The 230,686-nt window shown below is 65.3% G+C and carries 207 protein-coding genes, 3 tRNA genes and 1 pseudogene (1 of these 211 cut by a window edge); 125 read left to right on the top strand and 86 right to left on the bottom strand.

The window, feature by feature from the left end:
- Positions 1 to 48: 48 nt before the first annotated feature.
- From LG299_RS07280 to LG299_RS07270, 3 genes are read right to left on the bottom strand one after another with little or no spacing between them, the layout of a single operon-like run.
- Positions 49 to 834 (bottom strand): tyrosine-protein phosphatase, encoded by a 786-nt coding sequence (locus LG299_RS07280; protein ID WP_404434837.1) that lies wholly within the window; start codon positions 832 to 834, stop codon positions 49 to 51.
- 43 nt (positions 835 to 877) lie between these two features.
- The gene (gene aspS, locus LG299_RS07275; RefSeq protein WP_404434401.1) at positions 878 to 2,218 is read right to left on the bottom strand and encodes an aspartate--tRNA(Asn) ligase; all 1,341 of its coding nucleotides are present in this window, start codon (positions 2,216 to 2,218) and stop codon (positions 878 to 880) included.
- A gap of 59 nt (positions 2,219 to 2,277) precedes the next feature.
- Positions 2,278 to 3,696: a DUF222 domain-containing protein gene (locus LG299_RS07270; protein ID WP_404434400.1), complete on the bottom strand. Its 1,419-nt coding sequence runs from the start codon at positions 3,694 to 3,696 to the stop codon at positions 2,278 to 2,280.
- Positions 3,697 to 3,883: 187 nt separating this feature from the next.
- On the opposite strand from LG299_RS07270, the gene LG299_RS07265 reads away from it, so the two are divergent.
- The 7 genes from LG299_RS07265 to ccsB all read left to right on the top strand — a co-directional run bounded on the left by LG299_RS07265 (position 3,884) and on the right by ccsB (position 10,096).
- Positions 3,884 to 4,270, top strand: a complete 387-nt coding sequence (locus LG299_RS07265) for a hypothetical protein (protein ID WP_404434398.1) — start codon at positions 3,884 to 3,886, stop codon at positions 4,268 to 4,270.
- A 133-nt stretch (positions 4,271 to 4,403) separates the two neighbouring features.
- Positions 4,404 to 5,138 carry a DedA family protein gene (locus tag LG299_RS07260; RefSeq protein WP_404434397.1) on the top strand — a complete coding sequence of 245 codons (735 nt, stop codon included), beginning with the start codon at positions 4,404 to 4,406 and terminating at the stop codon, positions 5,136 to 5,138.
- A 53-nt stretch (positions 5,139 to 5,191) separates the two neighbouring features.
- Positions 5,192 to 5,821 carry a histidine phosphatase family protein gene (locus LG299_RS07255; protein WP_404434396.1) on the top strand — a complete coding sequence of 210 codons (630 nt, stop codon included), beginning with the start codon at positions 5,192 to 5,194 and terminating at the stop codon, positions 5,819 to 5,821.
- Entirely contained in the window at positions 5,818 to 6,420 is a 603-nt protein-coding gene (locus LG299_RS07250; protein ID WP_404434395.1) for a TlpA family protein disulfide reductase, read from the top strand. The genes LG299_RS07255 and LG299_RS07250 overlap by 4 nt, the downstream gene beginning before the upstream one ends.
- Positions 6,417 to 7,268 carry a cytochrome c biogenesis CcdA family protein gene (locus tag LG299_RS07245; protein ID WP_404434394.1) on the top strand — a complete coding sequence of 284 codons (852 nt, stop codon included), beginning with the start codon at positions 6,417 to 6,419 and terminating at the stop codon, positions 7,266 to 7,268. Before LG299_RS07250 ends, LG299_RS07245 begins: the two co-directional genes overlap by 4 nt.
- Positions 7,249 to 9,036: a cytochrome c biogenesis protein ResB gene (locus LG299_RS07240; protein ID WP_404434393.1), complete on the top strand. Its 1,788-nt coding sequence runs from the start codon at positions 7,249 to 7,251 to the stop codon at positions 9,034 to 9,036. The genes LG299_RS07245 and LG299_RS07240 overlap by 20 nt, the downstream gene beginning before the upstream one ends.
- Before the next feature lie 4 nt (positions 9,037 to 9,040).
- Entirely contained in the window at positions 9,041 to 10,096 is a 1,056-nt protein-coding gene (ccsB, locus tag LG299_RS07235; RefSeq protein WP_404434392.1) for a c-type cytochrome biogenesis protein CcsB, read from the top strand.
- A 92-nt stretch (positions 10,097 to 10,188) separates the two neighbouring features.
- Here the strand turns inward: ccsB and LG299_RS07230 are convergent, their stop codons facing one another.
- From LG299_RS07230 to LG299_RS07220, 3 genes are all read right to left on the bottom strand, one after another.
- Complete coding sequence (locus LG299_RS07230; protein WP_404434391.1) at positions 10,189 to 10,851, bottom strand: endonuclease domain-containing protein; 663 nt, start codon at positions 10,849 to 10,851, stop codon at positions 10,189 to 10,191.
- 513 nt (positions 10,852 to 11,364) lie between these two features.
- Positions 11,365 to 13,407 (bottom strand): YhgE/Pip family protein, encoded by a 2,043-nt coding sequence (locus tag LG299_RS07225; RefSeq protein ID WP_404434389.1) that lies wholly within the window; start codon positions 13,405 to 13,407, stop codon positions 11,365 to 11,367.
- Positions 13,404 to 16,202 (bottom strand): efflux RND transporter permease subunit, encoded by a 2,799-nt coding sequence (locus LG299_RS07220; protein WP_404434388.1) that lies wholly within the window; start codon positions 16,200 to 16,202, stop codon positions 13,404 to 13,406. The genes LG299_RS07225 and LG299_RS07220 overlap by 4 nt, the downstream gene beginning before the upstream one ends.
- Positions 16,203 to 16,341: 139 nt before the next feature.
- On the opposite strand from LG299_RS07220, the gene LG299_RS07215 reads away from it, so the two are divergent.
- Positions 16,342 to 16,983 carry a TetR/AcrR family transcriptional regulator gene (locus LG299_RS07215; protein WP_404434387.1) on the top strand — a complete coding sequence of 214 codons (642 nt, stop codon included), beginning with the start codon at positions 16,342 to 16,344 and terminating at the stop codon, positions 16,981 to 16,983.
- Here LG299_RS07215 and LG299_RS07210 read toward each other — a convergent pair.
- Positions 16,974 to 17,972 (bottom strand): o-succinylbenzoate synthase, encoded by a 999-nt coding sequence (locus LG299_RS07210; RefSeq protein WP_404434386.1) that lies wholly within the window; start codon positions 17,970 to 17,972, stop codon positions 16,974 to 16,976. The two genes, LG299_RS07215 and LG299_RS07210, sit on opposite strands and share 10 nt — an antisense overlap.
- Before the next feature lie 78 nt (positions 17,973 to 18,050).
- Here LG299_RS07210 and LG299_RS07205 point away from each other — a divergent pair, with 78 nt between their 5' ends.
- The 8 genes from LG299_RS07205 to LG299_RS07170 are packed head-to-tail and all read left to right on the top strand — an operon-like array spanning position 18,051 to position 26,582.
- Positions 18,051 to 18,383 carry a PadR family transcriptional regulator gene (locus LG299_RS07205; protein WP_404434385.1) on the top strand — a complete coding sequence of 111 codons (333 nt, stop codon included), beginning with the start codon at positions 18,051 to 18,053 and terminating at the stop codon, positions 18,381 to 18,383.
- A gap of 17 nt (positions 18,384 to 18,400) precedes the next feature.
- Positions 18,401 to 19,384: a permease prefix domain 1-containing protein gene (locus tag LG299_RS07200; RefSeq protein WP_404434384.1), complete on the top strand. Its 984-nt coding sequence runs from the start codon at positions 18,401 to 18,403 to the stop codon at positions 19,382 to 19,384.
- A 20-nt stretch (positions 19,385 to 19,404) separates the two neighbouring features.
- Positions 19,405 to 20,202, top strand: coding sequence for an LLM class F420-dependent oxidoreductase (locus LG299_RS07195; RefSeq protein ID WP_404434382.1), 798 nt, complete (start codon positions 19,405 to 19,407; stop codon positions 20,200 to 20,202).
- 57 nt (positions 20,203 to 20,259) lie between these two features.
- Positions 20,260 to 23,889: a methionine synthase gene (gene metH / locus LG299_RS07190; RefSeq protein ID WP_404434381.1), complete on the top strand. Its 3,630-nt coding sequence runs from the start codon at positions 20,260 to 20,262 to the stop codon at positions 23,887 to 23,889.
- Positions 23,889 to 25,256: a threonine/serine exporter ThrE family protein gene (locus LG299_RS07185; protein ID WP_404434380.1), complete on the top strand. Its 1,368-nt coding sequence runs from the start codon at positions 23,889 to 23,891 to the stop codon at positions 25,254 to 25,256. The genes metH and LG299_RS07185 overlap by 1 nt, the downstream gene beginning before the upstream one ends.
- A 46-nt stretch (positions 25,257 to 25,302) precedes the next feature.
- Positions 25,303 to 25,698 carry a helix-turn-helix transcriptional regulator gene (locus LG299_RS07180; RefSeq protein WP_404434836.1) on the top strand — a complete coding sequence of 132 codons (396 nt, stop codon included), beginning with the start codon at positions 25,303 to 25,305 and terminating at the stop codon, positions 25,696 to 25,698.
- A 10-nt stretch (positions 25,699 to 25,708) separates the two neighbouring features.
- The gene (locus LG299_RS07175) at positions 25,709 to 26,119 is read left to right on the top strand and encodes a VOC family protein (protein ID WP_404434379.1); all 411 of its coding nucleotides are present in this window, start codon (positions 25,709 to 25,711) and stop codon (positions 26,117 to 26,119) included.
- Positions 26,120 to 26,135: 16 nt separating this feature from the next.
- On the top strand, positions 26,136 to 26,582 hold the full coding sequence (locus LG299_RS07170) for a hypothetical protein (RefSeq protein ID WP_404434378.1): 447 nt from the start codon (positions 26,136 to 26,138) through the stop codon (positions 26,580 to 26,582).
- A 3-nt stretch (positions 26,583 to 26,585) separates the two neighbouring features.
- Here the strand turns inward: LG299_RS07170 and LG299_RS07165 are convergent, their stop codons facing one another.
- Positions 26,586 to 29,501, bottom strand: a complete 2,916-nt coding sequence (locus LG299_RS07165; RefSeq protein ID WP_404434377.1) for an ATP-binding cassette domain-containing protein — start codon at positions 29,499 to 29,501, stop codon at positions 26,586 to 26,588.
- Positions 29,498 to 30,037, bottom strand: coding sequence for a hypothetical protein (locus LG299_RS07160; protein WP_404434375.1), 540 nt, complete (start codon positions 30,035 to 30,037; stop codon positions 29,498 to 29,500). The genes LG299_RS07165 and LG299_RS07160 overlap by 4 nt, the downstream gene beginning before the upstream one ends.
- 81 nt (positions 30,038 to 30,118) lie before the next feature.
- Between LG299_RS07160 and LG299_RS07155 the strand changes: the two genes are divergently transcribed.
- The 3 genes from LG299_RS07155 (at position 30,119) to LG299_RS07145 (ending at position 33,344) form a co-directional block, all read left to right on the top strand.
- Positions 30,119 to 31,063 (top strand): 1,4-dihydroxy-2-naphthoyl-CoA synthase, encoded by a 945-nt coding sequence (locus LG299_RS07155; protein WP_404434373.1) that lies wholly within the window; start codon positions 30,119 to 30,121, stop codon positions 31,061 to 31,063.
- 100 nt (positions 31,064 to 31,163) lie between these two features.
- On the top strand, positions 31,164 to 32,309 hold the full coding sequence (locus LG299_RS07150) for an AMP-binding protein (protein ID WP_404434372.1): 1,146 nt from the start codon (positions 31,164 to 31,166) through the stop codon (positions 32,307 to 32,309).
- Positions 32,310 to 32,363: 54 nt separating this feature from the next.
- Positions 32,364 to 33,344 carry a 1,4-dihydroxy-2-naphthoate polyprenyltransferase gene (locus tag LG299_RS07145; RefSeq protein ID WP_404434370.1) on the top strand — a complete coding sequence of 327 codons (981 nt, stop codon included), beginning with the start codon at positions 32,364 to 32,366 and terminating at the stop codon, positions 33,342 to 33,344.
- Positions 33,345 to 33,364: 20 nt separating this feature from the next.
- Here LG299_RS07145 and LG299_RS07140 read toward each other — a convergent pair whose 3' ends face one another.
- Complete coding sequence (locus tag LG299_RS07140; RefSeq protein ID WP_404434369.1) at positions 33,365 to 33,670, bottom strand: DUF4229 domain-containing protein; 306 nt, start codon at positions 33,668 to 33,670, stop codon at positions 33,365 to 33,367.
- A 101-nt stretch (positions 33,671 to 33,771) separates the two neighbouring features.
- Here LG299_RS07140 and LG299_RS07135 point away from each other — a divergent pair, with 101 nt between their 5' ends.
- The 3 genes from LG299_RS07135 to LG299_RS07125 are packed head-to-tail and all read left to right on the top strand — an operon-like array spanning position 33,772 to position 37,011.
- Positions 33,772 to 34,248, top strand: coding sequence for a PLDc N-terminal domain-containing protein (locus LG299_RS07135; protein WP_404434368.1), 477 nt, complete (start codon positions 33,772 to 33,774; stop codon positions 34,246 to 34,248).
- A 2-nt stretch (positions 34,249 to 34,250) separates the two neighbouring features.
- Positions 34,251 to 36,104 (top strand): 2-succinyl-5-enolpyruvyl-6-hydroxy-3-cyclohexene-1-carboxylic-acid synthase, encoded by a 1,854-nt coding sequence (gene menD / locus LG299_RS07130; RefSeq protein ID WP_404434367.1) that lies wholly within the window; start codon positions 34,251 to 34,253, stop codon positions 36,102 to 36,104.
- A gap of 43 nt (positions 36,105 to 36,147) precedes the next feature.
- Positions 36,148 to 37,011: a polyphosphate kinase 2 family protein gene (locus LG299_RS07125; RefSeq protein WP_404434366.1), complete on the top strand. Its 864-nt coding sequence runs from the start codon at positions 36,148 to 36,150 to the stop codon at positions 37,009 to 37,011.
- Between the two features lie 102 nt (positions 37,012 to 37,113).
- On the opposite strand, the gene LG299_RS07120 is transcribed toward LG299_RS07125, so the two are convergent.
- Complete coding sequence (locus tag LG299_RS07120; RefSeq protein WP_404434834.1) at positions 37,114 to 38,412, bottom strand: isochorismate synthase MenF; 1,299 nt, start codon at positions 38,410 to 38,412, stop codon at positions 37,114 to 37,116.
- A gap of 79 nt (positions 38,413 to 38,491) precedes the next feature.
- Here LG299_RS07120 and LG299_RS07115 point away from each other — a divergent pair, with 79 nt between their 5' ends.
- Genes LG299_RS07115 through LG299_RS07100 form a run of 4 tightly spaced genes read left to right on the top strand, consistent with a single transcriptional unit; the run spans position 38,492 to position 42,740 of the window.
- Complete coding sequence (locus LG299_RS07115) at positions 38,492 to 39,232, top strand: class I SAM-dependent methyltransferase (RefSeq protein ID WP_404434365.1); 741 nt, start codon at positions 38,492 to 38,494, stop codon at positions 39,230 to 39,232.
- A gap of 9 nt (positions 39,233 to 39,241) precedes the next feature.
- Complete coding sequence (locus LG299_RS07110) at positions 39,242 to 40,297, top strand: polyprenyl synthetase family protein (RefSeq protein ID WP_404434364.1); 1,056 nt, start codon at positions 39,242 to 39,244, stop codon at positions 40,295 to 40,297.
- 20 nt (positions 40,298 to 40,317) lie between these two features.
- Positions 40,318 to 41,691, top strand: coding sequence for an FAD-dependent oxidoreductase (locus LG299_RS07105; protein WP_404434363.1), 1,374 nt, complete (start codon positions 40,318 to 40,320; stop codon positions 41,689 to 41,691).
- A gap of 41 nt (positions 41,692 to 41,732) precedes the next feature.
- On the top strand, positions 41,733 to 42,740 hold the full coding sequence (locus LG299_RS07100; RefSeq protein ID WP_404434362.1) for an alpha/beta hydrolase: 1,008 nt from the start codon (positions 41,733 to 41,735) through the stop codon (positions 42,738 to 42,740).
- 254 nt (positions 42,741 to 42,994) lie between these two features.
- Here the strand turns inward: LG299_RS07100 and LG299_RS07095 are convergent, their stop codons facing one another.
- A complete protein-coding gene (locus LG299_RS07095) occupies positions 42,995 to 44,428 on the bottom strand; it encodes an ice-binding family protein (RefSeq protein ID WP_404434361.1) in 1,434 nt (477 codons plus the stop codon).
- Between the two features lie 507 nt (positions 44,429 to 44,935).
- Positions 44,936 to 45,424, bottom strand: a complete 489-nt coding sequence (locus LG299_RS07090) for a YajQ family cyclic di-GMP-binding protein (protein WP_404434360.1) — start codon at positions 45,422 to 45,424, stop codon at positions 44,936 to 44,938.
- Positions 45,425 to 45,688: 264 nt separating this feature from the next.
- Between LG299_RS07090 and LG299_RS07085 the strand changes: the two genes are divergently transcribed.
- From LG299_RS07085 to LG299_RS07040, 10 genes are all read left to right on the top strand, one after another.
- Positions 45,689 to 46,927, top strand: a complete 1,239-nt coding sequence (locus tag LG299_RS07085; protein WP_404434359.1) for an extracellular solute-binding protein — start codon at positions 45,689 to 45,691, stop codon at positions 46,925 to 46,927.
- An 88-nt stretch (positions 46,928 to 47,015) separates the two neighbouring features.
- Positions 47,016 to 48,629 carry an ABC transporter permease subunit gene (locus LG299_RS07080; RefSeq protein WP_404434358.1) on the top strand — a complete coding sequence of 538 codons (1,614 nt, stop codon included), beginning with the start codon at positions 47,016 to 47,018 and terminating at the stop codon, positions 48,627 to 48,629.
- A 1-nt stretch (position 48,630) separates the two neighbouring features.
- Positions 48,631 to 49,626, top strand: coding sequence for a sugar ABC transporter permease (locus LG299_RS07075; RefSeq protein WP_404434356.1), 996 nt, complete (start codon positions 48,631 to 48,633; stop codon positions 49,624 to 49,626).
- A gap of 3 nt (positions 49,627 to 49,629) precedes the next feature.
- The gene (locus LG299_RS07070) at positions 49,630 to 51,120 is read left to right on the top strand and encodes an alpha-amylase family protein (RefSeq protein WP_404434355.1); all 1,491 of its coding nucleotides are present in this window, start codon (positions 49,630 to 49,632) and stop codon (positions 51,118 to 51,120) included.
- Between the two features lie 126 nt (positions 51,121 to 51,246).
- The gene (locus LG299_RS07065; protein ID WP_404434832.1) at positions 51,247 to 53,136 is read left to right on the top strand and encodes a glycoside hydrolase family 13 protein; all 1,890 of its coding nucleotides are present in this window, start codon (positions 51,247 to 51,249) and stop codon (positions 53,134 to 53,136) included.
- 52 nt (positions 53,137 to 53,188) lie between these two features.
- Entirely contained in the window at positions 53,189 to 54,103 is a 915-nt protein-coding gene (locus LG299_RS07060) for a bile acid:sodium symporter family protein (protein WP_404434354.1), read from the top strand.
- A gap of 45 nt (positions 54,104 to 54,148) precedes the next feature.
- Complete coding sequence (locus tag LG299_RS07055; RefSeq protein ID WP_404434353.1) at positions 54,149 to 54,649, top strand: FBP domain-containing protein; 501 nt, start codon at positions 54,149 to 54,151, stop codon at positions 54,647 to 54,649.
- Positions 54,646 to 55,557: a PfkB family carbohydrate kinase gene (locus LG299_RS07050; protein WP_404434351.1), complete on the top strand. Its 912-nt coding sequence runs from the start codon at positions 54,646 to 54,648 to the stop codon at positions 55,555 to 55,557. The genes LG299_RS07055 and LG299_RS07050 overlap by 4 nt, the downstream gene beginning before the upstream one ends.
- An 86-nt stretch (positions 55,558 to 55,643) precedes the next feature.
- A tRNA-Tyr gene (locus LG299_RS07045) sits at positions 55,644 to 55,728 on the top strand.
- Positions 55,729 to 55,917: 189 nt separating this feature from the next.
- Positions 55,918 to 56,859 carry a hypothetical protein gene (locus tag LG299_RS07040; protein ID WP_404434349.1) on the top strand — a complete coding sequence of 314 codons (942 nt, stop codon included), beginning with the start codon at positions 55,918 to 55,920 and terminating at the stop codon, positions 56,857 to 56,859.
- A 10-nt stretch (positions 56,860 to 56,869) separates the two neighbouring features.
- Here LG299_RS07040 and LG299_RS07035 read toward each other — a convergent pair whose 3' ends face one another.
- On the bottom strand, positions 56,870 to 58,450 hold the full coding sequence (locus LG299_RS07035; RefSeq protein ID WP_404434347.1) for a phytoene desaturase family protein: 1,581 nt from the start codon (positions 58,448 to 58,450) through the stop codon (positions 56,870 to 56,872).
- 52 nt (positions 58,451 to 58,502) lie between these two features.
- Here LG299_RS07035 and LG299_RS07030 point away from each other — a divergent pair, with 52 nt between their 5' ends.
- From LG299_RS07030 to LG299_RS07005, 6 genes are all read left to right on the top strand, one after another.
- Positions 58,503 to 59,300 carry an inositol monophosphatase family protein gene (locus tag LG299_RS07030; RefSeq protein ID WP_404434345.1) on the top strand — a complete coding sequence of 266 codons (798 nt, stop codon included), beginning with the start codon at positions 58,503 to 58,505 and terminating at the stop codon, positions 59,298 to 59,300.
- 202 nt (positions 59,301 to 59,502) lie between these two features.
- Positions 59,503 to 60,735: a M23 family metallopeptidase gene (locus LG299_RS07025; RefSeq protein WP_404434344.1), complete on the top strand. Its 1,233-nt coding sequence runs from the start codon at positions 59,503 to 59,505 to the stop codon at positions 60,733 to 60,735.
- A gap of 65 nt (positions 60,736 to 60,800) precedes the next feature.
- Positions 60,801 to 60,872: transfer RNA gene (locus tag LG299_RS07020), tRNA-Thr, on the top strand.
- Positions 60,873 to 60,908: 36 nt separating this feature from the next.
- A tRNA-Met gene (locus LG299_RS07015) sits at positions 60,909 to 60,982 on the top strand.
- Between the two features lie 158 nt (positions 60,983 to 61,140).
- Positions 61,141 to 61,389, top strand: a complete 249-nt coding sequence (locus LG299_RS07010; protein WP_404434342.1) for a helix-turn-helix transcriptional regulator — start codon at positions 61,141 to 61,143, stop codon at positions 61,387 to 61,389.
- Positions 61,389 to 62,594, top strand: a complete 1,206-nt coding sequence (locus tag LG299_RS07005) for a tyrosine-type recombinase/integrase (protein ID WP_404434340.1) — start codon at positions 61,389 to 61,391, stop codon at positions 62,592 to 62,594. The genes LG299_RS07010 and LG299_RS07005 overlap by 1 nt, the downstream gene beginning before the upstream one ends.
- A 68-nt stretch (positions 62,595 to 62,662) precedes the next feature.
- Here LG299_RS07005 and LG299_RS07000 read toward each other — a convergent pair whose 3' ends face one another.
- The 4 genes from LG299_RS07000 to LG299_RS06985 form a co-directional block, all read right to left on the bottom strand.
- Positions 62,663 to 62,791 (bottom strand): hypothetical protein, encoded by a 129-nt coding sequence (locus LG299_RS07000; RefSeq protein WP_404434339.1) that lies wholly within the window; start codon positions 62,789 to 62,791, stop codon positions 62,663 to 62,665.
- Entirely contained in the window at positions 62,761 to 63,054 is a 294-nt protein-coding gene (locus LG299_RS06995; RefSeq protein WP_404434338.1) for an SDR family NAD(P)-dependent oxidoreductase, read from the bottom strand. The genes LG299_RS07000 and LG299_RS06995 overlap by 31 nt, the downstream gene beginning before the upstream one ends.
- 137 nt (positions 63,055 to 63,191) lie before the next feature.
- Complete coding sequence (locus LG299_RS06990) at positions 63,192 to 63,755, bottom strand: nuclear transport factor 2 family protein (RefSeq protein ID WP_404434337.1); 564 nt, start codon at positions 63,753 to 63,755, stop codon at positions 63,192 to 63,194.
- Positions 63,756 to 63,905: 150 nt separating this feature from the next.
- Entirely contained in the window at positions 63,906 to 64,730 is an 825-nt protein-coding gene (locus LG299_RS06985) for an enoyl-CoA hydratase/isomerase family protein (RefSeq protein ID WP_404434335.1), read from the bottom strand.
- A gap of 376 nt (positions 64,731 to 65,106) precedes the next feature.
- On the opposite strand from LG299_RS06985, the gene LG299_RS06980 reads away from it, so the two are divergent.
- Both LG299_RS06980 and LG299_RS06975 read left to right on the top strand, forming a co-directional pair.
- A complete protein-coding gene (locus tag LG299_RS06980; protein ID WP_404434334.1) occupies positions 65,107 to 65,733 on the top strand; it encodes a TRAP transporter small permease subunit in 627 nt (208 codons plus the stop codon).
- The gene (locus LG299_RS06975) at positions 65,730 to 67,268 is read left to right on the top strand and encodes a TRAP transporter large permease (protein WP_404434333.1); all 1,539 of its coding nucleotides are present in this window, start codon (positions 65,730 to 65,732) and stop codon (positions 67,266 to 67,268) included. Before LG299_RS06980 ends, LG299_RS06975 begins: the two co-directional genes overlap by 4 nt.
- A gap of 62 nt (positions 67,269 to 67,330) precedes the next feature.
- On the opposite strand, the gene LG299_RS06970 is transcribed toward LG299_RS06975, so the two are convergent.
- Positions 67,331 to 68,098 carry an enoyl-CoA hydratase-related protein gene (locus LG299_RS06970; protein ID WP_404434331.1) on the bottom strand — a complete coding sequence of 256 codons (768 nt, stop codon included), beginning with the start codon at positions 68,096 to 68,098 and terminating at the stop codon, positions 67,331 to 67,333.
- 558 nt (positions 68,099 to 68,656) lie between these two features.
- Between LG299_RS06970 and LG299_RS06965 the strand changes: the two genes are divergently transcribed.
- Positions 68,657 to 69,892, top strand: a complete 1,236-nt coding sequence (locus LG299_RS06965) for a hypothetical protein (protein WP_404434330.1) — start codon at positions 68,657 to 68,659, stop codon at positions 69,890 to 69,892.
- A 155-nt stretch (positions 69,893 to 70,047) separates the two neighbouring features.
- On the opposite strand, the gene LG299_RS06960 is transcribed toward LG299_RS06965, so the two are convergent.
- Positions 70,048 to 70,737, bottom strand: coding sequence for an enoyl-CoA hydratase-related protein (locus LG299_RS06960; protein WP_404434329.1), 690 nt, complete (start codon positions 70,735 to 70,737; stop codon positions 70,048 to 70,050).
- Positions 70,738 to 70,865: 128 nt separating this feature from the next.
- Complete coding sequence (locus LG299_RS06955) at positions 70,866 to 71,621, bottom strand: SDR family NAD(P)-dependent oxidoreductase (RefSeq protein WP_404434328.1); 756 nt, start codon at positions 71,619 to 71,621, stop codon at positions 70,866 to 70,868.
- Between the two features lie 268 nt (positions 71,622 to 71,889).
- Here LG299_RS06955 and LG299_RS06950 point away from each other — a divergent pair, with 268 nt between their 5' ends.
- Positions 71,890 to 72,339, top strand: coding sequence for a nuclear transport factor 2 family protein (locus LG299_RS06950; protein WP_404434326.1), 450 nt, complete (start codon positions 71,890 to 71,892; stop codon positions 72,337 to 72,339).
- On the top strand, positions 72,336 to 73,193 hold the full coding sequence (locus LG299_RS06945) for a TIGR03619 family F420-dependent LLM class oxidoreductase (RefSeq protein WP_404434325.1): 858 nt from the start codon (positions 72,336 to 72,338) through the stop codon (positions 73,191 to 73,193). The genes LG299_RS06950 and LG299_RS06945 overlap by 4 nt, the downstream gene beginning before the upstream one ends.
- A gap of 27 nt (positions 73,194 to 73,220) precedes the next feature.
- On the opposite strand, the gene LG299_RS06940 is transcribed toward LG299_RS06945, so the two are convergent.
- Entirely contained in the window at positions 73,221 to 74,021 is an 801-nt protein-coding gene (locus tag LG299_RS06940; RefSeq protein WP_404434324.1) for an enoyl-CoA hydratase/isomerase family protein, read from the bottom strand.
- A 213-nt stretch (positions 74,022 to 74,234) separates the two neighbouring features.
- Here LG299_RS06940 and LG299_RS06935 point away from each other — a divergent pair, with 213 nt between their 5' ends.
- Complete coding sequence (locus LG299_RS06935) at positions 74,235 to 74,864, top strand: TetR/AcrR family transcriptional regulator (protein ID WP_404434322.1); 630 nt, start codon at positions 74,235 to 74,237, stop codon at positions 74,862 to 74,864.
- Positions 74,865 to 74,893: 29 nt separating this feature from the next.
- Here the strand turns inward: LG299_RS06935 and LG299_RS06930 are convergent, their stop codons facing one another.
- From LG299_RS06930 to LG299_RS06915, 4 genes are all read right to left on the bottom strand, one after another.
- Positions 74,894 to 76,015, bottom strand: a complete 1,122-nt coding sequence (locus tag LG299_RS06930) for an NAD(P)H-dependent flavin oxidoreductase (RefSeq protein WP_404434321.1) — start codon at positions 76,013 to 76,015, stop codon at positions 74,894 to 74,896.
- A 66-nt stretch (positions 76,016 to 76,081) separates the two neighbouring features.
- Positions 76,082 to 76,615, bottom strand: coding sequence for a thioesterase family protein (locus LG299_RS06925; protein ID WP_404434320.1), 534 nt, complete (start codon positions 76,613 to 76,615; stop codon positions 76,082 to 76,084).
- A 47-nt stretch (positions 76,616 to 76,662) separates the two neighbouring features.
- On the bottom strand, positions 76,663 to 77,337 hold the full coding sequence (locus LG299_RS06920; RefSeq protein ID WP_404434319.1) for a nitroreductase: 675 nt from the start codon (positions 77,335 to 77,337) through the stop codon (positions 76,663 to 76,665).
- Positions 77,338 to 77,430: 93 nt separating this feature from the next.
- A complete protein-coding gene (locus tag LG299_RS06915) occupies positions 77,431 to 78,921 on the bottom strand; it encodes a hypothetical protein (protein WP_404434318.1) in 1,491 nt (496 codons plus the stop codon).
- Between the two features lie 173 nt (positions 78,922 to 79,094).
- On the opposite strand from LG299_RS06915, the gene LG299_RS06910 reads away from it, so the two are divergent.
- From LG299_RS06910 to LG299_RS06895, 4 genes are read left to right on the top strand one after another with little or no spacing between them, the layout of a single operon-like run.
- Positions 79,095 to 80,708: an AMP-binding protein gene (locus LG299_RS06910; protein ID WP_404434316.1), complete on the top strand. Its 1,614-nt coding sequence runs from the start codon at positions 79,095 to 79,097 to the stop codon at positions 80,706 to 80,708.
- Positions 80,709 to 80,730: 22 nt separating this feature from the next.
- A complete protein-coding gene (locus LG299_RS06905) occupies positions 80,731 to 82,329 on the top strand; it encodes an AMP-binding protein (RefSeq protein ID WP_404434315.1) in 1,599 nt (532 codons plus the stop codon).
- Entirely contained in the window at positions 82,326 to 83,525 is a 1,200-nt protein-coding gene (locus LG299_RS06900) for a thiolase C-terminal domain-containing protein (RefSeq protein ID WP_404434314.1), read from the top strand. Before LG299_RS06905 ends, LG299_RS06900 begins: the two co-directional genes overlap by 4 nt.
- Positions 83,522 to 83,968: a Zn-ribbon domain-containing OB-fold protein gene (locus tag LG299_RS06895; protein WP_404434313.1), complete on the top strand. Its 447-nt coding sequence runs from the start codon at positions 83,522 to 83,524 to the stop codon at positions 83,966 to 83,968. Before LG299_RS06900 ends, LG299_RS06895 begins: the two co-directional genes overlap by 4 nt.
- Positions 83,969 to 84,015: 47 nt before the next feature.
- Here the strand turns inward: LG299_RS06895 and LG299_RS06890 are convergent, their stop codons facing one another.
- Positions 84,016 to 85,134: a CaiB/BaiF CoA transferase family protein gene (locus LG299_RS06890; protein WP_404434312.1), complete on the bottom strand. Its 1,119-nt coding sequence runs from the start codon at positions 85,132 to 85,134 to the stop codon at positions 84,016 to 84,018.
- A gap of 133 nt (positions 85,135 to 85,267) precedes the next feature.
- Between LG299_RS06890 and LG299_RS06885 the strand changes: the two genes are divergently transcribed.
- The 4 genes from LG299_RS06885 (at position 85,268) to LG299_RS06870 (ending at position 89,956) form a co-directional block, all read left to right on the top strand.
- On the top strand, positions 85,268 to 86,020 hold the full coding sequence (locus tag LG299_RS06885) for an enoyl-CoA hydratase-related protein (protein ID WP_404434311.1): 753 nt from the start codon (positions 85,268 to 85,270) through the stop codon (positions 86,018 to 86,020).
- Between the two features lie 177 nt (positions 86,021 to 86,197).
- Positions 86,198 to 87,343 carry an acyl-CoA dehydrogenase family protein gene (locus LG299_RS06880; protein ID WP_404434309.1) on the top strand — a complete coding sequence of 382 codons (1,146 nt, stop codon included), beginning with the start codon at positions 86,198 to 86,200 and terminating at the stop codon, positions 87,341 to 87,343.
- Positions 87,343 to 88,377, top strand: a complete 1,035-nt coding sequence (locus LG299_RS06875; protein ID WP_404434308.1) for a hypothetical protein — start codon at positions 87,343 to 87,345, stop codon at positions 88,375 to 88,377. Before LG299_RS06880 ends, LG299_RS06875 begins: the two co-directional genes overlap by 1 nt.
- Positions 88,364 to 89,956, top strand: coding sequence for an AMP-binding protein (locus LG299_RS06870; protein ID WP_404434306.1), 1,593 nt, complete (start codon positions 88,364 to 88,366; stop codon positions 89,954 to 89,956). Before LG299_RS06875 ends, LG299_RS06870 begins: the two co-directional genes overlap by 14 nt.
- Before the next feature lie 133 nt (positions 89,957 to 90,089).
- Here LG299_RS06870 and LG299_RS06865 read toward each other — a convergent pair whose 3' ends face one another.
- The 4 genes from LG299_RS06865 to LG299_RS06850 form a co-directional block, all read right to left on the bottom strand.
- Positions 90,090 to 91,196: a cytochrome b/b6 domain-containing protein gene (locus LG299_RS06865; RefSeq protein ID WP_404434305.1), complete on the bottom strand. Its 1,107-nt coding sequence runs from the start codon at positions 91,194 to 91,196 to the stop codon at positions 90,090 to 90,092.
- 528 nt (positions 91,197 to 91,724) lie between these two features.
- Positions 91,725 to 92,714, bottom strand: coding sequence for an electron transfer flavoprotein subunit alpha/FixB family protein (locus tag LG299_RS06860; RefSeq protein WP_404434304.1), 990 nt, complete (start codon positions 92,712 to 92,714; stop codon positions 91,725 to 91,727).
- 9 nt (positions 92,715 to 92,723) lie between these two features.
- A complete protein-coding gene (locus LG299_RS06855; RefSeq protein WP_404434302.1) occupies positions 92,724 to 93,500 on the bottom strand; it encodes an electron transfer flavoprotein subunit beta/FixA family protein in 777 nt (258 codons plus the stop codon).
- A 103-nt stretch (positions 93,501 to 93,603) separates the two neighbouring features.
- Complete coding sequence (locus tag LG299_RS06850) at positions 93,604 to 94,689, bottom strand: acyl-CoA dehydrogenase family protein (protein WP_404434830.1); 1,086 nt, start codon at positions 94,687 to 94,689, stop codon at positions 93,604 to 93,606.
- Between the two features lie 394 nt (positions 94,690 to 95,083).
- Here LG299_RS06850 and LG299_RS06845 point away from each other — a divergent pair, with 394 nt between their 5' ends.
- Genes LG299_RS06845 through LG299_RS06830 form a run of 4 tightly spaced genes read left to right on the top strand, consistent with a single transcriptional unit; the run spans position 95,084 to position 99,569 of the window.
- The gene (locus tag LG299_RS06845) at positions 95,084 to 96,886 is read left to right on the top strand and encodes a flavin-containing monooxygenase (RefSeq protein ID WP_404434301.1); all 1,803 of its coding nucleotides are present in this window, start codon (positions 95,084 to 95,086) and stop codon (positions 96,884 to 96,886) included.
- A 53-nt stretch (positions 96,887 to 96,939) separates the two neighbouring features.
- A complete protein-coding gene (locus LG299_RS06840) occupies positions 96,940 to 97,857 on the top strand; it encodes an alpha/beta hydrolase (protein ID WP_404434300.1) in 918 nt (305 codons plus the stop codon).
- A gap of 21 nt (positions 97,858 to 97,878) precedes the next feature.
- The gene (locus tag LG299_RS06835; RefSeq protein WP_404434299.1) at positions 97,879 to 98,790 is read left to right on the top strand and encodes a TIGR03619 family F420-dependent LLM class oxidoreductase; all 912 of its coding nucleotides are present in this window, start codon (positions 97,879 to 97,881) and stop codon (positions 98,788 to 98,790) included.
- A 23-nt stretch (positions 98,791 to 98,813) separates the two neighbouring features.
- Positions 98,814 to 99,569, top strand: a complete 756-nt coding sequence (locus tag LG299_RS06830) for an SDR family NAD(P)-dependent oxidoreductase (protein ID WP_404434298.1) — start codon at positions 98,814 to 98,816, stop codon at positions 99,567 to 99,569.
- A gap of 128 nt (positions 99,570 to 99,697) precedes the next feature.
- On the opposite strand, the gene LG299_RS06825 is transcribed toward LG299_RS06830, so the two are convergent.
- Both LG299_RS06825 and LG299_RS06820 read right to left on the bottom strand, forming a co-directional pair.
- On the bottom strand, positions 99,698 to 100,132 hold the full coding sequence (locus LG299_RS06825; RefSeq protein ID WP_404434296.1) for a nuclear transport factor 2 family protein: 435 nt from the start codon (positions 100,130 to 100,132) through the stop codon (positions 99,698 to 99,700).
- Between the two features lie 58 nt (positions 100,133 to 100,190).
- Complete coding sequence (locus LG299_RS06820; protein ID WP_404434294.1) at positions 100,191 to 100,598, bottom strand: nuclear transport factor 2 family protein; 408 nt, start codon at positions 100,596 to 100,598, stop codon at positions 100,191 to 100,193.
- 400 nt (positions 100,599 to 100,998) lie between these two features.
- Here LG299_RS06820 and LG299_RS06815 point away from each other — a divergent pair, with 400 nt between their 5' ends.
- The 4 genes and pseudogenes from LG299_RS06815 (at position 100,999) to LG299_RS06800 (ending at position 103,183) form a co-directional block, all read left to right on the top strand.
- Positions 100,999 to 101,295, top strand: a complete 297-nt coding sequence (locus LG299_RS06815) for a LysR family transcriptional regulator (RefSeq protein ID WP_404434292.1) — start codon at positions 100,999 to 101,001, stop codon at positions 101,293 to 101,295.
- A gap of 14 nt (positions 101,296 to 101,309) precedes the next feature.
- A complete protein-coding gene (locus LG299_RS06810) occupies positions 101,310 to 102,176 on the top strand; it encodes an MBL fold metallo-hydrolase (protein ID WP_404434291.1) in 867 nt (288 codons plus the stop codon).
- A 129-nt stretch (positions 102,177 to 102,305) separates the two neighbouring features.
- A pseudogene (locus LG299_RS06805) lies at positions 102,306 to 102,419 on the top strand (IS110 family transposase); the annotation flags it as partial.
- Positions 102,420 to 102,598: 179 nt separating this feature from the next.
- Positions 102,599 to 103,183 (top strand): nuclear transport factor 2 family protein, encoded by a 585-nt coding sequence (locus LG299_RS06800; RefSeq protein ID WP_404434290.1) that lies wholly within the window; start codon positions 102,599 to 102,601, stop codon positions 103,181 to 103,183.
- A 147-nt stretch (positions 103,184 to 103,330) separates the two neighbouring features.
- On the opposite strand, the gene LG299_RS06795 is transcribed toward LG299_RS06800, so the two are convergent.
- From LG299_RS06795 to LG299_RS06775, 5 genes are all read right to left on the bottom strand, one after another.
- A complete protein-coding gene (locus LG299_RS06795; RefSeq protein ID WP_404434829.1) occupies positions 103,331 to 103,417 on the bottom strand; it encodes a transposase in 87 nt (28 codons plus the stop codon).
- A 793-nt stretch (positions 103,418 to 104,210) separates the two neighbouring features.
- On the bottom strand, positions 104,211 to 105,191 hold the full coding sequence (locus LG299_RS06790) for a zinc-binding dehydrogenase (protein ID WP_404434288.1): 981 nt from the start codon (positions 105,189 to 105,191) through the stop codon (positions 104,211 to 104,213).
- Between the two features lie 24 nt (positions 105,192 to 105,215).
- Positions 105,216 to 106,502, bottom strand: coding sequence for a CaiB/BaiF CoA transferase family protein (locus LG299_RS06785; RefSeq protein WP_404434286.1), 1,287 nt, complete (start codon positions 106,500 to 106,502; stop codon positions 105,216 to 105,218).
- A 265-nt stretch (positions 106,503 to 106,767) separates the two neighbouring features.
- Positions 106,768 to 107,904 (bottom strand): M20 family metallopeptidase, encoded by a 1,137-nt coding sequence (locus LG299_RS06780; protein WP_404434285.1) that lies wholly within the window; start codon positions 107,902 to 107,904, stop codon positions 106,768 to 106,770.
- A 151-nt stretch (positions 107,905 to 108,055) separates the two neighbouring features.
- Positions 108,056 to 108,850, bottom strand: a complete 795-nt coding sequence (locus tag LG299_RS06775; protein WP_404434284.1) for an IclR family transcriptional regulator — start codon at positions 108,848 to 108,850, stop codon at positions 108,056 to 108,058.
- 152 nt (positions 108,851 to 109,002) lie between these two features.
- On the opposite strand from LG299_RS06775, the gene LG299_RS06770 reads away from it, so the two are divergent.
- From LG299_RS06770 to LG299_RS06705, 14 genes are all read left to right on the top strand, one after another.
- Entirely contained in the window at positions 109,003 to 110,547 is a 1,545-nt protein-coding gene (locus LG299_RS06770; RefSeq protein WP_404434283.1) for a pyruvate carboxylase subunit B, read from the top strand.
- Positions 110,537 to 111,061, top strand: coding sequence for an acetyl-CoA carboxylase biotin carboxyl carrier protein (gene accB, locus LG299_RS06765; RefSeq protein WP_404434281.1), 525 nt, complete (start codon positions 110,537 to 110,539; stop codon positions 111,059 to 111,061). Before LG299_RS06770 ends, accB begins: the two co-directional genes overlap by 11 nt.
- Complete coding sequence (gene accC / locus LG299_RS06760; RefSeq protein ID WP_404434280.1) at positions 111,054 to 112,445, top strand: acetyl-CoA carboxylase biotin carboxylase subunit; 1,392 nt, start codon at positions 111,054 to 111,056, stop codon at positions 112,443 to 112,445. The genes accB and accC overlap by 8 nt, the downstream gene beginning before the upstream one ends.
- A 14-nt stretch (positions 112,446 to 112,459) precedes the next feature.
- Complete coding sequence (locus tag LG299_RS06755) at positions 112,460 to 113,098, top strand: biotin transporter BioY (RefSeq protein ID WP_404434279.1); 639 nt, start codon at positions 112,460 to 112,462, stop codon at positions 113,096 to 113,098.
- 302 nt (positions 113,099 to 113,400) lie between these two features.
- Complete coding sequence (locus LG299_RS06750; protein WP_404434277.1) at positions 113,401 to 114,945, top strand: MmgE/PrpD family protein; 1,545 nt, start codon at positions 113,401 to 113,403, stop codon at positions 114,943 to 114,945.
- The gene (gene prpB, locus LG299_RS06745; protein WP_404434276.1) at positions 114,945 to 115,844 is read left to right on the top strand and encodes a methylisocitrate lyase; all 900 of its coding nucleotides are present in this window, start codon (positions 114,945 to 114,947) and stop codon (positions 115,842 to 115,844) included. Before LG299_RS06750 ends, prpB begins: the two co-directional genes overlap by 1 nt.
- A gap of 21 nt (positions 115,845 to 115,865) precedes the next feature.
- Entirely contained in the window at positions 115,866 to 117,041 is a 1,176-nt protein-coding gene (locus tag LG299_RS06740) for a bifunctional 2-methylcitrate synthase/citrate synthase (protein WP_404434275.1), read from the top strand.
- 311 nt (positions 117,042 to 117,352) lie between these two features.
- Positions 117,353 to 118,210, top strand: coding sequence for a pyruvate, phosphate dikinase/phosphoenolpyruvate synthase regulator (gene ppsR, locus LG299_RS06735; protein WP_404434274.1), 858 nt, complete (start codon positions 117,353 to 117,355; stop codon positions 118,208 to 118,210).
- Between the two features lie 45 nt (positions 118,211 to 118,255).
- Positions 118,256 to 120,652: a phosphoenolpyruvate synthase gene (ppsA, locus tag LG299_RS06730; protein ID WP_404434272.1), complete on the top strand. Its 2,397-nt coding sequence runs from the start codon at positions 118,256 to 118,258 to the stop codon at positions 120,650 to 120,652.
- Between the two features lie 70 nt (positions 120,653 to 120,722).
- On the top strand, positions 120,723 to 121,292 hold the full coding sequence (locus LG299_RS06725; protein ID WP_404434271.1) for an adenylate kinase: 570 nt from the start codon (positions 120,723 to 120,725) through the stop codon (positions 121,290 to 121,292).
- Between the two features lie 20 nt (positions 121,293 to 121,312).
- Entirely contained in the window at positions 121,313 to 122,920 is a 1,608-nt protein-coding gene (panC, locus tag LG299_RS06720) for a pantoate--beta-alanine ligase (protein ID WP_404434270.1), read from the top strand.
- Positions 122,921 to 122,984: 64 nt separating this feature from the next.
- Positions 122,985 to 123,842, top strand: coding sequence for a 3-methyl-2-oxobutanoate hydroxymethyltransferase (gene panB / locus LG299_RS06715; RefSeq protein ID WP_404434268.1), 858 nt, complete (start codon positions 122,985 to 122,987; stop codon positions 123,840 to 123,842).
- A gap of 611 nt (positions 123,843 to 124,453) precedes the next feature.
- Positions 124,454 to 126,373, top strand: a complete 1,920-nt coding sequence (locus LG299_RS06710) for an MFS transporter (protein ID WP_404434267.1) — start codon at positions 124,454 to 124,456, stop codon at positions 126,371 to 126,373.
- A complete protein-coding gene (locus LG299_RS06705) occupies positions 126,370 to 126,948 on the top strand; it encodes a TetR family transcriptional regulator (protein WP_404434266.1) in 579 nt (192 codons plus the stop codon). The genes LG299_RS06710 and LG299_RS06705 overlap by 4 nt, the downstream gene beginning before the upstream one ends.
- Positions 126,949 to 127,086: 138 nt before the next feature.
- On the opposite strand, the gene LG299_RS06700 is transcribed toward LG299_RS06705, so the two are convergent.
- Together LG299_RS06700 and LG299_RS06695 are read right to left on the bottom strand one after the other, a co-directional pair.
- Positions 127,087 to 128,274 (bottom strand): IS30 family transposase, encoded by a 1,188-nt coding sequence (locus LG299_RS06700; protein WP_404434265.1) that lies wholly within the window; start codon positions 128,272 to 128,274, stop codon positions 127,087 to 127,089.
- A gap of 84 nt (positions 128,275 to 128,358) precedes the next feature.
- A complete protein-coding gene (locus LG299_RS06695) occupies positions 128,359 to 128,601 on the bottom strand; it encodes a hypothetical protein (RefSeq protein WP_404434827.1) in 243 nt (80 codons plus the stop codon).
- Between the two features lie 377 nt (positions 128,602 to 128,978).
- On the opposite strand from LG299_RS06695, the gene dctP reads away from it, so the two are divergent.
- A complete protein-coding gene (gene dctP / locus LG299_RS06690) occupies positions 128,979 to 130,232 on the top strand; it encodes a TRAP transporter substrate-binding protein DctP (protein ID WP_404434263.1) in 1,254 nt (417 codons plus the stop codon).
- Positions 130,233 to 130,350: 118 nt separating this feature from the next.
- Positions 130,351 to 130,887, top strand: a complete 537-nt coding sequence (locus LG299_RS06685; RefSeq protein WP_404434261.1) for a nuclear transport factor 2 family protein — start codon at positions 130,351 to 130,353, stop codon at positions 130,885 to 130,887.
- Between the two features lie 277 nt (positions 130,888 to 131,164).
- On the opposite strand, the gene cofC is transcribed toward LG299_RS06685, so the two are convergent.
- From cofC to LG299_RS06660, 5 genes are all read right to left on the bottom strand, one after another.
- Positions 131,165 to 131,833 carry a 2-phospho-L-lactate guanylyltransferase gene (gene cofC / locus LG299_RS06680; RefSeq protein ID WP_404434260.1) on the bottom strand — a complete coding sequence of 223 codons (669 nt, stop codon included), beginning with the start codon at positions 131,831 to 131,833 and terminating at the stop codon, positions 131,165 to 131,167.
- On the bottom strand, positions 131,830 to 132,843 hold the full coding sequence (gene fgd, locus LG299_RS06675; protein WP_404434259.1) for a glucose-6-phosphate dehydrogenase (coenzyme-F420): 1,014 nt from the start codon (positions 132,841 to 132,843) through the stop codon (positions 131,830 to 131,832). The genes cofC and fgd overlap by 4 nt, the downstream gene beginning before the upstream one ends.
- Positions 132,840 to 134,375, bottom strand: coding sequence for a flavin-containing monooxygenase (locus tag LG299_RS06670; RefSeq protein WP_404434258.1), 1,536 nt, complete (start codon positions 134,373 to 134,375; stop codon positions 132,840 to 132,842). The genes fgd and LG299_RS06670 overlap by 4 nt, the downstream gene beginning before the upstream one ends.
- Positions 134,372 to 136,768, bottom strand: coding sequence for a 7,8-didemethyl-8-hydroxy-5-deazariboflavin synthase CofG (gene cofG, locus LG299_RS06665; RefSeq protein WP_404434257.1), 2,397 nt, complete (start codon positions 136,766 to 136,768; stop codon positions 134,372 to 134,374). Before cofG ends, LG299_RS06670 begins: the two co-directional genes overlap by 4 nt.
- Before the next feature lie 449 nt (positions 136,769 to 137,217).
- Complete coding sequence (locus LG299_RS06660; protein ID WP_404434256.1) at positions 137,218 to 138,405, bottom strand: acetyl-CoA C-acetyltransferase; 1,188 nt, start codon at positions 138,403 to 138,405, stop codon at positions 137,218 to 137,220.
- 490 nt (positions 138,406 to 138,895) lie between these two features.
- On the opposite strand from LG299_RS06660, the gene LG299_RS06655 reads away from it, so the two are divergent.
- From LG299_RS06655 to LG299_RS06635, 5 genes are all read left to right on the top strand, one after another.
- Positions 138,896 to 139,567: a potassium channel family protein gene (locus LG299_RS06655; protein WP_404434255.1), complete on the top strand. Its 672-nt coding sequence runs from the start codon at positions 138,896 to 138,898 to the stop codon at positions 139,565 to 139,567.
- 270 nt (positions 139,568 to 139,837) lie between these two features.
- Positions 139,838 to 140,590 carry a 3-oxoacid CoA-transferase subunit A gene (locus LG299_RS06650; protein WP_404434253.1) on the top strand — a complete coding sequence of 251 codons (753 nt, stop codon included), beginning with the start codon at positions 139,838 to 139,840 and terminating at the stop codon, positions 140,588 to 140,590.
- Entirely contained in the window at positions 140,587 to 141,282 is a 696-nt protein-coding gene (locus tag LG299_RS06645; RefSeq protein ID WP_404434252.1) for a 3-oxoacid CoA-transferase subunit B, read from the top strand. The genes LG299_RS06650 and LG299_RS06645 overlap by 4 nt, the downstream gene beginning before the upstream one ends.
- Before the next feature lies 1 nt (position 141,283).
- On the top strand, positions 141,284 to 142,453 hold the full coding sequence (locus LG299_RS06640) for a thiolase family protein (RefSeq protein ID WP_404434250.1): 1,170 nt from the start codon (positions 141,284 to 141,286) through the stop codon (positions 142,451 to 142,453).
- Positions 142,454 to 142,616: 163 nt separating this feature from the next.
- Positions 142,617 to 143,399 (top strand): IclR family transcriptional regulator C-terminal domain-containing protein, encoded by a 783-nt coding sequence (locus tag LG299_RS06635; RefSeq protein ID WP_404434249.1) that lies wholly within the window; start codon positions 142,617 to 142,619, stop codon positions 143,397 to 143,399.
- Between the two features lie 62 nt (positions 143,400 to 143,461).
- Here the strand turns inward: LG299_RS06635 and LG299_RS06630 are convergent, their stop codons facing one another.
- From LG299_RS06630 to LG299_RS06555, 16 genes are all read right to left on the bottom strand, one after another.
- Positions 143,462 to 143,965, bottom strand: a complete 504-nt coding sequence (locus LG299_RS06630) for a hypothetical protein (protein ID WP_404434247.1) — start codon at positions 143,963 to 143,965, stop codon at positions 143,462 to 143,464.
- Positions 143,966 to 143,973: 8 nt separating this feature from the next.
- Complete coding sequence (locus tag LG299_RS06625) at positions 143,974 to 144,408, bottom strand: single-stranded DNA-binding protein (RefSeq protein ID WP_404434246.1); 435 nt, start codon at positions 144,406 to 144,408, stop codon at positions 143,974 to 143,976.
- Between the two features lie 81 nt (positions 144,409 to 144,489).
- Positions 144,490 to 146,289 carry a type IV secretory system conjugative DNA transfer family protein gene (locus LG299_RS06620; RefSeq protein ID WP_404434244.1) on the bottom strand — a complete coding sequence of 600 codons (1,800 nt, stop codon included), beginning with the start codon at positions 146,287 to 146,289 and terminating at the stop codon, positions 144,490 to 144,492.
- Positions 146,286 to 147,779 carry an ATP-binding protein gene (locus LG299_RS06615; protein WP_404434243.1) on the bottom strand — a complete coding sequence of 498 codons (1,494 nt, stop codon included), beginning with the start codon at positions 147,777 to 147,779 and terminating at the stop codon, positions 146,286 to 146,288. The genes LG299_RS06620 and LG299_RS06615 overlap by 4 nt, the downstream gene beginning before the upstream one ends.
- Positions 147,776 to 148,216, bottom strand: coding sequence for a hypothetical protein (locus LG299_RS06610; protein WP_404434242.1), 441 nt, complete (start codon positions 148,214 to 148,216; stop codon positions 147,776 to 147,778). Before LG299_RS06610 ends, LG299_RS06615 begins: the two co-directional genes overlap by 4 nt.
- Positions 148,217 to 148,257: 41 nt before the next feature.
- Positions 148,258 to 149,721, bottom strand: coding sequence for an SCO6880 family protein (locus LG299_RS06605; RefSeq protein WP_404434241.1), 1,464 nt, complete (start codon positions 149,719 to 149,721; stop codon positions 148,258 to 148,260).
- The gene (locus tag LG299_RS06600; RefSeq protein WP_404434240.1) at positions 149,718 to 151,055 is read right to left on the bottom strand and encodes a conjugal transfer protein TrbL; all 1,338 of its coding nucleotides are present in this window, start codon (positions 151,053 to 151,055) and stop codon (positions 149,718 to 149,720) included. The genes LG299_RS06605 and LG299_RS06600 overlap by 4 nt, the downstream gene beginning before the upstream one ends.
- Positions 151,056 to 151,077: 22 nt before the next feature.
- Positions 151,078 to 151,380: a DUF6112 family protein gene (locus LG299_RS06595; RefSeq protein WP_404434239.1), complete on the bottom strand. Its 303-nt coding sequence runs from the start codon at positions 151,378 to 151,380 to the stop codon at positions 151,078 to 151,080.
- 54 nt (positions 151,381 to 151,434) lie between these two features.
- Positions 151,435 to 151,707 (bottom strand): DUF6112 family protein, encoded by a 273-nt coding sequence (locus tag LG299_RS06590; RefSeq protein WP_404434237.1) that lies wholly within the window; start codon positions 151,705 to 151,707, stop codon positions 151,435 to 151,437.
- Positions 151,704 to 152,342 (bottom strand): M23 family metallopeptidase, encoded by a 639-nt coding sequence (locus LG299_RS06585; RefSeq protein ID WP_404434236.1) that lies wholly within the window; start codon positions 152,340 to 152,342, stop codon positions 151,704 to 151,706. Before LG299_RS06585 ends, LG299_RS06590 begins: the two co-directional genes overlap by 4 nt.
- Before the next feature lie 16 nt (positions 152,343 to 152,358).
- Positions 152,359 to 152,979 carry a hypothetical protein gene (locus LG299_RS06580; RefSeq protein ID WP_404434235.1) on the bottom strand — a complete coding sequence of 207 codons (621 nt, stop codon included), beginning with the start codon at positions 152,977 to 152,979 and terminating at the stop codon, positions 152,359 to 152,361.
- Between the two features lie 117 nt (positions 152,980 to 153,096).
- Complete coding sequence (locus tag LG299_RS06575; protein WP_404434234.1) at positions 153,097 to 154,092, bottom strand: ParB N-terminal domain-containing protein; 996 nt, start codon at positions 154,090 to 154,092, stop codon at positions 153,097 to 153,099.
- Complete coding sequence (locus LG299_RS06570; RefSeq protein WP_404434233.1) at positions 154,089 to 154,913, bottom strand: hypothetical protein; 825 nt, start codon at positions 154,911 to 154,913, stop codon at positions 154,089 to 154,091. Before LG299_RS06570 ends, LG299_RS06575 begins: the two co-directional genes overlap by 4 nt.
- A 5-nt stretch (positions 154,914 to 154,918) precedes the next feature.
- Positions 154,919 to 155,296, bottom strand: coding sequence for a hypothetical protein (locus LG299_RS06565; protein WP_404434231.1), 378 nt, complete (start codon positions 155,294 to 155,296; stop codon positions 154,919 to 154,921).
- Entirely contained in the window at positions 155,289 to 155,888 is a 600-nt protein-coding gene (locus LG299_RS06560) for a DUF2637 domain-containing protein (protein ID WP_404434825.1), read from the bottom strand. Before LG299_RS06560 ends, LG299_RS06565 begins: the two co-directional genes overlap by 8 nt.
- Before the next feature lie 56 nt (positions 155,889 to 155,944).
- Positions 155,945 to 156,832: a bifunctional DNA primase/polymerase gene (locus LG299_RS06555; RefSeq protein ID WP_404434230.1), complete on the bottom strand. Its 888-nt coding sequence runs from the start codon at positions 156,830 to 156,832 to the stop codon at positions 155,945 to 155,947.
- 328 nt (positions 156,833 to 157,160) lie between these two features.
- Here LG299_RS06555 and LG299_RS06550 point away from each other — a divergent pair, with 328 nt between their 5' ends.
- Together LG299_RS06550 and LG299_RS06545 are read left to right on the top strand one after the other, a co-directional pair.
- Positions 157,161 to 157,868: a helix-turn-helix domain-containing protein gene (locus tag LG299_RS06550; protein ID WP_404434228.1), complete on the top strand. Its 708-nt coding sequence runs from the start codon at positions 157,161 to 157,163 to the stop codon at positions 157,866 to 157,868.
- 16 nt (positions 157,869 to 157,884) lie between these two features.
- Positions 157,885 to 158,355, top strand: coding sequence for an NUDIX hydrolase (locus tag LG299_RS06545; RefSeq protein WP_404434227.1), 471 nt, complete (start codon positions 157,885 to 157,887; stop codon positions 158,353 to 158,355).
- 305 nt (positions 158,356 to 158,660) lie between these two features.
- Here the strand turns inward: LG299_RS06545 and LG299_RS06540 are convergent, their stop codons facing one another.
- Genes LG299_RS06540 through LG299_RS06515 form a run of 6 tightly spaced genes read right to left on the bottom strand, consistent with a single transcriptional unit; the run spans position 158,661 to position 165,077 of the window.
- On the bottom strand, positions 158,661 to 159,215 hold the full coding sequence (locus tag LG299_RS06540) for a TetR/AcrR family transcriptional regulator (RefSeq protein WP_404434225.1): 555 nt from the start codon (positions 159,213 to 159,215) through the stop codon (positions 158,661 to 158,663).
- On the bottom strand, positions 159,212 to 160,867 hold the full coding sequence (locus LG299_RS06535; RefSeq protein WP_404434224.1) for an amidohydrolase: 1,656 nt from the start codon (positions 160,865 to 160,867) through the stop codon (positions 159,212 to 159,214). The genes LG299_RS06540 and LG299_RS06535 overlap by 4 nt, the downstream gene beginning before the upstream one ends.
- A 5-nt stretch (positions 160,868 to 160,872) precedes the next feature.
- Positions 160,873 to 162,333 carry an APC family permease gene (locus LG299_RS06530; RefSeq protein WP_404434223.1) on the bottom strand — a complete coding sequence of 487 codons (1,461 nt, stop codon included), beginning with the start codon at positions 162,331 to 162,333 and terminating at the stop codon, positions 160,873 to 160,875.
- 31 nt (positions 162,334 to 162,364) lie between these two features.
- Complete coding sequence (locus tag LG299_RS06525) at positions 162,365 to 163,516, bottom strand: NAD(P)/FAD-dependent oxidoreductase (RefSeq protein ID WP_404434222.1); 1,152 nt, start codon at positions 163,514 to 163,516, stop codon at positions 162,365 to 162,367.
- Between the two features lie 2 nt (positions 163,517 to 163,518).
- Entirely contained in the window at positions 163,519 to 163,716 is a 198-nt protein-coding gene (locus tag LG299_RS06520; RefSeq protein ID WP_404434221.1) for a ferredoxin, read from the bottom strand.
- A 17-nt stretch (positions 163,717 to 163,733) separates the two neighbouring features.
- A complete protein-coding gene (locus tag LG299_RS06515) occupies positions 163,734 to 165,077 on the bottom strand; it encodes a cytochrome P450 (protein WP_404434219.1) in 1,344 nt (447 codons plus the stop codon).
- Here LG299_RS06515 and LG299_RS06510 point away from each other — a divergent pair, their 5' ends adjacent.
- A complete protein-coding gene (locus LG299_RS06510; RefSeq protein WP_404434218.1) occupies positions 165,078 to 165,689 on the top strand; it encodes a TetR/AcrR family transcriptional regulator in 612 nt (203 codons plus the stop codon).
- A gap of 131 nt (positions 165,690 to 165,820) precedes the next feature.
- On the opposite strand, the gene LG299_RS06505 is transcribed toward LG299_RS06510, so the two are convergent.
- The gene (locus tag LG299_RS06505) at positions 165,821 to 166,378 is read right to left on the bottom strand and encodes an HD domain-containing protein (protein ID WP_404434216.1); all 558 of its coding nucleotides are present in this window, start codon (positions 166,376 to 166,378) and stop codon (positions 165,821 to 165,823) included.
- Positions 166,379 to 166,522: 144 nt separating this feature from the next.
- On the opposite strand from LG299_RS06505, the gene mobF reads away from it, so the two are divergent.
- From mobF to LG299_RS06485, 4 genes are all read left to right on the top strand, one after another.
- Complete coding sequence (gene mobF / locus LG299_RS06500) at positions 166,523 to 170,014, top strand: MobF family relaxase (RefSeq protein ID WP_404434214.1); 3,492 nt, start codon at positions 166,523 to 166,525, stop codon at positions 170,012 to 170,014.
- Positions 170,015 to 170,156: 142 nt separating this feature from the next.
- Positions 170,157 to 170,564, top strand: coding sequence for a sulfate permease (locus tag LG299_RS06495; RefSeq protein ID WP_404434212.1), 408 nt, complete (start codon positions 170,157 to 170,159; stop codon positions 170,562 to 170,564).
- Between the two features lie 74 nt (positions 170,565 to 170,638).
- Positions 170,639 to 170,908: a hypothetical protein gene (locus tag LG299_RS06490; RefSeq protein ID WP_404434210.1), complete on the top strand. Its 270-nt coding sequence runs from the start codon at positions 170,639 to 170,641 to the stop codon at positions 170,906 to 170,908.
- A gap of 13 nt (positions 170,909 to 170,921) precedes the next feature.
- Positions 170,922 to 172,286, top strand: a complete 1,365-nt coding sequence (locus LG299_RS06485) for a hypothetical protein (RefSeq protein WP_404434208.1) — start codon at positions 170,922 to 170,924, stop codon at positions 172,284 to 172,286.
- 35 nt (positions 172,287 to 172,321) lie between these two features.
- Here the strand turns inward: LG299_RS06485 and LG299_RS06480 are convergent, their stop codons facing one another.
- Genes LG299_RS06480 through LG299_RS06470 form a run of 3 tightly spaced genes read right to left on the bottom strand, consistent with a single transcriptional unit; the run spans position 172,322 to position 176,657 of the window.
- Positions 172,322 to 174,094 carry an SAVED domain-containing protein gene (locus LG299_RS06480; RefSeq protein WP_404434206.1) on the bottom strand — a complete coding sequence of 591 codons (1,773 nt, stop codon included), beginning with the start codon at positions 174,092 to 174,094 and terminating at the stop codon, positions 172,322 to 172,324.
- The gene (locus tag LG299_RS06475) at positions 174,091 to 175,560 is read right to left on the bottom strand and encodes a HesA/MoeB/ThiF family protein (protein WP_404434205.1); all 1,470 of its coding nucleotides are present in this window, start codon (positions 175,558 to 175,560) and stop codon (positions 174,091 to 174,093) included. Before LG299_RS06475 ends, LG299_RS06480 begins: the two co-directional genes overlap by 4 nt.
- Positions 175,557 to 176,657 (bottom strand): nucleotidyltransferase, encoded by a 1,101-nt coding sequence (locus tag LG299_RS06470; RefSeq protein WP_404434203.1) that lies wholly within the window; start codon positions 176,655 to 176,657, stop codon positions 175,557 to 175,559. Before LG299_RS06470 ends, LG299_RS06475 begins: the two co-directional genes overlap by 4 nt.
- 697 nt (positions 176,658 to 177,354) lie before the next feature.
- On the opposite strand from LG299_RS06470, the gene LG299_RS06465 reads away from it, so the two are divergent.
- A complete protein-coding gene (locus tag LG299_RS06465; RefSeq protein ID WP_404434202.1) occupies positions 177,355 to 177,534 on the top strand; it encodes a hypothetical protein in 180 nt (59 codons plus the stop codon).
- A gap of 350 nt (positions 177,535 to 177,884) precedes the next feature.
- On the opposite strand, the gene LG299_RS06460 is transcribed toward LG299_RS06465, so the two are convergent.
- The 4 genes from LG299_RS06460 to LG299_RS06445 form a co-directional block, all read right to left on the bottom strand.
- Positions 177,885 to 181,076, bottom strand: coding sequence for a type ISP restriction/modification enzyme (locus LG299_RS06460; RefSeq protein ID WP_404434200.1), 3,192 nt, complete (start codon positions 181,074 to 181,076; stop codon positions 177,885 to 177,887).
- 629 nt (positions 181,077 to 181,705) lie between these two features.
- Entirely contained in the window at positions 181,706 to 182,761 is a 1,056-nt protein-coding gene (locus LG299_RS06455) for an ImmA/IrrE family metallo-endopeptidase (RefSeq protein ID WP_404434198.1), read from the bottom strand.
- 120 nt (positions 182,762 to 182,881) lie between these two features.
- Positions 182,882 to 183,589 (bottom strand): hypothetical protein, encoded by a 708-nt coding sequence (locus tag LG299_RS06450; protein WP_404434197.1) that lies wholly within the window; start codon positions 183,587 to 183,589, stop codon positions 182,882 to 182,884.
- Between the two features lie 642 nt (positions 183,590 to 184,231).
- The gene (locus LG299_RS06445) at positions 184,232 to 184,702 is read right to left on the bottom strand and encodes a hypothetical protein (protein ID WP_404434196.1); all 471 of its coding nucleotides are present in this window, start codon (positions 184,700 to 184,702) and stop codon (positions 184,232 to 184,234) included.
- Between the two features lie 111 nt (positions 184,703 to 184,813).
- Here LG299_RS06445 and LG299_RS06440 point away from each other — a divergent pair, with 111 nt between their 5' ends.
- Both LG299_RS06440 and LG299_RS06435 read left to right on the top strand, forming a co-directional pair.
- The gene (locus tag LG299_RS06440; RefSeq protein ID WP_404434194.1) at positions 184,814 to 184,990 is read left to right on the top strand and encodes a hypothetical protein; all 177 of its coding nucleotides are present in this window, start codon (positions 184,814 to 184,816) and stop codon (positions 184,988 to 184,990) included.
- Positions 184,991 to 185,022: 32 nt separating this feature from the next.
- A complete protein-coding gene (locus tag LG299_RS06435) occupies positions 185,023 to 186,300 on the top strand; it encodes an ATP-binding protein (RefSeq protein ID WP_404434193.1) in 1,278 nt (425 codons plus the stop codon).
- Positions 186,301 to 186,591: 291 nt separating this feature from the next.
- On the opposite strand, the gene LG299_RS06430 is transcribed toward LG299_RS06435, so the two are convergent.
- The gene (locus LG299_RS06430) at positions 186,592 to 187,077 is read right to left on the bottom strand and encodes a MarR family winged helix-turn-helix transcriptional regulator (protein WP_404434192.1); all 486 of its coding nucleotides are present in this window, start codon (positions 187,075 to 187,077) and stop codon (positions 186,592 to 186,594) included.
- 101 nt (positions 187,078 to 187,178) lie between these two features.
- On the opposite strand from LG299_RS06430, the gene LG299_RS06425 reads away from it, so the two are divergent.
- The 3 genes from LG299_RS06425 (at position 187,179) to LG299_RS06415 (ending at position 190,502) form a co-directional block, all read left to right on the top strand.
- Entirely contained in the window at positions 187,179 to 188,261 is a 1,083-nt protein-coding gene (locus LG299_RS06425) for an alkene reductase (RefSeq protein WP_404434191.1), read from the top strand.
- Positions 188,262 to 188,290: 29 nt separating this feature from the next.
- On the top strand, positions 188,291 to 189,226 hold the full coding sequence (locus LG299_RS06420; RefSeq protein WP_404434189.1) for an NADP-dependent oxidoreductase: 936 nt from the start codon (positions 188,291 to 188,293) through the stop codon (positions 189,224 to 189,226).
- Between the two features lie 382 nt (positions 189,227 to 189,608).
- Entirely contained in the window at positions 189,609 to 190,502 is an 894-nt protein-coding gene (locus LG299_RS06415) for a DUF808 domain-containing protein (RefSeq protein ID WP_404434187.1), read from the top strand.
- Between the two features lie 76 nt (positions 190,503 to 190,578).
- Here the strand turns inward: LG299_RS06415 and LG299_RS06410 are convergent, their stop codons facing one another.
- Positions 190,579 to 191,298 (bottom strand): GTP pyrophosphokinase family protein, encoded by a 720-nt coding sequence (locus LG299_RS06410; RefSeq protein ID WP_404434185.1) that lies wholly within the window; start codon positions 191,296 to 191,298, stop codon positions 190,579 to 190,581.
- A gap of 64 nt (positions 191,299 to 191,362) precedes the next feature.
- On the opposite strand from LG299_RS06410, the gene mmuM reads away from it, so the two are divergent.
- A complete protein-coding gene (gene mmuM, locus LG299_RS06405; protein ID WP_404434184.1) occupies positions 191,363 to 192,286 on the top strand; it encodes a homocysteine S-methyltransferase in 924 nt (307 codons plus the stop codon).
- Here mmuM and LG299_RS06400 read toward each other — a convergent pair.
- The 3 genes from LG299_RS06400 to LG299_RS06390 form a co-directional block, all read right to left on the bottom strand.
- Positions 192,264 to 193,442, bottom strand: coding sequence for an ROK family transcriptional regulator (locus LG299_RS06400; RefSeq protein ID WP_404434182.1), 1,179 nt, complete (start codon positions 193,440 to 193,442; stop codon positions 192,264 to 192,266). The two genes, mmuM and LG299_RS06400, sit on opposite strands and share 23 nt — an antisense overlap.
- 125 nt (positions 193,443 to 193,567) lie before the next feature.
- Positions 193,568 to 194,629: an ABC transporter permease gene (locus LG299_RS06395; RefSeq protein ID WP_404434180.1), complete on the bottom strand. Its 1,062-nt coding sequence runs from the start codon at positions 194,627 to 194,629 to the stop codon at positions 193,568 to 193,570.
- Positions 194,626 to 196,101 carry a sugar ABC transporter ATP-binding protein gene (locus tag LG299_RS06390; RefSeq protein ID WP_404434178.1) on the bottom strand — a complete coding sequence of 492 codons (1,476 nt, stop codon included), beginning with the start codon at positions 196,099 to 196,101 and terminating at the stop codon, positions 194,626 to 194,628. The genes LG299_RS06395 and LG299_RS06390 overlap by 4 nt, the downstream gene beginning before the upstream one ends.
- Positions 196,102 to 196,401: 300 nt before the next feature.
- Between LG299_RS06390 and LG299_RS06385 the strand changes: the two genes are divergently transcribed.
- The 11 genes from LG299_RS06385 to LG299_RS06335 all read left to right on the top strand — a co-directional run bounded on the left by LG299_RS06385 (position 196,402) and on the right by LG299_RS06335 (position 206,049).
- Positions 196,402 to 197,445, top strand: coding sequence for a substrate-binding domain-containing protein (locus tag LG299_RS06385; protein ID WP_404434177.1), 1,044 nt, complete (start codon positions 196,402 to 196,404; stop codon positions 197,443 to 197,445).
- A 91-nt stretch (positions 197,446 to 197,536) separates the two neighbouring features.
- On the top strand, positions 197,537 to 198,682 hold the full coding sequence (locus LG299_RS06380) for a Gfo/Idh/MocA family protein (RefSeq protein ID WP_404434824.1): 1,146 nt from the start codon (positions 197,537 to 197,539) through the stop codon (positions 198,680 to 198,682).
- A gap of 44 nt (positions 198,683 to 198,726) precedes the next feature.
- Positions 198,727 to 199,728: a sugar phosphate isomerase/epimerase family protein gene (locus LG299_RS06375; RefSeq protein WP_404434176.1), complete on the top strand. Its 1,002-nt coding sequence runs from the start codon at positions 198,727 to 198,729 to the stop codon at positions 199,726 to 199,728.
- A gap of 49 nt (positions 199,729 to 199,777) precedes the next feature.
- Positions 199,778 to 200,548 carry a DUF2510 domain-containing protein gene (locus LG299_RS06370; protein ID WP_404434175.1) on the top strand — a complete coding sequence of 257 codons (771 nt, stop codon included), beginning with the start codon at positions 199,778 to 199,780 and terminating at the stop codon, positions 200,546 to 200,548.
- Entirely contained in the window at positions 200,548 to 201,348 is an 801-nt protein-coding gene (locus LG299_RS06365; RefSeq protein ID WP_404434174.1) for a sulfite exporter TauE/SafE family protein, read from the top strand. Before LG299_RS06370 ends, LG299_RS06365 begins: the two co-directional genes overlap by 1 nt.
- A 9-nt stretch (positions 201,349 to 201,357) precedes the next feature.
- Positions 201,358 to 201,804 (top strand): MaoC family dehydratase N-terminal domain-containing protein, encoded by a 447-nt coding sequence (locus tag LG299_RS06360; protein WP_404434173.1) that lies wholly within the window; start codon positions 201,358 to 201,360, stop codon positions 201,802 to 201,804.
- Entirely contained in the window at positions 201,801 to 202,205 is a 405-nt protein-coding gene (locus tag LG299_RS06355; RefSeq protein WP_404434172.1) for a MaoC/PaaZ C-terminal domain-containing protein, read from the top strand. Before LG299_RS06360 ends, LG299_RS06355 begins: the two co-directional genes overlap by 4 nt.
- 8 nt (positions 202,206 to 202,213) lie before the next feature.
- A complete protein-coding gene (locus LG299_RS06350) occupies positions 202,214 to 203,347 on the top strand; it encodes a UDP-N-acetylmuramate dehydrogenase (protein ID WP_404434171.1) in 1,134 nt (377 codons plus the stop codon).
- A 61-nt stretch (positions 203,348 to 203,408) separates the two neighbouring features.
- Positions 203,409 to 204,086 carry a response regulator transcription factor gene (locus LG299_RS06345; RefSeq protein ID WP_404434169.1) on the top strand — a complete coding sequence of 226 codons (678 nt, stop codon included), beginning with the start codon at positions 203,409 to 203,411 and terminating at the stop codon, positions 204,084 to 204,086.
- A complete protein-coding gene (locus LG299_RS06340; protein ID WP_404434168.1) occupies positions 204,079 to 205,404 on the top strand; it encodes an ATP-binding protein in 1,326 nt (441 codons plus the stop codon). The genes LG299_RS06345 and LG299_RS06340 overlap by 8 nt, the downstream gene beginning before the upstream one ends.
- Positions 205,405 to 205,473: 69 nt before the next feature.
- Positions 205,474 to 206,049, top strand: coding sequence for a PepSY domain-containing protein (locus tag LG299_RS06335; protein WP_404434167.1), 576 nt, complete (start codon positions 205,474 to 205,476; stop codon positions 206,047 to 206,049).
- Positions 206,050 to 206,107: 58 nt separating this feature from the next.
- Here the strand turns inward: LG299_RS06335 and LG299_RS06330 are convergent, their stop codons facing one another.
- Positions 206,108 to 207,307 (bottom strand): pyridoxal phosphate-dependent aminotransferase, encoded by a 1,200-nt coding sequence (locus tag LG299_RS06330; RefSeq protein WP_404434166.1) that lies wholly within the window; start codon positions 207,305 to 207,307, stop codon positions 206,108 to 206,110.
- A 173-nt stretch (positions 207,308 to 207,480) separates the two neighbouring features.
- Between LG299_RS06330 and LG299_RS06325 the strand changes: the two genes are divergently transcribed.
- From LG299_RS06325 to LG299_RS06310, 4 genes are read left to right on the top strand one after another with little or no spacing between them, the layout of a single operon-like run.
- The gene (locus LG299_RS06325) at positions 207,481 to 208,368 is read left to right on the top strand and encodes an ABC transporter ATP-binding protein (protein ID WP_404434823.1); all 888 of its coding nucleotides are present in this window, start codon (positions 207,481 to 207,483) and stop codon (positions 208,366 to 208,368) included.
- Between the two features lie 3 nt (positions 208,369 to 208,371).
- Positions 208,372 to 209,229: an ABC transporter permease gene (locus tag LG299_RS06320; RefSeq protein ID WP_404434165.1), complete on the top strand. Its 858-nt coding sequence runs from the start codon at positions 208,372 to 208,374 to the stop codon at positions 209,227 to 209,229.
- A gap of 21 nt (positions 209,230 to 209,250) precedes the next feature.
- Entirely contained in the window at positions 209,251 to 210,456 is a 1,206-nt protein-coding gene (locus LG299_RS06315) for a sensor histidine kinase (protein WP_404434164.1), read from the top strand.
- Entirely contained in the window at positions 210,453 to 211,073 is a 621-nt protein-coding gene (locus tag LG299_RS06310) for a response regulator (RefSeq protein ID WP_404434163.1), read from the top strand. Before LG299_RS06315 ends, LG299_RS06310 begins: the two co-directional genes overlap by 4 nt.
- 71 nt (positions 211,074 to 211,144) lie before the next feature.
- On the opposite strand, the gene LG299_RS06305 is transcribed toward LG299_RS06310, so the two are convergent.
- Complete coding sequence (locus tag LG299_RS06305) at positions 211,145 to 212,740, bottom strand: isocitrate lyase (protein ID WP_404434162.1); 1,596 nt, start codon at positions 212,738 to 212,740, stop codon at positions 211,145 to 211,147.
- Between the two features lie 39 nt (positions 212,741 to 212,779).
- Positions 212,780 to 214,459 (bottom strand): malate synthase A, encoded by a 1,680-nt coding sequence (gene aceB / locus LG299_RS06300; protein WP_404434160.1) that lies wholly within the window; start codon positions 214,457 to 214,459, stop codon positions 212,780 to 212,782.
- 127 nt (positions 214,460 to 214,586) lie between these two features.
- On the opposite strand from aceB, the gene LG299_RS06295 reads away from it, so the two are divergent.
- Both LG299_RS06295 and LG299_RS06290 read left to right on the top strand, forming a co-directional pair.
- Entirely contained in the window at positions 214,587 to 216,065 is a 1,479-nt protein-coding gene (locus LG299_RS06295; protein WP_404434159.1) for a helix-turn-helix domain-containing protein, read from the top strand.
- A 16-nt stretch (positions 216,066 to 216,081) separates the two neighbouring features.
- A complete protein-coding gene (locus tag LG299_RS06290) occupies positions 216,082 to 217,059 on the top strand; it encodes a Gfo/Idh/MocA family protein (RefSeq protein WP_404434158.1) in 978 nt (325 codons plus the stop codon).
- Positions 217,060 to 217,071: 12 nt separating this feature from the next.
- Here the strand turns inward: LG299_RS06290 and LG299_RS06285 are convergent, their stop codons facing one another.
- From LG299_RS06285 to LG299_RS06275, 3 genes are read right to left on the bottom strand one after another with little or no spacing between them, the layout of a single operon-like run.
- Positions 217,072 to 218,667, bottom strand: a complete 1,596-nt coding sequence (locus LG299_RS06285) for an acyltransferase (RefSeq protein ID WP_404434156.1) — start codon at positions 218,665 to 218,667, stop codon at positions 217,072 to 217,074.
- Positions 218,664 to 219,767, bottom strand: coding sequence for a substrate-binding domain-containing protein (locus LG299_RS06280; protein WP_404434155.1), 1,104 nt, complete (start codon positions 219,765 to 219,767; stop codon positions 218,664 to 218,666). The genes LG299_RS06285 and LG299_RS06280 overlap by 4 nt, the downstream gene beginning before the upstream one ends.
- Positions 219,764 to 221,698: a heparinase II/III family protein gene (locus tag LG299_RS06275; RefSeq protein ID WP_404434153.1), complete on the bottom strand. Its 1,935-nt coding sequence runs from the start codon at positions 221,696 to 221,698 to the stop codon at positions 219,764 to 219,766. Before LG299_RS06275 ends, LG299_RS06280 begins: the two co-directional genes overlap by 4 nt.
- 159 nt (positions 221,699 to 221,857) lie before the next feature.
- Here LG299_RS06275 and LG299_RS06270 point away from each other — a divergent pair, with 159 nt between their 5' ends.
- The 9 genes from LG299_RS06270 to kduI form a co-directional block, all read left to right on the top strand.
- Positions 221,858 to 223,816 carry a DUF2264 domain-containing protein gene (locus LG299_RS06270; protein ID WP_404434152.1) on the top strand — a complete coding sequence of 653 codons (1,959 nt, stop codon included), beginning with the start codon at positions 221,858 to 221,860 and terminating at the stop codon, positions 223,814 to 223,816.
- Between the two features lie 54 nt (positions 223,817 to 223,870).
- Positions 223,871 to 225,160: an ABC transporter substrate-binding protein gene (locus LG299_RS06265; protein ID WP_404434150.1), complete on the top strand. Its 1,290-nt coding sequence runs from the start codon at positions 223,871 to 223,873 to the stop codon at positions 225,158 to 225,160.
- Positions 225,161 to 225,238: 78 nt separating this feature from the next.
- The gene (locus tag LG299_RS06260) at positions 225,239 to 226,180 is read left to right on the top strand and encodes a carbohydrate ABC transporter permease (protein WP_404434148.1); all 942 of its coding nucleotides are present in this window, start codon (positions 225,239 to 225,241) and stop codon (positions 226,178 to 226,180) included.
- A complete protein-coding gene (locus LG299_RS06255) occupies positions 226,180 to 227,106 on the top strand; it encodes a carbohydrate ABC transporter permease (RefSeq protein ID WP_404434146.1) in 927 nt (308 codons plus the stop codon). The genes LG299_RS06260 and LG299_RS06255 overlap by 1 nt, the downstream gene beginning before the upstream one ends.
- A 23-nt stretch (positions 227,107 to 227,129) precedes the next feature.
- Entirely contained in the window at positions 227,130 to 227,777 is a 648-nt protein-coding gene (locus LG299_RS06250) for a ferredoxin-NADPH reductase (protein WP_404434145.1), read from the top strand.
- Between the two features lie 36 nt (positions 227,778 to 227,813).
- Entirely contained in the window at positions 227,814 to 228,995 is a 1,182-nt protein-coding gene (locus LG299_RS06245) for a glycoside hydrolase family 88 protein (protein WP_404434144.1), read from the top strand.
- The gene (locus LG299_RS06240) at positions 228,992 to 229,858 is read left to right on the top strand and encodes a fumarylacetoacetate hydrolase family protein (RefSeq protein WP_404434143.1); all 867 of its coding nucleotides are present in this window, start codon (positions 228,992 to 228,994) and stop codon (positions 229,856 to 229,858) included. Before LG299_RS06245 ends, LG299_RS06240 begins: the two co-directional genes overlap by 4 nt.
- Positions 229,855 to 230,619, top strand: a complete 765-nt coding sequence (gene kduD / locus LG299_RS06235) for a 2-dehydro-3-deoxy-D-gluconate 5-dehydrogenase KduD (RefSeq protein ID WP_404434142.1) — start codon at positions 229,855 to 229,857, stop codon at positions 230,617 to 230,619. Before LG299_RS06240 ends, kduD begins: the two co-directional genes overlap by 4 nt.
- A 32-nt stretch (positions 230,620 to 230,651) precedes the next feature.
- A protein-coding gene (kduI, locus tag LG299_RS06230; RefSeq protein WP_404434140.1) for a 5-dehydro-4-deoxy-D-glucuronate isomerase crosses the window boundary here: on the top strand, positions 230,652 to 230,686 show its start. Its footprint extends 796 nt past the window's final position; only the first 35 of its 831 coding nucleotides appear in the window; the start codon lies at positions 230,652 to 230,654; the stop codon falls past the right edge of the window.

The following is a 230,686-nucleotide window of genomic DNA, read 5'->3' as shown; positions in this document are numbered from 1 at the left end:
CTAGCGGTTCGGTGGAGGGGAGCGCGAGAGGGAATCAGATCTCTCGGCTCAGCCGGCGAGGCGCACGCGCAGCGCGGCGAGTTCGTCATCCGTCAGCCCGCCCGACTGCAGGTAGCCGGACGCACCGCCGTGGGCGGAGTCGACCCATTCGAGTGCACCGCTTAGCGCCTCTGGTGGGGTCGCGGTTAGCAGTGTGTCGATCTCGGGGGTGAGGGGAACACCCATCGCGGTGACCATTCCCCGCATGCGGTCCGCCCACGGTCCCGCGAGGTTGTCGGCCGAAGAGGCGTAGTCGGCGATCACGGCCTCGCGGTCCGCGCCGACGGCTTCGAGCAGCAGGGCTACCGCAACGCCCGTGCGATCTTTACCTGCGGTGCAGTGCACGAGCACCGCGGTCGGTGGCTTGTCGGTGGATGCCGCGACCAACCGCGCGAGCTCGGCAAAGGACCCGGCACCGCCCTCGAGCATGTGGACGTACAGGTCACTCAGTGAGGGCAGGGTCGCGAGGGCTTGCTGGATGGCGGCGGCCGCAGCATCCGGATCCGCCGCCTTCATCACGCCCTGCGCCATTCCGGTCATTGCCCCCTCGAGAAGCGGGAGTTCGACGATGCGGAACTCGCGCGACTGCGGGAGCAGGTCGGGTGCCATGTCGCGCTCTTGCGGCGTGCGGAAGTCGGCGATCACGCCGATGTCGGTCGCCGCGAGGTCTTTGATGCCCTGACGCGTGAGGTTGCTCAGCGCTTCTGAGCGAAAGAGCACTCCGGATCGGGATACTCCACCCTGCGTGAGAGGCGTTCCCCCGGTGTCGCGAAAGTTCTGCAGTCCGTTGATCATCACGCGCTCCAGCCTACGGCGCGAGCCGAAGGCAGGCCCAGGGTCAGGGGGCGAGGCGCGTGGGCCCCCTGAACAGATAAGTGACCTCGCGGATCGACGATTCGCCCAGCATGAGCATGAGCACACGCGCGAGACCCATGCCGAAGCCGCCGTGCGGGGGAGCGCCGAAGCGGAAGAAGTCGAGGTAGAAGTTCAGGTGCTCGGGGTCGAGGCCCTTCTCCTTCGCCTGTTCGATCAGCACGTCTACGCGATGCTCGCGCTGGGCGCCGGTCGTGATCTCGACGCCGTTGAAGAGCAGGTCGTACGACTTGGTCAGCCCGGTCTCTTCGTCGCGCATGTGATAGAACGCACGGATTCCGGGGTGGTAGTCGGTGATGAACACGAACTGGTGGCCGTACGTCTCGCGCACGTACGCTGCGATCTGACGCTCGCCCTCGGGGTCGAGGTCGCCGTCGGTGCGGGGAACCTCGTAGCCCCGGGACTTCACGATTTCGAGCGCCTCGGCCAGCGGAATGCGCGGGAACGGGATGGCTGGAACCTGCACCTCGACGCCGAACAGCTCTTGCACCTCGGCGCCGTGCTTGTCAGCGACGGCCTGGAACGCGAACTGCAGGAGCTCTTCCTGCATGCGGGCGACGTCTTCGTGTGAGTCGATCCAGCTGATCTCGGCGTCGATGCTCGTGAACTCGGTCGCGTGGCGCGACGTGAACGACGGGTCGGCGCGGAACGCGGGGGCGATCTCGAAGATCTTGCCGAATCCTGAGACCTGAGCCATCTGCTTGAAGAACTGCGGCGACTGTGCGAGGTAGGCGGTCTGGTCGCCGAAGTACTCCAGCGCGAAGAGCTCGGCGTTCGACTCGGAGGGGCTCGCCATGAGCTTCGGCGAGTGCACCTCGATGTAGTCGCGCTCGATCCAGTACGTGCGGAGGGCATGTTCGAAGGTCGTCTGCACGCGGAAGATGAGGTTGTTGCGGCGCTGACGTAGGTCGAGGAAGCGCCAGTCCATGCGCTTCTCGGGGCTGCTGTCAGCAGCGATCGGCGTCTCGGGGTTGGCCGCTGCAGCGATCTCGAGCGAGTGGAGCTTGATCTCGACACCGCCGAGCTTGACCCGCTCGTCGTGTTTGAGCGCGCCGTGGGCCGTGAGGAACGTGCCCGTGGCGAGGCCAGAAATGGTCTCGGTCATCGCGAGGGCCGCAACATCCTGTTCACTTCCGTCCTCTGCCGGACGCGTCGCGGGGTTCACCAATTGCACGGCGCCGGTCTCATCGCGGAGGATGACGAACTGCACCTTCTTCTGGTCACGGACGGTTTCGACCCATCCGGATACCGAGACGAGTCCGTCTTCGCGGGCGTGGAGTTGGGAGACAAGGGTGCGTTCAGTCACGAGGGTTCAGTCTACGCGGGCGGATGCTGCGCCCATGCTGGTGCGGATACGCGCGCGAATCACGTCCGGCGGCCGACCAGGTCGAGCATGCGCACGCGGGATCTTGTGACCGGGCGCCAACGGAGGGTGTGGTCGAACCATCGCGGAGCCTGGACTTCGGGGACGCCGCGATTCATGCGGATTCTCCACGGCCCGGTATCGATGAAGCGGTGATGCCACCAACACAGGAGGACACCGTTGTCGCTGTGGGTCGGGCCGCCCTGGGAGTGCTCGGTGACGTGATGGACTTCGCACCAGCCCGCGGGAACGCCGCAGCCCGGAATGAGGCACCCGCCGTCACGGACGGCGATGGCCCGGCGCTGGTGTCGGTTGAAAAGGCGCTCTTCGGTGCCGAGGCGGAGGATGCGGCCCTCGTGGTTGAGTGCGACGCGCTGCACCACACCGCTGCACCCGACGTGACGGGCAACGGTCATCGACACGGGTTCGTCGGTGCCTTCGACGGTAGCCCATCCGGTGTCTGCGGTGAGGTCTTCGGCGCGTACCGAGACGACGAGCGTGGGTGCCGCGCCGCCGATGGTGGGCAGGTCGCCGCTGCGCGCCGCAACCGACAGGGCGAGCGCGAGCGCGTCGTGCGCTTTCTGCGCGCGCGTCCGGTCGTCACGCGGGTGGTCTTCACTGTCGTCGGCGGTCGGCTGATCGGAGTCGACGAAGCGCACACTCGACGCGGGGGAGCCGACCGTCGCGTCGATGATCATCTGAAGTTGCGCGGCAACCTCGGGGAGCAATCCGCCGGTGATCGGGATGAGGCCGTGACGGGAACGACCGAGCGAGACTCCCCGGCGCGGAGTGATGTCGCGATCGTGCGGTTCAGAGCCATCCTGATCGAGCGCGATCGCCCACACCTGTGCGTGCACGCGCAGCACGTCGGCGTCGACGGGTGGCGCCGAATCAGGCCCCTCGCCACGGGCATGGGCGGCCAAAACCTCGTCGGCCAGCAACACCTTCTCGACGGACACTCGGTCGCGCATCTCGAGCAGGGTCGGACCGACCGCGAGCACGCCGTCGATGCCGACCTCGCCGCTGAGGAGCGCCGCTCGCAACGCCGGAAGCGGGGCAGGACGCTCTTCGTCGGTGAGCGCGTCCCACATCGGGGCGACCGCACGCTGTGCGCGTTCGAGGCGCCCGGCGGTCTGACTCGAACACAGCATGAGCCGTCGCACGAGTTCGTTCAGGTTGTGGCATCCCTGCCGTGTCGTGAGCCGCGTGTCGACATCGCGCCCGCCCGAGCGCTCTGCAAGCTCACCCACTCCCTCGATCAACAGCCCTTCGGCGAGGCGAGCGATGTCGCCGACAAGCGCGATCGCCGCGGTCAGATCGTCGTCCTTGGCATGATGCAGCGCGTGCTGCTGGAGCACCGCGCCGAGCGACTCGGCCACCTGCGAGCGCAGGTTTTCGAGGTGCTCGACGAGGGCTTCCATACACCTATTCTGCTGAGGAGTTCCGACATTCCAACCCAGATCAGAGGCTGAAAATGCAGTCTCGGAAAGAGTGTCTTGAACCAATTTCGACCCTTCCCCCGAACCGAGCTTCTGCCGTGCCCGACATTCGCCGAGCGCTACAGATTCCTGCGAGCGCGGCAGCGATCGCCGTAGCGCTCGCTGGAAAGTGCAGCGCTCGTCCCGATACGATTCCCGCGTGAGCAGTCAGCCGCTGGCGAAGCCCCCGGTCAAGGGATGGGACGTCGGCGTCACGGTCGTCCTCCTCGTGGTCGATGCGGCCCTGGCGTTCGCGGCATCCGTCATGGGAATGTTCCTGATCATGGCGTCTGACCCGTGCGGGGTGCGCGACTGCAGCAACGACCTGATCGTGCTCGGCTGGTTGATCGGAATGATCCTGCCCTGGATCGTTTTCATCGTCACCTCGATCGTCTGCATCGTGCGCCTGGTTCGGCGCAAGGTCGCCTTCTGGGTTGCTCTTCTCGGCGCGTTCGGCATCGGCCTCGCGCTTCTCCTCGCGTTCATGGTGACGGCCGCCGGGGTCCCCTCGAGCTGACCGGCATCGTCATCCGGCCAGGCAATGCACAGGTTCTCGTAACTTTGGGCCCCTAGCCTGAAGGTGTCGTGCCACAGTGGCCGCGGCATCCGATCACCGAGCATCACCCCCGACACATGGGAGCGAATCAACGATGACCGATACCGCGACAGACGGTTCTTGGCTCAGCGCACTACTGGAATGGTCCGTGTCACTCATGGACACGGTCGGTCCCGCCGGCGCGGGCATCGCCATTGCGCTCGAGAACCTCTTCCCGCCGCTGCCCAGCGAAGTCGTCCTGCCGATGGCGGGGCTCGCCGCGAGCAACGGGTCGTTCAGCCTCTTCGAGGCTCTCGCCTGGACCACGGTGGGATCCATCGTCGGTGCCTTCCTGCTGTACGGGCTCGGCGCCTGGCTCGGACTGCGTCGCCTCCGCGCGATCGCGTCGAAGGTTCCGCTGCTGCACCCCGAAGACATCGACCGCACGGTCGGGTGGTTCCTGCGCCACGGCGGCAAGGCCGTGTTCTTCGGACGGATGATCCCGATCTTCCGCAGCCTGATCTCGATCCCAGCCGGCATCACGCGCATGCCGCTGTGGAAGTTCGGTCTGCTGACCGCCGCCGGAAGCCTCGTCTGGAACTCGATCTTCGTCATGGCGGGCTTCCTCCTGGGTGAGTCCTGGCACGTGGTCGAGCAGTACGTCGACGTGCTGCAGTACTTCGTGATCGGCGCAGTCGTGATCGGAGTCGCCTGGTTCGTCTTCGCCCGCACCCGTGCGCTCGTGGCGTCGGCACGCGGTCGCAAAGACAACGAGACCGACACGCTGGATGCTGAACTCGAAGCGCTCGAGAGCGAACTCGACGAGCGCGCCGAGGCCTCCCGCGACTGAGCTGAAGCCGACGCTCAGCCCGTCCACAGACGCGCCCGCCGTAGACTAGAACGGTGCCCGCCGACCGCCTCCATCTCGTGCGCCACGGAGAGGTTCACAACCCCGGCCGTGTCCTCTACGGCAGGCTTCCCTCGTTCGGACTGAGTGCCGACGGCAGGCGCATGGCGCGGCAGGCGGCCGAGTATGTCCACGGCCTCGAGCGCCCCGTGACGGCTCTGATCGCGTCGCCGTTGCAGCGCACGCGCGAGTCGTCCGAACCCTTCACCGAGCTCTTCGGCATCGAACCGGTGATCGACGACCGCGTGATCGAGCCCACGAACGTGTTCGAGGGCCAACGCATGAAGCGCGCCCTCATGAACCCGCTCAACTGGTGGCATCTGCGTGGGCCCGAGATTCCGTCGTGGGGTGAGCCGTACGCGCAGGTCGTTGAGCGCATGGAGTCGGCGATGAGGGATGCCTGGACCTCTGCCGACGGCGGAGACGTCGTGATCGTCAGCCACCAGCTGCCGATTTGGATCACCCACCTCGCCGTTGCGGGCCTTCCCACCCGCCATGACCCGCGCCGCAGGCGCTGTGCGCTGTCGAGCGTGACGAGCTTCGAGCTCGTCGGTGATGTCTGGCGCGAGGTCGACTACGTAGAACCGGCCTCGACGGCCGGCGCCGTGGATGTGGGGGCGGTATGAACCATTCGCTCCGTCGAGCCGCCGCCGCCGTGCTCGCCCTCACGCTGGTCGGCGCGCTCGCCGCGTGTTCGAACGACCCGCTCGCCGAGCAGTATCTTGCTGGCGACAACAAAGGGTTCGTGGCCGCCGACGGGTTCACGTTCGTCGAAATCCCGGAGTCCGAGCGCACTGAACCCGTCGAATTCGAAGGCGTCCTGGACGTCGGAGGAACGACATCCAGCGCCGACTACGCGGATGATGTCGTCGTCGTCAACTTCTGGTACGCGGCGTGCGCTCCGTGCCGGGTCGAGGCGCCCGTGCTCGAGGAAGTGAACGCGGAGTACGCCGGCGACGGCGTGCAGTTTCTCGGCATCAACCTCTATGACGGTGCCGAGACCTCGCGTGCATTCGCTGAGACGCACGGCGTCACATACCCCAGCGCTCTCGCCACTGAAGACGGCTCCATCAAGCTCGCCTTCGCAGGACAGACGCCGCTCAGCGCCGTGCCGGTGACCCTCGTGCTCGACCGGGAAGGGCGCGTCGCCGCTCGGCTCATCGGACTCATTTCCGAGTCGTCGATCCTCTCGACAATCGTGCGTGATGTCGCGGAGGAATCGTGAACCTCACCGAGATCGTCGCGGACGGCTCCCTGCTCGTGGCGATCCCGATCGCCGTGCTCGCGGGTCTCGTGTCGTTCCTCTCGCCCTGCGTGCTGCCGCTCGTGCCCGGCTACCTCGGCTTCATCGGCGGCGCCGTCGCCCCACGCGAGCCACGCGAGGTTCCCGCTATCGCGCGCGCGTCGGCCGATGCGGCGCGGGCGTCTCGAAGTTCGCGCGACAGTTCGACGTCGTCGACGGTGGAGGCTGCGACTGAGGTCGACACGCAGCCCACGCGCGGCCGACTCCTGGTTGGCGTGCTGCTGTTCATCGCGGGCTTCACCGTCGTCTTCGTCGCGATCAACATGCTGGGCGGCACGCTCGGACGCTTCTTCATCGAGTACCAGGACCTCATTACTCGCGTTCTCGGAGTCGTCATCATCGTCATGGGCTTCGTCTTCATCGGGCTGCTCGGCTTCGCACAGCGGACCACGAGGCCGCAAGTGCGCAGTAACCTTGGACTCGCGGGTGCACCGCTGCTCGGCCTCGCACTCGGTATCGGCTGGGCGCCGTGCATCGGCCCGACGCTCGCCGTCATCCTCGGGATGTCGTTCGACACGGCTTCCGCGGGCCGCGGGGCAATTCTGGGCCTCGCCTACTCGCTCGGACTCGGCATCCCCTTTGTCCTCATCACTCTCGGCTTCGGCTGGGCTACGCGCTCGGTGTCGTTCGTGAGGCGTCATATCCGGGTCGTGAACGTAATCGGCGGCGTTGTGCTCGTCGTCCTCGGCCTCCTCATGGTGACGGGTGTCTGGACGACGTGGATGGCTCAGCTGCAGGGGGTGTTCGCCAGTGTCCCCACGATCATCTAGCGCCTCGACAGACTCGGCACCCGCCGCGACCGAAGGCACGCTCCGCCCGTCGGATCACGCCGAGTCCGACGCATCCGAGATCCAGCAACCGGCTCTCGGCCTCGTCGGGTGGTTGCGCTGGGGCTGGCGGCAGCTCACCAGCATGCGCACCGCGCTCGTCCTGCTGCTCCTGCTCGCCATCGCGGCCGTGCCCGGATCGATCGTGCCGCAGCGCAGCGCCGACCCGAACGGCGTCACGCAGTACTTCACCGACAACCCCGATCTCGCGCCGATTCTCGACGGGCTGAGCCTCTTCGACGTGTACCCGTCGCCATGGTTCTCGGCGATCTACATCCTGCTGTTCGTCTCGCTCATCGGTTGCGTCATCCCGCGCACGAAGCACCACTACAAGGCCCTCCGGTCGCGGCCCCCGCGCACGCCTGCGCGACTGGGGCGCCTCGGCGACCACCGCGAGCGCGTGGTCGAACTCGATGCGGATCAGGATGCTGCGGCCGCAGCATCCGCCACGATCGACCTTGCCCAGCAACAACTGCGCAAAGCGGGCTATCGGGTCGAGCGATACGACGCAGGCCACACGCTCTCGGTGTCGGCAGAGCGCGGGTACCTGCGCGAGACCGGGAACCTCGTTTTTCACACGGCCTTGATCGGCGTCCTCGTGGCCGTGGGCATCGGCGGCGGGTTCGCCTACACCGGCCAGACCGTCATCATCGAGGGCCGCACGTTCGTCAACACGATGCTGGACTACACGTCGTTCAACCCCGGTCGCTTCGTCGACACCGACGGGCTCACCCCGTACTCGATCACCCTCGACTCGTTCGATGTGACGTACGTGGCGCCGGGCACAGCGGGTGCGGGGCAAGCGGGGGACTTCTCGGCGAACGTCACGACACAGTTCCCCGGCGAAGAGTCCAGCGAAGCATCTGTGCGGGTAAACCATCCGATGGAGATCGCCGGAGACCGCGTCTACCTCATGGGCAACGGCTACGCGCCCACGATCCGAATTCGGGATGCGGAGGGCGAGGTCGTCTTCGACGAGTCCGTGCCGTTCTTGCCGCAGGATACGTCGATGACCTCGGTGGGGGTTCTCAAGATCGCCGACGGCATGCCCGAACAGCTGGGGCTCGTGGGCTTCTTCTACCCCACGGCTCAGCCGCTCGCCTCAGGAGCCCTCACCTCGGTCTACCCCGCGCTCGTCTACCCGGTCGTCACGCTCAATGTGTTCTCGGGCGACCTGGGGATCGACGATGGAACACCCCGGTCGGTGTACACGCTCGACACCGGGGATATGGAGCGACTCACCGGGGGAGATACGGGCGTCGATTCGCTCCAACTTCTGCCCGGCCAGTTCGTGGACCTGCCCGACGGTCTCGGGACGATCGAGTTCGTCGACGAAGCCTCGGCTGCCGCTCCGATCGAAGCCGACCCCGACGCGCCGATGACCGGCGGCGACTTCGCCGGTTCGGTCAAGCGGTACGTGTCGCTCTCGATCCATCGGGATGCCGCGGCCGGCTGGGTGCTGATCTTCGCGCTGCTGGCGACCGCCGGCCTGCTCGCCGGACTCTTCGTCCCGCGTCGGCGAATGTGGGTCAAGGTGCAGCCGTCGGGGAACACGCTCACGGTCGAGTACGCCGGGCTTGCTCGAGGCGAGGACCCGACCCTGGCGGCCGCCGTCGAACAGTTCGCGACCCGGCACGGTGAAGCGGTGGATGCGACCGTTGGAGGAGCTGGTCTCGGCCGGGACGAGGCATCCGGACCGCGCGTAAACTGAGTTCATGCCCGAACTTTTCGCGTTGAGCGCTGCCTCGTCGGACCCCGTATCGCTCGACTCGATCTCGGTGCTTCTGGTGTGGACGGCCATCGCTATCTACGCGCTCGCGTTCATCGCGTACGCGGTCGACCTCGCTCGTCGCGGGGACCAGGCCGTGCGCGCACAGGATGTGGCGCGCGAGCGCGAGCTCGTCGCGGCCGGTGGCCGCGAGACGATTTCGCAGGTGCGCGTGAGCGAAGCGTCGTCGACGATGGATGCTGCGCCCGGCGACCGCCCGCGCTATGTGTGGGCCCGCATCGGCACCACTCTGACCGTGCTCGGCTTCCTCTTCCACGTCGGCGCCGACATCACCCGCGGCATCGCGGCCGGCCGTGTTCCGTGGTCGAACATGTACGAGTTCGCACTCACCGGAACGATGTTGATCGTGGCGGTCTACCTCGTCGTGCTGCTGCGGTACGACCTGCGCTTCTTGGGCACCTTCATCACCGGACTGACGGTTGTGCTCTTGGGCGGCACGGCGATCTGGTTCTACACGATCGTGCTTCCGCTGGCGGATCCACTCAAGTCGGTGTGGCTCGTCATCCACGTCTTTGTCGCGTCACTGGCGACCGCGCTGTTCGCCCTCGCCTTCGCGCTCTCGGTCATGCAACTCATGCAGGCCCGCCGTGAGCGTCGCGCGGTCGCCGCCGCAGCATCCGACGATTCCGCAGTGAAGACCGGCCCGCGCTTTCTGCGCACACTCCCCAGCGCCGAGGCGCTCGAATCGCTGGCTTACCGCTTCGCGATCATCGGCTTCATCTTCTGGACCTTCACCCTCATCGCCGGCTCCATCTGGGCCAACGACGCGTGGGGCCGGTATTGGGGCTTCGACACGAAGGAAGTCTGGACCTTCGTGATCTGGGTGCTCTACGCCGGCTACATTCACGCCCGCGCGACCCGCGGCTGGCGCGGCACGCGATCGGCGTGGCTGTCGATCATCGGCTTCACGGCGGTGCTTTTCAACTTCACGATCGTGAACATGTTCTTCAAGGGCCTGCACGTCTACTCGGGCCTGAGCTGAGCCACCCCTCGCGCCCGCTCACTCGCCCGCCTGCTGTTGAGTGTCCAAAACACGCGGGGTGAGGTCACGGCTCGCCCGCGTGTTTTGGACACTCAACCCGGGGAGGGCCAGCCTCGCGTGACGAGAACGTTGCGCACACGGGCGACGATGTCGCGCTGAGGGTAGTCGAAGTGGTGTGCAAGCACGCGAATCAGCGTCCAACCGAGGCCCTCGATCTCAGCCCACCGATCGGCATCGCGGGCGAACTGCTCAGTCTCGGCATGGTGACGCCCGTCGTATTCGACTGCGACGCGATACTGCGGGAACGCCATGTCGAGGCGAGCAGCGAAACTACCTGACGGATGCCGAAGCTCCCAGTTCAGCAACGGTTCGGGGAGCCCTGCCCTGACGATGAGCAACCGCGTCTCGGTCTCTTTGGGAGATTCCGCACCGTGCCGTGACTCCTCACAGGCCTGCCTGAGATCGATCGCCCCGCGCCGTCGCACCCGCGACGCAGCTTCAGCGAGTTCGTCGGCATCAGCGAGTCCGCGCGTGAGAATGCCGTCGGCGGCCACGATCAACTGGTCGCGGTTGAGAAACCTGCGGTCCGTGAAGGGTCGTGCGCGCAAGGGATCGTCCCACGCCACCCCACGCCGCGGAGGTCGCGGGCGCAGCATCGCACCGAGTTGCGCCCAAGTCTCGGCTGGCAGCGGGACGGGAAGCCCGTTGTGCAGGGTGAGATCGGTCGGCTGGAGGTCAAGCCGATGCCCGGTCACGCCCTGCGTTCGTGGCTCCCGCCGACCGAGGAGAGAACCCACATGGAGCCTCTCGGACTCGACCCATCGCGGCAGGTCGAACCCCCAGATCGCGGCAGCAGTCGTGTGAGTGAAGCACTGTAGCGGTGCAAGCCGAGGGAGTAGATCGCGGCAACGACCTTCAACCGTAGCGGGTTGAGGAAGCGCAGGCGCCCGGACTGCGTGGAACGGTGCGCGGAGGTCTGACGCGCGCAAGCGACCGTCGGAAACTCCCCAGCGTCGAGCATCTCGGACGCTGAAGGCAACGCCATTGAGGTCAGGAGGAAGCTCGGAAGGCAGCATCCATTCATCGCATCGCACGACGCAACCCGCGCGCGGGCTCCGACGTTCTTCTGTGGAGGGTCAGCCGCCCATGGCTCCTGTGCAGGAACCGCCGCTACAGCCGATGAGTGTCCAAGCCACGCCGAGAGAAGCCGACGGCCTCCGGCGTGTCTTGGACACTCAACAGGAGGGGAGGGGGAGGGGGGCTGAGGGTCAGGCGGGGAGGGCGGATGCTGCGACCAGCGTCCGCGTCGAAACCGTGCGTCGACGCACCACTGCGATCGTCGTGGCGATGAAGGCGAGCAGCGACCACACGATGAGCCCCGCGAAGCCCGCTCCCACGCCCGAACCCGAGGTGAGGGCAGCGACCATCCCGTTGTAGGCCGATGCCGTCGGCATGAGGTTTGCGATGCCCGACAGGGCGACCGGCGCGGTCGAGACCACACCGGTCGCGACAGCGAGCACACCGATCAGCGCCGACACCCAGCGACCAGCGCCGCCGAAGACGGCCACGAGCGCTTGGTTGACCGCGGCGAAGGCGATGCCGGCGACGACCGCTAGGGCGGCGAAGACCGACCACGCTCCGAAGTCATAACCAGCGGCGATCTGCACCACGATTGCGACGAGCAGACCCTGGGCCGCGCCGAGCGCGGCAGCAGGCAACAGCCCGCGACCGGCTAGCACCGCCGAGGGCGCGCGCGAGGCGAGCGCACGGCGCGAGACGGCCTGCAGGGCGACGAACGTGCCGAGCGCGCCGAACCACAGCGCGAGCATCGCGAGGAGCGGAATCGCCGAGGCGCCGAAGAGCGAGGTGCCGATGCCGTCCGCTTCGACAGGAGTGGCGACGACGTCGGCGAGGCTGGATGCTTCGGCATCCGTGTACGAAGGAATCGAGGTGGCGGCAGTCTGGAGGCCGGTGGCGAGCTCGCTCGTACCGTCGGCGAGTGAGCGCACGCCGCCAGCCAGGGTCGATGCTCCGGTGGCCGCCTGATTCGCGCCGTCGGCGAGCTGCACAGCGCCCGTGCCGAGGCCGGTCGCTCCGGTTTGGATACCGGCAGCACCCGTCGCCAGTTCGCCCGCGCCGGCGGCCGACTGGTCGATTCCTCCGGCCAACTGGGTGAGTCCGCCGCCGAGCGTCCGAACCGAGGAGGAGATCGTGCCGAACTGCTTGGCGATCGCTGTCGGGAGCCCCGCCGCGAGGCCGTCGACGGCCTGCGAGGTGCCCGTCGCGAGCTGCGAGGTGCCGGTGGCAGCCTGGTCGGCAGCGGTCGCGGCGGTCACGAGGCTGTCGCAGAACGTCTGCGTTCCCCCGTTCGTGACACAGGTGTTCGCGAGAGCGAGCACGGCCGCTGCGGCCTGTGCAGAGCCTTCAGCGGTGTCCTTGGTCAGAGTGGCGACGTCGGTGATCTTGGAGGGGACAAGCCCGTTCGCCAGGATCGCGGAGGCACCAGCATCCACCCCATCAGCGATCTGGTTGGCGCCCGCCGCAGCGTTGCGCGTCTCACCCGCGATGGTGTTCAGTCCCGATCCGAGCGCACCCGCGCCGGACGAGAGCTGCCGTGCGCCATCGGAGAGTTGATCGGCGCCGCCGGCGAGCTGGGTCGCACCGTCGCCGAGCAGAGTGATGCCGCCCGGGAGTTCAGCCGCGCCGTCCGCGGCCGCCGACGCGCCATCGGCGAGCTGCACGGCGCCGTCGGCTGCGGTGCCCAGCTGGTCACCGAGCGTCGTGAAGCCGAGGAACACGTTCTCGAGGTAGACCGACGAGAGCTGCTCGCCGAGGATCGATGCTGCTGCCGTAGCCACTTGCGCGGTGATGGCGTCATCGACGATGAGGCTGTCGGGCGGGGTCTGCACGTCGATCGTGGCGCGCTCGGGCGTTCCGCCCGGAGCGGTAGAGGTTGCTGCGGCCGAGAAGTTCGCGGGGATCGTGATGACGGCCGCGTACGTGCCGTCGGCCAGGCCGCTCGCGGCATCCTCCGAGTTCGAGATGGTCCAGGTGAGGTTGCTCGCCAGGTCATCCGACCCTTCGACGAGTCCCGAGGTGAGCTGACGCCCGAGCGGAACGATCTGCTCGTCGATCGTGACGGGTTCATCGTTGTTGACGATGGCAGCGTTCAGGCTATCGAGACGCTCGACCGGGTTGTACAGGGCGGCGACGAGGATGCCGCCGATGATGACCGGCAACAGCAGCACGCCGATGAGGGTCAGCCAGGTGATGGGGCGGCGCGAGCGGGCGCGCTCGATGGAGAGAGTCATGCGTTCACCTCAGAAGAGAGTGCGGAAGAAGGAGTTGCGGTGCCGCGGCCTGGCAGCGGGCCCGCGAGATCGATCGGGTGCGCCGAGAGGTCGAGAACCCGGGGCTTCTCCCGTCGGGCGTCGACGAGGATCGCCGAGGCCAGGTTTGTGTCAGCCGCAGAGGCCACGACGGTGGTCCCGGCGGCATCGCGCAGGGTCGAGGTGATGCGCTCGCGGCCCGAACCTGCAGGCACCGTATCGAGGCCGTCGACGACGATGATGCCCGGGTTGCCGCGCAGCGCCTGACGCAGCTCCGCCACCGGGTCATCGGCTCCTGCGAGCAACGCGACACCGACGTGACTGCGCACCCAGGCGGCGCGCTCGGGCATCAGGTGACCCGCGACGCGGAGCCTGCCGCCCGTAGGCGCCACGCGCCCGGCGACGGTGAGCAGAAGCGCCCGCGCCGCGACGGGGTCGCCCGCGGTGACGACGAGCGATTCGCCCGGCTCGAGGCGTGCATCGACGCCGCGGAAGAGTGCGCGGTCGTCTTCGGCAACGATGAGATCTTCGGCGACCACCGCTGCGGTCGTATCGGGCTCTGGCCAATCGGCGAGCGCCAGTTCGCGCTCGACGGCCTCGCCTTCGATGTCGAAGTGGGGGAGCACGCGCTCGAGCCAGCGAGGCATCCACCACGCTTTTTCACCCATCAGTGCCATCAGCGCGGGAATCAGGGTCATGCGCACGAGGAACGCGTCGATCGCGATGCCGACGGCGAGTCCGAGTGCGATCGGCTTGATCGACGCATCGCCTTCGGGAACGAAGGCCGCGAATACGGCGAACATGATCAGGGCTGCGGCGGTGACGACGCGGGCGGATGCGGTGAACCCCGAGCGAATCGCGCCCAGCGCGATCGCCCGGCCGTCGACGGGTTCGCCGCCGGCGAGGGCACGGGCACGGGCGTGAACGTAGTCCTCGCGCATGCGCGACACGAGGAACACCTGGTAGTCCATCGCGAGCCCGAACAGCACGCCCATCAGCACGATCGGCATGAAGCTGATCACGGGCCCGACGCGGGCGATGTGCAGCAGGTCGGCGAACCAGCCCCACTCGAAGACGGCTGCCACCACACCGAATGCGGCGGCGACCGAGAGCAGGTATCCGACGGCGGCGGTCAGGGGCACGGCAATCGAGCGGAACACGATCATGAGCAGGATGAACGAGAGTCCGACGACGAATACGCCGAACGGCAAGAGTGCGGCGCCGAGGCGGTCAGAGATGTCGATCGCGACGGCGGTGAAGCCGGTGACGGTGAGGTCGACGCCGTACTCCTCGTAGAGGCGATCAGCTTCGATGCGCAGCGCGCGCACGAGCTCGGCCGTCTCAGGGTCATCGGGCGCAGTGGTCGGAATCACCTGAATGATGCCGGTGTCGGCGGTCTGGTTGGGGGTCGCGAGTGCGACCTCTTTCACGCCGGGGACCTTCTCGATCTCGGCGCCCAGGTCTTGCATGAGGCCGAGCGGATCGGTCGAGGTCACGATCGTACCGGTCATGATGAGCGGCCCGTTGAAGCCAGGGCCGAACTGCTCAGCGGCGAGGTCGTAGCTCACACGCACGGGAGATGACTCGGGCTGCACGCCACCGTTCGGAAGCGCGAGAGCGAGGCTCGACGCGGGGATCGCGAGGACACCGAGCGTGAGGGTCACGGCGACGGTGGTGATGACGGGATGCTTCGTCACGATCGTGACCCAGCGGTTGTCCTTCTTCGGCCCGATCGGCGGCTTGCGGCGGCGCTTCCATCCGATGACGCGCCCCTTGACGAACCCCAGCAGAGCAGGGGTCAGGGTGACGGCGACCATCACTGAGATCGCCACAGCGACAGAGGCGGCGATACCCATCGTGGTGAGGAACGGGATGTTCGCGAAAGCAAGGCCGACGAGGGCGATCATCACCGTGATGCCGGCGAACACCACGGCAGAACCCGCCGTGCCGGTCGCGCGGGCGACGGACTCTTCGGGGTCCATCCCTTCGCGCACTTGGTCTTGATGTCGAGCGGCGATGAAGAGGGCGTAGTCGATGCCGACCGCGAGCCCGAGCATGAGCGCGAGCAGGGGAGTGGTCGACGAGATCGACGCGACGACGGTCGAGAGCAGAATGAGCGCCATCGAAATCCCGACGCCGATGATTGCTGTCGCCAGAGGAAGACCCGCGACCAAGAACGAGCGGAAGGTCACCATCAACACGAGCAGTGCGATCAGGATGCCGATGCCCTCGGTGATCGTGAGCCCGGGCACGGACTGCGAGAACAGATCTCCGCCGAGAGCGACCTGCGCTCCCTCGGGAAGAGCCCCGGCGATGTCGTTCGAAACGGCGGTCAAGGCATCCTTCGACCCTTGACTCACCTCGGTTGCTTGCCCGTCGAACTGCAGGCGAATGATCGCGGCGGTTTCGTCTTCGTTGACGAGTCCGGCGACGATTTCGCCGAACGGATCGGTGACACCGAGCACGCCATCGACGTCGGAGAGTTCTGCGACGGCACCTTCGATCGAACCGCGGTACGGCTCATCGACGATCGATTCGCCGTCGCCTGCGACGACGACGATCTGCGCGCTCGTGCCACTGACTTCGGGGAAGGTGCGGCTCAACTGCTCAAGACCGGCCTGTGCTTCAGTGCCAGGAATCGAGAACGAGTTGTCAGTGCCCTTGCTGAAGGCGAGGGCGCCTCCGCCGGCGAGGCCGAGAAGCAGAAGCCATGCGACGAGTACGCGCCAGGGGTGACGGAACGACCAACGCCCAAGGGCATACAGCAGGGTAGACACAACGCCTCCGGAGGGCCGGGATCAGATTGGATTGATACAGCGTTGTATCGGATACATGAGTGTATCGTAGGGCGCGCGCGTCGCTCGAAACTGGGCGGACGGTGTGTGTTTCGATAGACCAGCGCGGAAGGAGAAGCGAATGACCGATGCCACTGCGGTGACGTCGCGGCGCCGAGAGGCGACACGAGCGAAGTTGCTGGATGCTGCGGCCAAGGTCTTCGCCGAAGTCGGGCTGGACGCAGCATCCGTCGAAGCGATCTGTGAACGCGCCGGTTTCACGCGGGGTGCGTTCTACTCGAACTTCGAGACGAAGGACGAACTGTTCCTCGAACTCGCCGGACGCGTGGCGCGCAGCCGCGTCGATGGCGTGCGCGAGCGGGTTGCTCTCCTCGAACAAGAGGGTGGCGCGCTCGCCGGGAGCGATCCCCTCGAGATCGTCCAGCAGGTACTGGATGTCTCGGGGGATGACCGGCTGGCGATCCTGTTGATGAGCGAGATCCGCATCCACGCCCTGCGCGACCCGAAGCTGGCGACGGCATTCCTCGCGCAAGACGCCGAGATGCGAGCCAGCGTTGCGCAGATCATCACCGACATCGGTGCGGCAGGTCTCATCAGCTTCCGCCTCCCCGCAGACGACGTCGCTCGCCTCATGCTCACCGTCTGGGAGAGCGAGTCCGTGCGCGCGACGATGGCGGGACTGGACTACGAGGCCGTGTGCCGGGTGACAGGCGAAGAACTCGCGCGCGTCGCGCAGTTGGTCATCGAGCCGCCTCAGAACTGATCAGTTGTCGGTGCGACCTCGGCGTAGCAACGCTCGAGGCGGTCGAGCCACCACTGACGACGGTCGGCGGATGCTTCGGCCGCCGCGAGCAGTGCCGGGTCGGGCGCGACGCGACCGACGCTCAACACGCCGCCGTGCGGACGGAGCGCCGGTTCGGTGACGTCCCACGCGAAGAGCGACGACGTGCCCAACCCGCAGTCGTAGTCCAACTCGGGAAGGGCCGCCGCAAGAGCGAGGCCCATCGAGAGCCCGATCGAGGTGTCGAGCGCGCTGGAGACAACGGCCGGCAACCCCGCTTCGGTGACGATGTCCAGCGCCCGGCGCACTCCACCGAGCGGCTGTGCTTTGACCACGAGGATGTCGGCCGCCCCCGCTCGAGCGACGGCCAGGGGATCGGCGGCCTTGCGCACGCTCTCGTCGGCCGCGATCGGAATGCCCATGTACTTCACCCGGCGGCGAAGCTCGGCGAGTTCGTCCACGGTCTCGCAGGGTTGCTCGACGTACTCGAGGTCGCAGTCGGCGAGTGCGTGGATCGCGTGCTCGGCCTCATCGACGTTCCACCCGCCGTTGGCGTCGATGCGGATGCGGCCCTCCGGCCCCATCGCCCGACGGACAGCCCGCACTCGGGCGACGTCGTCGGCGAGGCGCTGGCCGGGCTCGGCGACCTTCACCTTCGCCGTGCGGCAGCCGTCGAAGCGCGCGAGCACCCCGGGGACGGCATCCGCGTCAACGGCGGGAACAGTCGCATTGATACGGATCTCGGTGCGTACGGCTGCGGGCTGCGGCATCCATCCGTAGTCAATCGCCGCGATCAGCCACGTCGCGGCTTCGGCGTCGGCGTACTCGGCGAAGGGCGAGAACTCGGTCCAGCCTTCCGGACCCTCGAACAGAACGGCCTCGCGGCTGTCGACTCCGCGAAAGCGGGTGACGAGGGGAAGGGCGACGACTCGCGCCGATGCGAGAAGGTCTGCCAAGGGGGGAAGCTGCATGACTCCATCCTTGCCGGTCGCAAGGGAATAACAATGTGTGCTTGACGATAGTGTGTGACGCACAGTACAGTGTGAAGCATGAGCGAGACCGAAGCACTCGAAACCCATGTGCAAGAGCTACGGCGCGGCACGGCGGTGCTCGCCTGCCTACGCCTTCTCGAAAACCCGGGCTACGGCTACGGGCTGCTCGAAGAGCTGGGAGCGCGCGGGTTCGATACCGACGCCAACACGCTCTACCCCCTGCTGCGCAGGCTCGAGAAGCAGGGGCACCTCACGAGCGAGTGGAACACCGACGAGGCCCGGCCTCGAAAGTTCTACCGCACCAGCGCGGCGGGCACACGCCTCGCCGCGACCCTCACCGAAGAGTTCCGCGCGATCGCTGGGGCGATCGACGCTCTTCCCGCACTTTGAGAACACGGAGAACTGACATGGACACCATCACCCTCACCGATCGGTACGTCGCCGCCGCTGTGCGGAGCGTCCCCGAGAACCAGCGAGAAGATCTCGCCGCCGAGCTGCGCGGCTCGATCGCCGACCAGATCGACGCACGTGTCGAGCAGGGCGAGGCGCCGGATGCTGCGGAGCGCGCCGTGCTCACCGACCTCGGCGACCCCGACAAGCTCGCGGCTTCATACACGGATCGACCGTTCTGGCTGATCGGCCCGCGCTACTACTTCATGTGGTGGCGTCTGCTGAAGCTTCTTCTGGCGATCGTCCCCGCGTGTGCCGCGTTCGGTGTCGCCATCGCCCAGGTCCTGGACGGAGGGTCCATCGGCCAAGTCATCGGCGCCATGGTGCCGGTGACGATCCAGGTGATCGTGAACATCGCTTTCTGGACCACGCTGGTGTTCGCCATCCTGGAGCGCGCAGACGGTTCGTCGCCGCTTGAGCGCACGAAGCTCACGAAGGATGGTCCGTGGGCGCCCTGGACCGTCGATCAGCTTCCTGAGCCGAAGACGCGCGGGGCCGGCTTCGGCGACCTCATCGCGACGCTCGTGTTGCTCGGTGGGGTGGCCGGCGCGGTCCTCTGGGACTACTTCATCGGCTTCATTCCCGATCTCAATGAGCCACTGCCGTTCCTCCACCCCGATCTGTGGCCGTGGTGGATCGCCGCGCTGTTCGTGCTTCTCGCGCTGGAGGCGCTTCTCGCGGTCTGGGTATATGCCCGTGGCCGGTGGGACTACGTGACCGCCACGATCAACGTCGTACTCAACATCCTGGTCGTCGTCCCCGCTGTGTGGTTGCTGAGCGAGGGCCGCGCGATCAACCCCGACTTCTACGAGACCGTGATTCCCGCGAACAGCGCCGACACCGTGGCCGTCGTGATGACCACGATCTTCGGCTTCGGGATCGTGGGGGTTGCTATCTGGGACTCCGTCGACGGCTACCTCAAGGCGCGCCGCGCGCGCTGAGCCCGCCCTAGGCTGAAACAATGCCTCTTCTCGATACCCCCGTTCGCCTCGGCGTCCAGCTTCAGCCCCAGCACCTCACGTACCCACAGATTCGCGATGCGGTGCTGCGACTGGAAGACATGGGCGTCGACATCCTCTTCAACTGGGACCACTTCTTCCCGCTCTACGGCGACCGAGATGGGCTGCACTTCGAGGCGTGGACGATGCTCGGGGCGTGGGCCGAGCAAACAGAACGCGTCGAGTTCGGATGCCTGGTCAATTGCCACAGCTACCGAGGCGCTGACCTGCAGGCCGATATGGCCCGCACGCTCGACCACATCAGCGCCAAGGGTGGTGTCGGTCGCTTCATCTTCGGCACCGGTGCCGGGTGGTTCGAGCGTGACTACGACGAATACGGCTATGAGTTCGGCACTCCCGGGTCCCGGCTCAACGCGCTTGCGGACGGCCTCGACCGCATCGAGGACCGGTGGGCGAAGCTGAACCCGGCACCCACCCGCGAGATTCCGATCATGATCGGCGGCAAGGGCGAGCAGAAGACACTGCGCATCGTCGCGAAGCACGCCGACATCTGGCACAGCTTCGTTCAGGGCGATGATCTCACGCACAAGATCTCGGTCATCGAGAAGTGGGGTGAGAAGGACGGTCGTGATACGAGCGGCATCATCATCTCGAACGAACTGAAAGACCGAGATGAAGAACAGGCGGACGACCTGTTCGACCGCGGAACCCGCGTGTACACGCTGGGCTTCCAGGGTCCCGACTTCGACTACGGCATCGTCCAGCGCTGGCTGGACTGGCGGGATTCCAAGAACGGCTGAGGTCGGCGGGTGACAATCGACGGGGGATGCGTCATCCTGCGCCGATAGACTCGCGCGGTGACTGCCCCCACTGCTGCACCCCGGTTCGACCTCGACATCGACGGTGTCGCGCGGCCTGAGCGGTCGCAAGCGCTGCTCGATGCGGTGCAGACGCGGGTCGTCATTGCGGACGGCGCGATGGGCACGCAGTTGCAGGAGCACGACCCGACGCTCGAGGACTACCAGCAGCTTGAGGGCTGCAACGAGATCCTCAATGTGAGCCGCCCTGACATGATCGGTGCGATCCACGACGCGTATCTGGCGGTCGGGGTCGATGCGGTCGAGACCAACACGTTCGGCGCGAACTGGTCGAACCTCGGCGACTACGGCATCGAAGACCGCATCACCGAACTCGCCGCTGCCGGTGCCCGAATCGCACGCGAGCGCGTCGAGGCCGCTGAGGCCGCCGACGGCCGCGTGCGCTGGGTGCTGGGTTCGATGGGTCCCGGCACGAAGCTCCCGAGCCTCGGTCACACGACCTACGACCACCTCAAGCAGACCTTCGCCGAGCAGGCGGAGGGTCTCATCGACGGGGGAGCCGATGCGTTCCTCGTCGAGACCTCGCAGGACCTTCTGCAGACGAAGGCCGCGATCAACGGATGCAAGCAGGCCATCGTGGGTCGAGGCATCCGCCTGCCGATCTTTGTCGAAGTGACTGTCGAGACCACCGGCACGATGCTCATGGGCAGCGAGATCGGCGCGGCACTGACCGCGCTCGAACCCCTCGGAGTCGATGCGATCGGCCTCAACTGCGCGACGGGGCCCGCCGAGATGAGCGAGCACCTGCGCCATCTGTCGAAGTATTCGCACGTGCCGGTCGCGTGCATGCCGAACGCCGGGCTTCCGGTGCTCACGAAGGACGGCGCGCACTATCCGCTGAGCCCCGACGAGCTCGCCACCGCACACGAGCAGTTCGTCCGCGAGTTCGGATTGGGTTTGATCGGCGGATGCTGCGGCACGACCCCCGCGCACCTGGGGGCCGTGGTCGACCGGCTTCGCGATTCCGACGTGACGCGCGAGCGTGAGCCGCTCACGGACCCCGGCGTCGCGAGCCTGTACCAGCACGTTCCGTTCGATCAGGATGCCTCGTACCTCGCGATCGGCGAGCGCACGAACGCGAACGGTTCGAAGGCGTTCCGCGAGGCCATGCTCGAAGGCCGGTGGGACGACTGCGTCGAGATCGCCCGCAACCAGACCCGCGTCGGCGCCCACCTGCTCGACGTCTGCGTGGATTACGTCGGCCGTGACGGGGTGGCCGACATCCGCGAGGTGGTTTCGCGTTTTGCTTCGGCATCCACCCTGCCCCTGGTGATCGACTCGACCGAGCCCGCCGTGATCCAGGCCGGCCTCGAGCTGATCGGCGGGCGTCCGGTGGTCAACTCGGTGAACTACGAAGACGGCGAGGGACCGGCATCCCGATTCGGTCGCATCATGCCTCTCGTGAAAGAACACGGAACGGCCGTCATCGCCCTCACGATCGATGAAGAGGGGCAGGCCCGGACGGCGGTCGACAAGGTGCGGATTGCATCGCGACTGATCGATGCGCTCGTGGGGGAGTGGGGCATGCGGGTCGACGACATCATCGTCGACTGCCTGACCTTTCCGATCGCGACAGGGCAAGAAGAGACTCGGCGCGACGGGATCGAGACGATCGACGCGATCCGGCAAATCTCGGCGAAGTACCCCGGCGTGCAGACGACCCTCGGCGTCAGCAACGTCTCGTTCGGGCTCAACCCTGCCGCGCGCAGCGTGCTCAACTCGGTCTTCCTCCACGAAGCTGCAGAGGCCGGACTCACCTCAGGAATCATCGACGCCGCCAAGATCGTGCCGCTTGCGTCGGTGCCCGACGACCGCCGCAAGGTCGCCCTCGACCTCGTGTGGGACCGTCGCGAGTATGACGCCGACGGCAACCTCACCTACGACCCGCTGTCGGCGATGCTCGACCTGTTCGACGGTGTCGACAGCGCCGCGATCAAAGACCAGCGGGCCGCCGAGCTCGCCGCTCTTCCGGTCAACGAGCGGCTGGAACGACGCATCATCGACGGCGAGGCGAAGGGTCTCGAGGCAGATCTCGACCTTGCACGCGAAGGCGGCTTGAGCGCGCTGCAGATCATCAACGACCATCTGCTGGAGGGCATGAAGGTCGTCGGTGAGCGCTTCGGCTCCGGTGAAATGCAGCTGCCGTTCGTGCTGCAATCGGCCGAGGTGATGAAGGCCGCCGTCGCCCTGCTCGAGCCGCACATGGAGAAGTCCAGCGCGGCCGGCAAGGGAAAGATCATCCTCGCCACGGTGCGCGGCGACGTGCACGACATCGGCAAGAACCTCGTCGACATCATCCTCACCAATAACGGCTACGACGTCATCAACCTCGGCATCAAGCAGCCGATCAACGACATCATCGCGGCCGCCGAAGAGCACGATGCCGATGTGATCGGTATGTCGGGGCTGCTGGTCAAGTCGACCGTCGTGATGAAAGAGAACCTGCAAGAACTTCAGTCCCGAGGTCTCGCGAAGAAGTGGCCGGTCATCCTCGGCGGCGCTGCGCTTACCCGTGCCTACGTCGAAGACGACCTCGCCTCGCTCTTCGCCGGAGAGGTGCGCTACGCCCGTGACGCGTTCGAGGGCCTCGCGCTCATGGAGCCGCTCGTGGCGATCGCTCGCGGGGCCGCGCCTGAAGAGGTCGGTCTCCCGGCTCTGAAGAAGCGGATTCACGCCGCAGGCGCGCGGCTCACCCTGACCGAGCCCGAGGCGATGCCGGAACGGTCGGACGTAGTATCCGACAATCTCGTCCCTGCCCCGCCCTTCTGGGGCACCCGAATCGTGCGTGGAATCGCGCTCGCCGACTACGCGGCCTTCCTCGACGAACGAGCGACGTTCATGGGGCAGTGGGGGCTCAAGCCCGGTCGCGGCGAAGACGGGCTCACCTACGAGCAGTTGGTTGAGCGCGAGGGTCGGCCGCGCCTGCGGTACTGGCTCGACAGGATTTTGGGCGAGGGAATGCTGGATGCCTCGGTCGCCTACGGATACTTCCCGGTTGTCAGCGAGGGCGACGACGTCGTGGTGCTGCACCACGGCGATGATCCGACCGGGACCCTCGGGGTGCCGGGACTGTTGGCGCCCGACGGCGGTTCGGGCGGTGTTGTCGGCGAGGACCGACTGCGCTTCCACTTCCCCCGTCAGCGCCGTGACCGTCACCTCAACCTCGCCGACTTCGTGCGCTCACGCGATTCGTTCGAAGTCGACGTGCTGCCGGTGCAGTTGGTCACGGCGGGCGCGAACATCGACTCGGTGACGGCGAAGATGTTCGCGGCCGACAAGTATCGCGACTACTACGAGCTCAACGGCCTCGTGATGCAGCTGACTGAGTCGCTGGCGGAGTTCTGGCACGCGCGCATTCGCGAAGAGCTCGGCTTCTCTGCCGAAGACCCGGCCGACAAAGCCGGCCTGTTCAAGCTCGAGTATCGCGGCGCGCGATTCTCGCTCGGCTACCCCGCGTGCCCCGAGATGGAAGATCGCCGCAAGGTCGTCGAGCTGCTTCGCCCCGAGCGCATGGGTGTGGTGCTGAGCGACGAGCTTCAGCTGCATCCCGAACAGTCGACCGACGCGTTCGTGTTCCACCACCCCGAGGCAAAGTACTTCTCGGTCTGATGGACATCACGTCGACCGTGATCGCCGCCGCAGTGCTGCTCATCAGCGCCGTGCTGCTGATCGCGGTACGCGGCAGGGCGGTCCACGACATTGCGGTCAGCGCGCAGTCCGCTGTGCTGACAGGGTCAACGCCGGTCGTGGAGAGCGATCCGCCCGACCCTGACGCGGCCCTGGCCGCAGCCGAATCGGTCGGGAGCGCCATGATCGAGGCCGGCTACTCCGTCGAGACCGTACAAGACGTCCTTACCGATATGGCGCGCGTCAATGGACTCCCCGAGAGTGAGGTGCTGGCCTTTCCGAACGCCGTCCTGGTTTCGGCCCGTGGCGCGGGCCAGAGTCGCACGGGGGCAGTGTCGGCGGGTCAAGGGACGATGTTGTTCGGCCAGATCGACGAGATCCAGCGGACGGTCGATGCAGCGCGCACGGGCGTGCTCGATCCCGCCTCGATCGTTGAGCGGATCACACGCGTCCGCGCGATGCGACCGATCTACGGCCCTGTGCCCCGCGCGCTCGCCTATGCGCTCCTCAGCGGAGCGTTGTCGGTGTTGCTCGGAGCAACGTGGATAGGGGTAGGCCTCTCGGCGGCACTCGGGCTCGCCGTCGGCGCTGGCCTTCTCGTGAGTGAGCGAGTCCCCAAGCGGTATGGTGCGCTCATCACGGTGGGGATCGCGCTGCTGGTGGCGGTGGTGGTGTTCTTGCTTCTCAAGTCCGGATGGGGCACCGGCATCATGGCAGCGCTCATCGCACCGCTGGTCGTGCTCCTTCCCGGTGCCCTGCTCACGACCGCGGTGCTCGAACTGTCGATGGGGCACATGATTTCGGGCGCGGGGAGAGCGGCGGCGGGAATGATGCAGCTCGTCCTCCTGGGCGCCGGCATCGTGGCGGCCGGCGCCGTCGTCGGGGTGCCCGACTTCGACTTCACAGAGCGTCCTGAACTTCTTGGGCCGGTGGCGCCGTGGGCGGCTGTTGCCGTGTTCGGCGTCGCGATTGCGGTTCATCGGTGTGCGCCGATGCGCGACATCCCCTGGATGCTGCTCGTTCTGTACGTCGCCTACTCCGCGCAGGTGCTCGTCGATCCGCTCGTCGGCGGGATCGTCGCGGCGTTCGTGGGCGCGCTCGTCGTGACGCCCGTGACGGCGCTGGTAGCGCGCCAGCCGAGCGGCCCTGCGGCGCTGGTGACCTTCACCCCCGCGTTCTGGCTGCTCGTGCCAGGCGCACTGGGGCTGGTCAGCGTCGCTGATGCTCTGGGTGGTGACTCCGCGGGCGCGGCGACGCTGATCGCTGCCTTGTCGACGATGGTGGCCATCGCCCTGGGCGTTCTGGCGGGCTCGAGCCTGTCGAACCGGATGCGCCGACCGGCACTCTGAACGGTCCGACACTGTGAACGGCTCGAACCTTGACACGCTCGTGATCATGCGGCGCGTGCGCGACCGCATCGACCGCGAGTTCGCGCAGCCGCTCGACGTCGAGGGGCTTGCCCGGGGCGTGCACATCTCTGCCGGGCACCTCAGCCGGAGCTTTATGGCGGCGTACGGCGAATCTCCCTATCAATACCTCATGACCCGCCGCATCGAACGGGCGATGACGCTCCTGCGCACGACCGACCTCCCGGTCTCCGACATCTGCTTCGCGGTCGGGTACGGGTCGGTCGGTACGTTCACCACCAGGTTCAGCGAGCTCGTCGGCGTCGCCCCGACGGCGTACCGCGAGAGCGGTGCGGTGCCGCTTCCGGGCATGCCCGGCTGCATCGTCCGCCAGATCAGCAGACCGGTCAGGAATCAAGAAGCGCGGCCTGACCCCGACGCGTAGCGTGAGCGTCATGGACATCACGATTCACTCCAGCTTCCTGCCCCACACCGACCCCGAGGCATCCCTCGCCTTCTATCGCGATGTTCTCGGCTTCGAGGTGCGACTCGATGTCGGCTACGACGACATGCGGTGGATCACGGTCGGACCCGCGGGGCAACCCGACACAGCGATCGTTCTGCATCCGCCCGGCGTCGGCCATGACATCAGCGACGAGGAGCGCGACACTCTGCTGGAGCTGATCGCCAAGGGCAGCTACTTCGGGGTGAACCTCGCCACTGACGACGTCGACGTTGCTTTCGCGCGCGTTGAGGCGAGCGGGGCGGATGTCTCGCAAGAACCCATTGACCAGGACTACGGGGTGCGGGACTGTGCGTTTCGCGACCCCGCTGGCAACATGATCCGCCTGCAGCAGCGGGCCTGAAACGAAAGCGAAGAACATGGCAGGCAAGACCAGTGAAGGCGTCGGATTCTCGGACGACGAGAAGGCCGCGATGAAGCAGCGCGCTGACGAGTTGCGTTCGACCAAGGGGCTCAAGGGCGCGGCGAAGCTCGCCAAGGAGTTCGAGGCGTGCGTCGAGGTGATCGGCGGCCTGGAGGGCATCGACGGTGAGGTGGCACGAACGGTGCACCGCATCGTGCTCGCCGAGGCCCCTGACCTGAATCCGAAGACGTTCTACGGATTCCCGGCCTACGCCGTCGACGGCAAGGTCGTCATCTTCGTCCAGCCGAAGTCTAAGTTCGACACCCGGTACCCGACGCTCAACTTCGATGAGGCGTCGCACCTCGACGACGGCGACATGTGGGCGACATCCTTCGCGGTGGTGAATGTGACGGATGCTGTCGAGCAGAAGATCCGCGAGCTCGTGAAGCGCGCCGTCGCCTGAGGGCTAAGTGCGCGCGAGCACCGGCTTGGCGCGGCGGAGGGACACGAGGACGGCACGGCCGACGACGACAAGGCCGATGACGGTGGTGATCGCCCGCAGTGTGTCCCAGCTGATGCTCGAGGTCAGCAGCGAGTAAAGGAAGAAGCTCGAAAGGTTCTCGCCGACCGGCGCACCGGCCTCGTACGAGATGCCGGTGCCGGAGCCTGTGGCGAACGGCCAGAACCACAGGTTCATGATGAGCCCGAACGCGTACGACGCCAGTACGCCGTAGACGCACAGCATCGCGACCTCGGCCGCACCGCGGAGCCGGGGGAGAAGACCTGCGCCCGCGCCCACCCACGCGCACGCGAACATCTGGAACGGCGTCCAAGGCCCGATCCCACCCCAGACCAGCGACGAGACGACGATCGTCAGAAGACCGAGCAACAGGCCGAACCGCGGGCCGAAGGCGCGGCCGGCGAGAATCAGCAGGATGAAGAGCGCCTCGACTCCACCGACGCCGGTGCCGACGATGCGGATCGCGGCGCCGATCGCGGCGAGGGTGCCGAGCAGGGCGAGAGTGTGGGCCGTTCGAACGGTGCCGTCAAGGGCTGCGAACACCACCAGCGCGGCGAGCGGAGCGATCGCGAGAGCAGCCGCCGGCACCGCGGCTTGCGCCTGCGAGGGCACGGCGTACGCGGCCAGCGGCCAGCAGAAGGCCGCGAACGCCACAAGGTTCGCCGCCAGAACAGCCAGTGTCGAGAGTCGTGGACTGCCCTGAGTCGTGCCATCGACGTGGGCGCGGCCTGGGCGGATGCGGGTCGCAGTGCCGGGAGGCAGCGGATTGCGTGTTCCGGAGGACCACAACTCCTGCACGGGCGGCTTGCTGCGCCTGGGTGAGATCGGGGCGTGCCGGGAAGTCAGCGGTTCGTCGGAGGCGTCGATCGATGCGACACCGCGCCGTGCAGGAGTTGTGGTCCGCTCGGGCGTCTGCACGCCCGCGCTGAGCCGACCCTCCTCGAGATGCAGCACGCGTCCGGCAACGTCCGTGGCGAAGGCGGCATCGTGCGTTGCGACGATCACGGCTGAGCCCGAGGCCGCGAGTCCGATGAGCGTGCGCGCAATGAGACGTTGGGCCGCAGCATCCACACCCCTCGTCGGTTCGTCGATGAGCAACACGCGAGGTGAGCGCGCGAGCTGCAGCGCGATCGCGAGACACCGGCGCTCGCCGAGCGAGAGGTCGCGCGGATGAGTGTCGGCGCGCTCGTCCGCCGTCGCGTCTCGTCCGATGAACCCAGCCCAGCGCCTCAGGACGGTTCCGCGTGGCACTCCCGCGCGGCGTTCGGCCCGCGCGCACTCGGCGGTGACGGTGTCGTAGAGGAACAAATCATCGGAGGCGTCGGGCACGAGAGCGATCGGGGTGCTCGAGTGGCGTCCCGTGGGCACGGGACCACCGTCGATCGTGATGTCGGCACTGGCCACCGGGAGTGCGAGGGCGGCCAGCAGGCTGGACTTGCCGGCACCGTTGGCGCCCACGAGTGCCAGGATTTCGCCGGCGGATGCCTCGAACGTCGCAGCATCAACGACCACCCGCTCCCCGTACGCGACGCGGAGGTTGCGCACGCTGAGCATGCTCGGCCCGGGCTCTGCGTCCTCCCCGCCCTCGCGAATGCACGACGTAGCGTCGAGTGGACGGCTTCGCGCCGCCTGGAAGTCGTGCGTTCGCGGCGAAGTCGTGCACTCCGCGACGGTGGCGGGCGACCCGACCAGCTCGAGGCGGCGATCGGCCACGGCCGCGAGATCGCTGAAGCGATGCTCGGCGACGACCACGCACACCCCCGCCTCGTGGGCGAGCATATCGAGCAGCTCGACGATCTGCCCCCGGGCGTCGGTATCAAGGTCGGCGAGCGGCTCGTCAACGAGAAGCAGAATCGGATGCTGCACAATCGCCGCGGCGATGGCGACGACCGTGACCTGCCCGGCCGAGAGTTCGCGCACCCGGACGTCGAGAAGCTCGATGATCCCGACCCGCTGGGCGATCTCATCCACCCGCGCCCGGATGATCGTCGGCGCGACTCCGCGGAGTTCGAGAGCGAGCCCGATCTCGTCTCGCACGCTCTCGGCGGTGAGCCCCGCTCGCGGGTTCTGCAACACCACACCGACGAGGGTCGCGGTGTTCCTCGGCTGGACGAGAGCCCGATCGTGACCGGCGACGCGAACAACCCCCGTCTGTGATCCGCCGTCGACGTGAGTGTGCAGCCCCGCAAGCGCCCGCAACAGCGTGGACTTGCCCGCACCCGTCGGTCCGGTCACCACCGTGAGCGTGCCCGGTACCAGCGTCAGGTCGGGCACGTGCACCGCGACCGCGGAACCATAGCCCAGCGTCGCGTCACGCACCTCGACGGGAACCTCGCAATCGCCCTCCACCGCACGCCCCGAGAGCCCGCGCAGTTCAAGGGCCGCGGCGACCGCGGTTGCTCGCTCGAGCGTGCGCGCGAGCACCGGGGCGAGCAACCTCACCCCGCCGCGCTCGCCGCGCAGGCGCTGAGCGAACCGCACCGTCCGCACCGCTTCGGCAAGGGCGGGAAGGGTCGCCCAGGCCACGACCAACACGCGTGCGATCCCGCGCAGTGGACCGCGCCGCGCGCCGCGCGCGAACACCTTGGGTAGATCGATCATCGCGTTGATGAGCCCGAACACGAGGATCGTCACAGCGATCGGAACCGCGCTGGTCGCGGCATCCCACAATCCATCAGTGGTCACAGGCCCGAACATGACGACGTGCGCGAAGGGTGCAGGCAGCCGCACTTCCGGTAGCGCGAGCAGCACCGGGCCAGTGCCGTCGGCGCCGTGGAACAGCACGCGGTAGATGACCCGCACCGCGATGAAGCCGGCGGCAAGGACTGCCGCCGCCTTCAGCGGTGCGGGTCGAAATCTCACGACGAGGGTGTAGCGGGTTCGCCGTTCAGGGTGAACAGAAGCTCAGCCGCGTCGCCGGGCTCGAGCTGCAGGGTGGCGATGCCTTCCTGCGCGTAGTCCCACTCGCCGCCCACGGGCTTGACCCACAGCGACCAGTACGCGAAGGCCGCGGGCATGGACTCGCACTGTTCGAAGTAGTCCGAGCCGTCCTCGGCCGTCAGGGCGAGGTCCGCGGCGGGAACATTGTTCACGCGGCAGACGACCTGGTCGCCGTATTCTTCGGTGCCCTCGGTGGTTATGGCGGCGATCGAAAGCGCGTCGGCGGCGCCGACCCCCTCGTCAGTGAGGACGCACCACGCGCCCGACACGTCATCCTCGTCGCCCAACGCGCTCGCGTCGACGCTCAGCGTTACGCCTTCGGAGTCGGCGCACGCCGAAGACACGGCGCCGACGGTGTTGTTGTCGTTGACGGACGGCGCTGCGGTCGTACACGCGGCGAGGGTGAGAAGAAGAGCAGCGGCGGACGCTGCCGTAAGGAGGCGCAGATTCGAAGTCACCGATCCAGCGTAGGGCGGCGAACAGCACCGCAAGACTTGCGTGACGCTTCGCGTCGACCGCGGCGGTCGTAGGCTGGGCCAGTGAGCGTTTCTGAACTGTTCGACGAGAACGAGTGGATGCTGGCACCCGGCGCCGATTCGTACACCGACATCACCGCGCATGTGTCCAACGACGGACGCATCGCGCGCATCGCGTTCCACCGGCCAGAGGTGCGCAACGCCTTCCGCCCGCACACGGTGGACGAGCTCTATCGGTCGCTCGAGATCGCCCGGCAGGATCCGAAGATCGGCGTCGTGCTCCTCACCGGCAACGGGCCGAGTCCGAAGGACGGCGGATGGGCGTTCTGCTCGGGCGGCGATCAACGCATCCGCGGTCGCGACGGCTACAGATACTCCGAGACCGACGCGGTCACCGACGCAGCATCTTCTGGGGCTCCGCCCCAGATCCCCGGCTCGCAGGCGTCCGCCCGCACCGGGCGCCTGCACATCCTGGAGGTGCAGCGGCTGATCCGCTTCATGCCGAAAGTCGTCATCGCCGTCATCCCGGGGTGGGCGGCCGGTGGCGGGCATTCGCTGCACGTGGTCTGCGACCTCAGTATCGCGAGCGCCGAGCACGGGCGCTTCAAGCAAACCGATGCCGACGTGGGCTCGTTCGACGCCGGCTACGGCTCGGCGTACTTCGCCCGTCAGATCGGGCAGAAGTTCGCTCGAGAGGTCTTCTTCCTCGCCGAGGAGTACTCGGCCCACCGCGCCCACGAGATGGGCGCGGTCAACCGGGTCGTGCCCCATGCCGAACTCGAGCGCGAAGCGATCGCGATGGCCCGCGGCATCCTGACCAAATCTCCGACGGCGATCCGCATGCTGAAGTTCGCGTTCAACGCGGTCGACGATGGCCTCGTCGGTCAGCAGGTCTTCGCGGGCGAGGCGACCCGGCTGGCCTACGGCACCGATGAAGCTGTCGAGGGGCGCGACTCTTTCCTCGAAAAGCGCGAGCCGAACTGGGCGCCCTACCCGTGGCAGTACTGACCTCTCTGTTGAGTGTCCAGAACACGCGGGCCGCCGCGGGCCGCCGTCCGCGTGTTCTGGACACTCAACAGTCGAGCGCCGGCGTGGGGGAGCTTGTCACATGAACCTCGAGCCCGTCACCGCAGACGACCCCCGCGACATTCTGCGCGCGTTGCGGGTGACGTTGAACGGGGCGGGTCCGGCACTCGGGCTGGGGCTCGTCGGTGGCCTTCCGGGTGAGGTGCGCGAAGGCACCGCCGCCGTGGTGACGACCTCGGGGTCGACCGGAATGCCCAAGAGCGTCGTTCTGAGCCGCGACGCACTGATCGCCAGCGCTCGGGCGACGGCGGACCGCATCGGCGATGGGGCGTGGCTTCTCGCGCTCCCGACAAGCTATGTCGCGGGCCTTCAGGTGCTTGTGCGCTCGATCGTGTCGGACCGCGAGCCCGCGATCCTCAGTGGCTCGTTCACGCCGCAGGCTTTCGCCGACGCGGCGCTGATGATGTCGTCATCCGCAGGGGTTCCGACCTTCACCTCGCTCGTGCCTGCGCAGTTGTCGAAGCTCCTCGACGCGGCCGAACATGACGCAGCGGTAGTCACCGCGCTGCGGTCGTTCGAGCGGATCCTGGTCGGCGGACAGGCGTTGGCCGCCGCAACGCTTGAGCGCGCCGAGGCGGCCGGTGCCCGCATCACGCGCACCTACGGGTCGACCGAGACCAGCGGAGGGTGCGTCTACGACGGGGTTCCCTTACGCGGGGTATCGATGCGCATACAAGGTGGCGAGGTTCAGCTGGCGGGACCGACGCTCGCGGATGGATACCTCGGGGTTCCTGAACTCACAGACGCCGTTTTCGTCCGCGACCCGGACGGCACGCGGTGGTACCGCACCGGTGACGCCGGCATCATCGACGACGACAGGCTCCGCGTCCGAGGACGCATCGACAACGTCATCGTCTCGGGCGGGGTCAATATCTCGCTCGACCGCGTCGAGCAGATCGTTCGGGGTGTGCCCGGGTTGGCTGGCGCCGTAGTCGTTGGTGTGCCCGATGTGCGCTGGGGTGAAGCATCCGTCATCGTCGCCGTGCGGGGTGAAGCACTTCGCCGCAGCGAGTCGGTACAACTCGAAGAAGCGCGCGCCGCGGTGGCGGCCGAGGTGGGCTCTCACGCCCGGCCCAGCCGCATGGTGTTGGTTGATGACCTCGCGGTGCTCCCCAGCGGCAAGCCCGACCGTGAGGCGATTGGCCGCGCGGTCGCTGCCCTGCACTGATTCGTATCGCGCCGAAGTTAGGGGCGGGCACTTCCGCGCCCTAAGATTCCACTCGTGGCAGGCACCTCCAGCAAGAAGCGCAAACACCCGGGTCCGAAGAAGCAGCCGACCCGGGGCAACCCGCAGAAGCCGCGCGAATCGGGCGATCCGCGAAAGGTCGAGCCCGCGACGGCGCGCGACTGGATCGGTGCCGCTCGACTGCGCACCCTGCCTCTCGCGATCACGCCGATCTTGATCGGAACAGGCGCGGCCATGCTCGTGATCGACGAGTTCCACTGGGTGATCGCGCTGTTCTGCCTGATCGTCGCGGTGTCGCTGCAGATCGGTGTGAACTACGCCAACGACTACAGCGACGGAATCCGCGGCACGGACGACCATCGCGTCGGCCCCGCCCGCCTGACGGCTTCTCGCAAGGCGAAGCCGCGCACGGTGCTGATCGTCGCGCTCGTCTTCTTCGCAATCGCAGCCGTCGCCGGTCTCGCCATCACGATCCGCACACAGCAGTGGTGGCTTCTTGCCGTGGGGGCGATCTGCATCGTCGCCGCGTGGTTCTACACCGGCGGCAAGCGGCCCTACGGCTACTACGGACTGGGCGAGGTCGTCGTTTTCGTGTTCTTCGGGCTCGTTGCGACCCTCGGGACCACCTGGGTGCAGGCCTTCGCGCTCCCGCAAGAGGCGTGGTTCGGTGCGATCGGCGCGGGCTTGTTGGCCTGCGCGGTACTGCTCGCCAACAATCTGCGTGACATCGATCAAGACCGCGTGGCGGGCAAACGCACCCTCACAGTGCTGATCGGGCGTACCCCGACCCGCTGGCTCTTCACCATCTTCGCCTTGGCACCGTTCGCGATCGCGTGTTTCCTCGCGCTGTTCTACCCGATCGCCTGGCTCACGCTGCTCGCTCTGCTGGCGGCGCTCCCCGCGATCCTCATCGTGTGGACCTACCGCGCGCCGAAAGAACTCGTCGTCGCTCTGGCGCTGACTTCGCTCACGTCGGTCGCCTACGGCGCGTTCCTCTGCTGGGCCTTCGTCGGCTGAGAGACGCGCTCAGCGCAAGATCAGCGGTCGGATGCCTCGGCCGGACCCTCATCGCCCGCTGACGGCGTGGCCGTCGGGGCGTCTTCGACCTCTTCGTCCGACCGAGCTGCGCGGTCTGCCACGCGACGCTGCGCGAGCGCGGTGGACACCTCGTCGAGCGGGCGACGCAGGAAGAGCATCGACAGACTGAGTCCGATGAGCGCGGCGAAGATCGCTGCCAGCCAGTAGTACTCGCGGAAGATCGGCAGAAGCATGAGGATGCCGAAGGGCACAAGGAACGCCAACAGGCGCAGTACTGAATAGACGAGGGCGGAGCGGACTTTCACCTCTCCATCGTAGGTTGCGCCTCACCACTGAGGTGGGCGCGGCGGCTGAGCGTTCGCCCACATCCCCGTCCCGTCGTCGCAGACGCGCCTAGGATGGACGTGTGCCTCGGGTGCTTCTGATTCTGGCCCTGGTGGCGACCGCGTTCTGGGTCTTCACCATCGTCGACTGCGCCCTCCAGCCGTCCTCGCGTCACCGCGGCGTCAGCAAGCCGGTGTGGGTGCTCATTGTCGTGTTGCTCCCCGTGCTGGGCGGTCTGCTCTGGCTGTTGGTGGGTCGCACCCGCAAATCGGCGGCCGTCGGTCGGCGGCGAGCACCGGACGATGACCCCGAGTTCTTGGGCAAGATCGCATCGCGTAGTGACCAGGACGAGCGCATCCGTCGCCTCGAAGAAGAACTCGCCCTACTCGACTCCGAAGACGACGACCCGCGCTGGACGCATCCCGATGGCCCCGCCGCTGGTGCGTCAGGGTCGTCCGCTCCCGCGACACCGGGGACGCCGGCGACTCCTCCCGCACCTGACGTGCCGCGTGCCGACGGTGACGACGACATCCGCGGTCAGCGCGGAGCGCTCGGCTGATCGTGTCCGTCCACGACGACGCGGCTGACGCCGCGAACGACGAGAGCGCCGTCAGCACTCGGGAATTCCCCTCACCCGCGACCGACGCCGCCGCTGCGCTCCTGTGCGAGCTCGTCGAACAGGGCGTGCGGCACATCGTGCTCAGCCCGGGGTCACGTTCGCAAGCGCTCGCTTTGGTAGCCGCTGAACTAGAACGCCGTGGTCGCGTGTCGCTCCACGTGCGCATCGACGAACGTGTTGCTGGTTTCACCGCGCTCGGCATCGGGCGGGAATCGAGGCTGCCCGCTGCCGTCATCTGCACCTCCGGCACAGCCGCGGCTAACCTCCTCCCCGCCGCGCTCGAAGCGCACCACGCGGGCGTGCCGCTTCTCCTGCTGACGGCAGATCGGCCGCCGGAGCTGCGCGGTGTCGGCGCAAACCAGACCACACGTCAGCCGGGTATGTTCGCGCCCAGCGTGCGATTGGAGGCAGACCTGCCGGTACCCGAGGAGGTCGACGACGAGGGTGATTCCGAACAGAGCGTCATGCTCCGCGGGGTCGCCACCGAGGCGATGGCCGCGGCACTCGGCGCGGGCCTGCGCTCTGCCGGCCCCGTGCACCTCAACGTTCCTTTCCGCGAGCCGCTCGCTGGATCGCTGCCCTTATGGCTAGGAGTTCCGGCCACAGAACTCTCTGCCGAGCCCGACGACGATCCTGACGCTCCGCCGGTGACCGAGGCGGTCGAACCCGAGGTGTTCGGTGCGTTCTTCCAAGGCGGCGGCGGCATTGGCGAGGCCGATATGCCGCCCGAGCCGGACGACGATCCGCACGTGATCGTCCGCGGTCCGCGAACGATCGTGATTGCGGGGGCGGATGCCGGGTCAGAGGCCGAGCAGGTCGCCCACATCGGCGGGTGGCCGCTGGTGGCCGAGATCGTCAGCGGCGCGCGCTTCGGCCGCTACCTCGTGCACGGCTACCGAGCTCTGCTGTCCGACCCCGAGCTCGGCGGTCGCGTCGAGCGCGTGATCGTGCTCGGGCATCCGACGCTCTCCCGCGAAGCGGCCGCGCTGCTCTCTCGTGACGATGTCGAGGTGCTCGCGCTGCGCGGCCCGGGCGAGCCACTGAACCTCAACGGTGAAACCGTCCCGGTCGATGCGATGGCAGTGGCGACGGGTGACGCCGATCGCGCGTGGCTGGGTGCGTGGCTCACTGCGTCGCGGGCGGCGATGGTCGACCTGACCCCGAAGGCGCCAGATGCCGACGGACTCGCGTCGGTCGTGCCGGGCGAGCGGTTGGGTGCGATTGCCGCCGAACTCGAGGTCATTCGCGCACCCCTCGGCCGTGAGGCTCTGGTCGACGCCGTCTGGCGAGCCTCGTGGCCGCACGACCGACTCTTCTTCGGCTCGTCTCGGCTCGTCCGCGTTGCCGACAAGGTGCTGGGCGGCAAGAAGATTCCGGTGCACTCCAACAGGGGACTCGCCGGAATCGACGGCACGATCGCGACCGCGACAGGTGTGGCGGTCGCCAGCCAGAAGACCGCGCGCGCGGGGATAACCCGAGTCCTCCTCGGCGACCTTGCGATGCTGCACGACGTCGGTGCGCTCCTGCTTCCGCCCACCGAAGTCGAACCGCGCATTCAGGTCATCGTCGGCAACGACGGTGGCGGCACGATCTTCGATGCCCTCGAAGTGGCTCAGGTCGCGGCATCCGACGACATGGATCGTGTGCTGTTCACCCCGCACGCCACGCGACTCGAGCAGTTGGCGCTTGCGTACGGCTGGGAGTACCAGCGCGTCACGACCCGCACCGCGCTCGACCAGGCGCTGACATCACCGGTCGGCGGCCGGCAGATCATCGAGGTCCCGCTCACGCGCTGAGCGGCAGTAGCCACGGCGCGGGCGGTCACGCCATGATGGGGCCATGACCGCGAAGAGCCACCTTCAATGGACCGCTGAAGCCCTCGACATCCTTCGGGTGGGCAGCGGATTCCGCCTCGCCGACGTCGACCCCGAGTCGGCTCCGGGATACTCCGGAGACAAGGCCCGAGGCGAAGCGGATCTCGCCGCCGGTGTCGATGAACTCGATGAGTACCAGGAACGGTTGTATGCGGCATCCCGCTCGGAAGTCACGGACTCCAGTGTGCTCCTCGTGCTGCAGGCGATGGACACTGCGGGCAAAGGCGGCATCATCCGGCACGTGGTCGGATCGGTGGACCCGCAGGGAGTGATGCTCACGGCGTTCAAGAAGCCGACGAAAGAAGAGCTCAGTCACGACTTTCTCTGGCGTGTCGAGAAGCGGGTGCCCCAGCCCGGATTCATCGGGGTGTTCGACCGCTCGCACTACGAAGACGTGTTGATCGGCCGCGTGCGATCACTCGCTCCGGCCGACGAGATCGAGCGGAGGTACGGCGCGATCAACGACTTCGAGAAGCGATTGGCGGATGCCGGCACCCGCGTGGTGAAGATCATGCTGTACATCTCGCCGGACGAGCAGAAGGCCCGCCTTGCCGAGCGGCTGGAACGACCTGACAAGTACTGGAAGTACAACCCCGGCGACATCGATGAGCGCAAGCTCTGGCCCGAGTACATGAAGGCCTATCAGGTCGTCCTCGAGCGGACATCGACCGAGTACGCGCCGTGGCACGTCGTGCCGGCGAACCGTAAATGGTACGCGCGGCTGGCGGTGCAGGCGCTGCTGCTCGAGACGCTCGAGGCGATCGACCCGCAGTGGCCGGCGGCGACGTTCGACGTCGAGGCCGAGAAGGCGCGACTCGCCGCCACCTGATCGATGCCTCGCGGGGCAGATTCGGAGAATGGTCTCAGATTCGGATGCTGAGAGCACCGGCATCCGAATCGGCGGCCTTTTCCGGATCTGGTGTCGTGGGTCTCACGCGAGCGCGTCGACGATCGGCCTGAACTTCACCCTGGTTTCGAGGAGTTCGAGTTCGGGGTCGCTACCGATGACGATTCCTGCGCCGGCGTGCGCGGTGACCGGGATGGTGTCGGAGTACTGCGCGAAGCCGCGGGCGGGGCCGGAGCCGATCTGGGCGCAGCGCAGGGCGATCGCCCATTCGCCGTCCCCGTTCGCGTCGACCCAGCCGACCGGCCCGGCGTAGCGACCGCGGTCGAAAGGCTCGAGCCGGCGGATGACCTCGATCGCAGCATCCGTCGGCGTCCCGGCGACAGCCGCCGTGGGGTGCAGAGCGGCCACCAGGTCGAGGGCTGACGCGTGGTCGGCGATCTCCCCGGCGATATCGGTGGCGAGGTGCCAGAGGTTGGGCAGTTCGAGGGTGAAGGGTTCCGAGTCCGAGCGGAGGTCACCGGTGTGCGGGGCGAGAGTCTCAAGCACACTCCGCACGGCGTAGCGGTGTTCGTCGAGGTCTTTCGCGCTGACACCGAGAGATGCGGATGCTGCGGCATCCGCTTCTGCGTCCGCTCCCCGCGGGATCGTCCCCGCCAGCACGCGTGCCGTGACGGCCCCGCCCGTCACAGTCACCAGGGTTTCGGGGCTCGCCCCGATCAGCCCATCGACGGCAAAGGTCCACGTGTCGGGGTATCCCGTCGACAGGGCGCGGACGAGTCGGCGCAGATCGGCGCCAGCGGGGAGCGTGCCGACGAGGTCACGGGCGAGCACGACTTTTGAGACTTCCCCGGCCTCGATCGCGTCGAGGCCTGCGCGCACCATCGCCTGGTAGTCCGCGGGGGCAACAGCACCGGGGCCGAGCGTGCCCGACCAGTACGGGCCATACGGTTGGGCGGCGAAGTTCGGGGATTGGTCAGGTACGAAGGCATCGAGATTGCGGATGCGGGTCACCCACGAGCGGCCGCCGCGCCTGCCGACGATCAGCGGAGGAACGACCAGCACGCTGGGTGATGCCGACCGGGGGTCGAACGAGAACGCACCGAAACCTACGAGCCCTGTGCCCGGAAGCCCCACGTCGTCGGTGACGTCGGCCGCCGAGCACAGGTGACGCCACGCGTCGGCGGGTTCGGGTCCTTCGGTCTGGTGGGGCGCAAAGGGCAGACCGTGACCGAAATGGACAGACGCCACGGCCCGACCAACCCCGACGATGCCGTCACCGCGGCGCAACCACGCCAGTGGCTGGTCGGCGGACGTGAACGAGATCAGATCGTCGATGTGGTCGACCTCGTGAGTCTCGACCACTAGACGCGGCGGGCGCGGCATATCGATCACCCTTCAACTTTAGAGGTGCGCAGTGCGGCCGGGCCGCGCCCGGGGCAACGCCCCCGCCTAGACTCGAAGGATGACCGAGAACGAGCCGAACCGTGCCGATCTGCACAAAGATCCGGCGAAAGTCAGCGGCATGTTCGACCAGGTTGCGGGGCGCTACGACATCACCAACGATGTGCTGAGCATGGGCAACGACCGGCTCTGGCGAGTCGCGACGACGCGCGCTGTGGCGCCGAAGCCCGGGCAGCGAATCCTCGATCTGGCCGCCGGCACCGGCGCCTCGAGTGTGGCCCTCGCTCGCAGTGGTGCCGAGGTGGTCGCCGCCGACTTCTCGCCGGGGATGATCGCCGAGGGGGAGCGCCGCTACGGCCCCGCGGCGCGGGATGGCGGCATCCGGAATCTCACCTTCCGTGAGGCCGACGCGACCGACCTGCCGTTCGGCGACGGGGAATTCGATACCGTCACGATGTCGTTCGGGCTTCGCAACGTCAATGAGCCCAAGAGAGCGATCGCCGAGCTGCTGCGTGTCACCAAGCCGGGCGGACGGCTGGTGATCTGCGAGTTCTCGCACCCGCCGCAGCCCGCGTTCAATGGGCTGTACCGGTTCTACAACGATCGCATCCTGCCGGTCGTCGCCCGCGCGATGAGCTCGAACGCCGAGGCCTACGACTATCTGAACGAGTCGATCCGCGACTGGCCCGACCAGCAGACGTTGTCGTCGTGGATTCGCGCGGAGGGCTGGACCGACGTGGCGTACCGCAACCTGTCGTTCGGGATTGTCGCTCTCCACCGGGCCGTCAAACCTGGCCGGTAGGCTGGAGTTGTGACTCCTTCTGCGCCCGGTTCGCCCCTTGCGGGTCAGCTGAGCCTCTCCGACCGCATCTTCGCGGGCCCGCGGTCGCGGCGCCTGCTCAAGACGGTCGAGGCGGGCCTGGCCCGAGTCGACGAAGCCCTGGCTGCAGAATTGCGAGTCACCGATGCACTGGTCGACGCAGCGAGCCGCTACCTCTATGAGGCGGGCGGCAAACGCGTTCGCCCCATGCTTGCGCTGCTCACCGCCGAGTTGGGTGACGGCGCCACGCCCGAGGTGATCGAGGGTGCGGCCGCGCTCGAGATGACGCACCTCGGTTCGCTGTACCACGACGACGTGATGGATGCTGCCGACAAGCGCCGCGGAGTGCCCAGTGCCCACGAGGTGTGGGGCAACAACGTCGCGATCCTCACCGGCGACCTGTTGTTCTCACGGGCGAGCCAGATCATGGCCCGCCGCGGCGACCGGGCGATTCGACTGCAGGCCGATACCTTCGAACGTCTGGTGCTCGGGCAACTGCACGAGACCGTCGGGCCCGGCGAGGACGACGACCCGGTCGCGTTCTACCTCGATGTGCTCGCAGACAAGACGGGGTCGCTGATCGCTGCCGCTGCCCAGGCCGGGGTGATCTTCTCGAACGGACCCGAAGAGTTCGAGCAGCCCATGGTCGTCTTCGGTGAGAAGGCGGGCGTGGCTTTCCAGTTGCTCGACGACGTCATCGACCTTTCAGCAGACCCCGACGAGACCGGCAAGGTGCCCGGCACCGATCTGCGCGCAGGGGTTCCGACCATGCCCTACCTCTTGCTCGGTCAGCGCACCGACGCTGCTTCGGTCGCGCTCCACGCCACAATCGACGAGGGCGTCGGGCGCATCGCCGACGGCGCCGACCCGGCAATTCTCGACGACCCGCTCGCCCAGTTGCGTGAGCACGAAGCGACTCAAGCCACACTTGACCTCGCGCACGAGTGGTCGAGCGAAGCGATCGCTGCCCTTGACCCGCTGCCTGACAGCGCTGTCCGCGAAGCGCTCACGCGTTTCGCCGAAGCCGTCGCCGACCGTTCCCGCTGACCCCTCTCGAGAGAACTGCCATGACCAAGCTCCGACTCGCCATTGTCGGCGCCGGCCCCGCGGGCATTTACGCCGCTGACATCCTGCTCAAGGCCGAGCGCAAGTTCGACGTCTCGATCGATCTGTTCGAGCAGCTCCCGGCGCCGTATGGCCTCGTCCGGTATGGCGTCGCGCCTGATCACCCGCGAATCAAAGGCATCATCACGGCGCTCCGTGACGTGCTCGACCGCGGCGATATCCGGCTGTTCGGCAACGTGCGCTTCGGGCACGACATCACGCTCGATGACCTCAAGAATCACTACAACGCCGTGATCTTCGCCACCGGCGCGATCCGCGACACCTCGCTCGACATCCCCGGCATCGACGCCGGCGGATCATTCGGCGCTGCCGACTTCGTGAGCTGGTTCGACGGGCATCCCGATGTGCCGCGCGAGTGGCCATTGGACGCAGCATCCGTCGCTGTGATCGGCAACGGAAACGTCGCGCTCGACGTCGCCCGCATGCTCGCCAAGCACGCTGAAGATCTGCTTCCCACCGAGATTCCCGACAACGTGCACGCGGGGCTCGTCGCGTCGGCCGTCACCGACGTCCACGTGTTTGGCCGCCGCGGCCCGGCACAGGTGAAGTTCACCCCGCTCGAGTTGCGTGAACTCGGCGAACTGCGCGATGTCGACATGGTCGTCTACGACGAAGACTTCGACTACGACCAGGCGTCCAAGGACGCGATCGCCAGCAACAAGCAGGTGCTCGTTATCGACCGCGTGCTGCAGTCGTGGCGCAAGCGCCCCTCGGTGAACAACGCCGGGGGAGAGGCATCCCGTCGTCTTCATCTGCACTTCTGGGCGAAGCCGGTGGAAGTGAAGAAGGATGCCTCGGGTGTTGTGAGCTCGTTCGTCTATGAGCGCACCCGCCCGGACGGGCAGGGTGGCGTTGTCGGCACCGGCGAACTGCGCGAGGTCGAGATCCAGGCGATCTACCGCGCCGTCGGTTACTTCGGTTCGCCGCTCCCCGGTGTCCCGTTCGACGAGCGGCACGGTGTCATCCCCAATCACGAGGGTCAGGCTCTGCAGAAAGACTCGAACGAGCGCGTCTCCGGCATCTACGCGACCGGGTGGATCAAGCGCGGACCGGTCGGCCTGATCGGCCACACCAAGTCCGACGCGATGGAGACGGTCCGCCACCTCATCAACGACCAGGGGTCGTGGTGGCAGCCCTCCGACCCGTCCGAAGAGGCGATCCCCAACCTCCTCGCCGAGCGCGGCGTCCGTTGGACCGACCTCACGGGATGGCACCGTCTCGACGAGTATGAGGTGAGCTTGGGCGCCCCTCACGAGCGCGCGCGCATCAAGGTCGTTCCGCGCGACGACATGGTCCGCGTCTCCCGCGCGGAGTAGCGCGTCGCGCCTGCACGCGGGGGCGGCTTTAGGCTGTTGCCATGAGCGCTGAATGGGTCCCCGATGTTCTCGGAGAGCCTTTCGAGCAGCTCACACTCCCCCTCGGCGTCGATGACGAGGGCGAGGTCGTCGCCACTATCGTGAGGCTGCTTCCCGAGCATCACACGCTCGACCGTCTCTTCGGCGACCATCGGCCGTTTGCCGACGTCGATGTGCTTTATCTACACGGCTGGTCGGACTACTTCTTCCAGCGCCGGCTCGCCCGCTATTGGGCCGAGCGCGGGGCGCGGTTCTTCGCCCTCGACCTACGCAAATACGGGCGTAGCCTGCGCGAGGGTCAGACCCCGGGGTACATCGCCAACTTCACCGACTACGACGCCGACATCGGTGCCGCGCTCGAGGCGATGGGTCGTCGGAGCGACGGCAAAAGCGAACGACGGCTGGTGCTCTTCGGACACTCGACCGGTGGGCTCACCGCGAGCCTGTGGGCAGCGCGGCATCCGGATGCTGTCGCCGCCGTGATCCTGAACAGCCCGTGGCTCGAGTTCCAGTTGAGCGCCGCTACCCGAGCTGCGATCGCGCCGATGCTCGGCATCCACTCTCGTATTCGTCCGCTGGATCTCTGGCCGCAAGTGGACGCCGGTTTCTACACACGCGCGCAGCGCGAGGTGGCTGACCCTGACGATCCGGTCGACATCGAGCTCGCCTGGCGCCCCGAGCAGACGAATCCCGTCCACGTCGGCTGGATGCATGCGGTGATCGACGGTCACGCGAAAGTGGCTGCTGGGCTCGGGATCACTGCGCCCGTGTGCGTCATGCTGTCGGCGCGGACGGCAGTGCCCACGCGCTGGGATCCCGAACTCACTCGCGCCGACACTGTCTTGGTGGTCGACGACATCGCGCGTGCCGCGCTCAAGCTCGGATCTTCGGTCACCGTCGAACGAATAGACGGTGCACTCCACGACATCTTCCTCTCGGCCCACGACGCGCGAAACGAGGCTTACCGGCGCTTGGACTGGTGGGCGCAGGCGATGCTCGGACGAGACTGATGCACGAGTTCCTCACATCGATTCCCTACGCGGTGTAGCTGATCGGTGTCGAGAGCATCGGGCTGCGCCTCGCGGGCGAAACTGTCCTCGTCGCCGCGCTGATGATCGCCTGAAGGACGGCTACTCGCCCTGGTGGATTCGCGGTCGCCGTCGTCGGAGCGGTTCTCGATCTGCGCACGTACGCCAAGACGGGCTGCCCGACAATCGGGCAACCCGTCCTGGTCGAGTTCTCGAAAACCCGGGCTCAAATTCGGCTAGACACGCTGTGCTGCCCGCCGACGGGCGATGATCAGCAGGACGATGCCGCCGATCGAGCAGATCGCGACAGCCGACACCAGCATCCCTAGGCTTGAGTTGTCGGCACCCGTTGCTGGCAGACTGTCCAAGGTCGAACCGCTGCGGACTGCTCCGGTGGAACCTCCGGGACTCGCCGCGGCGTTGACTCCGGGTGCCCCAGCCGGTCCGGCTGCACCTGTAGCCCCGGCGAGGCCGTTGGTTCCGTCGGTTCCGTTGTTTCCGTCGACACCGTTGGTTCCATTGATCCCATCGGTTCCGTTGGTGCCGTCGGTCCCGTTGGTTCCGTTGGTTCCGTTGTTTCCGTCGACACCGTTGGTTCCATTGATCCCATCGGTTCCGTTGGTGCCGTCGCTCCCGTTGGTGCCGTTGGTTCCGTCGACACCGTTGGTTCCGTCGACACCGTCGGTTCCTGCAGGTCCGGCAGGTCCGGCAGGTCCGGCAGGTCCGGTGGGTCCAGCGGCACCATCATCCCCGGCAGGTCCGGCAGGTCCGGCAGGTCCGGCAGGTCCGGCAGGTCCGGCAGGTCCGGCAGGTCCGGCAGGTCCGGTGGGTCCGGCGGCGCCATCGTCCCCGGCAGGTCCGGCAGGTCCGGCAGGTCCGGTGGGTCCGGCAGGTCCGGTGGGTCCAGCGGCGCCATCATCCCCGGCAGGTCCGGCAGGACCCGGTTCTCCGTCAGGCCCGGTGGGTCCTACAGGTCCCGGTCCTCCGATGTCACATCGGGGATCGATGAAGACGTTGTTGTCGAGAGTCACCTCTCCCACTCGCGCGAGAGCTCGGCCCTCGACCTCTGCGTTCGTCTGCACTGCGACCGACTGCATGGCCATGATGGTTCCGACGAACGTAGAGCCCGTGCCGAGAGTGGCGGAGCTGCCAACCTGCCAGAACACGTTGCAGGCCTGGGCTCCGTTGATCAGATCGACAACGCTGCCGCTCATCGTCGTAAGTGCAGATCCGATCTTGAAGATCCATACAGCGCTCGAGTTTCCCTGAGCGTCGAGCGTAAGCGTGCTGTTGACCGACAGCAGCGACGTCGAGCTTGCTGCGTACACACCTTCGACGAGCGTCAATCCGTCGAGCACGTCATAGTTGCCGGTCAGTGCCGGCTGAGCGAACGCGCTGTCATAGGCCGTTCCCACGGCATCCTGCGCTTGTTGTGCGTGTACATCGGTGGTGTGCGTGGTGCCGTCCACCACGATTCCTAGCGGAAAACCGGTGATCGCGGTCCCGGGCCAGACGCCCAAGTCGCCGTTGAGGACCGTGGGTCCTGTGTTCGTTACTCTCTCTGCGCCGAGGACGACGTATGTGTCCGCGATCCCGAGATTTACAAAAGTAGCCGCAGAGGCTCCTGGCGCGGAGATCGCCAGCGAAGCGACGGTAAGCCCGATCGCCATGGCCGCCGCGGCAGTCGTTTTGCGAAGTCCTCGGCTCTTAGAATGTCGGGCCGAGCGCGCGGAAGTCTGAGCTATCATGGGGTACGCCTTTTCATCCCCCGAGATGCGAAGGAGCACAGCCCTGACTGAGCCAAGCTCAACGTATGGGCTAATTGGTGCGCTGTATAGGCCTATCAATAATGCCCGCCGTCCGCTAGCCTTCATGTGCCCGAGTCGTCGCGGCCAACCGATGGCTGTCGTCTGCCTGCCGTCGATCTCCGGTGGGTGGCACCGCCAGAATCTCCGTTGCCACGCGTGACTCACGTTGCCGTGATTCGTCCCGCAGCTACCGCGGAATGTGCCGGAGCAAGCGACGGCGCGTCCGCTGACGGGTGGAGCAGACCGAGGTCATTGGTGTGCATGTCAGGGTTGCGATCCCGACAGCGAGTACGGTCAGCCGTGCGAGGCGCAGGATGTCATCGGATGCGGCGTACTTCGACAGCGCGTCGGCGACCCGGACGTCATGGTTTACCGGTAGTTGACGTACTGCAGGTCGACATCGAGGTCGGCGGCCTTGAGCAGGCGCTGAACTTCTTGCAGGTCGTCGCGCGACTTCGACTGCACGCGCAGTTCGTCACCCTGGATCTGCGACTTCACGCCCTTGGGGCCTTCGTCGCGGATGATCTTGCCGATCTTCTTCGCGTTCTCGGACGAGATACCGTCCTTGATCGTCGAGACGATGCGGTATTCCTTGCCGCTGGCGAAGGGTTCACCCGACTCGAGACTCTTGAGCGAGATGCCGCGCTTGATGAGCTTGGTCTGGAAGACATCCAGGACAGCCTTGGCGCGCTCTTCGGAGTTCGCCTTGATCAGGATCGATTCGCCGCTCCACTCGACGGATGCGCCGGTGCCCTTGAAGTCATAGCGCTGCTCGATCTCTTTGCGCGCCTGGTTGAGGGCGTTCTCCGCCTCCTGGTGGTCGACTTTGCTCACGATGTCGAAAGAGGAATCAGCCATGCGCGGAAGTCTAGCCGGGGGTGCGGTGAGGTGCTCAGCATCCGCTCGGAATGCAAGCGCTTGCAGATCGCTGGGCATTCCTGAGAATTTCCCGTATCAATAGGTCACGAACCCGTATCGATCACCGTTCTGAGGAGTTGCGTTTCAGGGCGGACATGCAACAATGTAAGCGCTTGCATATCAGCGAGCGACCGATAGGCAACATCCGGTGCCCCGCCGGCCACAGCCCGTCATAATCCCAACGCACTTGAAAGAGGTACACCGATGAAGGTGAACAAGAAGAGCGCGGTCGCCGCTGGCGCGATCGTCGCGGTCGGCATGCTGACCCTTGCCGGCTGCGCCGGCTCCACCGAGACCGCCCCGTCCGAGTCTGCTGGCGAGTCCGCCGGTACCCTCACGGTGTGGGTTGACGCCGAGCGCGTCGACGCACTCCAGGCCGCTGCTGACGCCTACACCGAAGAGACCGGCGTTGCCGTCGAGCTCGTCGGCAAGGACAACGCGACGATCAAGGATGACTTCATCCAGCAGGTTCCGACCGGCCGTGGCCCCGACATCACCATGGGCGCGCACGACTGGCTGGGTGAGCTTTCGACCAACGGTGTCGTTGCTCCGCTCGAGCTCGGTGACAGCGCCGCCGACTACCTCGAGGTCGCGGTCAACGCGTCGACCTACGAAGGCACCGTCTACATGCTCCCGTACGCGGTCGAGAACATCGCCGTGCTGCGCAACGCCGACATCGTCCCCGAGGCTGCAACCTCGTTCGACGACATGATCGCCAAGGGCGCGGCCGCCGGCCTCACCCAGCCGTTCGTCGTCGAGCAGGGTGTCGAGGGCAACCCCTACCACCTGTACCCGTTCCAGACGGCTTTCGGTGCACCTGTCTTCGGCTCGACCGCCGAGGGCTACAACCCCGACGACCTGCAGATCGGCAACGCCGGTGGTGAAGAGTTCGCCGCATGGCTGGGCTCGCAGGGCAAGAACGGCACCGCCGTCTTCAACACCGACATCGACGGCGCCATTGCCAAGGAGAACTTCCTCAACGGCACGTCGGCGTTCTGGCTGACCGGTCCGTGGAACGTCGGTTCCGCGATCGACGCAGGTATCAACGTCTCGGTCGACCAGGTTCCCAGCCCCACGGCTGAGGTCGCCCAGCCGTTCGCCGGTGTCAAGGGCTTCTTCCTCTCGTCGGAGTCGGAGAACCAGGTTGCTGCGACCGACTTCCTCGTGAACTACCTCGGTTCTGAAGACGTTCAGCTTTCGCTGTTCGAGGCGGGAAACATCCTCCCCGCTCTGAGCGCCGCCGCTGAGACCGCGTCGAGCGACCCGATCATCGCCGGCTTCGCCGCCGTCGGTGCGGACGCTGTTCCGATGCCCGCGATCCCCGCAATGGGTTCGGTGTGGCAGTACTGGGGCATCGCCCAGGCTGACGTCATCAACGGCGCTGACCCCACGGCGACGTGGCAGAAGCTCGCGGCTGATGTTCAGGCCGCAATCGCCCAGTAATCACACCTGGTGACGTGCGGGGGCAGGCTCTAGAGCCTGCCCCCGTACTCCCATAGTCTGCAGGCACGAAAGAGCGCGAAGAGGACTCATGACGACGCACACCGACAACGAGGTCGAGACCACAACTCCGCCGACGAAGCGTCAACGGCAAGCAGCACGCTTGGCCGAGTCAGCCGGAGCCGGAATCAAGGTCCTGCTGGTCAAGATCGTTCTGCTCGGCATCCTCGATGCGATCGCGGTCTACGCGCTCTTCGTACTGATTTCGCAGCAGCAGTGGCTGTTCGCCGGTCTCGTGGTCGTCGTGACCGCCTTCTTCAACTGGCTGTATTTCTCTCGCAAGAACCTGCCGGCGAAGTACCTCGCGCCGGGCATCCTGTTCCTCCTGATCTTCCAGGTGTTCGTGCTCTTCTACACCGGCTACATCTCGCTGACGAACTACGGCACCGGTCACGTCGGCTCGCAGGAGCAGGCCGTGTCGTCGCTGATGGGCTCCGCGCTCGAGCGCGTCGAAGACTCACCGACCTACCCGCTCACGGTGCTCGATCGGGGTGGGTCCCTCAGCATGCTCGTCACCGACCCGGATGGTGAGGCCCTGATCGGCACTACCGGAGAGCCGCTCAGTGAAGTCGATGCGACGTTCGAAGACGGCAAGGCCGTCGCCGTGGACGGATACACCACCCTCAACTTCTCGCAGGTCATCGCACGAACCGGCGAGATCGTCGAGCTTGTGGTCCCGGCATCCGACGACCCGAACGATGGTGCTCTGCGCACCACCGACGGAAGCAATGCCTACCTCTACACCTCGTCGCTCGAGTACGACGAGGCCGCGAATACGCTGACAGATCTGCGCACGGGCACCGTCTACAGTGACATCGGCACCGGTGCTTTCACCTCACCAGATGGAGAAGAACTGCTGCCGGGCTGGCAGATCGTCGTCGGTTTCGACAACTACGTTCGGGCCTTCACTGACGAGTCAATTCGCGGGCCGCTGATCTATGTCACGCTCTGGACCTTCGCTTTCGCGATCATCTCGGTCGCTTCGACCTTCTTCTTGGGACTCTTCCTCGCCATCGTCTTCAACGACGCGCGCATGAGGGGCCGCAGGTGGTACCGCGTGGCGCTGATCATGCCCTATGCGTTCCCTGCCTTCCTGTCGACCTTGATCTGGGCGGGCATGATGAACCAGAGCTTCGGGTTCATCAACGAGGTCCTTCTCGGTGGCCTTGCCGTCCCGTGGCTGACCGACCCCGTAATGGCGAAGATCTCGGTGCTGATCGTGAACCTGTGGCTTGGCTTCCCCTACATGTTCCTCGTGTGCACGGGCGCCCTCCAGTCGATCCCCGAAGAACTCACTGAAGCAGCCACCGTCGACGGCGCGAGGCCATGGGCGGTGTTCCGGCTGATCAAACTGCCGCTGCTGCTGGTGACGGTCGCCCCGCTGTTGATCGCCTCTTTCGCGTTCAACTTCAACAACTTCATCACCATCTACGCACTCACCGGCGGTGGTCCGCGAGACTCCAACGCGCCCATACCGGTGGGCTACACCGACCTGCTGATCACGCTCGTCTACAAGGTGGCCTTCACCGGCCAGGACCGCGACTACGGCCTCGCTTCCGCGTTCTCGATCCTGATCTTCGTGGTGGTCGCGGTGATCTCGATCATCAGCTTCCGCAAGACCAAGGTGCTGGAGGAACTGAACTGACATGGCTAAGCATTCCGATCCCGCACGCGACACCTCAGTCGCCGCACACCTTGCACGCGCCGATGCTCTCGTCGTCAATTCAGCAAACGTAGAGGGCTTTGACGCGTCCGAGCCGGTGCGCCACTTGCCGCCCCAGCGCAAGCGCCCCTTCGGCCGCTGGTTCAACGAAACCGGATGGCGGCACCTCGTCGGCATCGTGGCTGGGGTCTTCGCGATCTTCCCGATCCTCTTTGTGCTGTCGGCCTCGCTGAACCCGGTCGGCACGCTCACCGGGTCGAACACGCTTTTCGCGGCGTTCAATTTCGAGAGCTATGCGCGCATTCTGAACAACCCTCAGGTGCCCTATCTCGCGTGGTACGCCAACTCGCTGATCATCGCGGCCATCACGTGCGTTCTCACCGTATTCCTGGGAGCGCTGGCTGCGTACTCGTTCTCGCGGATGCGGTTCACCGGTCGGCGTATGGGCCTGGTGTCGATCGTCGTCGTGCAGATGTTCCCGCAGATGCTCGCGGTGGTCGCGATCTTCCTTCTGCTGTCGACCATCGGCGACTACTTCCCTGCACTCGGCCTCGACTCGCGCATCGGCCTCATCATGGTCTACATGGGCGGCGCACTCGGCGTGAACACGTTCCTCATGTACGGGTTCTTCAACACCATCCCCGCGTCGATCGACGAAGCCGCGAAGATCGACGGTGCCGGGCACGCCCGCATCTTCTTCACGATCATCCTTCGCCTGGTCGCGCCGATCCTTGCTGTTGTCGGCATGCTGTCGGTCATCGGCACCTTCAACGACTTCATCATCGCGAGCGTCGTGCTGATTCAGCCCGAGAACCAGACGCTGGCAGTGGGTCTCATCAAGCTCGTCTCCAACCCGCGCTATGCGGACTGGAGTGCGTTCTCGGCCGGTGCCGTCATGGCCGCCGTCCCGATCCTGATCATGTTCCTGTTCGTGCAGAAGTACATCGTCGGTGGACTGACCGCAGGAAGCGTGAAGTAGCGGATGCTGCCTCCACAGCGCTCCGCCGTGAGGCGGGGTGTCTTCGGCGCGGCCGTCGCGGCACTTGTCGTCGTGCTGGCCGCGTGCAACAACCAGGTTCCCCTCGAACCAGACCGAGCGGCGCCGGATGTCGGCATCCAACTCTTCCAACTTCCGTGGACGGCGATCGCCGACGAGTGCGAGCAGACCCTGGCGCCGAACGGCTTCGCCTGGGTGCTCACGTCGCCGCCGAACGAGCACATCGTGCGCGACGAGTGGTGGGCGTCGTACCAGCCGGTGAGTTACGAACTCGAGTCGAGGCTCGGCACGCGGGACGAGTTCGCCGACATGGTGCAGCGCTGTGATGACGCGGGCGTCCAGATTATCGCCGACGCGGTGATCAACCACATGACCGGGCAGGATGACCCCGGTGTGGGCTGGGCGGGAACGCCCTATGAGCACTACGACTACCCGGACCTGTACGGCTACGACGACTTCCACCACTGTGGGCTGACCGCGAACGACGACATCAGCAACTACGACGACCGCGCGCAGGTGCAGACGTGCGAACTGGTCAACCTCGCCGACCTCGACACCTCGCGACAGAACGTCCGCGACACCGTCGGTGCCTATCTCGATGACCTGCTGTCGCTGGGCGTCGCGGGCTTCCGGATCGATGCAGCCAAGCACATGGATGCCGCCGACGTCGAGGCGATCATCGTGGCCCTGCCCGAGGGCACCCGGATCATGAGCGAGGTCATCCGCGGTGGCGGCGAGCCAGTGCAACCTGAGGAGTACACCGCGTTCGGCGAGGTGTTCGAGTTCACCTACGCGCGTGACCTCCTACCGGCGCTCGCGAGCGGATTCGTCAACGAGCCCGAAACCGAGGGCGACCGCCCGCTGCATGTTCCTGCTGACAAAGCGCTCGTTTTCATCGACAACCACGACACCGAGCGGGGCGAAGCCGATCTCACCTACCGGGACGGCGACCTGTACGTCATCGCGAACGCGCTCATGCTCGCGGACGACTACGGCACGCCCGTGGTCTATTCGGGTTATGCGTTCAGCGACCGCGATGCCGGGGCTCCCGCTGACGACGCCGGCCGCGTGACACCCGTCTCGTGTGCAATCGCCACAGACCTTCCCGCGGACGACTACGAGGACGGCGCTCGCACGTGCGTTCAGACGTGGCCGGCGATCGCGGGAATGCTCGAGTTTCGCGCGTTCGCCATGGACTTTCCCCGGCTCGAGGGTGTTTCCGAAGGAGATGCGTACGGCTTCGAGCGTGCGGGCCGGGGAGTGATCGCCGTGAATGTGGGCGACGAAGCGACCAGCATCCAGATTCCGACGACGATGCAGGACGGAAAGTACTGCGACGTCGTCAGCGGAGGACGCGAATCGTGGACGAATGACGGATGCCGCGACGATGAGTTCTCGGTCGAGAACGGTGTGGCCACCTTCGCGCTGGCACCTTTCACTGCCGCGGCCATTCACCTCGGCACTGCGCACCGATAAGAACTGCGCACCGATAAGAACTGCGCACCGGTAAGAACTGCGCACTGATAAGAACTGGGCACTGACGCGCAGTGCCGGCGTGTCACAATCGACGCACGACCGGAAGGCATGAAGGACATGACCGACATGACAACGCTCCTCCCGCATCACGACGGATCCCCGCTATATGTCTCGGAACTCGCACCGGCCTTGGGCGACGTGGTCACCGTGCGGCTGCGGGTTCCTGCGGGCTACGGCACGCTGACAGCCGTCCGCACCCGCTCGAACCCCGACCACGAGCCCGAGTGGACCGATGCTCGTGTCGTCGGCTCCGCCGACGGGTGGGACTGGTGGGAGGCGCCCGTCACGGTCCGCAACCCACGACACGGATACCGGTGGATGCTGCGACACGAGAGCGGCCGTGTCGAATGGCTGAGTCAGACCGGGCTGCACACGATCGAGACCCTCGACGCCGAGGACTTCGCGCTCGTCGCGAACCCGGCGCCCCCGTCCTGGCTCTACGACGCGGTCATGTACCAGGTGTTCCCCGATCGCTTCGCTCGCTCCGCGGCGGCCGATGATCGCCCGACACCCGCGTGGGCGATCCCGGCGGCGTGGAGCGACCCCGTCGACCCGGTGATGCCCGCTCGGGCGACGCAGTTCTACGGCGGAGATCTCGACGGCGTCACCGAGCACCTCGACCACCTCGTCGAGCTCGGGGTGAACGTCCTGTATCTGACGCCGGTCTTTGCCGCAGCATCCAACCATCGCTACGACGCCGCGACCTTCCTCGAAGTCGACCCGCTCCTCGGGGGCGACGAGGCCTACATCCGTTTGATCGAAGCCGCCCACGCACGGGGGATCCGGGTCATCGGCGACCTGACGAGCAACCACTCGGGCGACACGCACGAGTGGTTCCGGGCGGCATACGGCCACCCCGGAGTGCCGGAGGAGGAGTTCTACTACTTCACCGATGAGGGCAACACGACGTACGAGTCCTGGCTCGGCTACGAGAGCCTGCCGAAGTTCAACTGGGCTTCGCAAGAGCTCCGCCGTCAGTTCATCGAGGGTGAAGACTCGGTCGTGGCGAAGTGGCTGAAGCCGCCATTCTCGACCGACGGCTGGCGCATCGACGTGGCGAACATGACCGGGCGCCTCGGCGCGACCGACCTCAACGCCGAGGTGCGCCAACTTCTGCGCGAAACCATGATCCAGATCAACCCCGACACGATCCTGCTGGGGGAGTCGACCAACGACGCCGCCAGCGATCTGCAGGGCGACGGCTGGCACGGCGCGATGACCTATCCGTCCTTCACACGGCCGCTCTGGGGCTGGCTGAGCGAACCGACGAACGAGCCGTACCTCACTGCCGACGGTGACGAGGTCACCGAGGCGTGGTTCTTCGGGCAGCCCGTCGGTGGGATTCCCCGGTACAGCGCCCGCGAGTTCGTCAACGCAGTCGTGCGCTTCACCGCGGGCATTCCGTGGCGTGTGCGGCTGGGCAACATGCAACCGCTCGACACCCACGACACGGGCCGCTTCGCCACGAACGCGGCACCGGGGACGATTCCGGTCGCCGTCGGTCTCGCGATGGCGCTCCCGGGGTTGCCGGTCATCTTCGCCGGTGACGAGTTCGCGCTGACCGGCGCAGACGGCGAATCCAGCCGTACGCCGATCCCGTGGGACGACATCTCGACCGCGCCGATCGCTGAACGCATCGACCTGTACCGCGAACTCATCAGCCTGCGCCGTGCGCACCCCGTTCTCGCCACCGGCGGCCTGCGCTGGCTGCACGTCGACGAAGAGACCGTCGTCTTCGTGCGCGAAGCAACGGACGAATCAATGCTCGTGGTCGCGACGCGGGGGGATGCTGATGTCGAGCTAGCGCCCGGACTCCTCGCGGGTGCGACCGAAGCGGTCGAGCTCACGGGGGACGCGACCCTCGGTGTTGCCGCAGATGGCTCGGTCGTGCTCACCGCGGATGGTCCGGCGTTCGCCGCCTGGTCGCTTCCGGGAGTTTCCGTTCCGCAGGGATAGGCATGTGGACAACGGATGACGCGGGGTAGCGGCATCCGCGATACTGGGTCTCATGTCAGCGTTGACCACCATTGGCCTGCCCGTCGCCCTCGGCATCATCATGTTCGGCTTGGGGCTGAGCCTCACCGTCGGCGATTTCGCGAGAGTGCTGAAGCAGCCGAAGGCGGTGCTCATCGCTCTCATCTGCCAGCTGATCGTGCTCCCCATCATCTGCTTCGGCCTCGTGCTCGCCTTCCAGCTGCCCCCCGTCCTCGCGGTCGGAATGATGATGCTCGCAGCCTCACCCGGTGGCACCACGGCGAACCTCTACAGCCACCTCTTCCGCGGCGACATCGCCCTGAACATCTCGCTCACGGCCGTGAACTCGGTGATCGCCGTGATCACCCTGCCGCTCATCACGAACTTCGCGATCTGGTACTTCCAGCCGTTCGACGATCAGCTCGGGATGCAGTGGGCCAAGGCCGCTGAAGTCTTCGCGATCGTCCTCCTTCCCGTCGCCGCAGGCATGGTCGTGCGTCGGTTCTGGCCCGACTTCGCGAAGAAGATGGACAAGCCCGTTCGTATCGCGTCGGTCATCATCCTGATCGTCGTCATCGCCGGCGCGGTCGCGTCGAACTGGGCGCTGCTGGTCGAGAACTTCGCTCGCCTGTCGCTCATCGTCATCGTGTTCTGCTTGATCAGCCTTGCGATCGGCTACATCGTGCCCCGCTGGCTGAAGGTCGGCAAGCGCCAGGCGATCGCGACGTCGTTCGAGATCGGCATCCACAACGCCACGTTGGCCATCGTGATCGCCCAGACGGTGCTGGGCTCTGTCGAGCTCAGCCTGCCGGCGGCCATCTACGGCGTGCTGATGTTCTTCATCGCGTTCGGTTTCGGGTTCCTGATCCGCGAGCGCGGTGCGGTGGATGCCCCGTCCGAGAGAGAACCGAGCGTCGCCGACACGACGCAGCAGACCCCCACCTCGTAGGGAGCGCCTCTTCGTAGACTGATCTCAGGACGCGAGGAGGACACGATGCAGGCGATGACCGAGAGCGACGTTCGCGCGGCACTGACGAATGCGTCCCCCGACGAGTTGCGCGTGATGACGCTTCCGGCGGACTTCGTCCTCAACGACTGGGACCACCTGGACTTCTGGGCCTTCCCCGATCCGCGCACGCGCGGACGGGGGTACCTCATCGTCGAGTCCGACGGTAAGCCGCACGGAGTCGTGGTGCGCGCCGCCGACGGATCATCGCGTGCCCGTTCGGCGATGTGCGACCTGTGCCACACGATGCAGCCAGCCGATCAAGTTTCACTCTTCACGGCCCGCAAGGCCGGCCCATCCGGTGAGCACGGCGACAGTGTCGGCACCTACATCTGTCTCGACCTGTCGTGTCACGAGAACGTCCGGCTCGCCGCACCCCTTGCGCCGAGCGAAATGCGCGCTAGCGTCGATCGACGCATCGACGGCACTCGACGCCGTGTCGAGGGGTTCGTCGCACGAGTACTCGAGTCAGAGCGGAGCAGGGCATGACAGCACGAGTGGTGGTCGTCGGGGACGCACTGATCGATGAATTGCGCGACGACACCGGCGTGCGCGAGTTCGTCGGTGGAGCTGGCCTCAACGTCGCGGTCGGTCTCGCGCGCCTCGGGCTTGACGCGTCGCTGATCGCGATGGTCGGCGACGACGAAGCGGGCGACCGCATCCGCACCTACCTCGCCGATTACGGCGTTGAGCTGAGAGAGACGCCCGGCCCGCTCGGCACGTCTCGGGCGGTCAGCACGCGCAGTGGCGGTGGCGAGCCGACATACGCGTTCAACGACGCGGCCTGGAACCGACGTATCCACTTCGGTGACGCCGAGCACGAGGCACTACGTGACGCATCCATGGCCGTGGTGAGCTGCTTCCCGCTCGACGATCTTGCGCAGACCGAGCAACTCTCGCGCGCGGTCGGTGACACACCGCTCGCGATCGACCCGAACCCTCGCGCGGGGATGATGCACGACCTCGCACGATTCGTCACAGGCTTCGAGCGGCTCGCGCCCGAGGCATCCCTCGTCAAAATCGGTGAAGACGACGCGACCATGCTGTACGGCGAACCGCTCGACTGGCTGCGCACGCGTCTCATCGATCTGGGCTCGCGGGTCGTGCTGTCGACGTACGGCGCCGGTGGTGCGGCGATCGATGCGGGGACGGACGCTGTCACCCGCCCGATCTCGGATCTTCCTGGGCGCATCGTCGACACGATGGGGGCCGGCGACGCGGCCTTCGCAGCAACGATCGCGGGCATGATCCAGGACTCGCCGGCCGATCACGATGCGTGGTCTGCGGTGTTGGAGAAGGCCATGGATGCCGCTGCCGCAACCTGTCGCTTCGAGGGTGCACTGCTGCGCGTGCCGTCGGCTCTGCGGGGTATGGATCTCGACGGGCTCGGCACCTGAGGGCCCGATTTCTGGCAGTGCCGCTCTGAGGGTAATATTGTGGATCGCGCCTCCGGTCGACTGTACAAGCTGGGCGGATGCGCACTGGCGAGTTACCCAAGCGGCCAAAGGGATCTGATTGTAACTCAGCTGTCATCGACTTCGGGGGTTCGAATCCCTCACTCGCCACCAATCGAAATGCCCGGTCAGACGCAGAAATGCTCGACCGGGCTTCGTCTTTTCGCGGGCGTGTGAAGCCGTTCGTATTGCCTGCGCCACGCCCGCACGCGACTCTCCACAGCGCGAGCATCAGATCTCGATCCGCGGGGCACGCCGTGTCAGGATGGGCCTGCGCGCATCTGCGCTCTGAGGAGGACCGCCATGACTGTGCCTGACCAGCATCCCGTGTACGACCCGCGTGCGGATGCTTCTCAGTCCCCGCTCTTGCGTGCGGCCATCTGGGTCGCGATCGGCGCGCTCATCGCTGCCGCCATCGTCTGCGTGATTTGGGTGCTCGTCGGTGGGCAGGACGGGATCGTGGGTCGGGCGTTCCTGACGATCCTGCTTCTCGCGGCCTTTGCCGGGGTCGCCATCCTCGACGCGCATCTCGCTCCGAAGCGACCCGCCTGGTTCGCGCTCGCGAGCATGGCGGGCTGGGTGGTGATTCTGCTCATCGGAGCGGTGATGATCTGGATGCCGGAACGCTATTTCTCGTTCGGCTTCGGCCGATTCGTGCAGTTCTTGCTCGTGGTGCTGATCGTGCAGCTCACGCTGCTGCACCTGCGGCTGTTCCTGCGTGCCTTCCAGCGCCACGAAACCACATTCACGCGTGTCGTGGCCGTCGCGACGATCGCGTTGGTTGTGGGCCTCGCGGCGCTCCTGATCATCCCGTTGGTGGTGTACGAATACGTCAACTTCACCGATCTGTACTGGCGGATCGTGGTGGCTGTCGCGATTCTCACCGCTGTCGGCACCGCGCTGATTCCGCTGGTGAACGCGCTGTTCGCGCCGAGGCATCCGCGACCGGCCGCACCCGCGGTCGCCTACGCGCCCCAGCCGGCAGTCCTCCAGCCCTGGCCGCTGTACGTCGACGGCGTGACGCCGTTGCCGATCTTCCCCGATGGATCGCCCGACTGGAACGCGTACTACACCGGCTATCCCTCACCGGGCGCTCAGGCGATCGGTTACCCCGGTCCCGAAACCCCTGCGGTCGAGGCCTTGCAGGTCACCCCGGATCCGGAACCCGCGCAGTCTTCGGGGCCCGCAGCGCCGACCGGGTACGAGGGCTTTCCGCCGCCGCCGCCGCTCCCGCCGCGCCCGTAAAGAGCGCCGCTCACCGGGAGAGGATTTCGAGCGCCGCCATCGCGGCGTTGTGACCGCCGATACCGCTCACGGCGCCTCCGCGGCGCGAGCCCGAGCCGCAGATGAGCACGTTTGCGTGGCCCGTTGCCACGCCCCAGCGCTCGGCGGGGGTTTCCAACGGCTCGTCGTCCTCTGCCCATGGCCACGACAACAAGCCGTGGAAGATGTCGCCGCCGATCATCCCGAGCGAGTCCTCGAGGTCGCCGGTCGTGCGCGCTTCGATGCACGGTGATCCGTCTGGGGCCTCGTAGATCACGTCCGCGATGGGTTCGGCCAGCACCGAGTCCAGCGATCGCTGTGCGGCGTCGAGGAGTGCTGTGCGCGCAACATCCTGATCCTTGCCCGCCACCAGCCGATGCGGCACCTGCAGGCCGAACAGGGTGAGTGTCTGCGCCCCCTGTGCGCGAAGCTCGGGGCCGAGAATCGACGGATCGGCGAGCGAGTGGCAGTAAATCTCGGCAGGGAGGGGGTGCGGGATGCTTCCGCCCGCGGCGGCCTCGTATGCCCCATCGAGCTGAGTCATTGTTTCGTTGATGTGGAACGTGCCGGCGAAGGCCGCTTCGGGGGCAACCTCGGTGTCGTGCAGGCGGGGGAGCCGGCGAAGCAGCATGTTGACTTTCACCTGTGCCCCCTCAGGAGCCTCCGCGGAGCGCGCGGACGAACCGCCTGCGAGAAGTCGTTCGAGAACAGCCGGACCAACGCCGCTGAGCACAAGGCGTCCGCGAAGGGTCGCCGTGCCAGTCGCGACCTCGCCGTCGGGCGAGATCGAGGTCACCTCCGCACCCGAGCGCAGCTCGGCGCCCGCAACGCGAGCCGCGCGTTCGAGCTCGGCGCTGACGCGTCCCATTCCGCCGACGGGCACGTCCCAGTCGCCGGTTCCACCACCGATCACGTGGTACAAAAAGCACCGGTTCTGGCGCAGGCTCTCATCGTCGGCATACGAGAAGGTTCCGATGAGTCCATCGGTCAGCGCGATGCCGCGCGCGAGGTCGGTGTCGAGCGAAGAGCGCAGCACCTCGCCCAAGGGGCGCTCGAAGATGTCGGCCCACAGTGCGTCGTCGCCCAAGAGGCGTCGGACATCGGCCCGACGAGCCAGCGGGGCGGTCGCCGTCGGAAAGAGTCGCTGCCCGAGCGGGGCGAGGCGCTCTGAGAACGCAGCGAACCGGGCGGCTTCGTCGGCATCGCCGGTCGTGCGGAGGAAGGATGCGGCGGTGGCCGCAGCATCCGCCGTATCGACCATGATGCCGCGCGACGGGTCCACGGGGTCGGGCGTATATGAGGAGTAGCGCCGCCGCCGCAGGTCGATCTGCAGTCCCAGGTCGTTGATGATCTGACGAGGGAGCAGGCTCACCAGGTAGGAATACCGCGAAAGGCGTGCATCGACACCTGCCCATGGCCGCTCCGAGACCGCGGCGCCACCGAGGTGCGACAACCGCTCGAGGACGACGACCGAGCGCCCTGCGCGGGCGATGTACGCCGCTGCGACGAGGGCGTTGTGCCCGCCGCCGACGATGACGACGTCATGTGTGTGGGTCTGGACTGCTGTGGCCATGCGATAACGCTAGCCGCCCGCGCGAGCACCGGCACGGCGATAGCGTGGAGGTATGACGGATGCCGCGCACCTGCAAGCTCTGGCCATCGAGATCGCCCGCGAAGCCGGTGAACTCGCCCGGGTGCGCCGTACCGAGGGTGTCGCGATCGCAGCGACCAAGTCGCACATCGCCGACATCGTGACCGAGGCCGATCGCGAGGTCGAGGAGCTGATCCGTCGGCGACTGAAGGAAGCGCGTCCGGACGATGGCTTCCTGGGTGAGGAGTCGGGAGCCGAGCGCGGTACCTCCGACATCACCTGGGTGGTCGACCCGATCGACGGCACCGTCAACTACGCCTATGGGATCCCGTCCTACGCGGTCAGCATCGCCGCGGTGGCAGGTGAGCCCGTGCCCGAGGAATGGGACGCGGTGGCAGGGGTGGTGTTCAACCCGGCTTCGGGCGAACTCTTCCATGCAGCCGCCGGTAGCGGTGCGTGGCTCCACGATGAACGGCTCGCCGTCAACGATCAGCCGATGCCCGCAGGAGCCCTCCTCGCGACAGGATTCGGCTACGACCCGTCGACGCATGCCGGTGACCTCGCCCGTGTTGCACGGGTGATGCCGCTCGCCCGCGACCTCCGGCGCATCGGTGCCGCATCCCTCGACCTGGCGTTCGTCGCCTCCGGGCGACTCGACGGGTACTTCGAGCGTGGGCTCCATCCGTGGGACCACGCCGCAGGCGCGTTGCTCGTCATCGAAGCGGGCGGCCGCGTCGGTGGCGCGGGGGATGCCGACGTTCCGTCGCGCACCATGACGATCGCCTCCGGCGCCGCAATCTACGACGCACTGCGCGCAGCTGCGCTCGGCTGAGAAACCGCAAGAACTTTTCCACAGATCCGCGGGTCGTGGGTCGTGTACATCGCATTCCCAGGAGCGGGGCGATAGGGTTTACCTGATCGTTATGTTTGTCACCCGAATGGCGGACACGATCCACTAGCACCGAAGCCCGTACCGTTGCCCCCACAGCGACACGACGCGAAAGCCCTCCTGCACTTTGCTCTCTGACACCTCCATGGCCGAGAACGCGCCCACGCGACGCTCGAGCCGTACCGCCGCCACGCCTGTTCAGGCGACGCCGGCCGAGGCAGCAGCATCGACCCGTGCAGAGGCGCGTCGCCGCGCAGCCGGTTCGACAGGCGCGTCCGCACCGCCTGTGTGGGGCATGCCGACAGAGTCCGCGATTCCCATCTCGACGACGGTGACGGATGCTTCGGCACCCACACCATCCAGCTCCCGGCGCGCTGCGCGCGCGTCCCGGTCCGAGGCTCAGGCGCCCGCCGCTGTGCAGGCGCCAGCCGAGCCTTTCGAGCTCCTCGAGCCCGTCGTGGACGAGCCCGAGCGGCTCGCGACTGACGAAGAGGTTGCGGCCGAGGCATCCGACGCCGACCTCTTCGAAACCGCCTCACGCTTGTTTTCCTTCACCGGAGAGACCCCCGTGCAGTCGCGTATCGACGAGCCTGCTGACGAACCCGTGTACGAGCCCATTTCTGCCGCGAGCATTCCTCCGGCACGTCCGGGCGTAGCGTTCAAGCGTCTCGCCACCGCGTCTTTCTCGATCAGCGTGATGGGCCTTGTCGGGCTTCTGGCCGTCGGCATGACGACTCCCGCTCAAGCGGTTGCCGCCGCGACCGGTACGGAGTCGACCGTCGCGGTTGTCGCGGACGGTGCCGAGAGCGCCTCGATCGACGCCGACGAGATCCAGGCGTACGTTGCCCCCGCCGGTACTGAGAACGCCGCGGTTGCACGCACCGAGAATTACTCGATCTCGAGCATGTCCGAGCTGGCATACGCGTCGGGCATCTCGAACATCGCGAACACGTTCGTGAACGACCCCACCGCGGCCATCCAGTGGCCGTTCTCGGTCGGCGTCCCGATCAGCTGGGGCTTCGGCATGCGCTCGGGTCGCATGCACGAGGGTGTCGACTTCACGCCCGGCGCAGGGTCGCCCGTCCAGGCGATCGCCGACGGTGTCGTGCGCGTGGCGACCAGCTCGGGTGGCGCCTACGGCGTGCACGTGATCATCGACCACGTGATCGACGGCCAATTGATCTCAAGCCACTACGCGCACTTGCAGTACGGGTCGATCCAGGTGCAGCAGGGTCAGACCGTCACGGTCGGAACCGTGCTCGGCCGCACCGGCAACACCGGGCGTTCGTTCGGTGCGCACACGCACTTCGAGTTGCTCGTCGGCGGCACCACGGCCATCGACCCGCTTGTGTGGCTCAGAGAGCACACCGGAGGCTGAGCCACGATTCAAAGAGACGCCCACGCTCTGGTATTCTCTTCTAGTTGCCCGCTCGCGGGCAGCACGCCCCGATAGCTCAGTGGTAGAGCACTTCCATGGTAAGGAAGGGGTCGTCAGTTCAATCCTGACTCGGGGCTCGTAGCATCCAATTCTCAACATTCCGGATGCCTCGTGGCAGGGTAGCTCAGCTGGTTAGAGCGCACGACTCATAATCGTGAGGTCGCGGGTTCAAGCCCCGCTCCTGCTACTTCGAAATCTATCTTGATCAGCATTTCTTGTCCCATCTGAAGGGACAGAGACTTGATGCACTCAACGTTTATTCAACGTTTATTGCTTGGCACACCCGTTTCGTGCGGCTTCTGGGGCAGAGCGTTCGACCCGCCTCGGTTCTTCTGGGATCGACTCGTGCACCTGTCTGCCATGGACAGCGAACGACTCACCCAACTCGGCTTGGAGCCGATTATCACAACCAGCGAACTCGCCGACTACCTCGGCGTGAACGTGCAGGCCATCTACGATCTCCGCGCCGACGGCAATGGACCGACCGGGGTGCGGGTGGGGCGCGAGATTCGCTTCCGTGTTTCCGTGGTGCGGGACTGGCTCGACGCCCGTCATGAGAGCCGCTCCGCAGCTGGCGCTGGGGGTGAGTCCTGATGGCTGGGCGGCCGCGGCTCGCCATCGGGACGTTCGGTGACATCACCGTCAAGACTGTGGCGCCGGGTCGGTTCCAGGCGTCGACGCGGTTCCGCGACTGGGACGGCCAAACCCGCCAAGTGATCGCGACCGGAGCGAGCCGCAACGCTGCCCAGACGGAGCTCAAGACTCGCCTCGTGGCCAGGATGCGGAGCGGTGACCTCGGTGACACGCTCAGCGCGGACTCGCCCTTCACTGACCTTGCCGCAGCGTGGCTGGACGATTTGATGCTCGACACGGAGCGATCCGACGGGACAAAGGAGGTCTACGAGCGCGAGTTGCGCACCCTCGTCATGCCGACCTTTCAACGCTTCACCGTCCGGGAGGTCACTGTCGGACGCATCGAGAGGTACCTCAAGGTCCAGCGCGCGAAGTCTTACGCGCGGGCAAAGCACTCCCGGACCATTCTGAGCATGGTGATGGCTTTCGCCGTCCGCCTCGAGATCCTTTCGCGCAACCCGGTCAAGGAGACGTCCCGGATGCGGAAGCCGAAGCGGGTGCCGAAAGCGCTGACGGATGCGCAGATTCTCGCGATCCGCACGGCGGCCCGGGAATGGCGCACCGAGCAGGGCACCCTCGGTCCGCATCCCGATGGGCAGGTGCGCGATCTGATCGAGCTGATGCTGGGCAGCGCCACACGGATCGGCGAGGCGCTTGCGCTACGCAAGTGTGACGTCGACATGGCGGCCAACCCGCCGACGATTCACGTCGGCGGGACGATCGTGGTGCGCAGAGGTCAGGGTGTTTCGCGGCAGTCCAAGCCGAAGACCGACGAATCGAACCGGACCGTCGCGGTGCCTCCGTTTGCGGCGGAGGTGATTCGCCGGCGCCTTGCTCTCATCGCGGGGGAGTACGAGGAGCATTTGCTGTTCTTCACGCGTGCCGGTACACCGCTCGCGCCGCACAATGCGCGTCGCACCTTCCGTCAGATCCTTACACTCGCCGGCCTGGACGGTGTCGACATCACGCCCCACGCGTTTCGTCGCACGGGCGCGACCTTGCTGGCGAACACGGTCGGCATCGACACGGCAGCTGAGGTGCTGGGCCACACCTCAGCGGCAACGACGAAGGAGCATTATGCCGAGCCCGATCGGTCGGTGAACCCCGTGTCAGCGGATGTGTTGCAGAGGCTCGCTCCCGGTGGTCAAGGCACGATAGGTCGTTGAAAATCTTTCGGTGTTTGGTCGTTCATCCCCATCCAACACGATGCAAACGTCTGATCGGGACTCCGGTTCTACGAGCCCGCGCCGAGGTGCGCTCCGCCGGCGACGTCGAGTGACACGCCGGTGATGTACCGGTTAGCCGGGTCGGTCAGAAAGTTGATCGCGCTAGTTAATTCGGCCGGTTTGGCGAAGCGTTGCATCGGTAGTTGTGCGGCGCGGGCGTCCCGAGCTGCCCGAGCGGCACCGGACTGTCGGCGAGCTGCGCCCACATCGGCATATTCACCGGACCCGGGTTGACAGCATTCACCGAGATGCCAAACGGCCCAAGAATCTTCGCCATGGACCACATGATGTGCAGCACGGCGATCTTGCTGGCGTTGTAGGGCAGATAGTCGACTCGCGCTTCTTTAGCCGCTACTGACGACAGCAGCAGGATCGTTCCCTTCGTGGCACTGTCCCGCATGATGTTCGCGACTCGCGGGTGATTGTGAAGGATCTGATCTCGGCACATTCCTTTACGATCTCTCTACTTGACTTCCGGAGACCGTCGATAGGCCGTATCTCTGGCTCAAGGCTCGCGAAGCGTGATATCCGCCCGCGTCATACCGAGAGGCGCTCGGTTCCGCCCGACGCCCGCTTCCGCGCCACCCACGCGGCAGCGTACGACACGTCGGTACGGTCGCGCGCCGACCGGTGCCAGTCAGGGCCGACCTGATCATGGTCCCCGCCGACCGGAATGGTGGTTTCAGAGTCCACCACGATGGCTCGGTCCAAGATGCGCCAATGCCCATGGCGACGTTCCACGACGTCGACATAACGCAGGTTCAAGATCCAATCGGTGGCCGGAGTGTCAGATGTAGGAAACGTCCGATGATAAGCGCGCGTCGAGGACTCCATCCAGGCCACCTCGCCGTGGAGTTCCACAAGCTGATTGCCGGTGAAGTGCGTCGTCGCGGCGAAGCGCGAAAGTGACCCGGGCGATGATCCCCACGCGATGAAATCTTGGATGTCGCCGCGGAACCGTCGCCCGTGGTCGTCAATCGCATCCTCGTGGAAGCACGAACGCACCAGATCCCAGTCCAGCCGATCGATCCCGCGGCAGTAGCGGATCTGCAGATTCTTGATTGCTGCCTCGTGAACATAGCGCTCGAACTCATTATGCATTGGCCACATAGCTCACTCTTCCTTTTGCTGCCCGGACGGTGATCCTCACTAGCGAGGTAGCCGGGTCGCGATTGATCCGACACGACCTCGCGTTGACCGCTGGACGAACGAACGAATTTCCCGCGAACCGAGCTCCTCGGCGAGAGAATTTCAGCTATCCTCAGCGGCCGGATCGGATCCCTCGGCCGGAGATCGCGAGATCGATCGATCAGCGAGTTTCGACACTGTCTGTGCATGTTCTGGTGACATGAGGGAGACGAGTTCGGACGCCAGAGCGTACTCGAAGGCTCCTCCGCCGAGGCGTTCCAGTTGCATATTGAATCCTCGTTTGGTCGTTCGCACCGCTCGCGACGGTAGCGCGGCCAGGCGCTCCGCATAGTCCCGTGACACTCTCTCGAGATCGGCCCGCGGCACGACGCGGTTGACCATACCCAGGCGGTAGGCCTCGGCGGCGGTCAGGCGATCGCCCAGGAGCACGTACTCCTTGGCGATCTGCAGACCCGCCGACATCGACCAGGCGAGACCACCGTCCGCTGCCGTCATGCCCAGCTTCACATGGGTGTCGCGGTAGAAGCCGTCCTCTGACATCACCACGATGTCCGAGAGGATGCCAATGCTTGCTGCGACGCCGACGGCACCACCCTGGATCGCCGTCACGAGGGGAAGCGGGAAACGGATCAGCGCATCGAGCAGGGTCCACCCCTCCTCGACGGATCGTTCGAGCGCGAGACGGTCATTCTGCAACTCCTGGAACCATGTGTAGTCGCCCCCTGCGCTGAAGATGTCGCCTTCGGCGTTGAGAAGCACCGCGCGGGCGTCCCCGTCCTCGCGAAGTAGCCGGAAGACGTCCGTCAAGCCATGATGCAAATCGCCATCGATCGCGTTCTTCGCTTCCGCTCGCGTAATCGTGACAACCCGGACCGGCCCCTCGATGCGAACACGCAATGTATCGGGAAGAGATGAGTAGTGAGACATAGGTCCTTCCAATCTGCCGGGGTAGCCTCGGACTCCGAATACCGATCGCTCCAAGCCGAGTTTCACGCACCGATGCTCGACACAATACTGCACCGTTTCCGTCAGTTCGAGCTAGTAGGCGTGCTCGGACGTGACATCAGAAACTGCTGACTGCTGGCGTCAGCCTACGATCGGGATTACGATACTGACGATCACTGTTTAATAAGTCCGCTCCGCGGCATTATCTGATGAACCAACAATGAGGTTGTGAAATGACGGTTTGCGGTATCCACTCAACTCCCACGCAATTCAGGCCAACCGATCGAGCGCGGGCGATTCGAGCGCTCCGCCCGGGACGTGGCCGTGCTTCGGCGAGCGTCGCGACGGGATCGTGCTCATGAGTGACGTGACCGAGCGACTTCCCTGGTTGAAGTGGATCGACCGGTTCAGCACCGCGCTCGCTGTTCTCGCGGGAGTCGCAACGGTGGGATTGATGATCAACATCGTCCTCGATGTCGTGGGCCGATACTTCTACAACCGTCCGCTTCCGGGTACCCTCGATCTTTCGCAGTACGCCTGGATGCCGAGTCTGGTGTCTCTCGCTCTGGGGTATGCGCTACTACGCGGGGAGCACATCCGGGTCAACTTGCTTACTGCACCGACCGGTCCAAGGACGCAGCGCATCATCGAGATCGTCGGCATGACGTTTACGCTCGCCACCGCCGTGTTGTTCCTCTGGTTCAGCATCGAGAAGGCGGCCCAGGCCATGGACTTCGGTGAGAGTGCGGTCGGCGCGCCCTGGCTCGCGATCTGGCTGTTCCGATGGGTGGTTGCCGTGGGCCTCGTCGGTCTGCTTCTGCAGTCGGCCGCTCAACTGATGCGAGCGGTCACCGTCGAGCACTTTATTTCCTCCGATGCGGACGAGGTGGCCGCCATTCTCGAGGATGGGGAGGACGTGTTAGTCGAGCTTGAGCACGAGGCAGACCGCGCGCATGCGCGTTCTGGAAAGGAGGCAGTCCGGTGAGCGAGCCTACGACGACCCAGAAGCCCTCGTCAGAACTGACACCGTTTCCGGACATCAGAGCCGCCTTGGCTGCGCGACGCTTCACCATCGGGCTGATCGTGGCCGCTGTCGTCACGATTCTGCTCGCCGTCTACCTCTTCTTCGTTCCGTCGAACAAGCTCATCGTCGGTCTTGTCGTCATCCTGTTGATGATGAGTCTCATGTTGTTCAAGATTCCGATCGGCATCGCAATGTCGGCAGCGGGTATCTTCGGTCTCTACGTCCTGGTCGGGCCGAAGGCGATCGCCGGAACCCTGCAGGAGGTCGTATTCACGTCGTTCGCATCGTGGTCGCTCAGTGTCATTCCGATGTTCGTGTTGATGGGTGTCGCCATGGGAAAGAGCGGCCTGATGAGCGGGGCGTACGACACTGCGAGCAAATGGTTTGGCCGCCTGCCGGGAGGGCTCGCTATAGCGACGAATTTCGCCGGTGCCGGTATGGCAACCACGAGCGGTAGCACCATTGGCATCACGTACGCCATGGGCCGCGTGTCGATTCCTGAGATGATCCGCGCGGGATACAAGCCTTCGCTGGCAATGGGCGCGACAGGAGTGGCGGGCACCCTCGGTCAGGTCATCCCCCCGAGTGTCTTGCTGGTGATCTACGCCGGCGTGGCGGAGACCCCCGTCGGTCCGCAGTTGCTCGCAGGTCTCGTGCCAGGCCTCGCGCTCGCTGTGCTCTTTGTCGTCGTCATCCTCCTGTGGGCGGCGTTCAGTCCCGAGTCTGCGCCTCGCGGTGCGAGCTTTCCGTGGAAAGTGCGCCTGGCGTCACTTGTGAACCTGGTGCCGGTGCTTCTCATTGTCGTCGTCGTGTTGGGCGGCATCTATTTCGGAGTCTTCACCGCTACCGAGGCTGGTGCCTTCGGAGCGCTGATCACGCTGGTTCTCGGGTTGGGCGTCGTAGTCGCTCGGTCCAAGCGCAACATCGTGCGCGGTGAGCTCCAGGTGCCGACTCGCAAAGTCGTCCGAACTTTCCTGTCGCACAGCCTGATGGAGACGGTTTCGGCGGTTGCGGCAATCATGCTTCTGCTCGTCGGCGTCAACCTGCTCACCCGGGTAACGACACTCAGCGGCCTCGCGCAGTGGGTTGCGGACCTAGTCAGCGACCTCGGACTTAGTCAGCTGGCATTCCTACTCTTGCTTATCCCGATCTATTTGATCCTGGGATTCTTTCTCGACACCCTCGCGATGATGCTCTTGACCATCCCGGTCTTCATGGCCCCCTTGATCGCGTTGGACGTGAACCTGATCTGGTTCGGGGTGTTCCTCATCATCCTCGCGGAGATCGACATGATAGCCCCTCCACTGGGAATCTTGAATTTCGTCGTGCTCGCTCTGGCGCAGTCAAGTACGAAGGGTATGGGCCTCAACCTCAAGATCACCGACGTCTTCAAAGGGGTGATGCCATTCATAGGTGCCTGCGTACTGATGCTGGTGATCCTCATCTTCTGGCCCGAGATCGCGTTGTGGTTGCCCGAGCTGTCGGCCGCTAAATAGCAGCGCGATGCACCACACAGCAGATCACAGGCGCTCGTCTATTCGCGTTCCGTCACGTTCGCTCACCGGTGGATGAATTCGGGCTTTCGCTTTTGACGGAACGCGGCCATGCCTTCGGCCCGGTCGTCCAGGCCGAACACCGATACGAATGCGAAGTTCTCGGTTCGCAGTCCCTCGCGGAGCGGTGTCTCCAGGGCGGCGTTCAGCAACGACTTCGCCGTCATCGTGCTCGGCAACGACTTCGCAGCGATTGACTCGGCGGTCTTCAGCGCTTCGGAGAGGAGATCGTCCGCTGGGATAACCCGCGAGACGAGTCCGCATCGCTCGGCCTCGGCAGCGCCCATCATCCGGCCGGTTAGCACTAAGTCCGCGGCCTTATAGGCGCCGACGGCACGCGTCAGCCTTTGGGTGCCGCCCATGCCGGGAATCACGGCAAGGTTCAACTCCGGCTGGCCGAATTTCGCGTTGTCCGCTGCGAGGATGATGTCGCACATCATGGCCAGTTCGCACCCTCCTCCGAGCGCGAACCCCGATACCGCGGCGATGACCGGGGTGCGCACGCATGCGAATCGGTCCCAGTCGGCAAAGTGCCACCTCATCTGTTCCGGCGTCTTCGTTTCCATCTCCTTCACGTCCGCGCCGGCAGCGAACGCGCGCGTCGAGCCGGTGATGACGATTGCGCCGACTGATTCGTCGGCGTCGAAGGCGTCAGCGGCAGCGACCACCTCGCGCATCATCTGAGCATTGAGGGCGTTCAAGGCTTCGGGGCGGTGCAACGTGATCCACCCGACGCGATCCTTTTGCTCCACCCGAATCGTCTGATAGTCCATCTTGATCCACCCTTTCGCCTACGTTGCGCAAGACTCCTTTTTCGTCCGGCACAGTCATCAATCGCAACCCGACGTGCCGACTGAGGACACGGTCGGCAACAGAGTACGCGAATACTGACGCTTGTCGTACGTAAAACAGGTTGGCGGTCAAAGTGCATTCGCTCGACGCTGCCTAGTTGCCGCGTCGATGCCTCCGCCGCCCCCCCATGATGAGCGCACGCCTTCCTTCCAATCAGCGACCCTGCACTCTGTGAGGCAAGGGGTCCACATAACGATCCTGACGCGATTCGTCGGTATCCGTTAAGACGCTCTTGACAAACCTGACGATTCTCGTAAAGATAATCGCGATCGGCGCTATTCGGAGTCGAGACTTGGGGTGGACGCCGAGTTTCGTGAAGGCGAGGCGAATCGGTCCAGTCGCGGGTGTCTGGACCAGCACAAGCGGGGCGCCCTCCTTATCGGGAGGGTTCGGAAGGCGTGAGGTTGCGCGATCGAGGGCTCCGGGATGGGCGCCATTTCTTGCCCCGGCTGGATCAAATAACACAAAGGAGTGGACTCTTGAATCGAAAAATCACAACACCACTATCGGTGATCGGTGCGCTGAGTGTCGCCGTGCTCGTCACCGCTTGCAGCGGCGGGGGCGGCGCACCCGCTGGGTCACCAACCGATTCCGCCGGCTCCGACTGGAGCTCGATCGAACCGGTCGAACTGACGGTGAGCAACATCTTCGCGGAGGGATCTGTTTCGACCGTATTGTTGCAAGACTGGATGGACGCGGTCACCGAGCAGACCGAAGGCGTCGTCACCTTCGACTACTATCCTGGCGGCACTCTGCACCCGCTTCTCGAGTCGCTCTCCGCTTTGAACTCCGGCTTGACCGACATCACGTACATGGGGAACAGCTTCTTCCCGGATCAGCTACCGATCTCGAACTGGCGCGACAAGGTCACGCAGGCTGCTTTGCAGAGTGTCAACTACCCCCTCGTGGACGTGGCGGGCATCGGACAGGAATTCGCGCAGCATGGCAGCGGGAGCGCCAGCGTGACAGAGCAGGCAGAAGCCGGCTTCATCTCGTTCATGCCGCTGCTCATCGGGCCGCCTGCCTTCTCATGCGTCGAGGAGTTTGAGACGCCCGACGATCTCGCGGGCCGTCAGACGCGGGTGAGCGGCGCAACAGCCAAGGGCGAGGTCGAGTCTCTCGGCATGGGTGGCGTGTTCACTGCCGCCAACGAGCAGTACGAGGCGCTGCAGCGCGGCGTTCTGGATTGCGCCGTCAATGCGCCCACAACGGTCGTCAGCGGCGGTCTGCTCGAGGTCACGCCGTGGGTTGCATTCCCGAAATTCGCCCCCTTGCTCGGCTCCGGCTGGGCCATTTCGACGTCGGCGTGGGAAGAGTTGGCACCCGAGATCCAGGACGTCATGACCGAGGCGCGGTACGACGCCATGACCACCTGGATACAGGCGAGCCTGAATGAGTTCCAGACTCTTGCCGACGCCGCGGAGGAGATCGGCGGTGGTGTCATCGAATCTGACGAGATCAACCCCGTCGTCGACGATTGGTGGGCCGACCAGCCCAGCCTCGAATCGGCTGCTCCCACAGGGGTCGAGGACCCCCAAGCCGAGATCGCGGCGATCAACGCTGTCGTCGAAGAATGGCTGACGTTCTCGACGGAGGAGTTGGGGATCGATCCCGAGCCCGAGAACATTCGTGATGTGCTCGCCGAGGGCGGCGGAGTAGTTGACGACTGGCAGCCGTGGCGCGACAAGCTGGCTGAAGGGCCGGGAATCCAGTAGAGCACACCGGTGGGCGCCTAGCGACCCGTCACGTCGGGGGTGGGGGATTTCGATCCCGCACCCCCGACTCGTGTGTGGAAGTGACCGAACGGACATGGAACTCCGCGCCAGAACTCTGACGGGTTTCGATCGTGCTGGCCAACCGACGCGCGGTGTCAGGATTTCAATGCGTCGGGATGCCAGGAGGGAATGCGTCGCTCGAAGAATGCGGCGACGCCCTCGCGCATGTCATCGCCGCGGTTGATCGCTGCGATCGCTTCGTCGGTGGCACGCCAGCCTTCGGCATCCCGCTTCTCACGGCTGCGCGCGACCGCGCGCAGAAGAGCTGTGAGCGATGCGGGCGACGATCGACACACTGACTCCGCCAGATCGAGCGCCACCGGGATGGCGTCGCCGGTGGCCGCTACTCGTGTGGCAAGCCCGTACACGCCAGCCTGCTCACCACCGAGCTCGTCGCCGGCGAGGAGCATGCCCAGCGCGACTGATTCCGGAAGCACGTCCAAGATGCGGAAGATACCCCCGCACGTCGGAATCAAGCCACGCAGACTCTCCGGAAGCGCCAACCGCGCCCCGGAGGCGACGACGATGAGATCGCAAGCCAGCACGATCTCGAGGCCGCCGCCGAATGCCACACCCTCCACTGCCGCGATGACGGGTTTCGTGCGACGTCGACGAACGATGCCGTACTCGCCTCCGCGCGGCGTGGCGGGACTGCGCGAGAGGTTCAGGTCTGTCCCCGCGCTGAAGTGTCCGCCAGCGCCTGTGAGCACACCCACGCGTAGCCCCTCGTCCTCCTCCAGAAGGTCGAGCGCCATCTCGAGCTGCCGCGCCATGACGTCATCCATGGCGTTGCGGCGCTCTGGACGATCCAGTGAGATTATGAGCGCTGAGTTTTGAACGGAAGTTGTTACCGGCATGATTTCTCCAGGCGACGGGTGGACAAGGGCCTCGCGGACTCAGTGCCGCGGCTAGCTCAAGATGGAGGCATCCGGATGGCGCCATCCATCCGGATCGTCTCGCCGTTCAGGTAGTCGTGCTCGATGATCATCTGTGCGAGTTGCGCGAACTCGTCAGGACGCGCGAGGCGACGGGGGAACGGAACCGAACCTGCAAGAGACTCGTTCACACTCTCTCCCAGAGCCGCGAGAAGCGGAGTGTCCACGATCCCCGGCGCGATTGTATTCACACGGATCCCATAAGCAGCCAGATCGCGCGCTGCGGGGAGGCAGAGCGCCACAATTCCGCCCTTGGAAGCGGCATACGCTACTTGACCGATCTGACCCTCGAAAGCGGCGACCGAAGCGGTGTTTACAATCACACCACGCTGGCCGTTCTCGTCTGGATCCTGCTCGGCGATGACAGAGGCTCCCACGCTCAGGACGTTGAAGGTGCCGATCAGATTGATTTCGATTGTGCGGCGAAACAGGTCGAGCTCATGGGCGCCGCGCGAGCTGAGCGTCTTGCGCGCGGGGGCGATTCCTGCGCAGTTGACGACCACGCGAAGAGGAGGGCCGCTCCTGACAGACTCGAAGGCGTTGCGGATGTCGTCGGCACTGGTTACGTCACCCGCGAGATAGCGCACACCTTGCGGTGCGTTCTTGCCCTCGAGCGCCTGCGGCAAATCGAGCGCTACAACGTGAGCGCCTGCGCCGGCGAGCCGCGTTGCGGTCGCGGCCCCAAGGCCAGACGCCCCGCCTGTGATCAGTGCGGTACAACGGGTCAGATCCATGATTCTCCTGAGCTTTGGTACGAAAAGTAGGGACGTCCTACGAGGTCGCTGGTCGACGGTTATGTGCGGCGCAGCAATGCTTCCGCTTGTCACATTTACGGACTAATAGCGTCATTATTTAGGAAGTGGGTGCGCCGCGCAACGCGGCAAGTGAGCGCCGTGCATCAATCTGCGCGATCGGAGAGGGACGATGGTCGGCGCTCCCACCACCGTTGACTTACTGGTCTAAATATGTCAGATTATGCTCGTGACTACTATAGAAGCTAGGTTGGCGAGGCTCGAAGCTGAGCGCGATATCTTCAACCTGTTCGCTCGTTACGCTGCGGCCGTGGATGTCTCAGATCCCGACGGTGTCGGATTGTGCTTCGCTTCCGATGGGCGCCTCGAATTGGTTCCGAGCTCTGGGGCGGGCGGCGCAAAGGATTTTCGCGGCCGCGACGCGATTTCAGCGTTCATCGGTGCTCAGCCCCCGTCTCCCGACGTGTTCCAGCAGCATGGCGTGGGCGAAGCTCGCCTTCTGCTCGCGGCCGACGGGACAACTGCGTCGTGCGATTCGAACTTCGTCGTCTTCAAGCGCAGCGGTGGGGGGCAATCGAGCGGGGCTCCCTTCGTTCATGCATTCGGCACGTACGCGGATGAGCTCACCCTGAGTGACGCGGGTTGGCTTTTTCAGTCTCGAAGAGCCGTCTACGACGGCGTTAGGGCGGTGGCTTCGTGAAGTTTTGGCTCGCCATGTTCGGCATCCCTACCAACGAGATGCCCGATTACGCGCGACTCGTCGAGAGCTTGGGCGTGGATGGTGTCGCTATCCCGGATCACGCGTGCATGCCCACAAAGATCGAGAGCCCGTACCCCTACGGCAAGCCCGCCGACCGAACCACCGCATTCGGTGTCGATATGGACTTCCCTGATCCGTGGGTGTGTATCGGCAGCATGGCCTCCGTGACGTCGACACTCAGGTTCGCGACGCACGTGACCGTCGTCCCGGTGTTGCATCCGTTCACTCTCTATCGGCAGGCAGCAACGGCTGCCGTGGCCAGCAACTATCGAGTCGATCTCGGAGTCGGGATCGGGTGGATGGCCGAAGAACTCGAGGCCATGGGTGTCGACTTCCGAACCAGGGCAAGTCGCACCGACGAGTCGCTCGACATCATCCGTGAACTCAGTCGCAATCAACCGCTCGCCTGGGCCGGGAAGCGATACTCGTTCGACGAGGTCACGGTCTCGCCCCTTTTGAAGGGTCCACTGCCCATCATCGTCGGCGGAGAAAGCCCTGCCGCTCTCCGACGTGCCGCGAGAGTCGGCGATGGCTGGGTGGGGGCGAAGGTCAACCCGGAAGAGATGGCGAGCATCATCAAGGATCTGCGAGTTGAACTCGACAAGGCAGGGCGCGATGTCGACAGCTTCTCGGTGCGGGCACGACTACGCGATGCACCGACGCTGGCCGACTGTCAGGCGCTCGCCGACCTTGGGGTCGAAGCGATCATGCTCCCGGACTGGGTGATTCCCGGCGACACGATGGAAGAACGTCTCGAGCGATTCGCGACCGACATCATCGCCAAGACGCGATAACCATTGCCGATACAGACGGCACAGTGCTCACAACCCGGTGAAGTCCGGCTGCCGTTTGCTCGCGAATGCTTCGATGGCCTCGGCATGGCTCGCGCTTCGCATCGTGACGATCTCATAGGCGATGGACGCGTCCAAGGCGGAGTTGGCGATCTGCTTGAGGCCGATGTTCGTGGCTACCTTGGACCAGCGGATCGCGTCCGTCGGCCCGGCGACGAGCCGGTGCGCCATCGCGTCCACAGCCGCGTCGAGTTCGTCGCGGGGGACCGCGTGGTTCACCAGCCCCATCGCCGCAGCTTCGGCTGCTGGAATCATGTCTCCGGTCATCAGATATTCCTTGGCGCGGTTGTAGCCGATCAGCTGGGGCCAGATGATCGCTCCGCCGTCTCCGGCAACGACGCCTGCGGCGACGTGCGGGTCACCGATGCGAGTGTCGTCAGCGATGTAGGAGATGTCGCAGAAGAGTGCAAGCGTCGCTCCCAATCCGATCGCTACACCGTTGATCTTGGCGATTATCGGCTTTTCGAGGTCAAGCATTCCGTTGACGACTCGCTTACCGGTTGCGGCGTTCAAATAGTGGCCAGCCGCGCCGTGCGACCGCAAATGCTCCGCCATGGCCTTCAAATCACCGCCCGCACAGAACGCCGTACCGGCTCCCGTTAGAACCACCACCAGAGTTTCGTCGTCCTTGGCGATGTCATAGAAGATGTCGCCAAGCTCCTCGTGCAGTTCATCGTCGATCGCGTTATATCGCTCGGGACGATTCAGCGTGACTGTGAGCACGGAGTCCCGGCGTTCAATGGCCAGTTTCTTGTAGCGACCGTAGTCCATTGGTCAAATTTAGCAGACGGATTGCGTACAGAAATGCAGGCGTGAACCCCGACCGATGCAACCAGGGTGTGAATCCTGGGGAAATCCGGACGCAAATGTTATCTTGATTCTGCTGCCTAGCCGGAACACACTGTTGGTTTCGAACAGAACGACATGTATCCCACACGGCGGCACAGATGCGAATGCCGACTGCGGCAGGGAGGCGATATCGCGGTGACGAATATTGAACGCGGACGACCTCGCGACCCGGAGGTGGACAAGCGAATCATCGACGCAGCCATCGATGTTTTTGCCTCTCACGGGTGGTCCGGGTTCACCCTCGACCGCGTCGCCAGCGTGGCGAAAGTGGGTAAAGGCTCTGTGTATCTGCGATGGGACAGTAAGACAGACCTTCTCACCGCTGCGTTGGAACAGGAACTCCCTTTCGTTCCGCCCGTCATCGACAGCGGTTCATACGCTGGCGACCTTCGGGCTCTCGGCCGACAGCTTCTGGTGACGTACTCCGGCACGAGAGGTCGCGCCTTCCTCCGTGTGCTGATGGAGCTGACGCGCAATCCGGAATTCGGGGCCTACACCAAATTCCGCATGGAGCAACTGGCGTCCGGTCGAGCCATGGTGCGTCGCGCCAAGGCCCGTGGCGAGCTTCCCGAGCGCGTACCCGTAACCCTGCCGCTCGACGCGCTTTCGGGCGCGATTCTGATGCACGTCCTCACCGCTCCAAGAAGAGCGTCGAGCGCCGAGGCCCTTGAGATATTCCTCGACAATGCCGTGTCGCTCGTCCTTGCGGCGACGACGGATCCATCGATCGACTGGAGCACAGAAGAAGTCGCCTCAGCTGTTTAGGGCCGCGAGGCACCCGACCGTTGGGAGTCCTACTCGTCGATCGACTCTGTCAGGGCGGTGACGGCCTCGATGTATCCCTCTGCAAAGTCCGCCATGATCTGGGCGACGCTCTTAGGCTGATTCATCAGTCCAACGCCCTGACCGACCCAGTAGGTGCTGAGCTCCGTCGCGCCGACGTGGCCACCATCGGCGAGCAGACTCGCCTTCTGTAGCGCAGGTTCGCTCAGGTAGCCCATCAGGGGCATCTCCAGGGAGGCAGGCGCGCCGGGAGCCTCCCAGCCGGCATGCCACGCTGAGCGCAACTGGCGCGAGGGCTTACCCGTGCGGTATTTGGACCGCACCGTGTCACTCGAGCTGGCTTCGAGCATCTTGCGCTTGAGGTGCTCCTCGGTCTCGGCTTCTCGACTAGTTAGCCAGACCGATCCGCACCAGGCGCCCGCGGCGCCAAGGGCGACCGAGGCAGCGAGCTGGTGACCGTTCATGATTCCCCCAGCGGCAAGAACGGGCACGTCCGGATTGATGGAATTCACCGTCTGCACGATCTCTGCGGTGAGCACAATGGTTCCGATCTCGCCGGTGTGTCCGCCCGCCTCGTACCCCTGGGCGACGATCACGTCCACTCCTCGCTCGAGCTGCCTCAGCGCGTGCTTCTTGTTGCCGACGAGGGCCGCGACGTATGCGCCTGCTGCATGAGCCTTCTCGACCATGGCGGCCGGGGGCGGTCCGAGTGCGCTGGCGATCAGAGTCACGCCGTGCGCGAGGGCCACGTCGATGAGTTCGTCCGCGCGGTGTTCAGAGAAGGACTCTGCGGTTGCCATGGCCACCGCGGTCAGGCTGTCCGGATCGATGTCGTGCTCGCGAAGTAATTGATCTCGGTATGCCACTGCGTCGGCCGGCAGTTGGACCGCGTCGGGGCTGACTCCACCGTCCGCCAAAGAGGTGGGGAGCATCAGGTCGATCCCGTAGGGCGCCCCGCCCACGTGCTCGTCGATCCAGGTGAGCTCGGCTTCGAGTTCTGCGGGGCTCATGAGCACGGCTCCAAGAACGCCGTACCCCCCGGACTTGCTCACTGCCGCGACGACATCGCGGCAGTGCGAAAAGGCGAGCACCGGGATGTCTATCCCGAGCATCTGGCAGATCTTCGTCTGCATCTTCATAACCTCCGTTGGCTTAAACCGAGAGCGGACCCAAGAATACCAGTTTCTGACGATAAGTGTCTAAATATGCAAACCATCCCTCGGCGCCGCCGAAGGTTCGGGGGCGGGCGTCCGCCAAAGTCCCGAGCACAGGGTCGAGTCATCGACATGATTCCGGTCTTCGTGGATGGCTCTGTCGAGTTGTGTCGCGAAGCTCGAAGGAAACGCCAGGCTTCGCCTGGTCTGCATCGAGACGAGGATGTGCACGCTCTCGATCCGGCATGCAAGCCTCTGGCGGCTGCGATCGACGATGTACGCGAGGGTATGCAGCGCACGGTTCGAGCGGTCGAGGAACAGCGCGTGCACGGTGTAGCGCTCACCCAAGAGCATTTCGCCGAGGAATCGGCTGTGCTGTTCCGACACGAAAAGCGACAACCCGTCCGCTCGCGCTTCCGCCAGGCCCAGCGGCAGAGCTCGATTCCACACTGATCGGACACCCGCGGTCACGTAGTGAGGCAGACTCATGTGCCCGTTGGCGTCAACCAGTTCTCCCGAAACGTGTGTGTCGGTAGCAGCGGGGAGTCGAGTGATGCCGTCGAGGAAGGGGTCTAACATCGACTGCTCCTCGTCTTCCTGGCTGCGCGCATGGTTGGAGAGTGCCCTTACCCGCGCCAACGCACGACGGATTCGGACTCTGCTCGGGAGGTACGATAACCGTTGGCCGGGTGATCGTCATCGGGCCAGCCCAGAGACACCGCGACGAGTACCGATTCGGTCTCGGGGATGCCGAAGAAGGAGCGGACGAGGGGCGAACGCGTAGCAACGGCGGCCTGTGGAATTGTCCCGACACCCAGGGATGCTGCGGCGAGGAGCAGGTGGCCGACGAAAATTCCGACATCGAGTATCGCGTAAGGGCCGAGCGCGACGTCTACCGTGACGATTGCAACATGGGGAGCGCCGAAGAGTTCGAAGTTCTTCGCCGACTGACGCGCAGAGGCTTCCCGGTCGCCGCGCGCGACTCCCACGGCGTCGTAGAGCTGCCATCCGCTCTCACGACGTCGCTCGAGGTGATGGCCGCGGTACTCGGTCGGCATCGGGATATCCGACTCGACTTCTCCGGCGTGCGCGAGGGCGTCGGCAAGCAGGGCTGAGCGGAACCGGTCCGTCTCGTCGCCCTGTGTCACGTAGGCATGCCAGGGCTGGCTGTTGCACCAAGACGGAGATGCGCGGGCGATATCGAAGATCTGCTGGAGGATGGCGTGCGGGACAGGGCCGGGGCGGAACGCCCGCTTGCTCCGCCGTCCTGCAACGATGCGGTTCACAGCGTCGGCTTCCATATGCGGCTCCACTGTGTGATCCGGTGGCATGAGTGACCTCGTTTCGATCTGCGCCGCCGAGCGCCTCAGCTGCTTTCGCTCGACAGGATTGGATTACCGGGTGGCTGGAGCGAGAGAGGGTGACCGCTCTGCGAAGTCTACGAGCGACGTGCCCCGCACGATGGCGGTCAGGCCGACAACGTCGTTCGCCTCCAGTTCGGCAAGAAGATTCCATTCGTCGGTACGGGCCAGGATGCGAACCCCCTCGGCGGTCTCAGCCACGACGAATCCGTGTTGTGCGACGTCATCGCGGGCATAGCGGACCGTGCTTGCCAGGATCGTCGCGGGGCCGTGGAGGACGTCGGTCACGGGCAGCTGCGTGTCGCACTGACGGACGCGCGGTTCGATGATCGGGGAGGCGGGGGGCCGTGCTCCGTAGATGCCGATGGCGTGCTTCGTCAACAGACCACCGTTTGCAGTGCACATCCCCAGGTCCTCGGGACGGTCTCGGAGAGCGGTCACCATGGTGGCGATCGCGTGCGTGACGTAGTTGTTCCACGGTCCGCCGCCGAAGGTGAGTCCACCCGTGACCGTGAGGTCTCCCGAGAGCTTGAGATTGAGGGCGCGGGCCCCGATCTGCACTGCGGAGGGAAAGCACGAGTACACATCGACAAGTGCGATATCGTCCATCGACACCCGACTCATCGCCAGTGCATCCATGGCAGCGGCTTGAATCGCGCGTGAGCTTGTGTACGACGCGCGAGCGGTGAAGGAGTCGCAATCCACGGCTTCTCCGAACCCGTGAACGAAGACCAAGTCGTCAGCCGAGTAGCCGAGCGAAAGCGCGCGCCCGTAGGACGTCACGATGATCGCGGCCGCTTGATCCACGTCGTTGTTCGAGACGGCGAGCTTTCGATAGGGGTGACTGATCAGGCGGTTGCCATCGGCCGGGCTCAGGATGTCCTGAGCGGTCACCCGTCGCCTGATGGCGGCGTAAGGATTCTCGGCTGCCACGTCGCTGAAAGCGGACCAGAGGCGGGCGATCACGTCGTTCTGCTCGTCGATCGTTCGGCCTGCCTCGGCCCGAATTGCGGACTCGAGCATCGGGTAGGCATCGAGCGGATCCCCGAAGCCGACGCGCGCTTCGACATCGGTAGCCATCGAGAGCTCGCGTCCTATGAGCTCGTCAGGCTGCTGATCAGCGCTCTGGACAGTCCATCCGGACGCGGTCTCCGCCCTCTTGAGCAGACGCCGTGTACGCCAGCTCTCGGCCCCCGCGATCGCAACGATGTCGCGCTTACCAGTGAACACGTGCCACGCGGCGCGGTTCACAAGCATCTGAGGGGAATGACCGCCGTGGGTGGTGTACCCGACGCGGTCCACGGTGAGTCCGAGCGTTGCAGCGACGAGGTGACCCGGATTGCTGTACGCACGGCTTCCGATCGCGACGATATCCAATTCGTCAATGGCATCCAGGACCTTCTGCGATGCGGCGAGGCTCAAAGCCTCCGCCATCAGCGTGGTCGGCTCTCCCGCCGGATACGAGGCGTTCACTTGGCCGACCCCGACGATGACGGGGCTCTGCGGATCTACCTTCACGTTCATCTCAAATGCCTTTCGCGGGCCCGGATTGACACGATGTGCGTGCACCTCAAGGCCCTGCGCACCATATAGTAGACGAAACAAGTCGGTTATGTGCAGCGCGGATGGGTTCGCGCTTGTGGGTGCCGGCGAAGGCGCCGCAGACGTTGACGGCGGTCACAGACCAAGGAGGGTCCGTGAGGGTAGACAAGACGGTCGCGCAGTCGCTTGAGCATTGGGCTGACGCGAGGCCAGACCATCGCTTTCTGATCATTGCGGACAGCAGCAGAAGCTACGGCGAGGTGCGCAGCGAGGCGTGGAGGATCGCTGGAGCGCTCGCCGCTCGGGGTGTGGGTCTCGGAGATCGGGTAGCCGTGATGGCGCCGACATCGGTGCAAACGGTGACCACCCTGCTCGCCGTGGCCGGTCTCGGTGCAATCACCGTGCCGCTGAACATCTACTTGAAGGGCGATGCGCTGCGGCATCAACTGACGAGCAGCGGATGCAGAGCGCTGGTCACTGACGCTGCGGGTCTCGGGATGGTGCGTCAGCTCGTGTCTTCGCTTCCCGACCTCCAGTTCGTCGTGGTGGTCGACGGTGAGGCCCCGGACACTGACATCGCGGGCAGGCAGCTGATCGACTACCTGGCGCTCGCCTCGGAGGCGGCGCCGATCGTGCCTGTGAACGGGCGCGACGAGGACACTTACGCGATTCTTTACACGTCTGGGACCACCGGGCTGCCGAAGGGGTGCGTCATCAGCAACGGCCAGACCAAGCATTGGGCAAGGTACACCGAGGCCCTGTCGGCTCTGACGGACGACGATGTCGTGTTCACCGCCGCGCCACTGTTCCACGTCGGAGGACAAACCCCGTTGCTGGGCGCGCTCGCCGTCGGAATCCCGGTGGTGATCGAGAGCGGGTTCTCTGCGTCGCGATATCTGGCACGCGCGACCGAGGTGGGTGCCACCGTAGCAGTCGCCGTCGGCTGGATCGCGCAAGCGCTCTTGAAGCAGCCGCCCTCCGACTGTGACAAGTCGCACACGCTCCGAGCAATGTCGACGGTGCAACTCTCGGTCGCCGAGCAAGAGCAGTTCGCCGAGCGGTTCGGGATCCGCACACTGACCCAGCAGTACGGACAGACCGAGTGCTACCCGATCGCCTATAACCCTTTCGCCGAACAGGCCGTCAGCCCCTACACCGGGCGCCCCGCGCCGGCTCTGCACGTGGCGATCCACGACGACGCGGGGCGCAGCGTGGCTCCCGGAGTGGTCGGTGAAATCGTGGTGAGACCCCGCGAGCCGCACGCCATGTTCGAACGATATTGGGGCGACGACGCGGCGACAGTGAAAGCCTTCGACGGGCTGTGGTTTCACACGGGAGACCTTGGGCGGGAGGTCGACGGCGAGCTCCAGTATGTCGACCGGAAAAAGGATTCGATGCGGCGCCGCGGCGAGAACGTGTCGGCCTTCGAACTGGAGCGCACACTTGCTCGCTTCGAGAATGTCACCGGGGCCGCTGTCATCGGCGTAGAGATCGAAGGTGAACTGGACCAGTCCATCAAGGCCGTTCTCGTGGTGACGAACCCAGACACCTTCGATCTCGGCGCACTGGCGGCCTATATGGCGCACGAGCTGCCCTACTTCGCCGTCCCTCAGTACATCGAGATCGTTCCCGAGCTGCCCCGCAACGCTTCCGGTCGCGTGATGAAGGACCAGCTGCGAGCCGTCGGCGTGAACGACGCCACCCGGGACCTCATCGCCATGGGCCTGGGCGTCACTCGCGAACAGCGACGTGCCAGTACAACCGCCTGATCGACTGTTGGAGAGATTCCAGATGACTCACGAAACCCCCCTCAAACCCCCCGTCGAGAGATACCCGGGCAGATACGCGGCTGAATCTCCCGAACGCCTGGCGCTGATCCACGGAGGGAGCGGCTGGACGCAGACATACCGCGAACTCGATGACCGGGCTAATCGCGTCTCGCAGGTGTTCGCCGAGCGCGGTCTGGTTCCCGGCGACCACGTCATGATCCTTCTCGATAACCACGAGCGGTTCCTCGAGGTGGCATGGGGCGCCCACTACGCCGGTCTGGTCTACACGCCCTGTTCGACGCGTCTGACCGCCGAGGAGGTCAGCTATATTGCGTCTGACAGCGGCGCACGCGCAATCGTGTCCGCGAGCACGTTCGCTGACGTCGCGTCCGAGGTGGCATCCGGGCGTGCCGAGCTCGTGGTCCGCCTGGTGATCGACGGCGCGGTCGACGGCTTCGAGTCATACGAGGCTGCGGTCAATGCGGCCAGTCCCGAGCCTCTCCCGTCACCGCGAACCGCGGGCGCGGACATGCTCTACTCGTCCGGCACCACCGGACGCCAGAAGGCGATCGTGCGAAGCGTGAAGGCCGCCCCGCTCGAAACCGCCCCGGTCGGTGTGTCCTGGGTGGCGCGGAAGCTGTTCGGCTTTGATGAGAGCACGGTCTACCTCTGTCCCGCACCGCTCTATCACGGCGCGGGAATCCGCTTCGTCATGGCCGCGACGGCGCTCGGCGGCACTGCGGTCATCATGGACAAGTTCGATGCAGAGAAATACCTCGACCTGGTGCAGACCTACGCCGTGACGCACAGCCAGGTCGTGCCGACCATGATGTCGCGCATGATGCAACTGGGCGAGGATGTCCGAGCCGGATTCGACACCTCGAGCCTGCAATACTTCGTCCACTCGGCAGCACCATGCCCTCCCGCGCTCAAGGCGCAGGTGATCGACTGGCTCGGACCCGTGGTGTACGAGTACTACGCCGGAACCGAGAGCAACGGCGTCGTGTTCTGCGACTCGCAGCAGTGGCTGGAGCACCGCGGTACCGTGGGCCGTCCGATCGGATGCGAGATCTTCATCTGCGACGACGAAGGAGTAGTGCTTCCTCCGGGCGAAACCGGAACGGTGTACCTCGGCAACGGCTCATCGTTCGAATACCACGGCGATGCGGCCAAGACTGCGGCATCCAGGCATGCGCGAGGATGGAGCACCCTCGGGGACATCGGCCATGTCGACGAGGACGGCTTCCTCTATCTGACCGACCGCAAAGCCTTCATGATCATCTCCGGGGGCGTCAACATCTATCCGCAAGAAGCGGAGAACGTCCTGGCGACCCATCCGGACGTCTTCGACGTGGCCGTGTTCGGAATCCCGAATCTGGACTTCGGCGAAGAGGTCAAGGCCGTCGTCCAGCCGGTTCAGATGCCTGTCGGCGACGAGGCGTGCGAAAATTTCGAACGCGAGCTCATCGCATTCTGCAGGTCGCACCTCGCAGACATCAAGTGTCCGCGAAGCGTGGACTTCCGAGAAGAGCTGCCGCGTGATCCTTCGGGAAAGATGATGAAACGCGGACTCCGCGACGAATACGTTGCCGCAGGGAACGGAGCGGTGGGTGCGTCATGACTGAACAGAGAACTCTGCGCGGCAAAACTGCAGTCGTCGGCGTCGGCGAGAGCACCTTCTACAAGCGGGGTGGCTCGCCGGATTCGGAGTTCGAGCTTTGTCTCAAGGCGGTGATCGCCGCGGCGGACGACGCGGGCATCGATGTTCGCGATGTGGACGGACTCGTCTCCTTCGGAGGCGATAAAAACGAACCGCCCAAGATCGCGGCGGCTCTGGGACTGAAGGACCTCAGGGTCTCTGCCATGCAGGCGACGATCAGCGGCGGCGGCTCGAGCGGCCACGTCGGTCTCGCCGCTGCGGCCGTCGCGACCGGTATGGCAGACAATGTCATCGCGTACCGCGCAATCACGCAGCCGCCGGCGGCGCGATTCGGTCTCGGAGCTTACGGCGGCGGTTCCGTGTCGAACGAGGTCTCGGGCCATGGTTTGGGTGGGGTGACGGCGGCATACGGATTCCTCACCCCGGCTCAGAAATACGCTCTGCGCGCCCAGCGGCTGCTGGAGGTGGTCGGCGTAGACCCGAGCGCCTTCGAGGCTGTCGCGCGAACCGCATACCACCACGCGAACAGCAACCCGCATGCCGTCATGCATGGTCGCCCGTTGTCTTCCGAGGCGTACGAGGAATCGCGCTGGATCTCGGAGCCTTTCCATCTATATGACTGCTGCGCGGAAAGTGACGGGGCCGCCGCTGTTCTGGTCACCCACCGTGCGCAGGCGGAAGCACTGCGCGAGGATCCGGTCTACATACTCTCGGCCGCCGGCGGCGGCCCGCTGCGCGGGGCTGCTCAGGAGAACGTGCCCGACTATGTCACCGGGGGGTTCAAAACGCTGGCCCCGCGATTGTTCAAAGGGGCAGAATTGGCCCCCGCTGACATCGACGTGCTGCAGGTGTACGACAACTTCACCGCCGGAGTTGTCATGGCGATCATCGAGCATGGATTCTGCACGGCCGAGGACGCGGGGGAACTGCTGACATTCGAGAACCTCACGGTCGGCGGATCCCTGCCGTTGAACACGTCCGGGGGCAACTTCGCGGAAGCCTATGTGCAATCCATGCAGATGCATGTCGAGGCCGTACGTCAATTGCGCGGCACCGCGATCAACCAAGTCGCCGATGCCCGAACCTGTCTATGCGCGGGCGGTCCGATGACGTCAGTGAGCACGTCAGTCATCTACGGAACGAAGGAGCTACTGTGAGCACGGACCTGTACTTCCCGGAGCCGTTCGTGGCTCCGCGGCCGATGCCGGACGGCTTCGACCTGCCTCATTTTGACGGGCTGCGCGAGCACCGGCTGGTCCTACCGCATTGCGGACAGTGCGGTACCTGGACATGGCCCCCGGATGTCGTGTGCTGGACCTGTCATACCTTCGGACTCAACTGGGACGAAACTGAGCCGGAAGGGATCATCTACAGCTGGACGCGTGTCTGGCATCCGGCTCGTCCGCAACTCAGAGCCGCTGTCCCCTACATCGTGGCGCTCGTAGAGCTTCCTCATGCGAACGGCGTGCGTCTCATCGGCAACCTGCTCGGACCTGGGAACCAGGATGTCTCGATCGGCTCGGCCGTGAAGGGCATTTTTGAGGATGCGGAGGACGGAACCTATACGCTCCTGCAGTGGTCGATGGATTCACGAGTTTGACCCGCGGAGCCATAGGTGCATTCACCGTCAGCGCCGAGAACGTTTGATCAGAGTTGCGTGCTGGACGAGTTCCAGTCGGCGAGCACATCGTTGATCGTCGAAGCCCGCCGCGGCGGGGGTGATGGTGTGCCTGCAGGGGTCCGTGAGAACCGCGGTGCCGGCACGGCCTGGCTCATCCCCTCGACTTCCACCCTGGCCGATCGGGCGACCATGTGATGGTGCTGCGCGGCCTCGTCGAAATCGAGAACGGGCGAGACGCAGGCATCCGTGTCCTCGAAGATGTCTGTCCACTCGTCGCGCGTGCGCTGGAGGAAGGCTTCGGTGAAGATCGCGCGAAGCGCCGACCACTGAGCGGTGTCGCTTCGATCTGGGATGTCGTCTCGACGCACCTGGAGTCCGCGCAGCAGCTCATCGTAGAACTGCTCTTCGAGCGCGCCGACAGCCACGTACTTGCCGTCAGCGCATTCATACGTGTCGTAGAAGGGCGCGCCGCCATCGAGGGTGTTCGACCCCCGGATCGGATTCCATCTGCCCAGCTGGTGGAGGGAGAGGATCTGCTGGGACAGAATGCTCGCTCCGTCCACCATGGCGACGTCCAGGACCTGACCCTGCCCTGAGGTGGCACGCTCTACGAGCGCCGCTAGGACCCCCTGCACCAGGAGCATTGAACCGCCGCCGTAGTCGCCGACGAGATTGAGAGGCACGGTAGGGCGGCTATCGGGTCGACCGATCGCGTTGAGCGCTCCGGTGAGTGAGACGTAGTTGAGGTCGTGGCCGGCGCGCATCGCCAGCGGGCCGGACTGCCCCCAACCCGTCATGCGTGCGTAAATTAGTTTCGGATTCGCGTCAATGCACTCCTCAGGGCCAAAACCTAGCCGCTCGGCCACGCCCGGCCGGTTCCCCTCGATAAGAACGTCAGCGACCGCGGCCAGCCGACGTAGGTCGGCGATGTGTGATTGCTGCTTGAGATCGAGAACGGCCATGCGTCGGTTGCGCATCACGAAGTCGAAGTGATCCTGATCGAAGTTGTAGCCGGGCCGCTCGATGCGAACCACGTCAGCCCCGAGATCGCCGAGCATCATCGCGCCGTGCGGTGCCGGGCCGACGCCGCCAACCTCGACGATGCGTATCCCGCTCAGCGGCCCTGTTCGTGCTGCGATCGGCATCATCGACTCCTTCGTTGCAAGAACGGCGCATCGTGGCCGTCCGCCTATCTCGTCAGTTACAGCATCTCTTCCGCCAGCATTCATATTACTGACGAATAGCGTATACTTTCTCGTAGTGTCCCGAAGGAGCGTCATGCCGTCACCTCTTGAGATCGAAGTCGTCGACAGATGCCTCGTCATGACCTTGAATCGGCCAGAGCGACGAAACGCTGTCAACGCCGAACTCGGCCAGTTGATTCTCGAAGCCTCGGAGAGACTCGACTCCGATCCGATGCTGCGGGTGGGTGTCCTGCAAGCAAACGGCTCGACTTTCTGCGCCGGTATGGATCTGAAAGAGTTCAGCACGCTGGGTCCGCCGCGGGGCTTGTTCCGATTCGTCCGCCGTCAAGCGCGTAAGCCGTTGATCGCCGCGGTGCAAGGACCGGCATACGCGGGGGGCCTTGAAATCGTGCTCACCTGCGACGTCGTCGTCGCCTCGCGCTCCGCATCGTTCGGACTGCCCGAGGTCGGTCGGGGGCTCATTGCGGGTGCCGGGGGTCTCTACCGACTCCCGCGCAAAGTGGGGGAGGGTCTGGCGAACCTGATGGTCCTGACGGGCGAACCCATCGGAGCCCAACAGGCCCAGGATGCCGGGCTTGTTTCGGCACTAGTAGACGAGGCGGACCTACGCGATCGTGCCCTCGAGATTGCGCACCGCATGGCGGAGAATTCCCCGATTGCCGTGCGCTCCTCCAAGCGCTTGCTGGAGCACGCACAGGGAAACACGTTCTCGGAGTACTGGGATCTTCAGCGCTCGTTCATGACCGAGATCGGCGCAGCTCCGGACGCCTACGAAGGCACGGCCGCCTTCGTCGAGCGACGTCAGCCACAGTGGCAAACCGACTGACGCGCGTCCGGAACCCCGTCCGGCTGGCATGCCGGGCACGGGAGCACCGCCTGTCGGCGGTGCGGTAATATGTGACGATCATCGTATAGAAATGCGATGAGGGGACGACGCCCAGGTCTGCGTCCGTGCAAGCGACGCAGCGACGCCGCCGTCAATGCTTTCAAAGGAGAACAAGCAATGAGTGAAATCCTGGAAGATGTCCGGCAGATCTGCGACGACATCATCAAGCGAATTGATCGCAAGCACGTCGCCGACGCGGGACGCGCGAACGAGGTCCCCCAGAAGCTGTGGGACGCGTGGGCCGAATCGGGTCTGCTTGGTATCGGCCTGCCCGAGGAGTACGGAGGCATCGGCGGTGACACGACCGACCTGTTGCACGCGATCGACTGGCAGGCCTCTGCCGGTCTCAATCTGCAGGCTGCCACCCCGAATTTCATGTCACGGATCCCGGTCGTGAAGTACGGGACGGAGGAGCAGCGCAATGCGATCCTTCCGGCTACAGCGACGGGCGAATCGCGCTTCTCATTCGCCATCACCGAAGCTGATGCCGGCAGCAACACCTTCAAGATCCGTACGGCAGCGACCAAACAGCCCGACGGAACCTACCGTCTGACCGGTACGAAGTACTACATCACCGGGTTCATGGAGTCAGAGTGGTGCCTGGTTGTTGCGCGGACCACTCCATATGATCCGGAGCGCCGAACTGAAGGCATCAGCGTCTTTCTGGTGCGCCCCACTTCTCCGGGGGTGTCAGCGACAATCATGGACATCGGTATCCATAAGGCAGAGAAGCAGTACTCCATCGTGTTCGACGACGTGGTTCTCCCGGCCGACAGCATGCTCGGGCCTGAGGGCCAGGGACTCTCGGTACTGTTCGACTGTCTCAACCCCGAGCGCCTCATCGTTGCGGCCACGAACCTCGGCTCGGCCGACTACGTCCTGAAGAAAGCATCGGAATATGCGTCCGTGCGTGCCCCTTTCGATGTTCCGATCGCGACCTACCAGGGTGTTCATCATCCCCTGGCGGCGGCGAAGGCAAACACCGAGGCGGCGCGCGCCTATCTCTTCCAGACGGCGGCCGCCTTCGACCGGGGTGAGTCCATAGGCATCCAAGCCAGCGCCACGAAGTACTTGGCTAGTACGGCCGTCAGCCAGGCCACCAATGCGGCCGCCAATGTGTACGGCGGCGGCTTCGCCGATATGGACACGGATATCATCGGCTTCTTCCTCCAGGCGAAGCTTTCGGAGTTGGGTCCGGTGAACAACAGCATCGTGCTGAGCCAGATCGCTCAGAAGATGTTGGGAATGCCGAAGGGGTACTGATGGCCGAAACGACACTCAACTCTGGTATCGACTGGATGGACGTCACGGAAGGCCAGGCGGTGACGGGCTTCGATCTGCCCATGACGACGAAGGCCATGGTCCTCGCGTCCGCCGGAACGCGCGACTACATGCCGTATCACCACAACAGCGCGTTCGCCCTCAAGCTCGGGATTCGCGAGGCGTTCGTCAACACGACTTACCTGCAGGCTTTGATGAGCCGATGCGCGACCGACTGGGCCGGACCCCGCGCGATCATGGCTAGCATGTCGCTCACGATGTCGGATCAGCTGTGCCTGGGCGACGTCGCGCACGTCGAGGGTGTTGTGAGTCGCAAGTTCGCTGATGGCGAGCGACGCAGTGTGGAGATCGAGGTGACGATCACGACGAAGGACGGCCGGAAGGTCGCGAAAGCGCCCATCGTACTCGACCTTATCGCCGATGGGCTTGCACCTTCCCCGCGAGCGCTTTCCGTCGACCCGCCGGCTGTCGAGCTGGACGATGAGATGCCGATCACGCTGCGTGATCGACTGGACGAGCGGTTCACTCGGGAAGCCCCGTTCCCGGTAAGCGAGGCGCAAATCGGCTATTGGTGCGATATGGTTCGCGACGCGAATCCTGTGTACCAGGGCGGCAACGGTGGCGAGGTGATCGCACCCGCGGCGTCGATGTCCATCTGGAACCTGAATCGGGCACCACAGCTCGGCCTGGACTCGTCGGCCCCAGACGTGGACGCGCCGGACCAGGAAGCCTGGCCCAGCGCGGTCGCGTCGGATTGGCCCTTCGAGTGGCGTGCTCCGGGTGCACGAGAGGTGATCGTCCAGCGTCGGCACGCCGAGTTCGGCGCACCGATACGGCCCGGCGACGTCATTCGCTCGACGGCTCAGCTGCTCAACTGCTCCGGGTTGCGCAAGACGAAGCTAGGTGATGGGTACTTCCTCTCGCGCTACGAGGTCTATCAGAATCAGCGCGGAGACGTCATCGGTGCGACGACGATGTCGCTTTTCCAGTACGGGATCGATGATGAAGTCACCTAAATCGGTATCGCTGCCGGGCCTGATCCGGCTGCGCTCGCAAACGGAGGGCGACGCTGTCGCTCTCCGGACCGTTGATGACGAGAGCGCTTACACCTGGTCGGACCTGCACGAGTCCTCAATGGCGTGGGCAGGAATGCTGGCGCGGCTCGGCGTCGGCCACGGCGACGTGGTTGCGACGATGCTCGCGCGAGGCGATCAGGCGGCTGTGTCGTGGATCGGTGCGGCCGCCATCGGAGCGATGGAGGCGCCACTCAACCATGCGTTCAAAGGTGATTGGCTTCGGCGTGTACTCACAACGATCTCGCCCCGCGCGATCGTAATCGATGAGCGCTTCACCTCGATCTGGGAGCCGCTGCTTCCCGAGCTGACCGTCCCCGTGATCCTCAGCGGCCATGCCACGCAGAGGGGGTTCCTCTCGTCCGCGGAACTGCTGTCGGGTTCCTTGCCCCAGATCGCGCTCGTGGACGGCGGTCTCGCAGATCCCGCCTGCGTCATTCTCACGTCCGGCACGACCGGCAACTCGAAGGGCGTCATCGTCCCGTGGGGACGATGTGCCGGAACCATCCAGATCGCCGAGGCGCTGGATCCCGATGCAGACGGTACCTACTACAACCCGTTTCCTCCATTCCACTGGTCGGCGCGAGGGCCTCTTTATCGAGCAGCGGCTCGCGGCACGGGCCTGGTCACGCGTGAGGGCTTCCGTACCTCCGCGTGGCTGGATGATGTCCGCCGATTCGAGTGCACGGACACGCTGCTCATCGGAGCGATGATGGCCTTCCTCATGGATTCCCCGGAGCGACATGACGACGCCGACAACCCGATTAGGGCGTGTGTGGGCGGCCCTCTCCCGCCGTACGTCGAGGACTTTGCCCAGCGTTTCGGGATTGACCGGGTGGTGGCCACCTACGCGATGTCCGAAATCGTCAACGTTTTCCTCACGCCGGCAGGCTCCTCTGTGACGGCGGCGGACTTTCTGTCCTGCGGCAAGGAGGCGGGTTTCCCCGTCCGTCTGGTCCACGAGGATTCAACACCGGTAGAGGTAGGCGAAGTTGGTGAGCTTCAGGTCGGGGGAGAGGCGTCCACGCTCAATCTCGGGTACCTGAACGATCCGGTGGCAAGTGCCGCCGCGTGGACGGAGGACGGCTGGTTCAAGACGGGTGATCTGTTCCGGGCAGACGCGGACGGGTATCACTACTTCGTGGACCGGATGAAGGATGCGCTGCGACGTCGGGGCGAGAACATCTCATCTGCCGAGGTGGAAGTGATCGCGCTTCGACACTCGGCGGTTGCCGAATGTGCCGTAGTGCCGACTCCTTCGGAGTGGTCCGAGGATGAGGTCATGATTTTCGTCGTGGCGGCGCCCGGCGCCAGTGTCGAACCGGCCGAACTGACCGATTTCATGGCTGAGCACGTTCCGGCGTTCGCGGTCCCACGCTTCGTCGAGCTCATCGACGAGTTGCCAAAGACGCCGACGATGAAAGTGCAGAAGTCAGTGTTGCGTGAACGTGGACGCGGTCCTCACACGTGGGATCGTTCCCCACAGTCCGATCGACGAGCCGGCTCGTTGCTGGCAAAGTAACACTTGGGCATGCCGCGCCCTCGCGGATGCTTCGATGCAAACCACGCTCGTGGCGACCTAGAGCGCGGGAGTTCAGACCGATTGGCGGCCCGCAGGGCGCGGCCGGCGGCCGGATTCCCGACGGGCATGTTGATCATCGTGAGCTCACGGTGCCGAACAGCCGCGCTATCGGAGCCAGGATCAGCGGCCGTGCCGCGACCAATGCGGCGCCCACAGCGATCAACGAGGCGACGAACAGCCAGAATCCGAGCCAGTTGGCGGCGTACGCATCCGGCTGGATCGATCCTTGAGAGGCGAACATATGATTCAGATTTCTTAGGGCCCCGGTGGCGAGAACCAGCAGGACGTGCGTGACGATGAATACGCAGAAGTAGAGCATCGTCGGATAGTGGATGGCGCGCGCGACTTCGATGGGATACCACGACGAAAGCAGCTTGGCTCGTTTCGGCCAGATGCCTGACATTCGCACACCTGTCGCGATCGCGAGCGGCGCAGCGATGAACACCGTCGAGAAGTAGGCGATCTGCTGGAGAGCGTTGTAGTTCACCCAGCCGTTCTCCGTCGGCCAGTCGAGCGAGACATACTGCAACGCCGCGCTCACTGCGTTGGGAAACACATCCCACGACGTGGGGACGACTCTCACCCATTGCCCGGTCGTGAACAAGAGCACCACGTAGATCAGACCGTTCGTCACCCACAGGATGTCCAAGGATTGGTGGAACCACAACGACAGGTTAATCTTCCGTCCGGGATTGCCGCGGGGCGACCAGAAAGCGCTCGGGCGCGTTTCGTGTCGGACCTGAAGCCCGGACCGAATGATGAGCGCGATAAGGAAGAAGTTGAAGAAGTGCTGCCACCCGAGCCACGCCGGTATCCCCACGGGCGCACTATCCGGCAGATGGTACTCACCCGGGTATGTCCCGAGGAACTCCTGCATCACGTCGAGGCTCAGCAACCAGCGCACCGCCAGAACGGCCATCGCCGCGAGCACGACGAGTGCCGCTCCCCCCACGACTGCGGCGCCTAGCCACTGCGCAACCGAGTAGGGCCCCCATCTCTTCGGCTTGGGGCGCGTGTGCACGGGTCCACGTCCACCCGTGCCCTCGAACACTGTGCGCGTGAACGGCAGCGGTACCGATGGGTCGCTGCGTGGCACGACGGCAGTCTGCTCTGTGCCGGTGAGTGCGCCGGTCTTACCGGCGTCGACACCGTCGGTTCCGGGGGGCAGCTGCGCGACCATGACCGGCGCCGCAGGCGGGGCGGGAGCGGAGGCAGGCGGCGGCCAGGGTTCCCCACCCGAAGCTCGCGGAAGCCCGCGGCGGAGCGGTATCGAGTCGAGCGGCGAGGTCGCGATCGACAAAGCGGTGGCGGTGGCGTTAGTCGTCGGGCTCGGCGAAGCAGTCGGGCTCGCCGCGGGTGTCGCCATTCCAGCGGCGGGCGGCCACGGGTCTCCGCCGGCGACTCGCGGCAGACCCCGCCGCAGTGATGTTGGCGGGGCAGACGCAGGGTCGCCGGCGGGGCCGGAGACCTCCGCACCTGGCTCAGTGGAAGGCGTAGCGGCGGCGGTCGACGCGAGGGCAGCCGTTGCAACGGGAGCCGACCTCGGGGGAGGTGATGCCTGTGACCGAGTCACCAGCTCACGTTTCACCGCGTCCTCCGACCGCAGATCGGCTTCTTGCGGCGGAATCGCGTCAGCCGACGGCCATGATTCGTCGCCGGAACGCCGCGGCAGACCGCGTCTAATCGCCGTAACGTTCACTGACATCGCCTAGGCCCTCTTCGCCTCGATCTCAGCAATCAGCTGAGGCACGACAGTGAATACATCGCCGACAACGCCGAAGTCGGCGATGTCGAAGATCGGTGCATCACCATCCTTGTTGATGGCCACGATCGTCTTTGCAGTCTGCATGCCTGCGCGGTGCTGGATGGCGCCCGAAATACCCAGCGCAACGTAGAGCCGAGGGGAGACCGACACCCCCGTCTGGCCGACCTGGGCGGTCTGGGGCACGTAGCCAGCGTCGACCGCAGCCCGTGAGGCGCCGACGGCGGCACCGAGGGCATCGGCGAGTTGCTCCACAAGGATGAACTGCTCAAGCGAGCCGAGGCCGCGACCACCGGAGACAACCCGCTCTGCACCGCGGAGTTCGGGTCGACTCGACTCCTCGACGGCCTCCTCGAAAGACAGGATCGACGCGGACGGCGTGGTCGCGGACGATGCGACGATCGTATGGATTGTCGGGGAGTCGACGGCCTCGACGCGGGCTTCGATGGCCCCTTGGCGGACCGTGATCAACGGAGCGCCCCACGTCGCGGCAGATCGGATGTTGTACGCACCGCCATAGACGGAGTGCTGCGCCACTATGCCCTCGTCATCGCGCGAGACGCCCACCACATCGGCGAGCACCGCCGCGCGTGAGCGCGCAGCGAAACGACCGACGACGTCGCGTCCCTCGACCGAGTTCGAGACGAGGATGGCATCCGGGCGCACCGTCTCAACGGCCTTCACAAGGGCGTCGACGGTAGGCCCCGTCAGCGCCGAAGCAAGTCGATCGGTTTCGGCCACGAGAACGATAGAGGCGCCGAGCGCTCCCGCTGCTCCGGCCGCGGCATGTCCCTCACCTGGAGGAGTGACGACCAACGCGACCGGGGTTCCGACTTGTGACGCTGCTCCGATGAGGCCCGCAGCGCTCTTGGCGAGGCGACCTGCGGACAACACGTGCACCAGCACGAGTACCGAATCACTTGCGAACTCTGTCATCAGCGTCTCCTAAACCAATCGATTCTGCGCCAGGAAGTCGGCGAGCTTCTTGCCGGCATCGCCTTCGTCGAGGATCTTGACGCCTGCTGCGCGCGGCGGACGCTCGGACACCGAGACCATGATCGAGTGGGGGACCGCGGACTCCGAGAGCTCGACGCCGAGGTCGGCCAGGTTGAGTACCTCGAGAGGCTTCTTCTTCGCCGCCATTATGCCTTTGAAGTTCGGAAAACGGGCGTCCGGCAAACGATCCGTGATTGAGATGACTGCGGGAAGGGGCGCCGACATCTGCATAATGCCCGCGTCGCTTGAGCGCTGCCCGGTCACCTCGTTCTCGGTGATTGACACCGAGGAGAGGGCGGTGGCGTGCGGGACGCCGAGAAGCTCGGCGACCATGGCCGGAATGATTCCACCCGAGCCGTCTGTCGATAGGTTGCCCGCTACGACGAGGTCGTACCCGATGCGTCGCAGTGCCGCGGCGATGACTTCGCCTGTAACGCCGTAGTCGGCGCCGACAAGGGCATCATCTGCGACGTGCACCGCACGAGATGCACCCATCGCGAGGCCCTTGCGGATAGTCGCCGTAGCGGTCTCCGGCGCAAGGGAGAGTACAACTACCTCAGTTTCGGGATTGGCGTCGGCGTATCTCAGGGCGACTTCGAGCGCCCGCTCGTTGATTTCGTCCATCACCGACTCGCTCGCTGCCCTGTTGGCCAGGCCAGTCTCCGGATCGATCTCGCGTTCTCCGTAGGTATCGGGCACTTCCTTCACCAATACGACAATCTTCATCGATATCTCCCTCGCGCTCGCAGTGAGCGGCATCAAATTTGTCCTGCAATGATCGGCGTCACTTTACGCGGCCGTAATCGCCCCGGAGGAGGAAATTCGTCGGTCACAAACCCAGGTCGCGGCCGATGATTTCCTTCATAATCTCTTCGGACCCGGCCCAAATTCGCGTCACCCGAGCGTCCTTCCACGCGCGAGCGGCACGGATCTCGTTCATATAGCCCGCGCCGCCGTATAGCTGAACGCACGCGTCGATGACACGGTTCTGCACCTTGGCTGACCACCACTTCGCCTTGGCGGCGTCGACAGCCGACAGCTCTCGGTGGGCATGCTGCACCACCGCCGCGTCGACGAACGCCTGGGCAGTTTCGAGCTCGGTGATCAGCTCTGCTAGGAGGAACTTGTTGTATTGCATGGAGCCGATCGGCTGGCCGAATGCGACACGATCCTTCGCGTAGGCGAGCGTCTCATCGAACGTCTGGCGTGCGTGGGCAAGGTTGGCGACCGCCGCGGCGATGCGCTCCTGGGGAAGAAACGTCATCATGTGGAAAAAACCGTGGTTAAGCTTGCCCAGGAGGTTTTCTTTCGGTACACGGACGTCCTCGAAGAACAACTCCGCAGTGTCCGACTCCGGCTGCCCGACCTTGTCCAGTTTCTTTCCCCGGACGAATCCCTCCGTTCCATGCTCGACGGCGAACATGCTGATGCCTTTGGCGCCGGCATCGCGGTCTGTCTTCGCAGCGACGACGACGAGATCCGCGCTCAGGCCGTTGGTGATATACGTCTTGGATCCGTTGATGACCCAGCTGTCTCCGTCCGGGACGGCACGGGTCGACAAGTTTGCGAGGTCGGAGCCCACTGCCGGTTCGGTCATTGCGATCGCGCCCAGGATGTCACCGGACACGTAACCCGGCAGCCACCGTTCACGCTGCTCGGGAGAGGTCAGCTTCACCAGATAGGGCGCGACTATGTCGCCCTGGATGGAGAAGCTGGACGCGAAAGCCATGCTCTCCTTGGCGAGTTCTTCGAGGAAGACCGCGTTAAAGCGGAAGTCGTTGGCCTCGCTTCCGCCGTACTCCTCGGGCACCTCGAGGCCCAACAGGCCTGCCTCTCCGGCCGCCTTCCATACTGAACGTGGGATCGCGCGCTCCGCGATGATCGAGTCGTGGACGGGAACGACGTGTCGAGCCATGAAACCCCGCACGGATTCGCGGAAAGAGTCATGGGTCTCCTCGTACAGCGACCTCTTCACCAGTTGGCCCTCCTCGGGCTTGGCCGTGAGCTCTTAGACCCCACGATCATCATCGGCACTATGGGATCGTCGCGCACGACAGGCAGGTCACGGCGACCGTTAGGAGCCACCTGTCGCGGGAGGCGATCTTACTTAGACGAAAATCGTCTGTAATAAGATTACATCATCGAGCGCGGCTCGCAGGCGATCTCGGTGACATTCGTCCGACCGCTTGCAATTCCCGACCATTCGCGTCTACTATTTCCATAGAAGTTGACCCGATTCGGCGCGTGCACCCATCGGCGGGATGCATCACGCGCTCGGCTCGGCAGAGATCGCCAATGGTGGAGAGATAATGAGCACGTCGTTGACCGAGACCCTTACTGCCCCTCAGACGGAATGTGACGGGGTGATCGCCTGGCTTGAGGCGTTCGAGGAATTGTTGAGGGCGGAGGAGTTCTCACGACTCTCGGAACTGTTCCTGACTGATTCGCATTGGCGCGACATGGGCGCGTTCACCTGGGACCTCGGTAACGTCAGTGGGTTGGCGAAGATCGAGAGGCTGATACGCGCCTCCGCCCCCGAGTCTCGTGCGCATCAGTTCGGGCTCGCCCCGGGCCGCACTGCCCCCACGCGTGTGACGCGTGGAGGTGAGGAAGTGATAGAGGCGTACATCGTCTTCCGAACTGCAACAGGATATGCGGACGGGGTGGTTCGACTGGTCGCGACCGAGAACGGTCTTAAGGCGCGGTTGCTCCTCACACGGCTGGAGGGGATTGTCGGCGCCGAGCCGAAGCGGCCCGAAGGTGCGGGCTTCGATCGCGCCTCCGGCAGGAATTTCGTAGAGATCCGTGCGGAGCGCGCTCGATACGAAGACCGCGATCCGGAAGTCATTATCGTAGGCGGCGGACACCACGGACTGTTCGCCGCGGTAGCGCTCCAGGACCTGGGCGTCGACGTCCTCGTCGTCGATCGATTCCCCCGCGCCGGTGACAGTTGGCGCACCCGATACTCCTCGCTCGCGTTGCACAATGAGACGGAGATGGTGCACTTTCCGGGGATGCCGTTTCCGAAGTCGTATCCCGAGTATCTCTCGAAGGACCTACTGGCCGACTGGATCGAGATTTACGTCAAGGCCATGCAGTTGAACTATTGGAGCAGTACTGAACTCGTCAGTGGCGAGTACGACGACCTGGAGGGTCGCTGGACCACAGTCCTGCGATCTGCAGACGGCACCGAGCGGACCATGCGGCCGCGGCATGTCGTCATGGCGACGGGAGGAGTTGGCGGTCGTCCGGATCGACCGAATCTGCCCGGCATGGCTTCATTCGCCGGTGACGTGTTGCACACCAAGGAGTTCTCGACGGGTCGCGACTACGCGGGCAAGCGGGTGCTCGTGGTCGGCGTCGGCACGAGTGGCCATGACACGGCTCGTGAGTTGTACCTGAACGGTGCCAGCGTGACGATGCTGCAGCGTAACCCCGTCACCGTGGTCGATCTCAAAACCACCAACCTCGTCTATTCACCTGCATTCTTCGACGGCACGCCGACCGAGGTGGCGGACCTGATGAGCATGGCGGGTTGGGTTTACCCGCTGTTGAAAGAGAATCTTCGCAAGCTCGGCCAGATGTGCACCGACGCCGATCAGCCGATGCTGGACAAGCTCGAGGCGGCGGGACTACGTATCCGGTATCCGGAGAACGGATTCCTTTGGCAGGTTTTCGAGAGCTTCGCGGGGTACTACTTCAACGTGGGGGCGTCCGACCTGATCATCGCCGGTGAAATCAAGGTCATCCAGACCGAGGACGTCACGACCTTCGTGCACGAGGGACTCGAGATGAAAGACGGCTCGGTCCTGGCATTCGACGTGGCGATCCTCGCGACCGGTTATCAGAATCAGCGCGTCGAGACCGAGACACTCTTCGGGCGTGATGTTGCCGATCGAGTCGGCGACATCGGCGGTTTCGACGAAGTCGGCGAGCTGAGGAACACCTACAAGCCGACTGCGCAGCCCGGGCTGTGGTTTCTCTCGAGCGGCATCGCTTCCGGGCGACAGCTCGCGCCGAGCATGGCGGCCATGATCAAGGGCGCTCTCGCTGGCCACGTCACGGAGAACCGTTTCGGCTACATCGCCCAGCACGGCGGGACTCAGTTCTGACGCCCCCTCTCCACGGTTCACTCACTCATCATCTCTTCCGGAGGGTCTCTTTTATGCCCAGTCCTCAGGCACTGGCCACCGAACAAACTATCGCCGAATACAAAGCCGGTGTGATCGGTCTCGGCCCATCACTCACTCTTGACGAGCGGCGGAAGGCCGCTGACGGCATCGGACTGTGGGCCACAGTGCGAAACGACGTGACTCACACGGAGGCCGAGCTCGGTGGGCGAGCCGCGAGTCTGTATGAGCCCGCTTCAGCGCGCCCGGGTCGCGTTATCCTCTATTTCCACGGCGGTGGGTATGTGATGGGGTCGCTTCAGAGTCACGCCCGTCTGATGTCACACCTTGCCCATGTCACGGACTCTCCGGTGTATGGCTTGGACTTCCGCCGTGCACCCGAGCACCCCTTCCCTGCGGCGCTTGAAGACGCGCGGGCGGCCTACGAAGAGCTGCGAAAAAAGAGCTGGAAATCAGATCAGATCGTGTTGGCCGGTGACAGCGCCGGGGGAGGAATCGTGCTCGCGCTGATGGCAGAGCTTCGTGACGAGGGCATGGATCAGCCTGCCGGTGGCATGATTTTTTCGCCGTGGCTGGATCTGGCGCTGACGAGCAACTCCATGGAACGCCTGGCGGCCAAAGATCCGTGGACCACGAAGGCCGCACTCGAGCTGTTCGGTGGTTACTACGCCGGCGAAGTTTCACGGGACGACCCACGGGTGTCGCCGCTGTACATGGACTTCTCGGGCATCGCGCCGCTGCTGATACACGTCAGCAGCACGGAGATACTCTTCGACGACGCGACGCGCGCGCGAGATCGGGCCGTTGCCGCCGGAGTCGACGTTCAGCTGAACTCATGGGAGGGAGTCCCGCACGTCTTCCAGCTGTTCGCCGGAAACGTCCCCGAAGCGGACGAATCGCTCGGCCTCGCCGCGGCCTGGCTGAACGATCGCGTCAACTCTTCCACCACCTGATACCCGAAGGACACAAGGACGATGAAGTTCTCACTCTCGCTCAGCTACACCGACCCCCACGAGCTGATCGACATTGCGCGTGCTGCCGAAGATCATGGGTTTCATGGGATCGCCATGGGTGAGCATGTGCTGCACCCGGTCAACATCGAATCCGACTACCCGTACCGACCTACGCCAGACGGTCCGCGGTCGATAGACCACCAGGCGCCGCTGCTGAACCTGTGGACCACCGCGGGCGCGATCGCCGGAGCCACCGAGAAGCTCCATTTCATGACCTCGCTCTACCTGCTCAACCTTCGCCACCCGCTAGTCTCCGCCAATGCGGCCGCCACGCTGGTGGGCATCTCGAACAATCGGTTCGAGTTCGGTGTCGGAACTGGGTGGATGAAGGAAGAGTACGACGAGCTGGGCGTGCCGTGGGACGGGCGCGGCAAGCGATTCGACGAGGCCCTCGACATCATGCAGAAGGCATGGCATGGCGTGGAGGAACCGCACCACGGCGACCATTACTCGTTCCAGGCGATGGGAACGAATCCGCGGCCCGTGACTGAGGTGCCGCTGTATTTCGGCGGTCACACCCTCGTCGCAATGCGCCGTGCCGCTAATCGCGGCGACGGGTGGATCTGTGCGCCCAAGCCCGAGTTGGTTCGCGAGCAGGTGCGCACGATCTCCGAGTTGCGCAAGGCAAACGGCCGGGACGACCGCCCGTTCCAGTTCTGCGCGATGCTCAAATTGCCGAACGAGTCCGCCATCGTTGAGTTGGTCCAGGTGGGTGTAGATCACGTCATTGTGAGCTGCCCGTGGCGTCCCGATCTCGGGCGCGCGATGAGCACGTCCGACAAGCTTGCTGCCCTGGTCGACCTCGCCAAGACGATGCGGAGTATCGCTGCCAAGACGGCGACCGCCTCTGTCGCAATCCCGGCCGCCGTCTGACGATCGACGAAAGAAGAAGCGCAATGGATCTCGAAATCGCAGGAAGAGTTGCCGTCATCACCGGCGCAACCGCGGGTATCGGCCGGACGACCGCGGGGGTGCTCGCGGCTGAAGGTGTGCGGCTCGCCCTCGTCGGACGACGCTCTGAGGAACTGGACAAGCTTGGCGCGGAGATCGTGGCGGCCGGCGGCGAAGAGCCGCTACTGATTCCCGCTGACGTTACGGATGCGGCGACCCCAGGGCGAGTACGCGCGCAGGTCGAGGAAGCCTTCGGTGGCCTAGACATCCTGGTGAACAACGCAGGAGGTGCGGAACCGCTCGGCACAGTGCTCACCGAAGAGGTATGGCAGCAGCAGTTCGTGTTCAACTTCCATCAAAAGCGTTGGATGGCGGAGGCGTTCGAGGATCTGCTCATCGCCAGCCCGCAGGGTCGTGTCATCAACATGGCCGTCGCTCTGGAGCCCTCTGGGCGATCAGCGGCAATGTCGGCGCTGGCGGCGCTGCATCTCTGGTCGAAAGGCTATGCGCGTTACCTCGGGCCGCACAGCGTCACGGTCAACTGTGTGTCGCCAGGCCGTATCGAGAGTGAGCAGCTCTCGAAGATGTTCCCAGATGACGAGTCGCGCAATGCCTTCATCAAGAAGAGCGACCTACCGCTGGGTCGCTTCGGTTTCAAGGAGGAGGCGGCAGACCTGATTGCGTTCCTCGCATCAGCGCGCTCCTCATACATCACCGGCCAGGCTATTTCCATCGACGGGGGACTTAGCCGCCACATCTGAATACACCCGCGCCGACCCAGGAAAGACCGCCCGTTCCCCTTCTCCGGGCACGGGCGGTGTGTGTGTTCTATGCGGCCACAACCCTCTACACGGCGCCGGAGTGCTTCTTGCGCCGGTGTCGATGGGGGCTAGGACGAGCCCAGCGGCGCGGACCGCCACTGCAGTTCGGTCACCTTCACCAGGCGGCGCCGAAAGCGCCACCCGTTCTCGGTCCGTGCGATGTCGTCGTGGTAGGTGGCTATCGCGCAGGTGCCGTTGGCGCGCGGAGCGAACAGTTTGACTCTCGCTCTGGCGGTGTCGCTGCCTTCATCGTGATCGACGATGACATTGGTGCTGAAATGAGCCAGAGGGTGCACGATGCCCCGCATGAACCGGTCGATCGCCGCGAGACCGGACACATGATGATCCGTCCCCTCGATCTCAAACTCGCCATCGTCGGTGAAGATTTCGTCCAAACGGTCCCATTCCTTGTCATCGATGACGTGACCGTATAGGTAGATCAGGCGTGTGATCTGTTCAGAATCGCTCAAGCGAATCACTCCTCTATGAAAGGGCTGGAACACGCCTGACGCACGCGTGTTCCAGCCCCCTGTCCGACTGCGGAGCGAGACTTCTCGCCGGTCAGTCCTCGCCGGCGAGTGCGCGAGTGATGGCAGGAGTGTTCCAGTACCAGTTGCGCTCTTTGACCGCCTTGCCGTCGCGGAATTCCCAGATCTCGTTGACCCAGGTTTCGACGTGTGTCTTGTTCGGGCCGATGTTGCCCTCAAGGTGCACAACCGTGTTGATGCGCTGGTTTTCGTCGTCGACGAGCTGGAACTCCGGTGTGAAGTTCGTGCCGCCCCATGCAGTGCCGAAGATGTGGGCGATGTGGTCCATGAAAGCGTCAGGCCCCTCGTAGGTTCCGCCGTAAGGCATGCCCGGGTCCTGATGCAGCACGAAATCTGGCGCGAGCAGTGACCGCGTCTTTTCGTTGTCACCCTTCTGAATGGCCTCCACGAGCTGCCAATACAGGTCGTATACGTTCGACATCATCAACTCCAATGTTGAGTGACTAGGCACCCGTGCCTTGGCCCGGGCGGGGCCAGCACCGTGCCAGCCAGTCGGATATTGATTGCCGCCCTCTAATCTCACTCATGTGGCGTCGGAGGCGACCGTTGTCGCTGCGGAACCTAATACTGACGCAATTCGTACAGAAGAGCAACCCTTCCCGTCACTGGAGAATTTCCCTGTCCACATGCCGGAGGATACGGTAGTCTAATTACAGACGATTGTCGTCTATGTAATTCGATGACGGCGTCCGATTGAGTCGCACGACGCCGCCGGTGGCGATCCCGCGCTCGAGGCTCATAGGTGAGCGGCGCGGGAAGGCGGCCGCGGCGCGCTGACGACCGCCGTATTAGTCCATCGTGTTGGCAAAGGGAGTGACGACGTGATTCATCTCACAGTTCTGCGAACCTTCATCGCTGTGCTCGATCATGGTTCCATCATCGAGGCGTCCCGAAATTGCGGGTACAGTCCTGCCGCGGTGTCCCGCCAAATGTCGGCGCTGCAGGCTCGTCTGGGAGTGCGCTTGTTTGAACCTGACGGACGCGGGATCCGGCCCCGGCCCATCGCGGAGGAGCTCGCGGTGGGCGCTCGCCGGTTGCTCGACGAGTGTGATCAGTTCGACGACTACGCGAAGGGACTGTGCACATCCCAAAATGTGCACTCGCTCGTTCTAGTCTGAACGGGCAATCCGTCATGGTCGCTTCCGATCAGTGGACCAGGCTGACGACTCGGCTCCTCGCTCCCAACCCCGGGCCGATGACGCTGGATGGCACGAATACGTTCATCATCAGGGAACCCGGTTCGCGGCGCGCCGTGCTGGTCGACCCTGGACCGGAGGTCGCTCATCACCTCGATCGGATCGAGACGTTCGGGCCGTTCGATCTCATCGTGCTCACCCACCATCACCTCGACCACGCAGAGTCAGCGGCGACGCTGAGCAATCGCCTCCGGGCGCCGGTGCGCGCATCCGAGCCATCGCTCTGCACAGGCGGTTCGCCTCTCAAGCACGGCGAGCAGATCAACGCCGGTGGCACCCGCCTGACGGTGATTGCAACTCCAGGGCACACCGCTGACTCCGTCTGCTTTCAACTTCCCGACGACGGCGCGCTGGATTCCAGCGATCGATCTGGATCTATCCTGACCGGGGACACGATCCTTGGCCGCGGGACGACGGTGCTCGCGCAGCCTGAAGGTGCACTTCGCGACTACCTTCGTTCGCTGCAGACGCTCCGCGAGTTGAAGAATGCCCGCCGCGTCCTGCCCGCTCACGGCGATGCACTGCCGAGCCTGACCTTGATAGTTGAGGAGTATCAGTTACATCGCGCCCGGCGATTGGCCGAAGTGTCAGCGGCTTTGGGCGAACTGGGAATGGCGCCCAGTCGAACAGCCCGCGTCATCACAGCTGTTACCGACAGGGTTTACGCCCAGATCGCGCCAGCGGCCCGTATCGCTGCTGAGATCTCCGTGTCGGCGCAACTGGAATACCTTGCCGGGGAACCTTCACGTGGAGAAAGAAAACGCGACTCGGCAGCATTGCTATCTGCGACGACGCTGGAATGATCTCTCAAGACCGGACGCCGCTGGTCTCGGGACGAGGTGTCGGAGCTCATCATCGAAGTACTTCGCTGCGTTGGGATGCCGGCAGGCGCCGCCGATCGCTATCCGACTCAGTTCTCGGGCTGTGCGTTCCTCGAGCTGGTGCCGTCCGAGTGCTACTTCGGACAGTCGGGTGCCGGCTCGATCACCAAGACCGGAAACACCGACGCCCGCCGCCTGCTCGTCAAGGCGGCCTGGCATCACCGCAGACAGTATCGTCCGGGCGCGGTCATGCAAGTCTGATAAGCCCAAGCCCTCAGCATCGCCGTCGCTCGCGGCGACGCCGGCAACCATCGCCTGCCTCGTAAGTGGCAACAGTTCTAGTTGATTTGTAGACGGCAATCGTCCAAAATTAGGATCCACACACTAGTTCTCGAGAGGTCACGATGACGCCGGCGTCGCGCAGCACGAACACCAGGGACCCGGAGTTTCAGCGCTTGGTCGACGTATCAGCCATCAAGGAACTCCATATTCGTTACTGTCGGGGGCTTGACCGTATGGACTGGGACCTCATCCGCTCCATCTATCATCCGGACGCGATTGACAACCATAGAAAGTTTCGAGGAGGTGTCGAGGAGTTCGTTCACTGGTGTGCCGAAGTACTGCCCCGGTTTGCATGCACCACACACGTCTGCGCAAACCAGTTCGTCGAGGTGCACGGCGACTCCGGATGGATGGAGTCGACTACTCTGGCCTACCACCGAACGTATCCGACAGACGATGAGCCTGCGGCGGATTACATGATCATCCTCAGGTACATCGATATCGTGGAGCGCCGCAACGGCGAATGGCGCATTCTGGACCGAACTATCGTCCATGACACCGAGACAATCATTCCGGTCGGCGGCGAACATGCCCGAATCGCACCCGTCTGGCTTGCCTCGACACGAGACCCCACCGATGCTTCCTACGCAGCGGCGCTGGTGGCAGAGCAGAGGGCACACGGCGGAGACCAGCGCCTATCGGTGTAGCTTCAGTCACGAAGACGGTTACCACCATCGGTTCACTCGCTTCAATCCGTCGCAGCAGACGACGCAGACATCGGCGATACCGCGGTTGCGTACCTCGGTGAGCATGTTCATCCGCTGCTTCGCGCCCTCTCCACCGGTCGGTCCCATTCACAGTCCGAGAATGTGACGATGACCCTCGAGATCGACGCCGACAGCGACGTGGACGGATCGGTTGGCGACCTGCCCGTCCCGGATCTTTGATCACGAGCGCGTCAATCAGCGCCACTGGGTGTACGACGTCCAGCTGACGGACTTTCCGTGTGTCGGCGCTGGTTGAGAACCAGGCCAGAACGACCGGGTGGTTTCCAGTGATCGTCGCAACGAGAACGATCAGAAAGGTGTTCTGGTATGTCTTCTCGTCGCGTTCCAGAGGAGCCGGGTCGTCGGCCGATGACGGAGATGCGTCGTCGCCTCCTGGAACTGATAGCGCAGGGTTGGACCTTGCGCGGCGCGTGCCGAGAGGGTCATGCCCCTCGCAAACAGCGAGATCACCGCCTCATCGAACCCCCGCGATCCGGCGTTGATGTTTCGGTGCCACGATCGGCGCGAACGTCCCCGCCGGCTCCCTCGGGACATGAACGGCAGATCGCCGATCTCGGTCCTTATCTTCTTCGGTGTCGATCCGTTCCTGAGTTGACCGACTGCTTGCCGGCGCGGTCGCCCGCTACGTAGCCGAGATGCTCGGTGAGCTCCTCCTCCAACGCAGACTGCAGCACCTGGCTCGGCAAGCCCGTCAGCAGCCCGTTCGGGCACATCAGATCGATCCCCTGACTACGCGCGGCGGCTAGCTGCTCGGTGACGGCGGTGACGTCGGGCAGGCGCGGGGAGGATCTCCCCGGTTCGCAGATCGACGATCTCGGATTGCTCAGCTGTCTCCAATTCGGGGTTCATGACGTGATTCATCTTCCCGGTCAGCCGAAGCCGAACCGATCACGCCGACGCCCTCACCCAGAAAGTTGCCGACAGACCCTCACCGGGTTCGGTTGTCTCAGTCGACCTTCTCGAAGTCGACCACGATTTTTCCGCGCACATCACCGTTGAGGATCCGCTTGTACCCTGCAGGGACCTGATCGAACCGGATGACGGAATCGATCGAGGGGCGGATGCCTGTGATGTGCAGCATCCGAATCAATGACTCGAATTCTGCGCGTGTGCACATCGTGGAACCGATCACCGACAGCTGTTTATAGAAGATGCGTCGCAGCTCTGCTTTAGGCATCTCTCCGCTGGTAGCGCCGGCGATGACGATCGTGCCGCCGGGGCGAACGGCCCGCAGCGAATGAGCCCAGGTCGCCTCGCCGACCGTCTCGATGACCACGTCGACTCTTTCCGGCAAACGCGCTCCCGATTCGAGCGACATATACGCACCCTGCTCGAGCGCATATCGACGCTTCGGCTCCGACCTGGCGGTCGCGAACACGCGAGCGCCCGCCGCTGAGGCGAGTCGGATCGCCGCGCTGGCGACTCCTCCGTTGGCGCCCTGCACCAGCACGCTGTCCCCTGGACGGATCCCGGCGCGGGTGAACAGCATCCGATAAGCCGTGCCCCAGACGGCGCCCAGCGTCGCAGCTTCGATGAAGGTGAGCCATTCAGGCTTCGGAAGGAGGTTGCGGGAGGGCACGACGATGAATTCCGCGAGGGTTCCATCCAGCGTCTCTGATAGCACCGCGCGATCGGGGTCGAAGGTCTCATCGCCCCGCCCTCGATCGGTGTCCGCCACCACGGAGTAGAGGATCACCTCACGGCCGTCGTCGGTCACTCCGGCGCCGTCGCAGCCGAGGATCATGGGGATCCGCTCGGGCGGATGCCCGACGCCCTTGAGCGACCAAAGGTCGTGCGGGTTCAGAGACGCAGCGCGCATGCGCACTCGCGTCCAGCCTTCCTCGACTTCTGGGACGGGCACGTCCCGAAGAGCGAGGCCAGCAAGAGGATCATCCGGATGCTGGGAAACAGCGACTGCCGCGAGCATCACGTTCCTCCCGCTCGGGTGCCGTCACCGTCGTAGGGGAGACGAGTCCGCGTGGGGCGTTTCGGCGACCCACGTTCCCGCACCTTGCAAGACTGAGCCATCTCCCACGAGCTTCGCGATACGCACGTCGTCGTAGCCGAGCTCCCCGAGAATTTCGATCGTGTGCTCTCCGATCTCGGGTGACGGGAGCACCGGCCCGACTGTCCGCCCGCCGAAACGGATGGGAAATCCAGGGACGCGCACATCGCCGAGGCGACGGTGGTGGATCGGCTGCATGTAACCGTTGAGCGCGGCCTGCTCGGAATTGACCGCGTCGAGCATGCTGTACACCGGTGCGAACAGCAGCCCAGCCTCGGAAAGTAGCTTCAGCCACTCTTCGCGATCACGTTCGCGAAAGACGGTGTCAAGCATCGGCATGAGTTCGTCATTGTTCTCTATGCGCATCTGATTTGTCGTGAAGCGTGGATCCTCGAGGAGGTCCTCGCGATCGAGGACTCGGCAGAGGATCGGCCAGAACTTGTCCGGCGGATAGTGGCTTCCGATGATCCATTTTCCGTCGCGACACTCGTACGACGTCCGCGTCGCCGACGCCGCCATCCGATCCCATTTCACGTCCAGTGATTCGTTGGATACGCTCGTAGCGAAGAGGTTCATGCCGGTCAGCCACATCGCCGAGCCCAGCAGGGAGGTGACGACCTCTTGGCCCTCCCCGGTCTGACCGCGTTCAATGAGAGCCGCGAGCGCTGCGTAGCTGGCGGTGATCGCCGTCATCTGGTCGAGGACCAGCACCGTGAGTAGCTTCGGCTCCGCGGCGCCGGCCAGGTACATCATTCCCGACATCGCTTGACCGACGGGCTCGAATCCTCCGTCATTGGCCTGTGGACCTGTGTCGCCGAACGCCGACACGTTGACATACACGATGTCCGCAGCAATCTCCTTCAGGGCTTCATAATCAATGCCCAGCGTTCGTCTGGTCGAACCGCGCAGATTCGAGATGAAGACATCGGCACTGCGCACGATGTCCTCGAACACCGTCCGGCCGCCCTCGGTCGTGATGTCCAGTGAAATGTCACGCTTGTTCCGATTGGAGAATTCGAACAGGATCCCCCAATCGTCGGGGTCGCCTGGCGTCTTGCCCGCCAACGGCCCGACGCCGCCGTTAGCGCGCTCAGGGTCCCCGCCCGGCATCTCAATTTTTACGACGTCGGCTCCCATGTCGCCGAGTATCGCGCCCGCTCCGGGGCCGGCATGCCAGACGCCGTACTCGACGACTCGAATCCCGGTCAGCGGACCTCTGCGTGTGTTATTCAAGCGTTCCTCCTGTCGCTACGGCATCTCGCCGCGTGAACCGCCGCAACCGTGAACGCGGCACCCTCATTCGTCACCGGCTCTTCGTCGACACCAGGGGGCGGGCGGCGCCACCGTTGCGGATCGCACCATCGTCAATACTGACGTTATTGGTCACTTTTGTCAAACGGTCCGGTTCGTGCAAGGGTTGCGCAGATTCGCGACGTTCACGATCGCGCTAGAAGTCACCTTTCGAATTGAGATGCGACTGAAGGTGCCGTCACTCCTTCTAACTGCGCGAGTCCCAGCGCCGAATGGTCTGTTCGTACAGGTGGAAGGCGCCCTCGATCGAGTCGCGGAGAACATACTCGTCCGCGGCGTGCATTTGCTCGGCTCTGCCAGGACCCCAGATCACGGTCGGGACTCCGGACAACGCGGGAGCGAGTGCGGATCCGTCGGTGAAGTAGGGAGCGGGCCGCGCTTGGTGTGGTCCAGGCAAGGCGCTCACCCACGGATCGTCGCCGGACCAAGGGATAGGCGATAAGTCCAGGAGTGTTTCCACCTCGTCGACTTCGGGCTGGCCCGACCACCAGGCATGCAGTTGCGAGTTGTCTGGCTCGATGGTGCGTATATCGACGATGGCGTGCGCTTCAGCGGGCACGACGTTCGCCGCTTCGCCACCCGCTACGACGCCGATGTTCATCGTTTCGCGCCCGAATGCGACCGTTTCGCGCCCGAATGCGACCGTTTCGCGAAGGGGCAGCTCCGCCTCAGCGCGGGATAGGACGCGCATGAGTGTTGTTATGGCGTTCCGACCGAGCGATGGCATGCTCCCGTGCGCAGCTATGCCGCGTGCCGAGATGCGCAGCCACAGCACTCCGCGGTGCCCGGCGACGACAACGTTGTCGGTCGGTTCGGGAACAATGACGGCTGCGATACCGCGGCCCTGCAACATCGGCGCAACAGTACCGGCGCCGAGAGAGCCGATCTCCTCGTCGCTCGTGAGCACGAGCGAACAGGGAACGCCGATCGCCGCGGCCTCGAGCAAGGCGGCTGCGGCCGCGACGAGTCCACCCTTCATGTCGGTCGCGCCACGCCCGTAGATCCGACCGTCTCGAACCTCAGGGCGGTGCGGCTGGACCGACCACAGTGCCAGGTCACCGGTCGGCACGGTGTCGATGTGGCAGACGAATGCGAGGCGGCGCCCAAGCCCTGGTGTGGAGATGATCGCCCAGGGCAATCCCGATGGTGTGGACCGCTCGACCTTCAGGTCGGGCGCTTCACCCAGCATCCGCTCGATGACGAGCTGCATTGCTCGCCGCTGGCCCGCCCAATCCGATGAAGTCGTGTTGACCGCAAGAAGACTCAGGAGCAGCTCGAGGCGCCACAAAGAGGCCGTTGCGCCTTCTGCTGGAATGCTCCTCACCCACGACAGCCTGGCGCCCCACGGGTCTCGGCGCCACTATGTGAATGTCGGCGTAGGGCTGTTGTCGGCGTAGGGCTGTCATAGGTGCCGAGACGTCGACGAGATGATCGTAGATTCTTCGACGCCGTTGGGCGCTACGCCGTCGAAAACATCAATGGTCAACGGCTGAAGGCACGGTTTCCACAGCAACCGAGGGTGACGATGAGCTTCTCAGCTCGTCGACAAGGCGGATAAGCTCCGCAGCCCAGAGTCGGCCTTTGTCGTGTGTGAACCTTGCGATGGGCAGCGAGATACTGATGGCCGCCCGTTGCCCGCCCAGGTCGCCTGTGGCGATCGCCATGGCGGCGATTCCCGGCTCGCTCTCCTCGAAATTCCATCCGATCCTCGTGTCGCGTACGTCATCGATCTGCTCGTGCAGTGACGCCAGGTCGACGTCGATGCGGCGTCCACGTGGGCTGGCCATCGCCATCTTGTATCGCGCATTAATCTCGGCGTCCGGAAGCTCCGCGAGGAGGACCTTGCCGGCCGACGTCCGGTGTGCGGGGAGCCAGACGCCCACCCTGAGCCCGAACCGCAGTGAGTGCGAGGTCGCCTCGATGCCATCGAGGTGCTGGATCTGCGTGCCCGCGAGTGTCGCGATGTGCACAGTCTCACCGGTGCGCTCATACAGCTGCTCTAGGGCGGGCCGTAGCCTCATCGCGAGCGAAGGCTGAGGGAACGCGGCGTGGTCGAATCGGAGCACGGGGCCAACGGAGTATCGCTTCTGGTCGCCTCGCAGCACAAAACCCTGGAGCGCGAGTGTGCCCAGCAATCGGTATGCCGTCGACGGATTGACATTGAGTGCGGAGGCCGCCTCGCTCACACTCACTGAGCCCTCGTCGAGCACGAGGGTGATGATGGTCAGCGCGCGTTGCACGCTCTGCACGGGCTCAAACTTGCGGTCCACGCAAACTACTGTAGTTGCATTTGCTGAGGGCGCGCGTATTGTAAACAAGACGTCGTGCCGCGGGTGCGTCGCAAAAAGTACCGGACTCTATGGGGCGGCCGGGCGAGCACCCCTCCGACCGGGACATCGTTTCGAGCCAGCAGGGGATTGCAATGTCACCGACGAATGATGAGTCGATCGCCTCGATAATGAGCGAGGGTGGCCGCCCGGCCAACAGTCGCCGCGAGATCAAGATCGTCGAGACCTCGCTCCGCGACGGTCACCAGAGCCTGTGGGCGACTCGCATGCGCACCGAACACGTCATCGCGATGGCGGAAAACTACGACCGCGCGGGGTTCGAGCAGGTTGACCTCGTGGCGCCGATCCAGTTCGACGTGGCCGTTCGGTATCTCAAGGAGGATCCTTGGGAGCGCGTGCGGCTGGCGCACGAGCACATGCCGAATACGAAGCTCCGTGCGTTGATCCGATCACGCAATATCGCGGCCTTCGATTTCCTCCCAGACGACATCATCATGGCGTGGGTGGAGAGGCTGTATGCGAATGGCTTCCGCGTGATCGGCTCGTTCGACGGCCTCAACGACATGGCGAACATCATCCCCGGCCTCGTTCGGGCGAAGGAGCTCGGTGCGTCCACGTTCGGGGCAGTGTCCTTCTCTCAGAGCCCTGTGCATACCGATGAGCTCTATGTCAGCAGGGCAAAGGAGCTCATTGAGAAGGCGGACGTCGATGCGATCATGCTCAAGGACGCCGCGGGGCTGCTCACGCCGGATCGCATTCGCACGCTCGTTCCGGCGCTGAAGGAAGTGGTGGGTGATCGAGTCCTCGAAATCCACACGCACTCTCTCACTGGGCTGGCGCCGCTCGTATACCTCGAGGCGGTCGAGCTTGGCGCAGACCAGATCCACACCTCAATCTGGCCGCTGGCCACCGGCAACGCACAACCGTCCACCCAAACCCTCGTCCGCGATCTGCGCGCACTGGGCTACCAGGTGGATGTCGATACTGACCGAGTGAACACGATCAGCGAGCAGCTCCTCGATATTGCGGAGACTGAAGACAAACCGGTCGGCGCTCCCGTCGAATACAACGGAATCCACTACATGCATCAGATACCCGGAGGGATGCTCGCGAACTTCCGGTCGCAGCTCGAGACCGCGGGACTCTCCGATCGGTACGACGACCTGCTCGTAGAGGTGGCTCGAGTCCGGAGTGAGCTCGCCTATCCAATCATGATCACTCCGTTCGCACAGTTCGTCGGGGTTCAAGCCGTCATGAATGTGATGACCGGAGATCGATACTCCGTTGTGCCCAACGAGATCAAGAAGTACGCCCTCGGCTATTTCGGCAAGCTACTCGCGGACATCGAGCCGAGCGTCCTGGAGAAAATCATCCGCAACGGATCGGCCAACATCGCGCTCGTGCCGCCCACCGTCATCCCTCCCATGCTCGACGATCTCATCGGACAGCACCCGGACGAGGACATCGACACGCTTCTCCTGCGAGCAATGTTTGCCGGATCACAGGTGGACGAGATGAGGGCCACGGTGGCAGCCGGGGGGAACCCCGACGAGGTGCAGCGTCCGATCCTCGACCTGATCAAGTCACTCGCCGGCGCCGCAGGCGGCACGGGCCGCCGCACACTCAATGCCGGAGACATTCGCATCACCATCGACAAGGGAGCAGACGATGCCGCTTAACCCCCCTGATATCAAGGAGCTCAAGGCGATCGTGGACTGGGTGCATCTCAGCGACGACGTTCGCGAGCTTTCACTCAAGTACGGGGACGTGGAGCTGTTCATTTCACGGAACCACGCCCCTGTTGCGCAGCCTGCGGGTGCGACGCCGAACGTCGCAGTGCAGGCGCCGCTGGCAGCTCCGTTACCTGCGGCTGCAGCGGATCCGGTCGCCGTCACACCCGCGGCACCCGGCCCGGTAGCGCCGGTTGCGGGGGGCGGGATCGCTGACGGCGATGTGATGGTCAAGGCCCCAATGCTCGGGACGTTCTACTCGGCGCCGAAGCCCGGGGCTGCGAACTTCGTGGAGGTCGGCGCGCGCGTCGAGGTCGGCGCTGTTCTGTGCATCGTCGAGGTCATGAAGCTCATGAACAACGTGGAGGCGCCGGTCGCGGGTATGGTCACCAGCATCCTCGCTCAGAACAACGAGACCGTTGAGTATGGTCAGCCGCTCATCGTCATCCGCACCGATGGCTGAGGGACTCTCTAGCGTTCTCATCGCGAACCGCGGTGAGATCGCACTGCGAATCATCCGTGCATGTCAGGAACTGGGTATCCGAAGCGTGCTGGTGTACTCCGAGGGCGATGCCGACTCGCTGCCGGTGAAGCTCGCCGACAAGGCGGTGTGCATCGGTCCAGCCCAGGTGAACCTGAGCTACCGGAACGCCGAAGCGATCGTGGGTGCTGCGCTGGCGTTGAAGGTCGACGCGATTCATCCGGGCTACGGCTTCCTCTCCGAGAACGCCGACTTCGCAGCTCTGTGCGAGCGGGAAGGCGTCGGGTTCGTCGGACCGTCCTCCGAAATCATCCGACGTATGGGCGACAAGATCGAGGCCAAGGAGATCGCGCGCCGCGCGGGCGTACCGACGGTGCCGGGGTCGCTGGGAGCGGTTGCGGAATTCGCCGAGGCTGTTGACGTGGCGCGTGAGGTGGGCTTCCCCCTTCTCATCAAAGCGGCAGCGGGAGGCGGTGGACGCGGCATGAGGGTGGTGGCGAGCATCGACACCCTCGAACGTGATCTGTCAGAGATCATGTCGGAAGCCGAAGTGGCCTTCGGTGACCCTTCCGTCTACATCGAGCGGTATCTCACCGACATTCGCCACATCGAGGTGCAGGTCATCTCGGACGGCGACACGGTCCTTCATCTGGGGGAGCGCGACTGCACCGCGCAGCGCCGCAACCAGAAGCTCATCGAGGAATCCCCCTCGCCGGTCCTCGATGAGCAGTTGCGTGCGGCAGTCACGGGAGCCGCCGTCGCGCTCTGCCGCGAGGTCGGATACACGAACGCAGGAACGGTCGAGTTCGTCTTCGACAACATCACCCGCGCCTTCTACTTCATCGAGATGAACACCCGGATCCAGGTCGAGCATCCCGTCACCGAGATGGTCACCGGCATCGACTTAATCAAGGCGCAGCTGCGCATCGCCGGCGGTGAGCCGCTCACACTGACCCAAGACGACATCGTGCTTACGGGTCACGCCATCGAGTGCCGCCTCAACGCAGAGGACCCGGAACGCGGCTTCGCGCCCAATCCCGGAGTCATCACGCGGTTCCGTGCTCCGGGCGGCTTCGGCGTGCGTATCGACACCCACGTCGAAACCGGCTACGCGATCCCACCGTTCTACGACTCGATGATCGGAAAGCTCATCTGCTGGGGCTCCGATCGCAATGAGGCCATCGCGCGGACGCAGCGCGCTCTGCGTGAACTGCAGCTCGACGGCGTCGCCACAACGGTCGCATTCCACCAGGAGATTCTCGGAAGCGAAGGATTCCGCAGTGGGCAGTTCAACACGGCGTTCGTCGCAAACCTGATGGCAGCCCGAGAGCAGCCTGCCCCTTCGACTTCTTCGTCCGTCAACTGATCAGGAGTTCACCTATGTCAACGATCGCTATCACGTCCCGCCCGCACGGTGCCGTCCTCGCAGATCTCATCGCCCGTCCCGCAAGCCGCTCCTACGCCTTCGCAGTGGATGCCGGCCTGGTGCTCGCGGGGGTGGCTCTCGTCGCGCTCCTCGCCAAAGTATCGTTTTTCATCGGCCCGGTGCCGATCTCGGGCCAGACCCTCGGGGTGCTCGTGGTAGGCGCAGCGCTCGGCGCCAAGCGCGCTGCCGCGTCGCTCACGACCTACATGCTGGTGGGCCTCGCCGGGGTGCCGGTCTTCGCCGGACCGGTTGCGGGACCTGCTTACGTGCTGATGCCGTCCTTCGGGTTCGTCATCGGCTTCATCCCCGCCGCGTTCATCGCGGGATGGTTTGCCGAACGCGCTTGGGATCGCAATCCGGCGCTGGCGTTCGTCGGCTTCGGTCTCGCCTCGATCGTCCCCTTCCTCATCGGCGTTCCGTACATGGCGATGATTCTGTCCAACGTCATGGGAGTGGACATCACGCTGTCCGGCGTCCTGGACGCGGGCGTATGGCCCTTCATCGTCCCCGGCCTCATCAAGGCCGCCGCCGCCGCGCTACTGATTCCCGGGGCCTGGCTCCTCGTTCGAAAGGCAGACCGCACGAAATCGTGATACGGAATTCGAGGTATTTACGGCCAGACGGCTCGCTCCGCGTGATGACGCCACTGCAGCGTCGGCGGAGGGGACGCGGACGCTGGCGGCGCGCTCTTGGAAAGTAACCGCCACATGAGTACCGTCGCGCCAGCGGCTCCGCGACCCGCTAGGCCCGTCGATCACACCAGCCTCGCAATCGCCGCGCTGGCGGCGCATGCGACGCATGTGCATCTGCACAACGCGCTCGATGCGGGGCTTGGGTCCGTCGCGGCCACCCCATCAGAACCCGGAAAAGTACCCCGCACCGAACAGGGAGCAGCATGACCGTCACCCACCACCTCCGCGTCCACCGCAGCGACGAGCACCTCGCCCGCAAGGGTCAGCTCGCATGGCGCATCGCCGAGGTCGCGACCGACCCGGTCGAGGTCGAGCCCGAAGTCGTCGACATGATCATCAACCGCGTGATCGACAACGCCGCCGTGGCGGCGGCATCCCTTAGCCGGGCACCCGTGAGCGCTGCGCGCCAGCAGGCGCTCGACCACGCCGTCTCGGTGAGCGGCAAGGGGTCGACCGTCTTCGGTTGCGCGGTCGAGCGTCGCACGAGCCCCGAATGGGCCGCGTGGGCGAACGGCGTCGCGGTGCGCGAACTCGACTACCACGACACGTTCCTGGCCGCCGAGTACTCGCACCCCGGCGACAACATCCCGCCGATCGTCGCGGTCGCCCAGCACGTCGGCTCCGACGGACGGGCGCTCGTGCGCGGCATCGCGACCGGCTATGAGATCCAGATCGACCTGGTGCGGGCGATCTCGCTGCACAAGCACAAGATCGACCACGTCGCCCACCTCGGTCCATCGGCCGCGGCCGGCATCGGCACGCTCCTGGGCCTTCCCACCGAGACGATCTACCAGGCCGTCGGTCAGGCCCTGCACACGACCACGGCCACCCGGCAGTCGCGCAAGGGCGAGATCTCGACCTGGAAGGCGCATGCACCCGCGTTCGCGGGGAAGATGGCCGTGGAAGCCGTCGACCGCGCGATGCGCGGCGAGACCAGCCCGTCGCCGATCTACGAAGGCGAAGACGGCGTGGTCGCGTGGATGCTGGACGGTCCCGATGCCGCCTATGAAGTGCCCCTGCCGGCCGAGGGGGAGCCCAAGCGCGGCATCCTCGATTCCTACACCAAAGAGCACTCCGCCGAATACCAGGCGCAGGCGTGGATCGATCTGGCCCGCAAGCTGCACAACGAGAACCCAGCCCTTCGACAGGCTCAGGGACCGGGGAGTGCGGAGAACATCGAGTCGATCGTCCTGCACACGAGCCACCACACGCACTACGTGATCGGCTCGGGCGCGAACGACCCGCAGAAGTACGACCCCACGGCATCGCGCGAGACGCTCGACCACTCGATCCCGTACATCTTCACGGTGGCGCTGCAGGACGGCACGTGGCACCACGTCGACTCCTACGCGCCCGAGCGCGCCGGCCGAGAGGACACCGTCGCGCTCTGGCATAAGGTCACCACGGCCGAGGACGACGAGTGGACGCGCCGCTACCACTCCGACGACCCGAACGAGAAGGCCTTCGGCGGCCGCGTTGTCATCCGTTTCACCGACGGGCGCGAGATCAACGATGAGATCGCTGTCGCCGATGCGCACCCGCTGGGTGCCCGGCCGTTCGCCCGTGAGGACTACATCCGCAAGTTCCGGATCCTCGCCGAGCCCGTGCTCGCGCCGGAGGAGATCGAGCGATTCCTCGACCTCGCCCAGCGTCTGCCCGAGCTCACACCCGCCGAGGTCGGCGAGCTCACGATCGTCGCCGAGCACCGCGTGCTGGCTGGAGCTCCGGCCCCGAAGGGGCTGTTCTGATGCTGTACGCACAGACTCCCGCCGCCGAGAAGCGCCGGCTGTTCCGCGAGCGGCTCGCCTCGGGTGAGCTGCTGCGGATGCCGGGCGCCTTCAACCCGCTGAGCGCGAAGCTCATCGAGCGCAAGGGCTTCGAGGGCGTCTACATCTCGGGTGCGGTGCTCGCCGCCGACCTGGGGCTTCCCGACATCGGACTCACGACCCTCACCGAGGTCGCCGGTCGCGGTCAGCAGATCGCGCGGACGATCGAGCTGCCCGCGATCATCGATGCCGACACTGGCTTCGGTGAGCCGATGAACGTCGCCCGGACGATCCAGACGCTCGAAGATGCCGGGCTTGCCGGCACGCACATCGAGGACCAGATCAACCCGAAGCGGTGCGGTCACCTCGACGGCAAGTCCGTGGTCGACGAGGACACCGCGATCAAACGCATCCGCGCGGCGGTCGACGCGCGGCGCGACCCAAATTTCCTGATCATGGCGCGCACCGACATCCGGGCGGTGGACGGCCTCGACGCCGCGATCGACCGTGCGAAGGCGCTGGTGGATGCCGGCGCCGATGCGATCTTCCCCGAGGCCATGCGCGACCTAAACGAATTCGCCGCGGTGCGGGAGGCCGTGGACGTGCCGATCCTTGCCAACATGACCGAGTTCGGCAAGAGCGAGCTGTTCTCGGTCGATCAGCTGCGCGGCGTCGGGATCAACATCGTTATCTGGCCGGTCTCGCTGCTGCGGATCGCGATGGGCGCGGCGGGCCGCGGTCTGGACGCGTTGGACGCCGACGGCCATCTGACCTCGAAGCTGGGCGAGATGCAGCACCGCGCCGACCTGTACGACCTGATCGACTACGAGGACTACAACCACTTCGACACTTCTGTGTTCAACTTCCAGATCGCCCGCTGAACCTCCTCAGGAAGCAGAGACATGACAGACATCGAGATCAAGAAGGGCCTCGCGGGGGTCACGGTCGACTACACCGCGGTGTCCAAGGTGAACCCCGAGACCAACAGCCTGCTCTACCGCGGCTACCCAGTGCAGGAGCTGGCCGCCACGCAGCCATTCGAGGCCGTTGCCTACCTGCTCTGGTACGGCGAGCTGCCGACCGAGGACGAGCTCGCGGCGCTCGTGGCCGAGGAGCGCGCGAACCGCACACTCGATGACAACGTCCGCCAGGCGATCGACCTCATTCCGCTGGACGCCCACCCGATGGATGTCATCCGCACCGCGGTGTCGCTCGTCGGCGCGTCGGATCCGGCAGCGTACGACAACTCGCGCGAGTCGGACCTCGTGAAGTCGCGGCGCCTGTTCGCGAAGCTGCCTGCGATGGTCGCGTACGACCAGCGGCGCCGTCATGGGCTGGGCATCGTCGACCCGCGCGACGACCTCGACTACGCGCAGAACTTCCTCTGGATGACCTTCGGCGACGTGCCCGACCCGGTCGTCGCATGCGCCTTCAACGTGTCGATGATCCTGTACGCGGAGCACTCGTTCAACGCGTCGACCTTCACCGCCCGTGTGATCACGAGCACGATGGCGGATCTATACTCCGCGGTCGTCGGCGCGATCGGCGCACTCAAGGGGCCGCTGCATGGCGGCGCCAACGAGGCGGTCATGCACATCTTTGACGAGATCGGCACAGCCTCGAATGTCGGGCCGTGGCTCGATACCGCCCTCGCCGAGAAGCGCAAGATCATGGGGTTCGGCCACCGCGTCTACAAGCGGGGCGACTCGCGCGTTCCCACTATGAAGGTCGCGCTCGACACCCTCGTCGAGCACTACGGCGCGCGCGACCTCGCGGCGCTCTACGACTCGCTCGAGTCGGAGTTCGTCTCACGCAAAGGGATCTACCCGAACCTGGACTACCCGTCAGGTCCGTCTTACAACCTGATGGGCTTCGACACCTTGACCTTCACCCCAATCTTCGTTGCTGCGCGTATCACGGGGTGGACGGCGCACATCGTGGAGCAGGCGGCATCCAACGCGCTCATCCGCCCGCTGTCGGCCTACAACGGCCCCGAGGAACGGCACATCAACAGCTACGTTCCTGACACCGCTGCTATCGACGCGCTCAAGCGACCGGAGGAAGTGGCGGAAGAATGACGGTAGAAAAGGTGGTCATCGTGGCTGGCGCCGCCCGCCCCATGGGCAGTTGCGGCGGCGTCCCCGCCGAAACTCACGCGTACAACCTCCGTGCGCAACTGACACCGCAGCCTTGGGAATGAGTCATTCACCGACCAACGCCCTATTCCGATCGCACGATGGCCGGCGTGATCCGACCGGTTCGAGCAGGCGGCGAACCTTTCTCGCTGGCCAATTTTGCGCGATTTTATCACTTCTGTTGCAAATAAGAGCGGATCAAATCTACGTATCCTCTGACCATCTCCTATTACAAGCAGAGAGCCGAGAACCCTATGGCGCCGAGTCCGCCAGCCAATCCCGTGGCTGCAAGCGGCGCCCCCTCCCTGCCGCGGACAGCCTTCTTCATCTCCGACAGCACCGGCATCACGGCCGAGACGCTTGGAAGCGCTCTCCTGGCCAACTTTCCCGGGATGTTGTTCGTCCGGCACACCATTCCGTTCGTCGACAGCGTCAATGGAGCGATAGCCGTCTCGCTCGACATCCAGCGGGTGATCGATTCGGGTGCGCAGCCGGTCGTCTTCACGACGGTCAAGTCGGCAGATATTCGCAGCGCGCTAGACGTCCCGGGGTCCGTGCTGGTCGACCTTCTCAGCGGACATCTCACCGAGCTCGAGGTCGCGTTGGGCACTAGCCGGTCGGAGCAGCTCGGTCAGTTTCACGGGGTGGGTGATATCGATCGCTACTTCGCCCGGATGCGTGCGGTCGAGTACGCGATTGAGCATGACGACGGCCAGAGCGGCCGTGCTCTGGATATCGCCGATGTGATTATCATCGCTCCGTCTCGTTGCGGGAAGACACCCACGACGATGTATCTCGCCCTGCAGTACGGGCTGCTGGTGGCCAACTACCCCCTCACAGATGACGATTTCCCTACCGACGGTCTCCCGGGGTCGGTCAATCGGCACGCGGCGAAGTGCTTTGGGCTCACCACGAACCCGTTGCGGTTGAGTCAGGTGCGGCATGAGCGACGCCCGAACTCGGTGTACTCCAGCCTGGCGCAGTGCACCCTCGAACTCCGTCGCGCGGAGGACCTCTATCGCCGGAACCGGGTGCCGTTCCTGAACTCCTCGACCAAGTCGGTCGAGGAGATGTCGGCGGTCATCATGCAGTCAATGCGCTTGCGCAGCTAAATCCCATTCCTCTCCCTTCCCCGAGATCACCCACAAGGAGCACGCATGACGAACATCCTCTGGTACGACCAGGTCGGCATGGCGGACATCGCCCAGGTCGGCGGCAAGAACGCCTCCCTCGGCGAGATGGTCTCGAACCTGTCCGGAGCCGGGGTCCGCGTGCCTGGCGGCTTCGCGACCACCGCCGACGCCTATCGCGACTTCCTCGCTGCGAACGGCCTCTATGACCGCATCAGGCGAACGGTCGAGGCTCTCGACGTGTCCGACGTGTCCGAACTGGCCCGGGTGGGCGCGAACGTGCGGGACTGGATCATGGCACAGCCGTTTCCGCTGGGGTTCGAGAAGTCGATTCGGGAGTCGTACACGCGCCTGGTCGCGGGCGATCCCCAACCGGAGTTCGTCTCGTGGGCGGTGCGTTCCAGCGCGACTGCTGAGGACCTTCCGGACGCGTCCTTCGCCGGTCAGCAGGAAACTTTCCTCAATATCAGCGGCATCGAAAACATCTTGCTCGCGATCCGCAACGTCTTCGCATCGCTGTACAATGACCGGGCGATCGCCTACCGCGTGCACCACGGCTTCGACCACCACGACGTCGCGCTGTCGGCGGGCGTGCAGCGGATGGTGCGATCGGATATCGGCGCCTCCGGCGTGCTGTTCACCGTCGACACTGAGTCGGGCTTTGACCAGGCCGTGTTCATCACCAGCTCGTACGGGCTCGGCGAGGCGGTCGTGCAGGGCGCTGTGAATCCTGACGAGTTCTACGTCTACAAGCCGGCCCTCAAGACGGGCCGCCCGGCGATCCTGAAGCGATCGGTGGGGGAGAAGGCCGTGAAGATGGTCTACGCGCACGGACGCCACGTGGGCGGCAGCACCCTGTTCACGGATGCGCCGCTGGCGGATCGGTCACGATTCAGCATCACGGATGCTGAAGTCGAGGAACTGGCACGGCAGGCGCTGGTCATCGAAGAGCACTACGGCCGGCCGATGGACATCGAATGGGGCAAGGACGGCATCGACGGCGAGCTCTACATCCTGCAGGCCCGCCCCGAAACGGTCGTCTCCCGCGTTGACGGGAACGTGATGCGCCGGTTCGTGCTCGAAGGCACCAGTGACATCGCCGCCGAAGGTCGTGCCATCGGTCAGAAGATCGGCGCCGGCCCGGTGCGGGTCATGACCTCGATCGCGCAGATGGACCAGTTTCAGGCTGGCGACGTGCTGGTGGCCGACATGACCGATCCCGACTGGGAGCCGATCATGAAGCTCGCCTCCGCGATCGTCACCAACCGAGGCGGCCGCACCTGTCACGCGGCGATCATCGCGCGCGAACTCGGCATCCCTGCAGTGGTTGGCACCGGCGACGGCACTCGCGTATTGCACGACGGCCAGGAAGTCACAGTGTCGTGTGCGGAGGGCGACACCGGCTTCGTCTACCAGGGCATCCTGAAATTCGAAGAGCTGGTCACGCAGCTCGACGCGATGCCGGAGAGTCCGGTGAAGATCATGCTCAACGTGGGTACTCCCGACCAGGCGTTCTCGTTCTCCAAACTGCCCAACCGGGGAGTCGGACTGGCGCGACTGGAATTCGTCATCAACCGGCAGATCGGCATCCATCCCCGTGCACTGCTGGAATTCGACACGCTCGCATCGCCGCTGCGCGAGGAGATCGCCGAACGGATCAGCGCGTACGCCTCACCACGCGAGTACTTCGTCAAACGCGTCGCCGAAGGGGTCTCGATGCTCGGGGCCGCGTTCGCCCCCGAACCGGTGATCGTGCGCCTCTCGGACTTCAAATCCAACGAGTACGCCAACCTTCTCGGCGGCGAGCTGTACGAGCCGCACGAGGAAAACCCGATGATCGGCTACCGGGGAGCCGCCCGGTACATCTCTGAGGACTTCCGCGCGTGCTTCGACATGGAATGCGAGGCGCTGCGGTTTGTCCGCGACGAGATGGGGCTCACCAACATCGCGATCATGGTGCCGTTCGTACGCACCCTCGGCGAAGCCGCCGCCGTCATTGAGCTGCTCGCCGAGAACGGCCTCCGCAGCGGCGAGAACGGCCTGCGGGTCATCATGATGTGCGAGCTGCCTTCGAACGCGGTCCTTGCCGATGAGTTCCTCGAGTACTTCGACGGCTTCTCCATCGGGTCCAATGACATGACCCAGCTCACGCTCGGACTCGACCGTGACTCTGCCCTGGTCGCCGCGACGTTCGACGAACGCGACCCCGCCGTGCTCAAGATGCTCTCGATGGCCATCGAAGCCTGCGCCCGCGCCGGCAAGTACGTCGGCATCTGCGGCCAGGGACCAAGCGACCATCCCGACCTGGCGGACTGGCTCGTCGAACAGGGAATCGAATCCATGTCGCTCAACCCGGACACGGTTGTGGAGACCTGGCTGCGCCTCGCGCGCATGAACGCCGTGCCCATTCGCGCCGCACTGTAGTCGGCTAATTGCGTAAGTCGGGCGACCGCCGTCCTCAACATCTGAAGTGCAGCGCCAAACTAGGAGTCGAATGTCTAAAGTCATCCTGATGGGCCCGCCTGGTGTGGGTAAGGGGACCCAGGCCCGAACGCTAAGCATGAGTCTGTCAATTCCTGCGATCAGCACCGGCGACATGTTTCGACGCCAGATCGCGAAACGGACTCCACTCGGGCTCAAACTTCAAAGCATTATCGAGAGCGGTGAGTACGTCCCCGACGAGATCACCACGGCCGTCCTAACTGAGCGACTAAAGGCACCCGACGCGTCCAACGGCTTCATCTTGGATGGCTACCCACGAACCCTGGCTCAGGTTCATGACCTTGACGAGATCCTCGCCAAGAAGTCACAGGTCATCGACCATGTGCTGCTCCTACAGGCTGATCGCGCGACCCTGTTGGCGCGGCTCAGCAGCCGCGCGCTGATCGGCAATCGGTCGGATGACACCCCGGATGTCATCGAACGCAGGTTGGACATCTATGATCGCGAGACTGCGCACATCGTCCAGGCCTATTCAGAACGGGGCCTGGTCACGGAAGTCGACGGTGAAGGAACTCCGGATCGGGTCGCCGAACAGCTCAAGAAAGCGATCGGTCACGGCTGATCGCGGTCACCGAAAACAGAATGAGTGCACCCAGCCATACCCCGCCGTTCACCGTGGCGACCGTGACCATCGTCGGTCGCGGTCGCGTCGGGCGCGCGCTGGCGGCGGCGTGCCGCGCGGCAGAAATTGCGGTGACCGGTCCGACCGTGCGCGGAGCTGTCGTGCCGGATGCCGACGTCATACTGATCTGCGTGCCGGATGCGGAGATCGCCGGCGTGGTCGTCACGCTCGGCGCCACCAGCGCGTTGATCGGCCATGTGTCCGGCGCGACCCCGGTGGTCACGTCGGGTGTCGATTTCGGGATGCACCCGATGCAAACGTTCGCCGGCGGCGAGGGACCCGAGGCGTTCCGCGGCATCGGGTGCGCGGTCGCCGGACGATCGGCCGGCGCGCTCCAGGTTGCGACCGAGCTGGCGATCCGGATCGGCGCGTGCCCATTCCCGATCGACGACGAGCACCGCGCCGGATACCATGCCGCGGCATCCCTCGCGTCGAACTTCGTGGTGACGCTGCTGGGAGCTGCCGAACAAGTCGCGGGCACCTCGGGTCTCACCGAAACCGACGCCCGCGCGCTGCTTGCGCCGCTGGTGCGCAGCACCGTCGAGAACTGGGCAGAACGAGGCCCACAGGACGCTCTCACCGGCCCGATCACGCGGGGCGACGAACGCACCGTCGAACGGCAGCGATCCGCCATCGCCGCCGATGCGCCCACCGTTCTTCCCCTGTTCGACGCCCTAGCCGCGAGCACCCGCTCGTTGGCCGGGAAGCCGGGCCGTCGTATGAAAGTCGTCCGCACAATCGCTGAGGTCCGCGCCGTCACCGCCGATGCAAGGTGGGCCGGCCTCACAATCGGTCTGGTACCCACCATGGGAGCGCTGCACGAGGGGCACCTCTCCCTGATCCGGCAGGCCCGCGCCGACACCGGACTGGTCGTGGTCTCGCTGTTCGTAAACCCCACGCAGTTCGCCGTGGACGAGGATCTCGACGCGTACCCGCGCTCGGAGGACGGCGACGCCGCACTGGCGGCGGCTGCCGGCGCCGACATCCTGTTCGCACCGCCGGTGAAGGAAATCTATCCGGACGGCTTCGAGACCAGCATCCACGTGTCCGGCATCACCGAGGTGCTCGATGGGCTGCATCGAGGCGCAGCCCATTTCGATGGCGTCGCGACGGTGGTGGCGAAGCTGTTGGGGATCGTCTCGCCCGATCGGGCCTATTTCGGACAGAAGGATGCGCAGCAGGTGCTCGTCATCCGCCGTCTCGTGCGAGATCTCGACATCCCGGTACGCATCGTCGCTTGCCCCATCATCCGCGAACCGGACGGGCTCGCGATGAGCTCGCGCAACGTCTACCTCGACCCCGCCTCGCGACTGCGCGCGACCGCGCTCAGTCGCGCCCTCGACGCGGCGCAGGCCGCCGTCGTCGACAGCGACACGCCCGCGGCCATCGTGCTCGAGGCGGCACGTGGGGTGCTCACTGACGCCGGCGTCGAGCCGGAATATCTGGAACTGCGTTCCGTGCACGATCTCGCCGCGCAAGACACCATCGGGGACGGCGCACTTCTGGCGGTCGCCGCGCAGGTGGGCCGCGCACGACTCAACGACAACCGAATTCTGGAGGCGCACTGATGCGACCCGCACGGAAACATCCGACGCTGTGAGTGCCCAGCCGCATTCGATCCCGCTGCCGCGGATGACCTTCGCGCGCCTCACGGATCTGAAAGCGAAGCGCCAGCCGATCGCCATGGTTACGGCGTACGACTATCCGAGCGCCCAGATCGCCGAAGCCGCCGGTGTCGACATGGTACTGGTGGGGGATTCCGCCGCGATGACGGTGCTGGGCTACGACAGCACGGTGCCGGTGACGGTGGACGAGATGCTGATGCTCACCGCGGCGGCGCGCCGCGGACTGCGTACGCCGCTGCTGGTGGCCGACCTTCCGTTCGGTTCCTACGAGGTCTCTGATGTGCAAGCGGTCGCGACCGCCCAGCGCTTCGTTAAAGAAGCCGGCGCGGACGCCGTGAAGATCGAGCGAGGCGGCACCTCAGTCGAGCGGGCGCGAGCGATCGTCGCCGCCGGCATTCCCGTAATGGGGCACGTAGGGCTCACTCCGCAGACCGCCGCCACAATCGGCGGCTACCGTGCTCAGGGCCGCACTGCCGAGGAGGCGGTCGCCGTCTTTCGCAGCGCCCGGGCTCTGCGAAGCGCGGGATGTTTTGCGCTGGTCTTTGAAGCCATCCCCAGCCCCGCCACCGACGCCATGATGCCGCTCTTGGATATTCCCGTGATCGGTATCGGCGCCGGTCCCGCCACCGACGGGCAAGTTCTTGTGTTCCACGATTTGCTCGGCATCTTCGACGGCCGCGCCGCCCGGTTCGTGAAGCGGTACGCCGAACTCCGTGAACCCATGATCTCCGCCGTCGCCGCCTATGCGGAGGACGTGCGCACCCACCGCTACCCTGCGCCCGAGCACGAGTACTCGATGGCTGTCGCGGAGAGTCAGCGGCTGGAAGCACTCCTGAACGAGCGGGTCCGGCCCCGCGGGCCTTGACCGGCTACGCCCATTCCCGATGGCCTGAGAACTCCCCGGGTAACGGCCCGGAGCCCAACGCCTCCGCGTCGCGTTGATGGGCGCATGCGGCGCCCGCGGCGAATCCGTCGGCGTGGGCCTCGTCGACGTCCTGTCGGAACATTTCGTGCTCCGCTTCGCGCAGGATCGATCGTGCGCCGGGCAGGTCCAGTGCGCCGACCAGGTCGCTCCGGCCGCACGACCGCGATTGGGACGGCGGGATGCCTTCCCTTGACCAGATCTGGGGCCGACCCCAGCTCGCGGCGACGCACGGCATCGTCACCGTGAGCGGGCGACGCTCAGCATCGGTCTACCCGCGCATGTCTTCGAAGGCGTGCACGGCGGCGGCACCGATCGCGGTCTCGGTGTGCCCTTCGCGCCAGGCGCGGACAGCGTGTCCGAGATAATCACCCCGACCTGCACCCCCAACAGCGAACCCAGGCCCGACGGTATGGCGCGGCCAAATGGCTGCCAACGGGCGTGGCGAGATGCGCTGTCTTGTGACGTCCCGTGCTAACCCATTTGACCGAAGGGTGAGGAGCATGGTTCTCTGACACTGGGGTGAACGGTTGTTCACTGACCTGGAGGTGTAGATGGCGCGAGCGAAACGCGTTCCCGTCTCGCTGACCGTAGCCGTGTTGGCGTTCAGCGGGATGGCGGCCTCGTTGCAGTTCACGCTGACGATTCCGCTCCTTCACGCAATGCCCGATCTTCTCGACGTGTCGCCGAACGATGCATCGTGGATCATCACGATTACCTTGCTCGCAAGTGCGATTGCGACCCCCATCCTCTCCCGCATGGCGGACATGTACGGCAAGCGTCGGATGATCGTCGTTGCGCTAGCGGCGATGACGATCGGCTCCTTCGTCGTCGCGGTCGGCGAGTCTTACCCGACCATGATCGTGGGGCGGGGTTTGCAGGGTTTTGCGCAATCGTTGATCCCGATCGGCATCAGCCTGTTGCGCGATTTACTGCCCCGAGAGCGTGTCGGCTCTGCGGTCGCGCTGATGAGCGGGACCCTAGGCATCGGCGCAGCCGTGGGAATGACGCTGTCGGGCGCTTTGTACGAGTGGTTCGGCTGGGAGTCGGTGTTTTGGTTCAGCGGCTTAGCGGGCCTGACCTTCATCATCGGGGTGCTCCTCGCGGTGGATGAATCGCCGGTGCGCGCCCCCGCGCGCTTCGATATCGCGGGGGCGGTGCTGCTGTCGGTGATTCTGACCGCGACATTAGTCGTGATATCCAAGGTCGGTAGCTGGGAAATCACCGTGATCGCCGCCCTAATCGGTGTCGCTCTCGTGGGGATTGCCGGCTGGGTTCCGCTGGAACTGCGGGTCAGCAACCCTATGGTCGACTTGCGAACGGCGGTCAAACGGCCAGTGCTGCTGGCAAACCTCTCCACACTGTTCGCGACTGGCGCGTTCATGGTCAATATGCTCGTCACGACGCAAGCAGTTCAGGCCCCGCACGGGACCGGGTATGGGTTCGGACTTTCGGTCGTCGGTGCCGGGCTTGTCATGCTGCCCGGCGGGCTTGTCGTGGTTGCAATCGCGCCCCTCACCGGAGCCCTGATGAATCGGTGGGGTGGCAGACGTGTACTTGTCGCGGGCAATATCGTCCTCGCGCTCGCATATGTGTTTCGAGTGCTTTTCGCTGATTCTTTGTTCACTGTCGTCGCGGGGACGATGCTGATAGGCGTGGGTACTGCAATGACATTCGCGGCGCTCCCGACGATCCTAATGGGGGCGGTGCCGCTGACTGAGACGGCGGCCGCGAACGGCATCAATGCGTTGGTGCGTTCCTTGGCGATGTCAATCTGCAGTGGTTTCCTGGCGTTGCTGGCGACCACGATGTCGGTGTCTCTGGACGGGCACCAATTCCTCTCTGCGCCGGCGATTCAGCTCTGCTTTTGGCTCGCGTCGGCCTGCGGACTCATTGGCGCGGCCATCGCTGGGTTCATCCCAGCAGACACGCGGCGGCGCCTGGAAACGGCAGCCCAAAATGGGCGCGAACAGGCTCTCATTCGCGGCCGCATAATCTTGGGCGATGATGTCGTGCCGCGACATCCGGCTATCGTCACGTTCATGAACCTCGACGGCACCCCGGTCGACTGGTCTCGCGCAGACCTCAATGGGCGATACTCAGCGGCACTGCGCGGTGCCGGAAGATATCTCGCAGTCGCCAACGCGGTCGGCTGGGCACCACAGACATATGTGATCGACGTCGCGGACGCCGAGACGGAGTGGGATGCTGCGATCTCGGAGCAACTGTCGCTATCTGGCTACGTAACCCGGCCAACGGGATCCGTGGACGGAATCATCGTGGTGTTGTACCGAGCCGAGGGCCATTTCGTGTCGTCGGTTCGCTGCGACGAGGGCGGCCGATACCGGATGCAACTTCCACCGACGGGCCCCTACGTCCTCACGGCAATCGACCCGGACGAAGCGTGGGCGCACTCTCAGAAAATCCACGTGGGCGTGCAGTCCACATCCGTCGAGATCGTCGCGACGACATGACTTCCCAGACCAGCAACAAAGCAATCCTCGCCGCCGCGCGCCGCCAGTTTGCCGAGAAAGGCTTCGCCCGTGCAACTGTGCGTGACATCGCCAGCGCCGCCGGAGTGTCAGCCGCTCTCGTCATGAAACTGTTCGGGAGCAAGGCGGGTCTCTACGCCGAGGCAGGTCACCTTTCCGTGCCGCTCGCCGAACTCGATCTGACGCGCCCGCAGATCGGTCGAGTACTTGTGCAGCGGTTGGTAACCCGTCGCGACGAGGATCGGCCCGAACCCTGGGCTGCAATTGCGCTTTCAGTGCGTGACGCTCCCGACACCGAAGAGGCGCGCGCGGACTTCGGGGCGACGTGGGTGGCTCCGATCGCGAGTCTCATCGGAGACACGACAGCCGAGCGCACTCATGCTTCGATCGTCGCTTGCCAGCTGGTCGGACTCGCTGAAGGGATGCGGTTCCTGGGTCTGTTCACCGACAAAACCATCTCCAGCGATGATCTGGTCGATCTTTGGGCACCGATTCTACAAGCAGCGATCGACCCTTTGACCTTGCGCGCGACGCAAATCGGCGACCTCTTACCTTAGTCCCGGCCCTGCCTGCCAGGATCAGGATCGCCAGCCACCAAGCAAGTCAGCCGCGTGGGCGCAAGCGTCCACTCGGGAGGCCTGCTGTACGGTGTCGCCGTTGCTCGAATTCTGAACAGTCGGCGCGGCAGGTTCTAGTCAACGTCGCAACACTTGCGGATTATTTGAGGCTAGCAATGCGGCGAAGAGCTGGGCGGGAGTGCGGTCGTCGAGGATCAATCTTGGGCGGTCGTTGAGCTCGTTCTCGACGTCGAGCAGGTGCCGTGGTGAGTGGCCGCCGAGCGGGGTGCCTTTGGGGAAGTAGTCGCGGAGGAGACCATTCATGTTCTCGTTCGACCCGCGCTGCCAGGGCGAGTGTGAGTCGCAGAAGAACACGGGAGCCCCGAGGGAACTAGTGATCGTGAGATGGCGTGCCATCTCGGTGCCTTGGTCCCACGTGATCGACCGCATCAGCCCTGAGGGTAGGTCGCGCATGCGGGCAGTGAGCGCGTCGTGGAGGGCGTCGCCGTCGCGTCGAGGAAGGTGCAGCAACCTCACGAGTCGTGTCTGACGTTCGACGAGGGTGCCGATCGCTGAACGCTGGTCTTTGCCGATGATTAAGTCGCCTTCCCAATGCCCCGCCTCAGAACGGTCGCGCGGGTCGAAGGGGCGGTGATGGATGGTGAGCATTGGCTGCTCAAACCGTGCTCGACGTCGATCGGTGCGTTGGTGAGCGCGTCGCTGTTCGCGTCCGGTACGCAGCGGCGAGCGGTGTTGCGGAGCGAGGCGGGAAGGTCGGAGAAGGCCCGACGAGGGCCGATAAACGGCCTGGTAGATGCTTTCGTGACACAACCACATGGTCGGATCCGAAGCGAACCTCGCACGAAGATGCCGGCTAATCTGCTGCGGGCTCCACCGATGGGAGAGCTTCTCGAGCACCACCCTCCTCAAGTCCTGATTGGACTCGATGCGCCGCGGATGGTTACGGGCGCGGCGAGCGGTCGCGCGGCGCTGCGCAGCAAACGGGCCGTAGCCGCGGCCACCACGAGTGGCATTGCGGCGCAGCTCACGGGAGATGGTCGATGGCGCCCGACCCAACCGCTCCGCGATCATCCGGACGCTCAGTCCGGCGTGCCGCAGATCCGCGATCTGAATGCGTTCGTCCTGCGAGAGGAACCGTGTGCTGATCTCACGCACGGATAGGCGCTCGATCGCCGGGACGAACCCCACCAGCTGCCCATGTCGGTAGGTCTTGTAACCGTAGGCCCAGTTGTTTCCGGCGGTCCTAGAGACGCCGACTTCGCGGGCGGCCGCCTCGACTCCCCACCCGCGCTCTCGCAGCTCCATGAACCGCTGACGCTGGTCCGAGAGTTGCCGACGCCCAGGACCCTTCTTCGCACGACGAGATGATGCCAACACAACCTCCAGAATCTAGGAAGTGTTGCAACCGTCGCTAGAAACCACCCGCGTGAAAAGTGAACGGTTGCGGGCAGTCTGGCCAGGGTTTCGTGGGTGGTGGTGCGGATGCTGGGACGGCTGTCGATGCCGCGTCCGCGGAGTCGTTAGCTGGCGCCCTGAAGGGTGAGGACGTCGGCCTCGTGGACGATCCGGTTCGATCATCGCCGCGGCTACGGCTTGGTCTCGGAAGAAACCGCCCCAGCCGGAGAACGGCAGGTTCGAGGTGAGGACGAGTGAGGCGTGTTCGTAGCTGATGAGACGAGCCGGGAGAACAGGTTCGCGGCGTGTTGCGCGAACGGCACGTATCGGACCTCGTCGACGATGATCAGCCCGTAGCGGCGTAGCCGGCCAGTCCCTGCGGGAGTCGGCCTTGCCGGTGGGCGTCGGTAAGTCCGGTGATCCAGTCCGTCGCGGTCGCGAACAGCACCCAACAGCGCATCGGCATTCAAGCGCGAGGCGGTACCCTTGCACGTCATCTGAGAGTCCGAACAGATTTTCGAGCGCGAGGATGCCGTCCTCGACACACATCCCGTCTTATACAGCTGCCTTGACATTCAGTACGAATCTCGTCAGGATTTGAACCATGGTCAACGATGACCGGACAGGGGAGTGGCACAGTGATTGCAAGAAGAGCGTTCATCGTACTGGCGGGGGCGTGTGGTGCTATCGCGCTCTTGGTGAGTTGCAGCGGCGGCAATGCCACCCCGAGCGCAACAAGCACCGGCGCGACCGCCGATGTCGACTGGAGCTCGATAGATCCCGTAGAACTCACCGTCTCAAATCCCTTCGCACCAGGCAACGTGTCCAGCCAGCTCCTGAGAACCTGGATGGATACGGCGACGAAAGCGACCGATGGCAAGGTGACGTTCGACTATTACGAGTCCGGTGCGTTGCACGGGGTGCCGGAATCCCTCTCGGCGTTGAACTCCGGCCTCACTGACGTGACCTTCATCGCGAGCAGCTACTTTCCGGACCAATTGCCCGTGAGCAATTGGTGGGATCAACTCATCCAGGGCGAGTTGCAGAAGCTGGGCTACCCCGGCGTTACCGTCGCCGGATCCGGTCAGCAATTGGTCCAATATGAAAGCGAAAGCGCGGCAGCGGCCGAGCAGGCAGAAGCGGGATTCATCTCGTTCATTCCGCTGACTGCCGGCCCAAACGTATTGACTTGCGTAGAGGAATTCGATTCGGTAGAGGACCTCGAGGGACGCACTGTTCGAGTCAGCGGCGCGCTCACGCAGGGGGAGATGGAGTCGATGGGGATGTCGGGGACCTTCATGCCGACTACTGACCAGTACGAGGGGCTGCAGCGTGGCGTGCTGGACTGCGCCGTGAATGCGCCCACCACCATCGTGAGTACCAGCCTCCTGGACGTGACACCCTGGGTGTCCTTCATCAAGTCGGCTCCGACAGTTGCTAGTTGGGCGATTTCAACCGACACGTGGGATGGGCTCGCTCCCGAGATTCAGGAAGTTCTCACTGAGGCGCGCTACGACGCGGTGACGGGTTATGTGCAAGACAGCATGGATGAGTTCAAGGATCTGGCGGCTGCGGTGGAAGAAGCGGGTGGCGAGATCATCGATGCGAGTGAGTTCAACCCGACTATCGACGGCTGGTGGGCTGATCAGCCTGAGCTTGCGTCGTTGGCGCCCTCGGCAGTCTTGGATCCCGAAGCTGAGATAGACCGGGCCCGGGAGACCATGGATGCGTGGTGGGAGTTGACAACAGGCGCGCTGGGTGTGGAATCCCCCGATGACGTCCGGGAATCTCTCGGCGAGGGTTCGGCCGTGGTCGAGGACTGGGGCGCTTGGCGCGACGCTCTTGCCGACGGACTTGGCGAACAATGAAGCACAGCGTGATTCCGGATTCCCAGTTCGTGGGTCCAAGGGAAGTCGATCCAAGTTGGAGTCATCGGATTGCAGACCCTTTGAATAGAACGAAGAAGACGCGGGAGATCAAGTGAGCATGACGAGTCTCAGCTACCGAACACCCTCGCTGGACGACCTGGCGTCGGTTGAGGAGATCAAGCAACTGAAGGCACGGTACTGCTACTACGTCGACCACCAGGATTGGCCGCGTTGGGCGTCGCTGTTCGCGCCAGATGCGCAGGTCGACCTCAGCGCGTTCTCAATCGCTCGCGACCCGGTCACAAACGAACGTATTCCCGTCCCAGGCTTTACCTTCGAGTTCCTGGAGGGTTTGTCCGCCTACGAATGGCCCTTGATCGGGCGTGCGGCCGTGCAAGGGTTCGGGGAGTCCCGCGGCAGCCTGAACCGACGCAGCGTGCACCACGTATTTACGCCTGAGATTGAGTTGAGCTCTCAGTCCACTGCGAGGGCAGTCTGGCCGATGGAGGACTACGGCTGGTGGCCGGAAGGGTCCAAGGTCGTATACATGCACGGCATGGGCTATTACCGAGAGACGTACGAGCGGTTGGACGACCAGCGTTGGTATATCAAGACCAGCGTCGTGAGCCGCTCCTGGATCGAGTGGCGTCGATAAGATCCGCGAAGTCAACGTGCCGCACGTAGTTGCGCGAATCGATAACGATTGTCTCGTAGAGAGACCGCAGCGATCCCTCGCTGGGCATTTGTCTCGGATGGTTGACGTTCGTCTCGCCGAACTGTCGCCCAACGCTCCTCGGCAGATCAGATGACGGTCGAACACCATTTTGGTGTCAATGACGGGGGTGTTCGTGGTTCTATCTGTCGCGCCACGCGGCGCTCCTTCGGGATGTTCTCGCATGATCAGGTCGTGTTCGAGCGCCTGGTGATCGTGTTCAGCCTGATTGGCGCGGTCTACATGCTGTCTGAGCCGCGAAAAGCCCGCTCGTCCGAGGCCCGAGACCGAGGCCGGCCGCGACCTTCAGCTGCGCGGCGGTGTCGACGTCGCGCCGCACGGTCGAGTCGTCGGCGAGGTCCAGCGCGACGCAGCCGAGCTCGAGATGTCGCCCGTAGGACCCCTCGCCGAACGATGTGCTCAGCGGGATGCCGCTCCGCGCCGTCACGAGAGTGGTCCCGGTGCCCTCGGCGTCGGCGACGGCCGCCCGCTCGTGCGCGCCGGCTGCGGTGAGGGCCGTGGCGAGATCGCCGGGCCGCAGCGCCGGAAGATCTCCGAGTAGCGCCGCGCGCGGCATCCCTTCTCCGGCCGCTTCGGCGCCGGCCGCCACCGCCGCGTCGATGCCGCGCAGCGTGCCGCTGCCGTCGTCCTCCGGCACGAATCGCAGTCGGGGGATGTCGAAGGCCAGCGCGATCAGCGCTCCGTCGTCGGTCACGACATAGACCTGGGAGACCGCGGAGCACGCTGCCGCGGCGGCGATCGTGTCCAGTGCGATCGCCCGGGCGAGGGTCACCCGGTCGACGGTGGGCAGGTCGAGTCGGGACTTGCCGACCGAGGTGGGCTTGACCGGGATGATGACGGCCCAGCCGGGCTGGTAAGTCGGCCTCACTGGCCGAATCGGGCGCGCAGCCGCGGCAGGATCTCCGCCCCGTACGTGCGCAGGAAATCCTCCTGGTCGTGGCCCGGGTCGTGGAACACGAGGTGGCGGAAGCCCATGTCGACGTACCGCGAGATCTGCTCGACGTGCTCGTCCGGGTCGGTCGAGACGATGAAGCGGGATGCCGCGCGCTCGATTGGCAGCTGCTCGCCGAGCCGCTGCATCTCGATCGGGTCGTCGATGCCCATTTTCTCGTCGGCGCTCAGCGCGAGCGGCGCCCAGAAGCGCGTCTTCTCGAGCGCGACCGCCGGGTCGGGGTGGTACGACACCTTGACCTCCATGAGCGTGTCGATCTCGTCGGCGGGGCGACCGGCCTTCTCGAGCCCATCGTGCAGAGCCGGCAGGAGGGTGTCGGTGTAGAGCGTCTCGGCCTTACCCGACGTCGTGATGAAGCCGTCTGCGATGCGGCCCGCGAGCCGGGTGGCGGCCGGGCCCGCGGCGCCGATGTAGATCGGCACGGGTTGGTCGAGCTTGTCGTAGATCGTGATGTTGCGGGTCGTGTAGAACGTGCCCTCGTGGTTCACGCGCTCCTCCGTCCAGAGGCGCTGTATGAGCGTGATCGCCTCCTTGAGGCGCTGGAACCGCTCGGGCGGATCGGGCCACGGGAAGCCGAGGTTCGCTTCATTGAGCGCTTCGCCCGTGCCGACGCCGAGGATGACACGTCCGGGGTACATCACGCCGAGGGTCGCGAAGTCCTGCGCGATGACCGTCGGGTTGTAGCGAAACGTCGGCGTGAGCACTGACGTTCCAATGAGCACTCGCGACGTGCGGGCGCCGAGGGCGCCGAGCCAGGGGATAGATGCCGGGGCGTGGCCACCCTCGTGCAGCCACGGCTGCAGGTGGTCGGACACGAAGACCGAGTCGAAGCCCATCTCCTCGGCGAGGACTCCGAACTCGCACAGTTCGTTGGGTCCGAACTGCTCGGCCGATGCCTTGTAGCCGAATCTCAGGGGAAAGCTCATGATGCTCCTCTCAGTACGCCCTCCACGGGCGCGGGGGTCGTTGGGGCTTCGTCGGCGGGTTCGAACTCCGAGCCGTCAGCGCGCGCGAGTCGGCAGCGGAACGCCTCGACCGTACCGGGCCACAGAAGGGTGAGGCGGCCCGAGCGTTCGTCGACGTACCAGTTGCGGCATCCGCCGGTCATCCAGCGAGTGGATGCCGCAGCCCGCGCGATCTCGTCGGTGTAGACGCGCTCGGCGTTGGGGCGGACGCGCAGCACGCGGCCCGCGCGCCCAGCGAGCACACGGGTGGCGTACGCCGCCTGCTCCTCGATCATGAGCACTGAGGAGGAATGGCCGAGCGACGCGTTCGGGCCGTTCAACACGAACATGTTCGGGAAGCCGGAGACCACGGTGGAGGCGAACGACGTCATGCCCTGCGACCAGTGCGCAGCGAGCGTCACGCCGCCCTCGCCCGAGACGAGCTCGGCGTAGGGCTGACGGGTCGAGGCGAAGCCGGTCGCGAGCACGAGCGCGTCGGCGTCATGACGGGAGCGGTCCGAGCCGACGAGTGTCGAGCCTTCGATGGCCCAGAGGGCGCCCCGCACGAGCGTCACGGCGTCCGACGCCACGGCCGGGTAGAAGTCGTCCGACAGCAACACGCGCTTGCAGCCGAACGCATAGTCCGGCGTGAGCGCGGCGCGCAGCGCCGGGTCGTGGACCTGCCGTTCGAGGTGTGCCCGCGCGACGGCCTCCGCCTCGGTCGCTGCATCCGAGTCGCCGGCTCGCGAAGCGAAGCGGGCCTCGCCCTCGGCGTACAGGTCGGCGCGCAGCGCCTCGAGAGCCTGCGGCGTCGCCGCGAACCGGGCGCGGTCGGTGTCGGAGTAGGCGTCGCCGCCTCGCGGCACGATCCACGCCGGCGTGCGCTGGAACAGGGTGACCTGCGCCGCCGTCCGCGCCAGTTCGGGCAGGATCTGAATCGAGCTCGCCCCCGTGCCGACGATCCCGACGCGGGCGCCCGCGAGGTCGGCGGAGTGATCCCAGCGGGCCGAGTGGAACAGCGGCCCGGGGAAGCTCTCGAGGCCGGAGATTCGGGGAATCGAGGGCTCGGTGAGCCGTCCGCAGGCGATCACGAGCACGTCGGCGACGATGACGTCGTCGCAGGTGCCGCCGGTGGAGGCTGCGGTGCCGGGGGCTCCAGTGCCGATGCGCCACACCCCTTCGGCGGCATCCCAGTCCGCCCATCGCATCGCCGCGCGGAGCTGTAGTCGATCGCGGAGCTCCTCCACATCGACGATGCGCTCGAGGTACGACCGGATCTCATCCCCGCGCGCGTACGTGCCCGACCATAAAGGGTTCGGGTGCGTGGCGAAGCCGTAGAGGTGGCTGGGCACGTCGCACACGAGGCCGGGATATGTGTTGTCGCGCCACGTGCCGCCGACGGATGCCGCACGCTCGAGGATGACGAAGTCATCGCGTCCCGCCCGGCGCAGCGCGATCGCCATGCCGAGGCCGGCGAACCCGGCGCCGACGATCGCGACCTCGACGCGCGTCATCGTGTCTGCTCGCGATGGTCGGTCGTGCGCTGGCGGAAGGGACGGAACAGGCGCGCGACGATGCGCGCGGCATCCGCCACGGACAGCTCGAGCCCGTGCTCGATGCCGGCTTCGGGCAGGACGCGACCGTCGAGAAGCGTGCCGCCGAGGTCGTCGCCGCCCGACTGCAGCAGGGTCGCGGCGGCGTCGCGGCCGACGCGGGTCCACGGGATCTGAATGTGCGGGATGCTGCCGCTCAGCATCAGGCGCGACACGGCGACCATCGCGCGGTGCTCATCGAGCGCGGGGCGGCCAGTGACGAGCGAGACGCCGCCGGACGAGCCGGGAAGCGGGATCGGCACGAACTCGGTGAACCCGCGGGTATCGTCCTGAATCCGGCGCAGGCGGCGCAGGTGGGCGATGCGCTCTTCTGCGGTCTCGACGTGGCCGTAGAAGATCACGCTCGTCGAGCGGAAGCCGGCCCGATGTGCGGCGGTGATGCCCTCAATCCAGCGGTCGATCTCGAGATCGCCGGGAGCGATCAGCGCGCGGACGCGCTCGCTGAGGACTTTGACGCCGGTGCCCGGCACGGTGCCGACGCCGGCTTCGCGCAACGCGGCGAGCGCGCCGTCGAGCCCAAGCCCACCGCGGTCGGCGAGGTCCCACACGTCCCGCGGACGGTAGGCGTGCATGTGGATGTCGGGGGTCGCGGTCTTGATCGCACGCGCGATCTCGAGGTACGCGCAGGGGCTTTCGGTGGGGACGAGGAGTCCCTGCACACAGATCTCGGTGGCGCCAAGGTCGGCGGCATCCGTCGCGATCGCGCGGACGTCATCGAGCGTGAAGGTGCCGAGCTCGCCCGTCGGGGCCGACCGGAACCCGCTCGAGGTCAGGTTGCGGTTGACGACCAGGCTCACGGCCTCACCCACGGTGTAGCGACGCACGTCGTCAGCGGTCGACGTCAGCGCGTCGAGGTCGGGGCCGGTGGCCCGCAGCAATAGCGCCCACTCGGTGTCGTCGAGTGCCAGCGGGTCGGCCGCCGCACGCTCCGCGAGTGTCCGCGCCGCAGTTGCCTCGCCGAACCCCGGGGCTGCGGCTGAACCCAGTCGCTCCTGTGCGGCGGACTGCGTGGATTCGCGGGCGAGCGCTGGATTCGGGCCCGACGCGAACGCGGCCAGACCCGTCGCGGGATCCGCAAGCGCAGAAACCGCTGACCACAGCGTCGGGTCGATCCAGGTCGCGGCATCCTGCACGAACTCCGGCTGCGCAGTCAGCCGCTCACGAAGCGCGAAGCCGAGCGCCGCCGTTCGATCGGCGAGATCGGCGAGGTGCGGCCAAGGTCGCTCGGGGTTCACGTGGTCGGCCGTCAACGGCGAGACCCCACCCCAGTCGTCGGCGCCGGCGCGCAGCAGCATCTCGAACTCGGCAGGGTCGGAGAGATTGGGCGGGACCTGGATGCGCATACGCGGCCCCATCACGAGCCGGGCCACCGCCACCGCCGCCACGTATTCGAGCACTGAGGCGTCGGGCGCGCCCTGCATCGCCGTGCGGGGTTTGGCGCGGAAGTTCTGCACGATCACTTCCTGCACATGGCCCTGGCCGTCGACGGCGTTGCGTTCGTGCGCCGCGCGGATCGCCACCAGAGACTCGGCACGGTCGCGCAACGTCTCGCCGATCCCGACCAAGATGCCGGTCGTGAACGGCACCCGCTCCCGGCCGGCGTCTTCGATCACCTGTAGCCGTAGGCCGGGATCCTTGTCGGGTGAGCCGTAGTGCACCTGCCCGGGCTCTTCGAACAATCGCCGCGATGTGGTCTCGAGCATCATGCCCATCGATGGGGCGGTGGGGCGCAGCGTCCGCAGTTCGCCCGCCGTCATCACGCCGGGGTTGAGGTGGGCGAGCAGGCCGGTCTCGGCGGTGATGAGCCGCGCCATCGCGCCGACGTAGTCGAGGGTCGAGGTGTAGCCGTGCTCGTCGAGCCAGGCGCGCGCTTCTGGCCACCGGTCTTCGGGCCGGTCGCCGAGGGTCAGCAGCGCCTCTTTGCAGCCGACCGCCGCCCCCTGGCGGGCGACGGCCAGCACCTGTTCGGGCGACATGTAGGTCGGCTTGTGCAGCTTGAGCAACTGCGCGGGGGTGTCGACGAAGACGCAGTAGTGGCAGCGGTCGCGGCACAGCGTGGTCAGCGGGATGAACACTTTGCGCGAATAGGTGATAACCCCGGGACGATCGGATGCCGCCAGGCCGGCATCTCGCACCGCGCCCGCGATCCGCAGCATCCGCTCGAACGAGGCACCCGTGGCACCCAGGAGCGTCTCGGCGTCGTCGACCTCCAGCCGCACCCCGGCGGCGGCGCGACTGAGAGCGTCGGCGATCGCAACTCGGTCGACGGTTCGTGCGGGTTCGAGCAGGGTCACCGTCTCAGTCTTTCATCGTGGGGGACTGCGACGTCTCCGGGATCGTTGTCCGTCCGTAAGCAGACGCCGGGCGACTCAAAGCCCTGCTCGAGAGATCCTTCGCGAGCAGCGCTCATCGTTGCGGCTTCCTCTCCAGGTCGAGCTGGTGCCCAGCGGCGAAACTCATCGTGAAGACCGCGACGGCAAGGAGTGTCGAAGTGGCGCACATCGCCAGCCGATCAAGTGGGGCTTCTCTCGGCAAACCCGCTCGGGAGAACGCTCGGTGATGGAGCATCGAAAGAACGGCGGATCTCGCGCCACACTCGGAGTCCGAGCTCGGCACTGCATTCGATACGACCAGGTCTAACCGACGGTCATTGCGCCGAGCTGACTCCAGGTCAGTCGGGCGTACTGGCGGAACAGACCTCAGGATTTGAACCCGCTCTTCGCGCCGCGAAAGCACCGGCCGATCAGGATGCCGTCAGAATTAGTGCCTCGCCCTGCGCGCCACCTCCGCATAGGGCGACGCCAGCGGTGCCGATGCCCCGGCGGTGCAGTTCATGAGCGGCGTGCACGACGAGGCGGTTGCCGGAGGCGCCGAGCGGGTGGCCGACCGCGATGCCTCCACCGTGGATGTTGACTACGTCGTCGAGGAGCCCGAGGCGGCGTTGGGACTGCACGACCACGGCACCGAACGCCTCGTTGATCTCCACCAGGTCGAGGTCTGCAGGATTGATGCCCTGTTTCTGACACGCCACTGCCAGCGCGTTGGCGGGCTGCTCGTGGAGCGTGTTGTCGGTGCCCGCAACCTGGCCAGACTCGCCGACGACGGCCAGAACAGTCCAGCGCTCCCTTTTTGCCCTGGTTCGCGTCGTCAACACGACCGCCGAAGCGCCGTCGGAAAGAGGGGAGGAGTTGCCGGCTGTCACGCTGCCGCCCTCGGTGAAAGCGGGACGCAGGCCGGCGAGGCTTTCAGGCGTCGAGTCATGTCGCACACCCTCGTCCGTGTCAACGATCCGCGATTCCCCGCCACGCGCGACGACCGAGAGCGGCACGATCTCGTCCGCAAACACACCTCCTCGCTGGGCGGCGGCGGCGCGCGAATGGGATCGGTGCGCCGCCGCGTCCTGCTGCTCGCGAGTGACATCGAAGCGTGGGTTGGCCTCGTCGGTGGTGGCTCCCATGCTCGTGCCGTCATACGCGTCCCGCAAGCCGTCGTGAGCCAGGTGGTCGAGCACCTCAAAGTTTCCGTACTTCCACCCCACGCGCGAGCCGGGCAGCAAATGCGGCGCGTGGGTCATTGACTCCATGCCTGCCGCCACCACCACTTGCGCGTCGCCCACCAGGATCATCCGACGCGCGTCGATCACGGCCGTGAGACCGGACAGGCACACCTTGTTCACCGATGTGGCGTGAACGGTTCGGTCGAGACCTGCCGCCAACGCGGTCTGTTTGGCGGGATTCTGGCCAGCTCCTGCTTGCAGCACGTGGCCGATGATCACGGCGTCTACGTTTGCGGGGTCGACACCACCTCGTTCGAGTGCCCCACGTATCGCCGCTGCGCCGAGATCGGTCGCGGAAAACGAGGCCAGCTGCCCGTTCAGGCGGCCTTGGGCAGTACGCGCTGCCGCAACTATGACGACATCGTCGGTGGTCATCCGGCAATCCAATCTGGTCAACATTCCGAATAACGGACTATTTCCGTACTGGAAACGCTACCATTTGTGCAGGAGGGGGTGAAGTCACCGATCTGTGCCATGGATAGACGGTCCCCGGCCAGGCGAATGCGCTAGCAGCCGGATGCCGACTGTTCAGTCGGCATCGAAACCATATGGACCGACCACGAGCAAGCCGACTACCCTTGGCGATGCTGGCCACATGGCCGGGTGATCGAGGGTGACCTTCAGCATGAATGCTCCCACGCGGTGTAGCGCGGTTGCTCTTCACGCGCGTCTAGGTGTGGGAGTTGTGTCGCTCTGGGCAGGTAGCGACCTCGTTGAACAGGGCCGGTTTCTCGGCGGCTCCCACCTTCACCTATGTGGAGCAGCCCTGTGAACGAATCCTCCAACCACGCGTTTGACGCGCGCACAGTGGTGGTCGCGACATCCGGTTCGCAGCTTCACTCGCTGCCCGCGGAGAGGCCGATCGTTGGGTGATCGAATCAGAAGCGATGCCCCCGTTCTCGTGATCGGACTGGGCCGTTTCGGCGCGGCCTGCTCGGGCGAACTCGACCGGCTGGAGCGCGAAGTGCTCGCCATCGACGAGAGCCTCGAGCTCGTCCAGAAGTGGTCCGAGCGCGTGACCCACACCGTGCAGGCTGATGCCCGAAACATTGACTCGCTCAAGCAGGTGGGTGCCCAGGACTTTCAGGTCGCGGTGGTCGCGGTGGGCTCGTCGATCGAGGCATCCGTCCTGATCACCGCAAACTTGGTCGACCTGAAGGTCCCCCAGATCTGGGCGAAGGCGGTCTCCCAGTCGCACGGCAAGATCCTCTCCCGGGTGGGCGCGAACCACGTCGTCTATCCCGAGCGGGAGGCAGGCGAGCGCGTGGCGCACCTCGTAACCGGGCGGATGCTGGACTTCATACGGTTCGACGACGACTTCGCGATCGCCAAGATGTACCCGCCGAAGTTCATCCGCGGCGTGGGCTTGAACGAATCGGGCGTGCGGTCCAAGCACAATGTGACTGTCCTGGGCGTGAAGAGTCCCGGCAAGCCGTTCCGCTACGCGGAGGCAACCACCGTGGTCACGAACCATGACCTGATCATCGTGTCGGGCACGAACGGCGACATCGAGCGTTTTGCCGCCCTCGACCGCTGAGAACACCTGACAACTAGCGGGCAGCCAAGAATGCTCGTGGTCCGGCTCAACGCCTGGCGCCTCTATATGAATGACGAGTCCTGACGCCGCCGATCATGAGGCTGTCGTGGCGCCACCCATCTGGCGAATGGCCTAATTACGCAGATATCTGTGGTGCGCATGCAGGTGCTACGTCGATACTTGGTCGCGATCTGTGCTCATTTCCGAACCGTGCGTCTGCTAATCTGTGCGTAAAGCGAATTGTTGTTCGTACAGCGCACAAGGAGTCAAGTGATCGACAAGACTGTTCCGGATGCCGCGTCCGCCGTGGCCGGTATCGCTGACGGGTCGACTGTCATGATGGGCGGCTTCGGCTGCGCAGGTCAGCCGGTTGAACTCATCGCCGCGCTCATCGCGCAGGGCGCTGGCGACCTCACGATCGTGGCGAACAACGCCGGCAACGGCGACACCGGGCTCGCCGCGCTCTTGGCGAAGAAGCGCGTGCGCAAGATCATCTGCTCGTTCCCGCGTCAGCACGACTCGTGGGTCTTCGACGGCTTGTACCGCGCGGGCGAGATCGAACTCGAGATCGTCCCGCAGGGCAACCTCGCCGAACGCATCCGCGCCGCTGGCGCCGGGATCGGGGCGTTCTTCTCACCGACGGGGGTCGGCACCGAGCTTGCCGCGGGCAAAGAAAATCGCACGATCGACGGGCGCGACTACGTGCTCGAGTATCCGATTCACGCCGATGTCGCGCTGATCAGTGCGCTTAAGGGTGACCGTTGGGGCAACCTGATCTACCGCGAGACGGCGCGAAACTTCGGCCCGATCATGGCCTCGGCCGCGACTGTCACTGTCGCGCAGGTCGACGAGATCGTCCCTCTGGGCGATCTGAACCCCGAGAACGTCGTCACCCCGGGCATCTTCGTAAACCGGGTGGTCGCCGTCGGTGCGCGGGCATGGCTCAATGACGGGGTGTTTGTGGGAGGCGTTGACCTCGAGGGCAGACAGCTCCCGACCACCAGGGAAGAAGCATCCGCATGAGTACCTGCATCACCCGCGACGAACTCGCCCAGCGCATCGCCGCCGACATCACCGAGGGGTCGTACGTCAACCTCGGTATCGGCGCCCCCACCTTGGTAGCGAACTTTCTGCCGAGGGGCCAAGAGATCATCCTGCACACCGAGAACGGCCTGCTGGGGATGGGGGAGGCGCCGGATGCCGCGCACGTCGATCCTGACCTGATCAACGCCGGCAAGCAGGCCGTGACCGCGCTGCCGGGGGCGGCCTACTTCCACCACGCGGACTCGTTCGCGATGATGCGCGGAGGCCACCTCGACGTCTGCGTCCTCGGCGCGTTCCAGGTCTCGCAGACCGGCGACCTCGCGAACTGGTCGACCGGAGCACCCGGCGCGATTCCCGCCGTCGGCGGAGCGATGGACCTCGCCATCGGCGCGAAGGCCGTCTACGTGATGACCGACCTGCTGACCAAGCAGGGTGAGTCCAAGCTCGTCGAGTCGTGCACCTATCCGCTCACCGGCGTAGGGTGTGTGACCCGCGTCTACACCGACCACGCGGTGTTCGACGTGACCCCGACAGGCTTCGCGGTGCGCGAAGCGTTTGGCGACAACACGGTCGAGTCGCTCGCAGAACTCACCGGCCTGCAACTGAGCCCGGTCGTTGAGCGAGTCGCGGGCGAGTCTAAATGCAGAGTCGAAACGCAAGAGGAGAACTGACATGCCTGCATCCTTCATCTACGACGCCGTCCGGACCCCGTTCGGCCGAGCCGGCGGAGCCCTCTCGAGCGTCCGCCCCGATGACCTCGCCGCCGTTGTGATGCGCTCGATCGTCGAGCGCACCGGCATCGACCCCGTCCGCATCGAGGACGTGATCTTCGGCGACGCCAACCAAGCAGGCGAAGACAACCGCAACGTCGCGCGGTTCGGTGCGCTGCTCGCGGGCTTTCCCACGACGGTCACCGGGGTGACGGTCAACCGCCTTTGCGCGTCGTCGGTTGAAGCGGTCATCCAGGGGTCGCGCGCTATCGAGGCAGGTGACGCCGACGTGATCCTCGCCGGGGGCGTCGAGTCCATGAGCCGCGCCCCGTATGTCGTAGAGAAGGCGGCGAAGCCGTTTCAGGCGGTTGGCAACCAGACAATGTGGAACACGGCGATCGGTTGGCGGATGACCAACACTGCTCTGCGCAAGGAATGGACGATCAGCAACGGCGCATCAGCCGAGAAACTCGCGCAGATTTACGGCATCTCGCGCGATGCGCAGGATGCGTTTGCTCTGCGAAGTCACGAACTGGCGGCGCGGGCGTGGGCTGCCGGTTCCTACGACAATGAGATGGTGCAGATCGCCGGCCACGAGCTTGCCCGAGATGAAGGCATCCGTGGCGAGACAACGCTAGACAAGCTCGGCGTTCTGAAGGCGCTTTTTGCCGCAGACGGCACCGTCACAGCCGGCAATTCATCATCGATCAACGACGGCGCATCGGCGCTGCTGCTGGGTGGTGAGGGCGTAGTGGATGCTGAGCCCCTCGCCCGCATCGCCGGTCGCGCAGCCTTCGGCAACGACCCCGACGTGTTCGGTGTCGCGCCGGTCGAAGCCGCGAACCGCGCGCTCGCCCGCGCAGGCAAGACCTGGGCCGACGTCGATGTCGTTGAACTGAACGAAGCGTTCGCGTCGCAGAGCCTCGCCTGCCTTCAGCTCTGGCCCGACCTTGACCCCGAAAAAGTCAACATTCACGGGGGTGCGATCGCGATCGGTCACCCACTGGGAGCGTCCGGTGGGCGGATCATCGGCCACGCCGCGCACGAACTCGCCCGCCGGGGCGGGGGAATCGCCGTCGCCGCGATCTGCATAGGTGTCGGTCAGGGGCTCGCGGTCGTCCTGGAGCGGTAGGCGCCAGCGACGTTTGCCGGCGGCGGCCGAGCCGTCGTCGCCCAACTCAGGCTGGATGTGAGTAGGCGACCCGAAAAGGCGGTGTATTGAGCGGGTGAGCGCCAATGAGCCTGAGTACGGCATCGATCACTTGTTGCCAGGAGTGAATGGATAGGGTGAGCCCGTGAGCGTGACGGGATCTGAGGCGGCATCCGGGGACTTCGTGCAGTCGCTTGCGCGGGGGCTGTCGGTCATTCGCGCGTTCGATGCTGAGCATCCAGAACTGACCCTCAGTGATGTCGCCCGACGCGCCGACATCACGCGCGCGACAGCCCGCCGTTCTCTCCTCACTCTCGAGTCGCTCGGGTATGTGGCTTCGGACGCCCGCGCCTTTCGGCTGACCCCTCGGGTGCTCGAACTCGGCTTCAGCTACTTGTCGTCATTGTCGCTCCCCGAGATCGTGCAACCCCACCTCGAAATCCTCTCGCGCGAGGTGGACGAGAGTGTCTCGGCCGCCGTGCTTGACGGCACCGACATCGTGTACATCGCCCGCGTTCCGACCCGACGCATCATGAGCGTCCGCATCACGATCGGCACGCGCTTCCCTGCCTATGCGACGAGTATGGGCAGGGTGTTGTTGGCGGGAATGACGGATGCTACCGCCGACGCGGTGGTAGCAGCATCCGATCTCCGGCCACTCACCGAACGCACACTCGTCGATCCGGGGGAACTCAGAGAAGAGATCCGTCGGGTGCGCGAGCAGGGATGGTCGCTCGTGGATGGCGAACTCGAGCCCGGGCTCCGCTCTATCGCCTCGCCGCTGCACAGCCGTGATGGTCGGGTCATCGCGGCGCTGAACGTATCGACCAGCGCAACGCGCGACTCTGTCGAGCATCTGCTTCAGGCGTATCTGCCGCCGCTGCTCCGCTCGGCCGCGGCGATCGATGTGGAGTTGCGACTCCATTAGGTGCAGTGACCCGCAAGACCCGCGTACACCCCGATCTGCTTGGCAAACACGCTTCTACACGGCTATCCGCGGTCGCGCCTTTCGGCAAGATCAGCAACAAGGAACGCCACGAAATCTTTGTCTCGGTCCTGGATAATCCGCTCGCCAATCGCGATCGGAACCGCCTCCCCCGGCCATGCCGTCTGCCGTGTCGGTCGATCTCGATCGAGCCGTGTACCGGAGGTCGCGACCCAGTCGTGGAGCCGTTCGCGGGCGTCGACGAAGTCGCGGTGCCATCCGAGTGGGGCGGATGCATGCTGGTCGGGGTCGTATGCGCTGAGCCAGTGCAAGTGGAGGGCGGAGAGTTCCCAGACGAGTTCGGGATGCCGGTGCCAGAACGGTGGGATGACGGAGGCCGGCAGGCCGTAGGTGCGGCGGAGCCAGTTGACCCAGCGGTTGAGTGAGAGCCATTCGGCTTCGGCTTCGTCCGCGGTGAGGAGGTTCCAATTGATGGGACGCGGCGGCTCGCCGTCGAATGCGTCTCCGAACGGCGGGTCTGGCTCGTCGGGCGGGGGTGAGTGATCCATACGATGGCTCAGATTCCGTGGGCAGGTGTGCTCGCGCGGGAAGGAGCTTGACTGACGGGCTCACGGTCCGGCGAGGCCGCAGCGCGGCGAGACCGGTCGACGTCGTAGTTGGTGCGGGCGAGGTCGTGGCCGAGCTTCTTGGCGACGAACTCCTCGCCGTGGATGGTCTTGCCGTCGCGTTCGATCGGGAAGGTGCGGAGGTAGCCTTCGGCGACGAAGCTGTCTCCCTTGGCGAACCGCTCGAATGCGCGCTCAGCAGTGGTGCGGTAGGCGACCATGTCGTGGAAGGTCGGTGCGAGTTCGGTGAAGGTTCCGTCCTCGTTGCGTTGGAAGTGGGGCTGTCCGATGCGCACGTAGAAGCGGGTATCGCCCTTGTCCGTGACAGAACGCTGCGGGTCAGATGCGATGAATCCGGAGATGGATTCCTGAGTGTGAAGTGCCATGGGACTTTCCTCCTCGATCACGCGGGCCGAGTCGGCTCGCTCTGCAAGGGAGGTGCGCCAGCACTAACGCGTGTGCCGATGTCAGTCCGCATCCTTCGAAGGCGGCAATTCTGTCGGCACCCGCAACTCCGCCTCGACCGCGGCCCGGTCTGCCTGAACGATCTTGCGGTCGGCTCGTGCAGTCCACGGGCGAAGGCGCGCAATGATCGGCGGCGCAGAACGGAGCAGAATCAGTCCGGTGCCGAACGGGAGCGTACGGATAATCTCGGGGGGCATGATCGCGACACGGCGCACGGAACGCTGGGAGGAGCGCGATCCGCGGTCGCCGACGGTGGTGGAGTCGGTGGCTTCGTCGCGATCGCCGATGAGAGTGGAGAGGTCTTGGAGGTCGCGGGAGTTGGATGCGCCGCCCAGGATGATCTTGACGATGGAGGCGTCCCAGATCGCTCCGGCCGCGTTGTCGCTCCACTTGCTGCGTGCCTGGGCAAGCGACTGAAGAACGGGCATCGTGGTGAACCCGGTGCCTCCGCCTTCGGCCATGAGTGTGGGTAGGGAGGGGAGCGGGGCGAGGTTGCCGATCTCGTCGAGCGCCAACAACAGTGGCGGGTCGAGCCGTGCGCTCGGGTTTCGTGCGGCGATGCGGCGCCCGGTCTCGACGAGGTCTTCAACGAACGCGGCGACGAGCGCGGCGGAGTTGCCTGCACCTGCGCCGGTCGCGAGGAGATACAGAGTGCCGTTGCTACGCAGGAACTGTGTCGGGTCGAAGTGCTCGCCATCGCGCGGTGACACGGCATCAAGTACACGCGGGTCTGCGAGGGCGGATAGCGAGAGGGAGACGCCCTGCCAGATGGAATCTCGCGTGCGCGGATCGGCGTCGAGCGTGGCCTGCAACGAGTCGGCCCAGCCGGTGGCCGCAGCAGAATGAGTGGTGAGGATGGCGACCGCGTCGGCCGCAGCAGCGGGGTCAAGTGTCCATCGGAACAGTTCGGCGGGGGAGCGGTGGTCGAGTGCGGCAGCGTGGAGTAGAGCCTGCAGGGCGGTTCGGGTCTTTGCTTCCCAGAACCCGCCGCCCTCAACACCGCCGGCAGACAGTCCCGTCCCTGAGGCGAGTCCAGAAGCTCGAACCATCGCGGTGAGAGGGTCCTCGCAGCCGCGGATCGGTGACCAGCGAAGACCGGCCGGCACTCCTTCTGCGAGGTGCTGAGGGTCGAACACCGCGACCGGACCGACCCGCGATCTTGCCCGGATCGTCGCGGTGAGGTTGTCGGGGCGAGTCGAGGTGGTGATCACGGGGCCGGGGGCGTCGAGGATGGCGTTGATGACAATGTGCACGCCTTTGCCCGAGCGGGGTGGTCCGATGAGCAAGATCGAGTCCTCGACACTCGCCCAGATGTCGTCACCGCGCGAGACTCCGATCCGGTAGCCGATATCCGTCGGCTTCGGCTTTGTGAGCGAGGGCCGAAGATGTCGAGCGCGACGCATCAGCGCGGCCCGCGAGGCGGAGTGGGCGACCTCGGACCGGGTCGCAATGCCCACGATGCGGTGCGGGTCCGTTCGCGCGGCACGCCCAGCGCCCCGCAGCATCCGCCACCCGACGACGACCAAAGCCGCCGCTGCGGCAAGTATCACCGCCGCGGTGATCCAGTAGGCAACAACATTCAGAGTCGGCGCGCCCAAGGCGCCAGCCGGATCACCAGGATCGAGCAGAACGGAAAGCCCGCTCTCCACTCCGCCGGTCGGTTGCGGGATGCTGCTGGCCCACGCGGCTACGGATCCCGCCGCGCGCAGCAAGAGAGCAAGGGCCGCACCACCAACCAAGATCCCGATTCCAACGTTGGCGAGCTCGTCGCCCGGCATCCCTTTCTGGTTCGGCACGGTCATCGGGAGGTGCTCGTCATGCGGGCGGTGGTGTCGAATGCGCTGAGTTCGACGGGATGCAGTTGATGTTGCACGACGAAACTGCGATCTTTCACCCGCCACAGCCCCTGGCCCGTTCCCAGCGCTGGCAGCAGGCTCTGCTCGGTGCCGGTCAGACCCAGAGCGGTTGCGGTCGATCCCAGCTGGTCGGCCTCCTGGCGGTAGATGATCCGAGTCTCGGCGTTGGCCAGGAGTGACGCGGCGAGGGCGCGCATCGCGGATCCGGAGTCTCCGACGTTGTCGAGGTCGCTGAGCTTATGGAAGATCAGCATGTTCGCAATGCCGAAGTGGCGGGCAAGCCTCCATTGCGCGTCCATGCGGCGCAGCAGTGCGGGGTAGGCCATGAGTCGCCACGCTTCGTCGTAGATCACCCACCGTTGGCCGCCGTCCGGGTCGGCGAGTGCCGATTCCATCCAGGCCGAAGAGCAGCTCATCAGCACCGAGATTAGGGTCGAGTTCTCGGCCACGCGGGAGAGGTCGAGCGACATCATCGGTAGCGAGGGGTCGAAGCGCACGGTTGATGGCCCGTCGAAGAGTCCGGCGAGATCGCCGGCAACGAGTCGGCGCAGAGCGTGCCCGACGATCCGGCCGTCTTCGGTCAGCCTTCCGTCCCGGTCATCCGCCGTCGAAGGTGCGAGGACGCGCGCGACAACCATCGGCAGGGTCGGTATGTCTGTCGTGCGGACCGTATCGATGAGTGCGAGGTCGATGGCGGTGTGCTCGAGCGGGCTGAGTGATCGTTCGAGCACCGTCTCGGCAAGCGCGCCGATGAGGTCGCGCCGTCGGGACGTGACCTGTGCTTCCCATTCGGCGTCGGATGTGGAGAGGGGTCGGTGGCCTTCGTCGAGGGGGTTGAGGCGATTGCGCAGCCCGTGGCCGAGGATGATCGCGCGCCCGCCGACGGCCTCGGCGATCGCTGTGTGCTCGCCCTTGGGATCGCCGGGCACGTACACGCGGCGCCCGAATGGCAGTGAGCGCGTGTAGAGGGACTTCGCGAGCGAGGACTTCCCTGAGCCGACGATCCCCGCCAGCACGATATTCGGCGCGGTGATCAGCCCGCGTTGGTACAGCACCCACGGGTCATAGACGAACGACCCGCCCGAGTACATATCCTGTCCCACGAACACCCCTGCAGAACCAAGACCAGCCTCGGCAAGGAACGGGTAGTGCCCGGCCAGAGTGGCTGACGTGTCCTGATGCTTCGGCAGCTTCAGTCGGCCCGGTGTTCGAAGAGCAGCCGGCCCAGGTTCTCCCGCTCGCGGAAGGTGACGGCCCACGCCCTCGGCTGCGTGCTCTGCGGCGAGCCGCTCTTTCTTCTCCGCGGCTCTCGCGCTTCGTACCTGCGCCACGGCTTCTGTCGCGGCCCGTTTGCGAGATTGCCGATCACGCCGCGGTTCTCCTTTCGGCGTATGAAGGGATGCAGTGTGCAACCGCCCTTCCGGCCCATCGCTCACCGCGCGAACTTTCGGTACTGAGCGCGCAGAGCACTGGCTGGTACCCGCAGCCAACGATCGCGATCGATGTCTTCCACTCGGTTGCGCGACCGGCCTCCCGCGGTGCCGAGATTGGCTGGTTCCTCTGCCTCGGGCGGCGTCAAGTAGCTGCGAAGAAGCGAAACGTGGCCGTGGGCCGAGCTGTAGGTAAGGGTGTATCCCGACTCGTCGTCCATGATGACTCGGTCGGTTGTTCCGACTGGTACAGCGTCGTAGACGTATCCGTTGACGAGCGCAGCATCCGTCGTCTCGTCGCCAAAATCCCAGCGCTCCAGATGTGCCATCGCCGTGAGCGGACCGTCGCGGTCAATCATCCCGAGAACGTCATCCGCCTCTTCGCTCTCGAGGAATACGACGCTGATCCAACGGCTCTCAACGCGTGGGGCTTCAACGCTCATTCTGAACTCCTATCGGGATTCCTACTAGTGAGGTGCGCGCGTCACACGTCTCGGCACAGCGGGAGCGCCGCAGCTGTGAACGCCTGGGCTTGCTGGCCGACGAGCCGGCGAACCTCGCACGAAGCCTGAAGCGCGGACTGCTCGATCGTCGCGATCGCTGCATCGAGCTCGTCGGGTGACGCGGCGCTCACGCTGATCAAGCCGGTTGCGCGCAATGCGCCGTGTCCGGAAGTGAGATCCCGCTCTTGCTGAAGAACGTCACCGTACTCGTCGGTGGCTCCGGCATCCTCAATCTGTCCGATCCGACTGCGCTGGTGCGCGTCGCTCAGAAGCTCCGTCTTCTTCCGCCGGATGTCGCGAGCGGCCTGATCATTGCGCACAGGGATGTAGTGCAGCGAGATCGTTCGCAGGATCCCGGTGGAAAGGACGAGAGGTGACAGGAAGCCCGGGAACACCTGCGACCGCGGCCAGTCACTGATCCACAGCACGGCGTGAAAAGCGGAGTCCGTGCGGATCTTCTCCCACGTCTCGCTCACTGCAACTGGGCCTGCGGCCGTGAGCGAACGGCCGGTGATGGTCTGGCGTTCGAGGTCGGCGGTGACCGCGGGATCGTATGCCGTGCGCAGGATCAGTGCGAGTTCGTCGGCGCTGAGCCATCCGGTGACCGTCAGGTCGGCTGCGCGGAGCGAAGCGGTGAGAGCAGTCATCTCCTGTCGCAAGATGGTCGCCGCGCCACGCATGCCTCGCCCCGATGCGCGGATCGGTCGAGCCGCCGCCTTGAGATCGAGCGAGATGCTGATCGTCGTCGAGTGCCGCTCGCTCGCCGGTCCAGCCCGCTCGATGAGGTCCCGATAGACCAGAGCCGCCCAACTGCCGTCGTCGACACCCTTTACCGCCCACCACTCGGAGAGTCCAATTCCCGAGTCGGGCAGCGTCCGCTCCGACACCTGGACCCGAGCGATCCGCCCGGATCTGCAGGTCCCCGCCAGCGCACGCCCCCACCCCGACACGCGGCGTTGCTGCTCAGCAGGGTCGAGGAGCACGAAGGCGGGGTGAGAGACGGCGATGACCGCGGTCAGCGTCTGAGCGTAGGCGTCGTGCACCATCACTGCGCCTGATTCTGGGTCGTGCCATTCCCGAAGCGATGCAGAGTCGCCAGGGAGGGCCACAGTTCCGACGGGACGCGGACGCAGGATGCGGCGCCGAAACTGTAGCTGCCCCGTCGACGCGCGCCACACCCATCGGGTGACGATCGGCAACCACTCCACGGCTTTGCGACCGCCTACCGGGATCATCGCGATCGCAGCAGCCGTTGCCCACAGCGGGCTCGTCCACGCAACGCCGGTGGCGCCGGACGTATACAAACTCACCACCATCGTGAAGAGGCCGATTGACAGTGCGATGAGTTGGGGGAGCGATAGTCCGAGCAGGATGCCTCGGCGAGTCAATCTCGAGAACTGCACCGGTGCCAGCTGGAACTGGCTCGAGTCAGGGGTTGGATTCATCGCGAGCCCTCAGCTCCACTCCGGTCACGAAGTGTCGTCGGTGCAGCCGGCGCCGTACTCGTTCGTATGTGAGGCGGGAGAGGCGTCGAAGCGGATGGCGTGCTCGACTGCTGGGCCTGCGAATTGGCCGCGTCACCGATCATCGACCCGGCGCGCGGCCCCGCGGATGCAGCATCCTTCGCCACGATCGCGCCGCCAGCCACCGCCGCGCCCACGGGTCCTGCCGCACCCGCCGCGGATGCGGCACCAGGTCCACTCGCGCCGCTTGCCGCACCTACCGCACTAGTGCCAGCTGAACCGCCCGCAGCTGCGCTCGTGGACGGCGGTGCCGGAGCCGCGCCGGTGGCCCCTCCGTCACGCCCCGCTGACCCGAGCACCTTCTTCGCGCCACCTGCCATCGGAGCGGTCGGGACCGGCACCGGACGGTTGAGCGCGGACTTGGCCTCCTGCTCGCTCGACATCGCGTGATACATGTCGAAGCCGACGAAGCTGAGGAACTTGTACGTGATGTACGGAGCGAATGCCGCGATGAACATCAGCACGATGCCGGCGATCGGATCACTCACCGACGCGAGATCCGCATCGATCGGTGACGCGACCTGTGCGACCGCGACGAGGAAGATCACCACCAACACAAGCTTCGAGAGGATGAGCGCGACGACGAACGCCGCCCACTTGCCGAACCAGCCCTTGGTGGCATCCCACGCGAAACCTGCGAGAGCGATCGGTCCGAACACGATCGCGACGAGAAGGAGTGCCTTGCGGATGAGCAGTGAGAACCACACGATCGCCGCGGCACAGATCGCGAGCCCCGCGAGGAAGATCGTGACGATCGCCCCGACACCCGGAGCTGCAACGTTGATTGTCGCAAGACCGGCAACGAGGAGAGCGATGCGGTCGCCGATTCCTTCCATGGTGTTTCCGGTCGCCTGGACAATGCCGACCGCCAGCTGATCGGTGATCTCCAGGAGCAGTCCGGTGAGCGTGATGATCAGGAATGATCCGAGTACAGCTTTCGCCATCCCGAGCAACGCCCGCGATAGTGCGGTCGGGTCTCGGCGAGCGAGTCCCGTGATCAACTGCAGGCAGAAGAGCAGTAACGTGACGAACACCGCGACGCCGAACAGCACGTTGTAGACATCGAGGTATCCGGGTTCGGTGATGTCGAGCATCGTCGTCGTATCGAAGACGCTCCACACCGACTCGAACATCCACGCCGCCGCTGCGCCCATCGCCTGGGCGAGCCAATCGAAGGGGGCCGCGACGAGCGATGCGGTGCCCTCGCCCACGGCTTCGCACACTGCCGCGATGACGGGCACGTCACAGACACTCATTCGGACTCCTCCTCTGGGCCGGTCAGACGGTCTGGCCGACGGCCCAGAAGAAGTTAATGAGGGTGACAGCCGCACCGCAGATGATCGCCGCTCCGCACGCGACGAGAACACCGACCTTTCCGCGTGACGCGAGATGCGGGTTGGAGGAGTTCGCGCCGAAGCCCCAGACGATCGCCGCGACGATGAGCGCGAGCACGCTGAGGATGAGGCCGACGGTCATCACCGCACCGACGATGACGCGCAACTGCTCGATTCCCGGAAGGCCGGTCCCGTTTGGTGTGATGTCGATCACGATGCTGCTCCCTGGATGTGTGTAGACGAACATCAGGGAGGAGCGCAGGGCGTCCCGCGGCGCCGGCGAGGGCGCCGTGGGGAGTGCCTAGATCGAGGAGCCGAGGTCGAGGAGGAAGTTGAGCCAGGCGACGCCGACTCCGGCGACTGCCGCGGTGCCGATGCTCACCCAGACCCCGATTCGAGCCCTGCTGGCGGACTGGTACTGGCCGTTCGATGAGGCGAGCGACCACGCGACGGCGCAGACGATCAGCATGAGCACCGCCGCGATCAAAGTGACCATCAGCAGGGCGCCGATCAGTTCACGGAGTTCGCCAGCACCGCCGACGGCGCCGAAATTGGGGAAGACCGCGCTGTTCATGGTGCCTCCACCGATTCACATGAGGTTGTGGCAGGTGCAGGATCCGTGACCCCTGCAGCCCCACTTCGCGAGAGCCATTCGAGCGCGTTCACGGTCGGCTGATCTACGCCGCCCGGGTGGATCTGCAGGTGCAGATGGGGGCCGGTAGATCGGCCCGCGGAGCCGACGTCTGCGATGTGTTGCCCGGCGGTCACCGTGGCGCCGCGGGTCACGTGAATCCGGTTCTCGTAGATGTGCGCGTAGGACGACGCGACGCGTTCACCGTCCACGGTGTGTTCGAGAATGACGAGCCCGCCGAATCCACCGCTGAGGCCCGCGAAGGCAACGACGCCGTCCGCGATTGCGAGGATCGGTGTGCCGTTCGCCGCCGCGAGATCGCTGCCCTCGTGGAAAGTTCGCACACCCGTGAACGGGTCTGTTCGCCAGCCATAGCTCGACGTGTCGGTGTACGTACCGTCCGAAAGCGGAAACACCAGGCCCGATGTCTCGGGCACGATGATCGCCTCATCGCCGACGGATGGCGGTGCGGTCGCGCACGTGCGGGAGGCTGTCGTCATCAACACCGCGACCGATACCAGTCCGGTCGCGGGCAAGACCGCCATCAGGACGACCAGGATTCCGATAACCCGCTTCATGTTGACCTCGGTCGCTTTACCGCAGCGGGTTGTCGAGCTGGGAGAGCCGAAGAAGCCGGCACGGCTCCGCGCGTTCACAGGCGATGAAGACGGTGAACGCCACGGATCGACTCGTCGCCACTGGCTCGGCACCCCACGTTCCTTCGCGGTGCCGCGTGCCTTCGACCGTGAACGCCGTTGCGCCTGGAGGAAGCTGGCCGGGCTGTGCTTGGGTGACCGCGGTGGACCATGCATCGGGGACGGAAACCGAGTCGATCACAAGCCACTGCCGCGTCCCGTAGCTTCGCAACTGCTGCCAGATGCCCGGCGTCGGGAGATACGAGCGGACATCGCTCGCCGCAGCGAGCGCCTCGTCGGCATCGGCTACGTCGACGATGACCTGCGCCCACTCGCTGAGGTCCGCCGTCGCGCGTGTGTCCCACGTGAAGAGAGCATCAGCGATCTGTCGCGCGAACACCTCGGGATCGCGCGCGGGGTAGATCGCACGCGGGCCGACGCCGACCTCAGCAGAACGCGGGGGAGAGGCATCCGTCGTCGATGTCGTTGCGGGCGGATGCTGCGGCTCCGACGGCCCGCGCAATAGTCCGTAGACACCCCACCCGACGAGTAGCAGAAGCGCGACACCACCAGCGATCACTGCAACAAGGAAAAGACGCCGACCGTGAGGGCGATGTGTACGCATGAAGGCTCCGCTCCGACACCATCGGAAGGGGTGCCCGACTGAGAGGTGCGCGAACGCGACCGCACGGTGCAGCTATCCCGCGGCGAGGTTCGGCGCGAGGTCGCGATTGGCCCGCGCTTCGCGCAGTTCGGTGGCGAACGCAATGGTTCCCGAGACGGTGTCCTCAAACTGACGCCATTGCTCGTCAGTGAGGCTTGCCGCGATCTCGTCGCAGTCGAACTTCTGCCACCAGTCGCGTAGGTCGTCCCACATGAACACGAACGCGCGGACGGGAAGCTTGGTTTCGCCGCCGGTCGACTGCTGTTGGCGGACCTCGCCACCGACGGTCGGGCGCTTCGAGCCAACTCGGTCGCGCTTGAGTGCGAGCTCGGCGAGCGCTTCGAGATCCGCCCGGCGAGCGGACGTAGGCGGCGCTGCGAGTCGAGCCTTTACTCGCTGGTATCCGGGAGCGACGGGTGCGCCACTATCGATGCTCGCAAGCTCCGCCTCGGCATCCGCCCGCACCGCCGCGTCGACGGCCAGGTCTGCCGCGACGCGCTGAAGTTCGCCGATCCGCTCGAGCGTTGTGTAGGAACGACGCCCGGTGACGAACTCCGCTGCTTGCGCGCGAGCGTCGCCTTTCGGTGCTGACGGTTGCGCCACCGTGGCGGCACCGGCACTTTCGGTGCCCAGTTGCTTCGCGGTAAACCGCGACGCCTCCTGCCGACGGGCGGCGTCCTCGGCGAGCAGACCCTTGAGCTCTCGGTAGAGCGAGGCCGACTCGGTCGGAGTGAGCGCCTTGTGCAGGGCATCGTCATCCTGCTGCGCAAGCACTTGAGCGAGACGATCGGTCACCCCAGCTCGCACCCAGACGTTGACCGTACGAACGCCGAGCTGCCGCAGCGCGGCGAGCCGTCGTGCGCCGCAGACCAGCACGCCCTCGGGTGTCACCGTGAGTGGCTGCAGCAACCCGTTCTTCTCGATGGATGCCGCGAGAGCGCCGACATCACCCAGATCGACTCGATGCCTGCTGCCGACTCGAATGGAGTCGATGGAGCGTTCGAGCTCGATGTGTCCACGGATGCTCATGTCTCAGACCTCGGCACGTGCCCGGCAATCTCTGCCACGATCTGCTCGTCCGAGAGGAGCGCGCGGAGCGGCTCGCCAACGAGAAGGCGGAGAAGGATGCCTCGGCCGAACGTCGTGTGCGCAAAAGCGGGGTCGGGGTGACCGAGGAGCACTCGAAGCATCGCAGTCCACGCGCGTTGAGGGACATCGAGCAATGCGCGAGCGTTGTAGTCGCGGCGGAGAGCCTCGAACGCCGACGAGCGCGAGGGCGAGTCAGCCAGTCGCGTGCACACGTACTCGATCGCCGTGCGGGCGCGCTCGGCAGGCCACCCCAGCAGGGTGAAGAGCGCGACGGCATCCTCGACAGCCGATCCGACGTTTTCCGCCTGCGGCGATGGGTCCACGTCGACAGGTTCTGTCCTGAATGCGGGGTGGTACTCGAGTAGCGGGTTCTCTCGATCGCTGAAGCGTTCGGCATCGTGAAAGGCCGAGTAGTGAGCGCGCCGTGCTTGGTGCACCGAACAGAGCAGTCCGCGTGCGCGTTCCTCCGCGATGCAGGTGACCTGGACGGCGCGGGTCACCATCGCCCACGGATCGTCGGCGCGACGGATCGATGGCGAACGCATCGCGTCGAACGCGGCAGCCGCGGCTTCCCACGGGTCAAGCCCGTGCTTGCGCGCGAGTGCTGCGTAGCGGTCGGCCGCGTGGCGCATCAGTGCAGCGGCCTCGGCGTCCGCGCGCCAGCCGGCGCCACCGTTCTGTTGCAGCCGGATGAGAAGGGCTCGCAGACCCTCAGGGCTCTTGAACGAGTGGTCGGTACTCGCATGAGTTGATCGAGGCATGGCACTCACCCCCGGCCCATCGCGTCGCGCCCCACGGAGTGAATGCGTCGAGTGCTGCCGAACGATGCCAGCGGCGCCAGATGGTGGGCGCGTTCGCTGATTGCGCGTCGGGTAACGGCCGGTTGGCGACGGATGCTTCGGACAAAGGCCGCTTCGAGGTTGAGCCCCCTGCCAGCGACCTTGCCGCCTCCCATGGCGACCGCATCCGAAATGCGCATCCAGGTGACGCCACGCACCTCGGCGAGGCGATCGTGTCGCGCTGCGCGAGTGCCCGCTGCGGGCCGGAGCATCCGGGGACGCTCGGCCTCCTTGACCTCGATCTCGACCGCGTCGGTCACCCTAGGGGTGTACTCGATTTCGGCATCCTGGCGTTTCTCATTCATCTGCCTGCCCTCCTGGTGAAAGCTGCTGTTGTGGGTGAGGTGCGCCGAGCGGAACGCTCAACCAGCGCCCGACCGTTGATGGGTGGACCCCGAGCTCGCGCGCGATCGCGGCATTCGACCAGCCGGACGCCTGGAGCGCGGCCGCTTCGGCGCGGCCGGTGACGCGCTCGTCAGTGGAGGGCGCGGGAGCGGAGGAATGACTCTCGTGGGCTACCGGCTGGCTGGTAGCCGTGCCATTGCGAGCGGCGTGGCGGGCGAGTATCGACGTCAGATGCGTGATCGCCAGGAGCACAAGCGGCGGGACTGCCGCCACCGAAGCCGCGAGAGCCGCTGGCACATCCGCATCGGCTGCGAGGATCGCATGGATGGCATTCGCGGTCACGGAGACAGCTGCCCCGACTATCAGCAGGAGCCATGGGTACCAGACGGCCCGTGAGCTTGCGAGGACGACGACTGCGACGGTCGCGACGACAATGATCCCGTCGACGATCAGCGGCCAGGCCCATGCCTGGCTTGCACCGATGCCGGAACGGTGTGCGAGGTCTTCGAGTGAGGTGAAGGAGAGCCAGAAGGCCCCGCCGGCGATGAACATCGTCCCGGCGACTGCGGTGGTGGTGGCGACCCGGATGCCGTCGAAACGGGACGCGCTCACGATAGGCACGGTCCCGATCCCGGACGGCGATCTCGGGCCGCCGGGTTCGCGAAGGCTGTGAACTTTGGTCCGTACGGCTCGGCGCTGCTGTTGCGCCATGCGGAGCGGATCGTCCCGAGGATTTCGGGGGTCTCCAGTCCGGCATGCTGGGCCGCCGGGACGAGTGTTGCCATCGCATCCCGAGGCGATGTGCCCGTCTCGAAGAGACGGCATGCTGCCCAGAACAGGCCGCGGTTGCGCTCACCTTCCTGGAGCCGGGAGACCCACCTCGCGAGCGCCGCGGTACTCGTGCGGCCCGTCGAGCGCGTGTGACTCATCGGGACCGGTCGTGGATCCACGAACGCGCGGAGTGCGACGGCATCGAGTCGTTCGGCTCGCTTGCCCAGTGATGTTACTCGGTAGGCGATCGGCCCTCGCTCGGTGTTGAGGACAGACGGTGGAACAACCACGTATCCGCCGTCTCCGCGGAAGTCGATATGCGCGCCTGCTGCCTGCCAGCAGCGCTGCGCGACGTCAGTCCAGTAGTAAACGTGCATTCCATCGGAAGGCGTCTGAATGCGCGCAATCTCGCCGTCAGCGAGATGGGCGCTTAGCGCTTGTTGAAAGACAGCGAAGCCTGACTCGTCGCCTCTGACATCGACGTCCACGACATCGAAACCCGACTTCGGGCCGGTCGGCATGCCGATATTGGCGTCGGGCCACCGCTTCCACCACCTGTAGACCAGGTAGTCGCGCGTCGTCGCGTCGCGAAATCCGGACGGCGTCAGCGGGCGCTTTCCGCCCGGGATACACGGGAAGACCGGGATGTCAGCGCGCGCGAGAGTAATGGCCGCCTCGCGTCGCGACATCCCACCGGCCATCTGGAGCAGTTCACCGATGATCATGCCGGCCTCCCTGTTTCGCTGATGCGCGGATGCTGATCGTCAGTCACCTGGCCACCTCCCTGGGCGTGCGAGCCCGATCTGCGGCGGGCGTCGTTGATGGGGAGGTGCGCTGCCGAGTTCCTCCGAACTTGTTCGCCGTGCTCGCGGTGCGGAAAGGTCATGCGAGAGATCGCACACGGCCAGAGCAGTCGGAGAAAGACCAGAGTTAAGTCAGACTGGGTCAAAGACTGCTGACGAGATCTGGCGCGAGGATGCGATGGGTACGGGACAACGACCGCACGGTACGGGGACCGGACGCCGCCTTGCAGAGCAAATGCAGCAGAAGCGAGTGAACCCCCGAGACCTCGCCACGCGGGCGGGATGCGACGAACGCACCATCGTCCGGGCGCTCAACGGCGAGACCACTCCGCAGCTGCGAGTAGCGGAAGCAATCGCCACCGTTCTCGAGTGCGACGCCGAAGACTTGTGGCCCCGAGTGGGCAGTGGATCCGCGATCTATGCGTCTGCGCGAATGGTGCGCATGTTCCCTTCTCGCGCACAGGTGCCCATCGAACTGTGGCGCGAGCTCCTCTCCGGCGCGAGCGATCGCATCGACATCTGCATGTACGGCGGCACGTTTCTGTTCGACAACGTGCACGGATTCCTGCGTATCGTGCGCGAAGCGGCCGATCGCGGAACACAGGTGCGCATCACCGTCGGTGACCCAGGCTCCGGCTCGGTTCACCAGCGCGGCATCGAGGAGCGCATTGGTGACGCCCTCGCCGGTAGATGCCGGATGACGCTCTCGCGACTTGAGCCTCTCGATGGTGTCGACGGGATCGAGATTCGCACGCATTCGACGCCGCTCTACGTGACGATGTTCTTCATCGACGACACCCTCTACGCGAACCACCACATCTTGGGCTCGCCAGCGGGCGACAATCCCGTCTTCGAGATTCCCCGCGACACCGACGACGAACTCTGGCAGAACTACACGGAGTCCTTTGAACGAATCTGGGCGAGTTCGCGATCCGTGATCTACCCCCTCGGCTACTGACGGAAGGCGACAGCGAATGGCTCGCATCGACTACTACAACGACCCCGACGCACCGCCGGCGAACAGTGTCGTCCCGTCGACCACGTGCGTCGTCGTCGACGATCAGGGACGCATCGCACTCGTCCACCGCAAGGACAACGGACTGTGGGCACTTCCGGGCGGAGGCATGGAGCTCGGCGAGTCGATGGAAGAGTGCGCCGTGCGGGAGGTCAAGGAAGAGACCGGGTTGGATGTCGAGATCACGGGTCTCGTCGGGGTCTACACGAACCCGCGGCATGTCATGAAGTACGACGATGGCGAGGTGCGACAGCAGTTCTCGCTTTGCTACACGAGCCGGCTCGTCGGCGGCGAGCTCGCGTACGACGAGGAGTCAACAGACATCGCATGGATCGAGCCTGAACGGGTACCCGACCTGCGGATGCACCCGTCAATGAAATTGAGGATCGATCACTTCCTTGAGGATCGCGCTACGCCCTATCTGGGCTGAGCTGCGGAGAGGCGCTCTTCAACTCGAGTCACGGCAGCGTGTGGATCGGGTGCCGGCGTCGACACCGCGGACCGAATCGGAGCGATCGTGGTGGCGCCCAAGGCCGCTTCGATCCCAGAGGGCTCGCGCTCGGTACCTTGAGCTCGAAAATTCTGCGGACGTGCAGGAGCCTCGGTGCTCGGAGGGTTGCCGGTTGTGTGGGGAGCCACGCTCGAGACGTCTCCAGAGATTCGACACCAGGGACCACAGTGATCGCCAGCAGATGGGCGCGCTTCGGCTCTAAGCGCGGACGCACTCGGGGTGAATCAGCAAAATGAAAGTGCGGAGGCGGCTTCGATCATCGTGAGAAGCTCGCGACGGATCATCGTTCGCTCGTTGTCGTCGATGTAGCCTTCCGCGGCTGCGGTTGCGGCGCCTTCCGCGCTGTGTCGGATCACCAGTGATCGCTGTTGCGGGATCCCGTCGTTAGCGAACGCAGTGCGCCACTTTTCGGCGTCCTGGCGGAGGACCTCCACAGCGGCTGGCGTTTCACTGAACAGAGGTGGCAGCGCGCTCGGCGCGAATATGCGGGCGGCGTCAGAACTATCGCCGGTGAGCGCGCGAACGTAGGCGGACAAGAGCACGCCGGCATAGCGCTCATCGTTCTCGATGAGCCGGTGGACGGCCACCCAGAAGCGATCGACGACCTCCTGGCACACAGCGGCCCGAAGATCCTCCTTGCTGCCGAAGTGGTAGAGGAGTCCGCCCTTCGAGATACCCGCGGCTTGTGCAATCTGATCGAGAGTGGCGGCATGGCCGCGTTCGATGAACAGTCGCTCTGCAGCCAACACGATCTCTCTACGATTTGACGGTCTCGTCATGCGGGAAATTGGTACTCGTCCGCGGCCCACACCTGGGTGCCGCCAACGAAAGTGCCGATCGGCAGGATGGAGTGCAGGTCGAGCGGTGCAGTGGTGAACGGGTCGCGGTCGAGGAGGGTGAGGTCGGCGAGCATTCCAGGGGCGATTGTGCCTGTGCGGTCCAACCGGTTCACATACGCGCCGCCAACGGTGTAAGCGGTCAGTGCCTGGACGAGGGAGAGTCTCTGTCGTTCAATGAATACCGGCGCGTCGGTGTCAGATCCCGGCGCGACTCGGTTGACGGCGACGTGGATGGCCTGCATTGGCGAAGGGTCGCTGACCGGCCAGTCGCTACCTGCTGCGAGCCGGACATCGGCCCGCGCAAGGTCGGCGAAAGGAAATTGCTGATCGGCGCGCTCGGCCCCGATCAGCGGGATGCACAGGTGATCCATTTGTTGTCCGTGCGCAGCCCAGAGCGGTTGGATATTCGCGGTGACGTTCAACGGGGCGAATCGAGCGATGTCCGACGGTCGGACGGACTGCAAGTGTGCGATCTGGTGTCGAAGGTCACCCGGATTGGGTGTCTTTTCGAGCGCGTTGAGCACTTCGGTGAGGGCGCGGTCACCCATCGTGTGAAAGTGCATGTCGAAGCCGGCCGACTGCAGCGCGTGGATTACTTCGTCGAGAACGTCTGGCGCGATGAGGGAGTCACCGGTGATGTCGGTCGGAAGCCCGGTGACGTCCAGGTACGGTGCGTGCATTGCGGCAGTGTGATTCTCGGGGATGCCGTCCTGCATGATCTTCACCGTGTGGGTGGTGAACAGGCCGGTTGCTGCGTCTCTTCGCGCGGCCATCTCGGCGATCTGGTCGATGCCGAGGCTGGGCTCGTAGAATAGGGCACCACTCACGCGAGCCGTCAGGCGGCCTGCGGCGGCGGCGCGATGGTAGGTGTCGTAGACGTCGGCGATGTCGCCGAAGTTGCCGACCAGCGCGTCCTGCCACGCAGTGACGCCATGCGTGTGCAAGGTGCGCTGCGCGGCGATCAGTGCGGTGTCCAGATCGGCAGCCGACGGTACGGGTTTCACATCGTTGAGCAGCGCCATCGCGGCTTCATGCAGCACCCCGGTGGGCACGCCGGACCGGTCGCGCTGGATGCGCCCACCCATCGGATCGGGGGTGGTGGAGGTGATGCCGGCTTGTTCGAGAGCTGCGGTGTTTACCCAAACGGCGTGCTCGTCTCGCACGACCAGCGCTGCCGGGCGGCCGCCACAGATTGCGTCCAGCAGTTCTCTGCGGGGACCGCCGTCGGGGAAAGCGGCGAAGGTCCATCCTGCACCGGTGATCCACTCTCGGTCAGGGTGGGTGCGCGCATACCGGTCGATTGCGTCGAGGAACTGCTCTGCGCTCTCCGGGTCATGAAGTGCACATTCCTGCAGACGAACGCCAGCCATGATCGGGTGAACGTGGGCGTCCTGGAAGCCCGGCAAAAGAAGACCGTCGCCGGTCTCGATCACCCTTCGCGCTGAAGAGGTGAGTTCCTCGACTGCGGAGGGTGCATGTTCGACGGCGGTGATCACGTCCCCGGTGATGCCCACGGCGCCCGTCACCGGTCCAGGAAGACCTGCGGTCCAGAAGTTGCCGGTGAACACGACGTCGACACGCGACTCGGGCACGCGGCTCACACTCCCTCTACGCGTTGGGGCTGCGGGAGCGCGTTCTCCGCAGCGGCGGGCGTGCGTGACCTGCGTCGAATTGCGCTCCCGATGAAGGCGGCGGCGAAGACAACGACGGGCGTAACGACCACGATCGTGTTCAAGATGCCTCCAGCGCCGGTGAGCAGTTCGATGTTCAGGATCATCATCGTCACGACTCCCGCTAGCAGTATCGCCGCGACTGCGGCGAGAACGCTGAACATGACACGTCGGGCCGCAGTGATCCCTGCGCGTGGACGGGCGAAGAACACCGAGACCGCAATGGACGCCAGTGCCATGAGGGAGATGAGTCCAAGCGTTCCCGGGCTGGAGAACCAGACAGTCAACTGCAGGAACGGGTCGAGTCCGAGGAGCCCGAAGATCAGCACGAACGCGGCCGTGACGATGGCCTGGACGTTCCCGAACGAGGGGGAGCGAAACTTCGGGTGTACGCGCATGGCGAGCTTCGGGAGGATGCCGTCCGAGCCCATGGAATGTCCATAGCGGCTCACCGCGTTGAAATACGCGATCCCGGACGCAATGGAGCTGGCCACGAGAAGTGCTTGCGCAGTCAGACCGGCCCACGGGCCGAGGTAGTAGTCACCGATGATGTAGATCAGTGCCGTCGGGTTTTCCCCGATCGCTGCGGCGATATCAGGAACGCCGAACGCCTGGGCGATAGCCCACGCGACGAAGCAGTAGAACAGGCCGAGGAACACCAGCGAGATGATGGTCGCGCGAGGGATGGTTCGGGCCGGGTTCTTTGCTTCTGCGCGGTAGATGGTGGTCGATTCGATGCCGAAGTATGCACCGAACCACACGAGCGCGGCCGCGGCCATCCCAGGTGTAAAGACGTTGGCGGGTTCGAACGAGGCAAAGCTGAGGTCAGCTGGGCCGGTGCGAGCGAGGACGGCGATCGCGACGACGACAAGGATGCCGACCTCTGCGGCAAGGAGCAGCACTAGTACTTTCACGCCGACGTCGATGCCGCGACGGCAGACATACCAGATCAGTGCTGTGATGATCAGGCCGAGAACCCACCAGGGAATATCGACCCCCGTGGCTACCAGGATGAGGTTCTGGGTAGTTGCGCTCACGATCCCCATTCCACCGATGTTGATAGTGAGGTACGCGGTGATTGCCAGCGCGGCGGCTCCTGTCCCGGCGGACGGGCCCAGTCCTTCACCGATGTAGGCATAGAAGGTGCCCGGCTTGGTGACAAAGCGGGTCATCGCGAGGATGCCGACGATGAACATGGCCAGCACAACCCCGGCGATGAGGAATCCAGCGGGAGCGCCGATTCCACCTACGAGGAATCCGATAGGGCCGTAACCGGCGATGAGGCTCAGCGGGGCGGCTGCGGCGACGACGATGAGCGCGATGCCACCGGCGGTCAGCACGCCGGACTTGAGGGTGACGGCGGGGACGGGTGAGTTCTCTTGATTCATGACGGGTTCGACAATCTTTTCGGGTGGTGTCTCAGCGGGTATGGGTGGAAGCGGCGCGGTGTTCCACGTCGCCTCGGGCGGCCATGAAGCCTTGTGGGTGGTTGATGGCGACGGCGCCGACCAGTTCGCCGTCGAGGAAGTAGCGGGCGAGGAGGCCAGGCTTTGGACCTGTTCCGGCGACGATGTCGATTTCAGCCCACCGTGGGTCGATGTGGCCGATGCCTTGCAACAAGCTGCCGTGCTGCATGGACCAGAAGTACGGCGCCTCGAGGAATGGGGTGCGCGTGGCGGCGGCGAGGTCGATGGCGACATGGCGTCCGTGTGAGCGGGCCGTTGTCCAGTGCGCGGATCGCATGACGGATCCGTCCGATCCAATCCAACTGACGCTGTCTCCGGCGGCCCACACGTCGGGAGCGGGGGTGCTGAGGGACTCGTCTGTGCGAATGGTGTCGTCGTTGGCGAGAAGGGACGTGTCGGAAAGCCATTCCGTGTCGGGGTGAGCGCCGATTCCCGCCACGACGAGGTCGGCAGGCAGAGTCGTTCCGTCCGTCAGCAGGACACGGGCAGGTTGGCCCGGCTCCACACCGGCGACAGCTGCGCCGGGGATGAGCCTCACTCCGGCGTCCGCGTGCAGACGAGTGAGGAGGTCCGACACCGCCTCCCCGAGGCGATTTCGGAAGAGGGCGTCTTCGCGAAACACGAATGTTGTCTGAACTCCCGCACTGACCAGCGACGCGGCCAGCTCGGCGCCGACGAACCCGCCACCGATGACGACAGCGGTGCGCGCTGCGCTCACTGCGTCCCGGAGTCGACGGCTGTCATCCAGTGAGTGCAACGCGTGCACCTCGTCGGAGACCCATGCGGGGCGGTGCGGACGAGATCCCGGAGCGAGCACCAATTCGTCGTAGGCGATGTCACCACGACTGGTGTTCAGCACCTGGGCAACGGTATTCACGCGGAGTGCCGTTCCCAGTACGACGTCGATGCCGACCTTGACGAGCTCGTCCCTGCCGCCGCTGACCGATCCGGCCCCGCTCAGCGCTTTGGACAGCGGGGGCCGCTCGTAGGGGACGTCCGGGTCCTTGTCGAGCACGATGATAGTGCGGGCGTCGTCGAGCTGTCGGAGATGCTTGGCGCAGGTGAGCCCCGCAGCTCCTGCACCGACGATGACGGTCCTGGACATGGTCAGCTGTGTGCCCAGGCCAGCGCTTGCGCCGGGCAGATCGCGATCGCGGCTTCGGTGGCTTCGACGTCAGAGGGATCCACGTCGACGGTTCGCAAGCGGACCAGACCACTCTCGTCTAGATCGAACACCGTGGGCGCGGTGTTCGTGCAGATGCCGGCGCCGATACATGCGTGGGTGTCAGGATTGAGGGTAGGCATGAGTTGTTCCTTCGGGTTCAGGCGGGGACGGTAGCGGCGGCACGGTGCACGCGCAGCGGCAATTGCTGCTGTACGGACAGGTAAGGGGCTGCGGCTGCGGCCGCAGGGTCCTGATGTTCGATGCGTTCCCAGCGCTGCGAGGTTGCAAGCAGAAGTTCCTCGAGCTCCATGACGGCGAACATGCGGCCCATGCAGAAGTGCCTGCCGACTCCCCAGTTCAGCGGCATCCGCTCTGTACGGCCGATATCGAACGCGTCGGGGTTGGTGAAAACACTCTGGTCGCGGTGCGCTGCCCCGATCAGGGCGAAGACGTGGTCGCCAGCGTGCACCGGGACATCCTCGATGTGGGTGTCGATGGTCGCGACTCTGAAGATCCACGCGTCTCCCGGACGGTACCGGGCGGATTCGGTCACGGCCGACGAGGCCAACTCGGGCTGCTCCCGCAGCCGTTGCCACTGGTCGGGGTTCTCCGCGAACGACCAGAACATCAGCGCCGCAAGGATCTGCGTCGTGTCTGTGCTCGCTGCCAGCAGCGTGACGAGGGCCGAGCGGATGTCGTTCGCGGTGACGTTCCCTGCACCCTGCTTGGCCAACAGATGGTCAATGACGTTGCTGTCCGGCGTGCCCGGCGTGTGGATGGCGATGAGGTCGTCCACCCAGTTCGTGAGTTCGGTCCAGGCGAGCGTGACGTGTTCACCGAGCGTGGGGTCCATCTCGAACACCCGAACGGACTCTTCGGAGATCCGGCTGATGAAATCGCCGTGCGCGATCGGATCCACACCCAGCAGGCGCGCGAACACTCGTGCGGGCACGTCGCGAATGAGCTGCCCGACCAGCTCGACCTCTGCCGAGTCGCCGATCACCTCGAGCGCAGCTTCGATGTCAGCTCGCACGTCGGCGCGCATTCCTGCTACGCGCGCGGGGGTGAAGAATGAGCCGATCGCTGCGCGCAGTCGCGTGTGAGCGGCGCCCTCGGCGTAGTTCACGCTGTTCTCCACAAGATCTCGGAAGGTTGCGTCGTCGACACCCGAGTGATCGAACAGCTCCAGTAGACCGGTGCTGAAGTCGGTGTTGCGCAGAAGCGCCGAGCTGGCGTTGTAGCCGAACACCTCTACTCCTCGCGCGGAGCGCACGACGTTTGTCCCAGGTGCAGTTCGTTCCCACGGCAGCCAGGGTGTCTCGATCAGCTCATCGACCGTGAACAAGTTCTCTCGAATCATCATTTCCTCCTTGAAATATGACAGTGTCATATATAAGCACGACGAAGAGGCATTAGACAAGAGTTGTAACGAGCGATTTACATCGACGACACACGAAGAACGCCGCACATCGACGCCGGACGAAAGGAAGCGTGACTGCACGTGCCCAAGATCGTGGACTACGAAGAGCGACGTCAGGAGCTCGGAACCGCGCTTCTCGAGGTCCTCGCGCGCGACGGCATTGAAGGCGTATCCGTCCGGAGCGTTGCGGCGCAAGCGGGCTGGACCCGTGGGGTCATCGCTCACTATTTTGCTGATCGAGATGAGCTGTTGCTGTATGCATATCGGCTTGCTCTGCAGAGAGAACACGCCGCAGTGGGACCGTATGAGTCAGACCCGCTAGCGGGGCTCATCGCCCTTCTCGTGCGTGCACTTCCCATCGACGAAACCAGTTCGCTCGACTACCGCATCTTCCTTGGTTTACTCGGCCGTCTCGCTGATCGACCGGAACTCGCGGCTTCGTTGGCATCGGACCACGCCGCATACGAAGAGCGGGTCTTGGGAGCCGTCCGGTTGGCCATCGAGGCAGGTGCCATTCGGACGGCGCTGCCTGCCAAGACGGTGGCAACCATGCTCTCTATCTACGTTGACGGACTCACCGTAGGGTGTGCCATCCACCCCGGATCGAGCACCCAGGCAAACCTCGAGGAGCAGATCACCAAGTTTCTCGGCACTGTCGCGCGTATCGAACCGACGCGGATCACCTCGGACTGAACATCCTCAGTTGACACCGTACGTTCGCCGCCGATGCCTTGAGCTGACCCGACCTGCGTCTTCCCGTCAAACCCTCGCAACCTGCTTGGGCAGCTGCGCATTGACCGCTTCCTCGAGCATCGCGAAGCGCCCTACCTGGGCTGAGCTACCGTAAGGCGCTCGTCGACTCTGGCCACGGCAGCCAGAAGTTCCGGCGCCGACGTCGACACCGCGGCGAACACGGGGTCGTCTTCGTCGTACCTCGACAGGATCTCCGCGACGCGCTCGTCTGCGCTTACCGGTTCGCCCGAGGGCGACGTCGTCATATCGGCATACGTGACGATGTCGAGCACGTCGCGCGGGGGAGCAGCGAACGCGTTTAGTTCGGCGAGTAGCTCCCGTTGCTGCGCCTCGAACACTGACCCGGTATGGAATGCGATCAGTGACACGACGAGACTCGGCATCCCTTCTCCCTCTGCGAATGTCGCCCCGTCAACCGGGTGGAAACCTGTTTTCGCGACATCCGGCGCGTAGCCCACATCGTGCAACCAGCAAGCCGCGACGATCTCATCGCTGTGCTCGGCGTGGAGGACGGGCGCAACGATCTCGGCGGTCGCCGCGACACCCTGCACGTGCGCCCACCGACGAGGAGAGCTAGACAGGTGCCGAGCCGCGAGCGATCGCGCTCGAGTCACGAAATCAGAAGTCATCACCTTCACCGTAGTCATCGGCGCACCCATCCGGCATCCCACCTCGTTCACCGCCGTCGGCTTCAGACGTCGACCGACCGTCCCCGTAGAGCTCACTCATTCGGTCCCACGCCTCTTGCAGATCGAGGCGGCGCACCTTTCCCCATGAGCGGGGAGGTGCGGGCGGTGACGGTGTCGATGCGGGTCATGAGCGCGGGCGACGGCTACAAGTATCTGCTTCGCACCGTCGCAGCTGGTGATGGCAATCGCCCGCTGTCGACGCCGCTAACCCGGTACTACGCCGCCGAGGGAACACCTCCCGGTCGCTGGATAGGATCTGGCCTGCGCGGGCTGGCGAACGGCGAGATCGCCGCGGATCAGATCGTCGCGGAGAGCCAGCTGCAGCTCTTGATCGGCATGGGCCGCGATCCCCAATCCGGCGAACCCCTCGGGCGGGCGTATCCGGAGTACCGCGTCGCGGTAGACGGCGAGCCCACAAAGCCCCACCGCCGCGCCGTCGCCGGCTATGACCTCACGTTCTCGATTCCGAAGTCGGCGAGCGTGTTGTGGGGGATTGCGGATGCTGCAACCCAGACGTGCATCGCAGATGCGCACCACGAGGCAGTTGCGCAGGTGCTCGACTACATCGAACGCGAGGTTGCCGCGACGCGCACCGGCGCAACCAGCCGCGACGGTGCCGTTGCGCAGGTCGATGTGACCGGCGTCATCGCTACCGCGTTCGATCACTTCGACAGCCGCGCCGGCGACCCGCACCTGCACACCCACGTGGTGATCAGCAATAAGGTGCAGACGGCGCTCGATGGCAAGTGGCGCTCGCTCGACGGGCGGCCGATGCATGCCGCGGTCGTTGCGCTGTCGGAGTTGCATGAAGCACTGTTCGCGGACGAGCTCGCACGCACGCTCGGCGTCGAGTGGGTGACTCGTGAACGAGGCCGTGACCGCAATGCAACGTGGGCGGTTGCGACCGTGCCCGAGTCGCTGGTCTCCGAGTTCTCGACGCGCGCGCGCCACATCGACGTCGAGACCGATCGCCTGATCGACGCGTTCGTGGAGGCGCATGGGCATCGTCCGGATGCTTCGACGATCATGAAGTTGCGCGCTCAGGCAACGCTCATGACGCGCCCGCCGAAGGAGGTGCGCTCGCTCGCTGACCTCACGGCGGAGTGGCGTCAGCGTGCAAGTGCGATCCTGCAGACGGATGCTACGACCTGGGCGCACGGAGCCACTCAGTCGCAGTCACCGCAACTGCTTCGCGCCGAAGCCGTGCCGCTCGAGTCGATCGAGGCGCTGGGCGCAACTGTGGTGGAGGTGGTGAGCGACAAGCGCACGACGTGGACCCGCTGGAATCTCACGGCGGAAGCCGCCCGTCAGACCATGGGAATGCGGTTCGCCGCAGCATCCGACCGCGAAGCCATCGTGGGCATGGTTGTGGACGCGGCGGAGCGGCGGTCGCTGAGGCTCACGCCGCCGGAACTCGCGACAAGCCCGCTGGCGTTCCGGCGTGGCGATGGCAGCACGGTCTTTCGTCCGCGGAGCGGCGCGCGGTTTACCTCGGAGGCTTTGCTCGATGCCGAGGCTCGCCTGCTCGAGTTCGCGAGCGACATGTCAGGCCCTTACGCCACGCAGAAGTCAATCGAGCACGGGCTGCGCCACCGTTTGCCCGACGGCAGTGCGCTGACGACGGATCAAGCATCCGCCCTCACATCGATCGCGAGTTCACCGCGCGTCCTCGATGTTCTGGTTGGTCCTGCCGGGGCGGGCAAGACGACGGCGATGATCGCGCTACGCCGAGCCTGGGAACTCGAGCACGGTACCGAGTCGGTCGTCGGGCTCGCGCCATCGGCGGCGGCCGCGCACGTGCTCGCCGAGGACCTCGACATTGCGACCGAGAACACAGCCAAGTGGTGGCAAAACCATCTCGTCCACGGCGAGGGATTCCGCCGCGGACAGCTCGTGATCATCGACGAAGCATCGCTTGCCAGCACCGCCTCGCTAGAGCGCATCTGCGGGTTGGCGGCTATCGCCGGTGCAAAGGTGCTACTCGTCGGCGATCACGCGCAGTTGCAGTCGGTTGGGGCGGGTGGCGCGTTCTCGATGCTTGTGCACGCGCGACCTGACGCACCCGAGCTGGTTGATATCCACCGCTTTATCCACAAGTGGGAGAGGCCCGCGTCATTGCTCCTCCGTGACGGCGATACCGACGCGATCGATGTCTACCTCGCGCATGACCGGTTGCGGCAGGGCGAGAGTGAAGTGATGACGGATGCTGCGTACTCAGCGTGGCGCGCCGACATCCGGGCCGGCCGGTCCACGGTGCTTGTGACGGACTCGCGAGAGGCTGTCGCACTCTTGAACACACGCGCTCGCGCGGACCTCATTCTTGGTGGCGCGATCGACGCCAGCCGAGAAGTGAGGCTGCACGATGGAACGCACGTCGCTGTGGGTGACACGATCATCACGCGACGCAACGATCGGCTCCTCCGAACGGGCAAATCGTGGGTGCGCAACGGCGATCGGTGGACGGTTGTCGCCGTGCACGACAACGTAACGATGACGGTGCGGCGGCACGGTCAACGCTGGGGGAACGGCGTCCGACTTCCCGCCGCCTACGTGCAAGAACACGTCGAACTCGGCTACGCAGTCACTGCCTACCGTGCGCAAGGAATCACGACCGACACCGCGCATGTTCTCGTGGACGGCGCGACGACGCGCGAGAACCTGTACGTCGCGATGACGCGCGGGCGCCACGCGAACGTCGCGTACGTCGCCGTGGACCGCCCCGACGCAGCCCATGACGGGCCACACCCCGGTGATAGCGCGGATGCCTCGGCGCGGAGCGTGCTCAACGGGGTGCTCCAGAACGTCGGCGCCGAACTGTCCGCGCACGAGACGCTGAAGGTCGAGCAAGACGCGTGGGGCTCGATCGCGCAGCTCGCCGCCGAGTACGAAACCATCGCCTCCGCAGCGCAGCGCGAGCGGTGGGCGGCGTTGGTCTGTCGGTCAGGGCTCACCGAGACGGAAGCTGCGCAGGCGCTCGACTCGGATGCGTTCGGACCGCTCACAGCGGAGTTGCGGCGGGCTGAGGCGAACCATATCGATGTCGAGACCGTGTTGCCTCGTCTTGTCGGTTCACGGCCGCTGGCAGATGTCGGTGATGTGGCGGCCATTCTGCAATCTCGCGTCGCGCGTGCGATCTCCCGCACCGCCAATGCGCACCGTGCCCGCACGGAACCGCGATTCATCGTCGGCCTCATTCCCGCCGCTCTCGGTTCGATGGGCGACGACATGCGCCGCGCTCTCAAGGAACGTGCGCAGCTGATGGAGTGGCGTGTCGATGAGCTCGTCACGCGGGCGGTGCGCGACCGTGCGCCATGGATCACTGAGCTGGGGGAGCAGCCGCGGGGCGCGGCTGCCGAGGCATGGCGGCATGACGCGCGGGTGGTTGCCGCATACCGAGATCGGTACGGGGTGGTCGGACGGCGCGTCCTGGGTGCGACAGCGACATCCAGCGCGCAGGAGCGGGATGCCGCGCGAGCGCGTGTCGCGATGGAGGACGCCCAACGGCTTTCGCGGTCGAACGCGGCTCAGCCGCCGCGGACAGATCGACGTGCCGAGCGTTCCGGCATTGGGCGTTAGTGCTCTTCCCAACGTCGCCGGCGCGTTCTAACCTGAGATCAGGCAACCTCTATTGCGCGTCTTCGCTCGTTGCGAAGGCATGATCCCGACATGTCGGGCAGTCCACTCAGGTTCTCGTTGCTAACACCTCGAGGACTGACGCATGTTTGCATTGATCTGGATGCTGAGCACCCGCATCCGCTTCTTCCTTCGCCGCTACGCGCCGACCAACATTCTGCTCGCCGCGCTACACACCCGTCGCGGCCTGAAGTGGGGCGTGCCCGCCATGCTGCTCGCGGTACCGTACCTCTTCGGCGTCGTGCTGTGCGCGGAGGCCGCGGCGCACACCGGCGACGCGTGGCTCAACTTTCTCGTGCTGCTCTTCGTCTGGAACGCCGTGAAGTTCATCGTTGCCGGGCCGGTCTGTCTGGGGCAGCTCATTCTCGTGCGCATCCGCGAGGCATGGGCCGACCGTGCTGCGCGGGCGCGCACCCTCAGCGAGGGCGTGCATCTCGAGCGAGTCGCGGCATCCGACGATCTGATGCCTGTGAGCAGCCGCGCCGCACGGTAGCGGGAACCCAGCGCGCACCTCTCTTTCACGCCACTCTTGAACCTCGATCGACCCATCCACCAGGAGGTAGTCCCATGACGATTCCCCAAGAGCAGTTCGACGATCTGCTGCACCGTACTGCGCTCGCCGCCCTCTTCTACTACCCCGAGATCGTTCTCGAGGACGGCGACTTCGACCTTCAGAAAGACATCGCGTACTGCATGGAACCGGTCGCCGGCCTGCCCGACGACGACGCAGACAGAGTGCGCGATGCGGTCGGTCGCGTGATCGTCAACCCGACCACGCATCGCTCGCAGCTGCTTGAGATTGTCATCGAGCTCGCGCCGGACCCCTCGGAAGACTGAACGAGTCCTTCTCGTGGCAAGGCAGAGCGCTGATGCGCCGCGTCGCCGTGCGGTCGAGGCCGTGTCCGCAGAGTCGAACGAAGCTCGCTTGGCGGCGCGGCGGGAAAAGGACCGCGCGTACCGCAAGGCACACCCGGGGGTCGTCGCCGCGCAGTCCAAGGCCTGGAGAGAATCCCACAAAGACGAGGTCCGCGAAGCGAGGCAACGGTGGAGGGAAGAGAACCTCGACCGCAACCGTGAACTGAACCGCGAGTCGATGCGTCGAGCGGCGGCACGCCGCCGGCGCGTTGCTGAGCTTCGTCAGAAGGCGCGCGAGCGTTCCGCGGAGTGGAAGCGGCAGCATCCCGAGCATGTCCGCGAGTACAAGAAGCGGTGGGTGGACGAGAACCGCGACAAGGTGCGCGAGTACTACCGGAACTATCACGCGAGGCACCGCGATGAGGTGAACGCACGGGCAACCGCCCGACGTGACGCTGACCCCGAGAAGGCCAAGCAGGCACGCAAGCGCTGGGCGGATCGGAACACCGATCGCCTTGCCGAACTGCAGCGTGAGTACCGGAGCGATCCCGACAAGTACCGCGCCGTTCTCGACTCGAACAGCGCGGCAAAGCGGCTGAAGCGCCTCCTCGAACGCGCAGGTCTTCCACCGAAGCGGGTGCATCACGCTACCGCCGCCGAGCGGCGCGCAAACGATCGAGTTGCTGACGCGTACTTCGCGAGCCCCGACCTACCGAAGAGAACGGCGCAGTTCGACGCCTTCGCCGGTGCGCTGACCGCCCACGTTCTCGAGCACGAGCCACAGATGCGCAAGTTCGCAGAAGCGTACGTCGCTACTAGGGAGCGCATGGGTCTGCCGGCGGTGGATGTCGAGGACGTCGTCTACGCGAAGGCTGTCGAGTTTCTGACCGATCGGATGCGTCGTGTCGATCAGCTCACGAGTCGGGATGTGGCGGCTGCTGTGCGGAGCGTGAAGGCGATCGTCGCTGAGCGCGAGCGGGGGGAGCAGTACAAGGGACTGGTGAAGGCGGTCGAGGCCTACATTCGGCGACACCGCACGAAGCTAGTCGCGAGGGCGACCGCCGTGAACCGGGAACGCGTGCAAGCGGGACATCCACGGATTCCCGTCGGGCAGACCGTTGTGCGTATCGCTATTTCCGAGGTGAGTCGAGTCGTCCCGGTCGACCGGTTGCGCCAGGGAGATCTTCGGAGTGTCCGGGATGAGGCGCTTCGTGGATACGAGCGTCAAATCCCCGGATTGCAGAGCTCGGCGACGCCCGGCCTGGCACCGACGCGTCCTCAGCCGGCAGTTCTAGGTAGGCACCGCGGCGGTCACTGCCCGGTGCCCGCAATGGATCCCCTTACGGGCATTGCCCGATAGCGGAGGGTCGAGGGCGGGTCTGCTCGGTTCCCTCGCTACAGGATTACCTCGGTGATCGGACCACCGGCGACGCCGGGCTCGAGGGCGATCGCTGGCCGATACCGGGGGCCGTTGATCGTGTCGCCGTCCCATTCGTAGCAGATAGTGCGGAGAGTGTTCAGGTACCGCCCGACGAGCACGGCCATGGGGAAGGGGCCGTGGAAGGCGAAATGTACTTCGGCCCGCCCGTGTTCTGCGGACAGGTGCTTGACATGCTGGGCGACGGCTTGGCTGAGGCGGCCCGCTTCCTGTGGATTGATCCGATTGGAGTTCGTGACGGAGACGATCTCGACGCTGGCGAACCCGTGGGCGGACTCGCGCACGAGGCGCTCGAACGCGGTGAGGTCTGGGTCTGCGGTGAGCGTTGCGAAGACCGCGACTCTGTTCGCCGCGTTGCTTGGCTGAGCGACCTCGATGGCTAGCGCCTCGACGTTGAGTTCGGTGACGCCCGGATCGTTGCTCGCTGGTGTCGACTCCCAGACGTTGTTTTGCACATCGTGGACCGCGACGTTGCCGAACTTGGTTTCGGGGAATACCGCTCCGAGCGCGAGTCCGATCGAGAGGTGTGCGCCGCCGGAGATCCGCACGCGCTTCGCGCCTGCTGCGAACACGGCGTCACCGGTGAGCGGGAGCGTCCGCGAAAGCAGTTCGAGGCCTTCGGGCGTCGGGAGCCGTCCTTCGGTGGCACCCTTGATCCGCATGTGAAGGTCGTCATCGTCGGCATCTACGGCGAACGGGGCAGGGCGACTCTGAACCCGGATGGTGAAGTCCCGGTTCTCTGCGCGGATCTCAGGTCGGCGTTGTTCGATGCGGTGCATGAGGAGGTCGCGAACGATTTCGAGTTCGCCTTGGGGGTCGAGCGCATTGGCTTGTTTCTTGTCGGCGAGCGTTCGTGCCGGTGTGAGTCGCAGCAGTCGGTCGGGCGCGTCGTAGTCGCATTTCGACTCGCTTCCCTGTCGTGGGATCTTGTTGGCGATGCACAGGCTGAACGCGGGGTTCTCGTCGAGCTGGAGCAGTCGGGGGAGTTCGCGTTCGCGGACGATCTCGCTGTCGGCGATGTCGGGAGTCACAACGAGCACTCCTGCCGAAAGCCCATCCGTGAGCGCCTGCTCGAGCCGGTCTGTGGTCGTCCCTGGTCGCAGGTCGACGCGGTCTCTCCACACGACCAGACCCGCCGCTCTGAGCAAGTTCTCGAACGACTCCGCTTGCTGTGTCCCGTCGGACTGGCGGTACGAGATGAACACTGGCCCATCACCGCGAACTGCGCCATCGGGAAGCGGGCCAAGCTGACCGAATCGTGGCGGGGGGAAGGTCACGTACGCATCCCGCATGACGACTCGGCCGAGTCTCTGACGTTGTGCGATTATGCCGAAGTACCCGCCAATGTCGCCGGGCGTGAGTACGAGGAGAGCGATGGAGCCGTCAGTGGCTTTGGCAGCGCCGCGCATTGCGTTGCGGTCGATCGTGCTCGGGCCGGACGGTGCGGGATGGCTGTGCCACTCTCCGACGTAGCCGATTGGGTCGTCCTCTGCTCTATCCGCGAGGAACTCTGCCAGCCGCTCGTTCGCCCGAACGTCGTCGCGGACATATCGGTCTTTTGTCGCGCCACCCCCGTCGACCACGAGGGCGTGAGCAATCACGACGTTGTCCTTCTCGCGGTATCCGAGGAGGATGCCGCCGGTTTCGAGGGGTAGACGCTTCGCTGTCTCGGATGCGATCGTCTCGTGGGCGTCAACACTCACGTCGATGCTCGGAGCGGATCGAGTCATTGGGCAGTCCTTGCTGGGCCGACGAGGGTCCGTACTTCCCCTGAGGGGTGGACGGGACGGCCGATGAGAAGGCCGATGATGTGACGGACGGTCGCGGATGCCGCCTCGACCGCTACGTGGGGTGGTGTTGGCGAGATTGGGCTGCCGCACCCGGCTTCGAACACTGCGGGCGGCTGCTGGTCGACGTCGACGTCGACGCTCGAGCTCGGAAGCGGGTCGGCGCCCTCAAGCGGCGGGAGTAGATCGACGCGGTAGGTGGCGCCGTCGTTCTGAATCGAGGCAGAGATCATCCGCTTCCGCGTGGACCTGGCGGCGACATGCAGGAGGGCGGTCGTGGCGAAGTCGGCGGTGGTATCCACGACGAGATCGTGGCTCGTCAGAAGCTCCATGGCGACGTCACCAGACGAGACGGCTCCGTCGCGCTCATCGATGTCGTCTGCGGCGATCTCATGCCGAGCGACCAGATGTCGTTTGACCGCGGTGACCTTCCGCAACCCCACCATCTCCGGTCCGACGAGGTGGCGGATGAGGTTACCGGGCATGACGATGTCGTCGTCGATGAGCGTGAGGTGTCGGATGCCGGCACGCACTAGCAGATCGGCCGTGAAGGAGCCAAGCGCGCCGACGCCGACGATCGCGACCCGAGCTTCGTGGAGCAGAGGCGCAACCACACCTGCGCGGGCCCTCTTCGCCGCGGTGGTGTCGGCTGCCGCGCGGAGGCGCCGAACTGCAGAACCCCCGTCATTCGTCGGCCAAACCTCAAGCACGATCGCGCCGTCATGGATGCCGCGCCGGTAGATGAGCACAACGATGTCGACCAGGTGGGTCCGGATCCGGCGGTCCAAGTCCACGTCGGGGGCGATGCGGGCCGCGACGTCCTGCCAGGATCTGGGTGGAACGGCTATGTCGCCGAGATCGGCGACATAGCCAAAGCGGTCCTTGCTGTGCTTGGACGCCTTCGGCGGGCGCGTACCGCTCCCGATCCGCATCGTGTTGTTACTCTTCGGGCGAAATCGCACGAAGCCGTTCAGGTACCCGGCGAGGTCATCGTAGAGATAGAGGCGCTCGTCCTCGGACCTTTGGAAATATCGCTCGAGATCCAGATCGGGCCGATCATCCGGCCACCCAGCATCCGCCTGCTCAAACCACTCGGTCACGTGCTCCAGGAAGGCCGACGCTTCTGTCCACCACAGATCGTCGTGGTCGTCCTCCGCGACCAAACAGAGCGCGCCGTCCAGTTCTCGATGCCAAGACCACGCGACGCTGTCTGGGTCGACGGGAACAACGCGTGGCGGCTGGAACGGAAAGCGGGCCCGAAACGAGATCACGACCTCGGTTGACTCTCCCGGGTGTGCGATCGTGCCTCGCCACCCGGTATCGCCTTCGATGAAGCCCGCGCGGATCAGGCCCTCCTCGAAATGCTGACGGGAGTATGCGACGTACTCGTCGTATTCAGCGATCGTCAACCGAAGGTCCTGGTACCCGCCGGAACGACTCGCTCACCAGCGGAGATCGCGAACTCCCGCTTCGATCCGTCGTCGTTGAACCCCGGCGGCATCGGGAAGACGGTGTCCTCGTCGCCGTTCTTGCCGAGCAGCTTCTGGAACGCCATCGCAGCTTTGCCCTCGTCCTGCTCCTCGAGCGCGCCCCGAGCGTCGGCTGCAGCGTCGATGAATCGGCTCCGAGCTGCCTCCAGTTCGTCATCGGTCGCGCGGATGTTGATGGTGTGCCCCGGGAGCGTGGGGTCGCTGACCACAATGCCGTAGGTGACGAAGTTCTCGACGATCTTGCTGACCTCGTCGAGCGCCGAGACGTAGTGCTCCGCGTGATCACTCCCCGTCACCAGACCCGAGGCGAAGGCCTGGTACGTGGCGACCTCAAAGAAGAAGCCTCCCGGCTTCTTCTTGCCGAGGAGCGCGCGTCGGGTCTGGCGGAGTAGCTTCACCGTCGGGACGTAAAAGCCGTCGTGCGCGGTGTTCATCGCGGTCGACAGCGACGTCAGCGATTCGGGGTTGGTGCGCACCCACTGATTGTCGTCGCCCTTCTGCGGGATCTCCCAGGTCTCGCCATCCCAATGCGGGCGCGCGGGAACGGCATCGACGTAGAGGTCGTAGTCGGGGAACGAGACCTGCAGACTTCGATCCTGTCGCTTGGTGCGCTGATGCCCGTCGTTATCACGCCCGAACTCGGTATGGAGGACGTTGAAGAACCGGTCGAGGATTTCCTTCGAGGTGATCTCGCTCGGCAGATCGGGGAGGCGGACGAACACGTCAACGTCTTTCACCCGCTTGATCGAGACGCTTCGTTTGTAGGAACCGATCAGCACCGGGTTGGCCCCGTACTCGGCGAGCTTGGCGTCAGCCACGAGCGCGTCGCGGACCAACCGATGCGCCTCCGGTGCATTGGCTTTGTCGTCGCCGGGCTCGATGGAGCTCAACGCATCCTTGAACTGCTGTTTCAGGTGAGCCATCAGGGCGTACTCCGCTTTCGGTCGGGCTGGTCTATCGAGTCTACGAAGGGGGTCCGACATCGCGGTCCGGCGCTCGGGTACGCCATCCTCCACGAGCTCGCGTCGCCCTGCCGGGAGCGCCTGGGCGAAAGCCCATCGACTTGGCTATCAGTTCATCCGTGTCGCTCGACGCGACCGCCCAGATCGGTCGCGCACCGCGCTGGTTTCGGCAGACGGGCGGGGGGACGGGGACGGGCGCCTCGACGGATACGAGCGGCAGCGGGTCGACTCGCGCGCAGGTAGGGTCGATGGCCATTGTGGCGGCGAGTTGTGGGGGCTGGAACTCCGAAGTATGAGCCCAGCCCACCCGACTGTCGCCTAAGGCGACAGCAAACGGATTACAGCTACCGCCAGAGAGAGAATCTGCAAACAGATTCCGATCCATGGAGCCACTGACCCACGCGGATTCGACTTTTCTTTCATCCGCGGCCACCTCCTTTCGGTTCCACCGGTTGGGTGCAGCGGGATTACTCCCGCCGAGACCAGCGAGCGCGGGTCTACTCCAACCCGCGTTTGCGTCCGGCGGTCCTGTGGAAGGGCCGAGTGCATGTTACCGAAAGGGACGTTGGGTCGCACTTGTTCGAAAGAGTGAGACTGCCTCAGGCGTCTGTCCGATCATCAAACTTTCGCCCAGCGCGGTTCATACGACCCGAGCGAGGTGGCCGGCGGCCGGTCCCTTGACGTGCACGACGCGCGTGAGTGGGGCATGCTCAGAGCTATGGCGGGTGGTCCGAGGGGGTTCGAGTTCACGGTGCAGGGCGAGGTTGTTGAAATTCGCCATCACGGTCGCCCGGCAGCGACGCTCCGAAAGTCGGCGGCGGCCAACTTCCTCGATGCCTTCGATCGCGGCGACGACCCGCAGCAGTTGATGGCACGAGTCACCGGCAACTACAGGCACGGCAACGAGCGATCGGCCATTCACCGGCCGTAGTTCCGAGCAAATCGACGGGCTCGTCTTGCGAGAGTGGGAGTTCCTCCTCGGCGACGACGAGCGATAGCCGCTCCACGAACGGGCACTCTGGTCAAGCCTCAAGAATCATGGTGATCCGTTGGGCCGGGTTGGTGAGCACCGCGATCAGTTGATATTGGCGCAGATTGAGCTAATCGCTACCCGATGTTCGGCTCTTCGAAGAGGCCGCCTCTCAATAACTCCACCACGGGTGAACTTAGCTGTATGGCAACGAGTCACGAGCTTTTGTCGCGCGGACCTACGAGGCAACTCTGATCGCTACTCGCGGAGTTGGCTAATCCGCGATAGCCAAGATCGAGCGGTTGATAGGCCTACGCGGACTCCGTCGTTGTTGTGCCGCCCGCGGACTCAGTCGGTGCGCTGCCGCCCCACAGGTCGAGCGTCGTCTCGCTAGCGGGCCGCGGCCGCCGCTGGTCGCTAGTTGGCCACTTGGCTCCCGCCGTCTCCAAGTCATGACACGTTAGGAGAGCGGACTCGAGTATTTGGCTGAGCAGCTCGCCCTGAGCGGACTCGAGCTCGATTAGTCGGGTCAACACCGTCAGTACCTCCACGAGGTCGTGGGACCACTCTGGCTCCCATGCTGAGGGAACTATTTCGTCCAACGGCGACGTACGCTTCCCAGCCGGCGCCTTTGCCCTGTAATCAACCCACGATTTGACAACCGAGCGCCCGCCAACCGCGTACTCGTAAACCTCTTGGGAGACGGGGCCGAATCGGCCACCTCCGATGAGGATCTCCTGCCTCGCGATGTCGTAGTCAAGGCGCTCTGGTAGATCCTTCACACCCGCACGCAACGTGATTCGGCGTGGGTCGTCCTTCGGGAACAGCAATGCCGGTGGAGCACCGTCGCCACCGACCGCGCCAAAGGTTTGTGCCCAGACCACCTGTCTGCCGAGCTCCACTGCTCGCCGGAAGAGGTTGACGTCCGCAGTCAGAGGGACGCGGATGCCGGGAGTATCTAGTTCGTCCGCGAATCGCTCTGTGAAATTTGGGTGAGCAACGACACCCGCCGTGTAGTCGAGAACATCGCGCGCCGTCACCTCTGCGTTGAGATTCTTAGAGATGGCAAGTACCAACCCATCAGCGAGATTCGGCGTGCCGTCCGGCTGTATGAAGGGCAGAGTCCGACCGCCGCGATTGTTGAAGTGATCGTTGTCGGGCATCAGGCCCGAAAAGAGCAACCCGGGCCCATCGCCGACCGCGTGAACATGCTGCTCGACGATGAACACCTGACCGGTGAGCTCTCGAGCATTCCACAAGTCTTCCCCTGCGCGATGAATGAGCCGCGGGTCGGCGATGAGGTACTGCCGGTCGAAGGCGCGGTAACCGACCCGGACCGCGGGCTCCATGGCTGCCGAAGAAGTCAGGCTCGACAGCTTGCTCAACCGTTTTTCGTGCTTGAATCCGGGCAGGTCCTTGAACTGCTTGTCGATGACTTCGCCACGCTTGTCTTTCACGAGCTTGGTGCGTTGCTCGACGTTGGGCTCGGACACCATCGTCTTCCAGCGCTCGTCGAGAACATCCGTCGAGGGCGAATAGACCCAGGTGCGGGTCGTGAAAATCCCTGGGCGATACCAGGCGAAGAGCTGATCGAGCGAAGGCCACTGGTCCCATTCCGAGGTTGGAGCGGGCGTGAACGCAGCCGTCCATTGCGTCCGAACGTCCTGCCAGCCGCCCTCGCCCAGCTCCAGAGTGCGAAGTGCCTCGAACTTCTGGTGCCGCTTCCCATGCAACGCTACGTAGCGAATCTTGGCGGGGATGCCGGCGTCTGCTCCTGGCGTACGAACGAAAATACCGATGGCCAGTGGTTGCCTAACTCCTGGGAAGATTCGTGTTGGAACATCAGGGGTGTGACCCTCGGGAGTCAGGTCGATAATCCAGCCTTCGGTGGCTTGCTCCCGAAGGTAACGTCGCATGCTCTTGAACGCCGAGCCGGTGACATATCCAGACGTGGTGATTAGGCAGATAACGCCTGTTTCATCTGCAACTGTCGACTCCCAAACTTTCCAAGTCGACCATCGCCAAAAGTACACGTAGAGGTTCTTCAGTTTGGCAGCGATATTGCCGGGGACATCCTTTAGGAAGTCCTGCAAGATCCCCTGGCTCTTCTTCCCTCTCTTGGCCGCCAGACTGCCGTGCTCGACCCAGCCTCCGAGACCGGCGGTCAACTCGCGGTAGGGCGGGTTGCCAATTACGACGTTGACCTTCTGGGACCGCTTTAGCTCGTTAGCGCGCTTGCGTGAGTTTGCAATGGTTTGAAGCCCGGAGGCGATTTGCGTCTGGTCGCTCTCAGGGTCGTCGAGCGTGTCTGTTACGTAGAGCTTGAGCCCGCCCTTTGGGAGCTTTGCATCAGCCTGTGCTAGCAACTCGGCGACTCGCAGCTCGGCTACCGCATATGGGCCCATCTGCAGCTCGAAACCTGCAAGACGTTCAGCTAGTCCCGTCATTGCGTCGCCAACGCCGCCGACCCCGATGCCGTCCTCGGCCACGTAAACCCGGACTGCCTCGATGATGGATTGCAGGAAGGTTCCAGTACCCATTGCGGGGTCGACGGTAAAGACCTTGTTCGACGCGAAGCCTTCCTCAATGCCCAGTGTGTCGACGAGCACAGATTGGGTAAGACGAACCATCTGATCTACAAGCTCCTTCGGCGTGTAATACGTACCCGACGCCTGCCGTAGCGCGTCGTCGTACTCAGCCAGGAACTCCTCGTACAGATAGAGATAGACATCACGCTTGGTCTTGCGAATACGGGCCCACTGGACCGCTCCGATTACGGTCACGAGAAGATCGAGCGTTACCTTAAAGTCAGCCTCAACATCATCGGTAAGGAGCTGTAGAGCCCGTCCCATGAGCGAATGCTGTGCCCCAAGATCCTTGCCGACGTCGTGGAGACTGCGACCCTCAACGCCGATATTGCTTGTGCGCGCTAACAGGAGAGCGAAAGTTACCGCCTGGGCATACCCGTCCGCGAAGGTCTTGTCGTCGGCTTGCGGAAACAGGAGACGGCGCCAATCCCGCGACAAACCGATGAATGGCTGTTCGTCTTCCTTGCTTCCAGCATCAACCCGGCGCCGCTCGGCGGCGAGCTGATCGAGAACCTCGCCACGCAGAAGCCTCGTGAGGGGAGCGATAGCTCGGACAAGGGCCTGTACCGACGTGATCGGTACCACCTTCCATTCGAGGAACAGGCGAAGCAAGATCTCAAAGTCAGGGTTCGATCTCAGGTTTCCACGGATCTCGAGCAGCGGGTTCGGGGAAAGTGACGTCTCTATGCGAAGGTTCCCGTCAACGTATAGCCGCCAATCCGTCCCGTTGGTGTAAATCAGATTCGGCAGATCCTTCTGCCGTTCCCACTGCTCCAAGTTGTGACCGCTGAAGCTCTCGGGTTTGATCGATTTTCCCGGTGCTTTGACCTCGACGTACCCCATCACGATCTGGTTGACGGACACGCCGTAGTCAGGGCGGACGCGCCGGTCCGCGTCCCGTACCTCGTCGTGCATGACGGCCGCCTTGCCACACAAGTCGCCTGCCGCTTGTATGAGCGCCTCGAGCGGCGCTCTGATGGTCGCCGGGCCCGGAGAGCTTTGCAGCGCACGCCGTGCCGAACGCGCTGACGGCGGCATCCCAAGGATCGGTCGACTGGGTCATGGTCCAAAACTAGGGCAGGTCAGCGACAACACTGGGAATGCGGCCCGAGCGTTATCGCGACACACAATCTCGGTGTCCTCCGCTAGCGCCGCGATCCACGGATGAGGGGGGATCGACGTTCAGTGCCATGTGAAGCCACGCCAACGCCTGGCCGGAAAATAAGGGAAGCGCAGCGTCGAAGTCCTGCTGGTCCTGCGATCAGAGCCCGGGTGCTTTGTAGAGCAGCTGGATTCCGGCCGGGGATACCTCACCCCTTCGCGCTCCCACACGATGAGCTGGGCAGAGCGATGCGATGTTCGCGCCTGTAGGTCCACATGGCAGGGCGATTTGTGCATGAGGAGAACCTTGTACTTCCAAGGCTGCGATCCGCGGCGACGGAGCCAGAGGCTGCTGAATGATGGCGCGAACGAAGAGTCATCGTTGGTGAGTCGCCGCAGTTCGCATCGATCGGCGGACCTCTCGCCAACGAAGCAAGGCGTAGCTAACGGAACGAACGGTCGACCAGCGAGAGCCGCGGCTTCTCCGTCTCTATGCCTGCAAGTCGTCGGATGTGTCTTGCGTTCATTTGGAGCGCGGATGCGATGTCGACGGTGGAGACATCTATCGTTTCCAGTAGCTCGATGGAATTGCGAAGTAGCTCCGGGCGCTCGCCGGGGAACGCGAAGATTGACAGCGGGATCCGTGGAACGGAACGAAGCGTGATGTAGGCGCGGCGCGCTGACGACTCCGAGATCCGCTCGAGGTCCCTAGAGCGGTAGACGAGCATTTCGGGGGAGACGCCCCATTCATCGCTGAGTTCCTGAAGCGCGTTGAGGTTGAATCTCGTGGGCAGATGGTCGTGGATGACATCTCGGGGCGTGAGGAACTCGGCGGCGAACATGTCTGCTTGACGTTCCATCTCGATGTCGGAGCCCAGCCTGCCGTGATGCATGACGACATGGCCAAGTTCATGGGCCGCGCTGAATCGGTGCCGGAGAACGTCGTCTGCCTTGTCCGGGGTAAGAACGATGAGCGGACGTGGAAGGGCGGTCGTCGAGAACGCGTCAATACGGCTCTTCTCTGGAAGGGCATCGTCTTGCTTCATCGAGAAGAAGACGGTCAAGATCCCGTGCTGCTCGATCTCGTAGACGAGGTGGGGGATGGGCTCACTGCCGAGCTTCCAGTGCTCCCGAAGTTGTTGGGCAGCCGTCACCGGATCCGGGACGTGTGTGGAGTCCGGGTAGGCCCACGCGGGCAGGTCCAGTTCAGGGAACTCGACGCGCTCCTCCAGGTAGCAACTCAGCTCCCAGACCTGCTCTACATAGGCGGTGGCCTGCTGCTGCTGTCCGACTGTCGTAGATCGCAGCCGCCGGAATGACGCTTCAGCGACCTCCACCTGTACGCGCGGCCGTCCGTGGACGAAGAATCCTGGCGGGACATTCAGCGCTTGGGCGAGCTCTCTAATGGTGTCGGGTCGAGGGCGGACCTCGCCGCGCTCGTAGAGACCGATAGCGGCGGCAGAAACGCCTACCGCCTTGTGTAGGTCATTCTTCGACATCGCGCTGATCCGACGCGCCTGGGTGAGGCGAGCCGGATCAAACGCACGCGCGACGGCGAGGAGATCTTCAGGAGGCATGTTTGAGGAGGTTGGGTTGCGTCTTAGATGGAGAGGGGCGGGTCACTCGCGGAGCTTGGCGGACGTCTTCGGGCGCGCACCGCTCGCGAACTTGCGGTTGCTCTTCGGCTCTTCGCGAGCGGCATCCTGTGCAGTGGTGCCCGTCTGACGATAGACGAGAGGCTCCGGGTCTGAGAACTCAAGATAGTTCCCCGACAGGATTGCCGGCGCAAGGTACATTTGCCCCACGGTGAACGGCGTGCTGCTGTAGTACGGGACCAAGAGCAGTCCCTTTTTGGCTTCGGCTGCACCCAGTGCCTCAGTGAGATTCGCGTGCTGCTCGTCGTCGCCGGAGTCCAGCGCGAATAGCGGCTGAGGAGGCGCATCGGCGTACCGCGCATTGCTCGCTGCTGTGAGCGTCTCCCGCCGCGTGTCCGAGATGTTCCTCAGATTGATTCGACGGTGGTTGCGGGGCATCTTCTTACCAACACGCTGAACGTGAATGACATGGTGTCCGAGGCGCATCAGCATGCGGGAGGACCGCGGAACATGATCTTCTGAGTAGCCCGGTACTTCGCGAAGAAGAGCTTGGCACTCTTTCTGCGCGGCATGAGCCATCCCCACCCCGTACACAAACTGGTGCCCATCGGGATCTCGGTATTCGGTGTGGGCGCGCGCGGACCGTTCCTGGCCCCGATGAATCCCTAGGGGAGCGAAAGTTCGCAAATGTACAAGTTGCCGTTCGGTTAATTCTCTTCGCCAGTCAGTCATCTCGATCCCTTCGTCCCCGTGTCGATCAGGACCAGCATAGCTCAAAACTTTTGTTTTATGCACAAGTACGTCATAAGAGCGGCATTTCCCCGCTTCAATCATTCAAATCGAGATGGAGTTGAGCCACGTTGAGTATCGCGTGGACTTCTGACATCAAGTCGCGTCGTCTCTTGCTAGCTCGATCTCGGCCTACCAGACGCTAAGGCCGTAGCCCTCCGGCCGTCCGCGAAGGTTGGTCGACGTGCCCGCCCGGTCCTGCACCAAGGCCGATCCGCGGCGGGGCCATGCTCGCAAGACCCGCTCGAGGGGATGGCCAATGATCGTCCGCCCATCTGGGAGTCGGCACTCGATGCGTCAACGTTTATCCAACGTTTATTCACTCCAGACCCGTCGAGATTGTCCGAGGCGAGTCGTACAATCGAACACAACACAACTCCATCCGGACGAGAAATGCCTGGTTAAAGCCAGATACATCGAGGTATCGCGATGCGGGAGCAGCAACGCAAGAATGCCCCGCCGGAATCGTGAGGTCGCGGGTTCAAGCCCCGCTCCTGCTACCACACGAAACCCCCGGTCAGCCGGGTTTTCGTGTTTCCGTTGGCGGTCGCGCGGCCGGTCGCGCGGCCGATCCCATCCGTGCTGCTAAGCGAACATCTGGCGCAGCGCTTCGAGGTCGCCAGCGTCGAGCGCCTCGGCGATCACGTCGGCATCGGCCGGGTTCGGAAACAGTCCGGACAGGTCGTCGGCGAAGATCGCGCGCATGGCGTCGAGGTCGCTAGCGGCGGCGGCAGCACCCATCGCCTCGATTGCGAGTTGGTAGGGGATCTGCTGGTAACCGGCGGGCGCGTCGGCGGGGTTGAAGTACGGCACCCACGGGACCGAGCTGTCAGGGTGGAGAAGCAGCACTTCTCCGGGCTGAATGGTGCGGGTGTGGTTGAGGGTCGCGATCGTCAGCGCGTTGGCGATGCAGAACCGGTCGCCGATCGCGTACAGCGCATCGCCGGGAGCGACGGTGTAGGTCACGATTTGGCCGTCTTCGTCAAGCCCGACGGAGCCAGTGGCGAGATCGCGTGTGCCCCGATCCACGAGGTCCCCGCTCAGGCTCGCGCTCATGCCACCGAGGTGAATCCAGGCCGGGTTCTCGCAGCCTGCGGGGCCCGAGCTTGGCATGGATCGCCCAGACAGCGCCAGGAGATTGGGCGGCACCGCCGCCACGGTGAGTCCGTGGCGGGCCAACCCTTCGACCATGTCAACCGGGCAGTCCGGTTTGAAGCGCTACGCTCAACGGGCTACCTTGACCGCGACGACGCGCTGATCGTGTCGAACGTGTTCGCTGAGGGTGAGCGCGCCGATGCGGTCTCGAAGTTCCCGTTGAGCCGATTGCGCGAACTCATCGGCTGAGCGTCGCGCGCGGCAGAGTCGAAGGAGACGACATGACCGGTTGGCGCATCCGCGATTATCACGCGGACGATGTGGACGGCATCCTGCGGTTGTGGGAACAGATGTTGACGGCCGACGCCGAGCCCGTCTACGGACTCTCTGACGTGCTCGCATCCTGCGCCAAAGACCATGCGGTCGTCGCGGTGATCGGTGATGAGGTGGTCGGCGCCGCGATCGGGCGCGCTGCGCACGCTCAAGGGTGGGTTGTCTTCCTCGCGACGGCAGCCCATGTGCGGGGGACGGGCATCGGTTCGTCGATGCTCGCTGCGCTCGAAGCGCGCATGGCTGCGGTGGGCATCTCCAAACTCTCGGCGCTGATGCCCGCAGCCGAAACCCGCGTGGGGGCCTTTCTGCACCAGGGGTTCGCGCTCAAGCAAGACCTGCACTACTTCGAGCGGCACATCCCCGTGCAGCACGAGGAGCTCAAGATCCTCGCCGAGTTGGGTGGGCGGGTACTGCCGCGCGGACTCTGGGACGCGGTGGGAGGGATGACCGCCGAGAAAGACCTGCTCGAGCGTCGAGTCGTCATGCCCTTGGCGCAATCCGAGCTGGCCGACCGTTTCGGTGTCGTGCCTCCCCGCGCGATCGTGCTCTTCGGGCCTCCCGGAACCGGAAAGACGACCTTCGCAAAGGCCATCGCCTCACGGTTGGAGTGGTCGTTCGTCGAAGTGTTTCCCTCCCGGCTGGCGTCGCACCCGGGCGGACTGGCCGGGGCACTCCGCGAGACGTTCCTTAAGATCTCCGAACTCGAGCACGCCGTCGTCTTCATCGACGAGGTCGAAGAGATCGCCTCCCATCGGCAGGGCGAGCCCCCGTCACCGACGCAGGGCGTGACCAACGAGCTGCTCAAGATCATCCCGGCCTTCCGTGATCAGCCTGGTCGACTCCTCATCTGCGCCACAAACTTCATCAGGGCATTGGATGCTGCGTTCCTCCGTCACGGACGCTTCGACTACGTCATCCCTATCGGCCTTCCCGACGATCAAGCTCGTGAGGCGATCTGGGAGCGTTACATCCCCGCCGCTGCGGTCGATATTGACGTAAGTGTGCTGGTCGAGATGACCGAAGGCTTCTCACCAGCCGACATCGAGTACGCAGCCCGCAAGGCCTCGCAGTCCGCCCTCGAGAGCGCTGTTGCCTCGGGAGCCGACAACCCGGACGGGCCGTTCCTCACGGACTACGTTGCGGCGATCTCGGCGACGCGCGCAACGGTGTCGGCCGAAGTGGCGTCAGAGTTCTGGGAAGACATCGAGAACGTCGGGCGGCTCTGACGAGCGGCAGGTTGAGTCATACGCTCCCGCGCAGGCAATCGGGAGCCAGGTAGAGGGATACAGCGAAGCGCTTCCCATTCCCCGATCGCTCGTTGGGCGACCTTTGCTGCGACGGTCGGCTCGCGGGTTACGGGGCCCAAACCGGCACCGCGAAGAGGCAGGGTGGGTACGGTTCTGTCGCGCGCGATTGGGGGATCCGACGAATGTGTTTCCGCCGGATCCCGCGTGTGAGGCAGCCGGTCCTTGGGTGTGCGGACTTTCGCATCGTCCAGGGGTGCCATCGCGGCGAGGTTAGCGGCGAGTCGATCGTGAGGGTTGGGACCGCACGTGGGCCGCGACGTTTGTGAGTAGTCGAGTCAGTTCGGCTCTGTCTTCATCGCCCAGTGCGGCAATGAGCACGTCGTGAACGACGCTGACATGGCCTGGCAGTACGCGTGCGAGAAGGCTGGCGCCGACGGGGGTGAGGCTCACGTTGACGCCGCGTTCGTCGTCGGGTGACGGCACGCGGGCGACCAGTCCGGCGGTCGCGAGGTTCGCGATCTGGTAAGTCAAGCCGCTCCTGCTGTGCACGATCCTGTCCGCAATGTCCGTCATACTCAGCGGCGTCTCGGGGCGCTCCGCCAAGACGGCGAGGATCTGGAACTGGACGAAGCTCAGCCCCCCATCGGTGCGGAGCTGGCCCTGCACGCCCTGTTGTACCAGGGCGCCCACCTCGAGAAGGGCGAAGTACACACCGAACTCGCTCGGAAGGGCCTGCGGGACCGATCGCTGCGCCATGTCCACAATTCTATCGACGAACCTGCTTCGAATTGGAAATAAACGCCGAAGCGCCCGTGTTGTGTGCTGATAAGTAGTTCAAAGTCGAAGGAGTTGTGAATATGTCCACCAATGAGTCCACCCAGACCGGGGCGCTGTGGTCGCCCGCCACCCTGGGCCGGATCGCACTGCCGCACCGGGTGGCGATGGCCCCGATGACACGCAGTCGCGCCACGAGCGCGGGGCTCGTCACCGACCTGACACGCACCTACTACTCGCAGCGAGCCTCCCTGGCGATGCTGATCACCGAGGGCACGCAGCCGTCCGAGGACGGTCAGGGCTACCTGGCCACCCCGGGAATTCATAACGCCGAGCAGGCTGAGGCATGGTCGCGGGTGGCGGATGCTGTGCACGAGGCGGGATCGACTCTGGTCATTCAGCTGATGCACGTGGGCCGGGTGTCGCACGTCTCGAACACGTCGCACGGTCGTACCCCGTTGGCGCCGTCGGCCATCGCGGCGCGCGGGGACATGTTCACGGCGACCGGCGCGCAGCCGATGTCGACGCCGCGCGAGATGACCGAGGCCGACATCGCGCAGACCGTCTCGGACTTTCGCCGCGCGGCGCGGCTCGCCGTCGACGCCGGCGCGGACGGCGTGGAGTTGCACGGCGCGAACGGCTACCTTCTCCAGCAGTTCACGAGCAGCAACGCCAACCGCCGCACGGACCTGTACGGCGGCGACATGGCCGGCCGGATCCGCTTCCCGCTCGAGGTGGCCGGCGCGGTCGCCGAGGAGATCGGTGCCGACCGCGTCGGTTATCGGATCAGCCCTGGCAGCCCGCTCGGTGACATCGAGGAAACCGATGCCGCGGAGCTCTACGCCGCGCTGATCGCCGGCCTCGCTCCACTCGGGCTGGCGTACCTGCACGTGGTGCACCTGGGCGACGAGGCGCTCCTGCGCAGCATCCGGGCAAGCTGGCCCACTGGGCTCGTACTCAACCGCGCCGGCGCCGATGTTGTCCAGCGCGCAGACGACGTGCACGACGGACTAGCCGATGTGATCAGCGTCGGCTCGCTCGCCCTCGCCAACCCCGACCTCCTCGCCCGCATCCGCAGCGGGGCGGCGATGAACAAGCCTGACCGCGCCACCCTCTACGGCGGCGCAGAACACGGATACACCGACTACCCGCTCCTCGCAGCCTGACCCCACACCACCTGAAAGGAATCATCACCATGAACGCCTACCTTCTCTCGCACTACGGCCCGGACGGACTCCAGCACGCAACCCTCGACCAGCCCCCGCCCGGCCCGGACGAGATCGCCGTCCGTCTGCAGGCGATCGCGATCAACCCACTCGACTGGAAGATCCGCAACGGGTGGCTGGCCGAGTTGATCCCCCTGCCACTGCCCGCCGTGATCGGCTCAGAAGCGGCCGGTACCGTGCTCAGTGTCGGAGCGGACGTCACCGGGTTCGCCGTGGGCGACCGTGTCGCGGGCTTCATCGACAGCGGCGCATTCGCCGAGACCGCCATCACGAGAGCCACCCGGCTACTGCGGGTACCCGCAGGGCTGTCCACTGAACAGGCGGCGGCCTTGCCGACAGCGGCTGAGACCGCTACCCGGATCTACGCCCTGCTGCAGCCCGGACCGGCGTCGACGGTCGTCGTGAACGGCGCCGCCGGCGCGGTCGGGAGCATGATCACTCAGCTCCTGGTCCGCGACGGACACGCCGTGATCGGCACAGCCAGCGCCGGCAACCACGACTACGTTCGAGAACTCGGCGCAACCCCAATCGACTATGGCCCCGCCCTGGTCGACGACCTGCGACGGCTCGCGCCGGCTGGCATTCACGCCGCATACGACACGACCGGCCACGGATTCATCGGCCGCGTCACCGACGTGATCCCGGCGCGCCAGATCGTCACCATCGTGGACTTCGCCTCTGCAGCCCAGGGAGCGATCGTCGCAGGCGGCGATCCCACCCAGCTGACCATCACCGCCGCTGTGCGCGAAGTGTTCGAGTCCGCCGCACGCGGCGAACTCCACGTCGCGATCGCCGCAGCATACGACTTCGACGCGCTACCCGACGCGCTCGCCTTCAGCGAGCGCGGCCACCTGCACGGCAAAGTCATCGTCAGAGCAAAGGGCGGCGAATCGGCGGGAGTCTGACTGACCCTGCCGGAGGAGAACGAGATAGCCCTCACGCGCGTGATCGGTGGCCTCCGGGGCGATCGCAAGGCTCCTGAGGGGGCGGGCGGGTGACACGCATCGAGCACAGTGATCGGACCGTGGTTGAACGTTTGGATTCCGGAATGCGTGCTGTCGAGATCAGTGGATGCCCCGCGCCCACAATTGGCCGCTTCGAGCGCGCGCATTCCACGGACGCCCGGAAACGGGTCCCTCACCGCACCCGCACTAGCCACGTCCAAGCCGGCAACCGGTGTGCTCTCCGAACGCAACCCGATTGTCGTCGAGGCAGTGGTGCACTAGCGTGCATGAGGCCGATCGGCGCGCGCCCGCGCGTCGGAGGCCCCAAAGTAAGAGGTGCGCATTGTCGGTCGGTTTGCTCGCAGTCGTGGACGACATCCTCACCGCCGCCGTAAAAGCGAGCGCGAAGACCGCTGGCGTGGTGATCGATGACGCGGCCGTCACCCCTCAGTACGTGCAGGGAGTCCTTCCTGCACGTGAGTTGCCGATGATCGGGAAGATCGCAATCGGCAGTCTCGTCAACAAGTTCGTCATCATCATCCCCATCGCTTTGCTGCTCACTGCTTTCGCGCCATGGGTGCTGCCATGGCTGCTCATCCTGGGCGGCTCCTACCTCTGCTTCGAGGGCGCTGAGAAGGTCCTGGAGTGGTTCGGCGCTCACCACGGCCCAGGTCAGGCTGAACCGCGCGACGAGCGCAAGCTCGTGTTCGGCGCGATCCGCACCGACCTCATCCTGAGCGCCGAGATCATGCTGATCTCCTTGGCCAGTCTCGACGCGGACTTCGGGATCTGGATGACTGCCGCTGCTCTGGCCGTGATCGCTCTCGCGATGACGCTGCTCGTCTACGGTGCCGTGGCACTCCTGGTCAAGATCGACGACGTCGGGCTGAAGATGGCGGCGAGCTCGGCGCGCCAGGTGCGCAGCACCGGCGAGCGGATCGTGCGATCGATGCCGACGGTGTTCCGCGTCATCAGCATCATCGGTACGGTAGCGATGCTCTGGGTCGGTGGTCATCTGGTGATCGAAAACCTCGCGTTGACCTTCTGGGAGGCTCCATACGACCTGCTGCACGCCGCGACGCACGCCATCGAGTCGCTCGGGCCCATCGTGGTGTGGTTCATCGACACAGCACTATCGGGCGTCTTCGGCCTCGTGGTCGGACTGATCATCGCAGGAATCGTGTTCGCGGTGACGAGAGTCGTCAAGCGCAGGGGACCCGTCGCCGCCTCGCATTGAAGGGCGTGACAGCGAGCGTTGCATCGTTGGCCCATCGACGCCGAGGTTTCGCGGTGCCGGGGGTTTGTCGTTCTCGCTAGGCGCCGTGTGCGGATCGGCCCCGGGGTATCCGGGCCGGCTCGCTGCCCTCAGGAGCGCGGAGCTCGCGGTGCAGCCGCTCCATCCGCAAGTCGAGGTCTGAGGCCGTGGTGGCGGCGTCCTTCAGCTCGGCCAGCAGCTCCTGCGGCACGTGGCTGTCGTACTTGTAGTAGATCTTGTGCTCGAGGCTCGCCCAGAAATCCATCGCGATCGTGCGGAACTGCACCTCTACGGGCACGTCCACTCGGCCGGTGGAAAGAAAGACCGGCACCTCGACGATGGCGTGCAGGCTCTTGTAGCCGTTCTCCTTCGGCTCGGCGATGTAGTCCTTGACGACGCGCACGCGAATGTCATCCTGACCGGTGAGCAGGTCGAAGAGGCGGTACGCGTCGTGGACGAAGCTGCAGGTGACACGCACACCGGCGATGTCGGTGATGTGCGTGCGAATGCTGTCCAGGTCAGGATCGATGCCCTTGCGACTGACCTTGTCCACGATGCTGTCGGGCGACTTCACGCGGCTCGAGACATGCTCGATCGGGTTGTAGTCGTGCGTGTGCTGAAACTCATCGCGCAGGATCCCGAGCTTTGTCTCGACCTCGCGCAGACCGAACTGGTACTCGAGCAGAAAGCTCTGCAGCTCATCGCGCATCTGCCGCAGCTCAACGGCGGAAAAGGAAACTCTGTCATCGTCGATCATGAGCGTGCGAGCATCGGCCATGCCTCGACGCTACCCAGCGAGACTACGAACGGGCTGAGAAGTCGGCCCTGGGTAGGCTGACCCGATGAGCTCCTTCACCGAGGCGATCGAAGCCGGGCCCGTCGTGCTCGACGGCGGGCTCGGAACACTGCTCGAGGCACACGGACACGATCTGTCGTCCTCCCTGTGGTCGGCGCGGCTGCTGATCGATGACCCCGCGGCGATCCGTCGCGCGCACGACGAGTACTTCGCCGCGGGCGCGCGCGTGGCCATCACGTCGTCCTACCAGGTCAGCTATACCGGGCTGGATGCGGCGGGCCTGACGCGTGACCAGATCACCGGGCTGCTCGGTCGAAGCGTTGACCTTGCGCGCGAAGCACGCGACGAGTCGGGACTGACCCCAGGGGAGGCGTGGGTCGCAGCATCCGTCGGCCCTTATGGCGCCTCTCGCGCCGACGGTAGTGAGTACACCGGCGACTACGGACTGAGCGTGGAACAACTGCGCGCGTGGCATCGCCCGCGCCTGCACGCCCTCGCAGCCGCCAGCCCAGATGTCATCGCTTGCGAGACGATCCCATCTCTCGCCGAGCTCGAAGCGGTGTGTCGCGAGCTCGAAGGCCTGGATATACCGGCGTGGGTCAGCGTCACGATCGCCGATAGCACGCTCCGATCAGGGGACTCGCTCGCCGATGCTTTCGCGCTCGCCGCGTCTGTGCCTGAGATTGTCGCGATCGGGGTGAACTGCTGCGACGCCGCCCAGGTGAGCGGAGCGCTCGCTGACCTCGGCGGGGCGAGACCAGGCGTTGTCTACCCGAACAGCGGCGAGGTTTGGCACGCCGACGCGCGTCGGTGGTCGGGCGCGGGATGCGAGATTGCGGCGCACGCTCAGGAGTGGATTGCCGACGGCGCGCGACTGGTGGGCGGATGCTGTCGCGTCGGCCCCGATCAGATCAGCGAGGTCGCTCGGGCGGTCGCTTCGGCGTCGACTACGCCGAAACCAGTGACGTGAGTGTCTCGGGCGAGAGTGCGTGCTCGATCGCGAGCACAGACGCACCGAGGACGGCGGCGTTACCCGCCGCAACCGACTGGACGATCGCGAGATGCTCGGTGGCCAGGGGAATCGAGCGCGTGTAGACGACTTCACGGACGCCGGCGATGAGGTGCTCACCTACCCGCGCCATCGACCCACCGATCGCGATGACCGACGGATTCACGAGGCTGACGCAGGTGGTCAACACCTCGCCGATGTCACGGCCAGCCTGACGCACTGCCTGGATCGCATCGATATTGCCGCGCTTGACGAGGTCCACGACGTCGTTGCCGGAGTCGGCCTGCACGCCCTGGCCTCGTAGGGCCCGCGCGATGGCCGGGCCGGATGCGAGGGCTTCGAGGCATCCCTTGTTTCCGCAGTGGCACGGTACACCCGCGCCGCGCGCCACCTGTACGTGACCGATGTCGCCGGCGATGCCCTGCGCACCGCGCTGCAGCGTGCCACCCGAGATCACACCCGCGCCGATACCCGTCGCGATCTTCACGAACATCAGGTGTTCGACGTTGGGGTAGGCGGCGGCGCGTTCGCCGAGGGCCATGATGTTCACGTCGTTGTCGACGAGGACGGGAACGTCGAGGTGTTGGCGAACCCAGCCGGGGACGTCGAAGCGATCCCAGCCGGGCATGATCGGCGGGTTCACCGGCTGCCCGGTGGAGTGCTCGACCGGTCCGGGGATTCCCATTCCGATCGCAGCCAAATCCTTCGGGTTGCGGTCGAGGCGCTCCATCAGCGCCCGCGCGTTCTCGACCACCCACGTCAGCACCGTCACCGGGCCGAGCGTGACATCGAGGGGCTCGCCGTGCTCGACGAGAATCGTGCCGGTCAGATCTGTGATCGCGAGCTTCGCGTGCGAAGCGCCGATGTCGGCTGCCAGCACAAGGCGTGCGCCGGGGTTGAGTGCGAACTGCGACGGCGGCCGTCCGCCGGTGGAGACACCGTCAGCGATCGGAGTGATCAGACCCATGCGCATGAGCTCGTCGACCCGAGCGGCAATGGTCGAGCGGGCAAGGCCGGTCGATTTTGCCAGCTCAGCTCGGGTACGCGGTACACCGTCGCGCAGAAGTTGGAACAGCTGGCTGACTCCGGATGCCCCGGAAGACGGCTCGATGCTCATTTTCCCCACACTCCAGTGTATTGATGCGCACAATGGCGCGGAATCGGACGGACTTTGACTCGGATGCGGCCACCCGGCGCCGATCAACAGTCAGAACCGTGACGGCGCCGGGCGGCGACATCCGATCAGGTAGTTCGTCCGCTGGGCTTGGCGAAGCGCTGCTGAAGGAGGACGGCGACCACGATGATCACGCCCTTTGCGATGGCCTGGACAGAGGAGGAGAGGTTGTTCTGAACGAAAACATTCGACAGCGTGGCGAAGATCAGCACGCCGAAGACGGTGCCGGTGATCGTGCCTCGACCACCGACCAGCAGGGTTCCGCCGACGACGACTGCGGCGATCGCATCGAGCTCGAGCAGCGTGCCGTGCGTTGACGTGCCGGCGGTGGTGCGTCCGAGGTACATCACCGCGGCGATACCGGCGGTGAGCCCAGAGATGCCGTACAGCCACATGACGTGCCGGTTGACATTGATACCGGCAAGACGCGCGGCCTCACGGTTGCCGCCGATGGCGACCGTTCGGCGGCCGAAGGTGGTCCGGTTCAGCAGGACCCATCCGAGGGCTGCGACGATCGCGAAAATCCAGATCAGGATGTCGACGCCGATGAAGTCGGCGTTCATGAAGTCGATGAAGGGGCGGCTCTCCACCACGAGCGTGCGCCGGTCAGCGAGGATCTCGGCGAGCCCTCGGGCGGCAACGAGCATGGCAAGCGTCGCCATGAAGGCGATGACCTTGCCGTACGCGATCACGATTCCGTTGATCAACCCGGCGGCGGCGCCGACGGCGAGAGCGACGACGATCATGATGATCCAGTGCGTCTGGCGCACAGCATCCTGAATCACCATCAGAGTCGCCACCACGGACGCCAGGCCCAGGACAGAACCGACCGAGAGGTCGATGCCTCCGGCGATGATCACGAGGGTCATGCCGATGCTGACCACACCGATGATCGATGCCTGGCGGAGGATCGTCAGGATGTTGGAGATGCCGAGGAACGTGTCGGGCGCGGTCACGGCTCCGACCACCACCAGCACGAGGAGGGCGACCACGAGGCCGAGGTTGCGACCGACGGAACCCGACATGAAGGAGCTGAAGGCGCTCTTCTTCTCAGGGCCCGTCGAGCCGGACGATGCCGGAGTAGAGGCCGTCGGAACGGGCTCTGCGGCGGGGGTGGTCTGCTCGCTCACGCGGCGGTTCCTTTCATGACGAGATCGAGAACACCGTGTTCGTCGATTTCTGCGGCGGGGAGTGCCTTGATGATGTGGCCGTCGGCGATCACGAGGACGTGATCAGCGAGGCCGAGGACTTCTTCGATTTCGCTCGAGACGACGACGACGGCGTTGCCGGCGGCGGCGAGGCGGCGGATCAGCGCGTAGATCTCGGCGCGCGCACCGACATCGACGCCACGGGTCGGTTCGTCGAGCAGCAGCACACGGGTGCCGTGCACCAGCCACCTTGCGAGCAGGATCTTCTGCTGGTTTCCGCCCGACAGAGTGATCGCGGGGCGGTCAGGGTCAGCCGGACGCAGTTCGAGCGCTTCGATCTGCTCGCGGCTCACGTTGCGCGCGGCGCGCTCGTCAAGGAATCCTGCTTTGGCGAACCGCGACATCGACGCGAGGGTGACGTTGACGTAGATGGGCTCTTCGAGCACGAGCCCTTGGCTCTTGCGCTCCTCGGGCGAGAGCCCGATTCCGGATGCGACGGCATGGACGACCGAGCCGCGTCGGAGCTGCTTGCCCCCGACGCTCACCGAGCCCGCGGTCGACTTGCGCGCGCCGTAGACCGTCTCGAGGATTTCGGAGCGTCCTGAACCGACGAGGCCGGCGAGGCCGACCACTTCGCCCGCCCGCACGGTGAACGACACGTCTTCGAATACTCCGGCAAGTCCGAGGCCCTCGACTTCGAGGACGACGGGAGAGTCAGCCGGGATCGGCTGAGCCGCGGGGAAGACGTTCTCGACATCACGCCCTGTCATGAGACGGATGAGTTCTGCGGTTTCGGTCGTGTCCACCGGCAGGCTCGTCGCGGTGGTGCGCCCGTCCTTGAGGACCGTGATGCGGTCGCCGATTTGACGGATCTCTTCGAGGCGGTGGGTGATGTAGATCACCGCGATGCCCTGCGAGGTGAGTTCGCGAACGACGTGGAAGAGGTTCTTCACCTCTTCGCTGTCGAGGACAGCGGACGGCTCGTCCATGATGATGAGCTTGATGTCGTGTGAGAGGGCCCGTGCCATCTGAACGATCTGTTTGTTGGCGGCGCTGAGCTGCCCGACTTCGGTATTGGGCGAGAGGTTCGCGTGCCCGAGCCGCTGCAAGAGTTCGCGCGTCTGCTTGGCCGCTTCGGATCGCTTCGTGAATCCACCTGCCGCGAGTTCGTGCCCGAGGAAGATGTTCTCGGCAATCGTCAGGCCATCGACGACGTCAAGCTCTTGGTACATCGTGGCGATACCGAGCTCGATCGCCGACTCAGGGTTCGGGATGACGACCGTCTCACCCAGCCACGAGATCTCACCGCCGTCGGGTCGGTGGACCCCAGCGAGCGTCTTGATGAGCGTGGACTTGCCTGCGCCGTTCTGGCCGAGGACGCAGTGCACTTCGCCAGGCAAAACATGAAGGTCGACTCCGCGCAGGGCATGAACACCCGCGAAGGACTTCGTCACGCCTCGGACGTCGAGTAATGCCGATTGTTGGTCAACTTTGATCACTCGCCGAACATAACACGTCTTCGTGCCGCTTGACGAGGGGGTTCTCCGGCTTGGTCGCCACCCAGCCGCGTCTGACTTTCCCTCGAAAATCACGATCCGGCGACTTCTGACGGAGATTAAACAAAAGATGACAATCGAACGCTCACTTCTGTTACGGTGAATCCCGTCAGAGTGGACCCATGAGTGCGGGCAGCTTCCCCCTCGCAGGAAAACCCACCCTGTCACCGCTGCATCACATTCAAGGAGGAACACACAATGCGCACACACCACAAGGCGCGTACGCGGCTCGTTCTCACGGGCGCTGCCATGCTCACCGCCATCGGACTTCTCGCAGGTTGCACCGCCGGTGCCGAAGAAGAGGCCGCTGTCGACGGTGGCGGTACGTCCACCGAAGAGAACGCAGAGTCGGGCGAGACGGTCGTCATCGGCTTCTCGGGCCCCGCAGCCGACCACGGCTGGCTCGGCGCGATCAACTCCGGTGCTCAGGCAGCCGCTGACAGCTTCGACGACGTCGAACTGCGCGTCGCTGAAGGCACCAACGACGCCAACGCGCAGATTGCTGCCGTCGAGACCTTCATCAACGACGGCGTCGACGCGATCGTCCTGCTGCCCACCGATGGTGCCGCCCTCACCGAGGTCGCCATCGCGGCGATGGCAGCCGGCATCCCGGTCATCAACGTCGACCGCGAGTTCTCGAGCCCGTTCGCCGCTCGCGCCACCATCCTCGGTGACAACTACGGCATGGGTGTTTCGGCCGGTACGTACATCTGTGAGCAGCTCGGTGGCGAAGGGTTCGTGGCAGAAATCGCCGGAATCGACTCGCTTCCGCTGACGCAGGACCGCTCGCGGGGATTCGAAGACGCGCTCAGCGACTGCGGCCTTGAGGTCGACGCTCGCGTTGCGGCAGACTTCACCGTTGCCGGTGGCGAGTCCGTCACGTCGCAGCTCCTTGCAGCGAACCCGCAGATCGACGCCATCTGGAACCACGATGACGACCAGGGCATCGGTGTTCTCGCCGCCATCACCGCCGCCGGTCGCGAGGAGTTCTTCATGATGGGTGGTGCGGGTAGCCGCAACGCCATGGATGCCATCGCCGCCGACGACTCGGTACTCAAGGCGACGGTCATCTACCCGTCGACGCAGGCAGCTGACGGTGTTGCGCTGGCACGACTGATCGCGCAGGCCAAGACCATGGGTGACTTGATCACCCCCGGTATTCCGAAGCGCATCGTGCTCGATGCTCCCGTCGTCACCAAGGACAACGTCGAAGAGTTCATCGACCTCTCGTTCGCTTCCTGATGACACCGCGGGGCGTCCGTCCACCAGGGCGGGCGCCCCGCACCCACTCTCCAGAAAGACAACTGCGATGACCGCATCTCTCCGCGTGGCCATGATCGGCCACGGCTTCATGGGCGCCGCCCACTCACAGGGTTGGCGTGTAGCCCCCCGCTTCTTCGACCTGCCGCTGGATCCTCAGATGAGCGTGATCGTCGGGCGGGATGCTGCGAACGTCGAGGCATCCGCCCGCAAATGGGGCTGGGCAGAGACCGCCACGGACTGGCGCGACGTCATCTCCCGCGACGACATCGACGTGGTCGATATCGTCACGCCGGGCGACACCCATGCCGAGATCGCCATCGCAGCCCTCGAGGCCGGCAAGCACGTTTTGTGCGAGAAGCCCCTCGCGAACACTGTCGCCGAGGCCGAAGCGATGACCGCGTCCGCCGAGAGCGCCGCAGCTCGCGGAGTCCGCTCTATGGTCGGCTTCACCTACCGCCGTGTGCCCGCCACAACTTTTGCGCGCGACCTCGTGGCCGCCGGTCGCATCGGCGAGGTGCGCCAAGTGCGCGCCGAGTACTTGCAGGACTGGCTGATGGATGCCGAGTCACCGCTCACCTGGCGCCTCAAGAAAGAACACGCGGGGTCCGGCGCGCTCGGCGACATCGGCGCTCACGCGATCGACCTCACCGAATACATCACCGGCCAACGCGTCACCGGTGTCTCGGGAATCATCGAAACCCTCGTGAAGGAGCGCCCGCTTCTGGGGGAGGGTCACGGACTTTCGGGTACCGCATCCGCAGAACGCGGGGCGGTGACGGTCGACGACGTCGCCCTGTTCACCGGTCGCCTGAGCTCGGGTGCGCTCGCCTCCTTCGAGGCCACGCGATTCCGCACGGGCCGCAAGAACGCACTCCGGATCGAGATCTCAGGATCCACCGGGGCGATCGCCTTCGACCTCGAGCGCCTCAACGAACTCGAGTTCTACGACGCGACACTGCCGTCCACCGGCCTCGGCTTCCAGCGGATCCTCGTCACCGAACAGGATCACCCCTACCTCGCACCGTGGTGGCCGACCGGTCACATGCTCGGCTACGAGCACGGGTTCTCGAACCAGGTCTTCGACTTCGTCACGGCTATCGCCGACGAGACCGCACCGTCCCCGTCGTTCGCAGACGGCCTGCACGTCCAGCGAGTTCTCGACGCGGTCGAGCGTTCGTCTGAGGCGGGTAGCGTGTGGGTGTCGACCGGCGACTGAGCCGCGGCATCCCACCCATTTCACACGAATCGAAGGAGACAGCGATGACGCGTCCGATCACTCTTTTCACCGGCCAGTGGGCCGACCTGCCCCTCGAAGAAGTGGCGCGGTTGGCGTCAGAGTGGGGCTATGACGGCCTCGAACTCGCCTGCTGGGGCGACCACCTCGACCCGTGGCGCTGGGATGAGCCCGGCTACGTCGAAGGCAAGCTGGCACTGCTCGAGAAGCACAACCTCAAGGTCTGGGCGATCTCGAACCACCTCAAGGGCCAGGCGGTCTGCGATGACCCGATCGACCAGCGTCACCGCGACATCCTCTCCGACAAGGTCTGGGGTGACGGCGAGCCCGAAGGCGTGCGCCAGCGCGCCGCGGAAGAGATGAAGCACACCGCTCGCCTTGCCGCGGCGCTCGGTGTCAAGACCGTCGTCGGCTTCACCGGATCGAGCATCTGGAAGTATGTGGCGATGTTCCCGCCGGCTTCTCAGGCGATGGTGGATGCCGGGTACCAGGACTTCGCCGACCGCTGGAACCCGATCCTCGACGTCTTCGACGAGGTCGGTGTGCGGTTCGCTCACGAAGTGCACCCGTCCGAGATCGCCTACGACTACTGGACCACCGTGCGTACGCTCGAGGCGATCGGACACCGCCCGGCGTTCGGCCTGAACTGGGACCCGTCGCACTTCATGTGGCAGGACCTGAACCCGGTGGACTTCATCCTCGAGTTCAAGGACCTGATCTACCACGTCGACTGCAAGGACGTGAAGCTCAACCTCGGCAACGGTCGAAACGGACGTCTGGGCTCGCACCTTGCGTGGGCCGACCTGAACCGCGGATGGGACTTCGTCTCGACCGGTCGCGGCGATGTGCCGTGGGAGGCGTCCTTCCGGGCGCTCAACAGCATCGGGTACGACGGCCCGATTTCGGTCGAATGGGAAGACGCGGGAATGGATCGCCTGATCGGTGCGCCCGAGGCGCTGGAGTTCGTCAAGCGCAACGCGTTCGCCGCGCCGACCGCGGCGTTCGACGCAGCATTCAGCACGCGCTGAGCGCGCTCGCAAGCCGAAGTGGGGGTCATGCGGCCGGTAGTCTTGCCGCATGACCAACATGGCTCCGGGATGGTACGACGACGGACACGGCGCCCTGCGCTGGTGGGACGGAGCGCGCTGGACCGAGCACGTCGCTGCCCCTGATCCGGAGCCCGCGGCCGGGTCTGCGCCCGAGCCCGAAGGTATCGACGCACTCCCGCCTGAGCTCGCCTACGCCGAGCCCGCAACTCCGCTCGTACCGCCCTACGCGGCATCGCCCGGCTACCCCGGCAACGCGGCGCCCAGCGGGATGTTCACCGCGGCGACGCAGCCTCAGAAATCGAAGACGTGGATCTGGGTCGTTGCCGGTATCGCCCTGTTGGGTGTGGTGGTCGCCGCTGCAGTCCTCATTCCGGTGCTCCTACTCGGAGCAGCGGTGAGCGGCAACTCGTCGTCCTCGGCGGCGCCGGTGGCGCCCACGAGTGCGGACGAGGATGCCGCCGTCGCGACCGTCGAACTCTACGACGCGGCGTGGCAAGACGTGGACTGTGATGCATTCTTCGCCTCCACGACCGAGAACTTCCGTTCGCCCGGGTGGCCCGACTGCGCCACGTTTGAAGCCGAGGCGGAGGCGTTCGCCACTTCGGTGCAGAACTACCAGGTGAGCGTCACCGGCATCGAGTCGGGCGAGGGCGCGATCACTGTCCGCACGAGTGAGGCTTTCGACAGCTTCGTCGACGAGGCAGGCAATCCCGCCGATCCGCCCGTGCCGTTCGAAGAGCAGCTGACCTACACGCTCGTTCCCGAAGGCGACGGCTGGGCGATCGATAACGTCGAGTGATGACGGATGCTGCGACCCGGCCACGGGACGCCCGCTTCATCATTTCGTGCACTGGGATAGGCCTCGCCGCGGGTCTGCTCTCGGGCCTCTTCGGCGTGGGTGGCGGAACCGTCATCGTGCCGTTCCTGGTGTTTCTCGTGGGCTTCGACCAGCGCCTGGCGGCAGGCACGTCGCTCGCCGCGATCGTGCCGACAGCGATGGTGGGCGTCATCTCCTACGGTGTGCACGGCTCGGTGGCGTGGATCCCCGCTCTGATTCTCGCCGTGGGCGCGGTGGTCGGTGCGCAAGGTGGAACATGGTTGCTTCCCCGGACGCCGATTACGGCCTTGCGCTGGGGGTTCGTCGGATTCCTCGCCGTCGTGATCGTCACCCTGTTCCTGGTGATTCCCTCGCGTGACGCCGAACTGGTCCTGACCCCGCTCATCGTCATCGCTCTGCTGGGGCTGGGCCTGGTGACCGGTGTGCTCGCAGGGCTGCTCGGAGTCGGGGGCGGTGTCGTCGTGGTTCCGGCGCTCATGCTGCTCTTCGGCACGAGCGACCTCGCCGCGAAGGGCACGTCGCTCCTCATGATGATCCCCGCCGCGGTCTCGGGCACGATCGGCAACATCAAGCGCAAGAACGTCGACCTGGTCGCCGCTGCGCTGGTTGGTGGGGCTGCCTGCACCACCACGGCACTCGGGGCGTGGATCGCCACGATCGTCGACCCGCTGACGGCGAACATCCTCTTCGCCGTGTTCCTCACAGTGATCGCTGTGCAGATGGCGATCAAGGCGATCCGCGGTCGAAAGGGCGCTCGGTAGGATGGCACCGTGCCAGTGAACCCCGAGCTCGTCGGTCGCGAATTCGCCCCGACCGCCCCTTATTTGGTCGGCCGTGAGAAGGTGCGCGAGTTTGCGCGCGCGGTTTTCGCCCATGACCCTCAGCACACCGACCCGGCCGCCGCGCAGGCGCTCGGCTATGCCGATGTCGTGGCGCCGCCGACGTTCGCGATGGTGGTGCAAGACCTCACGCTGCAGCAGCTGTTGGCCGAGCCCGACTCGGGTATCGAGCTGTCGCACGTGCTGCACGCCGAGCAGCGCTTCGCGTACACGCGCCCCATCGTCGCCGGCGACGAACTCGTCGCGCAGCTGGCGGTGACCGGAATCCGCACCCTCGGCGGGAACGCGATGGTGACCAGCGATGCGGTGGTGACGGATGCCTCGGGCGCCCATGTTGTCACGGCCACCTCCGTCCTCCTGGTCGGAGCGGGTTCATGACCGCGCTCGTGGTGGGCGACATCGTCGCCGAGCGCGAGGTTCATCTCACCCGGGAGTCCCTGGTGCGCTATGCCGGAGCATCCGGCGATTTCAATCCGATCCACTACCGCGACGACATCGCTGCGTCCGTCGGATTGCCCGGTGTGCTGGCCCACGGAATGCTCACCATGGGCCTCGCTGTCGAGACTCTCGTGCCCTGGCTTGGAGACTCCGGACGCATCGTCGATTACGGCGTGCGGTTCACGCGCCCGGTTGTCGTCGACCCCGAGACCGGCGCAGACCTGCAGATCGTCGCGAAGGTCGGCGCTGTCGAGGACGGCACGGCCCGCATCGATCTCACCGTGACGTTCGGTGGAACGACCGTGCTGGGCAAGGCGCAGGTCCGCGTCCGGACCGCGTGAGCGGCACGATGCCCGAGGTCACCCCCCTCCCGCTCGCGCAGCTGACCACGCTGCGCACCGGCGGCGCACCGAGCCGGATGATCGACGCGCCCACCAGCGACGAACTGGTCGAGGCCGTGCGCGAGGTATGGAGCGAGGGTGAGCCCTGCCTCATGCTGGGCGGGGGATCGAATCTCTTCGCCGGCGATGAACCGTTCGATGGCACCGTTGTGCGCGTGCTCACGCAGGGCATCGAGCGCCTCGAGGCACGCCCAGGGTTCGTGCGACTTCGAGTGCAGGCGGGGCACAACTGGGATGACCTCGTTGCGTACGCCGTCGAAAACGGTCTCGCCGGCATCGAAGCGATGTCGGGAATTCCGGGAACGACCGGTGCGGCACCGATCCAGAACATCGGTGCCTACGGGCAAGAGATCGTGCAGACCCTCGTCGAGGTCGAGCTCCTTGACGAGGTTGACCACGAGATCCGCACCGTGTCGGCTGACGAGCTCGGACTGGGATTCCGCACGTCCGCTCTCAAACACCACTATGGCTCGGTGCCCGAGCGTGCTGCTGTGATTCTCTCGGTGACTCTCGAGCTTGCCGAAGTCGGCCACGCTGACCGGCCGATCGAGGGCGCACAACTGCGGTCAGCGCTCGGCCTCCGCGCCGACCAGAACGTCACCCTCGCGTGGATCCGCGAGCACGTGCTGGCAACGCGAGCCCGCAAGGGCATGGTGCTTGATGACGCTGACCCCGACACCTACAGCGCCGGGTCGTTCTTTCAGAACGCCATCGTCTCGGCATCCTTCGCCCGAACACTCCCTCCGGAGTGCCCGCAATGGCCGGTGTCTCCCGACCTCGACCCCCTGCTGGTGATTCCGCTCGAGAACTTCGACGGCTACATCCCGCCGCAGCCCTCCGTTCCATCGGACGTCAAGGTCAGCGCCGCCTGGCTCATCGAGCAGTCCGGCGTCGGCAAAGGCTTTCGCCTGGGTCGTTCGCGCGCTGCGCTGTCGTCGAAGCATGCGCTTGCACTGACCAATCGCGGCGAGGCGACGGCGGCCGAGATCGCTGAACTGGCACGCTTCATTCAAGGTCGCGTGCTTTCGGAGTTCGGTCTGTTACTGCAACCCGAGCCGGTGCTGGTGGGCGTCGAACTCTGAGCGGGCGTGTCCAGGATGCGGCTTCAGGCCGGCTTCAGCATGAATGGGCCACGATGGAGACATGCGACTCCTGGTGGTGGACGACGAGCCGCGCCTCGCGGAAGGGCTCAAGAGAGGTCTGGAGGCGGAGGGCTTCGCCGTAGACGTCGCGCACACGGGTACTGACGGTCTATGGCTCGCCCGCGAACAGCAGTACGCCGCGATCCTGCTCGACATCATGTTGCCCGGAATGAACGGGTACGTGGTCTGCCGCACGTTGCGCGACGAAGAGAACTGGACGCCGGTCCTCATGCTCACGGCCAAAGACGGCGAGTGGGACCAGGTGGAGGGCCTAGATACCGGCGCCGATGACTACCTGACCAAACCGTTCTCCTTCGCCGTTCTGCTCGCGCGGCTGCGCGCCCTCATCCGCCGAGGCGCAGCGGCGCGCCCCGCGAAGCTCACCGTCGGCGACCTCACGCTCGACCCTGCCGCGCGGCTGGTGCACCGCGGCGATTCCCCGATCGACCTCACGAGCCGCGAATTCGCCGTGTTGGAGTTTTTGATGCGCCGGGCAAACGACGTCGTCTCGAAGGCCGAGATCATCGAGGGCGTCTGGGACTTCGCGTTCGAGGGCGACCCGAACATCGTCGAGGTGTACATCGGGCACTTGCGATCGAAGGTCGACCGACCATTCGGGCGTGAGAGCATTCGCACCGTCCGCGGCGCGGGCTACCGAATTGGTCTCGAGAGTGAGTGAGCGATCTCGTCGCGCGGGAATCCGCGTGCGCATCACGCTGGTCGCAGCATCCGTCGTCGCGCTCGCGCTTGCCGTCGGAGCCGTGGGGTTCTGGTTCACGCTGCGCACGGCGCTGTACGACCAGCTCACCGTGTCGGCGGCGCAGGATGCCGAGGCCTTCGCCGAGCAGGTCGACAGCGCAGGTGTCGATTCGTTGCCTGATCTCGACGACGAGCGGTTCTGGCAGGTGGTTGACCGTGACAGTGGAGCGGTGGTCGCTGCGAGCGATGCGGCAGAAGACGTGGGTGCGCTCGCTGACCGCGAGGGAACCTCCCCCGCGCTCGTGCGCCTCGAAGACGGCGAACCTCCCTTCGTCGTTGCGACGGCAGAGGAGGGGGAGTGGATCGTCGTTGCCGGCCACAGCACCGAAGATGCCGACGCCACTTTGGCGACGGTCGGTGGGCTGCTGGCAGTCTCGGTTCCGATCATCGTCATCGTCGTGGCTCTGACCACGTGGCTCGCGGTGGGGAGATCGCTCGCTCCGGTCGACCGCATGAGACGTCAGGTTGATGTGATGTCGGCATCCGACCTCTCCCAACGGGTCGACGAGCCAGCGACGCGTGATCAGATCGGTCGACTCGCACACACAATGAACGGCATGCTCGCGCGCCTCGAAGAGTCTCAGGCCGCGCAGCGACGATTCATCTCGGATGCTTCGCACGAGCTCAAGTCGCCGCTCGCCTCGATGCGTCAGTACGCAGAAGTCGCACAGGCCCACCCCGATCGCATCAGCCCGGCCGAATTGAGCGCCGTGGTGCTCGACGAGGGCGCGCGCCTGGAACGCCTCGTGCAGGGGATGCTGGTGCTCACGCGAGTGGACGAGGGTGCACTCGCCCTCGCGGTCACCGAGGTCGACCTCGATGACCTTCTGCTGGCTGAGGCTGGGCGCCTGCGTGGCCTCGGGGGAGTGACGGTCGACACGCACGCCGTGGGCGCCGTTCGGTTGCACGGCGACCTCGGACTCCTCCGTCAGGTCACGCGCAATCTGGCCGACAACGCCGTCAGACATGCGCGCACGCGGGTGGTGTTCGCGACGATGCAGACCGCATCGGGAGCCGGGTTCAGCGTCGAGGACGACGGAACGGGCATTCCCGTGGACGAGCACGAGCATGTGTTCGAGCGCTTCGTGAGACTGGACGAAGCGCGAGCGCGCGACGCGGGCGGGAGTGGCCTGGGGCTGGCGATCGTGCGCGAGATCGTGCGCGCGCACGGGGGTGATGTGCGGGTGGATGCGGGTGCGCTCGGTGGCGCACGGTTCACGGTCACCCTGCCTTCCTGACGAACTTCTCCGGCTTCAGGTCTGCTTCAGGGACCGCGCGAGATCGTGGAGTCCTACCCAGGAGGAATCATGCGCAAACCCATCATCTGGATCACGAGTGTCACCGGAGCAGCCGTACTGATCGCCGGTGGAACTGCGGTCGCGGTCGCGGCGAGCAACACCCCCTCGCTCGCGCCGATCTCCACCTCGTCGTCGGTTGAACCTTCACCCGCATCCGTGGAGGCGTCGGACCTCGAAGGTGCGATCGCCGCGGCCCTTGCCGCTGTCGGACCGGGAGTCGTGCTCGATGCAGACGTCGACGACAATGCCGCCTACGCCTACGAGATCGACGTTCGTCTCGATGCAGGCGGTGTTGTCGAGGTCAAGCTCGATTCCGATCTGAACGTCGTCTCGACGGAGGACGACGATCTCAGCGACGATGACTTCAGCGACGACGGGGGCACGGACGATGACACCGTGACCGATGCGGCGATTGTCGAGCGCGCTTCAGCGGCTGCTCTCGCTCACGTCGGTTCGGGAACGGTGGTGAGCGTCGAGAACAGCGACGACAGCGACCACATCTATGAGGTCGAGATCGATCTCGGTAACGGCGAAGACATCGACGTCGAACTCGACGGCGACTTCGCTGTGGTGAAGGCCGACTGACCCCACAGCGGCCCGGGCCGCCCGTCGCCTTCCCCAGGGCGCGGGCGGCTCGTTCGTCCTAGGCGAAGAGCTCCTGCATGCGACGGACGCCCTCCAGGAGGGCTTCGTCGCCGAGGGCGTACGAAAGTCGCAGGTACCCGGACGGGCCGAACGCTTCACCGGGAACGACCGCGACTTCAGCCTTCTCGAGGATGAGGTCTGCGAGCTCGAGCGATGTGGTCGGGGTGACGCCAGCCCACTCGCGCCCAAGCAGCCCCTGCACGTCGGGGTAGACATAGAACGCTCCGAGCGGGTTCGGCACCGCGACGCCGTCGATCTTCGCGAGTTCGCTCACGATGAGCTTCCTCCGTCGGTCGAACGCCAGGCGGAACTCCTCCACCTCGCCCTGCGGGCCGGTGAGGGCGGCCAGCGCTGCGCGCTGAGCGATGTTGTTCACGTTGCTCGACAGGTGTGACTGGAGGTTCGCGGCGACCTTGATTGCATCCTTGGGTCCGACCATCCAGCCCACCCGCCAGCCCGTCATCGCGTAGGTCTTTGCCACACCGTTGACGAGGATCGTCTGGGCCGCAGCATCCGGTACCGCCTCGACGATCGACATGGCGCGCGCGCCTTCGTAGACGAGGTTCTGATAGATCTCGTCCGAGATGATCCAGATGCCGTGCTCGACCGCCCATTCGCCGATCGCTTTCGTTTCTTCGGGCGTGTAGACCGAGCCCGTCGGGTTCGACGGTGACACGAACACGAGTACGGTGGTGCGCTCGGTTCGTGCCGCTTCGAGTTGCTCGACGGTGACCTTGTAGTCCTGCTCGGCCCCCGCGAACACCTCGACGGGAACGCCGTCGGCCAGTGCGATCGCCTCGGGATAGGTCGTCCAATACGGTGCGGGCAGCAGCACCTCGTCGCCCGGGTTCACCACAGCCTGGAACGCCTGGTAAACGGACTGCTTGCCGCCGTTGGTGACGATGATCTGCGAGGGGTCGACCTCGAGCCCCGAGTCGCGCAGCGTCTTCGCGGCGATCGCTTCGCGCAGCACGGGAAGGCCGACGGCAGGCGTGTAGCGGAAGTTCGCGGGGTCGCGCAGGGCTTTGGTCGCAGCATCCACGATGGACTGCGGGGTAGAGAAGTCGGGCTCGCCCGCGGCGTAGGAAATCACCGGGCGACCGGCGGCCTGCAGGGCTTTCGCCTTCGCGTCGACCTTGAGGGTCGCCGATTCGGCGATTGCGGACAGTTTTCGGGACAGCGGGGCGCGTTCAGTCACCCTCTGAGGGTACCGGCGGAATGCCCCGGCTCCAGTGGACCGCATGGATATTCGCGGCCCGCCAGCCGTACGCCGCGGTGAGTCGATGGACCGTCGGCATCCACCGAATGGAGGACGTCGAACCGAACGAACGGCCGTGCCGGGGCGGTCCGCCAACCGGAATCGTGGATGCCATGAATCAGAACGTGGTGCGGGTGCGGAACCTGCAGAAGGTGTATTCGGGCCGTCCGGTCGTCGAGGACGTGTCCCTCGACATCGCGCGCGGTGAGACGTTCGCGCTGCTGGGACCGAACGGCGCGGGCAAGTCGACCACGGTCGAGATCCTCGAGGGGTATCGAGACCGTACGAGGGGCGAAGTGGAGGTGCTCGGCGCGGATCCCGCGACGGCCGGACTGCGGTGGAAGTCGCGCATCGGTGTCGTGTTGCAGGGCACCGGGCTGCTCGGCGCGCTCACGGTCCGCGAGTACCTCACCCAGTTCGCCGGCTTCTTCCCGAACCCGCGCAGCGTCGACGACGTACTCGCGGCCGTCGGGCTCGAGGAGCAGGCGCCCATGCGGGTGAGCAAGCTGTCGGGGGGTCAACAGCGACGCGTCGACGTCGCGCTTGGCGTCATCGGCAACCCTGAGCTGCTGTTCCTGGACGAGCCCACCACCGGGTTCGACCCCAAGGCTCGACGTGACTTCTGGACGATGATCCGCGGGCTCGCTGCCGAGGGCACGACAATCATGCTGACGACCCATTACCTCGACGAGGCGGAGGAGCTCGCAGATCGCGTCGGCATCCTCGTCGCCGGGCGGCTGCGGGCGCTCGGTCCCGTAGGCGCCATCGGCGGGGAGGATGCCCGCATCCCGATCGTGCGCTGGACCGAGCCGGGCGAGCAGCGTCCACGCGAGGTGCGCACCGCCGAGCCGGCACGCTTCGTCGCAGACCTCGTCGCCCGCACCGGCGCGGAGCCGGCATCGGTGGACATCGTCCGACCCTCACTCGAAGACATCTACCTCGGTCTCGTGGCCGAGCACACCGGCGCCGCGGCACCCGCGGACGCCTTGACGGAGGCATGAATCATGAGCGTCCTTGAACACAGCGGGCGCACCGCCCGCAGCACGGTCGGTCGCAGTCGCGTCGGCATGGGACTCTGGCGGGGTCGATTCGAGCTCATGCAGTACGTCCGCTCGGGCGACACCGTGTTCTTCACCTTCCTGTTCCCGATCCTCATGCTCGGCCTGTTCAGCGTGGCATTCGGGGCGGATGGCGACATGCAGCCCGCGCCGGGACTGCCTCCCGTGCCGGTCGCGCAGATGTACCTGCCGGCCATGCTCGCTGCCGGTCTTCTGCTCTCGGGCTTTCAGAATCTGGCGATCGACATCGCGGTGGATCGGTCCGAAGGTGTGTTGAAGCGGCTCGGGGCCACCCCGCTGTCGCCGGTGAGCTACTTCCTCGGCAAGATCGTCCAGGTGGGTGTCACCGGGGTCGTGCAGGCGGCGGTCCTCCTGGTGTTCGCGGCTGTCGTGCTGGGGGTACCGCTGCCTACTGATCCCGCACAGTGGGCGACGTTCGCGTGGGTCTTCGTCCTCGGCATCACCGGGTCTGCCCTCCTGGGAGTGGCGCTGTCCTCGGTTCCGCGATCGGCGCGCAGCGCCGTCGCGGTGGTCATCCCGATCGGGCTCGTCGTGCAGTTCATCTCGGGGGTGTACTTCCAGTTCTACCTGCTGCCCGACTGGTTGCAGTCGGCGGCAAGTGCGCTGCCGGTGAAGTGGATGGCGCAGGGAATGCGCTACGTCTTCCTCCCCGAGGAGTACTCCGCGCTGGAGCAGAACGGCGAGTGGAACATCGCGGGCGTTGCGATCGCTCTGACGGTCTGGCTGGTCGTGGGGCTCGTGCTCGCGCGCGTCACCTTCCGCTGGAACAGGCGCGACGCGTAACCTGAGCGCGGGACGGCAGACATGCAGAATCGACGATGGTGGGACGCGGCGTTGGTCGCCGCGTCCCTCGTGGTCGTAGTGACCACGTGGTTCGGATCGAGCGGCGCGTCGTCTGGCGCCGTCGCCCTGGCTGCGGCGGGGCTTGTGCTCATGGTGTTGAGCTATGTGCTCGTAGCGCGGCCCGCCCTGACGTCACATCGGCCATGGCGCTTTCCCGTCTTCGTCTCGTGCGCAGCAGTGGCTCTGGCCGCGGGGTGCGCGGGCGAGCCTTTCTTCGCGATCTTGCAGGCGATCGCATACCCGCTGACATGGGTGCTGGCGGGCGATCGACGCGGGGCGATCATCGGATCGATTGCCATCGCGCTCGGCACTTTCACGGGCGTCGCCGTTTTCTCGGGCATCCTCGACGGCGGTGATTCGGTGCTTCCGGCGCTCGCCATCGCCGCCTCCACCGCGGGCTTCGGTCTCGCCTTCGCCATCGCGTTCGGCCTGTGGATGTCGGGCGTCGTCGAATACGGCCAGGAGCGCGCGCGCCTGCTCGGCGAGCTCACCGCTGCGCAGGCGGAGGTTGAGGCGCTGAGCCGCGATCGCGGAGCCGCAATGGAGCGCGAGCGATTGGCCAGGGACGTGCACGACACGCTCGCGCAGACTCTCGCAGGCCTGGCCATTCTGTCGGAGCGCGCAGGCCGACAGCTCAGTGAAGGACGAGCGGACATCGCGGCGGACAGCATCGCGACGGTCGAACGGCTCTCGCGTGATGCTCTCGAGGAGGCGCGCGCGATCGTTTCGCGGACGGCCGCCGTCCCGTCCGACGCCGCCCTCGGTGACGCCGTCGACCGTCTCGTGAGCCGCTTTCGATCCGAGGCAGGGCTGACGATCGACCTCGACCTGAAGCTCGATTCCGCCGGTGTGCTGCATCGGGAGTCGCAGTTGGTGCTGCTGCGATGTCTGCAGGAGTCGCTCGCCAACGTTCGCAAGCATGCTGCGGCCACCCGGGTGGCCGTGGGGGTGTCGGCCGGGCCGGACGGGCGGTCCCAGCTCACCGTCGCCGACGACGGCCGCGGGTTCGATATCGGCGCGCGGTCGGACGGGTTCGGTCTCGAGGGCATGATTGAGCGCGTGGCGCTGGCGGGTGGCGAACTTGACGTGTCGTCGACTCCGGGCCGGGGCACGACCCTCGTCGTGCGACTTCCAGCGACCCCGACAGGACATGAGGCGCTGCGGTGATCCGACTGTTGATCGTCGACGACCATCCCGTGGTACGGACGGGCCTCGCCGTCATGCTCTCAGACGAGCCCGGCTTCGAGGTGGTGGCGGAGGCGTCCGACGGAGAGCAGGCAGTGCGCGTCGCGGCGGCGACCCGCCCCGACGTCGTGCTCATGGATCTCAGGATGCCGGGAGTCGGCGGAGTCGAGGCTACAGCGCGGATTACCGCCGCGGGCGATGCGAAGGTGCTGATCCTCACGACCTACGAGACCGACGATCAGATCCTCGCCGCCATCGAGGCGGGCGCTTCCGGTTACCTGCTCAAGGCCGCTCCACAGGCCGAGATCGTCGCGGGAATCCGGTCGGTCGCCGCAGGTCAATCGGCGCTGTCGCCGCAGGTCGCGGTGCGACTGGTCGAGCGTATGCGCCACCCTGAACGGGAATCGGTGCTCACCGCGCGCGAGACCGAAGTGCTCCGGCTGGTCGCTGCGGGCAACAGCAACAAACAGGTCGCGTCGTCCCTCGGCATCGGTGAGTCCACGGTGAAGACGCACCTGCTCAAGGTCTTCGAGAAACTCGGCGTCGCCGACCGCACGCGTGCTGTCACCCTCGCGATGGAGCGTGGCCTGCTCCGCTGATCGGCGCACCGAACGACGGATGCCCCGACCGCGAGGGCCGAGGCATCCGTTCTCGATCGCGAGAAGCGTGATCAGGAGAACTGGTTCATCGTGTTGTGGGCGCCGCCAGCTTTGAGGGCTGCGTCGCCGGCGAAGTACTCCTTGTGGTTGTCGCCGAGGTCAGAGCCCGCCATGTTCTGGTGCTTGACCGTCGCGATGCCCTCGCGGATCTCACGGCGCTGGACTCCCTTCACGTACGCGAGCATGCCCTCGTCGCCGAAGTATCCCTTGGCGAGATTGTCGGTCGACAGCGCGGCCGTGTGGTACGTCGGGAGTGTGATCAGGTGGTGGAAGATTCCGGCACGCGCAGAGCTGTCACGCTGGAACGTGCGGATTTTCTCATCGGCCAGTCGTGCCAGTTCGGTGTCGTCGTAGTCGACGTTCATCAGGTCGCTGCGGTCGTACGCCCTGACGTCCTTGCCCTGCTCAACGAGAACGTCGTAAGCCTGCTGACGGAAGCTGAGCGTCCAGTTGAACGACGGGCTGTTGTTGTAGACGAGCTTCGCGTTCGGGATCTCTTTGCGGATCTCATCGACCATCGCGGCGATCTGCTCGACGTGCGGCTTCTCGGTTTCGATCCACAGCATGTCGGCACCGTTGCGCAGTGACGTGATGCAGTCGAGCACCACGCGCTCCTCACCGGTTCCGGGCCGGAACTGGTAGAGGTTGCTCGCGAGACGCTTCGGGCGCATCAGCTTGCCGTCGCGCTTGATGATGACATCGCCGTTGCCGAGCTCGGACTCAGAGATCTCTTCGACGTCGAGGAACGAGTTGTACTGGTCGCCGAGGTCGCCGGGCTGCGCCGTGACGGCGAGCTTCTGCGTGAGGCCAGCACCGAGCGAGTCGGTGCGAGCGACGATGATGCCGTTGTCGATGCCAAGCTCGAGGAACGCGTAGCGGACCGCGTTGATCTTGGCGGTGAAGTCCTCGTGCGGAACCGTGACCTTGCCGTCCTGGTGGCCGCACTGCTTCTCGTCCGACACCTGGTTCTCGATCTGGATGGCGCACGCACCCGCCTCGATCATTTTCTTAGCGAGAAGGTACGTCGCCTCGGGGTTGCCGAAGCCGGCGTCGATGTCGGCGATGATCGGCACGACGTGGGTCTCGTAGTTGTCGATCTGCGACTGGATGAACTCGACCGCGGTCTCGTCGCCGGCAACTCGAGCCTTGTCGAGTTGCGAGAAGAGCAGATCGAGTTCACGGGCATCCGCCTGACGGAGGAACGTGTACAGCTCCTCGATGAGCGCGGGTACCGCCGTTTTCTCGTGCATCGACTGATCGGGCAGCGGACCGAACTCCGAGCGGAGTGCGGCGACCATCCAGCCCGAGAGGTAGAGGTAGCGCTTGTTCGTGGTCTTCAGGTGCTTCTTGATCGAGATGAGCTTCTGCTGCCCGATGAAGCCGTGCCAGACGCCGAGCGACTGGGTGTAGACCGACGAGTCGGCGTCGTACTCGGCCATGTCCGCCCGCACGATGTCGGCCGTGTACTGCGCGATCGCAAGTCCGGTCTGGAAGCGGTTCTGCGTGCGCATGCGCGCGACCGACTCGGGGTTGATCGCATCCCAGCTCGAGCCGTTGTGCTCTTTGAGCGCCCGGATGGCGTCGATGTCGTCCTGGTACTGAGTCATTTCATTTCCTTCTTGGTGTCTGGGGTTGGCGGGAGAACGTCAGTCGGTCTCGACGAGGAACTTCATGTACGCGGGCAGGGTGAGGAATGCGGGGAACTCCTGGCCGAGTGCCACCTCGCGGAAGATCTCGGCCGAGTCGTCGAACCGGTCGCCTTCGCGACGGTCGACCTCGCTCAGCACCTCAGCGATGAGACCCTCGATGTACTCGCGCGTGATCAGGTCGCCTTCGGCGGTGGAGCGGTCCTGGTGGATCCACTGCCACACTTGCGAACGCGAGATCTCGGCGGTCGCGGCATCCTCCATCAGGTTGTCGATGGCCACCGCTCCCAATCCGCGCAGCCACGCCTCGATGTAGCGGATCGCGACCGACACGTTCGCGTGCACCCCTGCGGCCGTGACCGGACGCCCGATGTGCACGTCGATGAGGTCGGATGCTTTCACCTCGACATCGGGACGCTGACGGTCGATCTGGTTCGGGCGGTCGCCCAGCACCGCGTCGAACTCCGCCATCGCCACAGGAATCAGGTCGGGGTGCGCCACCCACGTGCCGTCGAAGCCGTCGCCGGCTTCGCGCTTCTTGTCGGCGGCCACCTTCTCAAACGCCATCGTCGTCACCTCGGGGTCCCGACGATTCGGGATGAATGCGCTCATGCCACCGATCGCGAAGGCCCCGCGCTTGTGGCAGGTCTGCACGAGCAGCTCGGTGTACGCCCGCATGAACGGAACGGTCATCGTGACCTCGCTGCGGTCGGGGAGCACGAAACGCGCCCCACGGCCGCGGTAGTTCTTGATGATCGAGAAGATGTAGTCCCAGCGGCCCGCGTTCAGCCCCGCGATGTGGTCACGGAGTTCGAAGAGGATCTCTTCCATCTCGAACGCGGCAGGCAGTGTTTCGATCAGGACGGTCGCGCGGATCGTGCCGTGCGGGATGCCGATGTAGTGCTCGCTGAACGTGAAGACGTCGTCCCACAGTTTCGCCTCTTCGCTCGATTCGATCTTGGCGATGTAGAAGTAGGGTCCACGGCCGTTCGCGATGAGCTGCGTCGCGTTGTGGAAGAAGTAGAGGCCGAAGTCCACCAGTGAGCCCGAGGTCGCCATCTGTCTTCCCGAGCGGTCGGTGAACTGCATGTGGGCCTCGCTCAGGTGCCAACCGCGCGGACGCATCACGATCGTGGGCGTGGATTCGGCCGTGACTTCGTAGCGCTTCCCCGGTGCCGTTTCAGAGGCAGGACTGGTGAAGCTCAGCTCACCGCGGATCGCGTCGCGCAGTGACAGCTGACCCTCGATGACGTTCTTCCAGGTGGGGCTGGTGGCATCTTCTTGGTCGGCCAGCCACACCTTTGCACCTGAGTTCAGCGCGTTGATGGTCATCTTGGGATCGGTCGGACCGGTGATCTCGACGCGCCGGTCTTCAAGCCCCGGGCCGGCGCCGGCGACCTTCCACTCAGCGTCTTCGCGGATGTGACGGGTGTCGTCGCGGAACTGCGGGTCGTGCCCGTTGCCGATCTCGAAGCGACGGCGCATCCGGTCGGCGAGGCGATCGTGGCGGCGCGCTCCGAAACGCTGGTGCAGCTCGGTGAGGAACGCGAGTGCCTGGGGCGTGAGGACTTCGTCGTAGCGGGGGGCCATGCGACCGATGACCTCGACGCGGGGCTCAGTGGTCTGCGTTGCGATGGGTCCCGTGCTCGTACGCATCGGGGTGGCGGTTGAAGGAGTCATGTCGCTGTCTTCCTATGAACGTCGGGCGGTGGTCGTGAATCCAGTATTGAGTGAAGTTCGAAGTCACTCATGACCGATCCGGGTGTGAAGTTTCGGCAAAGTTCTGCTTTCGTGACAGAATCGCCCTATGAGCACCTCCATCGATCGCGACACCGGCACCGTCCCTCCGGAGGATGAAGAGGTGGACTCTCTCACGATCGGGCGACGCATCCGTCAGTTGCGTACTGACCGCGGCATGACGCTGGACGAACTCGCCACCGCGGTGGATCGCGTGCCCAGCCAGTTGTCGATGATCGAGAACGGTCGCCGCGAGCCGAAGCTCACACTGCTGCGGACGATCGCTCGGGCGCTCGGCACGACGTTGGACGCGCTCCTGGAGTCAGAGCCCCTCGACGAGCGGGCAACGCTCGAGATTTCACTCGAGCGCGCAATGCGCGGACAGACCTTTCAGGCTCTGGGGATCGCGCCGTTCCGGATCGGCAAGACCGTGCCCTCCGAGGCGCTGAAGGCTATGCTCGCGCTGCAGGGCGAGATCGACCGACTGCGCGACGAACGCGCCGCAACACCCGAAGAAGCCCGGCGGGCGAACGTCGCCCTCCGGCACCTCATGCGCACGCAGAACAACTACTTCGCCGATCTCGAAGAGCAGGCGCGGCGGCTCTTGACCGCGGTGGATCACCCGGGCGGACCCCTCACACAGCGCACAGCATCCGACATCGCCGCGCATCTCGGCTTCACCCTGCACTACGTCGCCGACCTACCGCAGACGACCCGGTCCGTCGCCGACATCAAGAACGGACGCCTCTACCTCTCGAGCAGGCTCGCGTCGAAGGGTGACCCGCGCACCGCCGTGCTGCAGGCGCTATCCAGCCGGATCCTCGGGCACCGTGAGCCCACGTCGTACGCGGACTTTCTGCGGCAACGGGTCGAGACGAACTACTTGACGGGCGCCCTGTTGATTCCCGAAGCACACGCCGTGCCCTTTCTGCAGGATGCCAAGAAAGACCGCGCGATCTCGATCGAAGATCTGCGCGATGCCTACTCGGTCTCGTACGAGACGGCCGCGCACCGCTTCACCAACCTCGCGACGATGCACCTCGACGTCCCGGTGCACTTCCTCAAGGTGCACGAGTCGGGCACGATCACGAAGGCCTACGAGAACGACGACGTGAACTTTCCGACAGATCGGCTCGGCGCGATCGAGGGCCAGATGTGCTGCCGTAAGTGGACCTCGCGGGTCGTCTTCGACGAGGACGACCACTTCAACCCGTACTACCAGTACACCGACACGGGGAACGGAACCTACTGGTGTACGGCCCGTGTCGAACTCTCCAGCGAGGGCGCGCACTCGGTGTCGGTGGGCGTGCGGTTCGATGACACGAAGTGGTTCCTGGGTCGCGAGACCACCAATCGCGGAATCTCCCGGCACTCCGTCGAGGTCTGCTGCCGACGGGCGCCGGCCGATCTCGAGGCATCCTGGCGCGAGAACTCGTGGCCGAACGTCCGCACCCCGCGCACGCTGCTGGCGACGCTGCCGACAGGGGCGTTCCCGGGAGTTGACACGACCGACGTATACGAGTTTCTCGAGGCGCATGCACCCCGGTGACGATAGCGTCGCAGTCATGCAGACGAGGTGGGCCGTTCTCGGGCCGGGTGAGATCAGTGGATACTTTGCGCGTGCATTGCCGCGTTCGCAGTTCGGGATGCTTCATGCCGTCGGCAGCTCGGATCCGTCCCGTGCCTCGGCGTTCGCGTCGCAGTACGCAGCGCCGGTGTCGGGAACGTACGACGACATCCTGAGCAGAGATGACGTCGACGCTGTCTACATCGGAACGGTGCATACCTCTCACGCAGAACTCGTCGAAGCCGCTCTTCGTGCGGGCAAAGCAGTGCTCTGCGAGAAGCCCGCCACGACGAACCTGGCCGACGCCGAGCGTGTCCTGGCGGTCGCCGCCGAAACGAACAGGCCGTTTCTCGAGGCATTCAAATGCCGCTTCGGCCCGCTCGCAGATCGGTTGAGGGCGCTGATCGAGGAACGCGCAATCGGCGATATCGTCGCCACCGAAGCGTCGTTCGGTTTCGCTGCGGGGGAGCGCTCTGGTCGGCTTTTCGATCCCGATCTCGCCGGAGGTGCGGTGCTGGATGCCGGGGGCTACCCCGCGTCGTTCGCTGTGGGTGTGGCCGCGTGGGCGGGCCTCGATCTGAACGGTGTCGTCGGCGACGTCGAGGGATACATCGGTGACACGGGCGTCGATGAGGATGCCGCCGCCACCCTCCGCTTCGGCGACAGCAGGGCGCGCATCCGCACCTCAATCGTCACTGAGCTCCCGCTCTCCGCGACGATCACGGGCACGGAAGGCAACATCGAGATCCCCGATGTATGGGGGAGCCGGACGGAGAGTGCGAGCACGCTCATCGTCCGCAGAGCGGGAGAGGACCCGGCGCGAATCGCCGTCGAGGTAGTCGACCCGTTTGCCGCGGAAGCGGACGCCCTTTCGTTCGCGCTTGCGGAGGGCCGGCTGGAAGTACCGCAGATGCCGTGGTCGCACACCCGTGCCGTTGCGCGCGTACTGGAAAACTGGCGCCGCTCGATCGGGTAGTGAAGAGGGCCGTTACGCGAGGGACGCTGCGGGCTCGGGCTGATGGATACCCCGCGGGCGATACCCGAGGCGGTCGGACAGGCCCGCAAGGTCGGCGAGATACCAGACGATAGCGAGCCACATCTCGGTGCCCTGCAACCCCGGCGCTGCGCCGTCGGAGCCGGGGTGGAAGGCAAACCCCTCACCGTCGACCCAGTGATCCATCGCCTGGCCAAGCAAGGTCCGTGCAAGAGCCGTGACCTCGGCCGCACGGTGGCCCGCATCGCGGGCAAGCCAGAGGGGGTGGGCGACGTCCAGCACGTTGCACGCGTTCTGCGCCGCGGATGCGAACAGCGTCTCGTCTTCCGCGTGCACGAGTACCGTGTCGACAACAGCGCGCGGGTACGGAATGGGGATGCCGAACTGTGCGAACGTGCCGCGTGATGCGCGGTAGAAGCCATTGACCCGCTGCAGCAGGTCGCCCCCGCCCCACACCCCGGTATCAGCATCCGCCCGGCTGACCAGCCATCCCAGGAGAGTCTCGGCGAACGCGGGGTCGCGTGCGTCGCCGCGCTGCCTCGACCAGTAAAGGGACGTACCGACAGCGTCGACCCAGTGCCCCGCCGTCCACGCCTCGGACTCCCATGGCAGGCCGTCCAGGAACGCGGTCACCTCCGCGGCGGTTCCGCCGCTGAGTGCAGGAACGGGGTGGGCGAACTGTGAGCCGAGCAGGTCGAGCGCATAGCCGACGCACTCCACGTGGTACGCGACATCGGGGTTGTTCAGATCGGGGTGTGGCTTGCCCAGAGGCGCGACGGCGCCTGTCTCGGCATCTTGCCACGAACGAAGCCGGCGCACTTGCTCAGCCGCGGGAAGCTGCGGCGGTGCGGTGCCGAGCAGAAGGTCGGCGATCTCAATCGCATCACACTGCGCGCGCACCGTTGTGGCTTGCCCTGGCCGATCGGTGAACAGGTCGGCCGAGGCATCCCACGAGCGCTCGAGGATGGCGAGTGCCGACGCGCGCGCACGTTTCCCGAACTCCTCGATGCGCTCGGGCAAAGGGTCCGCCGGGGCGATACGCCACTTGAGGAACCTCGCGGGATTGCCTGCGACGATCGCTCCATTCGGGACGTCCTTGGTCACTACGGCGCCGGCGGCGATAACCGAGTGCGACCCCACCGTGACGCCGTCGAGGATCACGACGTGCGAGCCGATCCACACGTCATCACCGACGCGGATGCCTCGGGACGTGAGAGGTTGCCGGAATACGGGGAGATCCGGGTCGGACATGGTGTGGTTGAAGCCGAGGATCGACGTATGTGCTCCGATCCGCACGCCGTCACCGAGGACGATGCGACCACGCAGCACCGTGTACGGATTGATCGAGCAGTCCGAGCCCGCGTGAAGTGACCCGGTCAGGTAGGCGCCCGCCGCGACATACGTACGCGCGCCGAGGGTGAGGTCGTCATTGTCGACGGACGAATGATCCGACACGAAGCAGCGGTCGTCGAAGCGCCACCCGGGGTGTGCGCGCATGAGGTCTGTCTGCAGTGCCCGTTGGGCGGTGTGATCGGCGGGATCGGCTCGGTCCCAGAAGTCCCAGGGTGAGTGGTCGAACGGTGAGATCACGACCGCGCCGCCGGCGGCGCGGTCGACTGCCGGACATTCAAGGTGGGGCTCAGCGAGACACGATGCACGGGGCGATCCGGGTCTTCGATTCGCCGCGCGAGCAGGTCCACGGCGGCGGCACCGACGCCCGCGCGTGGCGGGCTCACCGCGGTGAGTGCCGGGGTGAACAACTGAGCGACCTCATCGTCGTAGGCCACGACCGAGAGGTCATCGGGCACCGAGATCCCGCGGTTGAGGGCGATGTCGATGAACGCCATCGCCTCGGGGTCGGAGTGGATGAGCAATCCCGTCACCCCGGTGGACAGTGCGGTGTCGATGGCCGACTCGACGGCGGCCGAGAAGCCAGGACCGTTGCGGTCCGGAAAGAACTGCTCGAAGTGCTCGGATGGGCTGAGTTCGAGCTCTTCGCATGCGGCATCCCACCCCTTCACGATCTTGCGACCGGTGGGCGAATCGCGAGACAGAATGAGCCCGACTTTTCGGTGTCCGAGCCGCGCCAGGTGACGGGCGGCGAGCACCGCGCCGAGCGCGTGATCGGTGGTAACGCTCTCGACGGGTTCACGGCTGGGAAGTGCGACCGCCTCACGCTCGACGAAGACGCTGGGCACGCCGCTCTCAGCGAGCCACTGCACGACGTCCTGAGCATGAGCGGCATCGGGGTTCGGCGCGACGATCAGACCCTGCACGTCATCGGTGGCGACAAGGCGCTCCAGCACCGGTCGCTCGTCTTGCAGTTCGTAGGATGCCCCACGCAGGAGCAGGCGCAAGCCGCGGCGGTGGGCCTCCTGCTCCATTCCGCGCACGACGCCCGGCCAGTAGTAGTTCAGCGACGGCACGAGCACGGCGATCGACCCTCCGGATCCCGGGCGAGCAGTCTCAGGCGACGCCGTCTCAGAGCTCGCCGCCGGAACTGCTCCACCATGGACGCGCTCGAGGTGCCCCTCCTCCTCGAGTTGCTGGAGGTCGCGTCGCAGGGTCACCGCGGCGACACCGAGCTCATCGGTGAGCTGCGAGATGCGCACTGTTCCGTTGCGCTCGAGCGCGGCGAGGATATGTGCGTGCCGCGCGGGCGCGAGCAGTGCGTGCTGTTGATCGGTCATTGCTGATCCCTCGTCGTCGCTCGGCGCGCGAGCGTCGATGTGTCCTTTTCTACCGTGATCCAGACCTCGCGGGCCGATGTGACGTCAAGGTCGATGCGGGTGAGTCGCGCGCCCCAGACGTCGGAGAGCATCGGATCATCAAGCTCGCGCTGGACAATCCGGGCCTGGATGGTTCCAGGCCAACGCACGATCACCGGGTGCGCGCCGTCCAGGGGAACGATGCCGGCGGAGTCGGGGGCGAGGCGGACCTCGCCGGCCACGAGGAGGCGCACCGTCGTAAGGGGCTCCGAGCCTGCGCCCAGGGAGTCCAGGTCCCATGCGTCCTCGACGCGCACGGTGCCGCGCTCGCGGTCAAGGGTCGCGGTGCGGCGCCACGCGCGCAGCGCATCGACGGGGTAGGCATCAGCGATATCCAGGGAGAGGGTGGATGCGGCATCCGTCACGGTGACGCGGGCATCGCGAGCGGCGAATTCCGCCCCCACCCCCTGGGGGATTCCCCCGACTTCCGGCACGTTGTGCCACGAGCTCTGCATCGTCCAGATGTCGTACCGATCGGGCCCGAACGTCGCCTTCGTGTAGGTCGGGCGGCCCACGTCCACAAGGACGGGCACGCCGTCGGACGCGACCACGAAGGAGCCCACGTCATTGTGATTATGGTGCTCGCCGTTGTGTCCGCCCTTGATGGCGAGGGCTAGTCCGTCGGATGATCCGGCCGTCTCTCGTGCAAGCATCACTTCGGTGGATGGCAACCACACATCGCGGGGGAGCGGCGAGAGTACGACGGATGCCTCGACCCAATCGCGATCGGTGAGGGCGCGCACGAGTCGGCCAAACCCCGCTGTCTCGTTCGGAGTGACATCGCGGTGCGCCGCAGCGTGGGCTGCGGCATCCTGATCTCCCGCGCGCTGCGCTGCGCGGTACAGGGCGTGCCACGGCTGATCGCAGGACGGCCTGGCCTGGCCGTCGGCGAGATTGAGGTACCAGTCGCGGCCCAGATGCGAGCGATGCGGGAAGGCGACGGTCTCTCGGAGTGCCGTGACCTTGGGGGTGGCGTCGAGGGCGCCTCCCGTGGCGTAACTGAGGATGTCGAGGGCTTCCAAGGCGCGGCATGCGCCGTTCCACCAGTACGAGTAGCCTTCGTCGATCGCTCCATCGGCGGGTAAGACGGTGACGTAGCGGTCGAGTCCTTCGACGCTCAGCGCGACAATCGCGGCGCGCACCGCAACGTCGTCCGGCGCATCGAGCAGTCGGAGTGCGGCCACAAGGACGTTGCCGTGGATCCACGGATTCCAGTTGTGTACGTCGCCGTCGAGTCCGATCCAGTGCCAGTCGCGACGCGCGACGAACGGGTCGAATACGCGCAATCGGGCCTCATGGCGGATTCGCTGGCGAATGCCGGGTGCCCGCGCATCGAGGCCTGCGCCCAACACGTGATCGATCCACGCCAGCTGACCGACGACCTCGCCCGCACCGAGGTCGAGGAACGGGTCGGTGACTGTTGCGAGAACGGCGCCGTGTCGCTCGAAAGTGTCGTCATGTGCAGGCCAGCACCACGAACTCTGTTCGCAGAGCAACTGGATTCCGTCGATCACCTCATCAATCCACATCTCGTCGAGCGTGACTGCGGCAGCGATTGCGGCGCGACTCAGGCGATATTGGCGCTCATACGCGACCTGTTCCCATCCGTCTCGGTCACCGTCCCGATACACGCGCGCGGCTGCGCTGGCGAGGGGGATAGGCCATGGCGCGCGAAGGTCGTGAGCTGCACGAGAAAGGAGTTCGCCTGCATCGACCGAGCCCCAGACGCCGCGATTTGTCGCGGGTTCGACGGGAAGTGACTCATCCGCGATCCGCAGCAATGCGCCGAGTTCTCGGGTCGAGGAGCGACGGCCGAACGCGTCGGACAGTGTCCCTGGGAAGGTCGTGTTCATCCGCAGTCTCTCTCCATCGAGTCTCGTACACGTCATCGGTGATGATCGAAAATGATCGTATCACGATAACTTTTGACTTGCGATGATCGAAATGGATTGCTAATCTCCAAACGATCGCGAACGAACTCGAATCAATCGCGCACCTTCAAAGGAGAACCCGTGTACGCGGATCGCACGAGCAGCACGGCGGACTGGAGCCGCACGGAGTGGCTTGCGTTCGCCGACCGACTGCTTGCGGGTGCGATGGTCTGGGCATCTCCGAACAATGCCCGCATCACGCCCCCAGGAGTCGAAGGCGGGTACGGCACGGCCGTCGACGGACTCGAGGGGTTCGCCCGCACATTCCTTCTCGCCGGATTCCGCATCGCGGGGGAGCGCGGCGAAGGCGTCGATGACCTCATCGACTTCTACACGCGCGGCATCGTCGCCGGTGTCGACCCCGAGGCTCCGGACCGCTGGGTGCGCCTCGACGAGCACGCACAGGCCAAGGTCGAAGCGGCATCGCTCGCGCTCATCCTCGATATGACGCGCCCGTGGATCTGGGATCGCCTCGACGAAACCACGCAGCAGCGCGTCATCGACTACCTCGCGCCGGTCGTCGGCGACGACAGCTACCCCAAGACGAACTGGCTCTGGTTCCGCATCGTCGTGCAGACCTTCTTGCGGTCCGTCGGCGGCCCGTGGTCCGCGCGAGACATCGCAGACGACCTCGCACTCCACGATTCCCTCGTGCGTGAGGATGGCTGGCTGAGCGACGGGTTCGAGCGTTCGTACGACCACTACGTCGGCTGGGCGCTGCACCTCTACCCGGTTCTTTGGGTGCGGATGCAGGGGGGCGCCGAGCTCGCTGGTGACCGTGCCGCAACCGATCTCGCGGCTCTTGACCGGTTCCTTCTCGATGCCACTGCACTCGTGGGCGCCGATGGATCGCCGCTCATCCAGGGCCGGAGCCTCATCTACCGCTTTGCTGCCGCCGCGCCGTTCTGGGCCGGCATCATCGCGGGTGTGCCGTCGTCGTCGCCGGGACTTCTCCGCCACGCGGCAGACCGAGTGGTTCACCACTTCGTCGACAACGGCGTGCCGAACGACGATGATCTGCTTTCGATGGGCTGGCACGGCGAATGGCGAAAGCTCGCTCAGTCGTACTCGGGTTCCGGATCGCCCTACTGGGCCGTGAAGGGCCTCATCGGTATCTCGTTGCCGGCCGATCATCCTGTCTGGGCAGCCCCCAGCGAGCCGCTCCCGGTCGAGTCCGGCGACGTCCTCACCCGTATCGCCGCCCCCGGGTGGGTCGTCTCGGCCACCCAGGCGGACGGGATCGTGCGTATCGCCAACCACGGCACCGACCATGCACCGGAGGGCGCCCTCGCGGGGGACTCGCCGCTTTACGCACGCATCGGCTACTCGACCGCGGCTGCGCCGCTGGCAGGCGGACAGGCCTGGCGCGAGCCGCTCGAGCAGTCCGTCGTGCTCGTCGATGCCGAAGGTCGATCGACCCATCGCGCCGCCATGACTTTGCTCGGCACCCGCGTCGACGACGAGGTTGCGATCGCCGCTTCGACCTCGACGGCGCACTGGATCGTTCCGGCCGAGACGCAGGTACGCCACGGCTCGGGTATCACCGGTGAGCTCACCCTCGCTGGAACTCTCACGGTGCAGTCGCTCGTCCGCGGGCCGTGGGAGGTGCGGCTCAGTTCTGTCGACGCCCTTGAATCCGGGGTCGAAGCATCAGAGCTGCGCCTCCGAATTGGCGGCTGGGCGCTCGCCGCAGCAGAAGTCCCGGCATCTGCATCCATCCCAGACACGGCCAGCGCCGTCACGAACGGCCGCACCAGCGGCATCCGCTCTCTCACAGCCGGCGGCGCCGCATCCGTCATCACCCGCGATGACGCCAGCCCGCTCGGCGCCCACGCCGCCGTACCGGTCGTCGAGCACTCCGTCCGGGTCGGAGGGTTCACCGCGACGCTCGTCTGGCTCGATGGCGCCGCCGTCGGAGACCCCGCATCCACCAGCGTCGACATCGCAGATCACACTGCGTCCGTGACGTGGCCCGACGGAGTCGCAACCGCGACCCGTCTCATCGACCACCGACCCGCCACCGCGGCGGACCGGGAGTAAGGCCCGAGCCCGAGGACGGGTCCGGACAGCAATCGCAAAGGAGCAGCATCCCTCATGAAGCGTAAATTCGCAGCCGCGGCGTCACTCGTCGCCGTCGCATCGCTGACGCTCGCCGCGTGCAGCGGCGGAACGACGGAGGAGCCGGCCGCATCGGCAGGTCCCGTCACCATCTCTCTCTCGGGCTGGAGCCTGGAGACGACGCCCGAGTTCCAGGCGCTCGCCGACGCGTTCACCGCCGAGAACCCCGACATCACCGTCGAGCTCAAGGGCTATGACGCCGCCGAGTACAACACGCTCGTCACGGCCGACCTCGCCGCTGGCACCGGCCCCGACATCATCACGCAGAAGGAGGTCAAGTTCGTCACCACCTTCCAGGAGGGCGGACAGCTCCTCGACGTGTCAGACATCGCACTCCCCGAGGGCATCGGCGGAGCTTCGTCGTACGAGGTCGACGGCGTCGCGTACGGCGTGCCCTACCGCCAGGACTCGTGGGTCCTGTTCTACAACAAGGACCTGTTCGCGCAGGCAGGCATCGACGAGCCCGACGGCTCGTGGACGTGGGACGATTACGACGCCGCCGCGGGAGAACTCTCGGCGGCGCTGGCTCCAGCACGCGGTGGCTACATGCACCGCTGGCAGTCCGTCGTTCAGGGCTTCGCGAGTGCTCAGAACGACACGAACGTTCTCGACGGCGACTACGAGTACATGGGTGAGTTCTACGACCGCGTGCTGGCTCTTCAGGACGACGGTGCGCAGATCGACTTCAACACGTCCAGCGCCAACCAGCTCACCTACCAGGGCGAGTTCGGCAAGCAGACCGCGGCCATGCTTCCGATGGGCACGTGGTACACCGCGACGCTGATCGCACAGCAGGCCTCGGGCGACGCCGACACGTTCGAGTGGGGCATCGCTCCGATCCCGCAGCTCAGCTCGAGCACCGCGGGCATGGACAACGAGCCCGTCACCTTCGGTGACCCGACCGGCTTCAGCATCAACGCCAACACCGATGCTGCCAAGCAGGAAGCGGCCAAGAAGTTCCTGGCCTTCGCCGCAAGCGAAGCGGGCGCGGATGTGCTCGCCGCAATCGGAATCACCCCGGCCTTCTCGAACGAGACGGTGACCGAGACGTACTTCGGCGTCGAGGGCGCACCGACCGACGATCTGTCGAAGTTCGCGTGGTCGACTCACGAGACGCACCCCGAGAACCCGACGTCGTCCAAGACGGCCGCAATCCAGGGCATCCTCGGCGACATGCACACGGCGATCATGTCCGGCTCGACTCCCGTCGAGCAGGCGATCACCGAAGCTCAGGATCGCGTCGAGAACGAGGTCGGACTCGACTGAGTCCGTCATGACGGTGGTCGGCCCTGCCGAACGCAGGGCCGACCACCGCCTCAGAACAGCAGCAGAAGGCAGAGAATCATGACGACAGTCGCCGCACGGGACGCGGGCGCGAAGACGGCGAAACCGCCGTCGCAACGCAAGCGCCGCTCGAAGCTCGCGCTTCGCAACACCCTGATCGGGTGGAGCTTCATCCTCCCGAACTTCATCGGATTCGCCGCCTTGACGCTTGTCCCGGTCGTCGTGCTGTTCTACATGTCGTTCACGAACTGGAACGTGTTCGGCAAGGCCGACTGGATCGGATTCGACAACTTCACGCGGCTGTTCGGCGACAACAGCTTCCGGATCGCGGTCGTCAACACGCTGTATTACTCTGCGCTGCACATCCCGCTCACGATCATCGTGTCGCTGTCACTCGCGCTGCTGCTGAACAACAAGCTCCGCGGGGTGGCGTTCTTCCGCACCGCCGCATTCTTTCCCTACATCACGTCGATCGTCGCGATCGCGGTGGTGTGGAACCTCCTCTTCAGCCCTGACTACGGCCCGATCAACGAGATTCTCCGCTTCTTCGGCGTGCAGAATCCTCCGGGATGGCTGACGTCGACCGATTGGGCGATGCCCGCCGTCGTCATCGTCAGCACCTGGCGTGATATGGGCTACTACATGATCCTGTTCCTTGCCGGGCTTCAGACGGTGCCGCGCGAACTATACGAAGCAGCCCGCGTCGACGGCGCGAACGCCTGGAACCGCTTCGTCAACGTGACGCTCCCGTGCCTGCGGCCGACGATGTTCTTCGTCGTCGTCATGCTGACGATCGGCTCGTTCAAGATCTTCGACCTGATCCTCGTCATGACCGATGGTGGACCCGGACAGGCGACGCTCGTCATGTCGCAGTTCATCTACCGCAAGGGTTTCGAGGAGAGCCAGTTCGGCTACGCCTCCGCTGCCGCTGTCGCGCTGTTCTTCATGTGCATCGCCGTGACGATCATTCAGTTCTTCTGGAACAAGAGAGCGAGTAAGTGATGACCGGTCTCACCGTCCCGGCGCAGGATCGCATCGGCCTCCGCAAGCTCACCGAGGGCGCTCCCGAGCGCCGTGAGCGTTCGCGCGGACCCGCGCAGACTCCCGGGCGTCGTGTCGCCCGCGTTGCGATGTACATTGCGCTCATCATCGCCGCGATCGGCCTCCTGCTGCCGTTCTTCTGGATGATCATGAGCTCGCTGAAGAGCCCCAACGAGGTTTTCAGCGTCCCGGTCAAGTGGTTCCCCGAGACGTTCATCTGGGCGAACTACGTCGACATCTGGACCGAGACGAACATGCTCGTCTGGATCCGCAACACGTTGCTTCTGGCGGTGGTGGTCACGTTCCTTCAGGTGCTGACCGGCTCGTTCGCCGCCTACGGCTTCGCCCGCATGCGCTTCCCGGGTCGCGACGTGCTCTTCCTCGTCTACATCGGAACGATCGCCGTGCCGTGGCAGTCGTACATGATCCCGCAGTTCATCCTGCTGTCGAACATCAAGGTGTCCAACACACTGTGGGCGATCATCCTGATTCAGGCCTTCGGTGCGTTCGGCGTCTTCCTGATGAAGCAGTTCTACGAGACCATCCCTGAGGAACTCAGCGAGGCCGCGCGTCTCGACGGGCTCAGCGAATACGGAATCTGGCGACGCATCATGCTCCCGCTCTCGATCCCGGCACTGGCAAGCCTGACGCTGCTCACCTTCGTCGGAACATGGAACGACTACCTCGGACCGCTCATCTACCTGCGCAACCCCGACCTGTGGACGATTCAGCTCGGGCTCAAGTCGTTCGTGAGCAACCTCTACGACACGAATTACGCCCTCCTGTTCGCGGGCCTGGTGATCTCGATCATCCCGATCGCGCTCATCTTCCTCGCGGGGCAGAAGTACTTCGTCGAGGGCATCGCCACCAGTGGAATGAAGGGCTGATCTTGCGTCGCGTTTCGCACGACATGTACGCCACCGTCTTCAACGTGGTCTACCTCGGCGTCATCACCAACGCCCTGCTGATCGCCTCGTGCCTTCCGATGGTCGTGCTCTTGGTGACGACCGATCCGATGCACTCGTGGCCCCTTCTTGCCCTCGCCGCACCGCTGTGCGCTCCCGGAATCGCCGCGGCCTTTCGGGTGTTCCGTGAGCAGGCGGCCGGGGGAAACACACCGGCTCGTGCCTTCTGGGCTGGTCTCAAGGCCACCTGGCGCAAGGCGCTGGCGATCGGCGTGACGGCTACGGCGGTCATGGTGGTTGTGCTCGTGGACCTCCGGATGGTCGCTGAAGCCACGATCGGGATGCTCGTAGGCCCCATGCTGCTCGTTGTCGGGCTGGTCACGCTCGCCACCACTCTCCTCGCATTGGTCGCTCTCGCCGAGGAGCCGGGTGCGCGCCTGCGCGACATCGTCAAGGCTGCGGCCGTCCTCAGCACGCGCCGCTGGTATCTGACGGCGGTGTCACTGCTGGCGCTCGCCGCTCAGGTGTGGCTGTTCGTCTCCATGCCCGCGATCGCGCTGGGGATCACAGCATCCGCCGCCCTCTATCTCGCATGGGCGAACTCGCGGTACTCGCTGCGGCCCGTGCTCGACCTCGAACCGGCCGTCGCGTAACCCGCGTCGTCACCCCTCACGAAGGAAACCCCACTCATGACGTCCATGTTCACCGAGACTGCTGCCATCGCAGGTCTCGATCGTGCGCTCGAGGATGCGTTGTCGACCGTGCGCCGCAACATCCGCACCTTCGGCGGTGCGTACCCGGATAACACCACCACTGACGATCGCTACCCACTGCGTCCGGCCCACAAGGAGTTCGGTGTCGGCGCGAACCAGGGCTGGACGACGAGCTTCTGGCCCGGAGCCCAGTGGATCTCGTTCGAGCTCACCGGTGACGAGGAGTTTCGGGATGCCGCGCTCGGCCATGCTCGTGATTTCGCACGCCGCGTGCGCCACGAGGAGGATCTCGATACGCACGACCTCGGTTTTCTCTACACGCTGGCCTCGGTCGCCCCGTGGCGGTTGTTGGACGACGAAGACTCGCGCGAGGCTGCGCTGCTCGCGGCGGATGCGCTGATGCGCCGGTTCCTCGAGCCCGCCGGCATCGTGCAGGCCTGGGGTGATCTCTCCGACCCCGCACAGCGCGGTCGCACGATCATCGACAGCCTGATGAACATGCCGTTGCTCACGTGGGCGTACGAGCAGACCGGCGACGAGCGCTACGTCGACGCCGTCCGGCGCCACACCGCGCAACTGCGCGAGCACATCTTCCGTGCGGACGACTCGACATTTCACACGTTCTTTTGGGATGCGGAGAGCGGCGAGCCGCTGCGAGGAGCGACTGAGCAGGGCGCGTTCGACGAGTCGTGCTGGGCGCGTGGGCAGGCGTGGGGCATCTACGGCTTCGCGCTCAACTACCGCGCGACCGGCGACGCACAGCTTCTCGAGGCATCGCGTCGCTCTGCGGAGTACTTCCTTCGGCACCTTCCGAGCGACCGTGTTCCGTTCTGGGATCTGGTCTACACCGACGGCAGTGATGCGCCGCGCGACAGCTCGTCCGGTGCGATCGCGGTGTGCGGACTTCTTGAGTTGGCCGCGCTCGAGACCGATCCCGGGGCGGCGGCGCGATGGACGGCGGAGGCCCGCGGCATCCTGACCTCTCTCATCGCGAACTACGCACCGGCGAATCCGGAAGACTCGGATGCCCTGCTCCTGCACAGTGTCTACGACCTTCCGAAAGACAACGGTGTGGATGAAGGCACTCTCTGGGGCGACTACTTCTACCTGGAAGCGCTGATGCGTGTCGCGCGCCCGGATTGGACGCCGTACTGGTGAGGCTCGTCACTCTGCGTAAGCCCGACGGGCTGACGGCCGCAGTCGTGGTGGACGTCGATGGCGTTGACCGGATCGTTGAGCTCCAAGGCTCGGTCGCCGATGTTCTCTCTGACCCTGGCGCCCGTGCCGCGGCCGTGCGGGCGATCGCCGCCGCGACAGAAGTTCTGCCTGCCTTGGCTGATGCAGAGCTCGACTCGCCCGTGCGCCCAGGCAAGCTCCTCTGCCTCGGGTACAACTACCGAGGACACGTCCCCGACGGCGTCGACGCCACCGCATCCGATCCCGAGTTTCCCGATGTGTTCGTCAAGACGCCGAACGCTGTGGGCGGCCCGCACGATCCGGTGGTGGTTCCGGACGCCGCGACCGATATGGACTACGAGGGCGAGGTTGCCGTCGTCATCGGGCGCCGCGCGCATGCCGTGTCGTTGGAAGACGCGGCATCCCACATCGGTGGCTACACGATCCTCAACGACATTTCGGACCGCGCATGGCAACGCCGGCAGAGCCAGTGGGCGCTCGGCAAGTGCTCCGATGGCTTCGCACCGCTCGGCCCGTGGATCGTCACGGCCGACGAGGTCGTCGATCCACAGGACCTTCTCGTCGAGGTCGTGCGCGACGGGGTCGTCACCGTGTCGCAGTCGACCTCGACCACGATCTTCTCGGTCGCGTTCGTCGTCCACTATCTGAGCCAGTTCATGACGCTCGAGGTCGGGGATGTCATTTCTACGGGCACTCCGCAGAAGCTCCCCGAAGCGCAGGACTCGCATCGCCCTCTGGCGGTGGGGGATGCTGTGACCGTCCGCATTTCGGGGCTCGGCGCCCTCACGACCACTTTCACCTACGCGCAGGGAGCACCCGCATGATTCTCGACACTTTCCGACTCGACGGGCGAGTCGCCCTCGTCACGGGCTCCAGTCGCGGACTCGGCCAGGGGGCTGCGGTCGCGTTTGCTGAAGCCGGTGCCGATGTCGCGCTGCTCGACCGCGGAGACGCGGGCGACACCGCCGCGTTGATCCGCGCGACAGGCCGCAGGGTGCACCTCGTTAAACGTGACCTCGTCTCTGCCTCTCCAGAAGAACTGACATCCGCGGTTGATGAGGTCATCGCAGAGCTCGGGGGACTCGACATTCTGGTCAACAACGCCGGCACCATTCGCCGCGCGCCGGCCCTGGAATCCGCCGCACAGGACTGGAACGATGTCCTGACGGTGAACCTCGATGCCGTGTTCCACCTCTCGCAGGCGGCGGGCCGGCATATGGTCGCGCAGGGCTCCGGTCGCATCATCAACGTCGCGTCGATGCTCTCGTTTCAGGGGGGCATTCTCGTTCCGGCATACACCGCGTCCAAGCATGCGGTCGCCGGGCTCACGAAGGCCCTCGCCAACGAGTGGGCGGCCTCCGGGGTTACGGTCAACGCCATCGCCCCGGGCTATATGACGACCGACAACACGGCGCCGATCCGTGCCGACGAAGCGCGCGAGGCATCCATCGTCGCCCGCATCCCCGCCGGCCGCTGGGGCACCCCCGGCGACCTGCAGGGCGCTTTCATCTTCCTCGCGTCGGATGCCGCCGCCTACGTGACGGGCGCCATCGTGCCCGTTGACGGCGGCTGGCTCGTGCGCTGACAGATTTCTCTACAGATCCAAGGAGCGAACACATGGAACAGCGCTACGCCACCAACCCCGCCCAGAT

The organism is Microbacterium lacus (assembly GCF_044794305.1).
Lineage (GTDB): Bacteria > Actinomycetota > Actinomycetes > Actinomycetales > Microbacteriaceae > Microbacterium > Microbacterium lacus_B.
This window is presented reverse-complemented; position numbering and strand designations above follow the sequence as displayed.

Coding starts and splice junctions, on each gene's coding strand:
- LG299_RS07280 (WP_404434837.1), bottom strand. CDS start 834: ATGATCAACGGACTGCAGAACTTTCGCGACACCGGGGGAACGCCTCTC.
- LG299_RS07270 (WP_404434400.1), bottom strand. CDS start 3,696: ATGGAAGCCCTCGTCGAGCACCTCGAAAACCTGCGCTCGCAGGTGGCC.
- LG299_RS07260 (WP_404434397.1), top strand. CDS start 4,404: ATGACCGATACCGCGACAGACGGTTCTTGGCTCAGCGCACTACTGGAA.
- LG299_RS07250 (WP_404434395.1), top strand. CDS start 5,818: ATGAACCATTCGCTCCGTCGAGCCGCCGCCGCCGTGCTCGCCCTCACG.
- ccsB (WP_404434392.1), top strand. CDS start 9,041: ATGCCCGAACTTTTCGCGTTGAGCGCTGCCTCGTCGGACCCCGTATCG.
- LG299_RS07225 (WP_404434389.1), bottom strand. CDS start 13,407: ATGACTCTCTCCATCGAGCGCGCCCGCTCGCGCCGCCCCATCACCTGG.
- LG299_RS07215 (WP_404434387.1), top strand. CDS start 16,342: ATGACCGATGCCACTGCGGTGACGTCGCGGCGCCGAGAGGCGACACGA.
- LG299_RS07210 (WP_404434386.1), bottom strand. CDS start 17,972: ATGCAGCTTCCCCCCTTGGCAGACCTTCTCGCATCGGCGCGAGTCGTC.
- LG299_RS07205 (WP_404434385.1), top strand. CDS start 18,051: ATGAGCGAGACCGAAGCACTCGAAACCCATGTGCAAGAGCTACGGCGC.
- LG299_RS07200 (WP_404434384.1), top strand. CDS start 18,401: ATGGACACCATCACCCTCACCGATCGGTACGTCGCCGCCGCTGTGCGG.
- LG299_RS07195 (WP_404434382.1), top strand. CDS start 19,405: ATGCCTCTTCTCGATACCCCCGTTCGCCTCGGCGTCCAGCTTCAGCCC.
- LG299_RS07185 (WP_404434380.1), top strand. CDS start 23,889: ATGGACATCACGTCGACCGTGATCGCCGCCGCAGTGCTGCTCATCAGC.
- LG299_RS07180 (WP_404434836.1), top strand. CDS start 25,303: ATGCGGCGCGTGCGCGACCGCATCGACCGCGAGTTCGCGCAGCCGCTC.
- LG299_RS07175 (WP_404434379.1), top strand. CDS start 25,709: ATGGACATCACGATTCACTCCAGCTTCCTGCCCCACACCGACCCCGAG.
- LG299_RS07170 (WP_404434378.1), top strand. CDS start 26,136: ATGGCAGGCAAGACCAGTGAAGGCGTCGGATTCTCGGACGACGAGAAG.
- LG299_RS07150 (WP_404434372.1), top strand. CDS start 31,164: ATGAACCTCGAGCCCGTCACCGCAGACGACCCCCGCGACATTCTGCGC.
- LG299_RS07125 (WP_404434366.1), top strand. CDS start 36,148: ATGACCGCGAAGAGCCACCTTCAATGGACCGCTGAAGCCCTCGACATC.
- LG299_RS07120 (WP_404434834.1), bottom strand. CDS start 38,412: ATGCCGCGCCCGCCGCGTCTAGTGGTCGAGACTCACGAGGTCGACCAC.
- LG299_RS07115 (WP_404434365.1), top strand. CDS start 38,492: ATGACCGAGAACGAGCCGAACCGTGCCGATCTGCACAAAGATCCGGCG.
- LG299_RS07105 (WP_404434363.1), top strand. CDS start 40,318: ATGACCAAGCTCCGACTCGCCATTGTCGGCGCCGGCCCCGCGGGCATT.
- LG299_RS07100 (WP_404434362.1), top strand. CDS start 41,733: ATGAGCGCTGAATGGGTCCCCGATGTTCTCGGAGAGCCTTTCGAGCAG.
- LG299_RS07095 (WP_404434361.1), bottom strand. CDS start 44,428: ATGGCGATCGGGCTTACCGTCGCTTCGCTGGCGATCTCCGCGCCAGGA.
- LG299_RS07090 (WP_404434360.1), bottom strand. CDS start 45,424: ATGGCTGATTCCTCTTTCGACATCGTGAGCAAAGTCGACCACCAGGAG.
- LG299_RS07085 (WP_404434359.1), top strand. CDS start 45,689: ATGAAGGTGAACAAGAAGAGCGCGGTCGCCGCTGGCGCGATCGTCGCG.
- LG299_RS07080 (WP_404434358.1), top strand. CDS start 47,016: ATGACGACGCACACCGACAACGAGGTCGAGACCACAACTCCGCCGACG.
- LG299_RS07075 (WP_404434356.1), top strand. CDS start 48,631: ATGGCTAAGCATTCCGATCCCGCACGCGACACCTCAGTCGCCGCACAC.
- LG299_RS07070 (WP_404434355.1), top strand. CDS start 49,630: ATGCTGCCTCCACAGCGCTCCGCCGTGAGGCGGGGTGTCTTCGGCGCG.
- LG299_RS07065 (WP_404434832.1), top strand. CDS start 51,247: ATGACAACGCTCCTCCCGCATCACGACGGATCCCCGCTATATGTCTCG.
- LG299_RS07060 (WP_404434354.1), top strand. CDS start 53,189: ATGTCAGCGTTGACCACCATTGGCCTGCCCGTCGCCCTCGGCATCATC.
- LG299_RS07055 (WP_404434353.1), top strand. CDS start 54,149: ATGCAGGCGATGACCGAGAGCGACGTTCGCGCGGCACTGACGAATGCG.
- LG299_RS07050 (WP_404434351.1), top strand. CDS start 54,646: ATGACAGCACGAGTGGTGGTCGTCGGGGACGCACTGATCGATGAATTG.
- LG299_RS07040 (WP_404434349.1), top strand. CDS start 55,918: ATGACTGTGCCTGACCAGCATCCCGTGTACGACCCGCGTGCGGATGCT.
- LG299_RS07035 (WP_404434347.1), bottom strand. CDS start 58,450: ATGGCCACAGCAGTCCAGACCCACACACATGACGTCGTCATCGTCGGC.
- LG299_RS07030 (WP_404434345.1), top strand. CDS start 58,503: ATGACGGATGCCGCGCACCTGCAAGCTCTGGCCATCGAGATCGCCCGC.
- LG299_RS07025 (WP_404434344.1), top strand. CDS start 59,503: ATGGCCGAGAACGCGCCCACGCGACGCTCGAGCCGTACCGCCGCCACG.
- LG299_RS07005 (WP_404434340.1), top strand. CDS start 61,389: ATGGCTGGGCGGCCGCGGCTCGCCATCGGGACGTTCGGTGACATCACC.
- LG299_RS07000 (WP_404434339.1), bottom strand. CDS start 62,791: ATGCAACGCTTCGCCAAACCGGCCGAATTAACTAGCGCGATCAACTTT.
- LG299_RS06995 (WP_404434338.1), bottom strand. CDS start 63,054: ATGCGGGACAGTGCCACGAAGGGAACGATCCTGCTGCTGTCGTCAGTA.
- LG299_RS06990 (WP_404434337.1), bottom strand. CDS start 63,755: ATGCATAATGAGTTCGAGCGCTATGTTCACGAGGCAGCAATCAAGAAT.
- LG299_RS06985 (WP_404434335.1), bottom strand. CDS start 64,730: ATGTCTCACTACTCATCTCTTCCCGATACATTGCGTGTTCGCATCGAG.
- LG299_RS06980 (WP_404434334.1), top strand. CDS start 65,107: ATGAGTGACGTGACCGAGCGACTTCCCTGGTTGAAGTGGATCGACCGG.
- LG299_RS06970 (WP_404434331.1), bottom strand. CDS start 68,098: ATGGACTATCAGACGATTCGGGTGGAGCAAAAGGATCGCGTCGGGTGG.
- LG299_RS06960 (WP_404434329.1), bottom strand. CDS start 70,737: ATGGATGACGTCATGGCGCGGCAGCTCGAGATGGCGCTCGACCTTCTG.
- LG299_RS06955 (WP_404434328.1), bottom strand. CDS start 71,621: ATGGATCTGACCCGTTGTACCGCACTGATCACAGGCGGGGCGTCTGGC.
- LG299_RS06940 (WP_404434324.1), bottom strand. CDS start 74,021: ATGGACTACGGTCGCTACAAGAAACTGGCCATTGAACGCCGGGACTCC.
- LG299_RS06930 (WP_404434321.1), bottom strand. CDS start 76,015: ATGCAGACGAAGATCTGCCAGATGCTCGGGATAGACATCCCGGTGCTC.
- LG299_RS06925 (WP_404434320.1), bottom strand. CDS start 76,615: ATGTTAGACCCCTTCCTCGACGGCATCACTCGACTCCCCGCTGCTACC.
- LG299_RS06920 (WP_404434319.1), bottom strand. CDS start 77,337: ATGGAAGCCGACGCTGTGAACCGCATCGTTGCAGGACGGCGGAGCAAG.
- LG299_RS06915 (WP_404434318.1), bottom strand. CDS start 78,921: ATGAACGTGAAGGTAGATCCGCAGAGCCCCGTCATCGTCGGGGTCGGC.
- LG299_RS06905 (WP_404434315.1), top strand. CDS start 80,731: ATGACTCACGAAACCCCCCTCAAACCCCCCGTCGAGAGATACCCGGGC.
- LG299_RS06900 (WP_404434314.1), top strand. CDS start 82,326: ATGACTGAACAGAGAACTCTGCGCGGCAAAACTGCAGTCGTCGGCGTC.
- LG299_RS06890 (WP_404434312.1), bottom strand. CDS start 85,134: ATGCCGATCGCAGCACGAACAGGGCCGCTGAGCGGGATACGCATCGTC.
- LG299_RS06885 (WP_404434311.1), top strand. CDS start 85,268: ATGCCGTCACCTCTTGAGATCGAAGTCGTCGACAGATGCCTCGTCATG.
- LG299_RS06880 (WP_404434309.1), top strand. CDS start 86,198: ATGAGTGAAATCCTGGAAGATGTCCGGCAGATCTGCGACGACATCATC.
- LG299_RS06875 (WP_404434308.1), top strand. CDS start 87,343: ATGGCCGAAACGACACTCAACTCTGGTATCGACTGGATGGACGTCACG.
- LG299_RS06870 (WP_404434306.1), top strand. CDS start 88,364: ATGAAGTCACCTAAATCGGTATCGCTGCCGGGCCTGATCCGGCTGCGC.
- LG299_RS06865 (WP_404434305.1), bottom strand. CDS start 91,196: ATGGTCGCGCAGCTGCCCCCCGGAACCGACGGTGTCGACGCCGGTAAG.
- LG299_RS06860 (WP_404434304.1), bottom strand. CDS start 92,714: ATGACAGAGTTCGCAAGTGATTCGGTACTCGTGCTGGTGCACGTGTTG.
- LG299_RS06855 (WP_404434302.1), bottom strand. CDS start 93,500: ATGAAGATTGTCGTATTGGTGAAGGAAGTGCCCGATACCTACGGAGAA.
- LG299_RS06850 (WP_404434830.1), bottom strand. CDS start 94,689: ATGGCTCGACACGTCGTTCCCGTCCACGACTCGATCATCGCGGAGCGC.
- LG299_RS06845 (WP_404434301.1), top strand. CDS start 95,084: ATGAGCACGTCGTTGACCGAGACCCTTACTGCCCCTCAGACGGAATGT.
- LG299_RS06840 (WP_404434300.1), top strand. CDS start 96,940: ATGCCCAGTCCTCAGGCACTGGCCACCGAACAAACTATCGCCGAATAC.
- LG299_RS06835 (WP_404434299.1), top strand. CDS start 97,879: ATGAAGTTCTCACTCTCGCTCAGCTACACCGACCCCCACGAGCTGATC.
- LG299_RS06830 (WP_404434298.1), top strand. CDS start 98,814: ATGGATCTCGAAATCGCAGGAAGAGTTGCCGTCATCACCGGCGCAACC.
- LG299_RS06820 (WP_404434294.1), bottom strand. CDS start 100,598: ATGTCGAACGTATACGACCTGTATTGGCAGCTCGTGGAGGCCATTCAG.
- LG299_RS06810 (WP_404434291.1), top strand. CDS start 101,310: ATGGTCGCTTCCGATCAGTGGACCAGGCTGACGACTCGGCTCCTCGCT.
- LG299_RS06800 (WP_404434290.1), top strand. CDS start 102,599: ATGACGCCGGCGTCGCGCAGCACGAACACCAGGGACCCGGAGTTTCAG.
- LG299_RS06790 (WP_404434288.1), bottom strand. CDS start 105,191: ATGCTCGCGGCAGTCGCTGTTTCCCAGCATCCGGATGATCCTCTTGCT.
- LG299_RS06770 (WP_404434283.1), top strand. CDS start 109,003: ATGTCACCGACGAATGATGAGTCGATCGCCTCGATAATGAGCGAGGGT.
- accB (WP_404434281.1), top strand. CDS start 110,537: ATGCCGCTTAACCCCCCTGATATCAAGGAGCTCAAGGCGATCGTGGAC.
- accC (WP_404434280.1), top strand. CDS start 111,054: ATGGCTGAGGGACTCTCTAGCGTTCTCATCGCGAACCGCGGTGAGATC.
- LG299_RS06755 (WP_404434279.1), top strand. CDS start 112,460: ATGTCAACGATCGCTATCACGTCCCGCCCGCACGGTGCCGTCCTCGCA.
- LG299_RS06750 (WP_404434277.1), top strand. CDS start 113,401: ATGACCGTCACCCACCACCTCCGCGTCCACCGCAGCGACGAGCACCTC.
- prpB (WP_404434276.1), top strand. CDS start 114,945: ATGCTGTACGCACAGACTCCCGCCGCCGAGAAGCGCCGGCTGTTCCGC.
- LG299_RS06740 (WP_404434275.1), top strand. CDS start 115,866: ATGACAGACATCGAGATCAAGAAGGGCCTCGCGGGGGTCACGGTCGAC.
- ppsR (WP_404434274.1), top strand. CDS start 117,353: ATGGCGCCGAGTCCGCCAGCCAATCCCGTGGCTGCAAGCGGCGCCCCC.
- ppsA (WP_404434272.1), top strand. CDS start 118,256: ATGACGAACATCCTCTGGTACGACCAGGTCGGCATGGCGGACATCGCC.
- LG299_RS06725 (WP_404434271.1), top strand. CDS start 120,723: ATGTCTAAAGTCATCCTGATGGGCCCGCCTGGTGTGGGTAAGGGGACC.
- panC (WP_404434270.1), top strand. CDS start 121,313: ATGAGTGCACCCAGCCATACCCCGCCGTTCACCGTGGCGACCGTGACC.
- panB (WP_404434268.1), top strand. CDS start 122,985: ATGACCTTCGCGCGCCTCACGGATCTGAAAGCGAAGCGCCAGCCGATC.
- LG299_RS06710 (WP_404434267.1), top strand. CDS start 124,454: ATGGCGCGAGCGAAACGCGTTCCCGTCTCGCTGACCGTAGCCGTGTTG.
- LG299_RS06705 (WP_404434266.1), top strand. CDS start 126,370: ATGACTTCCCAGACCAGCAACAAAGCAATCCTCGCCGCCGCGCGCCGC.
- LG299_RS06700 (WP_404434265.1), bottom strand. CDS start 128,274: ATGGAGCTGCGAGAGCGCGGGTGGGGAGTCGAGGCGGCCGCCCGCGAA.
- dctP (WP_404434263.1), top strand. CDS start 128,979: ATGACCGGACAGGGGAGTGGCACAGTGATTGCAAGAAGAGCGTTCATC.
- LG299_RS06685 (WP_404434261.1), top strand. CDS start 130,351: ATGACGAGTCTCAGCTACCGAACACCCTCGCTGGACGACCTGGCGTCG.
- fgd (WP_404434259.1), bottom strand. CDS start 132,843: ATGAGCTTTCCCCTGAGATTCGGCTACAAGGCATCGGCCGAGCAGTTC.
- LG299_RS06670 (WP_404434258.1), bottom strand. CDS start 134,375: ATGACGCGCGTCGAGGTCGCGATCGTCGGCGCCGGGTTCGCCGGCCTC.
- LG299_RS06660 (WP_404434256.1), bottom strand. CDS start 138,405: ATGACCACCGACGATGTCGTCATAGTTGCGGCAGCGCGTACTGCCCAA.
- LG299_RS06645 (WP_404434252.1), top strand. CDS start 140,587: ATGAGTACCTGCATCACCCGCGACGAACTCGCCCAGCGCATCGCCGCC.
- LG299_RS06640 (WP_404434250.1), top strand. CDS start 141,284: ATGCCTGCATCCTTCATCTACGACGCCGTCCGGACCCCGTTCGGCCGA.
- LG299_RS06630 (WP_404434247.1), bottom strand. CDS start 143,965: ATGGATCACTCACCCCCGCCCGACGAGCCAGACCCGCCGTTCGGAGAC.
- LG299_RS06625 (WP_404434246.1), bottom strand. CDS start 144,408: ATGGCACTTCACACTCAGGAATCCATCTCCGGATTCATCGCATCTGAC.
- LG299_RS06620 (WP_404434244.1), bottom strand. CDS start 146,289: ATGACCGTGCCGAACCAGAAAGGGATGCCGGGCGACGAGCTCGCCAAC.
- LG299_RS06610 (WP_404434242.1), bottom strand. CDS start 148,216: ATGAGCGTTGAAGCCCCACGCGTTGAGAGCCGTTGGATCAGCGTCGTA.
- LG299_RS06605 (WP_404434241.1), bottom strand. CDS start 149,721: ATGAATCCAACCCCTGACTCGAGCCAGTTCCAGCTGGCACCGGTGCAG.
- LG299_RS06600 (WP_404434240.1), bottom strand. CDS start 151,055: ATGAGTGTCTGTGACGTGCCCGTCATCGCGGCAGTGTGCGAAGCCGTG.
- LG299_RS06595 (WP_404434239.1), bottom strand. CDS start 151,380: ATGTTCGTCTACACACATCCAGGGAGCAGCATCGTGATCGACATCACA.
- LG299_RS06590 (WP_404434237.1), bottom strand. CDS start 151,707: ATGAACAGCGCGGTCTTCCCCAATTTCGGCGCCGTCGGCGGTGCTGGC.
- LG299_RS06585 (WP_404434236.1), bottom strand. CDS start 152,342: ATGAAGCGGGTTATCGGAATCCTGGTCGTCCTGATGGCGGTCTTGCCC.
- LG299_RS06575 (WP_404434234.1), bottom strand. CDS start 154,092: ATGAGCATCCGTGGACACATCGAGCTCGAACGCTCCATCGACTCCATT.
- LG299_RS06570 (WP_404434233.1), bottom strand. CDS start 154,913: ATGCCTCGATCAACTCATGCGAGTACCGACCACTCGTTCAAGAGCCCT.
- LG299_RS06565 (WP_404434231.1), bottom strand. CDS start 155,296: ATGAATGAGAAACGCCAGGATGCCGAAATCGAGTACACCCCTAGGGTG.
- LG299_RS06560 (WP_404434825.1), bottom strand. CDS start 155,888: ATGTTCATCGCCGGCGGGGCCTTCTGGCTCTCCTTCACCTCACTCGAA.
- LG299_RS06555 (WP_404434230.1), bottom strand. CDS start 156,832: ATGATCATCGGTGAACTGCTCCAGATGGCCGGTGGGATGTCGCGACGC.
- LG299_RS06545 (WP_404434227.1), top strand. CDS start 157,885: ATGGCTCGCATCGACTACTACAACGACCCCGACGCACCGCCGGCGAAC.
- LG299_RS06540 (WP_404434225.1), bottom strand. CDS start 159,215: ATGACGAGACCGTCAAATCGTAGAGAGATCGTGTTGGCTGCAGAGCGA.
- LG299_RS06530 (WP_404434223.1), bottom strand. CDS start 162,333: ATGAATCAAGAGAACTCACCCGTCCCCGCCGTCACCCTCAAGTCCGGC.
- LG299_RS06525 (WP_404434222.1), bottom strand. CDS start 163,516: ATGTCCAGGACCGTCATCGTCGGTGCAGGAGCTGCGGGGCTCACCTGC.
- LG299_RS06520 (WP_404434221.1), bottom strand. CDS start 163,716: ATGCCTACCCTCAATCCTGACACCCACGCATGTATCGGCGCCGGCATC.
- LG299_RS06505 (WP_404434216.1), bottom strand. CDS start 166,378: ATGACTTCTGATTTCGTGACTCGAGCGCGATCGCTCGCGGCTCGGCAC.
- mobF (WP_404434214.1), top strand. CDS start 166,523: ATGAGCGGGGAGGTGCGGGCGGTGACGGTGTCGATGCGGGTCATGAGC.
- LG299_RS06495 (WP_404434212.1), top strand. CDS start 170,157: ATGTTTGCATTGATCTGGATGCTGAGCACCCGCATCCGCTTCTTCCTT.
- LG299_RS06490 (WP_404434210.1), top strand. CDS start 170,639: ATGACGATTCCCCAAGAGCAGTTCGACGATCTGCTGCACCGTACTGCG.
- LG299_RS06480 (WP_404434206.1), bottom strand. CDS start 174,094: ATGACTCGATCCGCTCCGAGCATCGACGTGAGTGTTGACGCCCACGAG.
- LG299_RS06460 (WP_404434200.1), bottom strand. CDS start 181,076: ATGCACGACGAGGTACGGGACGCGGACCGGCGCGTCCGCCCTGACTAC.
- LG299_RS06455 (WP_404434198.1), bottom strand. CDS start 182,761: ATGTCGAAGAATGACCTACACAAGGCGGTAGGCGTTTCTGCCGCCGCT.
- LG299_RS06450 (WP_404434197.1), bottom strand. CDS start 183,589: ATGACTGACTGGCGAAGAGAATTAACCGAACGGCAACTTGTACATTTG.
- LG299_RS06445 (WP_404434196.1), bottom strand. CDS start 184,702: ATGAGCGCGAGCCTGAGCGGGGACCTCGTGGATCGGGGCACACGCGAT.
- LG299_RS06435 (WP_404434193.1), top strand. CDS start 185,023: ATGACCGGTTGGCGCATCCGCGATTATCACGCGGACGATGTGGACGGC.
- LG299_RS06430 (WP_404434192.1), bottom strand. CDS start 187,077: ATGGCGCAGCGATCGGTCCCGCAGGCCCTTCCGAGCGAGTTCGGTGTG.
- LG299_RS06425 (WP_404434191.1), top strand. CDS start 187,179: ATGTCCACCAATGAGTCCACCCAGACCGGGGCGCTGTGGTCGCCCGCC.
- LG299_RS06420 (WP_404434189.1), top strand. CDS start 188,291: ATGAACGCCTACCTTCTCTCGCACTACGGCCCGGACGGACTCCAGCAC.
- LG299_RS06410 (WP_404434185.1), bottom strand. CDS start 191,298: ATGGCCGATGCTCGCACGCTCATGATCGACGATGACAGAGTTTCCTTT.
- mmuM (WP_404434184.1), top strand. CDS start 191,363: ATGAGCTCCTTCACCGAGGCGATCGAAGCCGGGCCCGTCGTGCTCGAC.
- LG299_RS06400 (WP_404434182.1), bottom strand. CDS start 193,442: ATGAGCATCGAGCCGTCTTCCGGGGCATCCGGAGTCAGCCAGCTGTTC.
- LG299_RS06385 (WP_404434177.1), top strand. CDS start 196,402: ATGCGCACACACCACAAGGCGCGTACGCGGCTCGTTCTCACGGGCGCT.
- LG299_RS06380 (WP_404434824.1), top strand. CDS start 197,537: ATGATCGGCCACGGCTTCATGGGCGCCGCCCACTCACAGGGTTGGCGT.
- LG299_RS06375 (WP_404434176.1), top strand. CDS start 198,727: ATGACGCGTCCGATCACTCTTTTCACCGGCCAGTGGGCCGACCTGCCC.
- LG299_RS06370 (WP_404434175.1), top strand. CDS start 199,778: ATGACCAACATGGCTCCGGGATGGTACGACGACGGACACGGCGCCCTG.
- LG299_RS06365 (WP_404434174.1), top strand. CDS start 200,548: ATGACGGATGCTGCGACCCGGCCACGGGACGCCCGCTTCATCATTTCG.
- LG299_RS06355 (WP_404434172.1), top strand. CDS start 201,801: ATGACCGCGCTCGTGGTGGGCGACATCGTCGCCGAGCGCGAGGTTCAT.
- LG299_RS06350 (WP_404434171.1), top strand. CDS start 202,214: ATGCCCGAGGTCACCCCCCTCCCGCTCGCGCAGCTGACCACGCTGCGC.
- LG299_RS06345 (WP_404434169.1), top strand. CDS start 203,409: ATGCGACTCCTGGTGGTGGACGACGAGCCGCGCCTCGCGGAAGGGCTC.
- LG299_RS06335 (WP_404434167.1), top strand. CDS start 205,474: ATGCGCAAACCCATCATCTGGATCACGAGTGTCACCGGAGCAGCCGTA.
- LG299_RS06325 (WP_404434823.1), top strand. CDS start 207,481: ATGAATCAGAACGTGGTGCGGGTGCGGAACCTGCAGAAGGTGTATTCG.
- LG299_RS06320 (WP_404434165.1), top strand. CDS start 208,372: ATGAGCGTCCTTGAACACAGCGGGCGCACCGCCCGCAGCACGGTCGGT.
- LG299_RS06315 (WP_404434164.1), top strand. CDS start 209,251: ATGCAGAATCGACGATGGTGGGACGCGGCGTTGGTCGCCGCGTCCCTC.
- LG299_RS06305 (WP_404434162.1), bottom strand. CDS start 212,740: ATGACTCAGTACCAGGACGACATCGACGCCATCCGGGCGCTCAAAGAG.
- aceB (WP_404434160.1), bottom strand. CDS start 214,459: ATGACTCCTTCAACCGCCACCCCGATGCGTACGAGCACGGGACCCATC.
- LG299_RS06295 (WP_404434159.1), top strand. CDS start 214,587: ATGAGCACCTCCATCGATCGCGACACCGGCACCGTCCCTCCGGAGGAT.
- LG299_RS06290 (WP_404434158.1), top strand. CDS start 216,082: ATGCAGACGAGGTGGGCCGTTCTCGGGCCGGGTGAGATCAGTGGATAC.
- LG299_RS06280 (WP_404434155.1), bottom strand. CDS start 219,767: ATGACCGATCAACAGCACGCACTGCTCGCGCCCGCGCGGCACGCACAT.
- LG299_RS06275 (WP_404434153.1), bottom strand. CDS start 221,698: ATGAACACGACCTTCCCAGGGACACTGTCCGACGCGTTCGGCCGTCGC.
- LG299_RS06265 (WP_404434150.1), top strand. CDS start 223,871: ATGAAGCGTAAATTCGCAGCCGCGGCGTCACTCGTCGCCGTCGCATCG.
- LG299_RS06260 (WP_404434148.1), top strand. CDS start 225,239: ATGACGACAGTCGCCGCACGGGACGCGGGCGCGAAGACGGCGAAACCG.
- LG299_RS06255 (WP_404434146.1), top strand. CDS start 226,180: ATGACCGGTCTCACCGTCCCGGCGCAGGATCGCATCGGCCTCCGCAAG.
- LG299_RS06250 (WP_404434145.1), top strand. CDS start 227,130: ATGTACGCCACCGTCTTCAACGTGGTCTACCTCGGCGTCATCACCAAC.
- LG299_RS06245 (WP_404434144.1), top strand. CDS start 227,814: ATGACGTCCATGTTCACCGAGACTGCTGCCATCGCAGGTCTCGATCGT.
- kduD (WP_404434142.1), top strand. CDS start 229,855: ATGATTCTCGACACTTTCCGACTCGACGGGCGAGTCGCCCTCGTCACG.